The sequence below is a fragment of the Streptomyces sp. NPDC088157 genome, from assembly GCF_044741545.1.
Classification (GTDB): domain Bacteria; phylum Actinomycetota; class Actinomycetes; order Streptomycetales; family Streptomycetaceae; genus Streptomyces.
The window spans coordinates 544,108-774,793 of the sequence record NZ_JBIUSU010000001.1 but is presented as its reverse complement, the minus strand read 5'-3'; the positions used below and the strand labels follow the sequence as shown (position 1 = coordinate 774,793).

Annotated in this window: 190 protein-coding genes, 5 tRNA genes and 6 pseudogenes (2 of these 201 running past the window's edge); 88 read left to right on the top strand and 113 right to left on the bottom strand. The window is 70.8% G+C overall.

All coding sequences use genetic code 11. The features are described from left to right. From ACIPFH_RS03270 to ACIPFH_RS03195, 16 genes are all read left to right on the top strand, one after another. Positions 1-709 carry the 3' portion of a LacI family DNA-binding transcriptional regulator gene (locus ACIPFH_RS03270; protein ID WP_401822559.1) on the top strand. It extends 317 nt beyond the left edge of the window, so the window shows 709 of its 1,026 coding nt (coding positions 318-1,026); its start codon lies beyond the left edge, outside the window; its stop codon occupies positions 707-709. 158 nt (positions 710-867) lie between these two features. Continuing rightward, the gene (locus ACIPFH_RS03265; protein WP_401822556.1) at positions 868-2,115 is read left to right on the top strand and encodes an extracellular solute-binding protein; all 1,248 of its coding nucleotides are present in this window, start codon (positions 868-870) and stop codon (positions 2,113-2,115) included. Positions 2,116-2,166: 51 nt separating this feature from the next. Next, on the top strand, positions 2,167-3,375 hold the full coding sequence (locus ACIPFH_RS03260; protein WP_401822554.1) for a carbohydrate ABC transporter permease: 1,209 nt from the start codon (positions 2,167-2,169) through the stop codon (positions 3,373-3,375). 109 nt (positions 3,376-3,484) lie between these two features. After that, positions 3,485-4,390 (top strand): carbohydrate ABC transporter permease, encoded by a 906-nt coding sequence (locus ACIPFH_RS03255; protein ID WP_401822552.1) that lies wholly within the window; start codon positions 3,485-3,487, stop codon positions 4,388-4,390. A gap of 68 nt (positions 4,391-4,458) precedes the next feature. Further along, the gene (locus tag ACIPFH_RS03250) at positions 4,459-6,126 is read left to right on the top strand and encodes a glycoside hydrolase family 13 protein (RefSeq protein ID WP_401822550.1); all 1,668 of its coding nucleotides are present in this window, start codon (positions 4,459-4,461) and stop codon (positions 6,124-6,126) included. A gap of 79 nt (positions 6,127-6,205) precedes the next feature. Continuing rightward, positions 6,206-6,373: a LuxR C-terminal-related transcriptional regulator gene (locus ACIPFH_RS03245; protein WP_401822548.1), complete on the top strand. Its 168-nt coding sequence runs from the start codon at positions 6,206-6,208 to the stop codon at positions 6,371-6,373. Between the two features lie 27 nt (positions 6,374-6,400). Then, on the top strand, positions 6,401-6,715 hold the full coding sequence (locus ACIPFH_RS03240; RefSeq protein WP_401822545.1) for a hypothetical protein: 315 nt from the start codon (positions 6,401-6,403) through the stop codon (positions 6,713-6,715). Between the two features lie 373 nt (positions 6,716-7,088). Next, positions 7,089-8,447, top strand: coding sequence for an amidohydrolase (locus ACIPFH_RS03235; RefSeq protein ID WP_401822543.1), 1,359 nt, complete (start codon positions 7,089-7,091; stop codon positions 8,445-8,447). Then, positions 8,437-9,495: a LacI family DNA-binding transcriptional regulator gene (locus ACIPFH_RS03230; RefSeq protein ID WP_401822540.1), complete on the top strand. Its 1,059-nt coding sequence runs from the start codon at positions 8,437-8,439 to the stop codon at positions 9,493-9,495. Before ACIPFH_RS03235 ends, ACIPFH_RS03230 begins: the two co-directional genes overlap by 11 nt. A gap of 123 nt (positions 9,496-9,618) precedes the next feature. Next, a complete protein-coding gene (locus tag ACIPFH_RS03225) occupies positions 9,619-10,380 on the top strand; it encodes a glutamine amidotransferase (RefSeq protein ID WP_401822537.1) in 762 nt (253 codons plus the stop codon). Then, complete coding sequence (gene deoD / locus ACIPFH_RS03220; protein ID WP_401822535.1) at positions 10,380-11,108, top strand: purine-nucleoside phosphorylase; 729 nt, start codon at positions 10,380-10,382, stop codon at positions 11,106-11,108. The genes ACIPFH_RS03225 and deoD overlap by 1 nt, the downstream gene beginning before the upstream one ends. Positions 11,109-11,255: 147 nt before the next feature. Then, complete coding sequence (locus ACIPFH_RS03215) at positions 11,256-12,350, top strand: BMP family protein (protein ID WP_401822532.1); 1,095 nt, start codon at positions 11,256-11,258, stop codon at positions 12,348-12,350. Between the two features lie 16 nt (positions 12,351-12,366). Further along, positions 12,367-13,947 (top strand): ABC transporter ATP-binding protein, encoded by a 1,581-nt coding sequence (locus ACIPFH_RS03210; protein ID WP_401822529.1) that lies wholly within the window; start codon positions 12,367-12,369, stop codon positions 13,945-13,947. Next, entirely contained in the window at positions 13,944-15,083 is a 1,140-nt protein-coding gene (locus ACIPFH_RS03205) for an ABC transporter permease (protein WP_401822527.1), read from the top strand. Before ACIPFH_RS03210 ends, ACIPFH_RS03205 begins: the two co-directional genes overlap by 4 nt. Beyond that, complete coding sequence (locus tag ACIPFH_RS03200) at positions 15,083-16,039, top strand: ABC transporter permease (RefSeq protein WP_401822524.1); 957 nt, start codon at positions 15,083-15,085, stop codon at positions 16,037-16,039. The genes ACIPFH_RS03205 and ACIPFH_RS03200 overlap by 1 nt, the downstream gene beginning before the upstream one ends. Next, on the top strand, positions 16,036-17,220 hold the full coding sequence (locus ACIPFH_RS03195) for an esterase-like activity of phytase family protein (protein WP_401822521.1): 1,185 nt from the start codon (positions 16,036-16,038) through the stop codon (positions 17,218-17,220). The genes ACIPFH_RS03200 and ACIPFH_RS03195 overlap by 4 nt, the downstream gene beginning before the upstream one ends. Positions 17,221-17,415: 195 nt before the next feature. On the opposite strand, the gene ACIPFH_RS03190 is transcribed toward ACIPFH_RS03195, so the two are convergent. Continuing rightward, a complete protein-coding gene (locus ACIPFH_RS03190; protein WP_401823719.1) occupies positions 17,416-18,495 on the bottom strand; it encodes a LacI family DNA-binding transcriptional regulator in 1,080 nt (359 codons plus the stop codon). 954 nt (positions 18,496-19,449) lie between these two features. Here ACIPFH_RS03190 and ACIPFH_RS03185 point away from each other — a divergent pair. Then, on the top strand, positions 19,450-21,546 hold the full coding sequence (locus ACIPFH_RS03185; protein WP_401822519.1) for an RICIN domain-containing protein: 2,097 nt from the start codon (positions 19,450-19,452) through the stop codon (positions 21,544-21,546). Positions 21,547-21,622: 76 nt separating this feature from the next. Here the strand turns inward: ACIPFH_RS03185 and ACIPFH_RS03180 are convergent. Next, a pseudogene (locus ACIPFH_RS03180) lies at positions 21,623-21,752 on the bottom strand (IS5/IS1182 family transposase); the annotation flags it as partial. A 10-nt stretch (positions 21,753-21,762) separates the two neighbouring features. Next, the gene (locus ACIPFH_RS03175; protein ID WP_401822517.1) at positions 21,763-22,713 is read right to left on the bottom strand and encodes an NADP-dependent oxidoreductase; all 951 of its coding nucleotides are present in this window, start codon (positions 22,711-22,713) and stop codon (positions 21,763-21,765) included. Between the two features lie 130 nt (positions 22,714-22,843). Between ACIPFH_RS03175 and ACIPFH_RS03170 the strand changes: the two genes are divergently transcribed. The 4 genes from ACIPFH_RS03170 (at position 22,844) to ACIPFH_RS03155 (ending at position 27,703) form a co-directional block, all read left to right on the top strand. Further along, entirely contained in the window at positions 22,844-23,707 is an 864-nt protein-coding gene (locus tag ACIPFH_RS03170) for a helix-turn-helix transcriptional regulator (RefSeq protein ID WP_401822514.1), read from the top strand. 441 nt (positions 23,708-24,148) lie between these two features. Beyond that, complete coding sequence (locus ACIPFH_RS03165; protein ID WP_401822512.1) at positions 24,149-25,438, top strand: hypothetical protein; 1,290 nt, start codon at positions 24,149-24,151, stop codon at positions 25,436-25,438. Positions 25,439-25,590: 152 nt separating this feature from the next. Then, positions 25,591-27,030: a sensor histidine kinase gene (locus tag ACIPFH_RS03160; protein WP_401822509.1), complete on the top strand. Its 1,440-nt coding sequence runs from the start codon at positions 25,591-25,593 to the stop codon at positions 27,028-27,030. A gap of 19 nt (positions 27,031-27,049) precedes the next feature. Further along, the gene (locus ACIPFH_RS03155) at positions 27,050-27,703 is read left to right on the top strand and encodes a response regulator (protein WP_401822506.1); all 654 of its coding nucleotides are present in this window, start codon (positions 27,050-27,052) and stop codon (positions 27,701-27,703) included. Positions 27,704-27,929: 226 nt separating this feature from the next. On the opposite strand, the gene ACIPFH_RS03150 is transcribed toward ACIPFH_RS03155, so the two are convergent. From ACIPFH_RS03150 to ACIPFH_RS03140, 3 genes are read right to left on the bottom strand one after another with little or no spacing between them, the layout of a single operon-like run. Next, positions 27,930-28,613, bottom strand: a complete 684-nt coding sequence (locus tag ACIPFH_RS03150) for a response regulator (protein WP_401822504.1) — start codon at positions 28,611-28,613, stop codon at positions 27,930-27,932. 52 nt (positions 28,614-28,665) lie between these two features. Next, a complete protein-coding gene (locus ACIPFH_RS03145) occupies positions 28,666-29,874 on the bottom strand; it encodes a sensor histidine kinase (protein WP_401822501.1) in 1,209 nt (402 codons plus the stop codon). A gap of 60 nt (positions 29,875-29,934) precedes the next feature. Beyond that, positions 29,935-31,143, bottom strand: coding sequence for a sensor histidine kinase (locus ACIPFH_RS03140; protein ID WP_401822498.1), 1,209 nt, complete (start codon positions 31,141-31,143; stop codon positions 29,935-29,937). A gap of 206 nt (positions 31,144-31,349) precedes the next feature. On the opposite strand from ACIPFH_RS03140, the gene ACIPFH_RS03135 reads away from it, so the two are divergent. Continuing rightward, entirely contained in the window at positions 31,350-31,853 is a 504-nt protein-coding gene (locus ACIPFH_RS03135) for a hypothetical protein (protein WP_401822495.1), read from the top strand. A 298-nt stretch (positions 31,854-32,151) separates the two neighbouring features. Beyond that, positions 32,152-32,895, top strand: coding sequence for a DUF4232 domain-containing protein (locus tag ACIPFH_RS03130; protein WP_401822493.1), 744 nt, complete (start codon positions 32,152-32,154; stop codon positions 32,893-32,895). A 132-nt stretch (positions 32,896-33,027) separates the two neighbouring features. On the opposite strand, the gene ACIPFH_RS03125 is transcribed toward ACIPFH_RS03130, so the two are convergent. Then, the gene (locus ACIPFH_RS03125) at positions 33,028-34,248 is read right to left on the bottom strand and encodes a DUF418 domain-containing protein (protein WP_401822490.1); all 1,221 of its coding nucleotides are present in this window, start codon (positions 34,246-34,248) and stop codon (positions 33,028-33,030) included. A gap of 199 nt (positions 34,249-34,447) precedes the next feature. On the opposite strand from ACIPFH_RS03125, the gene ACIPFH_RS03120 reads away from it, so the two are divergent. The 3 genes from ACIPFH_RS03120 to ACIPFH_RS03110 all read left to right on the top strand — a co-directional run bounded on the left by ACIPFH_RS03120 (position 34,448) and on the right by ACIPFH_RS03110 (position 37,779). After that, a complete protein-coding gene (locus ACIPFH_RS03120) occupies positions 34,448-35,119 on the top strand; it encodes a response regulator (RefSeq protein WP_401823717.1) in 672 nt (223 codons plus the stop codon). Then, a complete protein-coding gene (locus ACIPFH_RS03115; RefSeq protein ID WP_401822488.1) occupies positions 35,116-36,243 on the top strand; it encodes a sensor histidine kinase in 1,128 nt (375 codons plus the stop codon). Before ACIPFH_RS03120 ends, ACIPFH_RS03115 begins: the two co-directional genes overlap by 4 nt. Before the next feature lie 393 nt (positions 36,244-36,636). Beyond that, positions 36,637-37,779, top strand: a complete 1,143-nt coding sequence (locus ACIPFH_RS03110; RefSeq protein WP_401822485.1) for a DUF418 domain-containing protein — start codon at positions 36,637-36,639, stop codon at positions 37,777-37,779. A 47-nt stretch (positions 37,780-37,826) separates the two neighbouring features. Here the strand turns inward: ACIPFH_RS03110 and ACIPFH_RS03105 are convergent, their stop codons facing one another. Next, positions 37,827-38,522, bottom strand: a complete 696-nt coding sequence (locus ACIPFH_RS03105) for a TetR/AcrR family transcriptional regulator (RefSeq protein ID WP_401822483.1) — start codon at positions 38,520-38,522, stop codon at positions 37,827-37,829. A 132-nt stretch (positions 38,523-38,654) separates the two neighbouring features. Here ACIPFH_RS03105 and ACIPFH_RS03100 point away from each other — a divergent pair. Together ACIPFH_RS03100 and ACIPFH_RS03095 are read left to right on the top strand one after the other, a co-directional pair. After that, positions 38,655-38,846: pseudogene (locus tag ACIPFH_RS03100) on the top strand (SDR family NAD(P)-dependent oxidoreductase); the annotation flags it as partial. A gap of 89 nt (positions 38,847-38,935) precedes the next feature. Continuing rightward, positions 38,936-39,010, top strand: a pseudogene (locus tag ACIPFH_RS03095) (DNA-binding response regulator); the annotation flags it as partial. Between the two features lie 400 nt (positions 39,011-39,410). Here the strand turns inward: ACIPFH_RS03095 and ACIPFH_RS03090 are convergent. Then, a complete protein-coding gene (locus ACIPFH_RS03090) occupies positions 39,411-40,013 on the bottom strand; it encodes a LuxR C-terminal-related transcriptional regulator (protein ID WP_401822480.1) in 603 nt (200 codons plus the stop codon). A 414-nt stretch (positions 40,014-40,427) separates the two neighbouring features. On the opposite strand from ACIPFH_RS03090, the gene ACIPFH_RS03085 reads away from it, so the two are divergent. After that, the gene (locus ACIPFH_RS03085; protein WP_401822479.1) at positions 40,428-40,706 is read left to right on the top strand and encodes an Atu4866 domain-containing protein; all 279 of its coding nucleotides are present in this window, start codon (positions 40,428-40,430) and stop codon (positions 40,704-40,706) included. A gap of 303 nt (positions 40,707-41,009) precedes the next feature. Here ACIPFH_RS03085 and ACIPFH_RS03080 read toward each other — a convergent pair whose 3' ends face one another. The 10 genes and pseudogenes from ACIPFH_RS03080 to ACIPFH_RS03035 form a co-directional block, all read right to left on the bottom strand. Next, positions 41,010-41,414: a type II toxin-antitoxin system PemK/MazF family toxin gene (locus ACIPFH_RS03080; protein WP_401822476.1), complete on the bottom strand. Its 405-nt coding sequence runs from the start codon at positions 41,412-41,414 to the stop codon at positions 41,010-41,012. A gap of 556 nt (positions 41,415-41,970) precedes the next feature. Beyond that, positions 41,971-42,069 (bottom strand): annotated as a pseudogene (locus ACIPFH_RS03075) (transcriptional regulator); the annotation flags it as partial. A gap of 107 nt (positions 42,070-42,176) precedes the next feature. Continuing rightward, positions 42,177-45,749, bottom strand: a complete 3,573-nt coding sequence (locus ACIPFH_RS03070) for a GH32 C-terminal domain-containing protein (RefSeq protein WP_401822474.1) — start codon at positions 45,747-45,749, stop codon at positions 42,177-42,179. Positions 45,750-45,833: 84 nt separating this feature from the next. Continuing rightward, entirely contained in the window at positions 45,834-47,366 is a 1,533-nt protein-coding gene (locus tag ACIPFH_RS03065; RefSeq protein ID WP_401822471.1) for a glycoside hydrolase family 32 protein, read from the bottom strand. After that, a complete protein-coding gene (locus ACIPFH_RS03060; protein WP_401822468.1) occupies positions 47,363-48,406 on the bottom strand; it encodes an ATP-binding cassette domain-containing protein in 1,044 nt (347 codons plus the stop codon). The genes ACIPFH_RS03065 and ACIPFH_RS03060 overlap by 4 nt, the downstream gene beginning before the upstream one ends. After that, positions 48,403-49,356 (bottom strand): ABC transporter ATP-binding protein, encoded by a 954-nt coding sequence (locus tag ACIPFH_RS03055; RefSeq protein ID WP_401822466.1) that lies wholly within the window; start codon positions 49,354-49,356, stop codon positions 48,403-48,405. Before ACIPFH_RS03055 ends, ACIPFH_RS03060 begins: the two co-directional genes overlap by 4 nt. Positions 49,357-49,359: 3 nt before the next feature. Then, positions 49,360-50,280 carry an ABC transporter permease gene (locus tag ACIPFH_RS03050; protein ID WP_401822463.1) on the bottom strand — a complete coding sequence of 307 codons (921 nt, stop codon included), beginning with the start codon at positions 50,278-50,280 and terminating at the stop codon, positions 49,360-49,362. Positions 50,281-50,293: 13 nt separating this feature from the next. After that, the gene (locus ACIPFH_RS03045) at positions 50,294-51,271 is read right to left on the bottom strand and encodes an ABC transporter permease (RefSeq protein WP_401822461.1); all 978 of its coding nucleotides are present in this window, start codon (positions 51,269-51,271) and stop codon (positions 50,294-50,296) included. Between the two features lie 98 nt (positions 51,272-51,369). Beyond that, on the bottom strand, positions 51,370-53,052 hold the full coding sequence (locus tag ACIPFH_RS03040; protein WP_401822458.1) for an ABC transporter substrate-binding protein: 1,683 nt from the start codon (positions 53,050-53,052) through the stop codon (positions 51,370-51,372). A 74-nt stretch (positions 53,053-53,126) separates the two neighbouring features. Continuing rightward, a complete protein-coding gene (locus ACIPFH_RS03035) occupies positions 53,127-54,119 on the bottom strand; it encodes a LacI family DNA-binding transcriptional regulator (RefSeq protein WP_401822456.1) in 993 nt (330 codons plus the stop codon). 226 nt (positions 54,120-54,345) lie between these two features. On the opposite strand from ACIPFH_RS03035, the gene ACIPFH_RS03030 reads away from it, so the two are divergent. Next, positions 54,346-55,344 (top strand): carbohydrate kinase, encoded by a 999-nt coding sequence (locus tag ACIPFH_RS03030; RefSeq protein WP_401822455.1) that lies wholly within the window; start codon positions 54,346-54,348, stop codon positions 55,342-55,344. Positions 55,345-56,701: 1,357 nt separating this feature from the next. Here the strand turns inward: ACIPFH_RS03030 and ACIPFH_RS03025 are convergent. From ACIPFH_RS03025 to ACIPFH_RS03010, 4 genes are all read right to left on the bottom strand, one after another. Further along, a complete protein-coding gene (locus ACIPFH_RS03025; protein ID WP_401822453.1) occupies positions 56,702-57,241 on the bottom strand; it encodes an NAD(P)H-dependent oxidoreductase in 540 nt (179 codons plus the stop codon). A gap of 89 nt (positions 57,242-57,330) precedes the next feature. Beyond that, the gene (locus tag ACIPFH_RS03020) at positions 57,331-58,311 is read right to left on the bottom strand and encodes an aldo/keto reductase (RefSeq protein WP_401822451.1); all 981 of its coding nucleotides are present in this window, start codon (positions 58,309-58,311) and stop codon (positions 57,331-57,333) included. 114 nt (positions 58,312-58,425) lie between these two features. Continuing rightward, complete coding sequence (locus tag ACIPFH_RS03015) at positions 58,426-58,908, bottom strand: nitroreductase family deazaflavin-dependent oxidoreductase (RefSeq protein ID WP_401822448.1); 483 nt, start codon at positions 58,906-58,908, stop codon at positions 58,426-58,428. A 75-nt stretch (positions 58,909-58,983) separates the two neighbouring features. Next, positions 58,984-59,829, bottom strand: coding sequence for an SDR family oxidoreductase (locus ACIPFH_RS03010; RefSeq protein WP_109001505.1), 846 nt, complete (start codon positions 59,827-59,829; stop codon positions 58,984-58,986). Positions 59,830-60,076: 247 nt separating this feature from the next. Between ACIPFH_RS03010 and ACIPFH_RS03005 the strand changes: the two genes are divergently transcribed. The 3 genes from ACIPFH_RS03005 to ACIPFH_RS02995 all read left to right on the top strand — a co-directional run bounded on the left by ACIPFH_RS03005 (position 60,077) and on the right by ACIPFH_RS02995 (position 62,318). Beyond that, positions 60,077-61,036 (top strand): helix-turn-helix domain-containing protein, encoded by a 960-nt coding sequence (locus tag ACIPFH_RS03005; RefSeq protein ID WP_401822446.1) that lies wholly within the window; start codon positions 60,077-60,079, stop codon positions 61,034-61,036. A gap of 656 nt (positions 61,037-61,692) precedes the next feature. Continuing rightward, positions 61,693-61,908, top strand: coding sequence for a type II toxin-antitoxin system VapB family antitoxin (locus ACIPFH_RS03000; RefSeq protein ID WP_031047790.1), 216 nt, complete (start codon positions 61,693-61,695; stop codon positions 61,906-61,908). Next, positions 61,905-62,318, top strand: coding sequence for a PIN domain nuclease (locus tag ACIPFH_RS02995; RefSeq protein WP_401822444.1), 414 nt, complete (start codon positions 61,905-61,907; stop codon positions 62,316-62,318). The genes ACIPFH_RS03000 and ACIPFH_RS02995 overlap by 4 nt, the downstream gene beginning before the upstream one ends. Before the next feature lie 420 nt (positions 62,319-62,738). On the opposite strand, the gene ACIPFH_RS02990 is transcribed toward ACIPFH_RS02995, so the two are convergent. The 4 genes from ACIPFH_RS02990 to ACIPFH_RS02975 form a co-directional block, all read right to left on the bottom strand. Next, complete coding sequence (locus tag ACIPFH_RS02990; protein WP_401822442.1) at positions 62,739-63,458, bottom strand: TetR/AcrR family transcriptional regulator; 720 nt, start codon at positions 63,456-63,458, stop codon at positions 62,739-62,741. 149 nt (positions 63,459-63,607) lie between these two features. Continuing rightward, positions 63,608-64,912: a replication-associated recombination protein A gene (locus ACIPFH_RS02985; protein ID WP_397682077.1), complete on the bottom strand. Its 1,305-nt coding sequence runs from the start codon at positions 64,910-64,912 to the stop codon at positions 63,608-63,610. A gap of 126 nt (positions 64,913-65,038) precedes the next feature. Beyond that, positions 65,039-65,407, bottom strand: coding sequence for an MmcQ/YjbR family DNA-binding protein (locus ACIPFH_RS02980; RefSeq protein WP_401822439.1), 369 nt, complete (start codon positions 65,405-65,407; stop codon positions 65,039-65,041). Beyond that, a complete protein-coding gene (locus tag ACIPFH_RS02975; protein ID WP_401822437.1) occupies positions 65,404-65,799 on the bottom strand; it encodes an MmcQ/YjbR family DNA-binding protein in 396 nt (131 codons plus the stop codon). Before ACIPFH_RS02975 ends, ACIPFH_RS02980 begins: the two co-directional genes overlap by 4 nt. 237 nt (positions 65,800-66,036) lie before the next feature. On the opposite strand from ACIPFH_RS02975, the gene ACIPFH_RS02970 reads away from it, so the two are divergent. Beyond that, positions 66,037-66,906 carry a helix-turn-helix domain-containing protein gene (locus ACIPFH_RS02970; RefSeq protein ID WP_401822434.1) on the top strand — a complete coding sequence of 290 codons (870 nt, stop codon included), beginning with the start codon at positions 66,037-66,039 and terminating at the stop codon, positions 66,904-66,906. Positions 66,907-66,934: 28 nt separating this feature from the next. Here ACIPFH_RS02970 and ACIPFH_RS02965 read toward each other — a convergent pair whose 3' ends face one another. Both ACIPFH_RS02965 and ACIPFH_RS02960 read right to left on the bottom strand, forming a co-directional pair. Beyond that, the gene (locus ACIPFH_RS02965) at positions 66,935-67,297 is read right to left on the bottom strand and encodes a cyclophilin-like fold protein (RefSeq protein WP_401822432.1); all 363 of its coding nucleotides are present in this window, start codon (positions 67,295-67,297) and stop codon (positions 66,935-66,937) included. Positions 67,298-67,543: 246 nt separating this feature from the next. Next, positions 67,544-68,536, bottom strand: a complete 993-nt coding sequence (locus ACIPFH_RS02960; protein WP_401822430.1) for an aldo/keto reductase — start codon at positions 68,534-68,536, stop codon at positions 67,544-67,546. Positions 68,537-68,661: 125 nt separating this feature from the next. On the opposite strand from ACIPFH_RS02960, the gene ACIPFH_RS02955 reads away from it, so the two are divergent. Beyond that, positions 68,662-69,279, top strand: coding sequence for a TetR family transcriptional regulator (locus ACIPFH_RS02955; RefSeq protein ID WP_401822429.1), 618 nt, complete (start codon positions 68,662-68,664; stop codon positions 69,277-69,279). A 247-nt stretch (positions 69,280-69,526) separates the two neighbouring features. On the opposite strand, the gene ACIPFH_RS02950 is transcribed toward ACIPFH_RS02955, so the two are convergent. Both ACIPFH_RS02950 and ACIPFH_RS02945 read right to left on the bottom strand, forming a co-directional pair. After that, entirely contained in the window at positions 69,527-70,549 is a 1,023-nt protein-coding gene (locus ACIPFH_RS02950) for an alcohol dehydrogenase catalytic domain-containing protein (RefSeq protein WP_401822426.1), read from the bottom strand. A gap of 59 nt (positions 70,550-70,608) precedes the next feature. Beyond that, a complete protein-coding gene (locus ACIPFH_RS02945) occupies positions 70,609-72,045 on the bottom strand; it encodes a carboxylesterase family protein (RefSeq protein ID WP_401822423.1) in 1,437 nt (478 codons plus the stop codon). Between the two features lie 721 nt (positions 72,046-72,766). On the opposite strand from ACIPFH_RS02945, the gene ACIPFH_RS02940 reads away from it, so the two are divergent. Continuing rightward, positions 72,767-73,696, top strand: a complete 930-nt coding sequence (locus tag ACIPFH_RS02940; protein WP_401822421.1) for a S8 family serine peptidase — start codon at positions 72,767-72,769, stop codon at positions 73,694-73,696. Positions 73,697-73,833: 137 nt separating this feature from the next. Here the strand turns inward: ACIPFH_RS02940 and ACIPFH_RS02935 are convergent, their stop codons facing one another. Continuing rightward, positions 73,834-74,064, bottom strand: a complete 231-nt coding sequence (locus ACIPFH_RS02935; protein ID WP_401822418.1) for a hypothetical protein — start codon at positions 74,062-74,064, stop codon at positions 73,834-73,836. A 75-nt stretch (positions 74,065-74,139) separates the two neighbouring features. Further along, positions 74,140-74,925 carry an AraC family transcriptional regulator gene (locus ACIPFH_RS02930; protein WP_401822416.1) on the bottom strand — a complete coding sequence of 262 codons (786 nt, stop codon included), beginning with the start codon at positions 74,923-74,925 and terminating at the stop codon, positions 74,140-74,142. A gap of 139 nt (positions 74,926-75,064) precedes the next feature. Between ACIPFH_RS02930 and ACIPFH_RS02925 the strand changes: the two genes are divergently transcribed. Further along, the gene (locus ACIPFH_RS02925) at positions 75,065-75,943 is read left to right on the top strand and encodes an NmrA/HSCARG family protein (protein ID WP_401822414.1); all 879 of its coding nucleotides are present in this window, start codon (positions 75,065-75,067) and stop codon (positions 75,941-75,943) included. A gap of 96 nt (positions 75,944-76,039) precedes the next feature. After that, a complete protein-coding gene (locus tag ACIPFH_RS02920; RefSeq protein ID WP_398659635.1) occupies positions 76,040-76,939 on the top strand; it encodes an NADP-dependent oxidoreductase in 900 nt (299 codons plus the stop codon). Between the two features lie 1,186 nt (positions 76,940-78,125). On the opposite strand, the gene ACIPFH_RS02915 is transcribed toward ACIPFH_RS02920, so the two are convergent. From ACIPFH_RS02915 to ACIPFH_RS02905, 3 genes are all read right to left on the bottom strand, one after another. Further along, positions 78,126-78,199: transfer RNA gene (locus ACIPFH_RS02915), tRNA-Ile, on the bottom strand. Positions 78,200-78,367: 168 nt separating this feature from the next. Further along, positions 78,368-78,440, bottom strand: a tRNA-Asn gene (locus ACIPFH_RS02910). A gap of 6 nt (positions 78,441-78,446) precedes the next feature. After that, positions 78,447-78,519, bottom strand: a tRNA-Asn gene (locus ACIPFH_RS02905). Between the two features lie 158 nt (positions 78,520-78,677). On the opposite strand from ACIPFH_RS02905, the gene ACIPFH_RS02900 reads away from it, so the two are divergent. The 4 genes from ACIPFH_RS02900 to ACIPFH_RS02885 all read left to right on the top strand — a co-directional run bounded on the left by ACIPFH_RS02900 (position 78,678) and on the right by ACIPFH_RS02885 (position 84,624). Next, on the top strand, positions 78,678-78,983 hold the full coding sequence (locus ACIPFH_RS02900) for a YtxH domain-containing protein (RefSeq protein ID WP_401822411.1): 306 nt from the start codon (positions 78,678-78,680) through the stop codon (positions 78,981-78,983). 170 nt (positions 78,984-79,153) lie between these two features. Then, a complete protein-coding gene (locus ACIPFH_RS02895; protein ID WP_401822408.1) occupies positions 79,154-80,611 on the top strand; it encodes an FGGY-family carbohydrate kinase in 1,458 nt (485 codons plus the stop codon). 351 nt (positions 80,612-80,962) lie between these two features. Further along, on the top strand, positions 80,963-82,696 hold the full coding sequence (locus tag ACIPFH_RS02890) for an ABC transporter ATP-binding protein (protein WP_401823715.1): 1,734 nt from the start codon (positions 80,963-80,965) through the stop codon (positions 82,694-82,696). Further along, on the top strand, positions 82,696-84,624 hold the full coding sequence (locus ACIPFH_RS02885) for an ABC transporter ATP-binding protein (protein ID WP_401822405.1): 1,929 nt from the start codon (positions 82,696-82,698) through the stop codon (positions 84,622-84,624). The genes ACIPFH_RS02890 and ACIPFH_RS02885 overlap by 1 nt, the downstream gene beginning before the upstream one ends. An 84-nt stretch (positions 84,625-84,708) precedes the next feature. On the opposite strand, the gene ACIPFH_RS02880 is transcribed toward ACIPFH_RS02885, so the two are convergent. The 5 genes from ACIPFH_RS02880 to ACIPFH_RS02860 form a co-directional block, all read right to left on the bottom strand. Next, complete coding sequence (locus ACIPFH_RS02880; RefSeq protein WP_401823714.1) at positions 84,709-86,070, bottom strand: sigma-70 family RNA polymerase sigma factor; 1,362 nt, start codon at positions 86,068-86,070, stop codon at positions 84,709-84,711. A 107-nt stretch (positions 86,071-86,177) separates the two neighbouring features. Continuing rightward, positions 86,178-88,073, bottom strand: coding sequence for a DNA primase (dnaG, locus tag ACIPFH_RS02875; RefSeq protein ID WP_401822402.1), 1,896 nt, complete (start codon positions 88,071-88,073; stop codon positions 86,178-86,180). A 41-nt stretch (positions 88,074-88,114) separates the two neighbouring features. Further along, positions 88,115-89,380: an NAD(P)/FAD-dependent oxidoreductase gene (locus ACIPFH_RS02870; RefSeq protein ID WP_401822400.1), complete on the bottom strand. Its 1,266-nt coding sequence runs from the start codon at positions 89,378-89,380 to the stop codon at positions 88,115-88,117. Between the two features lie 166 nt (positions 89,381-89,546). Continuing rightward, positions 89,547-90,830 carry a deoxyguanosinetriphosphate triphosphohydrolase gene (locus tag ACIPFH_RS02865; RefSeq protein WP_401822398.1) on the bottom strand — a complete coding sequence of 428 codons (1,284 nt, stop codon included), beginning with the start codon at positions 90,828-90,830 and terminating at the stop codon, positions 89,547-89,549. Positions 90,831-91,226: 396 nt separating this feature from the next. Continuing rightward, positions 91,227-92,093, bottom strand: coding sequence for a sirohydrochlorin chelatase (locus tag ACIPFH_RS02860; RefSeq protein ID WP_401822395.1), 867 nt, complete (start codon positions 92,091-92,093; stop codon positions 91,227-91,229). Positions 92,094-92,273: 180 nt separating this feature from the next. On the opposite strand from ACIPFH_RS02860, the gene ACIPFH_RS02855 reads away from it, so the two are divergent. Beyond that, on the top strand, positions 92,274-92,951 hold the full coding sequence (locus tag ACIPFH_RS02855; RefSeq protein WP_401822393.1) for a vancomycin high temperature exclusion protein: 678 nt from the start codon (positions 92,274-92,276) through the stop codon (positions 92,949-92,951). Positions 92,952-93,116: 165 nt separating this feature from the next. Continuing rightward, positions 93,117-95,264, top strand: a complete 2,148-nt coding sequence (locus ACIPFH_RS02850) for a molybdopterin oxidoreductase family protein (protein ID WP_401822390.1) — start codon at positions 93,117-93,119, stop codon at positions 95,262-95,264. A gap of 285 nt (positions 95,265-95,549) precedes the next feature. Here ACIPFH_RS02850 and ACIPFH_RS02845 read toward each other — a convergent pair whose 3' ends face one another. Continuing rightward, positions 95,550-96,290: a TetR/AcrR family transcriptional regulator gene (locus tag ACIPFH_RS02845; protein WP_401822388.1), complete on the bottom strand. Its 741-nt coding sequence runs from the start codon at positions 96,288-96,290 to the stop codon at positions 95,550-95,552. 198 nt (positions 96,291-96,488) lie between these two features. On the opposite strand from ACIPFH_RS02845, the gene ACIPFH_RS02840 reads away from it, so the two are divergent. Further along, a complete protein-coding gene (locus ACIPFH_RS02840; protein ID WP_401822385.1) occupies positions 96,489-98,030 on the top strand; it encodes an MFS transporter in 1,542 nt (513 codons plus the stop codon). A 191-nt stretch (positions 98,031-98,221) separates the two neighbouring features. On the opposite strand, the gene ACIPFH_RS02835 is transcribed toward ACIPFH_RS02840, so the two are convergent. From ACIPFH_RS02835 to ACIPFH_RS02825, 3 genes are all read right to left on the bottom strand, one after another. Further along, positions 98,222-98,929 carry a DUF6215 domain-containing protein gene (locus tag ACIPFH_RS02835; protein WP_401822382.1) on the bottom strand — a complete coding sequence of 236 codons (708 nt, stop codon included), beginning with the start codon at positions 98,927-98,929 and terminating at the stop codon, positions 98,222-98,224. A 324-nt stretch (positions 98,930-99,253) separates the two neighbouring features. Next, positions 99,254-99,766 carry a hypothetical protein gene (locus tag ACIPFH_RS02830; RefSeq protein ID WP_401822380.1) on the bottom strand — a complete coding sequence of 171 codons (513 nt, stop codon included), beginning with the start codon at positions 99,764-99,766 and terminating at the stop codon, positions 99,254-99,256. Positions 99,767-100,000: 234 nt separating this feature from the next. Further along, positions 100,001-101,647: a M4 family metallopeptidase gene (locus tag ACIPFH_RS02825; RefSeq protein WP_401822378.1), complete on the bottom strand. Its 1,647-nt coding sequence runs from the start codon at positions 101,645-101,647 to the stop codon at positions 100,001-100,003. A 177-nt stretch (positions 101,648-101,824) separates the two neighbouring features. Here ACIPFH_RS02825 and ACIPFH_RS02820 point away from each other — a divergent pair, with 177 nt between their 5' ends. The 6 genes from ACIPFH_RS02820 (at position 101,825) to nirD (ending at position 108,393) form a co-directional block, all read left to right on the top strand. Next, the gene (locus ACIPFH_RS02820; RefSeq protein WP_401822375.1) at positions 101,825-102,322 is read left to right on the top strand and encodes a gamma-glutamylcyclotransferase family protein; all 498 of its coding nucleotides are present in this window, start codon (positions 101,825-101,827) and stop codon (positions 102,320-102,322) included. 306 nt (positions 102,323-102,628) lie between these two features. Further along, positions 102,629-103,201 carry a hypothetical protein gene (locus tag ACIPFH_RS02815; RefSeq protein ID WP_401822372.1) on the top strand — a complete coding sequence of 191 codons (573 nt, stop codon included), beginning with the start codon at positions 102,629-102,631 and terminating at the stop codon, positions 103,199-103,201. A gap of 139 nt (positions 103,202-103,340) precedes the next feature. After that, entirely contained in the window at positions 103,341-103,967 is a 627-nt protein-coding gene (locus ACIPFH_RS02810) for a class F sortase (RefSeq protein ID WP_401823712.1), read from the top strand. Between the two features lie 249 nt (positions 103,968-104,216). Beyond that, complete coding sequence (locus ACIPFH_RS02805) at positions 104,217-105,431, top strand: NAD(P)/FAD-dependent oxidoreductase (protein WP_401822369.1); 1,215 nt, start codon at positions 104,217-104,219, stop codon at positions 105,429-105,431. Further along, positions 105,431-108,046, top strand: coding sequence for a nitrite reductase large subunit NirB (gene nirB / locus ACIPFH_RS02800; RefSeq protein ID WP_401822366.1), 2,616 nt, complete (start codon positions 105,431-105,433; stop codon positions 108,044-108,046). Before ACIPFH_RS02805 ends, nirB begins: the two co-directional genes overlap by 1 nt. Next, positions 108,043-108,393, top strand: coding sequence for a nitrite reductase small subunit NirD (gene nirD / locus ACIPFH_RS02795; RefSeq protein WP_356252650.1), 351 nt, complete (start codon positions 108,043-108,045; stop codon positions 108,391-108,393). The genes nirB and nirD overlap by 4 nt, the downstream gene beginning before the upstream one ends. 257 nt (positions 108,394-108,650) lie before the next feature. Here nirD and ACIPFH_RS02790 read toward each other — a convergent pair whose 3' ends face one another. Together ACIPFH_RS02790 and ACIPFH_RS02785 are read right to left on the bottom strand one after the other, a co-directional pair. Beyond that, complete coding sequence (locus tag ACIPFH_RS02790) at positions 108,651-110,174, bottom strand: sensor histidine kinase (RefSeq protein WP_401822364.1); 1,524 nt, start codon at positions 110,172-110,174, stop codon at positions 108,651-108,653. A 251-nt stretch (positions 110,175-110,425) separates the two neighbouring features. After that, a pseudogene (locus ACIPFH_RS02785) lies at positions 110,426-111,292 on the bottom strand (response regulator transcription factor); the annotation flags it as partial. Between the two features lie 254 nt (positions 111,293-111,546). Here ACIPFH_RS02785 and ACIPFH_RS02780 point away from each other — a divergent pair. Beyond that, positions 111,547-112,155: a carbonic anhydrase gene (locus ACIPFH_RS02780; RefSeq protein ID WP_401822362.1), complete on the top strand. Its 609-nt coding sequence runs from the start codon at positions 111,547-111,549 to the stop codon at positions 112,153-112,155. 290 nt (positions 112,156-112,445) lie between these two features. Continuing rightward, positions 112,446-114,323, top strand: a complete 1,878-nt coding sequence (locus tag ACIPFH_RS02775; protein ID WP_401823710.1) for a SulP family inorganic anion transporter — start codon at positions 112,446-112,448, stop codon at positions 114,321-114,323. Between the two features lie 249 nt (positions 114,324-114,572). Here the strand turns inward: ACIPFH_RS02775 and ACIPFH_RS02770 are convergent, their stop codons facing one another. Then, a complete protein-coding gene (locus tag ACIPFH_RS02770) occupies positions 114,573-115,511 on the bottom strand; it encodes an oxidoreductase (protein ID WP_401822360.1) in 939 nt (312 codons plus the stop codon). A gap of 232 nt (positions 115,512-115,743) precedes the next feature. Here ACIPFH_RS02770 and ACIPFH_RS02765 point away from each other — a divergent pair, with 232 nt between their 5' ends. From ACIPFH_RS02765 to ACIPFH_RS02755, 3 genes are all read left to right on the top strand, one after another. Beyond that, the gene (locus ACIPFH_RS02765; protein WP_401822357.1) at positions 115,744-116,901 is read left to right on the top strand and encodes an alkaline phosphatase PhoX; all 1,158 of its coding nucleotides are present in this window, start codon (positions 115,744-115,746) and stop codon (positions 116,899-116,901) included. A gap of 251 nt (positions 116,902-117,152) precedes the next feature. Continuing rightward, positions 117,153-118,142 (top strand): SMP-30/gluconolactonase/LRE family protein, encoded by a 990-nt coding sequence (locus ACIPFH_RS02760; RefSeq protein WP_401822354.1) that lies wholly within the window; start codon positions 117,153-117,155, stop codon positions 118,140-118,142. Between the two features lie 656 nt (positions 118,143-118,798). Continuing rightward, positions 118,799-119,791: an alpha/beta fold hydrolase gene (locus tag ACIPFH_RS02755; protein ID WP_401822353.1), complete on the top strand. Its 993-nt coding sequence runs from the start codon at positions 118,799-118,801 to the stop codon at positions 119,789-119,791. Between the two features lie 76 nt (positions 119,792-119,867). Here the strand turns inward: ACIPFH_RS02755 and ACIPFH_RS02750 are convergent, their stop codons facing one another. The 5 genes from ACIPFH_RS02750 to ACIPFH_RS02730 form a co-directional block, all read right to left on the bottom strand. Then, positions 119,868-121,925 carry an FtsX-like permease family protein gene (locus ACIPFH_RS02750; RefSeq protein WP_401822351.1) on the bottom strand — a complete coding sequence of 686 codons (2,058 nt, stop codon included), beginning with the start codon at positions 121,923-121,925 and terminating at the stop codon, positions 119,868-119,870. Between the two features lie 233 nt (positions 121,926-122,158). Next, positions 122,159-122,857, bottom strand: a complete 699-nt coding sequence (locus tag ACIPFH_RS02745; RefSeq protein WP_401822350.1) for an ABC transporter ATP-binding protein — start codon at positions 122,855-122,857, stop codon at positions 122,159-122,161. A gap of 53 nt (positions 122,858-122,910) precedes the next feature. Beyond that, positions 122,911-123,339 (bottom strand): hypothetical protein, encoded by a 429-nt coding sequence (locus tag ACIPFH_RS02740; protein ID WP_401822348.1) that lies wholly within the window; start codon positions 123,337-123,339, stop codon positions 122,911-122,913. 249 nt (positions 123,340-123,588) lie between these two features. After that, positions 123,589-126,336, bottom strand: a complete 2,748-nt coding sequence (gene ppdK, locus ACIPFH_RS02735; RefSeq protein WP_401822345.1) for a pyruvate, phosphate dikinase — start codon at positions 126,334-126,336, stop codon at positions 123,589-123,591. A 444-nt stretch (positions 126,337-126,780) separates the two neighbouring features. Next, positions 126,781-128,088: an ROK family protein gene (locus tag ACIPFH_RS02730; protein ID WP_401822342.1), complete on the bottom strand. Its 1,308-nt coding sequence runs from the start codon at positions 128,086-128,088 to the stop codon at positions 126,781-126,783. Between the two features lie 120 nt (positions 128,089-128,208). On the opposite strand from ACIPFH_RS02730, the gene ACIPFH_RS02725 reads away from it, so the two are divergent. From ACIPFH_RS02725 to ACIPFH_RS02715, 3 genes are all read left to right on the top strand, one after another. Continuing rightward, positions 128,209-129,891, top strand: a complete 1,683-nt coding sequence (locus ACIPFH_RS02725) for an MGH1-like glycoside hydrolase domain-containing protein (RefSeq protein ID WP_401822340.1) — start codon at positions 128,209-128,211, stop codon at positions 129,889-129,891. Next, a complete protein-coding gene (locus ACIPFH_RS02720; protein ID WP_401822338.1) occupies positions 129,888-131,837 on the top strand; it encodes a glycogen debranching N-terminal domain-containing protein in 1,950 nt (649 codons plus the stop codon). Before ACIPFH_RS02725 ends, ACIPFH_RS02720 begins: the two co-directional genes overlap by 4 nt. Positions 131,838-132,144: 307 nt before the next feature. After that, positions 132,145-134,169 (top strand): CDP-alcohol phosphatidyltransferase, encoded by a 2,025-nt coding sequence (locus ACIPFH_RS02715; protein WP_401822336.1) that lies wholly within the window; start codon positions 132,145-132,147, stop codon positions 134,167-134,169. A 97-nt stretch (positions 134,170-134,266) separates the two neighbouring features. On the opposite strand, the gene dusB is transcribed toward ACIPFH_RS02715, so the two are convergent. Further along, the gene (gene dusB / locus ACIPFH_RS02710; protein ID WP_356260940.1) at positions 134,267-135,421 is read right to left on the bottom strand and encodes a tRNA dihydrouridine synthase DusB; all 1,155 of its coding nucleotides are present in this window, start codon (positions 135,419-135,421) and stop codon (positions 134,267-134,269) included. A 118-nt stretch (positions 135,422-135,539) separates the two neighbouring features. Here dusB and ACIPFH_RS02705 point away from each other — a divergent pair, with 118 nt between their 5' ends. Beyond that, complete coding sequence (locus ACIPFH_RS02705; protein WP_401822335.1) at positions 135,540-136,985, top strand: MFS transporter; 1,446 nt, start codon at positions 135,540-135,542, stop codon at positions 136,983-136,985. Positions 136,986-137,001: 16 nt separating this feature from the next. On the opposite strand, the gene ACIPFH_RS02700 is transcribed toward ACIPFH_RS02705, so the two are convergent. Then, positions 137,002-137,982 (bottom strand): helix-turn-helix transcriptional regulator, encoded by a 981-nt coding sequence (locus ACIPFH_RS02700; protein ID WP_401822333.1) that lies wholly within the window; start codon positions 137,980-137,982, stop codon positions 137,002-137,004. A 101-nt stretch (positions 137,983-138,083) separates the two neighbouring features. Between ACIPFH_RS02700 and ACIPFH_RS02695 the strand changes: the two genes are divergently transcribed. From ACIPFH_RS02695 to ACIPFH_RS02685, 3 genes are all read left to right on the top strand, one after another. After that, positions 138,084-139,517 (top strand): MFS transporter, encoded by a 1,434-nt coding sequence (locus ACIPFH_RS02695; RefSeq protein WP_401822330.1) that lies wholly within the window; start codon positions 138,084-138,086, stop codon positions 139,515-139,517. Positions 139,518-139,707: 190 nt separating this feature from the next. Further along, positions 139,708-139,926 carry a hypothetical protein gene (locus ACIPFH_RS02690; protein WP_356260950.1) on the top strand — a complete coding sequence of 73 codons (219 nt, stop codon included), beginning with the start codon at positions 139,708-139,710 and terminating at the stop codon, positions 139,924-139,926. A 61-nt stretch (positions 139,927-139,987) separates the two neighbouring features. Next, complete coding sequence (locus tag ACIPFH_RS02685; RefSeq protein ID WP_401822328.1) at positions 139,988-141,133, top strand: serine hydrolase domain-containing protein; 1,146 nt, start codon at positions 139,988-139,990, stop codon at positions 141,131-141,133. A 6-nt stretch (positions 141,134-141,139) separates the two neighbouring features. Here ACIPFH_RS02685 and ACIPFH_RS02680 read toward each other — a convergent pair whose 3' ends face one another. The 3 genes from ACIPFH_RS02680 to ACIPFH_RS02670 are packed head-to-tail and all read right to left on the bottom strand — an operon-like array spanning position 141,140 to position 143,728. Next, a complete protein-coding gene (locus ACIPFH_RS02680; RefSeq protein WP_401822325.1) occupies positions 141,140-142,096 on the bottom strand; it encodes a UTP--glucose-1-phosphate uridylyltransferase in 957 nt (318 codons plus the stop codon). Continuing rightward, positions 142,096-142,692, bottom strand: coding sequence for a TetR family transcriptional regulator (locus ACIPFH_RS02675; RefSeq protein WP_401822324.1), 597 nt, complete (start codon positions 142,690-142,692; stop codon positions 142,096-142,098). Before ACIPFH_RS02675 ends, ACIPFH_RS02680 begins: the two co-directional genes overlap by 1 nt. Before the next feature lie 25 nt (positions 142,693-142,717). Next, positions 142,718-143,728, bottom strand: coding sequence for an aldo/keto reductase (locus tag ACIPFH_RS02670; RefSeq protein WP_401822321.1), 1,011 nt, complete (start codon positions 143,726-143,728; stop codon positions 142,718-142,720). Positions 143,729-144,192: 464 nt separating this feature from the next. Here ACIPFH_RS02670 and ACIPFH_RS02665 point away from each other — a divergent pair, with 464 nt between their 5' ends. Then, entirely contained in the window at positions 144,193-145,305 is a 1,113-nt protein-coding gene (locus ACIPFH_RS02665; protein WP_401822318.1) for an endonuclease/exonuclease/phosphatase family protein, read from the top strand. Between the two features lie 111 nt (positions 145,306-145,416). Here the strand turns inward: ACIPFH_RS02665 and ACIPFH_RS02660 are convergent, their stop codons facing one another. Next, positions 145,417-146,799, bottom strand: a complete 1,383-nt coding sequence (locus ACIPFH_RS02660; RefSeq protein WP_356260963.1) for a glycine--tRNA ligase — start codon at positions 146,797-146,799, stop codon at positions 145,417-145,419. Between the two features lie 172 nt (positions 146,800-146,971). Between ACIPFH_RS02660 and ACIPFH_RS02655 the strand changes: the two genes are divergently transcribed. From ACIPFH_RS02655 to ACIPFH_RS02640, 4 genes are read left to right on the top strand one after another with little or no spacing between them, the layout of a single operon-like run. Then, positions 146,972-147,928: a metal ABC transporter substrate-binding protein gene (locus ACIPFH_RS02655; protein WP_401822316.1), complete on the top strand. Its 957-nt coding sequence runs from the start codon at positions 146,972-146,974 to the stop codon at positions 147,926-147,928. A 17-nt stretch (positions 147,929-147,945) separates the two neighbouring features. After that, a complete protein-coding gene (locus ACIPFH_RS02650; RefSeq protein ID WP_401822314.1) occupies positions 147,946-148,797 on the top strand; it encodes a metal ABC transporter ATP-binding protein in 852 nt (283 codons plus the stop codon). Further along, positions 148,797-149,699, top strand: a complete 903-nt coding sequence (locus ACIPFH_RS02645) for a metal ABC transporter permease (RefSeq protein WP_356260973.1) — start codon at positions 148,797-148,799, stop codon at positions 149,697-149,699. Before ACIPFH_RS02650 ends, ACIPFH_RS02645 begins: the two co-directional genes overlap by 1 nt. A 59-nt stretch (positions 149,700-149,758) precedes the next feature. Next, a complete protein-coding gene (locus ACIPFH_RS02640) occupies positions 149,759-150,169 on the top strand; it encodes a transcriptional repressor (RefSeq protein ID WP_327314940.1) in 411 nt (136 codons plus the stop codon). 347 nt (positions 150,170-150,516) lie between these two features. Here the strand turns inward: ACIPFH_RS02640 and ACIPFH_RS02635 are convergent, their stop codons facing one another. Together ACIPFH_RS02635 and recO are read right to left on the bottom strand one after the other, a co-directional pair. Further along, complete coding sequence (locus tag ACIPFH_RS02635; protein WP_401822312.1) at positions 150,517-151,368, bottom strand: isoprenyl transferase; 852 nt, start codon at positions 151,366-151,368, stop codon at positions 150,517-150,519. A gap of 130 nt (positions 151,369-151,498) precedes the next feature. Further along, positions 151,499-152,248: a DNA repair protein RecO gene (gene recO, locus ACIPFH_RS02630; protein WP_356249230.1), complete on the bottom strand. Its 750-nt coding sequence runs from the start codon at positions 152,246-152,248 to the stop codon at positions 151,499-151,501. A 205-nt stretch (positions 152,249-152,453) separates the two neighbouring features. On the opposite strand from recO, the gene bla reads away from it, so the two are divergent. Continuing rightward, complete coding sequence (gene bla, locus ACIPFH_RS02625) at positions 152,454-153,401, top strand: class A beta-lactamase (protein WP_401822310.1); 948 nt, start codon at positions 152,454-152,456, stop codon at positions 153,399-153,401. A gap of 146 nt (positions 153,402-153,547) precedes the next feature. Beyond that, the gene (locus tag ACIPFH_RS02620) at positions 153,548-154,735 is read left to right on the top strand and encodes a GNAT family N-acetyltransferase (protein WP_401822308.1); all 1,188 of its coding nucleotides are present in this window, start codon (positions 153,548-153,550) and stop codon (positions 154,733-154,735) included. On the opposite strand, the gene ACIPFH_RS02615 is transcribed toward ACIPFH_RS02620, so the two are convergent. Continuing rightward, positions 154,725-155,693 (bottom strand): FAD-dependent oxidoreductase, encoded by a 969-nt coding sequence (locus tag ACIPFH_RS02615; RefSeq protein WP_401822306.1) that lies wholly within the window; start codon positions 155,691-155,693, stop codon positions 154,725-154,727. The two genes, ACIPFH_RS02620 and ACIPFH_RS02615, sit on opposite strands and share 11 nt — an antisense overlap. A 79-nt stretch (positions 155,694-155,772) precedes the next feature. Beyond that, the gene (locus ACIPFH_RS02610; RefSeq protein WP_401822305.1) at positions 155,773-156,240 is read right to left on the bottom strand and encodes a protein phosphatase; all 468 of its coding nucleotides are present in this window, start codon (positions 156,238-156,240) and stop codon (positions 155,773-155,775) included. A gap of 80 nt (positions 156,241-156,320) precedes the next feature. Here ACIPFH_RS02610 and ACIPFH_RS02605 point away from each other — a divergent pair. Both ACIPFH_RS02605 and ACIPFH_RS02600 read left to right on the top strand, forming a co-directional pair. Further along, positions 156,321-156,809, top strand: a pseudogene (locus tag ACIPFH_RS02605) (SigE family RNA polymerase sigma factor); the annotation flags it as partial. Positions 156,810-156,967: 158 nt separating this feature from the next. Next, complete coding sequence (locus ACIPFH_RS02600; RefSeq protein WP_401822304.1) at positions 156,968-157,939, top strand: hypothetical protein; 972 nt, start codon at positions 156,968-156,970, stop codon at positions 157,937-157,939. A gap of 264 nt (positions 157,940-158,203) precedes the next feature. Here ACIPFH_RS02600 and ACIPFH_RS02595 read toward each other — a convergent pair whose 3' ends face one another. Together ACIPFH_RS02595 and leuA are read right to left on the bottom strand one after the other, a co-directional pair. Beyond that, positions 158,204-158,899 (bottom strand): TerB family tellurite resistance protein, encoded by a 696-nt coding sequence (locus ACIPFH_RS02595; RefSeq protein WP_401822301.1) that lies wholly within the window; start codon positions 158,897-158,899, stop codon positions 158,204-158,206. Between the two features lie 186 nt (positions 158,900-159,085). After that, entirely contained in the window at positions 159,086-160,807 is a 1,722-nt protein-coding gene (gene leuA, locus ACIPFH_RS02590; RefSeq protein WP_356249256.1) for a 2-isopropylmalate synthase, read from the bottom strand. Positions 160,808-161,173: 366 nt separating this feature from the next. Here leuA and ACIPFH_RS02585 point away from each other — a divergent pair, with 366 nt between their 5' ends. The 4 genes from ACIPFH_RS02585 to ACIPFH_RS02570 all read left to right on the top strand — a co-directional run bounded on the left by ACIPFH_RS02585 (position 161,174) and on the right by ACIPFH_RS02570 (position 165,235). Next, positions 161,174-162,244 carry a M4 family metallopeptidase gene (locus ACIPFH_RS02585; protein ID WP_401822298.1) on the top strand — a complete coding sequence of 357 codons (1,071 nt, stop codon included), beginning with the start codon at positions 161,174-161,176 and terminating at the stop codon, positions 162,242-162,244. Positions 162,245-162,265: 21 nt separating this feature from the next. Then, positions 162,266-162,532: a protealysin inhibitor emfourin gene (locus ACIPFH_RS02580; RefSeq protein ID WP_401822296.1), complete on the top strand. Its 267-nt coding sequence runs from the start codon at positions 162,266-162,268 to the stop codon at positions 162,530-162,532. A 124-nt stretch (positions 162,533-162,656) separates the two neighbouring features. Beyond that, the gene (locus ACIPFH_RS02575; RefSeq protein ID WP_401822293.1) at positions 162,657-163,979 is read left to right on the top strand and encodes a GH1 family beta-glucosidase; all 1,323 of its coding nucleotides are present in this window, start codon (positions 162,657-162,659) and stop codon (positions 163,977-163,979) included. Continuing rightward, complete coding sequence (locus ACIPFH_RS02570) at positions 163,976-165,235, top strand: MFS transporter (protein ID WP_401822292.1); 1,260 nt, start codon at positions 163,976-163,978, stop codon at positions 165,233-165,235. The genes ACIPFH_RS02575 and ACIPFH_RS02570 overlap by 4 nt, the downstream gene beginning before the upstream one ends. A 109-nt stretch (positions 165,236-165,344) precedes the next feature. Here the strand turns inward: ACIPFH_RS02570 and ACIPFH_RS02565 are convergent, their stop codons facing one another. Beyond that, complete coding sequence (locus ACIPFH_RS02565; protein WP_327182995.1) at positions 165,345-166,202, bottom strand: NAD(P)-dependent oxidoreductase; 858 nt, start codon at positions 166,200-166,202, stop codon at positions 165,345-165,347. A 125-nt stretch (positions 166,203-166,327) separates the two neighbouring features. Between ACIPFH_RS02565 and ACIPFH_RS02560 the strand changes: the two genes are divergently transcribed. Then, complete coding sequence (locus ACIPFH_RS02560) at positions 166,328-167,176, top strand: helix-turn-helix transcriptional regulator (protein WP_401822290.1); 849 nt, start codon at positions 166,328-166,330, stop codon at positions 167,174-167,176. Between the two features lie 15 nt (positions 167,177-167,191). Here ACIPFH_RS02560 and era read toward each other — a convergent pair whose 3' ends face one another. Continuing rightward, positions 167,192-168,145, bottom strand: a complete 954-nt coding sequence (era, locus tag ACIPFH_RS02555; RefSeq protein WP_356249269.1) for a GTPase Era — start codon at positions 168,143-168,145, stop codon at positions 167,192-167,194. A gap of 174 nt (positions 168,146-168,319) precedes the next feature. On the opposite strand from era, the gene ACIPFH_RS02550 reads away from it, so the two are divergent. Further along, on the top strand, positions 168,320-169,630 hold the full coding sequence (locus ACIPFH_RS02550) for an ammonium transporter (RefSeq protein ID WP_401822287.1): 1,311 nt from the start codon (positions 168,320-168,322) through the stop codon (positions 169,628-169,630). Next, a complete protein-coding gene (locus ACIPFH_RS02545; protein WP_328481948.1) occupies positions 169,627-169,965 on the top strand; it encodes a P-II family nitrogen regulator in 339 nt (112 codons plus the stop codon). The genes ACIPFH_RS02550 and ACIPFH_RS02545 overlap by 4 nt, the downstream gene beginning before the upstream one ends. A gap of 54 nt (positions 169,966-170,019) precedes the next feature. On the opposite strand, the gene ACIPFH_RS02540 is transcribed toward ACIPFH_RS02545, so the two are convergent. From ACIPFH_RS02540 to ACIPFH_RS02490, 11 genes are all read right to left on the bottom strand, one after another. Next, positions 170,020-171,024 (bottom strand): WxL protein peptidoglycan domain-containing protein, encoded by a 1,005-nt coding sequence (locus ACIPFH_RS02540; RefSeq protein ID WP_401822284.1) that lies wholly within the window; start codon positions 171,022-171,024, stop codon positions 170,020-170,022. 136 nt (positions 171,025-171,160) lie between these two features. Next, positions 171,161-172,501: a beta-xylosidase gene (locus tag ACIPFH_RS02535; RefSeq protein ID WP_401822282.1), complete on the bottom strand. Its 1,341-nt coding sequence runs from the start codon at positions 172,499-172,501 to the stop codon at positions 171,161-171,163. Positions 172,502-172,672: 171 nt separating this feature from the next. Next, entirely contained in the window at positions 172,673-173,149 is a 477-nt protein-coding gene (locus tag ACIPFH_RS02530; protein ID WP_401822279.1) for a hypothetical protein, read from the bottom strand. Positions 173,150-173,421: 272 nt separating this feature from the next. After that, a complete protein-coding gene (locus ACIPFH_RS02525; RefSeq protein WP_356249280.1) occupies positions 173,422-173,775 on the bottom strand; it encodes a cytidine deaminase in 354 nt (117 codons plus the stop codon). A 56-nt stretch (positions 173,776-173,831) separates the two neighbouring features. Continuing rightward, on the bottom strand, positions 173,832-174,191 hold the full coding sequence (locus tag ACIPFH_RS02520) for an MmcQ/YjbR family DNA-binding protein (RefSeq protein WP_401822276.1): 360 nt from the start codon (positions 174,189-174,191) through the stop codon (positions 173,832-173,834). A 95-nt stretch (positions 174,192-174,286) separates the two neighbouring features. After that, positions 174,287-175,594: a hemolysin family protein gene (locus ACIPFH_RS02515; protein WP_401822275.1), complete on the bottom strand. Its 1,308-nt coding sequence runs from the start codon at positions 175,592-175,594 to the stop codon at positions 174,287-174,289. Beyond that, positions 175,591-176,088, bottom strand: a complete 498-nt coding sequence (gene ybeY, locus ACIPFH_RS02510) for an rRNA maturation RNase YbeY (protein ID WP_401822272.1) — start codon at positions 176,086-176,088, stop codon at positions 175,591-175,593. Before ybeY ends, ACIPFH_RS02515 begins: the two co-directional genes overlap by 4 nt. A 13-nt stretch (positions 176,089-176,101) precedes the next feature. Further along, positions 176,102-178,240 (bottom strand): PhoH family protein, encoded by a 2,139-nt coding sequence (locus tag ACIPFH_RS02505; protein WP_401822270.1) that lies wholly within the window; start codon positions 178,238-178,240, stop codon positions 176,102-176,104. A gap of 134 nt (positions 178,241-178,374) precedes the next feature. Beyond that, the gene (locus ACIPFH_RS02500) at positions 178,375-179,568 is read right to left on the bottom strand and encodes a carbohydrate kinase family protein (protein WP_401822268.1); all 1,194 of its coding nucleotides are present in this window, start codon (positions 179,566-179,568) and stop codon (positions 178,375-178,377) included. Between the two features lie 117 nt (positions 179,569-179,685). Beyond that, positions 179,686-180,981, bottom strand: coding sequence for a glucarate dehydratase family protein (locus ACIPFH_RS02495; RefSeq protein ID WP_401822266.1), 1,296 nt, complete (start codon positions 180,979-180,981; stop codon positions 179,686-179,688). Further along, positions 180,978-181,916 carry a 5-dehydro-4-deoxyglucarate dehydratase gene (locus tag ACIPFH_RS02490; RefSeq protein ID WP_401822263.1) on the bottom strand — a complete coding sequence of 313 codons (939 nt, stop codon included), beginning with the start codon at positions 181,914-181,916 and terminating at the stop codon, positions 180,978-180,980. Before ACIPFH_RS02490 ends, ACIPFH_RS02495 begins: the two co-directional genes overlap by 4 nt. Positions 181,917-182,057: 141 nt before the next feature. Here ACIPFH_RS02490 and ACIPFH_RS02485 point away from each other — a divergent pair, with 141 nt between their 5' ends. Continuing rightward, positions 182,058-182,840, top strand: a complete 783-nt coding sequence (locus tag ACIPFH_RS02485; RefSeq protein WP_356249296.1) for an IclR family transcriptional regulator — start codon at positions 182,058-182,060, stop codon at positions 182,838-182,840. Between the two features lie 239 nt (positions 182,841-183,079). Here the strand turns inward: ACIPFH_RS02485 and ACIPFH_RS02480 are convergent, their stop codons facing one another. From ACIPFH_RS02480 to ACIPFH_RS02460, 5 genes are all read right to left on the bottom strand, one after another. Further along, positions 183,080-184,069, bottom strand: coding sequence for an adenosine deaminase (locus ACIPFH_RS02480; RefSeq protein WP_401822262.1), 990 nt, complete (start codon positions 184,067-184,069; stop codon positions 183,080-183,082). A gap of 20 nt (positions 184,070-184,089) precedes the next feature. After that, positions 184,090-184,995: a ribonuclease Z gene (locus ACIPFH_RS02475; protein WP_401822261.1), complete on the bottom strand. Its 906-nt coding sequence runs from the start codon at positions 184,993-184,995 to the stop codon at positions 184,090-184,092. Positions 184,996-185,001: 6 nt separating this feature from the next. After that, complete coding sequence (locus tag ACIPFH_RS02470) at positions 185,002-185,355, bottom strand: HIT domain-containing protein (RefSeq protein WP_356249302.1); 354 nt, start codon at positions 185,353-185,355, stop codon at positions 185,002-185,004. Positions 185,356-185,571: 216 nt separating this feature from the next. Continuing rightward, positions 185,572-188,814: a S41 family peptidase gene (locus tag ACIPFH_RS02465; RefSeq protein WP_401822259.1), complete on the bottom strand. Its 3,243-nt coding sequence runs from the start codon at positions 188,812-188,814 to the stop codon at positions 185,572-185,574. A 45-nt stretch (positions 188,815-188,859) separates the two neighbouring features. Beyond that, the gene (locus ACIPFH_RS02460; RefSeq protein WP_356249306.1) at positions 188,860-189,357 is read right to left on the bottom strand and encodes a hypothetical protein; all 498 of its coding nucleotides are present in this window, start codon (positions 189,355-189,357) and stop codon (positions 188,860-188,862) included. Between the two features lie 79 nt (positions 189,358-189,436). Here ACIPFH_RS02460 and ACIPFH_RS02455 point away from each other — a divergent pair, with 79 nt between their 5' ends. After that, positions 189,437-189,832, top strand: a complete 396-nt coding sequence (locus ACIPFH_RS02455; protein WP_401822256.1) for a hypothetical protein — start codon at positions 189,437-189,439, stop codon at positions 189,830-189,832. Here the strand turns inward: ACIPFH_RS02455 and ACIPFH_RS02450 are convergent. The 5 genes from ACIPFH_RS02450 to hrcA all read right to left on the bottom strand — a co-directional run bounded on the left by ACIPFH_RS02450 (position 189,774) and on the right by hrcA (position 194,453). Beyond that, the gene (locus tag ACIPFH_RS02450; RefSeq protein WP_401822254.1) at positions 189,774-190,166 is read right to left on the bottom strand and encodes a VOC family protein; all 393 of its coding nucleotides are present in this window, start codon (positions 190,164-190,166) and stop codon (positions 189,774-189,776) included. The two genes, ACIPFH_RS02455 and ACIPFH_RS02450, sit on opposite strands and share 59 nt — an antisense overlap. 31 nt (positions 190,167-190,197) lie before the next feature. Then, positions 190,198-190,944: a 16S rRNA (uracil(1498)-N(3))-methyltransferase gene (locus ACIPFH_RS02445; RefSeq protein WP_401822252.1), complete on the bottom strand. Its 747-nt coding sequence runs from the start codon at positions 190,942-190,944 to the stop codon at positions 190,198-190,200. Next, on the bottom strand, positions 190,941-192,074 hold the full coding sequence (locus ACIPFH_RS02440) for a nitronate monooxygenase (RefSeq protein WP_401822251.1): 1,134 nt from the start codon (positions 192,072-192,074) through the stop codon (positions 190,941-190,943). Before ACIPFH_RS02440 ends, ACIPFH_RS02445 begins: the two co-directional genes overlap by 4 nt. Before the next feature lie 225 nt (positions 192,075-192,299). After that, a complete protein-coding gene (gene dnaJ, locus ACIPFH_RS02435) occupies positions 192,300-193,436 on the bottom strand; it encodes a molecular chaperone DnaJ (RefSeq protein WP_020127760.1) in 1,137 nt (378 codons plus the stop codon). After that, entirely contained in the window at positions 193,437-194,453 is a 1,017-nt protein-coding gene (gene hrcA, locus ACIPFH_RS02430) for a heat-inducible transcriptional repressor HrcA (RefSeq protein ID WP_356249317.1), read from the bottom strand. It lies immediately after the preceding gene. Positions 194,454-194,610: 157 nt separating this feature from the next. Between hrcA and ACIPFH_RS02425 the strand changes: the two genes are divergently transcribed. After that, positions 194,611-195,327 (top strand): MBL fold metallo-hydrolase, encoded by a 717-nt coding sequence (locus tag ACIPFH_RS02425; protein WP_401822250.1) that lies wholly within the window; start codon positions 194,611-194,613, stop codon positions 195,325-195,327. 31 nt (positions 195,328-195,358) lie between these two features. Next, positions 195,359-196,222: a DUF3097 domain-containing protein gene (locus ACIPFH_RS02420; RefSeq protein WP_401822247.1), complete on the top strand. Its 864-nt coding sequence runs from the start codon at positions 195,359-195,361 to the stop codon at positions 196,220-196,222. Between the two features lie 25 nt (positions 196,223-196,247). On the opposite strand, the gene hemW is transcribed toward ACIPFH_RS02420, so the two are convergent. From hemW to lepA, 5 genes are all read right to left on the bottom strand, one after another. After that, on the bottom strand, positions 196,248-197,480 hold the full coding sequence (gene hemW, locus ACIPFH_RS02415) for a radical SAM family heme chaperone HemW (protein ID WP_401822246.1): 1,233 nt from the start codon (positions 197,478-197,480) through the stop codon (positions 196,248-196,250). 462 nt (positions 197,481-197,942) lie between these two features. After that, positions 197,943-199,049, bottom strand: coding sequence for a Dyp-type peroxidase (locus tag ACIPFH_RS02410; protein ID WP_401822243.1), 1,107 nt, complete (start codon positions 199,047-199,049; stop codon positions 197,943-197,945). A 413-nt stretch (positions 199,050-199,462) separates the two neighbouring features. Then, on the bottom strand, positions 199,463-201,622 hold the full coding sequence (locus ACIPFH_RS02405) for a SpoIIE family protein phosphatase (protein WP_401822241.1): 2,160 nt from the start codon (positions 201,620-201,622) through the stop codon (positions 199,463-199,465). 355 nt (positions 201,623-201,977) lie between these two features. Continuing rightward, the gene (locus ACIPFH_RS02400) at positions 201,978-203,852 is read right to left on the bottom strand and encodes an AMP-dependent synthetase/ligase (RefSeq protein ID WP_401822240.1); all 1,875 of its coding nucleotides are present in this window, start codon (positions 203,850-203,852) and stop codon (positions 201,978-201,980) included. Between the two features lie 234 nt (positions 203,853-204,086). Beyond that, positions 204,087-205,955 (bottom strand): translation elongation factor 4, encoded by a 1,869-nt coding sequence (gene lepA / locus ACIPFH_RS02395; RefSeq protein WP_401822238.1) that lies wholly within the window; start codon positions 205,953-205,955, stop codon positions 204,087-204,089. 269 nt (positions 205,956-206,224) lie between these two features. Between lepA and rpsT the strand changes: the two genes are divergently transcribed. Beyond that, positions 206,225-206,491: a 30S ribosomal protein S20 gene (gene rpsT / locus ACIPFH_RS02390; RefSeq protein WP_020127768.1), complete on the top strand. Its 267-nt coding sequence runs from the start codon at positions 206,225-206,227 to the stop codon at positions 206,489-206,491. Between the two features lie 231 nt (positions 206,492-206,722). On the opposite strand, the gene ACIPFH_RS02385 is transcribed toward rpsT, so the two are convergent. The 8 genes from ACIPFH_RS02385 to leuS form a co-directional block, all read right to left on the bottom strand. Then, entirely contained in the window at positions 206,723-207,118 is a 396-nt protein-coding gene (locus tag ACIPFH_RS02385) for a nuclear transport factor 2 family protein (RefSeq protein ID WP_401822236.1), read from the bottom strand. Between the two features lie 270 nt (positions 207,119-207,388). Next, complete coding sequence (gene holA / locus ACIPFH_RS02380; RefSeq protein WP_401822234.1) at positions 207,389-208,378, bottom strand: DNA polymerase III subunit delta; 990 nt, start codon at positions 208,376-208,378, stop codon at positions 207,389-207,391. A 65-nt stretch (positions 208,379-208,443) separates the two neighbouring features. Beyond that, the gene (locus tag ACIPFH_RS02375; protein WP_401822233.1) at positions 208,444-208,689 is read right to left on the bottom strand and encodes a hypothetical protein; all 246 of its coding nucleotides are present in this window, start codon (positions 208,687-208,689) and stop codon (positions 208,444-208,446) included. Between the two features lie 317 nt (positions 208,690-209,006). Beyond that, positions 209,007-211,700 (bottom strand): ComEC/Rec2 family competence protein, encoded by a 2,694-nt coding sequence (locus tag ACIPFH_RS02370; RefSeq protein ID WP_401822230.1) that lies wholly within the window; start codon positions 211,698-211,700, stop codon positions 209,007-209,009. Next, positions 211,697-212,845: a helix-hairpin-helix domain-containing protein gene (locus ACIPFH_RS02365; protein WP_401822228.1), complete on the bottom strand. Its 1,149-nt coding sequence runs from the start codon at positions 212,843-212,845 to the stop codon at positions 211,697-211,699. The genes ACIPFH_RS02370 and ACIPFH_RS02365 overlap by 4 nt, the downstream gene beginning before the upstream one ends. 122 nt (positions 212,846-212,967) lie before the next feature. Then, positions 212,968-213,813, bottom strand: a complete 846-nt coding sequence (locus ACIPFH_RS02360) for a DegV family protein (RefSeq protein ID WP_356253971.1) — start codon at positions 213,811-213,813, stop codon at positions 212,968-212,970. 158 nt (positions 213,814-213,971) lie between these two features. Beyond that, positions 213,972-214,712 carry a hypothetical protein gene (locus ACIPFH_RS02355; RefSeq protein WP_401822227.1) on the bottom strand — a complete coding sequence of 247 codons (741 nt, stop codon included), beginning with the start codon at positions 214,710-214,712 and terminating at the stop codon, positions 213,972-213,974. A 143-nt stretch (positions 214,713-214,855) separates the two neighbouring features. Then, positions 214,856-217,795, bottom strand: a complete 2,940-nt coding sequence (leuS, locus tag ACIPFH_RS02350; RefSeq protein WP_401822224.1) for a leucine--tRNA ligase — start codon at positions 217,793-217,795, stop codon at positions 214,856-214,858. A 485-nt stretch (positions 217,796-218,280) separates the two neighbouring features. Between leuS and ACIPFH_RS02345 the strand changes: the two genes are divergently transcribed. Continuing rightward, a complete protein-coding gene (locus ACIPFH_RS02345; RefSeq protein ID WP_401822223.1) occupies positions 218,281-219,537 on the top strand; it encodes a cytochrome b/b6 domain-containing protein in 1,257 nt (418 codons plus the stop codon). Beyond that, positions 219,534-221,144 (top strand): NADH-ubiquinone oxidoreductase-F iron-sulfur binding region domain-containing protein, encoded by a 1,611-nt coding sequence (locus tag ACIPFH_RS02340; protein WP_356253983.1) that lies wholly within the window; start codon positions 219,534-219,536, stop codon positions 221,142-221,144. The genes ACIPFH_RS02345 and ACIPFH_RS02340 overlap by 4 nt, the downstream gene beginning before the upstream one ends. A gap of 142 nt (positions 221,145-221,286) precedes the next feature. On the opposite strand, the gene ACIPFH_RS02335 is transcribed toward ACIPFH_RS02340, so the two are convergent. From ACIPFH_RS02335 to ACIPFH_RS02320, 4 genes are all read right to left on the bottom strand, one after another. Then, a tRNA-Ala gene (locus tag ACIPFH_RS02335) sits at positions 221,287-221,359 on the bottom strand. Positions 221,360-221,550: 191 nt separating this feature from the next. Next, positions 221,551-221,784, bottom strand: coding sequence for a hypothetical protein (locus ACIPFH_RS02330; protein ID WP_003976229.1), 234 nt, complete (start codon positions 221,782-221,784; stop codon positions 221,551-221,553). A gap of 3 nt (positions 221,785-221,787) precedes the next feature. After that, on the bottom strand, positions 221,788-221,961 hold the full coding sequence (locus ACIPFH_RS02325; RefSeq protein WP_356253986.1) for a hypothetical protein: 174 nt from the start codon (positions 221,959-221,961) through the stop codon (positions 221,788-221,790). Between the two features lie 69 nt (positions 221,962-222,030). Continuing rightward, the gene (locus ACIPFH_RS02320) at positions 222,031-223,533 is read right to left on the bottom strand and encodes an MFS transporter (protein WP_401822222.1); all 1,503 of its coding nucleotides are present in this window, start codon (positions 223,531-223,533) and stop codon (positions 222,031-222,033) included. A 343-nt stretch (positions 223,534-223,876) separates the two neighbouring features. Here ACIPFH_RS02320 and ACIPFH_RS02315 point away from each other — a divergent pair, with 343 nt between their 5' ends. Continuing rightward, entirely contained in the window at positions 223,877-224,647 is a 771-nt protein-coding gene (locus ACIPFH_RS02315; RefSeq protein ID WP_401822219.1) for a helix-turn-helix transcriptional regulator, read from the top strand. 79 nt (positions 224,648-224,726) lie between these two features. Here the strand turns inward: ACIPFH_RS02315 and ACIPFH_RS02310 are convergent. The 7 genes from ACIPFH_RS02310 to ACIPFH_RS02280 form a co-directional block, all read right to left on the bottom strand. Continuing rightward, positions 224,727-224,799 (bottom strand) — tRNA-Ala (locus tag ACIPFH_RS02310). 90 nt (positions 224,800-224,889) lie between these two features. Beyond that, positions 224,890-225,564 (bottom strand): histidine phosphatase family protein, encoded by a 675-nt coding sequence (locus ACIPFH_RS02305; protein WP_356253991.1) that lies wholly within the window; start codon positions 225,562-225,564, stop codon positions 224,890-224,892. Further along, positions 225,561-226,007, bottom strand: coding sequence for a ribosome silencing factor (gene rsfS / locus ACIPFH_RS02300; protein ID WP_356253994.1), 447 nt, complete (start codon positions 226,005-226,007; stop codon positions 225,561-225,563). The genes ACIPFH_RS02305 and rsfS overlap by 4 nt, the downstream gene beginning before the upstream one ends. Positions 226,008-226,127: 120 nt before the next feature. Further along, the gene (locus ACIPFH_RS02295) at positions 226,128-227,987 is read right to left on the bottom strand and encodes a LytR C-terminal domain-containing protein (RefSeq protein ID WP_401822217.1); all 1,860 of its coding nucleotides are present in this window, start codon (positions 227,985-227,987) and stop codon (positions 226,128-226,130) included. A gap of 16 nt (positions 227,988-228,003) precedes the next feature. Beyond that, positions 228,004-228,630, bottom strand: a complete 627-nt coding sequence (nadD, locus tag ACIPFH_RS02290; RefSeq protein ID WP_356254000.1) for a nicotinate-nucleotide adenylyltransferase — start codon at positions 228,628-228,630, stop codon at positions 228,004-228,006. A 97-nt stretch (positions 228,631-228,727) separates the two neighbouring features. Beyond that, positions 228,728-228,892 carry a hypothetical protein gene (locus ACIPFH_RS02285; RefSeq protein WP_107450361.1) on the bottom strand — a complete coding sequence of 55 codons (165 nt, stop codon included), beginning with the start codon at positions 228,890-228,892 and terminating at the stop codon, positions 228,728-228,730. 145 nt (positions 228,893-229,037) lie between these two features. Next, a complete protein-coding gene (locus tag ACIPFH_RS02280) occupies positions 229,038-229,199 on the bottom strand; it encodes a hypothetical protein (RefSeq protein WP_401822215.1) in 162 nt (53 codons plus the stop codon). Between the two features lie 156 nt (positions 229,200-229,355). Here ACIPFH_RS02280 and ACIPFH_RS02275 point away from each other — a divergent pair, with 156 nt between their 5' ends. After that, positions 229,356-230,489, top strand: a complete 1,134-nt coding sequence (locus ACIPFH_RS02275) for a M48 family metallopeptidase (RefSeq protein ID WP_401823709.1) — start codon at positions 229,356-229,358, stop codon at positions 230,487-230,489. Between the two features lie 30 nt (positions 230,490-230,519). Here ACIPFH_RS02275 and ACIPFH_RS02270 read toward each other — a convergent pair whose 3' ends face one another. After that, positions 230,520-230,686, bottom strand: the 3' portion of a protein-coding gene (locus ACIPFH_RS02270; RefSeq protein WP_356254004.1) for a hypothetical protein. 904 nt of this gene lie beyond the right edge of the window; only the last 167 of its 1,071 coding nucleotides appear in the window; its start codon lies off the right edge, out of view; its stop codon occupies positions 230,520-230,522.

Sequence of the window (230,686 nt, the reverse complement as noted above, 5' to 3'; positions counted from 1 at the left end):
CGACCATGAGTGCTCCCTGTACGAACAGCTCCTCGACGATCACGATCTCGACGCCTTCGTCCTGCACGCCACTCACGCCGGCGACCGCCGGACGGCGTGGCTCACCGAGCGCCGGGTGCCGTTCGTGACGTTCGGCCGGCCCTGGGGGGCTGAACCACATGCCCCTGAGCGGCACGGCTGGGTCGACGTCGACGGCGCGCAGGGAACCCTTGCCGCGACCCGGCATCTCATCGAGACCGGCCACCGGCGGATCGCCTTCCTCGGCTGGCCGGACGGTTTAGAGGTAGGTGACGACCGGCGCAGCGGCTGGTCCGCGCTCCTCGCCGTGTCCGGGATCGACACCCCTGCCGGCTACGACGCGGGCGTCCCCGACGGGCTCGACACCGGCCGTGAAGCCGCCGCGGCGATGCTCGACCTGCCCACTCCGCCGACCGCGATCGTCTGCGCGAGCGACTCGCTGGCCCTCGGGGCCTGGACCGAGATCACCGCGCGTGGACTGCGCCCCGGGGTTGACGTGGCAGTGGTCGGCTTCGACGACTCCCCGACCGCGGGGGTCGTCGGTCTGAGCAGCGTGGCGCAGCCCTACGACGAGGCCGCCGCCGCCTGCCTGCGGATGCTCCAGGAACTGCTGGCGACTCCCGAACCGCCGGCCATCCCGCCCACCCCGATCCTGCTGCCGCCCCGGCTCGTCGTCCGCGCCAGCGGCTGAGCCGCTCCGCCGCACCCGAACCTTCCTCCCCTCTGCCGAGTGGCTCCGTAGCCCACACGGCCAACACCCGCGATCCCGCGCACAGCCCCAGTGCGGCGACGGGATGCGGTCCCCTCTACCACCGGCGCGTCAGGCCGGCCTGCGCAAGGAGATTTATCATGAGAAATCCGCGTACACGCTGGGCTGTTGGTGGCATCGCGCTGCTGTCGCTCAGCCTGTCGGCCTGCGGTGGCAGTGGGTTCGACGACACGGACAAGGCGGACAGCCAGGCGTCGTCCGGCCCCGCCTCGATCAAGGTCCTCATCGCCGCCAGCGGCGACGCCGAGAAGAACGCCGTCACGGACGCGGCCAACGCGTGGGGGACGAAGTCCGGCAACAAGGCGACCGTCACGCAGGCGCAGAACATCGACCAGCAGCTCGGTCAGGGCTTCGCCTCGAACAACCCGCCGGACGTCTTCTACGTCGACGCCGGCCGCTTCGCGACGTACGCGAGCGCGGGCAGTCTCGAACCGTACGGCGACAGCTTCGAAGGGAAGGACGACTTCTACCCCGCTCTGCGGCAGGCCTTCACCTACGACAGCAAGCTCTACTGCGTCCCCAAGGACTTCTCCACTCTCGGCCTGCAGATCAACACCACGGCGTGGGCCAAGGCCGGCCTGACCGACGCCGACATCCCCACCACCTGGCAGCAGTTGGCGTCCGTCGCGAGGAAGCTGACCACGGGCAAGCAGGTCGGTCTGGCACTCGGCGACACACGTGACCGGATCGGCGCCTTCATGGTCCAGGCAGGCGGATGGGTGACGAACAAGGACGCCACCAAGGTCACCGCGGACTCTCCCGAGAACCTCAAGGCCCTGAAGTTCGTCCGGTCGCTGCTCGCCGACGGCTCGACCAAGTACCCCAAGCAGCTCGACTCCGGCTGGTCGGGCGAGGCCTTCGGTAAGCAGAAGGCCGCCATGACGATCGAGGGCAACTGGATCGCCGGCGCCATGAAGAGCGACTACCCGGGCGTCAAGTACAAGACGGTCCCGTTGCCGGCCGGTCCCGCCGGCAACGGCACGCTCGCCTTCACCCAGTGCTGGGGCATCGCGGCCAAGAGCAAGCACAAGGCCGCGGCCATCGACTTCGTCAAGGCGATGACCGCGAAGGACGCCGAGCTGACCTTCGCCAAGGCGATCGGCGTGATGCCGTCGCGGCAGTCCGCCCAGGCCGAGTACGTCGTCCAGTTCCCGCAGGACAAGGCGTTCATCAACGGCGCCGCGTACGCCCAGGCCCCGGTGAACGTCGCCAAGATCGACCAGGTGCTCGCCGACTTCGACACCGGCCTTCAGTCCCTGCCCGACGGCGACCCGAAGCAGATCCTCGCGCGGCTTCAGAAGAACGCGCAGGCGGTCGTAGGCCAGTAACCCGGGATCACCCGGACCCCCGGACGCGAACAAAGCGAGAGTGAACCTGCGATGAGTGAACCGAATCCCGGGCCCGGACAGGGCCCGGGCAACGGCCCGGCACCGGCCCGGACGGCAGCCGCTGCCAAGGCCCGCGAAGGCCGAGGCCGCCCCGGCCGAGCTCCCCGGGGCGGTATCCGGGGCCGGGAAGGCCTCGCCGGCTGGCTTTTCGTCTCACCCGTCCTCGTCGTGCTCGGACTCTTCCTGGTCGTGCCGATCCTCATGGCGCTCTGGGTGAGCCTGTCCGACTGGAACGGCCAGGGCAGCCCGCTGTCCTCGGGCGTGCACTTCGTCGGCGGGCAGAACTACGCGCCGCTTCTCACCGAGCCCGGTCTGACGCAGAGCGACTTCATGATGAGCCTGCGCAACAACGGCTACTACGTCCTCTTCGTCGTCCCCCTGCAGACCGCGCTCGCCCTCGGCCTGGCGCTCCTGGTCAACGGCAGACGCCTCAAGGGCAAGGGATTCTTCCGCACCGCGTACTACTTCCCGTCGGTGACGAGCTCGGTCGCGATCTCGGTCGTCTTCCTGTTCATCTTCTCCTCCAGCGGCGTCGTCAACGCCCTGCTGGCGAAGATCGGAGTCGACGGGCCGGCCTGGTTCGCCGATCCACGCGGCGTAGTCCATCTCGCCCTGGGCGCCTTCGGTGTGAACAACGACGCGCCACCGTCCGCACTCGCCGACACCACCGTCGGCGGCCTGTCCCTGTGGGACTGGATCTCCGGCCCCAGCGTGGCCATGTGCGCGATCATCACCCTGGTCGTGTGGACCACGGCGGGCACGTTCATGCTCATGTTCCTCGCCGCGCTGCAGGACATCCCCCTCGAGGTCGAGGAGGCCGCCGAGATCGACGGCACCGGGCGCTGGCAGCGGTTCCGCCACGTCACGCTGCCCATGCTCAAGCCGACCCTCTTCCTCGTCCTGACCCTGGGACTCATCGGCACCTGGCAGGTCTTCGACCAGATCTACGTCATGACCAGGGGCGGACCGGGCAAGACGACGATGACCCCCGCGTTCCTGTCGTACCAGTCCTCGTTCATCAACAACGAGTGGGGACAGGGCAGCGCCATCGCCTTCATCCTCTTCGCGATCATCGTCGCGATGACGCTCCTCCAGCGGTTCGTCCTGCGCGACAAGGACGAGGCCCGCGCCAAGGCCGCCACACGGCGCGCGACGAAAGCGGCCCGCTCCGGGTCCGGCCCGACGACGGGGGCGGCCTGATGACCCGCACCGCCGCAACGGCCCACCCCGCACCACCCGCCTTCGACGCGACCGCGCCCGCCACCGCAGCCGTCCCGGCGACCACAGCCAGCGTCCACGGAGGCACGCGATGAGCACACAGCCCCAGCACGCCGACGCGGACGGCACGGACGCACTCCGTCGCACAGGCTCGCCCACCCGCACCCGCCGTGGCAGCGCCCTCGCCCGCGTGCTCGGCTACACCGCCCTCGTCGCCATCGCGCTCCTGTACATCTACCCCTTCCTCATCCAGCTCGCGACGAGCTTCAAGACCGACGCGGACGCGACCAGCCACCCCCTGTCGCTATGGCCGACCCACTTCACGACAGCGGCCTTCAGCCGGCTCGCCGAAGCGGACTATCCGCGCTGGTTCGCCAACTCCGTCGTCGTCTCGCTCTTCGTCACCGCAGGCCGGGTGTTCTTCGACTCCCTGGCCGGATACGCACTGGCCAGGCTGCGCTTCCGCGGCCGGGGCGCACTGTTCGCCGCCGTCATCGCGGTCATGGCCGTGCCCGGCGTCGTCCTGCTCATCCCGAAGTTCCTCGTCCTCAACCAACTGGGGATGTACGACTCCTACTCGGGCATGATCGTCCCGCTCCTCGCCGACGCCGCGGGGGTGTTCATCATGAAGCAGTTCTTCGAGTCGATCCCCGTCAGCGTCGAGGAAGCGGCCAGGATCGACGGCGCGAGCACCTTCCGGATCTTCTGGTCCATCGTGCTGCCCATGGCCCGGCCGGCCCTCATCACCCTGACCATCCTGTCGTTCCAGGGATCGTGGAACGAACTGCCGCACTTCATCGTGTCCCGGCAGAGCCCGGAACTGAACACCCTCACATCCGGGGTCGCCTCACTCGTCTCCGGCCAGCTCGGCCTCGGCAACCAGTACCCGATCAAGCTCGCGGCGACCCTGCTCATGACCATCCCCGTGGCACTGGTCTTCTTCGCCTTCCAGCGGCACTTCGTCCGGGGCGGCACGGCAGGCGCGACCAAGGGGTAGCCGGGCGCGAAACCCGAGTGATCAGCAGTCAGCACCCGCGTTCGCGCACTTCGACAGGACCGACCCTCATGAGCAACCCGACCCCCACGAACGACGTCACGAACGACGCCGCGAACGACCTCTGGTGGCGCTCCGCGGTCATCTACCAGGTGTACATACGCAGCTTCGCCGACGGCGACGGCGACGGAACCGGCGACATCGCCGGCCTCCGCTCCCGCCTGCGGTACCTGGCCCACCTCGGTGTCGACGCGATCTGGATCAATCCCTGGTACCCGTCCCCGCTGGCCGACGGCGGCTACGACGTCTCCGACTTCCGCGACATCCACCCCACGTACGGCACCCTCGACCAGGCCCGGAAGCTGATCGCCGAAGCCCACGAGCTGGGCCTTCGGGTGATCCTGGACATCGTCCCGAACCACACCTCCGACCAACACGCCTGGTTCCAGGAGGCGCTGGCGGCGGCGCCCGGCTCCCCGCAACGAGACCGGTTCGTCTTCCGCGAGGGGGGAGGGGAGGACGGCAGCGAACCGCCCAACGACTGGCGCGCGGCCTTCGGCGGCCCGACCTGGACCCGCACGCCGGACGGCCAGTGGTACCTCCACCTCTTCGCCCCCGAACAGCCCGACCTCAACTGGGACAACGGCGAGGTCCGGGCCGAGTTCGAGTCGATCCTGCGCTTCTGGTTCGACCTGGGCGTCGACGGCTTCCGCATCGACGTCGCCCACGGCATGGTCAAGGACCCGGCCTTCCCGGACCTCGGCCTGACAGAGTTCTCCGTCATCGCCGGCGTGGGCCAGGACAACCACCCGCACTGGGACCGCGACGGCGTCCACGACATCTTCCGCAGCTGGCGCGCCATCGCCGACAGCTACCCCGACCCCCGCGTCTTCGTCGCCGAGGCCCACGTCCGCCCAGGCCGCATGCCCGACTACCTCCGCCCCGACGAACTCCACACCGCCTTCAACTTCGACTTCCTCAAGTGCGCCTTCGAGGCGGACAAGCTCAGGGAGGTGATCGACCGCACGATCACCGACCTGGCGACGGTCGGCGCCCCGGCCACCTGGGTCCTCTCCAACCACGACGAAGCCCGCCACGTCACCCGCTACGGCCGCACCCGCACCGGCGTAACGACCCCGCTGCGCGACCAGGGCCATCCCACCGACCTCATCCTCGGCACCCGCCGAGCCCGCGCGGCGGCCCTGCTGATGCTGGCGCTGCCCGGAGGCGCGTACATCTACCAGGGCGAGGAACTCGGCCTGTACGAGGTCGAAGACCTCCCCGAATCGGCCCTCCAGGACCCCACCTGGGAACGCTCCGGACACACGGTCCGAGGCCGCGACGGCTGCCGCGTCCCCCTCCCCTGGACCGGTGACACCCCGCCCTTCGGCTTCGGCACGTTCGTGTCCGCCACACCCTGGCTCCCCCAGCCCGACGACTGGCAGTCCTACACCGCCGAAGCCAACCAGGCCGACCGCACCTCCATGCTCCAGCTCTACCGCTCCGCCCTGCGCCTGCGCCGCACCGACCCCGACCTGCGGGGCGAGGAGTTCCGCTGGCTGGACAGCCCGCCCGGCACGCTCCTCTTCGAACGCGGCAACGGCCTGCTGTGCGCGGTCAACCTCTCCGACCGGCCGATCCCACTCCCCGACGCCGGCAGCCCCCTCCTCACCTCAGGACCACTGAGCAAGGACGGGATGCTGCCGCCGGACACCACGGTCCTGCTGCGTCTGGACTGACTGTCGGACGGCGACGGGATCGCCCCAGCCGCCCTCCCCCTCGCGCCCAGTCGCGCCCCAATACGCCAGGGCCTGTCCGGTGTCATCCCCGCTGACCGGACGGGCCCTGGTCCATCCGCAGGAACCCCGGCTCGACGACCTCACCGTGCGTGAACGCGAGGTCCTCACCACCATGGCCACCGGCTGGACGAACCAGGAGATGGCCGAGCGCCTCCACCTGGTAGTCGGCCGTGCCCGAGCCCGCTAACGTGGCACGGACGAGAGGGGGCTGGCGATGCGTCTGCCCGTCGGGGAGCGTGTTTTCCTGGTGTTGGTGGTGTTCGCACCGGAGAGCGGGTTCCTGGCCGCCTGGTTCACGGCCATAGTCATGGAAGGCCCTATGGATCGGCGCCCCACGGTGTCACTGCTGTGGACAGTCGGGCTTTCGGTCTTCGCGTTCGTCGCCTGTCTGGTCTGGTACCTGACCGGCCGTTCGAACGAGAACGTCTCGGGGCCCGGGTCACTCGGTGAGGCGGAGAGCCCCTGGGCCGCCGAGGAGGGTGGCGGTGGCTGTGGCGCCGACAGCTGCGACAGCGGCGGTGGCGACTGACGACCCCCGCGCAGCCCGGTGCCGATGGACTCCTGCACAGGGCTTCGGTGAAGCTCGGCACGAACGTTTCGGCTGCCGTGTGGACGGCCGTGTTCGGGGCGGGAAAGTACGCGGCCATGCTCGCGACATTGATCAGCACCCCGCTGCCGGAGGTCCGCAGCGGCTCGATGAACGCCCGGCTGAGCGGCTCGATGGACGCCCGGCTGATGCCGACACGCCTGCGATGTCGACGGAGATCTCGTCCTTTGCCGCAACGCTGCGCTGGGCGAGGGCGCCGTGATCGAGGTCCATGGGCTGTCCGCGACTCGGCAGGACCAGGGGTTGTGCAAAACGTTTTGGGTCCTTAGCGTCCGGTTCGGACGGAAGGATCCTCATGACGCGCCGACTGATCGTGACGTCCTGCTCGGTGCTCGTGACGCCCGAGCAGGGCCCCTGCCGAGTGGAGACGGACCAGGACATCCTGGTCGAGGACGGAGTGATCGCCTGGCTGGGCCCGGCGGGTTCCGGGCCGGAGGCAGCCGGGCCGGAGGCAGCCGGGGCGGAGACCGTGGACGGTACGGGACTGGTCGCCGTACCCGGGCTGGTGAACGCCCACACCCATGGCCCGATGACGCTGATGCGCGGCGCCGCCGAGGACGTGAGCGTCGAGGCCTGGTTCAACGAGCGGGTGTGGCCCATGGAGGTCAACCTCACCCCCGCCGACATCGGCCTCGGCGCGGAGCTGGCCTGTGCGGAGATGCTGCTCAGCGGGGTGACCACGTTCGCCGACCACTACTTCCACGCCGAGCGGATCGCCGAGGCCGTCGTGCGTACCGGTATCCGGGCCGACATCGCGCCGACCTGCTTCAGCAGCCGGGGCCGCGCGGCCCTGGAGGAGAGCGCCGAGACCGCCGCCGCCCTGCATGGCACGGGCGACGGACGGGTCACGGCGTCATTGGGCCCGCACGCGCCCTACACCGTCGAGGACGCGGACCTGGTCCGGGTCGCGGAGCTGGCCCGGGAGACGGGCCTGCGCGTCCACATTCACGCCGCCGAGCACCTGGAGCAGACCGAGTCGAGCCTGGCGCGGCGCGGCATCACCCCCATCGGGGTGTTGGAGCGGACCGGAGTGCTGGACGCCGGGGCGCTGATCGCGCACGGGTGCGGCATCGTCCCGGACGACCTTCCGCTGCTGGCGGCGCACCGGGACCGTACGGGCGTGGCCTGCTGCCCGAAGGTGTATCTGAAGCACGCCCTGCATCCGCTCACTCCGGTACGGAGCCTGTTGGACGCCGGTGTCGCCGTCGGGGCCGGGACGGACGGCGCGGCCGGGCACAACACGCTGGACGTGTGGGAGGCGATGCGGCTGGTCGCGCTGACCCAGAAGCAGGCGGAGCGGGACGCCACCTGGATGACGGTCTCCGACACGGTCCGGCTGGCCACGCGCGGCGGGGCCAGGGCGCTCGGCCTCGGGGACCGGATCGGCGCGCTGGAGCCGGGCCGGGCCGGGGACATCGTGCTGGTCGACCTGGGCGGAGCGCACTGCCGGCCGGTGCACGACCCGGTGGCGGCCCTGGTCTACAGCGCGCGGGCGAGCGATGTGCGCACGGTCGTGGTGGACGGGCGGGTCGTGGTGCGCGACGGCCGGCTGCTGACGGTGGACCTGCCGGGGCTGCTGGCCGAGATCGAGGCGCGCGTGCCCGCGCTGCTTGACACCTCGCACGGCAGGGCGGTGCAGCACTATGACCCGTGAGCGGGACGAGGACGCGGGCCGCCGCCGGGGACGACGGCCCGCGTCGATCAAGGACGTGGCGGCCGCCGCCCGGGTCAGTCCGACCACGGTGTCGCACGTGCTGAGCGGCAACCGGCCGGTCGCGGAGGAGACCGCCGAGCGGGTCCGCTCGGTCGTCAGCCGGCTGGGCTACGTCCCGGCCTCCACGGCCCGCAACCTCCAGGCCGGTTCGACCAACGTCATAGGGCTGCTGGTGCCCGACATCACCAACCAGTTCTTCGCCGAACTCGCCAAGGGCGTCGACGACGCCGCCCATGACCTGGGCTACGGGGTCATCCTGTGCAACACCGAGTTCGATCCCGACCGCGAGGACCGCTATCTGGAGATGCTTCGCGGCCGGTTCATCGACGGCATGGTGTACGCCTCCGGCTCGCCGCCCTCCCGGGGCCGGCTGGCGTCGCTGCTGGGACGGTTTCCCATCGCCCTGGCCGACGAGGTCGTCCCCGGGCTGCTGGAGCAGACCATTCTGGTCACCGCAGACCACCGGGCGGGCGGCCGGCTGATCGGGCAGCACCTGCGGGAGCTGGGCCACCGCCGGGTGCTGGCGATCAGCGGGCCGGTGGACCTGGTCAGCAGCCTGGAGCGGATCTCCGGTTTCCGGGAGGCGTTCGGCGACGCGGGCGTCACGGAGGTCGAGGGCGCGTTCGTCGAACGGTCCGGCTACGACCTGGTCGCCGCGGCCCTGGACGGTGGCGGCCCACGTCGCTTCACCGCGGTGTTCGCCGCCAACGACCTGATGGCGCTCGGCGCGGTCGCCGCCCTGGAGGACGCGGGCCTGCGTGTCCCCGACGACGTCTCGGTGGCGGGCTTCGACGACATCATGCTCGCCTCCCGGGTCCACCCCCGTCTCACGACCGTCAACCAACCCGCCTACGACGTCGGCCGTACGGCCGGCGCCCAACTCCTGAGCTACGTCCACCGGGACGAGGTGCCCCCCGCCTCCCGGCACATCCTGCCGGTCCGGCTGAAGGTCCGCGCCAGTACGGCGCCCGTGCGCCCGGCCCGCTGACGGGGCACCGCCGCCCCACCACCCACCACCCCTCCACTTCACACCGCACACCTCACACCTCACACCTCACACCTCACACCTCACACCTCACACCTCACACCTCATATGAAGGGTCGTGCAGCGATGCCCCATGTCCTCGTCGTGGGTGAGTCCTGGTTCACCCACTCCGTCCACCAGAAGGGGTTCGACTCCTTCTTCACCTCCGAGTACGTCGAGGGCGCCCAGGTCTTCCTCGACGCACTGCGCGACCGCGGTCACACGGTGACGTACGTCCCGGCGCACGAGATAGCGAGCGGAGTGCCCGCCACCGCCGAGGGCCTGGAGCCGTACGACGTCGTCGTGATCAGCGACGTCGGGGCCAACAGCTTCCAGCTCACCCCGCAGACCTTCGCCCACTCGGTCCCCACGCCGGACCGCACGGAACTGCTTCGGGGGTACGTCGAGCGCGGCGGCGGGTTGCTGATGGTGGGCGGCTACCTCACCTTCACCGGCATCGACGCCAAGGCCCGCTGGGGCCGCACTCCGCTGGCCGCCGCGCTGCCGGTCGCTCTGCACGACCGGGACGACCGGGTGGAGCTGCCCGCCGGGGCCGCACCACGGGTCCTCGCCCGGCACCCGGTGGTCGACGGGCTGGACGCGACCTGGCCGGATCTGCTCGGCCTCAACGAGGTGGCGGTACGGGACGGCGCGGACCTGCTCGTCGAGTGCGCGGGCCATCCGCTGCTGGCCGTGGGCGGCTACGGCGCGGGCAGGTCGGCGGCCTTCACGTCCGACCTGGCGCCGCACTGGGCCCCGCCCGCCTTTCTGGACTGGGAGGGCTACCCCGAGCTGTGGGACCGGCTGGTCCGCTGGCTGGCCGGCACCCCGACGCAGGAGGAGGCCTGATGGTCACCGCCCACATCTCGGCCGCCCCCGGCGACTTCGCGCCGGACGTGCTGATGCCCGGCGACCCGCGCCGAGCACGCCGTATCGCAGAAACGATCCTTCAGGACGCCCGGCTGGTCACCGACGTGCGCGGCATCGAGGGATACACCGGAACGTACCGAGGGGCGCCCCTGTCCGTGCTGGCCTCCGGTATGGGAATGCCGTCCGTCACGATCTACGCGACCGAGCTCTTCCGCTTCTACGGCGTGCGCCGCATCGTGCGGGTGGGCACCGCGGGTGGCATCCCCGCCTCGGTGGAGCTGCGGGACGTCGTCGTGGCCACCGCCGCCCACACCGACTCGGCCATGGGCAGCCGTCGTATCGACGGAGTGCACCTCAGTCACGCCGCTTCCTTCGACCTGGCCGCGGCAGCCGCACAGGCCGCCGAGGCCGAGGGCGGAGCCGGACCGCGCGCACACGTCGGGCCGGTGTTCACCACCGACCACTTCTACCTGGAGCGTCCGGCGCTGTTCGAGCGGCTGGAAACGCACGGGACCCTGGCCGTCGAGATGGAGGCCGCGGGCCTGTACGCGACCGCCGCCGCCGAGGGCGGCCACGCGCTCGCCGTCCTGACCGTCAGCGACCACGTGCGCCACGCGGAGGCGCTCACCCCGGCCGAGCGGGAGACGGACTTCGACAGGGCCGTCACCATCGCGGCCACCGCACTGCTCCCGGAAACAGTCTCCTAACGCGAGAGAACACAAAGACCCATAGCCAAAACGTTTTGCATTGCATAGCTTTCGGCCATTGACCAAGAACGACCCCCGCAAAGAACCCCGTAGAGAACCACGCAGAGAACCCCGCAGAGAACCCCGCAGAGAAAGAGAATCCAGGCGATGAACAAGATCAGAATTCTGGGGGGCGTCGCGGCGCTCTCCCTCACCCTCGCCGCATGCGGCGCCTCGACAGACTCCGACTCCGCCCAGTCAGGTAGATCCGGAAAGCTGAGAATCAAGTTCGTCATCAACGGAAACCTCGGCGACCGTTCCTTCTTCGACTCGGCGTACGCAGGCCTGAAGAAGACGGAGAAGGACCTCGGTTACAGCCTGAAGGTCGTCGAGCTGGGCAGCGACCGCACCAAGTGGTCCTCCGGCTTCGAGGACGCCGCCGCGGGCGACGACTACGACGTGCTCGCCGCGGGCACCGTCGACACCGTCGGCTTCGTCTCCGAACTGGCCCCGGAATACCCGGACAAGAAGTTCTGGCTCTTCGACGGCTCCGTCGACTACACGGGCAGGAGCGGCTGCTCCAACAAGTGCGCGAACGTCTACTCGGTCACCTTCAAGCAGAACGAGGCCGCTTATCTCGCCGGATTCCTCGCCGACAAACTCGTCGCCGCCAAGTCCCTTCCCGGCAGCACCGGAAACGGAAAGGTGGGCGTGATCGGCGGAGTGAAAATACCGGTCATCGAGGACTTCGTCGTCGGCTTCGAGGCAGGCTTCAAGGCGGCGGGCGGAAATCCGTCCTCCGGTGTCCTCGTGCAGTACGTCGGCGGCGACAATCCGTTCGGCGACCCGGCGAAGGGCAAGCAGATCGCCTCGGCGATGTACGGGCAGGGAGCCGAACTGGTGTGGCCCGTCGCCGGATCCTCCGGGCTCGGGGTGTTCGAGTCGGCCGTCGCCGCCAAGCGGTACGCCTTCGGCGTCGACTCCGACCAGTACAAGACGCTCACCGACGCCGACCAGCGGGAGACCGTCGTCACCTCTGTCCTCAAGAACGCCGGCAACGCCCTGTACCTGGCGGCGAAGGCGAACAAGGCCGGCACGCTCGCCTACGGGAAGCCCGCCGCCGTGGGCCTCGCCGAGGACGGCGTGGGTTACGTGGACAACGCGAACTTCGACAAGCTCGTCCCCGCCGCCGTACGCGCCGAACTCGAGGCGCAGGCCGCGAAGGTCAAGTCCGGTGCTGTCAAGGTCCCTTCGGCCTTCTGACCTCCGAGGAACACTGGTGGAACCCATCGAGGAAACCGACGCGACCGTGCACAAGGCCGCGGAACAGGCCCCGCCCGCCCTGGCGGCCACAGGGCTGGGCAAGACCTACCCCAACGGCACCCGCGCCGTGAACGACGTCGACCTGTCGGTGCCCGCCGGCGAGATCAGGGCGATCGTCGGGCAGAACGGCGCCGGCAAGTCCACCCTGATGAAGCTGCTGTACGGACTCGAACAGCCGTCGGCCGGGCATCTCAGCGTTCATGGCAGGCGGGTCAGGTTCTCCAGGCCGCAGGACGCCATCGCCCTCGGTGTGGGAATGGTCCACCAGAACCTCATGCTGGTGCCGTCGTTCACCATCGCCGAGAACGTCGTCCTCGGCGTCGAGCCGGGCCGGCCGGGCCGCGTCGACCGCGTGGCCGCCGCCGAACGCACCGCCGCACTGGCCGAGGAGGCGGGGCTCGCCGTCGACCCGGAGGCCAGGGTCGACGCGGTGTCCGTGGGGATGCGCCAGCGCGCCGAGATCCTCAAGGCCCTGCACCGCGGCGCCCGCATCCTGATCCTCGACGAGCCCACCGCCGTGCTCACCCCCCAGGAGACCACCGACCTGTTCACCGCGGTCCGCAGGCTGCGCGACTCGGGCATGACCGTGCTGTTCATCTCGCACAAGCTCAAGGAGGTACGGGAGATCAGCGACCGCGTCACCGTCATGCGCGCCGGGTCGATGATCGCGACCGTCGGCACCGAGGAGGCGACGCCCGCGCAGCTCGCGTCCATGATGGTCGGCCGGGACATGTCCCTCGACGTGAGCAAGCCTCCGGCGCGGCCCGGAGCGGGAGTGCTGCGGGTGCGGGAACTCTTCGGCCCGTCGGTGCACGGCGTGTCCCTCGACATCGCGGCCGGTGAGATCGTCGGCCTCGCGGGCGTCGAGGGCAACGGCCAGACCGAACTCGTCGAACTGCTCGCCGGACTGCGCCGCCCCACCGCCGGATCGGTCACCGTGGACGACGCCGAGGTCACCCACCTCGACGCGGCGGGCCACCGCCGGGCCGGCATCGCCCACGTACCCGAGGACCGGCTGTCCAACGGGGCGGCCCTGGACCGCTCCATCGCCGACAACCTGATCGTCGACCGGCACGACCGGCCCCCCGTCGCCCGCCACGGCTTCCTGCGCACCCACCGCATACGCGAGCTGGCCGAGGACCTGATCGGCCGCTACGAGATCCGCGCCCCGCATCCCGACGCGACGGCCGGGGCGCTGTCCGGCGGCAATCTGCAAAAGGTCGTCGTCGCCCGCGAACTGTCCGCCCGGCCCCGTCTCCTGCTCGCCGCCCAGCTGACCCGGGGCGTCGACATCGGTGCCATGCAGTTCATGTACGAGCGGCTCGTCGAGGCCCGTGACGCGGGCGCGGCGGTGCTGCTGGTCTCCGCCGACCTCGGTGAACTGCTCGCGCTCTCCGACCGGTTGCTGGTGATCAAGGACGGTCGTCTCGTCGCCCGCTTCGACGACCCGGCCGGGCTCACCGAGGAGGCCACCGGCCTGTACATGCTCGGTGTGGAGCGGCATCCGGACGAGCGGATCACGGCAGGTGTCCGATGACCTCGACCGTGAAACCGGAACCGGAAGCGGAAGCGCAGGGGCGGCCCGAGACGCGGGGACGCCGGGAGTTCCTGGCCACCCGACGCCGTACGGCGGTCGTCGAGCTGACGATGACGGTGCTGACCGTCGCCGTCGCGGTCCTCATCGCCTTCCTGGTGGTCCTGGCCACCGGCAAGGACGCCACCGGCGCGCTGAACGCCCTGCTCACCGGCCCGCTGGAGCGCACCCCCCGGATCGGCCGCTGGCTCGCCGACGCCACCACCCTGGCGCTGCTCGGCCTGTCCGTCTCGATCCCCTTCCGGGCCCGGCAGATCAGCCTCGGTGCGGAGGGCCAGGTGTACGCCGGCGCCCTGGCGAGCGCCCTGGTGGCGATCAACCTTCACCTGCCGCCCGTCGCCGCCGTCCTGGTGCCGCTCGGCGTCGCCGCGCTCGCGGGGGGCGCGCTGGGCGCGGTCCCGGGGGTGATGAAGGCCCGCCTCGGCGCCAACGAGATCGTGGCCACCCTGATGTTGAACGCCGTCGTCGTGCGGGTCTTCGACTACCTCCTCACCGACCACATCAAGGCGCCCGACAGCAGCGCCGTGCAGTCCGCCCCGGTGCGGCCCGACTCGGCGCTGCCGCTGCTCTCGGACTTCTTCGGCGTCCCCCTGGACCACGCGAACATCGGTCTCTTCGGCATGCTCGCGGTGGCCGCGGCCGTCTGGTTCCTGCTCGCCAGGACACCGCTCGGCTACCGCATCCGGATCACCGGCTCCAACCCGGACTTCGCCCGGTACGGCGGCATCGACGTACCGCGCACCATCGAGTGGAGCTTCGTCATCGGCGGCGCGCTGGCCGGACTGGCCGGGGCGCACCTCGCCCTCGGAATCTACGGCGGGCTCCAGCCCGACATGGCCGGCGGCCTGGCCTTCGAGGGCATCGTCGTCGCCCTGCTGGGCCGCAACAACCCGGTCGGCGTGGTCGCCGCCGCGCTCCTCTACTCGTATCTGCGCGTCGGGGGCGATGTGATGGAGCAGCAGACCGACGTCGGATCCGAGGCCGTGACCATCATCCAGGCGGTCATCGTGCTGCTCGTGACCGCCCGGGCGCTGCCCGAACTCGTCAAGCGGTACCTCGCCCGAAGGGAGGCCCGCTGATGGGCCCCGTCCTCGACGTCGTGCTCAGCACCGGATTCCTCGCGGCGATCCTCGGGGTGTCCACGCCGTACGTCCTCGCCGCCCTCGGCGGACTGCTGGCCGAGCGGGCCGGAGTGCCCAACATCGCCCTGGAGGGCTCGATGCTGTCCGCCGCCTGCACGGGTGCGCTGGTCGCCGGGTACAGCGGCTCGGTGTGGGCGGGAGCCGTCTGCGGGATCGCCGTCGGCGCACTCCTCGCCCTGCTGCTCGGCGTGCTGCACCTGTACCTCGGCGCGGATGCCATCATCGCGGGCATCGGCCTCAACCTCCTGGCGGCGGGCGCGACCGCGTACACCGTGTACGCGCTCCTCGGTGACAAGGGCGGGACCAGCCGGCTGCACAGCGGGGCGCTGCCCTCGGTCCGGCTGCCCCTGGTCGAGGACGTTCCCGGTCTCGGCGCGGTGCTCAGCGGGCAGAACGTGCTGACCTGGGCCGCCCTCGCCGCCGCCCCCGTGGTCGCCTGGCTGCTGTACCGGGCCCGGTTCGGCTTCCATCTGCGCGCCGTCGGCGAGCATCCCGAGGCAGCACGCTCGGTCGGCATCCACGTCCACCGGGTCCAGTTCCGCGCCCTCGCACTCAGCGGCGCACTGGCCGGGGCGGCCGGAGTGTTCCTGAGCATGGGCGCCGTGTCCTTCTTCGTCACCGGCATGACCGCAGGGCGCGGCTATATCGCCCTGGCCGCCGTCTTCCTCGGCGCCCTGCGCCCCTGGGGCGTCTTCCTCGCCGCCCTCGGCTTCGGCACCGCCGAGGCCCTCGCCGTCCAGCTCGGCAACCTCGCCGTCCCGTCCCAGCTGGTCTCCGCGATCCCGTACGGCTTCACCCTGCTGGCACTCGCGTTCTTCGCCTGGCGCCGCCGTCGCGCGTCACGTACCGCTCCGGCATCACCTCCCGGCCTGCCCACCTTGGAGACCCCATGAGCATCCGCGCCGTCCGCGCCGTCCGCGCCGTCCGCGCCCGCATCATCGCCACCGTCGTCCTCGCCGCACTCCCCGCCCTCGTCGGCACCCCGGCCGCCGCCCAGGGCAGCGGCATACGGTTGGACTTCCTCGGCGAGCGGGAACTGCCGAACGCGATGCCCTTCCAGGGCACCACCGTCGGCGGGTTGTCCGCCATCAGCTACGACGCGAGGACCGGCACGTACTACGTGATCAGCGACGACCGGTCGCAGACCGGCCCCGCCCGCCTCTACACCGCTCACGTCGACTTCGCCGACGGCACCCTCAAGGGCGTCGAACTCACCGGCACCCACCCCTGGCTTCGCCCGGACGGCACCGCCTTCCCGCCCACCTCGACCACCACCTCCACCGTCGCACCCGACCCGGAGGGCCTCGCCGTCGACCCGCACGACGGCAGCCTGGCCTGGACGAGCGAGGGCGAACGCATCGTCCCGTCCGACGGCCCGGCCCTCCTCGGCGACCCCTGGATCCGCCGCGCCACCACGACCGGCGCCTACACCGGACAGCTCCCGCTGCCACCGCAACTGCACATGAATTCCCAGGAGTTCGGCCCCCGCAAGAACCAGACCCTCGAAGGAGTCACCTTCACCCCGGACGGACGGCGGATCGTCACAGCCATGGAGGACCCCCTCTACCAGGACGGCGACGACCCCACCCCCGAGCACGGCGCGCTCACCCGCATCACCGTCCACGACGCACGCACCGGACAGCCGCTGGCCCAGTACGCCTACCCCCTGGAACCACTGTTCGCCGCGCCCCCGGCGGGCAGCACGGACACCAACGGCGTCAGCGACATCGTGGCCCTCGGCCATGACCGCTTCCTGCTCCTGGAGCGCGCCTCGATCTACGCCGACAACAACTGGAAAGCCCGGATCTACCTGGTCGACCTTCACGGCGCCACCGACGTCCTCGGCCGCGACTCCCTCACCGACCCGTCCGCGCGGCCCGTCCGGCCGGCCCGCAAGACGCTCGTGACCGACCTGTCCGACGTACCCGGGCTGCCCCGAGTCGACAACGTCGAGGGCATCACCCTCGGCCCGCGCCTCCCCGACGGCCGCCGCACCGTCGTCCTGGTCTCCGACGACAACTTCGCCGCCCGCCAGGTGACCCAGTTCATCGCCTTCGCGACCCACGGGATCTGAGGTTCCCGTCGTCACGGCGGAGATCGTGCGGGCAGGTTCACCCTGAATGTTCATCGGTTGCGGTGCTCACCGGTGCGCGGTCGCCGATCCGGCACCCGAGTTCTCGGTCGATGTCGACCTCGCCAGGTCCGCAGCAGACGGTTCGAGTGACCCCTCAGGACCGTTTCCCCCGCCGCCTACGGCCGGCCGACGAGTTCAGCCCTGGGGCCGGTCACGCCGTGACGGGGCCGGGCCGCTGCTCTCTCGCACGATCAGCTCCGGCTCGGCCCACAGGGGCAGGGCCGGGGCGGTATCGGGCTCGAGGAGCCGGTGGAGCAGGCCGAAGCACCCCCGGCCGAGGCCTTCGAAGTCGAGGCGGACGGTGGTCAGGGCGGGGTGTGCGTAGGCGGCATGAGGGGCGTCGTCGAAGCCCACCACGCTCAGGTCGCCCGGCACGTCACGGCCCGCCTCCCTGGCCGCGCGGAGTACGCCGAGTGCCAGGTCGTCGTTGCCGCAGAGCACGGCCGTGACCGACGGGTCGACCAGCAGCGAGCGGGCGATGAGGTAGCCGGAGCGAGGGCTCCAACCGGCGTCGAGCGGTTCCGGTAGGGGCTTGTCGGCCGCCCGCAGGGCGTCGCGCCAGCCCTGGGTGCGCTGGCCGATGCGGGTGACGGAGGATGGGATCGCCAGGTAGTGCACGGTCTCGTGGCCGAGGCCGATGAGATGACGGGTGGCCTGAGCTGCGGCCGCCCGGTCGTCCAGCCAGAGCTGGGGCCGGTCGCCTGGGCTGCCGTCCTCGGGCCGTTCCACCGCCGCCGCTGCCGGGAACCCGGTCGGCAGTGCCTGCCATGCCCGTACGCCCGCCGCGTCGAAGGCGATCACCAGCACCGCCTCCCCTGGCCGGCTGACCCGGGCCGCGACATCCGCGGGCTGCTGGGCCGAGCCGGTGTCGAGCACGCTGATCCCCACCGCGAAGTCAGCCGCCCTGGCCGCCTCTTCGATGCCCTTCAGAGTCGCCGAGGCACCGTACAAGGATGTGTCGGAGGTCAGCACGGTCACCGAGCGCACCGCACCGCCGGCCAGTGCCCTGGCCATCCGGTTGGGCGTGTAGCCCATCTCGGCGATGACGTCCAGGACCCGGGCCCGGGTCGAGTCTTTGACCCGGGGGTGGCCGTTGACTACTCGGGAGACCGTCTGGTGGGACACGCCCGCCTCCTTGGCGACGTCCCGGATGCTGACGGACTTCGGAGCCTGCGGTCCCCCGCCGGAGCGGGGGGCGGGGGTCGCTTCCTGCATGGTGGGGACGGCTCCTCGTCGGTACTGGCCAGGCGTGACGGCGGCGTTGGACCAGGTGTTCCCCCTGTCCGCGGCCTCCTTCAAGGCCTGCTGGCAGAACCAGACCTGGCTGAAGGGATCGAGCGCCTTCACCCTGTGCGTGGACGAGGAGATGGTCAGCGGGTAGCCGGTCGTGGTGTCTTCGGCGCGCTTGGAGAAAGCGCGGACGTCCACTCCCTGCTTCTGCCACTGGGCCACGAAGTTACCGTTCAGGGTCGGGATCGACAGCCATACCGTACCCGCAGCGGTGATGATCTTCTTCGACAGCTCAGAGCCGAGCCACCCGACCAGCCCTCATGCCTCCTTCGGAGGCCTGCTCCCGGAGTGCAGCGCATCGCTGAGACCCCGTTGTCCGCAGGTCCGAGGCCACCGTCGGCGCGCCCTGGAAGCTTCCCGACCGCCGTCGCCTGACGGGAAGCCAGAAGAAAAGTTCCACGCGGAGTATTGCGAGGGCCAAATGTTACCGTTCACACTGCTCCCTGCGTCACCGACGCGTTAACGCCCGGTGTCGGGCGCCTGCAGAGGTCCCCTTCCAAGTGTCCGCCCTGTAGCTACTCCTGGTGCAAGCCCTGCCGCACCTCCCCTGCCACACCATCTACCGCTGAGTTCTATGGAGCCAGAAAATGTGAACGGTAACATTTTTCGGCTCATAGAGGGCGGCCCGGCCTCACCGACCGGTACCTGTTCCGTCCAGCCTGATGGCCGAACCGGTGAACGCGAGGAGTCGGTTTCGCGCGTGCGCGGAGTGCGTGCGCGGAGTGCGTGCGCCCTGACTGCGCCTGAGGACGGCGGCACCCGCCATCGGGCGATCTTCACATTCTCATCTGTTCAACCTCTTGGCCCGCACCTGAAACAGGTGCTGCCCATACGTCCATACCTGCTGCCATTCATTCGTATGAGGAAAGGGTTGATCCCATGTCATCAGGGAGAACCGCCGTGCCCCGCTGGACAAGACGTATCGCCGTCCAGGCGTCGGTCCTCGGCCTGGCTCTCGCCGGGCTGGTGGTCATGGGCGGGAGCCGGATACCGTCGGCCGACCTCGGCCGGACCGAGCCGGTCGCGGTGACCACCAATCAGGTCGCAGTCCCGCCGGCGCCGATGGGCTGGGCCTCCTGGAACAGCTTCGCCAGCAGCATCGACTACAACACCATCAAGGCCCAGGCCGACGCGCTTGTCTCGTCCGGCATGGCTGCCGCCGGCTACAACTACGTCAATATCGACGACGGCTGGTGGCAGGGCGGCCGCGACAGCAACGGCAAGATCGTCACCAACGAGAGCCTGTTCCCCGGCGGCATGAAGGCCATGGCCGACTACATCCACAGCAAGGGCCTGAAGGCGGGCATCTACACCGACGCGGGCAAGCAGGGCTGCGGCTACTACTTCCCCACGACCAAACCTGCGGCGCCCAACACCGGCAGTGAGGGCCACTACCAGCAGGACATGCAGACGTTCCAGGAGTGGGGCTACGACTTCGTCAAAATCGACTGGTGCGGTGGCAACGCCGAGGGCCTCGACCAGGAGACCACCTACAAGGCGATCAGTGCCGCCAACGACGCCGCGGCCGCGATCACCGGCCACAAGCTGGTCCTGTCGTTCTGCGAGTGGGGCACCGGCAACCCCTGGAACTGGGGCGCGGGCACCGCCCCCATGTGGCGCACCAGCACCGACATCATCTTCTGGGGCAGCAGCCCGTCCACGGCCAACATGCTGGCCAACTTCGACAAGACGCTGCATCCCTCGTCCCAGCACACCGGGTACTACAACGACCCCGACATGCTGATGGTCGGAATGAACGGCTTCACCGCCGCCCAGAACCGCACGCACATGAGCCTGTGGGCGATCTCCGGCGCTCCGCTGGTGGCCGGCAACAACCTCACCACCATGAGCTCCACCACCGCGTCGATCCTCGACAACCCCGAGGTCATCGCCATCGACCAGGACGCCCGCGGCCTCCAGGGCGTCAAGGTCGCCGAGGACACGAAGGGCCTGCAGGTCTACAGCAAGGTCCTGTCGGGCACCGGCAAGCGCGCCGTTCTGCTGCTCAACCGCACATCCTCCGCCGCCGACATCACCGCCCGCTGGGCCGACATGGGCCTGACCACGGCCTCCGCCTCCGTGCGCAACGTATGGACGGCGACGAACGCGGGCAGCTCCGCGACGAGCTACACCGTCGGCGTCCCGGCCGGCGAAGCGGTGCTGCTCACCGTCTCCGGTACCGAGGCCTCCGGCACCACCTACGAGGCGGAGTCCTCGTCCAACACCCTTGCCGGTACCGCCGCGACCGCCTCCTGCGCGAACTGCTCCAACGGCTCGCTGGTCGACTGGATCGGCAACGGCTCCGCCAACACCCTGACGTTCAACAACATCAACGCCTCGGCCTCCGGCGTGAAGCTCGCCACCATCGCCTACGTGAACGGCGACAGCACCGCCCGTAAGACGACGCTCCAGGTCAACGGCCAGCAGCCCACGGTCGTCTCGTTCCCGCCGACCGGGTCCTGGACCACTCCAGGCACCGTCTCCGTACTGGTCGGTATCGCCAAGGGCTCCAACACCATGAAGTTCTCCAACAGCGGCGGCTGGTCGCCCAACCTCGACGCCGTCCTCCTTCAGGGCATCGCGGGCACCAACGGCAACGCGATCATCGGAGCCGGCTCCAACCGCTGCCTCGACATCGCCAAGAATTCGATCACCAACGGCACCCAGCTCACCTTCTGGGACTGCGTCGGCGGACACAACCAGACCTTCACGTCCACGTCGCGCGGCGAGCTCGTGGTCTACGGCAACAAGTGCCTCGACGCCGACAACAGCGGCACCACCAACGGTACGAAGGTCATCATCTGGGACTGCACCGACGGCACAAACCAGAAGTGGACCGTCAACGCCAACGGCACCATCACCAACAACCAGTCCGGGCTCTGCCTCGACGCCGTCAGCAACGGCACCGCCAACGGGACCAAGATCGACCTGTGGACGTGCAACAGCGGGACCAACCAGAAGTGGACGCTCAACTGACGGATTGACGCCGCCGTTCGTCCCGATCGGCGGACGGATCCTCCGGTCCGTCCGCCGATTCGTTTGCGCGACATCACTGCCCGACCGGGTCGGTCACCACCTGCACGTCCACCCCCGTGCCGGTGGTGCTTGTGGGAAAAGTCGGTCCGGCCGCCGCCGACCCAGTCGCATTCCGTGGGGGTGCCGTCGATCAGGACTTGGCCGGGAACGACGGAGCTACGCGGACACCGCGAGCACGTGCTTGCCCACGACGCCGCCGCGCTCGAACGCCTCGTGCGCCGCGGCGACGTCCGCGAGCGGGTACACGCTGTGGACCACCGGGCGCAGCGCACCCGACGTGACGTGGTCGGCCAGGTCGCGCAGCACGGCGGTGTCCGGGTTGGCGCTGAAGGTGCGGATGCGGCGGGAGCCGTACACGCTGGACGCGGCGATCGCGGCCAGAGCCGACGCCGACAGTCCCACAGTGACCATCCGGCCCCCTTTGGCCAACCGGCTCCGGTAGCAGTTCAGTTCCGAGCCGACCGCGTCCACGATGACGTCGAAGGGTCCGATCCGGTCCGAGGTGGTGGAGCCGTAGTCGAGGACTTCGTCGGCACCGAGGTCCGTGAGCAGTCGGGCGTGGCGGTCGCGGGCCAGCGCGGTGACGTGGCCGCCCATCGCGTGCGCCAGTTGCACGGCGGCTGTACCGACTCCGCCTGCCGCGCCCCGTACGAGGACCCGTTCCCCGCCCGTGAGGTGCACGCTGTCGCGCAGCGCGATCAGCGCCGTGGCGCCCGCCACGACCAGGGAGGCCGCATCGACCGGCGAGACGCCCGCCGGGGCGGGCGCGATCCGGTCCGTGGAGACGACGACGTACTCGGCCGCCCCCGCGGTGGTGTGCCGCTGACGGGGATGCACCATGCCCCACACCCGGTCCCCGGCCCGGTAGCCCTCGACATCGGCGCCGGTCTCGACGACGACGCCCGCGAAGTCCAGCCCCGCACCGATCGGGAAGCGGCGCCCCGACACCATCTTCAGCTCCCCTGCGCGGACGATCACGTCGTGTCCGTTCACGCTGGACGCCTCGACCGCCACCAGGACCTCGCCGACACCGGGAGCGGGGCGGTCGACCTCGTTGATCCGCAGGACGTCCGGCGCACCGTAACTCGTGATCTGAGCGGCCTTCATGACGCTGTCCTTCCGTGGTCGGCTGGTGTGGAACCGATGCTGGTCCACGCTCGCGACATCACGGTCGTTCGCCTTTTCCTGGGTCTGGCAGACCCACCCTCCCGAGCGGCGCCCGAGGCATACTGACGCCGTGACCGACGCCCCCCTCTCACTGACCGACGACCCCCGACGCGAACTCGCCGAATTCCTGCGGACCCGCCGGACCCGGCTGCGGCCGGAGGACGTCGGCCTCGAACCCGGTCCGAGGCGGCGCGTCGCCGGGCTGCGGCGTGAGGAACTGGCCCTGCTGGCGGGGGTGAGTTCGGACTACTACCAGCGCATGGAGCAGGGACGCGACGTGCGGCCCTCCGAACAGGTCCTGGACGCCCTCGCGCGCGCCCTCAACTTCTCCACCGAGGAGCGTCGGCACCTGCACAGCCTCGCCGCCGCCGCGCGCACACCGGCCCGCGCCCCGCGCCGGTACGAAGCGGAGGAAGTACCGGACACCACACAGCGGTTGCTGCGCACCATGTCCTCGCCCGCGCTGGTCGTGGGCCGCTACCTCGACGTACTGACGTGGAGCCCGCTGGCCGGCGCGCTGCTGGGCGAGTTCACCCGGCTCCCGGTGACGGAACGGAACTTGCTGTCGCTCCTGCTCCACCCGGAGGCCGACCAGACCTGCCCCGAGCAGGCCGCCACCGTCGCCGAGCTGACCGCGATGCTGCGCGCACAGGTCGCCGCCGATCCGGGGCATCCGCGCGCCGTGGAGCTGGTCGGCGAACTCGCGGTCCGAAGCGACGAGTTCGCGACACTGTGGGCCCGCCACGACGTGGTCGAGACGACGCGCGGCCGGATGCGCGTCAACCACCCCCTGGTCGGGGAGCTGAACCTGGACTGGGACGCCTACCCGCTGCCGGGCACGCCCGGCCCGATGCTGATCGTCTACACCGCCGTCGAGGGCGGCCCCGACGCCGAGCGGCTCCAACTGCTCGCCAGCCTGCTCAACGCCCGCTGACCCCACGCAGAATGGGACCTACCGAAAGACAGCCCCCATCGTCACGGTGCCGGGGCACTTTCCTACGCCATCGACCTGAGAAGCCGTTGTCGTACCGGGCGGGATCGCTGGATTCTGCTGGTCGGGCATGAACCCCGTGTCGCCGGGCGAGAGATGGGCCGTTCCGTCGCTCCTGGTTGATGCGGAGGTCTTCGATGGCTTTGGTCATGGGCTTGCTGGAGGCATCCGGTTCGGGCGAAGGCTGCGGTGACCGGGTCGGTGATGCCGCCCTGGCGGGAGGGCCTCCACACCGGAGGCGGCCACCATCCCTCGCAGGGGCATGGAGGCCCGTGGCTGGATGGCCGATCGGACCGGGAGTCCGGCCGGTCGGCCGTCGCGGTGTCGCGGGAGGCGTGCCTAGCGTCGTTGTCACCAGGCCACCGCACTGTGAGGGGAACACTGATGGGGCAGCAAGAGATGACCGGAGCCCACGCCGACGGCGGCACGGCAGTGATCGGGGCGGCCACGGAGTTCGAGCAGGACGTCATGGACCTGCTCGTGGAGACACTGCGCCGAGCGGTCAGGCGCGAGTTGTCGGCCGTGGGGACGGACACCCTGCTGGGGGAACTCGTGCTGGGGGACACGGACGCCGGTGAGGCGATGTCCCCTGGGATGCGGAAGGCCGGTTCGCTCAGTGGTCTGATCGCCGGCCGGGCGGGCCTCGGCTGGGTGAGCGACGACGAGGCGCGGGGCGTGCCGGTCGCGGCCGGTGTCGATGAGGGAGCCCGTCAGGAAGCCGGTCAGAAGGATGAGGATGAGGTCGATGCCGCCTGGCGTGAGGCCCGGTGGCGCTACGGCCTCGGTGTGCGCGGATCGGCCCCGGAGAGTGGCCGGGTGCCGCCCGGGATGACCGGAGCGCTGCGCGCGTGTCTGCTGCTCGCGCTCAGGTCGGCCCGGGCCGAGGGGTCGATCTCGGTGCGCTGTCGGCATGTCGCCCGTGCCCTGCTGGAACTGCCGGACAGCAGGGCACGGGAGGCCATGGTGCTGGAGAGGCTGGATCTCTCCGCCGCGGCGAACGCGTTGGACTCGTTGGACGCGAGCGCCTCGGCGCGGACCGAGGGACCGGAATCCCGCGGCGTCACCCTTCTTCGACGAGCCGGAACGCTGGGCAAGAGCGGTAACCCTCTGACCCGGGCGCTGACTTCGTGGACCTCCGGAGGCCCCGTGAACGGCTCACCGGTTCTGTTCGCGGTGTCCGTCGAGGCCACGCGGCAGGCGGTACGGAGCGGGCGCGCCGCCGTGGAGCCGGTGGATCTTCTGCTCGGGATACTGGCCTTGGACCGGGCCCTGTTCGTCGCCGGACGCTCGCTTCCCACGAGTCTGGCGAAGGCCAACTCCGCTCCTGCCCTGATGCGTCGGCACGGAGTACGGCAGTTTTCCCTGGTCTCTTCGGTTTCGACGGCCGCATCGGCTTCCGTGGTCACTTCGGCTTCGGCGATCCCGTCCGCCGCTGTTCCCGACAGCGGCAAGGTGCGGCTGTCGGCCGCCGCCGACCGGGTCATGGCAGTGGCGCGGCTGTCCGCCGCCGAGCACGGTTCGCCCACGGTCGGCACGGTCCACCTGCTGTCCGCGCTGCTCGACGAGTCGGCGACGGACACGGACGCCGGTGCCATGGTCGTACGACTGCTGGCCGCCGACCAGGTGGATGTGGCCGCGTTGCGGGCGGAGTCGGGCCTCAGGCTGGGCGCATGACATCCGGGGTCCGCCGAGCGATGACCGCCGTAGTCGCTACCGTCCCTCCCGCGGGATCCACTGTGCCGGGGCAAAGGGAGATCATGAGTCAGGCGTCCGAAGACACACAGCCATCGAGCCCGTCCGCACGGCTGAGGCACACGTTGACCGGCGTGCCACGGTGGCTGCGCCATGAGGTGGCCGAGAGCTGGGCCGCGGTGCGTGCCGCCGAACGCCGTACGGTCGTCGTCGAGTCACTCGTCTGCGCCCTGACGGCGGCATTCTGTCTGACACCGCTGCTGCTGGCGCCCCCGCATCGGCCGGCGTCGGCCGTTCTGGAGGCGTTGTGGGCGACCCTGCTCGTGCCGGCTCGACGCGGCCGGCCGATCGCCGCGATCCTGGGGTCCGCTCCGCTGGTCGTGGGTGACAACGTGTGGACCCTGGCGGTGGTGCCGCTTGTCGTACTGTCCGCCACCCGTCGTGTCGCGCCGCCGCGGCGGGCGTGGCAGTTCGTCGGAGTGGCCTGCGCCGCCGTCGTTGTCCTGACCGTCGCCCGTGCCCTGGTCCGGCCCGAGGACCTGCCGTCGGAGCTGGCCGGCAACGCGGTCTCGGCGGTTCTGCTGCTTCTGTTTCCCGCCCTGGCAGGAACCTTGTGGGGGCGGCGGCGCCCCCTGGTCAGCCTGCTGCGAGAACGCAACGCCTTTCTGGAACAGGCCCGCACGCTGACCGCCGCGACAGCCCGGATGGAGGAACGGACTCGGATCGCGGGAGAGATGCACGATCTCCTGGGCCACCGGCTGAGCCTGATCTCGGTGCACGCCGGGGCGCTGGAACTCGCTGCCGCGCGGCAGGCACCCGCCCTCGTCGGGCAGGCCGAGCTGCTGCGCACGACCGCCGGTACGGCCATGGGGGAACTGCGCGAGATCCTCGGCGTCCTGCGGTACGCGGACATGACGGACCCGATGGGCAGGACCGGAGACGAGAAGGGAACGCGTGAGGACATCACCGCTCTGGTGACGCAATCCCGGCAGACAGGCAGCATCGTCGAGCTGGACTGGTCCGTTCCCGACACAGCCGAGGTGGGGCTCCGTGCGCGTCAGGCGATCCACCGAGTGGTCCGGGAAGGGCTGACGAACGTGCTGAAGCACGCGTCCGGCGCGCCCACCAGGGTGCTGGTCAGGGGGGACACGGACAACGGGATCGAGGTGTCCGTCACCAACGAGGCACCCCGCGCGGCGGGCCGCTCCCAGGGGGGTAACCACAGCGGGTTGGCCGGCTGCCGGGAGCGGATCTCGTTGCTCGGCGGCACGTTCGAGGCGGGCGCCTTGCCGAGCGGTGGCTTCCGCATGGCGGCGTGGCTGCCGACTCGCGACAGCGGCCCCCTGGAACTCTCCGCGCTCCCGGGTGCCGCAGGCCGGGGTTTTCTCGAACCTCTTCCGGACGCGGACCGCCTCCAGTTCGACGGCATCGAACCGAGAGGGGCGCGTGCCCCGCTGCCGGACGAGATCCTGACCTGGCCGCGAGTCCTGGGATCGGGCTGCCTGGCCCTGCTCGTGGTCCTGCCGACGGTCGCCTTCCTGATCGTGCTGCTGGCGAACGCAGCCCTGAGATGAACGACCCTAAGATGAGCTGATGATCCGAGTCCTGGTCGCCGACGACGAGGCGCTGATGCGCGCGGGAATCCGGCTGATCCTGGAGAACGCCGAGGACATCGAGGTGGTCGCCGAGGCGGGCGACGGTCGGGAGGCCGCCGCGGCGTGCCGCGCACAGGAGATCGATGTGGCCCTGCTCGACATCCAGATGCCGTCCAGGGACGGAATCGCCGCCGCCGAGGACATCGCCCGGCTCTCGCCCCGCACCTGTGTCGTGATGCTGACGGCGTTCGGCGAGGAGGCGAGCGTGACGCGCGCCCTGCGGGCCGGGGCGAGTGGTTTCCTCCTCAAGGACACCGGTCCCGCCGACCTGATCCGCGCCGTGCAACTCGCCGCGAGGGGTGAACCGGTACTGGCCCCCCGGATCACCCAGCAGTTGCTGGAACGGCACGTGCGGTCCGGCCGGGACACCGAGGCCGCCCTGCGCAGGACCGCGGAACTGACCCCGGCCGAACGGGATGTCCTGCGGCTGCTCGGGACGGGCCTGTCCAACGCGGAGATCGCCGATCAGCTGTATCTGAGCGCCGGCACGGTCAAGGCGCACATCAGCCGGATCCTCACCCGCACCGGCTGCGCCAACCGCGTACAGGCCGCCGTCCTCGCGCACGACGCCGGGCTGTTCGACGACCGTTGAGCCGGCCCGTCGTCGGCCGACTCGATCAGCCGTTGATCGGACACTCCCTCCACCAGGCCTTGGCGGGCGAACGGCAACCGGGCGGTACCGCGCGCCCGAGACACCGTCGGCGGGACACGACTGCGCCGTCCCGGCCCCTGTACGGCCCCCGGGTCTTGGCATCGGCCCTCAGGGCAGCCACCCGGACGCCGAACGACAACCTGGACGACATGACGGTTCCGACACCTCAGGTGTTGTCCGCGCCCCAGGCTGCGGCGCCGCGGGAGGTCAGTCCGGTCTCGTACGCGAAGACCACCGCTTGGGCCCGGCTGTTCAGCGTGAGCTTGCTCATGCAGCGGTGGACGTGTGTCTTGATGGTCGCCGTGCTGAGCACGAGTCGCTGGGCGATGTCGGAGTTGGACATGCCCGCCCCGACCAGCCCGAGGACCTCCAATTCCCTGGGGGTCAGCGTGTCCAGCCCGAAGTGCGGCTCGGGCGCGGCCGGGCGGGGGGTATAGGTCTCGATGAGCCCTTTGATCACTGAGGCGCTGAACAGCATGTCGCCGGCGTGCACGGTGTCGATGGCGGCGAGCAGCCGGTCCGGTGGGGTGTCTTTGAGCAGGAAGCCGCAGGCGCCGACCTTCAGCGCGCCGTAGACGTACTCGTCGAGGTCGAAGGTGGTCAGGACGAGGATCTTGGGGGGCGGGGGCGCAGCCTGGGCAAGGATGCGCTCGGTGGCGGTGATCCCGCTGATGCCCGGCATCCGAATGTCCATCAGGATGACGTCGGGTCTGGTCTGCGTGGCGATCTCGATGGCCTCCTCGCCGTCCCGCGCCTCGCCGATGACCTCGATTCCCGGTGCGGCCCGCAGGAGTGCGACGAGTCCCGAGCGGATGAGGATCTGGTCGTCTGCGACGAGCACTGTGGGCATGCGCGGTTTCCGCCTTCCTCGCGGCTGCCCGGCCGGGAGCCGAGACGCTTGTTCACCTGTCGCGGGGCACGGGGACGGTCAGTGCGACTTCGAACCCGCCCTGCGGGCCGGGGCCGGCGGTCACCGTCCCGCCGTAGATACCGGCCCGCTCGCGCATGCCGATCAAACCATGGGCAGCGGGCCCCGCGGTGGTGTCGGCCAGAACTGGTTCCTGTCCGTCATCGGCCACCCGGACGCGGACCGCGGCCTCGTCGAAGTGCACCGAGACGCTCGCGCTCGCAGCCGGCGCGTGCTTCATGACGTTGGTGAGAGCTTCCTGGATCACTCGGTAGACGCACAGGTCGACGCCCGGCGCCAGCGCGAACGGGGCACCCGTGATCCGGACGTCGACGGGGACGCCCGCGGCGGTGACGCGCCGGGCCAGCTGGTCCAGCCGCCCGAGTCCGGGGGTCGCGGTGTGGTCGCCCGCTCCTTCCTCCTCCTGGGCACGCGCGGTCCCTTCCCTGAGCACGACCAGCATGCGGCGCATCTCCGCCATGGCCTCGTGCGCGCTGCCCTCGATGGTTTCCAGCGCCGTGCGGGCGGTCTTCGGATCGGAGGTGAACACGTATCCGGCCAGGCCGGTCTGCACGGAGATCGCAGACACGTGGTGGGCGACCACGTCGTGCAGTTCACGGGCTATGCTCATGCGCTCGGCCATGACGGCCTGCTGTGCCTTCTCCTCCTGCTCCAGGCGCAGTTGCTCGCTGAGCACCGCGAGGCGCTCGCCGCGCTCCGCGAGCCGGCGGGACCGGTCGCCGGTCACCCACAGGACGGCGACCGTCACGGTCACGAAGACCACACTGAGCGGGCCGATCCCGGGCTCGGCCAGCCGCGTGCCCCACAGCAGCACGAGCAGCGACCCCGCGGCGCACCGCGCAGCGACCCTGCGCGGGCACTGCGCCGCGACGGTGTAGAACGCCAGGCCCAGTCCGCAGACGACGACCACGTGGTAGTAGCCCAGGGTCATATAGCACAGCGTGCAGGCCGCCGTGCTGACGAGCACCGTCAGGGGAGCCCGGCGGCGCACGGCCAGCGGAAGATAGACCAGGGCGACCAGCACGTAGGCCCATACGTCGGTTTGCCGCCAATAGCCCTGCGAGTTCGGCCAGTTGCGCAACATGGTGCCCATGATGCCGAGCGACACCACCGCGTAGACGATGTCTGCCACCTGCGGGAAGGCCTGGCGAACCGCCCCGCCCCACGTGCGCTGCGCGAACATCGTCCGAGCGTAGGCCCCAAGCGACCGCTCCACCCGGCTTTCCACCACGGAGACGCTTGTTCACCTGCCGCGTGGCACGGGGACGGTCAGTGCGACTTCGAACCCGCCCTGCGGGCCGGGGCCGGCGGTCACCGTGCCGCCGTAGATACCGGCCCGCTCGCGCATGCCGATCAAACCATGGCCGGCGGGCCCCGCGGTGGTGCCGACGCGAATTGCCTCCTGTCCGTCATCGGCCACCCGGACGCGGACCGCGGCCTCGTCGAAGTGCACCGAGACGCTCGCATTCGCAGCCGGCGCGTGCTTCATGACGTTGGTGAGAGCTTCCTGAATGACCCGGTAGACGCACAGGTCGACGCCCGGCGGCAGCGCGAACGGGGCACCCGTGATCCGGACGTCGACGGCGACACCCGCGGCTTCGACGCGCCGGGCCAGCTGGTCCAGCCGCCCGAGTCCGGGGGCCGCGGTGTGGTCGCCCGCTCCTTCCTCGTGCTGGGCACGCTCGGGCCCTTCCCTGAGCACGACCAGCATGCGGCGCATTTCCGCCATGGCCTCGTGCGCGCTGCCCGCGATGATCGCCAGCGCCTCGCGGGCCGTCCTCGGATCGGAGGTGAAGACGTATCCGGCCAGGCCGGTCTGCACAGAGATCACGGACACGTGGTGGGCGATCACGTCGTGCAGTTCACGGGCTATCTTCATGCGCTCGGCCATGACGGCCCGCTTCGCCTTCTCCTCCTGCTCCAGGCGCAGTTGCTCGCTGAGCACCGCGAGGCGCTCGCCGCGCTCCGCGAGCCGGCGGGACCGGTCGCCGGTCACCCAGGCGACGGCGACCATCACGATCACGAAGGCCACACTGAACGGGCCGCCCCCGGGCTCGGCGAGCCGCGCCCCCCACAGCAGCACGAGCAGCGATGCGGCGGCGCACCGCGCAGCGACCCTGCGCGGGCACTGCGCCGCGACGGTGTAGAGCGCCAGGCCCAGTCCGCTGACAACGACCACGTGGTAGTAGGCCAGGGTGAAGTAACACAGCACGCAGGCCGCCGTGCCGATGAGCACGGTCAGGGGAGCCCGGCGGCGCACGGCCAGCGGAAGATAGACCAGGGCGATCAGCACATAGGCCCAAACATCGGTGTGCCGCCAATAGCCATGCGGGTCGGGCAGGTTGCGCAGCGCGGTGCTCGACATCCAGACCGACACCACCGCGTAGACGATGTCCGCCACCTGTGGGAAGGCCCGGCGAACCGCCCCGCTCCACATGCGCTGCGCGAACATCGTCCGAGCGTAGGCCCCAAGCGACCGCTCCACCCGGCTTTCCACCACAGCTACACCCCACGTTGTACACCGCCGACCACCCTGGTTGCAGGCGCGGTTCAACCCACGGTTGGGCGAAACGGAACAGCCCATCCAGCTAGCTTTCCCCTACCGGCGCCACCACGGCATCGCAGCTCCCCACCATGTGGTGAAACGCGATCGGCCGCGTGGTCCGCAACACCGAGGGAAGGAAACTCGAAGTGTCCAGATCGAAGATCCGAACGACGGCCGCGGTGACCGGCTGCGTGATCGCCCTGGGCGGTTTCGCCACAGCCGCTCCGGCTTCCGCAGCGCCGTCGGCGCCGCACGGCGCGCGGGCCGGCGTTGTGCAGGCAGCAATCGCCCCGTCCTTCACCGGACGAAGCGATTACTGCGACAGCTACGTGTGCGGAAGCGGCACGTTCACCGACTCCAACTCCAAAAGAAACCTCACCGGTGCCATGTCGGTGAGATTCCCCTGCAACAAGGGTGTGACCAGCGCGCGTATCCGCCTCGTCACCAATGCGCCCACCGGCAAGCGGTACGGCGCATGGCACACGACCCAATCGTGCGGCCAGTACGCGCTCTTCGGAAATCTCGCATGGACCCAGAGCGAACCGATCTACGCCTGGGCCATTGAGGAGAACCGAAGCGGCGGCGGTCTCGCAACCGGGTCCTGGGTCTTCCTCTAAACGTCACGGGGGAAGTCCAAGCGGGGCCTTCCCCCGTGATCTGTGCGGTTCAGGCGTGAGCGGGGGGCAGACACCTCACGATGCCGACGCGTCAAGCTGCGGCCTCGAGTTCGGTGGGGAACGCAGTGCGTTCGTCGAACGCGTCAGGGCAGGCCCAGAGACGGCGAAAGGGAAGCACGACTCCACGTCTGGGTGCCGTCACGGCCACGCAGGAACGGGAGTTCAGCGATCTCCTCGCCGCATCACCACATTGGTCGGTCGCACATTCGGACCACATGACGGCACACGGGGGATGACCATGCGTACTGCGCACAAGAGTTGGAAGACCTACGTCCTGGGAGCCGCGGCCCTCACCGCCCTCCTCTCCACCACGGCCTGCGAGCCGGACGGCACGAACAACGGCACGGGCACCATCACCCCGTCCGTTACCCCGAGCGCGGCCGCCTCCACCCAGCCCGGCGGCGGGGGCACGACCCCGAGCGCGACCGCCTCCACCCAGCCCGGCGGGGGCGCCGGCACGGGCGGCAGCTCGCAGGACTCGGGCGGCGGCTCGGGGAACTCCGGTGGGTCGAGCAGCACCGTCGGCGAGAGCGCCACCGCCTGCAGCGACGCGAACATCTCGGTCGCCACGACGCTCTACCCACATGACTCGGTCCGGCACCTCCTCCTCACGGCCACCAACACCGGCGACAAGGAATGCACTCTCTACCGCTACCCGATCGTCCGCTTCGACAACGGTCGCGAGGATCAGGTCGGCCCGATGGAGTCCGAGATGAAGGCGGTCAAGATCGGGCCGGGCCGGAAGGCGTACGCGGGCATGCTCCTCTTCCGCACTGGCGCGCAGACCGAGGCCGTGGAGAAGATGACCGTCAGCCTCCAGGGCCGCGTCTCCAACGCCGATCCGGACAGCGGGCCGATCGAGGTCCCGCTGCCCGACGAGGCCAACTTCCTGAACATCGACGACAACCCCGCGGTCTCGTACTGGAACGTCAGCCGTGAGAAGGCCGAGAACTACATGTTCAACGCCGCCGGCGGCAACTGACCCTCGCCCGAAGACCGCTCCCGGCCTCCGACAGGTCGCAGCGAACACGGCTTGCGGCTTGCGGCGTCCTCGGTCTGCCCCTCGGAGGACGCCGCGTACCGGCCGCTCACGTCCTCTTTCTTCGGACGCGTCTCATTGAATGCGCCGGGCGATCCCGGTCGCCCTGCCCATCAGCCATTCGAGCGGCCCCCGCTGGAAGAAGCGGGACCAGAGGGTGGCGAGGACGGTGACGGACGCGATGAAGCCGAGCAGGATGTACAAGGGCGAGGCGGTCTGGCCTTCGGTGTTCAGGAGCCAGATGGCGACGATGTGGTAGACGTACGCCGTCAGCGACATCGAGCCGACCGCGATGACGGGCTTGGCCAGGCGACGCAGCGCGGGGAAGGCGTCCATGGCGGCCAGGCACGCGGTGATCACCAGGATCGCCACACCGGTGGCGGCCACGATGGACAGGGTCGCCTCGCTGTGAGGGGCGGCGGCCAGCATCCCGGCAGGGGTGTCGCCGAAGACGCCGATGCTGTCGGGTGATACGGACGGCACGGACGATCCGGACGACATGCCCGATCCCTGTTCGGCTTTCCGGACGGCCTCGGCGGCACCGGGTACGAGACGCACCGCCAGCCAGGAGCCGCCGTAGCCGGTGACGGCGAGGGCGACGCCGGTGAGGGCCAGGCGTATCCGGACGGCCGTGGCGGCCAGGTCGCAGCGGGCGACAGCCATACCGGCGATGACGAACGGGCCCCAGGTCAGGGCCGGATAGCCACCGGTGAAGAACAGCGAGACGGGGCCGTCGGCCTGGCCGTAGGAGAGGAATACGCGGCCGCCGACCACCGGCTTCAGCGCGTACAGCAGCTGCGGGCCCACCAGGGCCCAGCCCACCGCGATCAGCGCCAGCGGCTTGGTGCCCAGCCGGTACAGCGGCAGCACGAGCAGGAAGAACAGGCCGTAGAAGGCGAGGATCGGCACCACCGGGGTGCCGGTCGAGGTCAGGGCGGTGCCCAGGGCAATCAGCATCACGGCCCGGATGATCACCTTGGCGACGGCCTGGCGGCCGGCCAGACCGGTCTTCGGTGTGCGGCGCCCGGTGATGAGGGCGACCGCGAAGCCGGCCAGCACGGCGAACAGGGCGGAGGAGCGGCCTTGCGCCAGCTCCATCAGGTAGCCGATTGCACCGTCCTGGCCGGGGGCGGGGCCCACATGGACCGCGTACATGCCGAAGACGGCCAGGCCCCTGGCCAGGTCCAGTCCGACCAGTCGGCCCACGCCGGGCGCGCCCGGCGTGGGCTCACGGCGCTCGTCCGCAGGGGACGCCGCATCGGCCGGGGGCAGCGGAGAGTCTGCGTACTGTGTCATGCCACTCAGGCTGGAGACGGGGCCGATCATGGAGTATCCGGCAGAAGGCTGTGATGTCCCCGCCGACTGGAGGGTGCTACCCCGCCGTGTGGCTGGAGCTGCCGTCCGCCAGGCCGCCGAGGCTCTGCGTGGCTTTAGGGTCGAGTCGGCATGGACCGGACGGCATGGATGAAGGTGAGGCGGAGCGCGCGTGAACCGGGTGGTGCGGGTGGTGGTGGTGGACGACGAGGCACTGGTCCGCTCGGGCTTCGGGCTCATCCTGGGCGCGTCCGAGGACATCGAGGTCGTCGCGACCGCGAGCGGCGGCGACGCCGTGGCGACCGTCCGCCGGGAGCGGCCCGACGTGGTGCTGCTGGACATCCGGATGCCGGACGTCGACGGACTCACCGTCCTGCGCGAGCTGCGGACGATGCCGGACGCTCCGGTGGTGGCGATGCTGACCACGTTCGACGCCGACGAGTACATCCTGACCGCGCTGCACTCCGGCGCGGCCGGTTTCCTCCTCAAGGACACCGAGCCGGAGCAGCTGGCCCACCTGGTGCGCACCCTGGCCGCGGGCGGTGTGGTGCTGTCCCCCAAGGCGTCGCGGACCCTGCTGCACAGCCACCCCCGCGCCGAGGCCGCCGTCGACGAGGAGGCGGTCCGCGTCCGGCTGCTCACCGCCCGTGAGCGCGATGTCCTCGTCCTGGTGGCGGAGGGGTTGTCGAACGCCGATGTCGGGGCGCGCATCCACCTGGGTGCCGGCACCGTGAAGGACCACGTCAGCGCGATCCTCACGAAGCTGCGGGTGACCAGCCGGGTGCAGGCCGCGCTGCTGGCGCAGCGGGCCGGGCTGCTTGACGAGCGCCCGCATCCGGAGGCCGCTCGATGAGCCGGGCACGCGCTCTGTGGGAGCGGGTTCCCGCGCCGGTGGTCGACCTCGTCCTGGTGGCGGTGGCGGCCGTGGACGTATGGCTGACCCTGTGGGACGACACGCGTCCCGGTGTCGCGCCGGCCGCGCTCGGCTGTGCCGCGCTGGCCTTCCGGCGCAGGTTCCCGCTCGGCGTCTTCCTGCTCACCCTGCCGATCGTGCTGGCGCAGCCGGTCGCCGTCGCTCCGCTCGTGGCGCTGTTCACCCTGGCCGAACACTCCCGCAGCCGTCCTCTCCTCGCGGGGTGCGTCGCCCTGACCGCCCTGACCGCCGTCGCGGGCAGCGTTCCGTGGCCTCTGGCCGGTTTCACCGAGGTCGGCCGGACCATGACGCTGATCGACCTCGTGTACAGCCTGGCCACCGCGGCCGCCCCCGTCCTCTTCGGACAACTACTCCAGGCGCACCGGGACTTGGCGCGTCGGCTGACCGAGATCGAGGCGGCCAGGGAGCACGAGCGGGCCCTGCACGCGCAGGCCGTGCTCGCCCGCGAACGTGCCCAGCTGGCCCGCGAGATGCACGATGTGGTCTCCCACCAGGTCAGCCTGATCGCCGTACAGGCCGGAGCCATGCAGGTCGCCGCCCAGGACCTGAACGCCAAAGAGGCCGCTCGCACGATCCGTTCCCTGAGCGTCACCACACTCGACGAACTGCGCACCATGGTCACGCTGCTGCGCGCCTCCGGCGGCAACGCCACCGAGCTGACGCCTCAGCCCACCCTGGCCGACCTGCACAAACTCGTGGAGTCCAGCGGCACTCACGCACAGCTGAAAGGTGAACTCCCGCCCACCGTAGGCACACCGGCCCAACGGGCTCTCTACCGCACGGTCCAGGAAGCGCTGACCAACGTCCGCAAGCACGCCCCCGGCGCCACCGCCTGCGTCGAACTGTGGCAGGACGGCGACACCGTCGGAGTGACCGTCGCCAACACCCCGCCCACACGTCCCTCTCTGTCCCTCCCCGGTTCACAGCACGGTTTGGTCGGCCTGCGGGAACGGGCCGACATCCTGCACGGCACCCTGGAGGCGGGCCCGACCGTGGAGGGCGGCTACCGGGTGCGGCTGCGGATTCCCCTCAGCGCAGACTGAGACCGACCAGGACCTGATGCCGGCCCGTCGGCTGCGCCGGCTCACCAGACCCGCCGCTCGAGCTCCGTCCGCCCCGCTTCGGGGGCCTTCCGCAGACGTGTGGCCTCGACGTCCGGTCGGCAGGATGCGGCTCCCAGGAGCGCGTCGGCACAGCGCACGATGCCGGAAGGACACGTCCTCGAAGCGGACTCCGCCGGTCGGCGGGGTGGTACCCGCCGACCGGCGGGGCCGTTACCGAAGCCTGCCGGATGGTCCGCCCCCTGACGTCCACGCGAGATTCTCCGTATGACAAAGTCGCAGCCGCTGCAGGAGACGTCAGCTCCGCAGGAGCACTCGCCTCCGCACCCCCGGACCTCCCCCGAAAACGCTGTGCCGGCCTCGCCCGGTCCTTCGATGGGACGCCTCGTCGGGGTGGACCTGGCCCGCGCGCTGGCCGTGTTCGGCATGTATGTCGTGCACATCGGCCCCGCGCTGTCGGCCACGGACGGCGCCGACAGCTGGGTCCGGTACATGGCGGACGGTCACTCGTCGGTCCTGTTCGCCGTCCTCGCCGGGTTCTCGCTGATGCTGCTCGCCGGCCACCGGGAGCCGAAGACCGGCCTGGCCGGCCGGCAGGCGAAGGCCAGGATCGCGATCCGCGCCGTGGTCCTGCTGGCACTGGGCACCGTGATGGCGATGGAATACGGGGACGTGGTCATCCTCGCCTTCTACGGGGTCTACTTCCTGCTGGCCCTGCCCTTGGTGCGACTGCGGGCCAGGACGCTCGCGATCATCGCTTTCGTCCTCGCGCTCGTCACACCACAGCTGTCGTTCGCCCTCCGCTCGCTGCTGACCGAGTCGGTCCAGCAGAGCATCAACGCCTACGACCCGCTCGAGCGGCTCAGTGACGTGGGAGTGCTCGATCTGCTGTTCACCGGCTTCTACCCGACGATCACATGGATTCCGTTCGTGATCGCCGGTATGGCGCTGGCCCGCCTCGACCTGTCCGCGACCGCCGTCCAGTGGCGCCTGGCCGCGTTCGGCGCCGCCCTCACCGTGGCCGCGTACGGCATGTCCTTGCTGCTGGCCGGCAAGGACGCGTTGAGGAGCACGGCGGAAGACGGGCCGTCGTCCGGCGGCTCCGGGTCGATGCCCCTCGACAGCGGGTCGCTCGAGACCGCTTTTCCGGTCTCGTCGCTCTTCACGGCCGGGCCGCACAGTGGCACCACGTTCGACATCATCGGCAGCGTGGGCGTCGCGATCCTCATGATCGTGGGCGCGACGGTGGCGATGGACCGCCTGCCGCGACTGCGCCGCCTGGCCAAACCGGTCGTCGCCGTGGGCACCATGTCCCTGACCGCCTACGTCGGCCACTTCGTCATACAGGGCCGGTTGCCCGGGCTCGGCGCGACCTACGACGAGGAGTCCTGGGTGACGCTGCTCATGTTCGTCCTCGGGGCGATCGTGTTCGCCGGGATCTGGTCCCGCTTCTTCCGCCGCGGCCCCCTGGAGTACCTGCTCAACGCCGCCACCAAGCCGGCGAAGCACATCCGATGAGGCTTCCCCTTCCACCGCGCAGAGGCTCCGCACGCTCCGGTTCCAGGTCAGTCGGTACGCGCATCCGGTGCCGCATCAGCGGCCGGACCGGCGCGGAGCATGGCCCTGTAGAGGGCGTCATGCTCGGGTGAGGGGGGCAGGGTGCCGCGGGCGGGGGCCTCGAAGGACTGGATGAACAGGGCGACGACGCGGCGCCAGGCGTCGGGGGCGGCGTCGCCGGTGGCGTTGACGACACCGGCGTTGGCCATGTGCAGCAGCACCAGGTCCGAGGAGTCGAAGTCCTCGCGCAGCCGGCCCGTCGCCTTGGCCCGGCCGATGAGCTCCACCATGCCCTCATAGGCCTCGTTGCGCCGCCGCTCCAGCGCCTTGGCGGTCGGGAAGGTCGTGATGAGGACGTCGGCGAAGCCGCTGTCGGCGGCCTGCATCGCACAGGCGGTCTCGATGTAGCCGACGAACCCGTTCCAGGGGTCGGGGTCCTCCAGGGCGACGGCGACGGCATCGGCGTAGGCGCCCATGCGGTCGATGAAGACGGCGTCGACCAGCTCCTCCTTCGTGGGGAAGCGGCGGAACATGGTGGCGATCCCCACCCCCGCCTCACGGGCCACGGAGGCCATCGAGGCACCCAGACCGTCACGCGCGAACACCTTGCGCGCGGCGACGGTGATCCGCTCCCGGTTGCGCTCGGCGTCACTGCGCAGGGGCTGGCCGGCGGGGCCGTCGGGATGCTCGGTGGCAGGGGTCATACCGGGGAGTCTAGCAATCGGATTGCCCTATCCATTTTTGGTGGTACGGTGACAGCAGCGAATCGGAGCGGCTTATCCGGATCTCGATATGGATAGACCTATCCGGATGGCTTTCCTCCTTCGACCAGCTTTTTGGAAAGGATCGCTGGGACCAGCATCGCCATCGTTGGAGCCGGCCCCCAGCTGGGCCTGGCCATCGCCCGCACCTTCGGCTCCCAGGGCTTCGACGTCGCCCTGATCTCCCGTAACCGCGAGAAGCTCGACGGTCTTGTCGGCGAGCTCGCCGCCGACGGCATCACCGCCGCCGCGTTCCCCGCGGACGTGCTCGACCGCGAAACGAGAGCGTGGCTCCCCGGGGCCAGAACGTCACGCCGAAAGGACGGTCCCACGTCGTTCCCGTCGTTGTCGGCTTCGACGCCGACTCCGACACCCTGCCGAGCATCGAGGCGGGCGCAGGTCAACTGCTCAGGGACGCCCCGCGCGACGAGCACGGACTCGCGCGGCCGCTCTGGAAGACCTCGATCGCCCGCCACCACGCCGCTCCCGTCTGTCGTTGCACATGCTGTAGTTGAAGGCCGTGCGTGCAAGGCTCAGCGGACGGTCCAGCTGCGATGGTTGGTGTCGATCATGGACTGGACGAGGCCGGAGCCTGTGCCGGCCTCTGCCGTGGACGACCCGCGGCTGCCAGCGGGGTTCGCGGTGGAGCCGAAGTCGGACGACTGCCGGGGTGCTTCGTGCCCGGTACGGGGACGAGCGGTTTCTGATCGTTCGCGGCGCGGCACCAATGTGACAGTGGCGTTCACGGAGATCACCTCCCGGGTGCCTCGGCTCAGCAGCTGACTGCAACAGCTTGGCAGTCCGCCTCGTCTCGCTGTCCGGCCTGGCCCTTCACTGCGGCGTGGGCGGCCGGTCGGTCAGGGCATTTCCTGAGTTGATGATGTCGCGGAGCTTGGATCGTTGAGTGATGCCGAGTTTGGGGAAGCTTCGGTACAGGTGTGAGGAGACGGTTCGGGGCGAGAGGTAAAGCCGTTCGCCGATCTGGGGGTTGGTGAGGCCTTCGGCGGCGAGCTGGAGGAACTGGCGGGTGCGGGGCGAGAAGCCCTGCAGGGCGTCGGCGAGCTCGTCGGGCACCACCAGGAAGTCGGGGGTGTTGCCAGGGGTCAGCGTCGCGACGTACTCCGAGCGGTGGCCGCGGCCGCCGGCCAGCGCGACGGTGTCCACGACGGCGGGGGCGATGGTCAAGCCAGTGCAGTCGACGACGATGGCGTTGTCGTCCCCCGCCGCGGTGATGATGCCGGGGCCGACCCCCACGACCAGGGAACCGACGAAGAGGAGGTCGGCGCCGGTCATGGTCCCGATCAGCGGGTCCATCGTCAGGATGCGGGCGTTGGTGAACAGGACAGGACGCCCCTCGTCGTTCGAGAGGATCTCGTCGAGGCACTCAGGGTTCCAGCCCACGGTGGCGGTGGCGGTGGTGTCGGTGATGCTCATTGCATGCTCCTCGGTGGAGTCGCCTCGCCGGTTTCCCCACTGCGCGAAGTGAGCGCCGGTGCAGGTCCGAGGCGAGTGTTCGGCAGCTACGGCGGCTGCCTGACCACCAGGTTCGTCGCGCGGTGGAATCGGAACCAGGCCGCGGTGTCCCCAGGTGTCGCGCACCCAGGATCCGAGCCGCCGCGTGCGACGGAGGGGGCATGGGGCGGTCTCGGACGGCCCGCGCCGCTGGCGTACCGCACGAAGGGCCCCGTCGGTCGCCAGGGGGCATGGGGCGGTCTCGGACGGCCCGCGCCGCTGGCGTACCGCACGAAGGGCCCCGTCGGTCGCGATGCTGGGTGCGGCACCCAGGAAGCTCTCACCTGGGGAGACGGCGGCCTGGTTGCCACCGGCCGCCGGGGCGATCGTAGAGCCATGACCAGCAACGACACGCCCCGCGCCCCGCACCCGTACGTCGGAATGTGGGTGACCGCCGACGGCTTCATCCGCCAAGAACTGCTTCCCAACGGCCGCTACGACGAGGCCCGCGGCAACCACCGAAGCGCCTACACCGGCAGCTACACCGTCACCGGCGACCACATCGACTACGTCGACGACACCGGCTTCACCGCCACCGGCGACGTCCGCGACGGCGTTCTCTTCCACGAGCACCTGGTCCTCTACCGCGAGGGCGACGAGCACGCCCGGCAGTGAGCCTGACCATGGCCAAGGTCCACCTGCAGGTGACCGCCTCCGCCATCCCGTGTGGGCCCGCATCGGCGACTGTTCTCTCCGCGCGAGCGGACACACTGGGGACTCAACCCGGCTGGATGGCAGCAGGCCACTGAGGACCTGCCCTACCAGGACACCTGCCCCGGATGATCCCCGTCCCGAGGCTAGTACTCCGGCCGTAGATCGTGATCTTGATGGTGAGGGGCGTCGAGGCGGCAGGTGTCCAGCGTGGATCATCTCGCCCGAGATCGCCCATGCCGTCGCGGGCGTCGGCTCCTTCTCCGTCTACCCGAGTTCACGGCGACGGAGGGCGTCCCTTATCTCGCTGAGCTTCGCGGTCGTTGCCGGGGTCCGCTCCTGTGCTTGTTCGGCGAGTCGGAGGGCATCGTCGATCTCGCTGAGCTTCCTGGAGGACAGGACGGCCGCCCGCTCTATCAGGTCGTCCCGGGACACGGTGGTCAGCCACGTGCACGGGGTGAAGCCTGGACGCGGGAACGCGAGCCGCAGCACGCCTTCGAGCGGCAGCCCTTCACCGGCGCCGACCGTCACTTCGATGCCCAGACCGCTGATGTCGAGGCCCGCCGGAGCGACGACCTGCATCACCTGGAACCCGGACGCGTCGTCTCCTGACAGCAGTACGACCAACCTCCGCTCGTCGAACTGGACCCACCAGACCTCGCCACGTTGCACAAGCCCTCACCTCGAGTGTTCCTTCGGGCAGTTTTCTGTACGGGCAGTTTCTCCCGCACCGCGGTCGGGCGGCAGCCCCGTGATCCAAGGGACGCGCAGCACCCTGATCGCCTGCCGCCACTCCCCCACCCACCACAGAAGCGTCGGGCAGGATGGCGCCGAGGCAGCCACTTCCGATTCCCTCGTCCTGCCAGCGTCCCGAATTGGGCGCCCAGCCACTCGCAGAGGCCACATGCGGCGACTTCCCCGACCGTGCGCCAAGACATCCGTGCAGGTCAGACGGGTCGATCCGCGTCAGCCCTGTGCAGTGCTTGTCGGTCTGTTCCTGTCCTTGTGGCCCCTCAATGGCCTCTGGGCGTCGATGAGTTGGACGCTTTCCACAGCAGCATCCGCGACCGCCCAGTTCAGCCAAGAGGATGGAACCTTCACACAGCGGAGTCCCCTACCGACGCGATAATGCTCCACCCCTGTGCCGAGGTGGATCATCATCCCTGACGTCACAAGGCGAATCTGTCCACCGGACTGCGCAGGACCTGGGCGCAGCCTGTCGACCGGGTCAGCCGAGGACGTAGCTCTCGTCACCGAAGTCAGCGACGATCTTCAGCTTGCCGCCGAGCGCCTTGACGTAGGCAGCGAGGGTGTCGACCTCGCTGCGCCCCGGTGCGCGCAGGAGACTGCGGGTGGGCCCAGGTGTGCGGAATACCTCACCCGGCCGGGGGCGGAGCCTCCGCGGTCACGGTTGCTTGTCGGCTTGACCGGCGGTCACAGCTCCTGCGCGTAGGTGTCCTGGTACGCCGCCCTCCCGCCGAACACATTCAGGGCGATGTGGCCATCGGCGTACGTCGTGTCCGTCACGTCGATGATCCGTGTGCCGTTGAGGAACACCTGGATGCGGTGGCCCTCGGCGAGGATGCGGACGGGGTACGTCGTGCCGCGGCGGACCAGGGCCGGGACGCGGGCGAGGGCGGCGCCGTCGTCGAAGAAGCCGTTGGCCTTGGCGACCAGGCGGATCACACGCAGGTCGGGGTCGATGTTGAGGCAGTAGGCATCGGTGGCGTCGGAGGAGGCGCGCCAGAGGAGGGAGAGGGCACCGCCCGTGTCCGGGTCGGGGCCGCCGAGCCGGACCAGGGTGGTGAGGTCCAGGTCCGCCGCCGTGCGGGCCGAGATCGCGTTGGAGTCCTTGTCGAAGCTTGCGGCGCGGCCCGCGCTGTCCGTCGACCAGCCGCCGGCGGGAGTGATCGTCAACTTGCCGAGGTCCGAGCGGAATTCACCACCGGTCGGGGCGGCCACCAGCGGCTTCACCCGGTCCACCAGGCGGAAGGTGCTGTCCAGCCTGTGCACCTTGAGCGAGTCGATGTGTGCGGTGCCGCCCTTGGCGTAGAAGGCCATGCCGTCGGCGTCCGGGCCGGGGAAGATCAGGCTGGTCACGGCGGCCTGTCCGTCCGCGCCGAATGCCTCGACCGATGACGAGTCGACGAACACGCGCAGGGTCAGGCGGCCGCCGGTCGTCTTCATCGGCGCGGTGGTGCGGCCCGCGAAGTACTGCGTGAAGTCGCTCAGACCCGATGCCGAGCGGTCCACGAACAGCTCCTGCGCCTCGGCGTCGTATCCGACCGTCGTGTGCTGGTCGCTGTCGGTTCGGAGGCGGAAGCCGATCTCCGTTGCGGTGCCGAGGGTGATCTCGGCCTCGATCTCGTAGGCAATGCCGGTGACGCCCGCGAGCGGGTTCGCGGAGTCGGGGCCGGCGGCGAGGTTCTTGCGGGCCGTGGTGGACGTGCGCAGCGTGACCAGCTCCGGGACCGGGCGTTGCGCCAGGCGTACGCCGTCGGCGGTGTCCGTGAGGGTCAGTTCTCGGGGGATGCTCAGCTGGCCGTTCCAGGCGCCGGTCGGGGCGCTGAAGGGGTAGTCCCAGTTGCTCATCCAGCCGAGCCAGACGCGGCGGTCGTCGGGCAGGCCGTAGAAGGACATGGCGGCGTAGTAGTCACGGCCGGAGTCGGCGCGCAGGACCGTGCCGGCCTTCTGGTCGGGAGTGAAACCGGTGCCGTTCCACTCGCCCGTGAAGTACTGGGCGGCCGAGCCGTTCGTGGCGCGTACGGCTCCGGTGCTCAGGGTGAGGACCCACTTCACCTTGTCCCTGTCGCCGTCGACCGGCAGCGGGAAGAAGTCGGGGCACTCCCAGACGCCCGGCGTGGCCCAGTCGCCGTAGCCGAAGGAGCTGACCTGGCTCCAGGTGAGGAGATCGGTGGAGGTGAAGAAGCGGATGTGGTCGCCGCCGGAGACGACCATCAGCCACTGGTCGTGAGCCTCGTCGCGGATCACCTTCGGGTCGCGGAAGGTCCAGCCGGCGTCGGGGCCACCCGGGTTCTGCACGGCCGGACTCGAGCCGCCGTGCCACTGCCACGAGCGGCCCTTGTCCCTGCTGTAGGCGATGCGCACGCCGGCATTTCCGCCCGGCTTGTCCGGGTGATAGCTCGTGTAGTACGCGATCAGGCCCGAGCCGCCGTCGAAGAGGCCGGAGGTGTCGTCCGCGTCCACGACCGCCGAGCCCGACCAGCAGTTGCCGTAGGTGTTCCAGGGCAGGGCGATCGGCAGGGCCTGCCAGTGGACGAGGTCCGTGCTCACCGCGTGCGCCCAGCGGCCCTCGTCCTGGTGGAAGAGGTGGTACTCGCCGTCGTAGTGAACCAGGCCGTTGGGGTCGCTGGTGGAGCCGGTGAGCTGGGAGTAGTGGTACGTCGGGCGGTACGGCTCGGTGAAGTAGCCGGCGGTGCCGGTGACCTCGACGTACTGGAAGTACGACCTCCCGTGTGCGGCCGTGGTGCCGACGGTGGCGCCCGTGGTGCGGGACACGCGGGTTTTCAGCGCCCGTACGCCGTCCACGTACACCTCGATCGTCCTGCCCGTCGCGCGGGCCTCGACGCGGTAGGTGCCGCCGGACGCGATGCGCCGGACCGGGCCGGAGGCGGAGGCGAGGCGGGCGCCGGAGGAGCGGTCCAGCAGGACGACGGTGTTGCGGCCGGCTTCCAGGCGGGCTTCGTAGCCGCCGGAGCCGTTCGCGGACGCGCGCAGGACGAGGCCGGCCGAGGAGGAGTGGCCGCCGGGTGTGATGTCGGCTCTCGCCACCAGGTCGCCGTCGGTGAAGGGGGCGGTGCGCAGGCCGTTCTCGCCGCGGATGCCACGAAGGTCGGGGGTCCAGGTGCCGGAGCGGGCCGTCCAACCCTGGAGCCCGGTGGCGAGGTCTGCGGCGGCGATGTTCTCGAAGGAGACTGCTCCGGCCGATGCCGTGACGGCGAGTCGGCCCTTCGTGTGGGTGGAGTCCTGGGCGGTGATGACGGGGCTGTAGCCGTCGGGAGAGAGGAAGTTGGTCTGCCAGTGCACGCGCAGTTCGTCGCGTTCGGCTTCGACGCGCAGGCGGTAGACCGTGTCGGCCTTGATCGTGGTCGCGTACGTGCCGAGGGTGACGTTGCCGTCGATGCGGTAGAGCCTCAGCCTGCCCTGGTCCGCGTCGACCTGGACGCCGTAGCCGTGCGTGGCCGTGGCGTCAGCGCGTACCAGCAGTGAGGCGATGGCGGAAGCGTCGTGCAGGAGCAGGTCGGCCTGGAGCGCGGTGTCGTACGCCCTGGTCGTGGTGATGGCGCGGGCGGTAACTCCCTGGGTCGGGGCCGCGCGCCAGCCCAGCGGACTCGCCGTCCAGGTGCCGCCGCTCGTGGACCAGCCAGTGAGGTTGGTGGTGACCGAAGAGAGGGAGGGCGGGCCGAAAGTGACCGTGCCGCCCTGGGCGAGCAGGCCCACCGAGCCGGTGTCGTGGCGGTGGTCCTCGGTGTGGAGGAGCCGCTTGCCGTCAACACGCACCGTCAACTCGGCTCCGTCGACTGCCACTTCGAGGTCATAGAGCTTTCCTGCCTGCGCGCCCGGAAGTGGAGCGGTGGCGAGTGTGTCGCCGCCGGCCAGGTCGTAGAGCCATATGCGGGCGCGGCTGGGGTCGAGGGCGACCGCGTATCCGGTCGAGCCGTCCAGGGCGGCCCGGAACACCAACGCGCCTACGGCGGAGGCGGATTGGGGCGTGACGCGGGCCGAGTACGTGCCCTTGGCCGCGAGTTGCTGCTCGGACAGGGCGAGGGCGGGCCCGCGACGGCCGGCGGTCGCCTTCTGGCCGCCGTCGGAGGTGCGGGTCCAGGTGCCGGTGACGGGGACGGGGTCGGGAATCGGGGTGGCGGCGGGGGTCGCTCCGGCGGCGCTCGGGGTGGCGGCCTGTGCTGCGGGGAGGATGCCTCCGAGAGGCAGCAGGGTGGCGGTGGTTCCTCCGGCGAGCAGGAGGGTACGGCGGGACACGCTCATGGCAGCTCCTGAGGAGAGCAGGGGAGGGTGGGCCACGGGCCGGGGAGACGTCCACCCCGCGCTCCGTGGTCGTGGGTAAGACCGTCACGGCCACAGCGGCCGGGGTCCGTCGGTGAAGGCCGACGCCATCTGCCAGGCGTCGAACCGCTCCAGGATCACGTCGCCGTCGGCACCGATACCGACGCCCACTGCCTCGTCCGGGCGAGTGGGGTAGATGCGGGCTGTCAGGGCGCGTCCGTTGGCAAAGATCTCCAGGGCGGAGTGGTCGACGAGGACCCGCAGGTCGACCCGCCCGTCGGAGTCCAACGGCAGCTCGCCGTAACGGGGTTCGGTGTCGACCGTCGGGTCGAGGCTGCTGGCCTCGCGGCGCAGGCGGAGCGTGCCGCTCGCTCCGTCGGGCGCCCTGCTCACCTCCACCACCGTGCCTTCCGCGCCGTCCGGTGTCTCGCGGAGCACGAGCCGGGCGGTCGCTCCGGGAGCGAGACGCAGGGTCGTCTCGATGTCCAGCTGGTCCCCGCGTACGGCGGGCAGCCGGGTGTACGGGTCGGCCAGCCGGCCCGGAGCCACCTCTACGCACTCCCGCCGCAGCCCGGTCAGCTCCGGCACCGGGGCCTGGTGCAGGCCGCCGTCCGTGGCGAGCGTGACGGCCCTCGGCAGGGACATCACGCCGCACCAGCCGGCCTGCGCGTTCGCCTCGTCCGTCCGGCCCTCCTGGAGCCAGCCGAACATGATGCGGCGGCCGTGCTCGTCGCGGGTGGACTGGGGGGCGTAGAAGTAGCGCCCGCCGAAGTCGAGGCGGTGGAGGGCGGTCGGGGTGAAGGTGTCGCCCTGGTAGCGGCCGGTCCAGTACAGGGGGTGGTGGGTGGTGCCCTCGTCCCAGGCGGAGAAGACCAGCGCGTCGGTGCTGCCGGCCTCCTCGTCCTCGCCGAGCCGGAAGAGGTCGACGCACTCCCACATCGTGCCGGTCCAGTCGAGCTCGCCCTTGTTCTGCGAGGCGTCGCCGGTCAGCAGGGGGCCGACGTAGCGCCAGGCTCGTAGGTCGTCGGACTCGTAGAGGAAAGCCGTCCCGCCCACGCCCCGCACGCCCGAGCCGATCAGCTGGCGCCAGATCTTCCCCTCCCGCCACACGCAGTGGTCGCGGAACGCCGTGATGTCGACGCCCTCCGGCGGGGCGGTGATGACCGGGTTGGCCGGGTCCTTCGTCCAGTACCTCAGATCCGTCGATCCCTTTGCCACGCACGGGAGTTCATGTCCGCTGTGCCTGCCCGAGTAGACGAGCGTGGGCACTCCGCCGTCGTCGACCAGGACGCCGGACCAGCAGCCGTCGCGGTCGGGGCCGGTGGTGCCGGGGACGAGGGCGACCGGTTCGTCGGTCCAGTGGACGAGGTCGGTGCTGGTGGCGTGGCCCCAGTGGATGCGGTGGTGGGCGGCGGCGAGCGGGTTGTACTGGTAGAAGAGGTGGTAGACGCCGTTCCAGTGGCTCAGCCCGTTGGGGTCGTTGAGCCAGCCGCCGGGTGAGGTGAAGTGGAAGCGGGGGCGGTGGGGGTCGCGCAGGGCGCGTTCGGCCAGACCCTCGGCGGTGTGGCTGCCGGAGGGGAGGGTGAGGTCGTGGTTCATGCGGCGGTGGTCTCCGCTTTCTCGGTGGCGTCGGTGGCCTCGCCGTCCGGCCGGTCCGTGGCTTTCAGGACGCGGCGGGCGATGTCGGAGGCGGGTGCGCGCAGATGGCAGCGCACCCAGTGGGGCTGTCCGTCGTCCTCGCCGACGATGTGGCGGACGGGCTCGGTGCGGCTGCACGTGCCGTCGTCGCCGTAGGGGCAGGACGTGGGGTTGAGGATCGCCTCGCGGTGCTTGGCGCGCTCGACGGGGTCGTAGCTGCCGGCCCGTTCGGGGTCGGGTACGGCGGACAGCAGCAGGCGGGTATAGGGGTGGGCGGGGGCGTCCATGACGGCCAACGCGTCGCCGCCCTCGACGAGTTCGCCGGCGAACATGACCATCGTGGTGTCCGCGAGGTAGCGGGCGGAGCCCAGGTCGTGCGTGATGTAGAGCATGGCGATGTTCCGCTCGTCGCGCAGGCGCCGCATCAGGTTGAGCACGCCGACGCGCACGGAGACGTCCAGCATCGACGTCGGTTCGTCGGCCAGGATGAGGCGCGGCTCCACGGCCAGCGCGCGAGCGATGGAGACGCGCTGACGCTGGCCGCCGGAGAGCTCGTGCGGGTAGGACTGGAGCATGTCCACGGTCAGACCGACGGTTTCCACCAGCTCGCGCAGCGCCTCCGGTGTGGCGGAGTGGCCGTGCAGGACGAGGGCCCGGGTGAGGAAGTGCTCGATGCGGTGGACGGGGTTGAGTGAGCCGAAGGGGTCCTGGAAGACCATCTGGACCTTGCGGCGGTACGCCCGTGACACCCGGCGCCGCTCGGTGCGCAGGATGTCCTCGCCGTCGAGCAGTACCTGTCCGGCGGAGGGCTGTTCGAGGCGGGCGAGGCAGCGGGCGATGGTGGACTTGCCGCTGCCCGACTCGCCGACCAGGGCGGTGATCCGGCCGGCCGGCAGGTCGAAGGACACGTCGTTGACGGCACGGACGCGGCGCCGGGAGAAGACCGTGCCGACCTGGAAGTCCTTGGTCAGACCGCGTACGGACAGCAGGGGTTCGGTCATCGGGGGGCTCCTTCAAAGCTGCGGGCCACCCAGCGGCCGGGCGCGATCTCGCGCAGGTCGGGGATGTTCATGGAGCAGTCCGAGCGGTCCTCGGGACAGTTGACGTGGAAGCCGCAGCTGTCGGCGGTGCGCGGGGCGTCGAAGAGGCCGGTGAGCTCCTGGCGCGGGCCGGTCAACGGCGGGAAGGCGTTCATCAGCGCCTCGGTGTAGGGATGGAGCGGTCCCGCGAACAGGTCCTTGGCGTCGGCGAGTTCGACGATCCGTCCGCCGTACATCACGCCCATGCGGTCCGACAGCTCGATCATCAGGGACATGTCGTGTGTGATGAAGAGGATGGAGAAGCCCAGCTCCCGCTGGAGGTCGCGGATCTGCGCCATGATCTCCTGCTGCACGACCACGTCGAGCGCGGTGGTCGGCTCGTCCATGATCAGCAGCCTTGGCTTCAGGGCCACGGCCATGGCGATGACCACGCGCTGGCGCATACCGCCGGAGAGCTGGTGCGGGTACGCCTTCAGTCTTCCCGGGTCGATGCCAACCAGCTCCAGCAGCTCTCCGGCCCGCTCCCGCGCGGCCCGCTTCTTCATCCGCTCATGGGTGGTGAAGATGTCGACGATCTGCTCGCCGATGGTCAGGACGGGGTTGAGGGAGTTCATCGCCGATTGGAAGACCATGGCGATCTCCCGCCACCGGAAGGCGCGCAGCTCCCGTGTGTCCAGGGCGAGAACGTCCCTGCCCTGGAAGCGGATGCTGCCTGCGGTGATCTCCGCCGGGGGCTTGAGCAGCCGCATCACCGCGTTGGCGATGGTCGACTTGCCGCAGCCGGATTCTCCGGCGAGGCCGAAGACCTCTCCGGCGCCGATGGAGAAGGAAACGTCGTCGGCGCCTACGACGGTGCGTCCGTCGCCGCGGTATTCGACGCGCAGGCCGTTCACCTCAAGTACGGGTTCCATGGCTCAGCCCCTCCTCTCACGGCGGGCACGGCGGTTGCGCAGCCTGGGGTTGGTGATCTCGTCGACCGCGTAGTTGACCAGCGCGATGGCGAAGGCGACGAGGGCGATACACAGTCCGGAGGGGACGAAGGCCCACCACGCGCCGGTCATCAGCGCGCCGTCGTTGCTGGCCCAGTACAGGTTGGTGCCCCAGCTGACGACGCTGCTGTCGCCGAGGCCAAGGAACTCGAGGCCGGCCTGGGCGCCGATGCCGAAGATCACGCAGCCGAGCAGCGTGGTCATCACCACGGACGCCATGTTGGGCAGGATCTCGCGGAACATGATCCGCAGGGGGCGTTCTCCGGTGACGACGGCGGCGGCCACGAAGTCCTTGCCGCGGATCGACTTGGCCTGCGCACGCAGGACCCGGGCCGAGCCCGCCCAGCCGGTGACGACGAGGACCAGGATCACGGTGGAGGTCCCGGGCGGCAGGAACGCGGCCAGGATGATGAGCAGCGGCAGTCCGGGCAGCAGCAGGAAGATGTTGGTGACCAGGGTCAGCGCGTCGTCGACGACTCGGCCGAAGTACGCGGATACGAGGCCGACGACAATGGCGACCGCGGTCGCCACGAGCCCCACCGTGAACCCGACGAAGAGGGAGCTGCGCGCACCCCAGAGGGTGAGGGCGAGCACGTCCTGTCCTTTGGCGGTCATACCGAGCCAGTGCGCGGCCGAGGGGGCCTGGCTGCCCGTGGAGTTGATGAACGACGGGTCGCCGGGTGCCAGGACGGGTGCGAGCAGGGCGAGCAGTGCGAAGAGAGCGAGCAGGATCAGCCCGGCTATCGCCTTCTTGCTGTCGATGAGCTGGCGCAGCAGCCCGCGCCGGCGGGAAGCGCCCACGGGGGCCGTCGGCGTGGTGGCCGTGGCGATTTCGATGGCGGTCATGTCGGCAGCCTCCTCAGCGGACGCGGACGCGCGGGTCGAGGCGGACGTAGACGAGGTCGACGAGGAAGTTCGCGATCAGCACCGCCGCCGTGATCGTCAGGAAGATGCCCTGCATCAGCGGGTAGTCCAGACCCTGGACGGCCATCAGCAGCTGGTAGCCGATGCCGGGGTAGGCGAACACGACCTCGGTGAGCAGGGCGCCGCCGACAACGAAGCCGAGGGCCATGCCGAAGTTGGTGACGGAGGGCAGCAGCGCGTTGCGGGCGGCGTAGCGGAACATGATCCGCGAGGGGCTGAGCCCCTTCGCCTCGGCCATCGTGATGTAGTCCTCGGCCGCCGTGGCGATCATGGTGTTGCGCATGCCGAGCATCCAGCCGCCGATGGAGACCAGCACGATGGTCAGCCCAGGCAGCACCAGGTGGGTGGCGACGTTCGAGAGGAATTCACCGTTGAAGCCGGGGGTCAGCCCGACGTCGTAGGCGTGCCGCATGGGGAACCAGCCGAGGCTCACCCCGAACAGGTACAGCGCGCCCATCGCCAGCCAGAAGTACGGGAACGAACCGACGAAGATCAGCAGGGGCGGGAAGGCGGAGTCGAGGACGCCGCCGCGCCGCCAGGCGGCGACGATGCCGAGCAGGTTGCCGAGCACGGCGGCGATGACGAGCGAGACGCCCCCGAGGAGCAGCGTCCAGCCGATCTGCGAGCCGATCACCTCGGAGACCGGGGTCGGGAAGCGGGAGATGGAGATGCCGAGGTCGCCGGTGAAGACGCTCTTGACATAGGAGACGTACTGCTCCCAGAGGGGGCGGTTGTCGAGGCCGAAGAGTTTCCGCAGCTGGGCTATCTGGTCGGGCTGCATGGTGCCCTGGGCCTGCGCGAACATGCGTGAGACCGGGTCGCCCGGCATGAAGCGCGGGAGAACGAAGTTCAGGGTGATGGAGGCCCAGAAGGCGAGCAGATAGAACCCCAGGTTGCGCAGGATCAGACGCACGGGTCGTGCTCCCTGTCGGTGGGGGGGTGAACGTGTGGCTCGGTGCGCGGGGGCGGCCGTCCGGGGAGGCGGACGGCCGCCGGTCCGCGCTGGCGGTGTCAGCCCTTGACGGGCTTGAGCGAGGTGAGCACGAGGATCGTGCTGCCGTTGCGGTTGCCGAGGGTGGCGTACGGGTTCTCTTCGGTGGGCCAGCCGGTGAAGCGGGCGTCCGTGTACGCGCCCCACTCGGGGCCGGTGAACAGCGGGACGACGGGCGCGTCCTCGTTGTACAGCTCCTGCAGGCCGTTCATCTGCTCGCGCTGCGTCTTGTCGTCCGCTGCGGCGGCGAAGGCGTCGATGAGCTTGTCGGCCTTCTTGTCGCCGAAGCGGTGGTAGTTCTCCGTGGCCTGCTTGCCGACCGGCTGCACCATCTTGGTCGACATCACGCCGCGGAAGTACTCGTACGGGGTGGCGCCGTTGTTGCTCCACACGATGCCGGTGTCGAAGGTGCCGGTGTTGTACGAAGACGAGACCGCCGACCAGTCTGGCGTCTTCACGGTGGCGGTGACGCCGACCTTCGCCAAGTCCTGCTTGATGATGTTGGCGACCGAGATCCAGTCGGAGGAGGCGGAGCCGACGGAGATGTCGAGGGTGAAGTTCTTGCCGTTCTTCAGCTTCCGCTTGCCGCCGCTCTCCTTGTAGCCGGCCGCGTCGAGGGCCTTGGCCGCCGCGTCGGTGTCGTACTTCGTCCAGGTACAGGAGGCGGCCAGCGACGTGTCGCGCCACTTGTCGTAGGTGCGGGCCAGGCCGGTGCAGTCGGCGGGTTCGGCGTAGCCGTTCATGGCGACCTTGGTGATCTGGTCGCGGTCGACTGCCATGCTGAGCGCCTTGCGCACGGCCGGGTCGTTGAACGGGGCCTTGGTGGTGTTCAGCTGCCAGTTGATCATGGCGCCGGTGGCCGGGAACCAGTAGTGGTTGTGCTTCTTGTCCTTGGCGACGAAGGACTTCTCGATGTCCGGGATGAAGGACTGCGTCCAGTCCACTTCACCGTTGGTGAAGGCGATGTTGGCGCTGTCGTTGCCGGAGAAAGCGAGCATCTGGATGCCGGCGATCTGCTGCTTCGCGGGCTGCCAGTAGTCGGGGTTCTTGCGCAGCTCGTACGACTGGCTCTGGAACTTCTCGATCTTGGTGTACGGGCCGGTGCCGACCGGGTTCGGGTTGGTGAACTTCGCCGGGTCCTTCACCTTGGACCAGATGTGCTTCGGCAGGATGTAGTGGCCGCTGATCTCGTAGAAGGCGGGCGAGAACGCCTTGCTGAAGGAGAACTTCACCGTGTGGGCGTCGACCGCGGTGACCTTGTCCAGGTAGTCGAAGCCACCCAGCACCTTCTTCTGGAGCTCGAAGGTGTAGACGACGTCGTCAGCGGTGAGCGCCTGGCCGTCCGACCACTTGACGCCGTCGCGCAGCGTGAAGGTGAGGGACTTGCCGTCCTTGGCCTGCTCCCACTTGGTGGCCAGCCACGGCGTGTCCTTGGCATCCGCCATGCTGTGCACCGCCAGCGGCTCGTAGACCGCCTGGAGGGTCATGGGGGCGGCCTGCGGGGAGAGCGGGTTGAAGTTGCGCGTGAACGTCGCCAGATCCTCGCGCGGGATGGTGAGCAGCTGGTTGCCGGAGGTGTCACCGGCGCGGGCGGCGCCCGAGCCACCCGTACAGGCGGACAGGACCAGGGCCGCGGCGGCGGTCGCGGTGACCGCTCTCAGGACGGCTCGGGGCCGCCGTGAAGGTATGCGGGAGGGTGCCATAATGGAGACTCTTTTCCTCTCTTCAACACACAGGGCGAAGACGGGATGGGATTCCTCGGCGGACTGATTAGCGGTCAGACCGACGAGCGTTCGAGCAGCGGGCAGTCGATCGTCACCTGACGGGTGTCGAGCGGCTGCCCCGCTGCGAGAGCGGCGAGCATGTCGATGCCCTTGGTGCCCATGGCCTCGAAGGGCAGGGCGAGCGTCGTCAGCTTCGGCCGCAGATAGGCGGCGATGAGTTCCTGGTTGTCGAACCCCACCACGGCCACGTCGTGCGGGATGCGCAGCCCACGTTCCTTGATCGCGTCGTACGCGCCCATCGCCATCCGGTCGTTTCCGCAGAACAGCGCGGTCGGCCGGTCGCCGGCCGGGAGGTCAAGCAGTTCGCAGGCGGCGTCATAGGCGCTGTCGGCGGTGGCCCAGCCGGGGATGACGAGGGAGGGGTCGGGGATGATCCCTGCCTCGCGCAGGGCACGTTCGTATCCTTCGCGCCTGCCGATGGCGGCCGGAATCACCGGGTCGAGGTTGATGAACCCGATGCGGGTGTGACCGGCGTCCAGGAGCCGGCGGGTCGCCTTGTATCCGCCCGACACCTCGTCGGGCAGGATGCACGGCAACTCCCCTTCCGGGTCGTAGCAGTTGACGAGCACCGTCGGTACCTCCCGGGCAGCCTTGGGGAGCGTGACGGCGCGGTGCCAGGTCGTGGCGTACAGCAGCCCTTCGACCCGGTGCTCCAGCATCTGGTCGAGCGCGGCGGCCTCCTGGGCCGGATCGCCCTCGCTCGCGGCGATCAGCAGGAACCTCCGGTCACCCCAGGCGCGGCTCTGCGCGCCCGTGATCACCTCGCCCGCGAAGGGACCGGTCACGATCTCGGTGATCAGCCCGAACCACCCGCTGCGGTTCGCGGCCAGCGCCCGCGCCCCGGCGTTGGGCCGGTAGCCGAGCTCGTCGATCGCCTCCAGGATCCGCCGACGGGTCTCCTCGGGGATGGCGGCGCCGGGCTTGTCGTTGAGGACGAAGGAGACCGTGGTCCGCGAGACACCCGCATGGCGGGCCACATCGCTCATGGTCACGCGATGCGACTTGTTCGTGGCCACTTCCAGTCCCTTTCGGCCAGCCGAGGGCGAGACAACGCCTCCGGTTTCGCGCTTTAATAACGCGCGTTACTTCCTTGTGGCAGGGAAGTTACGTCCGTCTTGAGCGGCATGTCAATACCTGTGCAAGGGCTGCATCAGGCCACCGATCCCGGGGCCCTCGCGCCCGCACTCTTTCTGAGAGAGGCAGACAGTCACCATGGCCCGACCCCAGGCCCCCGTCAGTGTCACCGTCCTCGGCGAGTGCGTCGCCGACGCCTTCGCCGACCCCGCCCGATCCAGCTCCGATGAGCTCGCGCTGCGGGCCCTGCCCGGTGGCGGCCCCGCCAACACCGCCGTAGCCCTCGCCCGGCTCGGCACCCCCACCCGCTTCCTCGGGCGCTTCTCCACGGATGTCTTCGGAGCCCTCTTCCGTGCCCGCCTCAGCGCCTCCGGCGTCGACCTGACCGGCAGCGTGACCGCCCCCGAGCCCAGCACCCTCGCCGTCGCCGACCTCGACGAGACCGGCCAGGCCACGTACACCTTCTACACCGACAGCGCGGCCGACTGGCAGTGGACCGACGAAGAACTCGCCGCCACCGGGTCGGACAGCGCGGCGTGCCTGCACACCGGCTCCCTCGCACTGATACGCCAACCCGGCGGCACCCGCATCGAGGACCACCTCGCCAAGGCCCGCGAGCACGTCACCGTGTCCATTGACCCCAACGTCCGCCCCCTGCTCGTACCGCCCGCCGCCTACCGCGAACGGCTCCCGCACTGGTGTGCTCTCGCCGACATCCTCCGCCTCAGCGAGGACGATCTCGCGCTGCTGCTTCCCGGCGTCAGCCCCGAGGAGGCATGCGACACCTGGCACGCCGCCGGCGCGCGCCTGGTCGTGATCACTCTCGGCGGGCGCGGAGCCCTCGCCTCCCTCGACGGCCACCGCGTCACCGTCCCGACCCCGGCCGTGGACGTCGTCGACACCGTGGGGGCCGGGGACTCCTTCACCGCCGGCCTGCTCCATCGCCTCACCGCACTGGGACACCTGGGCGGCCGACTCGACGGACTGGGCTTCGAAGCCATCACCGACGCCTGCACCTTCGCTGCCCACGTTGCCGCCCTGACCTGCTCCGTACCCGGCGCAGACCCGCCCTGGGCAGAAACCTCCGCGATCTCCGTTCCCGCGATATCCGGACGCCGTCCGCTCGGCCGGCAGTAATCGGCGAGGACGTCCGAGGGGGGAAGTGTGCGGGTTCCTGCAATCCTGGATCCGGTGGTGTCGTAGAAGCGCAACGTTGCGCCGGAGGCCGGGGCGCTCGGCCGGCTGCGAAATACGGTAGGCCGTCGCACCACCGACGGTAAAACCTCGACACAACTCGAAGGTCAAGCCCCCATCGCCCAACCACCCGAACCTGCGCCCGGACGGACAGCCAGGACCCGTCCGGATGCGGGTTCGCCCGCCGGAACAGGTCTACCACCCGCACTGAAGGAGACCATGCCCTGATCCGAGGCGCTCGAAGACACGGGCGCCACTGCCCAGCCGCCGCACCTGTTCGCAAACAATCCACAGCTGGACAGGGCCTATTGGTGACCGTCCCACCGGTCTGACCAGTCGAACCACAGGGCTCTGCTCAAGAGGGGCGAGTAACCCTTCGGGGCGGTTCCCTCTTGGGGCAGTTTTCCCCGCCCCTGAACGTCATCACAGATCGAGCGATGCGAGGCCGACAGTGCCTCCATAGCGCGATGGCAGCCCATACCGCACAACCGGCAAATGGGACACCGAATCGCCCCGTAGACACCGTCGCCTGGACCTGACCGCGCCGTCCCGGCCCCTGTACGGCCCCTGGGTCTTGGCATCGCTCCTCAGAGCAGCCGCCCGGACCACGAGCGGCAACCGCGAACACCTACTTCACCGCAGGTCAAAGGGGTTATAGGTCCCCCAAGCACCGCCGGACCCAAACCCACGAGCAGCGGATTCAGTCCGTTCAGGCAAAGTTGACGCCCCGACATTCAAAAATGAACGTTTCCGCAGGTCAGGACCCTGCACAAGTGGGGCGGGTGGGACTCGAACCCACGGCCGACGGATTATGAGTCCTTTGAGGATCTTGGCGGCCCTTGTTCGTCCACGCTCATTCATGACGTTCTTGCAGGTCAGAAGAGGCGGGTCATGTCGACGCCCCTTCGCCTTTGTCAGTCTGTTCCTGTCCTTGTGTCCCGACTGCGTCCCGACACCGCCTGATTGGACAGGACCCACGGGCTTGGCAGGGCGTCGTACGAGTTCGGCGCGGGGCTCGAACCCTGCCGCAGCGGATTTTCTTTCCAGCGCCCATAGGCTCCGCCCCTGAAACGGGGCGGAGCCTATGGGTCCGTATTCGCAGGCCCAGACGTTGCCCAGTCAGCCATCGGTCGTGCCCCGATCGGCCCATCGAGACAGCCGGGACCCCTTCAGCCTGCCTACGCTTCAGGTGCGGTCGACGCCGGCACCGGTGCCTGTGGCGCAGGTGTCCGGGGTCACAGGACCCGCGAGGGCCGTCGCCTTCACACCGGCGCAGTGAGCTGTCGTCGTGAGAGTGCGGTCAGGCCGCGAAGGAGGCAAGCAGTTCGTTGTACTGCTTGGCGGCTGTGTTCAGGTCTTCGTCGGAGAGGCCGAAGGCGGTGCCGTACAGCTTGGCCATCGGCTGGATGTCGAACTGGCAGAGCCGCAGGGTGGCGTGCCAGTTGCTGAGGAGGGTCTCGATGGTGGCCTGGTTCGAGCCTTCGGGGGTGTAGTGGTCTGCGGGGACGCCGGCGGTGACGGCGACGACGGCCTTCTTGCCAGCCAGCTGCGAGGCAGAGCCGTCCATGGTGAAGGCCCAGCCGAGGGTGAAGACTTTGTCCTGCCACTGCTTGAACAGGGGGGTGGTGTTGTACCAGAACACCGGGTGCTGGAAGACGATCACGTCGTGGTCGGCCAGCAGTGCCTGCTCGGCGTCGACGTCGATCTGGAAGTCGGGGTAGGTGGCGTAGAGGTCGTGCACGGTGACATGGGCCAGCTCGCGGACGGCGTCAACCAGAGCCTTGTTGGCCTTCGACTGGGACAGGTCGGGGTGGCCTACGACAAGGAGAACCTTGGGCATGATGAGAGAACCTCTTCAGTGATCAGGGAAATGAATGAGCAGGTGCGGGCTAGCCGGGTGTGACGGGCCAGATTCGACAGGGCGTCAGATCACCGGTCGATGCTGGCCATGTTTGCCTCGTCGTGGCGTTCGCCTGCGGCCGGTGTGAGGTTGTTGAGGCGGTCGAGCTGAGTGGCGCTGAGTTCGATGGCGTCGGCGGCGGTGTTCTCTTCGACGCGTGCGACCCGGCGGGTTCCGGGGATGGGGGCGATGTCGTCGCCGCGGGTCAGTAGCCACGCGAGCGCGGTCTGGGCGGGGGTGGCTCCGATCTCGGCGCCGATGGCCTGTACTTCGTCGACGATCGCCAGGTTGCGCTGGAAGTTCTCGCCGGTGAAGCGCGGGTTGGTCTTGCGCCAGTCGTCGTCGGCGAAGTCGTCGACGGTGCGGATCTGCCCGGTCAGCAGGCCGTGGCCGAGCGGTGAGTAGGGCACGAATCCGATGCCGAGCTCGCGCAGCAGCGGGAGGATTTCGGCCTCGACGTCGCGGGTCCACAGGGAGTATTCGGTCTGCAGTGCAGTCACCGGATGTACGGCATGTGCCCGGCGGATCGTCTCGGGGCCGGCCTCAGAGAGGCCGATGTGGCGCACCTTGCCTTCGGTGACCAGTTCGGCCAGCGCACCGACGGTCTCCTCGATGGGGGTATTCGGATCGACGCGGTGCTGGTAGTAGAGGTCGATGTGGTCGGTGCCGAGCCGCTTGAGCGAGCCTTCCACCGCGGTCTTCACGTTGGCGGGGCTGCTGTCGATGACGCCGGGGCCGTCGCCGGCGTGGGAGACGAGGCCGAACTTCGTCGCCACGACGACGTCGTCTCGGCGGCCCTTGATGGCCTTGCCGACGATTTCCTCGCTGTGGAAGGGGCCGTAGATCTCGGCGGTGTCGATGTGGGTGACCCCGAGGTCCAGGGCCCGGTGGATGGTGCGGATCGACTCGGCGTCGTCGAGCCCTCCGCCCGTGGTGTAGGTGCCGGCCATGGTCATGGCTCCCAGGCCAATGCGGGAGACATCGAGCCCGCCCAGTGATACGTGCTTCATCAGGTACTCCTTGTCGTGACGGCCGTCAGGCCGGCCGGTAGTCGTGAGTAGTGGGGCGCCACCTGTTGGCGGACCGTGCTGGGGTGATCCGCAGGCTGAACCAGCTGCGCCGGGTCAGTGCTCGTGGGCTGCTGGCTCCAGAACGAGGACAGGGATCTCACGGTCCGTGTTCTTCTGATACTCGGCGTAGTCGGGGAACGCTTCGACGGCTCGGGCCCACCACAGGGCCTTCTCATCCCCGGTCACCTCGCGTGCCAGCATGTCCTGGCGCACCGGGCCGTCCTGAAGTTCGACCCGGGGGTCGGCCACCGCGTTGTGGTACCAGACCGGGTGGGTGGGGGCTCCCGCCATGGAGGCGACCACGGCGTAGGAGCCGTCGTGCTCCACCCGCATGACCGGCGTCTTGCGGATCTTGCCGCTCTTCGCTCCCAGGGTGGTCAGGATGACGACGGGCAGGTCCCGGAGCCTCTCGTCTTCTTCACGTGCGATCAGGACACTCAGCGTCGTTCCCTGCGTACCGCCGGAGCTTTCGTACAGCTCCACCTGGTCCCGCACAAACTGCGCCTTGCTCGGCTCATACTCGCCTTTGAGGGGCATGTTGACTCTCTCCGTGCTGTCGAAACGTGCACCCGGCGCGCTCCTCCGTCCTGGCCGGGGTGCGGGGCGTGGTGCTCAGGCGTGGGCGTCGTCGTAGGCCAGGGCGCCGCCCAGTTCGCGGGATGCCTGGGCCTGGGCGAGGAGCTCCTTCGCCTTGGCTTCGGCGGCCTCGATGGCGTCGGCGCCGGCGACGAAACGCAGCAGCGGCTTCTCCTGCTGGGCGATGGTGAGCAGGGCGCGGGCGAGCTTGGCGGGGTCGCCGGGCTGCTGGCCGTTCATGCTCTTCATGCCCTCGATCCGGGGTGCGGTGCGCGGGGCGTAGTCGTCGATGGACAGCTCGGGCCAGTTGGTGGAGCCGTCCACGAGGAGTTCGGTGCGGAAGTAGCCGGGCTCCACGATCGTGGTGTGGATGTTGTACGGCTCGACGTCGTAGCGCAGGGACTCCATCCAGCCCTCTTCCGCGAACTTCGAGGCGGCGTAGGCGGAGGTGAACTCCATGCCGACCAGTCCTGCGGTCGAGGTGATGGTGATGACGTGGCCGGCGCGCTGCTTGCGCATGATCGGCAGGACGGCGCGGGTGACGTTCATCGGGCCGAAGAGGTTGGTCTCGAACTGCCGGCGCATCTGCGCGGGCGAGATCTCCTCGAAGTAGCCGGTGAAGAGGTTCCCGGCGTTGTTGATCAGGACGTCGATGCGGCCGAAGCGGTCGACGGCGGCCTGCGCGGCGGCCTCGGCGTCCTCCAGGCTGGTGACATCGAGCCTGGTGACCAGCAGGTTGTCCTGCGGCCCGCCCAGGGTCTTCTCGACCTCGTCGGGGCGGCGGCCGGTGGCGACGACCTGGTGACCGGCGGCGAGGGCCTCGCGGGCGATGTCCGTGCCGAGGCCACGTCCGGCACCGGTGACGAGAATGACCTTGCTCATGGGGGGGTTTCCTTTCAGGCGCCGTGCTCCGGCACCCGCTGCGTGCGGGGGTGATGACTGCAGCGCAGCCGGCGCCGCAGAGGGGGCTGGGGCCGGCGGCACGAGCGCCGTCTGCCTGGACGGTTCACACCGCCGTGGGCGGTGCGCCACCAACAAAACCGGCTGTCACGCGAGGGTGGGAGTCCCTGATGAGGGGGTCACTGACAGGGACCCCCAACCCGGCGGATGCGCTCGTAGAGTGAAGCGCATGGCAGGCAGAAACGACCCCAACGGCACCAACCGCGACATCCGCGATGATTTCCGTGCGGAGATCCGGGAATTCCTCGGCACGCGACGAGCCAAGGTCACCCCCGAGCAGGCCGGACTGCCCCTGTACGGCGGGGAACGCCGACGGGTCACCGGGCTGCGCCGGGAGGAGGTAGCCCTCCTCGCGGGCATCTCCAGCGAGTACTACACCCGGCTGGAGCGCGGCAACGCCACCGGCGTCTCCGAGAGCGTCATCGAGGGCATCGCGCAAGCACTGCAGCTCGACGAGGCCGAACGCATCCACCTGCTCGACCTTCTGCGCGGCGCCGGCACGACCCGCCCGCCACGCCGCCGCCCCGCCCAGCAGCGTGTCCGGCCCACGGTGCAGCGCGTCCTCGACTCAATGACCGGCACACCCGCGTTCATCCTCAGCGGACGCGGGGACATCCTGGCCGCCAACCACCTCGGACGCGCCCTGTTCTCACCCGTCTACGCCGACCCGGTACGGCCGCCGAACAACGCCCGTTTTGTCTTTCTCAGCCCGCACGCGACCGAGTTCTTCCGCCACTGGGACGAAGTCGCAGGCGACACGGTCGCCATGCTGCGCGCCGAGGCCGGCCGCGACCTCTACGACCGGCGGCTGACGGACCTGATCGGGGAGCTGTCCACCCGCAGCGAGGAATTCCGTCGCCGCTGGGCGGCCCACAATGTCCGCATGCACACCACCGGCGTGAAGCTCCTCCACCACCCGGTCGTCGGCGACCTCGACCTGCCCTTCGAAACCTTCCCGCTCCCCGACGGCCCCAGCCAGTTCCTCCTCACCTACACCGCCGAACCCCACTCACCCTCGCAGGACGCCCTGAACCTGCTGGCCAGCTGGGCCGCGCCCCACGACGACATCGAGCGGTCCGCGCCGGCCAACGACTCCCAGCCCGCCGACTCGGGCGAAACACCGGACTGAACGACAGGCCACGCGAGGCGACATGCCCGCCCGCGAACACGACAACTGACCGGCACCCCAGATGAGACGTTTCCGCAGTTCACAGGGGTGCATGGTGGGGCGGGTGGGACTCGAACCCACGGCCGACGGATTATGAGTCCATTGGGGATCTTGGCGGCCCTTGCCGATCAGCGTCCGTTCATGACGTTTTTGCTGGTCAGACGGGGCGCGCCATGTCTCCGCCCGTCAGTCTTTGGCGGTCCGTTCCTATCCTTGCGTCCCAACTGCGTCCCGACGCCGCCCCCGAACGGCCAGAGAGGCCGGACTGTCGGACGATTACGCGAGCTCAGAGTCGGGGCGAGAACCCGCCCGCAGCGGACCCCCCCCTTCCAACCGCGCGGAGGCTCTCCCCGGGTGCCGAGGCAGAGCCTCTATGACATTCGGGGAGCGGGGCAGTACGGCGACCAGGCGACCATCCCGAAAGGGACGACCTCCCGCCTCACCTGGAAGTTCGAACGCTGAAAGGAGCCCACCGGGAAGTCCCTGGCGCACCCCCCTTCTGACGCGCTCACTGCAAGGCCACGGATCCGAGAAACAGACCGCCCAGGGGTGCGCGAGTCGATATACAATCGATCATGTATATTGATATACGCCGCAATGTGCATGAGGAGGCCATCTTGAGCCGCACCGTGATCGACCTCGACGACGAGGCACTGGAAGAAGCCGCCAAGGAACTCGGCACCACCACCAAGCGCGACACCATCAACACCGCCCTGCGTGAGGTCACCGCCCGCTACCGGCGCCTGCGCGCACTCGAAGACGCCCGGCAACTGGTGACCGACGGAGCCCTGGACATCGACATTCTCCTGAACAAGAACCAGTACCGGCCGTGACCGTCGCCGACTACCTCATCGACACCTCCGCCCTCGCCCGCGTCGTGCTCCGCCAGACCACAACTGAGTGGGACGACAGGATCGGCGCCGGCCTCGTCGCGATCTGCGACATCACGGAACTCGAGGTCCTCTACTCCGCCCGCTCAACCGCGGACCGCGCGCGGCTGAAGGCTGCACTCGACGCCCACTACGTGTGGTGCCCCATGCCTGAGGGCATCTACCGCCGCTCCCGCATCGTCCAGGAACAACTGACCACCAAAGGGGAACACCGCAGTGCGGGCCCCGTCGATCTCCTGGTGGCCGCCGCCGCGGAAGAAGCAGGCCTCACCCTCCTCCACTTCGACCGCGACTTCGAAACCATTGCTCGCACGACGGGGCAGCCGGTCCACATGATCGATCTCAGGCAGTAGAGTCCGCGCGGCCGCACGGACGGGCGTCAAACCTCTCGCCGACCGCCCACCCGAGGCGGTATCACGGCGATTCCCCCACTGCCGGACGGCCCTCTTTCCGCGCCCTCGCACCCGCCCCGCGCGCTGAACCGCCTCGCCTACACCCAGTCCGGGGCATGGCACGCGCGGGTGAACTGCCGTCCCCACCCGCCGTGTTTCGTCGATCACTTGTCGGTGGTCGCGCCACCGAGCGCAACGCCGGGGTCGCACGTCAGGAGTACCGGCAGGCCACGGTCCCGGCTCAGCTGTCGACCGCTGTTGGTCACTGGTAGGACCGGTCGCGCTCGCCGCCATTCGTTGTCGATCGAGTCACCCATACGTGCATCTGTCCCGGAGGGTGACGCATCGGGGTCCTTGCCACGTGAACTGGTGGTCCAGGGTTCAGGATCCGGTGCGATAGCGGGTGAGCATGAGGGCGACGGCTTCGTCCACGATCGCGGGGTCGGTGGGGTCGGGCGGGACGAAGTCGGTCCGTACGAGTTGAGGCCACAGCAACTGGGCGCAGATCATGCCGAGGAACTGTTCGGCCACTGCGGATGCCGACTGCGCCTGCCCGTCGGCCGAACGGAAGTCGAGTGTGCCGGCCTGCGCTTCGGTTTCCAGGTAGTCGCGGAGCCGGTCGAAGAAGGGGCCGCGGTCGATGGCGAAGCCGGTGCCGACGATGTCGGCGAGTTCCGGCATCTGGGGAAGTTCGGTGATGATCAGGCGACACAGCGCGGCCGTGCCGGGCCGCGCGACCAGGCAGGCGTAGTCACGGCCGATGTGGTCCAGACCACACCGGGGATCACCGGGCGGCGGCGGTGCGGCGTACTCCACGTCCAGCTGCCATTGCTCGGAGGTGACGGCCGCGAACAGTGCGGCCTTGGTGGGGTACCGCTTGAAGAGGGTGCCGGTGGAGACGCGGGCCTGCTTGGCGATCTGGGCGAGGGAGGTCTTGTCGTATCCCCGGGCGAGGAAGAGGTCGCGGGCGGCGCGGATGATGCGCGCGCGGTTCTCCTCTTTGATCTGCGCGTGATATCCGGCCTGGCACACCATCGACGCCTGGAGGCGTTCGGTTACGGACGCGTCGCGCCGGAGCAGGCGGCCGACATCGGTCCGCATCCACCTGGGGCAAGGAGTGCCCTGGGGTCCGGTTCCCGCCCGGAGAACCCGTCGTCCAGCTGCCGCCGGCCTGGTAGGGGCCTCTTCCGACAGAGTCGGAAAACAGCACCCATCGCCTCCTCGGAAAGGACGTCGCGGGCGTCGGCCGGTCAGCCGCGTTGCCTGCGGGCACGCAGAGCGGCCCAGTGGCGCAGGCGCTCGGTGATCTGGGCTTCGTAGCCGTTGCGGGTGGGTTGGTAGTACGTCTCGCGGTCCGTGTCGTCGGGGAAGTAGTCGTCACCGGAGAAGCCGTCGGCTGTGTCCGGGTCGTACTGGTAGTCCTTGCCGTAGCCAAGGTCTTTCATCAGCCGGGTCGGCGCGTTGAGGATGTGGGCGGGTGGCATGAGTGAGCCAGTGCGCCGGGCTGATCGGTGTGCGGCGTTGAAGCCGCGGTAGACGGCGATGGACTTGGGGGCGGTGGCGAGGTAGACGACGGCCTGGGCGATCGCCAACTCGCCCTCGGGAGAGCCGAGTCGCTCGTACACGTCCCAGGCGGCGAGGGCCTGCTGGACGGCGTGCGGGTCGGCCATGCCGATGTCCTCGTTCGCGAAGCGGACCAGGCGGCGGGCGACGAACAGCGGGTCCTCGCCGCCGTCGAGCATGCGGGCGAGCCAGTACAGGGCCGCGTCCGGGTCGGAGCCGCGCATTGACTTGTGCAGCGCGGAGATCAGGTTGTAGTGGCCCTCCTGCGCCTTGTCGTACAGCGGGGCCCGCTGCTGGATGTGATGGGCGAGCCCGGCGGTTTCCAGGGTGGTTTCGGTGTCCGGGAGGGCTTGGAGCTGTTCGGCCATGTTGAGGAGGTAGCGGCCGTCGCCGTCCGCCATGGCTATCAGGGCGCGGCGGGCGTCCTCGTCCAGGGGCAGATGGTGGCCGGTGAGCTGCGCGGCGCGGTCGAGGAGCGTGGACAGTGCGGCTTCGTCGAGGCGCTTGAGGACGAGGACCTGGGTACGGGAGAGGAGGGAGCCGTTGAGTTCGAAGCTCGGGTTCTCCGTGGTGGCGCCGATCAGGGTGACGGTGCCGTCCTCGACGTAGGGCAGGAAGCTGTCCTGTTGGGCACGGTTGAAGCGGTGGATCTCGTCGACGAACAGCAGGGTGCCCTGGCCGATGCCGCGTCGGTTTCGTGCGGCGGCGAAGACCTTGCGCAGATCGGCGACGCCGGAGAAGGTGGCCGACACCGGCTCGAAGGCCAGGTTGGCAGCGTCGGCGAGGAGCCGGGCGATGGTCGTCTTCCCGACGCCGGGCGGGCCCCACAGGATGGCGGAGCCGAGGCGCTGCTGGGCGACCATGAGGCCCAGCGGGGCGTCCGGGGCCAGGAGATGGTCCTGCCCGACGACATCTTCCAGCCGGGTGGGGCGCAGGCGGTCGGCGAGGGGCCGGGCGGGCTCCTCGTCGAAGAGCTGCAGGGTCGGTTCCATTGGTCTCTCGGGTCGGAAGCGGACGGGGTGAGCCGTGCCCACTGGGCACTGGGCACTGGGCACTGGGCACTGGGCACTGGGCACTGACAGGTGTCGCTCAGCCGCTCGTGGGGAAGTTCGCGGCGCTCATCGGGCACTGGGGCGGTCGCGTCGCGGCAGCCGTTCGGCGACCAGGTCGTAGGAATCCTGGACCGCGTCGGTGATCAGCCGCTCGGTGATGCCGGGGCCCGGCCCCAGTGAGATCCAGTGGCGTTTGTCGAGGTAGCGGCCCGGTGTGATCGAGGCGTAGCCGCGTTCTTGCGCGCGGGCGTGTTCGGGTTCGCACTTGACCGTGATGATCTGTTCGTCCGGGTCGTCGGTGACGATCAGGAACACTTTCCCCGCGACTTTGTACACGTCGAGTCCCGGGGTGAAGGGGTGTCCGTGGCTGACCCCGGGGAGGGCCAGGGCCGCCCGGCGGGCGGTGCCCTGGAGCCGGTCACCGGCCGCGTTCACCGGGCCGCCCGCGTGCCGGTGCCGTAGGTGTGCGGGTCGACAGGCCGCTCGGCCTTGGGCAGGTGAGCGACGACGAGACGATAGGAGTCGGTGACGAGCTCCCTGACGAGCTCCTCGTCGACGCCTTCTCCGCTCTCCAGGGTGATCCAGTGCTTCTTGTTCATGTGGTAGCCGGGGGTGATGTGGCTGTACTGCTCCCGCAGGGCGTGGGCCTCTCCGGGGTCCGCCTTGAGGATCACGACGGGCCGCCCCGGGACGTCGGTCATCAGCATGAACACCTTGCCGCGCACCTTGTAGACCTCCCATTCGGGGCCGAAGGGGTGCTCCAGCCGGGCCCCGGGGAGTTCCTCCGCGCAGTCGGCGGCGGTCTTGTGCAAGGCCGATCCATTCATGGGTGGTGAGCCTCCTCAGGTGGTGACGGGCTGCGGCGTCGCAGAAGGCGCGGAGCGCGCCGCGCGGGCGCGCCGGCACGTCCCATCCTTCCGCCGCAGCCGGCCGGAAGGGCGGTAGGCTGCGGACACGTGATGGTCGACAAGCGACACCCCAGCCCGAGCGGAAACACGGCCGGGCCAGCTGCGGTTCCGCTGTACGGTTTCCAGCCCCCGGTCGGTACTCCCTACGGCCTTGAGGTGAGCACCGTCGAGGACTTCTTCACACAGCACGACGACTGGCCGTGGAACCCGCCCCGTCCGGGCCGTGCCACCTTCCACTACCTCATCGCGGTCACCGAGGGTGAGCTGCTCCACGACGTCGATCACGTCACGCGGACGGTCGCCGCCGGCCAGTGGCTGTGGGTGCGTCCGGGGCATGCGCAGTGCTGGCATCCGCCCGGCGCGGCCCGCGGCACGTTCATCCTGTTCGAACCGGATGTACTGCGGCCCGACCTCGCCCGTCTCCTGGCCCCGCTCACCGCGCACGAGGCCCCCGCCGTGCTCAGCCCGCATCCCGGCGACACCGCCTGGCTCCAGCAGACGGCACTGCAGCTCCTGGACGAACACCGCGCACTGGGGCGCCGCCCCCTCGACATCCACCACGCCCTGCGGCGCAGCCTGCTCGAATCACTGCTGCTGCGCCTGGCCGACTCCCCGGGCATCGCCCCCATCGGCACGGCCACCGCCGGCACCGGCACCGGCACCGGCACCGGCACCGGCCGAGCCGACAGGTACGGGCGCTTCCTGGACGTCCTGGAGCTGCACTTTCGCGAACTGCACCAGGCCGCGGACTACGCCGAGTTGCTCGGCTGCTCGGTCCGCACCCTCAGCCGCGCCGCCCAAGACGCCACCGGCAAGGGAGTACGTGAACTCATCGACGAGCGGCGCCTCCTCGAAGCCCGGCGGCTGCTGAGAGGCGCCCAATGGGATGCCCGGACCGTGGCCGTGCACCTCGGCTTCACCGATCCCGCGAACTTCGGCCGCTTCTTCCGCGACCGAACCGGCCTCACCCCGTCCGCCTTCGCGGCCGGCGAGGCCACGACCCTCCCCCCTCCTCTCCTTGGCTGACGAGATCTCGGTGGTTTCCGGCCGGCTCTCAGTCGATGGCCTCGATGGCGACGTCGACCGCGCCGTCGCACTTCTTGAGGGCATCGGCCCCCAAGTGGTCGATTTTCCCGAGGATCACGATGCCGGGGTCGGGGATGGACTCGCCGTCGTCGTCATAGAAGACGGCGATGTCGGGACCAGGTGACCAGTAGGCGATGTCGCCGATCTCGTAGCTGAACCGCGGCTCGCCTCCCACGGCGAGAGACCGGGACAGGTGACCGTACTTCTCCCGCTTGAACAGGTCGTCCATCCGCAGAGTCAGCGGAAGCAGCGAGGCGAAGTCGCGTGCCGTCGCGTTGTCGTCGAGGGTTGCGTTGAGGACGGTCGCTCCGGCGGTCAGTCGGATTCTCATAGGGGTCCCGCTCTCCGGGGTGCAGTTGCAGTAATCGTCAGGCCGACTCGGACACCGCGTTCATCGGGTACGAGCTTCACTTCGGCACGGACCGCGTGAAGGCAACTTCGACATCACCGAGATGGCAAGTCGATTCACTTACCATTCCCGGCCGCCGGGCCGGTTGACGATGATGACCCGCACGTCGCCTGTGCGGCGTCACCGGCTGCTGCCGACCGGCCCGTGCGGGCCGCGTGGAGGGGCGGTTCAGTCGGTGGTGAAGCTGGACAGCATCGCGGCCGGGAGGCGGCTGCCTGCCGAGCCGTGGGGAAGGATCTCGGCGATGCGGGCCAGATCGGCTGCGGAGAGCTGGACGTCGATGGCGCCGGCGTTCTCCTCGAGGCGCTTGGTGCTGCGGGTGCCGGGAATGGGCGCGACGTCCTCGCCCTGGGCGAGCAGCCAGGCCAGCGCGAGCTGGGCGACGGTGATACCCGCGGTGTCGGCCAGGTCCTTGAGCTGCTCGGTGGCGTGCAGGTTGTACGTGTAGTTCTCGCCCTGCCAACGCTCGTCCCAGCTGCGCATGTCGTCCGCGGGGTATTCGCCGGCGGGCTTGACCTGGCCGGTGAGGAAGCCGCGACCGAGCGGGGAGTAGGGCACCAGGCCGACGCCGAGTTCCCGCAGAACGGGAAGGATCTCCTCCTCGACCTCCCGCTCGAAGAGCGAGTACTCGTACTGGAGCACGGAGACCGGGGTGACGGCGTGGGCGCGGCGGATGTACTGGGGGCCGACGTTGCTCAGGCCGAAGTACTTCACCTTGCCTTCGATGATCAGTTCGCCGACCACGCCGGCGACCTCCTCGACCGGAACGTCCGGGTCGGAGATGTGCTGGTAGAAGAGGTCGATGCGGTCGCTCTGCAGGTAGCGCAGGCTGCTCTCGGCGACCTTGCGGATGTTTTCCGGGCGGCTGTTGAAGCCGGGGCTGAGCGCCGGGGCGGTCATGTCGAAGCCGAACTTCGTCGCGAGGACCACCTCGTCGCGGAAGTCTTTGACCGCCTTGCCCAGGAGGATCTCGTTGCTGCCGGTACCGGCGCCGTACAGCTCGGCGGTGTCGAAGAAGTCGATCCCGAGTTCGTGGGCGCGGCGGATGGTCGCGATGCCCTCGTCGTCGTTCGAGGCGCCGTAGGCCATGGACATGCCCATGGTCCCCAGGCCGAGCGCCGAGACGCGCAGGCCCTGAGAGCCCAGATTGCGGTGCTGCATGAGTTCACTCCCTCAGTGGTTCGCCGGCTTGACCCCGCAGAGGCCAAACCGAACTGTTCCGTTTGACCCTACGCGCCGATCAGCCGGATGCCAAACCAAACGGTTCGGTGCTCTATCCTGGGCCCATGTCCCAGTCCCGCGACTCCGGCCAGACCGCAGCTCCCGCCGCCGCCGACACCACGCGCGAGCGCATCCTTGCCGCTGCCATGGAGGAGTTCGCCCGCCACGGCATCGCCGGCGCCCGCGTGGACCGCATCGCCAAGCTCGCCAAGACCAGCAAAGAACGCGTCTACGCCTACTTCCGCAGCAAAGACGCGCTCTATGCCGCTGTCGCTGCACGGGAGTATGTCGTCATCGCCGAGGCCACCCAGATAGACCCGACCGACCTCCCTGGCTACGCGGGCCGCCTGTTCGACTACTTCGTCGCCCGTCCAGACCACCACCGCCTGATCACCTGGGGCCGCCTCGAGCTGCCGGGCACCGCTCCCGGTGCCGACGATCCCACCCAGGCAGCGATCACCCGCAAAATCGGCCTGCTCCGCCAGGTGCAGCAGGCCGGACAGCTCGACCCCGCCTGGGACCCGGCCGACGTCCTCGCCCTGGTCAACCAGATCGCCACGACCTGGGCGTCACAACCCGAACTCAGCGAGGCCGCCGCCGCACACGCCGTGGACCCCGCCACCGCCGCCCGCCGCGCCGCGGTGGTGACCGCCGTCGAGCGGCTTTTCCCTCGAGCACGCTGAGGTCGCCCGGACCGGCGGCAGCCTGCTCGAACATTACCGAAACGGTGCCGGCCGCCGTTGCCGCTGCCCATGGGCGCATCCTGCTGACGAATCAGAGCTCCTGGCCAGGGGAACAGGTGCCTGGTGGGGCAGGCACGGGTGCCCCTTGCGCCTCACGCGGTGTCAGGATTCCGTGCTCACCGGCGCTTACGTTGTCGGCCCTCGCGCATCGGGAGTGGTTGGTTGTCGTTTCTCGGTTGCCCGGGTCTCAGTCGTCCAGGACGACGACGTGCTTGCCCGGCGTGGTGCCGGACTCGACGTCGGCCTGGGCTTCACGGACCTGTTCCAGGCCGTGGTAGACCTTCGCGACCGGGACGTTGAGGCGTCCTGCGGCGATGGCCTGGAGCTGGTGGGCGAAGACGTCGGCCGGGAGGTCGGCTGCCTGACCGCCATAGGACGTCAGCCGCACCCCGCCCGGGATCATGAACGGGCTGAAATCGGGGATCGTCCACTGGCCCGCCAGGGCTCCGGTGAAGCAGACAGTGCCGTGCCGGCGAACGGTGCGGAGGGTGTCGGCGAGGACCGAGCAGCCCACCAGCTCCAGTACGGCGTCGACACCCTCCGGCATCAGCTCGCGCACCTGGTCGGCGATCGTGCCGCTGTCGACGAGGGGATGGTCGACGCCCGCGGCCCGCAGTTCCCCGGCCCGACCGGGGCTGCGGGTGGTGGACAGCACGGTGGCTCCGAGGTCCTTCGCGATCGTGGCCGCGCTCAGCCCGACCGTGGAGGTGCCGCCGCGGATCAGCAGCTTCTGCCCGGCCTTGAGGTCCAGGCCGGTGGTCAGCGATCCGTAGGCGGTCTGGAACATCTCCGGCAGCGCACCGACGACCTCCCACGGCAGACCGGACTCGAACGGGATGACCTGCCCGGCTGGGACGCTCACGTACTGGGCGTACGTGCCGTCGTAGGAGCGGCCCATGCCGCCCATCATCGTGGCCACCTGCTGTCCTGGCCGCAGCCCGCTGTCCTCATCGGCCTCATCGACCACGCCGACGCCCTCGATGCCGGGCACACGCGGGTAGCTGACCTCCGCATCCGACTCGCCCTTGCGGGTGGTGACCTCGGACTCGTTGACGCCGAACGCCTTCACCCTGATCCGCACCCAGCCGGGCTTGCGTACAGGCACCGGCACATCCTGGATCTCCAGTACGTCGAGGCCGCCGGGCCGGGTGACGACGACGGCCCGCATCGTGGCTGGTGCGGCCTCGCCGACTGCTATCGGTTGGCTCATGTCGGGCTCCTTACTCTGTTCGCCCCCGTGGTGCGCTGTTGGGTATCGCCCGATGCCCGTCAGGGGCGGTCGATGCCCTCCCACAGCTCGAGGGCCTGCTGATAGTGGGTGGTGGCCTCGAAGGGAGGGTTGCCGACGCTTTCCGAGGTGGGCCGGTTCGTGACGGCGGGCCACAGCCGGGGCTGCTCGCCGGTGGCGAAGTCGAGCACGATGTCGCGGATACGCTTGTCACGCTCGGCCTGTTCTGCGCTGCGGCCCGGCCGCTCCTGGCCGACCAGCGCGTACATCTCGGTGCCGTGCACGGCGGGCGCGCCCTCGGCGGGCCCGATCATCAGGAGATAGGCGTTGCCGCCCGCCGCCGCGTGCGCCAGGGCGCCGCGGGCCGCGGGGAGCCCGAAGATGTAATCCGACAGGAGCGCGGCACGGACCTCGGCAGGGGTGCGGCCGCCCTGGTCGTAGGCGTCGACGATCCTCTTGGCGCGGGAGCGGGGGATGCGCCACCCGGCGACCTCGTCGACGATGCGGTCGACGGTGTGCGGGTCGAACCGGTCGAGGTCGTTCGCCACCCACCAGCCCATGTCGTCACTGGCCATGCTCAGCAGCACGTCGACATCACGGTGTGCGCCCGAGGCAAGTTCGTCCATGGGGTGGGCGTGCAGCACCGCGCCGGGCTGTCCGGCGTCTAGGACGACCCCGAGGCTCTTGCTGTCCATCCCGCCACGGACTCCGAGGTCCGTCGGGGTGACCTTGTGCAGGGCGGCCACCAGGGAGGCCGTATCAAGGTCGAGCAGCTTCTCCGGGTTGTCCGCGACGCCGAGCTCGGTGACGAACCGGTGGGCGAGTTCCTCGGCCCACCAGGCCGGCTGGAGACGCGAGGGCCCGGCGGAGAAGCCGGCCAATCGCCGGTACAGGCCGCCTGCGGAGGCGGCGCCGAGCAGCCCGAAGGTGGCATAGGCGCCGCCGCTGTGGCCGTAGACGGTGACGTTGTCGGGGTCGCCACCGAAGTGGGCGATGTTCTGCTTGATCCAGGTCAGCGCGGCGATGACGTCCTGCAGACAGAGGTTGCTGGCTTCGGCGAGCCGCCCGCCGTACTGGGAGAGCGAGAGCGCGCCCAGCGCGCCGAGCCGGTAGTTGACCGACACGCCCACCACGCGCCCCGTCGCGGCGAGGCCGGAGGCGTTGGAGGTGATCTGGGTGTTCGCGCCGTACTCGAATCCGCCGCCGTGGATGTACACGGTCACCGGGAGCGCCTTGTCGGCCGGCTGCTCAGGGGCCCACACGTTCAGGTTCAGGCAGTCCTCGCCCATCCCGCTGTCCGCTTCGAGCCAGTCGCCGCTGTCGGGCTGGACAGAGACGACGCCCTTGCGGTCATAGGGTCGGTCTGGATCGAAGTCCGCGACCACGGGGCGGCGGTATCGCTCAGCGGTGGCGTATGGGATCCCCCACCAGGACCGCACCCCTGGTGCAGTCGGAGCCTTGGGAGCGGTAGCGGTCATGGCACGTCCTTCCAGCGCGGTTCGGGTGTCCGCGCGGTGCTTCGGCGGCTGGTTGCTCGCGGTGACGTCTCTCATCGTTTCCCGGGATCCGACAAAACGCCTGGCGGGTGGCGGTCACCCGGTGGTCATCAGGTGACACTTCGGCAACAAGATCTCGGTGCAGGACATGAGCTTCTCCTACATGGCCGACGCCGGATCGTCGGCGAACGGGGCCAGCCTGACCTCCCGCAAGAGGTCGGTCTCTTCTTCTTGATCCGGCGTCTTCGCGCGAACAGCGCCCGCTGCGGTGAGAGCTGTACTCCCTGCCACCGAGCCCGTAGGGGTGCGGTGTTGCGGCTGCTGAGGCGGTCGAGGGAGATGCGCAGGAGGCGGCGCTCCTGGCCCGGATAGCTGTCACCGGTCGTCAGGGCGGCCTGGCTCAGGGAGCCGCTGAACAGAACCAGACCTCGGCGGTGAGATCGGGGCACAGCAGGCCGTCGTTCGTCACGAGCCTCGCCCGGCTCGCGATCGCGGTCGGCCGACGTCCTCCCGTCCAAATCCCGCGGTTCCCAGACCCTGGCAGAGACGGTGGCCGAGCTCGTCCAGCGAGCCCGCGCCGAGACACCCGAGAAGGCGGCCCGCGCCGGTGACCGGGTCGTGATGAGCATCCCGCCGGCTCCCTACCGGGAGCTTTCCCGCCGCCGCCCTGTCGGGCAAGGTCGTGCTCGACATCGGAGCGTCCGTGACGCGCCGTACGACGAACCCGAGGACGGCCGCGTCGGCCTCGTCGAGCCACGCCACGTCGTCGGCGATCAGCAGCAGCACGCGCTCGGCGGCCACAGAGCTTGATCACGTCCCTACCGCCGACGACTTCGCCGGCTATCGCACGGTTGCGCCGCCCGGGCTGCTTTCCCCTCACAGCCGCACCTCCGTGATGTTCCGCGACGCTGCGGCCATGAAGCCCGACATCGTGATGGAGGGAGGCAACCTCCTCGTCGACGCAGACGTGACGCGGGTCGACGGGCATGACGCGCTATCTCTTACCACCACTGCCCGCTCGCACCACGGTCAGCTGCTCACCACCATCGACGCCACAAGCGCAGCGACGGCGCAGGCTGCCCGTCTCGCAGCTCTCGCCTACGCCCGCTATCCGAACCTGCGGGCAGAGACCGTCCGCGGCTTGCTGGTGCATGAAGCTCAGTGGACCGACGCAATGATCAACGGTGTCTACAACCGCAACGGCCGCCGCAAGATCGCTGCGGGCCAGCTCGCCCGCACCGTGCTGCGACGCTACGGCTGGGGTGTGCCCAGCCAGGAGCGGGTGTTGTCCGGTACCGCGAGCGCCGTCACCATGATCATTCAAGGCTCGTTGAAGCCTTTCGCCCGTGACGGCAAGTCGGTGCGCCTCGGCGAGCTGAAACTGCACGAACTGCCTTGGCCGCGTGAACAATTGCTGGACCTGGACGCCGAGGCATCCGGCCCTTCGATGCTGACAGGAACTGGCTCGTCGGTCCCACGAATCGCGACCGAGGGTGCCTGCATGCCGACATCTGGAGAGGCACTGCCCGGGAGCTGGCCGACTGCGGCGTCCTTGCCGTCTATCCCGCCGGTGGCTGGTGGAAGTACAACAACAGCTCCGACCGCGTCGGCAGGAGCGTCACCTACGGCCTGATGGTCTCTCTGACCACGCCTGAAGTCAGCGCCGACCTGTACACCCCAACAGCTGTCCAGCTCGGTGTCCCCGTCCCTGCTGAACTGCAACCCACGACAGACACAGCCATCCCCCTCGATGCACGCCTGTTCTGATGATCACAGAACGACGAGACAGGAATACAGGCCAACGCCGCGCCGACTGAGCGCATCCATGTACTGCGAGACCAGGTCCCGCACCTGGGCGTAGGTCAGTCGCCGGTCGCCCGCGACGAACGCCTCCGACGAGCTGTGCCGCGTCAGCGACTGGACGATGAGGTCGCTCGGCGTCGCACCGGCCGAGGCCGCCGATGCCGGAGAGGAGCTCTGGGTGATGGCGGAGGGAGTCACCCTTCCAGCGTGGGCTCCCACACCATTGGGCTGCCACCGATGTTCCGCCAGGCACTACGGCTACCCGCCAACCTCTCACCCATGGGAGCTGCGGGAGGACCGAGCCGACGAGCGATAGCCCCCCGGTGTCTGACCGACCAGCTCGGTGAAGGCGTCGATGAAGCTGCTGGGGTTCGACCAGCCCAGCCGGATCGCCGTGTCGGTGACCGAGGTGCCGTCGCTGAGCTCGATCAGCGCCCGTTGAATGCGCAGCAGGGTGCGCCACTGACGGAAGCTCATCGACAGCTCGCTGCCGAACAGTCGGCTCAGGGTGCGTTCGCTGGCACCCGTGCGGTGGCCCAGCTCGGCCAGGGTCGCCGGGCTTGCTGGGTCCATGTGAAGCAGGTCGGTGACCGCCTTGAGACGCCGGTCGATCGGCTCCGGGAGGCGCAGCGGCTCCTGTGCGGCGCGGGCGAGCTCGGCGAGTACGACGTCGATCAGCAGCCGCGCACGGGGGCTCTCCAGCGGCTCGCCCTCGCTCATCAGCGCCAGATAGGCCTCGCGCAGCAACGCGCTCGCCACGAAGACCGACGGCTCGGCCGGCAGCTGTCCGGTCAGCGTCACGGGCAGCGACAGCACCCGGATGTCCGTCTCGCCGTACGCCTTGCTGCTGTGCACCGCGAAGGGCGGCACCCACATGATCCGACTGGCCGGCGCCACCCAGGTGCCCACCTGGGTCGCTGTGACCAGGGCCCCACGCGCGGCGTAGCGGAGCTGGCCGTAGTCGTGGAAGTGCGCGGCCACGTCGGCGCCGTGGGCCAGCGGCGCCGACAACGGCGCATCGTCGGTGCAGAAGCTCGGCTCGCCGCTGGAGTCGGACACGCCATCGAGGCTACCCGCCACTGGCGGGTTATCGGAAGAACCTGGCGTGATACCGGTGGTGCGCCTGGCGCCGCAGACCGCACCGTAGAGACATGTCACAAAAGATCAAGGTCGAGGCCGCTAGTGAAGGGTGGCAGCGATGAGCACACAGACGACTGGCACGATCGCAGTCTTCGGCGCGACAGGGCAACAGGGCGGGGCGGTGGTCGACGCGCTGCTGGACCACAGGGCCACGGTGCGGGCCCTGGTCCGCAACCCGCAATCCGACCGGGCTCAGGCGCTGGCCGCCCGCGGCGTCGAGCTGGCGGCCATCCGGACCGACGACCCGGCGTCGCTGGCCGCCGCGCTGACGGCGGTCGAGGCGTTCTACTTCATGACCCCGGAAGCGAACAACCTCGAAGAGGTCGAGACGGAGATCCGCATCGGCACCGCGCTCGTCGACGCGGCGGTCGCGGCACGCGTCCCGCACGTCGTGTTCAACTCGGTCTTCGGCGCGGACCGGGAGCGGGGAGTGCCGCACCATGACTCGAAGCACTCGATCGAGGAGCACCTGAGGAAGTCCGGCCTCAGGGCCGCGATGGTTCGCCCGACCCCCTTCATGGAGGAGATGGCACCGAGCCTGGAGCACGGAGAGATCGTGCTGAGGCTGCCGCTGCCGGAGGACGTCGCCCTGAAGATGATCTCGGTCAGGGACGTCGGCCGGGTCGCCGCCGCGCTCCTGCTCGACACCGCGGAGGCACCCGGCGGAGCCGTCGAGCTCGTCGGCGACGAGCTGACGGGCCCACAGATCGCCGCGGCGTTCGGTGCGCGCGCCGGGCTCCCGGCACGTTACGAGGCCCTCCCGTTGAGCGTGCTTCCCAGCGACCTCGACAGGGCGATGTTCCGCCAGTTCGCGACGGCGGCGGAACACCCGTCGGATCTTGCGGTGGTGCGGGCGATCGAGCCGGCCACCCTCGACCTGGCCGAGTGGATCCGATCCACCGGCTGGACCGCGCCCACAAACGTGGCTGGTTCCTGAGCCTCCGAGCCGGAACTAGTCGAAGTGCCGGTGCGGCCGCCACCGGTCCCGGCCAAGTTGATCTTCCACCTAGAGCGACGAGCACTGGAGCAGGACATGAAGGCGATCACCTACACCGAGTTCGGCGGCCCGGAAGTCCTCCGCCTCGAAGAGGTCGACGAGCCGCACGCCGGACCCGGGCAGGTGCGGCTGAAGGTCGTGGCGGCAGGGGTCAACCCGCTCGACTCCAAGATCCGCAACGGGTGGAGGCCGCAAATCGCCCCGCCGTTCCCGGTGATCCCCGGCGTGGAGGCGGCCGGCGTCGTCGACGAGGTCGGCGAAGGCGTGACCGGCGTCGCGGTGGGTGACGAGGTCCTGGGCTGGACCGTCACCGGCGCATACGCCGAGCACGCGCTGGCCGTCGACTTCGGCCCGAAGCCCGCGGACCTCGACTGGGACCTCGCCGCGGCACTGCCCGTCGCCGTCGAGACCTCGGTCCGCGTGCTCGACGCCCTCGGCGTCGGGGAAGGCGACACGCTCCTGCTGCACGGAGCCGCGGGTGTGGCCGGCGCCGTCGGTGTTCAGCTCGCGGTCACCCGCGGCACCACGGTCATTGGCACCGCCTCCCCCGGCAACCACGACTACCTGCGCTCGCTGGGCGCGATCCCGGTCGCCTACGGCGCCGGCCTGGCCGACCGGGTCCGCAAGGCCGCACCGCAGGGCATCGACGCCGTGTACGACGCCGCGGGGGCAGGCGACCTGGAGGTGTCGATCGACCTGCGCGGCGGCACCGACCGGATCATCACCATCGCCGATCTGAAGGCCGCCGAGCTGGGCGTCACCTTCTCCGGCCCCGGCGCCCCGTTCGGTTCCCGCCTCGGCGAGTACGCCCGCCTCGCAGCCGACGGCAAGCTCACGGTGCGCATCGCGCAGAGCCTTCTGCTGGAGGACGCCGCGAAGGCGCAGGAGCTGAGCGCGAGCGGTCACGCCGCCGGGAAGCTCGTCCTGCGGCCGTAGCTCAGCGCCCGGCCGGCTGGGGAGGCACGACGGCAGCGCACCGGCCAGTCGCCACGGTCCTGGCGAACCCGGCCAGCTCGTCCGCCTCCACCGGTCCTGCCTGCCGCACGGCCTCGAACAGGACACGCCGCCCGCTGTAGTGCTCCTCCACGTGCGCGACCAACGCCGGTAGCAGCGGCTGGCGTTGCCTGACCCGGTCGGCGTGCGTTCGTTGATCCGGCGCCGCCGCGCCCCGAACCCCCGCAGGTCCGCCGGCGGGATCGGACACGGCGCGGCCCAGCGCGCCCACCGCTGGGGTTCCTCCAATGCCCAGCTCTGGATGTCCATGTAGAACGCGCGGACCGCCAGCAGCATGCCGGTACCGCCGTCGACCCGTGGTTTGCCGTCCTTGCGCAGCCGGATGGCCTCGCGCCACTGGTCGTAGACTTCCTGCGGCAGGTTCAGGTCCTGTTGGCCGCGGATTACGAGTGGGCGGTTCGTGATTCTTTGAGGGGTTCTGGCGTCGCCTGATGGTGCGAGCTACCAGGGCAATGAGGGGCCGACAAGGGCGGCGCCGGGGCCGCGTTCGAGGTGGTGATGACCGGCCTGCGCCACCAGCAGACGTCTTCCATGGCATGGCACCGCTCGCCGGCCTTCAACCTCCGGTTCATCGCGTCTGCGGCGTCCGGCAAACAGCCGATGATCACGGCCTCCCCCGGGCCCGGCGCCAACATCCGCACCACGCCGCTGAGCGACGGCGGCATGACAGCCGCATGGCTCAGCAGACAGGCCGGGCTGTTTTCTGTTCGGACAGTTTCCGCCCTGGCGCGCACCAGTTCCTCACGCCCTGCTCCGACGCGATCGAGCTCCCCAGAGTTGAGTCCGAACCCGGTCAGCACGGAGCTCCTCGGGCGGCCGGCCAGAGCCCACGGGGACTGGTCAGCAGACCTCACCGAAACCCTGCGTCCCCAACACGTCCCCAAAATCACGAAAACGAAGCCGAGGAGACGCTGCCAGCTCGTGACGTTGCTGAGGCACAAGTCCTGATCATCAGCATTGCCGCAGGTCAGCGCGACGTCTGCCCGGCGAGGGAGCAAGATCCTCACCCCGCTCCGAACTCGCGAGCAGCGGATTCAGTCCGTTGAGCGGTAGTTGACGCTCCGACACCTCACGAGGAACGTTTCCGCAGGTCAGAAGCCTGCCAAGGTGGGGCGGGTGGGACTCGAACCCACGGCCGACGGATTATGAGTCCGCTGCTCTAACCGGCTGAGCTACCGCCCCATAGCGGCGTGTCGCGTACATGTGTGCGCGCCGTCTGCCGCAGCATAGCCGCTCATACGATCTCACGCTCCGGCTGGTCGACCTTGCACGGCCATGGGGACAACGCCCCTGGCCTGCACGGTTCCGCCGACATGAAAAAGGACCCCCACGGGGTCCTCGTTCACGATGCTCCCCCGACTGGACTCGAACCAGTAACCTGCCGGTTAACAGCCGGCTGCTCTGCCAATTGAGCTACAGGGGATCGAAGCTCCCCCGACTGGACTCGAACCAGTAACCTGCCGGTTAACAGCCGGCTGCTCTGCCAATTGAGCTACAGGGGAATGCCTCGTTTGCATCGAACGTGCCTACCTGGGTATTCGCCAGAGGGCGCTCGCTCGCTGCGACACATACATTAGCGCAAGCAGGGGGGTGCTCCGCCAATCGGTTCCCCCCGGCGCCGATGTCGTGCCAGGGACTACGCAAGGAGAGGGTGGCCACCATGCGCTACAGGCTCACGTTCGTCGTCGGGCTGGCTCTGGGTTACGTACTGGGCACGCGTGCCGGACGCGAGCGGTACGAGCAGTTGAAGAAGTCCGCACGGCAGGTCGCACAGAACCCCGCCGTGCGCAACACCGCCGAGACCGCCGCCCATCAGGGCCGTCAGTACGCGGGCAAGGCGTACCACGCGGTCAGCGACAAGGTCGGCGACCGGGTGCCCGAGTCGGTCGCGGGCCGGGTGCGGTCCCTGCGCGACCGCAACACCAACGGCACGGCCGGGGACGACTGGGGCACCAGCAACACCTAGCGACGCCTGCGCGGCGCCGGGGACGGCCATTCCGAGGACGCGGGGGTGTGACATCTGCGGCTCCGGTGCGAGGGCTCGACCAGCGACAATGCCTCGCGCCGGGCCGGGCGGGGACACCCCTGTGGTCTCCGCGGCCCAACCCGAGCGGCGCGTGCGGCAGAATTTTCGTTATGGGGATAGTCGCCGGGTTGGACAGTTCACCCGATTTCACTCGTATCGTCGTCTGCGACGCGGACACCGGAGCCGTGCTCCGGCAGGGGTATGCGCCGCATCCGATGGAAGGCGCCGAGAGTGCGGGAGGACGGCCCTCCGATGTCGATCCGCAGGCCTGGCTGCTGTCCCTGGGCGAGGCCGCGGGCGGCGGGCTGCTCGAGGGTGTGCAGGCCATCGGCGTCTCCTCGCAGCAGAACGCCGTCGTGCCGCTGGACTCGCAGGGCAACACCGTGCGGCCTGCGATGGTCGGCGGGGACAAGCGGGCGCAGGTCGCCGCGGCCGATCTGATCGACGCGGTCGGCGGGCGCGAGGCATGGGCGCAGGCCGTGGGATGCGTTCCGCAGGCCGCCCAGCCGGTGACCAAGCTGCGCTGGCTGGCGAAGAACGAGCCGGAAGCCGCCGCCCGGACCACCGTGCTGCTCCAGGCCCACGACTGGCTGGTGTGGCAGCTCCTCGGGCGGCCCGTGCGCAGGACCACCGACCGCGGCGGGGCTTCCGGGACCGGGTACTGGTCCGCCGCCACCGGCGGATATCGGCCAGATCTCGTCGAGCTGGCGCTCGGCCACCAGGCCATGCTTCCCGAGGTGATCGGACCGTCCGACGCGGCCGGTACGACGCCGGAGGGGCTGCTGATCTCCGCCGGGACCGGCGAGACCATGGCCGCGGCCCTGGGACTGGGCATCGGACACGGAGACGCGGTCGTGTCCCTCGGCGCCTCCGGGTCCGTGATGGCCGTGCACCACGAGGCGCTCGTCGACCAGAGCGGGATGATCACCTCCCTGGCCGACGCGACGGGCATGCACCTCCCCGTCGTCACCACCCTGAACGCCGTACGGACCCTGCGCGGTGCCGCCGAGCTGATCGGGGCGCCCGATCTGGAGGCGCTGTCGGACCTGGCGATGAAGTCGACGCCCGGGTCGCACGGGCTGGTCATGCTGCCCTACCTGGAGGGCGAGCGGACGCCGAACCTGCCGCACACGGCCGGGACGCTGGCGGGCCTGCGCCGCGAGTCGATGAAGCCCGAGCACTTCGCGCGGGCCGCCTTCGAGGGCATGCTGTGCGGGCTCGCCGACGCGCTCGACGTGCTGCGCGGCCGGGGCGTGGAGGTGCGGCGGATCTTCCTGCTCGGGGCGGCCGCCGAGCTGTCGGCCGTGCAGGCGGCCGCACCCGCGCTGTTCGGGGCGCAGGTCGTCGTACCGCAGCCGGCGGACTACGCGGCGATCGGGGCGGCCAGGCAGGCCGCGTGGGCGCTCGGGGTGTCGCAGGGCACCCTCGATCCGCGGACCCCACCGGCGTGGCAGGGGGCGGCGGCGCAGGTCCTGGACCCGGGCGAGGAGCGGGCCGTCGGACAGGCCGTCCGGCAGCAGTACGTGTCGGTGCGGGAGCAGACGCACCCCGGCGCCTTCCGCGCATAGGCACGCCCCAGAGGGCGGATCAGGGACGAACCGGAGCGGGCGGAACCGGCCAGGGCGAAGGGGGGACGGAGACGCCGTACAGGGACAGAGGCAGCGTACGGGGACGGAGACGACACACAGGGGCACAGTCGGGCCACGGAGGGCGTATCCGATGTTCTGGGCACACCCGGTATATGGGCATACATCGGGCGTTCTGGGCGTATCCGATGTACAGGCACGCATCGGGTGTACACACACGGCCGTAAAAGCACTGCTGTGAGCTTAATCAGTTGAGGTAACGCGGGTGGAGTGTCCGACGATAGGGGCCAGGGGCAACCAATGCCTCTCCCCGCCGACTTCGAGAGACGTAGCGTGCTCATACGACTACTGCGGACCTATCTCAGGCCCTACAAGAAACCCATCGCGCTGCTGGTGGCGCTCCAGTTCCTCCAGACCTGCGCCACCCTCTACCTGCCCACGCTGAACGCGCACATCATCGACCAGGGCGTCGTCGAGGGGGACACCGGCTACATCCTGTCCTTCGGCGGCGTGATGATCGGCATCTCGCTGGCGCAGGTCGTGTGCAACATCGGCGCCGTGTACTACGGCGCCCGAACCGCCTCGGCGCTCGGGCGGGATCTGCGGAAGGCCGTCTTCGACCGGGTGCAGTCCTTCTCCGCCCGCGAGGTCGGCCACTTCGGCGCGCCCTCGCTGATCACCCGGACGACGAACGACGTCCAGCAGATCCAGATGCTGGCCCTGATGACGTTCACGCTGATGGTGTCGGCGCCCATCATGTGCGTGGGCGGGGTCGTGCTGGCGCTCGGCCTGGACGTGCCGCTGTCCGCGGTGCTCATCGCCGTGGTGCCGACCCTGGGCATCTGCGTGACGCTCATCGTCCGTCGGCTGCGGCCGCTGTTCCGGTCGATGCAGGCGAAGCTGGACACCGTGAACCGGGTGCTGCGTGAGCAGATCACCGGCAACCGGGTCATCCGCGCCTTCGTCCGGGACGAATTCGAGCAGCAGCGGTTCCGCAAGGCCAACGCCGACCTCACCGACGTCTCGCTGAAGAGCGGCAACCTGCTCGCGCTGATGTTCCCGGTGGTCATGACCACGGTGAACCTGTCGTCGATCGCCGTGGTGTGGTTCGGCGCCCACCGGATCGACAGCGGTGGGATGCAGATCGGCGATCTGACCGCCTTCCTCGCCTACCTCATGCAGATCGTCATGTCCGTGATGATGGCCACCTTCATGTTCATGATGGTGCCGCGCGCGGAGGTGTGCGCCGAGCGCATCCAGGAGGTGCTGGACACCTCGTCCTCCGTGGTTCCGCCGGTGGCGCCCGTCACCGAGCTGCGGCGGCACGGGCATCTGGAGATCCGGGAGGCCGGATTCCGCTACCCCGGCGCCGAGGAGCCCGTCCTCAGGTCCATCGACCTCGTGGCGCGGCCGGGTGAGACGACGGCCGTGATCGGCTCGACCGGCAGCGGCAAGTCCACGCTGCTCGGGCTCGTGTCCCGGCTGATCGACGCCACCGAGGGCGAGGTGCTCGTCGACGGGGTGGCCGTCGCCGAGGTCGACCCGGTGCTGCTGGCGAAGACCGTCGGTCTCGTGCCGCAGAGGCCGTACCTGTTCGCTGGCACGGTCGCCACCAACCTGCGTTACGGCAATCCGGACGCCACCGACGAGGAGCTGTGGCACGCGCTGGAGGTGGCGCAGGCCAAGGACTTCGTGAGCAAGCTGGAGAACGGGCTCGACTCCCCCATCGCGCAGGGCGGGACGAACGTCTCCGGTGGTCAGCGGCAGCGGCTGGCGATCGCCCGTACGCTCGTGCAGCGGCCGGAGATCTATCTCTTCGACGACTCCTTCTCGGCCCTCGACTACGCCACGGACGCGGCCCTGCGGGCGGCGCTCGGGCGGGAGACCGCCGAGGCGACCGTGGTGATCGTCGCCCAGCGGGTGGCCACCATCCGCGACGCCGACCGGATCATCGTCCTGGACGAGGGCCTGGTCGTGGGCGCGGGCACCCACCGCGAGTTGATGGCGGACAACGAGACCTACCGGGAGATCGTGCTCTCCCAGCTCACGGAAGCGGAGGCTGCCTGATGGCCGGGCCCATGGGGCGCATGATGGCCGGCACCGGTCCCGAGAACCGCTCGCTGGACTTCAAGGTGTCCGGCAGGCGGCTGCTCGCCCAGTTCAAGCCGGAGCGGTTCACCCTGTACGGGATGCTGTTCTGCGTCGTACTGAGCGTCGGCCTCAACGTGGTCGGTCCGAAGATCCTCGGCAAGGCCACCGACCTGGTCTTCGCGGGCATCGTCGGACGGCAGATGCCGGCCGGGGAGAGCAAGGAGCAGGTCCTCGACTCGATGCGGGAGCACGGCGAGGGAAGCGTCGCCGACATGCTCCGGAGCACCGACTTCACCCCCGGCAAGGGCATCGACTTCGGCTCGGTCGGCGACGTCCTGCTGTTCGCGCTCGGAGTGTTCCTGGTCGCCGGTCTGCTGATGGCGGTGGCGACACGGCTGGTCAACAAGACCGTCAACCGCACGATGTTCCGGATGCGCGAGGACGTGCAGACGAAGCTGTCCCGGCTGCCGCTGTCGTACTTCGACAAGCGCCAGCGCGGCGAGGTGCTGTCCCGCGCCACCAACGACATCGACAACATCGGGCAGACGCTCCAGCAGTCGATGGGCCAGCTGATCAACTCGCTGCTGACCGTCATCGGCGTGCTGGCGGTGATGTTCTGGGTGTCGTGGATCCTGGCCCTGGTCGCGCTCGTCACCGTGCCACTGTCGGCGGTCGTCGCCACGCGCGTGGGCAAGCGGTCGCAGCCGCACTTCGTGCAGCAGTGGCGCTCCACCGGCAAGCTCAACGCCCACATCGAGGAGATGTACACCGGCCACACGCTGGTGAAGGTGTTCGGCCGCCAGGAGGAGTCGGCGCAGCAGTTCGCCGAGCAGAACGACGCGCTGTACGAGGCCGGCTTCAGGGCGCAGTTCAACAGCGGGGTCATGCAGCCGCTGATGATGTTCGTGTCGAACCTCAACTACGTGCTGGTCGCGGTGGTCGGCGGGCTGCGCGTCGCGTCGGGTTCCCTGTCCATCGGTGACGTCCAGGCGTTCATCCAGTACTCGCGCCAGTTCTCGATGCCGCTGACGCAGCTCGCGTCGATGGCGAACCTGGTGCAGTCGGGCGTCGCCTCGGCCGAGCGGGTCTTCGAACTCCTGGACGCGGAGGAGCAGGAGGCGGACCCGGTGGCGGCCGAGCGGCCCACGGAGCTGCGCGGGCTGGTGGCGCTGGAGGGCGTGTCCTTCCGGTACGACCCGCAGACGCCGCTGATCGAGGACCTGTCCCTGACGGTGGAGCCCGGGCACACGGTCGCCATCGTCGGCCCGACGGGCGCCGGCAAGACGACCCTCGTGAACCTGCTCATGCGGTTCTACGACGTCTCCGGCGGGCGCATCACCCTCGACGGCGTCGACATAGCGAAGATGTCCCGCGACGAACTGCGCGCCGGCATCGGCATGGTGCTCCAGGACACCTGGCTGTTCGGCGGCACCATCGCGGAGAACATCGCGTACGGGGCGTCGCGGGAGGTCACCCGGGGCGAGATCGAGGAGGCGGCACGGGCGGCGCACGCCGACCGGTTCGTCCGTACCCTCCCCGACGGCTACGACTCGGTGATCGACGACGAGGGCAGCGGGGTCAGCGCCGGTGAGAAGCAGCTGATCACCATCGCGCGGGCCTTCCTGTCCGACCCGACGATCCTGGTGCTCGACGAGGCCACCAGTTCCGTCGACACCCGGACCGAGGTGCTGATCCAGAAGGCGATGGCGAAGCTGGCGCACGGGCGTACGTCGTTCGTCATCGCGCACCGGCTGTCGACCATCCGGGACGCCGACACGATCCTGGTGATGGAGAACGGCTCGATCGTGGAGCAGGGCGCGCACACCGACCTGCTCGCGGCCGACGGGGCCTACGCGCGCCTGTACAAGGCGCAGTTCGCGGAGGCACTGGCCGAGGTCGACTGACGGGACGACGGTATCCGGCCGGGGACTTCCGGGGGCCGCTCGCATCGGGTGACGGCGAGCGGCTCCGCCCGGTCGAGGTCCCGCTCAGTCGAGGTAGCCCCTGAGCTGGTCCGCGAAGGCGTGGTCGCGGAGTTTGTTGAGGGTCTTGGACTCGATCTGCCGGATCCGTTCGCGGGTCACGCCGAAGATGCGGCCGATCTCCTCCAGCGTGCGCGGGCGGCCGTCCGCCAGCCCGTAGCGCAGCTGGACGACCTTCCGCTCGCGTTCGCCGAGGGTGGAGAGCACGGCCTCCAGGTGCTCGCGCAGCAGCAGGAAGGCCGCCGACTCGACGGGGCTGGCCGCGTCGCCGTCCTCGATGAGGTCGCCGAGGGCGACATCGTCCTCCTCGCCCACCGGGGCGTGCAGGGAGACCGGCTCCTGGGCCAGCCGCAGGACCTCACCGACGCGCTCCGGCAGGAGGTCCAGCTGGGCGGCGACCTCTTCCGCGGTCGGCTCGTAGCCGCGCTCCTGGAGCATCCGGCGCTGGACGCGGACGACCCGGTTGATGAGCTCGACGACATGGACCGGGACGCGGATGGTGCGGGCCTGGTCGGCCAGCGCGCGGGACATGGCCTGGCGGATCCACCAGGTGGCGTACGTGGAGAACTTGTAGCCGCGGGCGTAGTCGAACTTCTCGACCGCCCGGATCAGGCCGAGGTTGCCCTCCTGGACGAGGTCGAGCATGGTGAGCCCGCGCCCGACGTACCGCTTGGCGACGGAGACCACGAGCCGCAGGTTGGCCTCGATGAGGCGGCGTTTGGCCATGCGGCCCAGGACGACCAACCGGTCGAGGTCGAGGGCCAGTTGGCTGTCCAGGTCGGTGGCGCCGCTCAGCTTCTCCTCGGCGAACAGGCCCGCCTCCACGCGGCGGGCCAGGTCGACCTCCTCGGCCGCGGTGAGCAGCGGGATGCGGCCGATCTCCCGCAGGTACTGCCGGAACAGGTCCGAGGAGGGGCTGCCGCTGTCGCTGGCGCGGGGGCGGGCACGGGGCGGCGGGACGAGCTCGGGAGCGTCCTCGGGGGCGTCTTCAGGGGTGTCCACCAGAGCCTCGGCAGGCGGCTCGATCTCCTGCTCGGTCTGCGTTCGCGCGTGCGCTTCGCCGTCTGTTTCCGCGTCTGCTTCCGTCTGGGTCTCCGGGTGGGTCTCCGGGTGGTGCGCGGGACGGTTCTGCGGTGGGACGGCGGCCAGGACGTCGGTCTCGGCGTCCGGTTCCGTGCCGTCGGCCGTACTGGTACCGGTGGTACCGGCCCTACTCTCGGCAGTGCTGACGGACTGGGTCAGGGTCTGGGTCTGCACGGGGGCGACCTCCAGGATGATCGCTGCTGAGGTGAGCAGCAGCGGTACTTCGGGGCGGAGTCGGCGGCCACGCCGCGTCCCTCCGGGATCGGCCGCGCTCCGAGGACTCAGGCACCGCACCCCAGTGTGGAGTACGACACACAGCCGCCACGAGGGGCGTGCGGCGACTTTTTGCGTCCGGTCCGTGACCGCGTGGTCACCCCGTCGCGGGCGGCGGCTCAGAGAGCGGACGGGCCCTCGTGCTGCAACGCCCTGTCGTACCTGGTCAGGATCATCATCTCGTTCTGGACGGCGGCCGACTGGGCCGGGTCCGTGTGGCCGAGACGGGTCAGCGTGCTCTGGAGATCGGTGAGCCTGCGGGCCACGGCCCTGCGACGGACCGTCACCAACTGCTCGCCCGCGTAGTTCTCGTCGACCGTGCGGCGCATGATCGCCTCGACCGCGAGCTCCGTCACCATGGCGCGGACCGCGTCGTCGGGCGCGGCCTCCCGGACCCGGACGAGGTACTCCTGTCCGTCCTTGACGCCGTACTCGGCGCCGCCCGCGTCCTGGATCGCCTGGCGTACGGCGGCGTAGGGGGCGGCGGTGAACTCGTCGATCCCGTACGCGTCGAAGGCCGGGGAGACCAGCTCGGGGCGTTGCAGGGCGAGCTTCAGCAGCTCGCGTTCGGTCGCGTAGACGGCGTTGCGGAGGTTGAGGGCGGGGCCGCCGGCGGTGGGCCGGGCGGCGGACTCGTACGGCTGGGGGCCACGGGCCGGGGCCGGGCCCTTGCCGCCGCGGTCGCGGGCCCAACGGGCCAGCTGGGCAACCCTTTTGACGACGAACTGGGTGTCCAGGATGCCGAGCATGCCGGCCAGCTGGACGGCGACCTCGTGCTGGGCGCCGCTGTTCTTGATCCGGGCGACGATGGGCGCGGCCTCGTCGAGGGCGGCGGCGCGGCCCGCCGGGGTGTCGAGGTCGTAGCGCACCACGATCTGGCGGAGCGCGAACTCGAAGAGCGGCGTGCGGGGTTCGACCAGGTCGGCGACCGCCTCGTCGCCCTTCGCGAGGCGCAGGTCGCAGGGGTCCATGTTGTCCGGCGCGATGGCGATGTACGTCTCGGCCGCGAACTTCTGGTCGTCCTCGAAGGCGCGCAGGGCCGCCTTCTGGCCGGCCGCGTCACCGTCGAAGGTGAAGATGACGCGGGCGCTGCCGTTGTCCATGAGGAGCCGGCGGAGGATCTTGATGTGGTCGCCGCCGAAGGCCGTGCCGCAGGTCGCGATGGCGGTGGTGACACCTGCCAGGTGGCAGGCCATGACGTCGGTGTACCCCTCGACGACGACGGCCCGGCTGGTCTTCGCGATGTGCTGCTTGGCCAGGTCGATGCCGTAGAGGACCTGGGACTTCTTGTAGATCGCCGTGTCGGGCGTGTTGAGGTACTTGGGCCCGTTGTCCGCGTCGTAGAGCTTGCGCGCGCCGAAGCCGACGACCTCGCCGCCGATGTCGCGGATGGGCCACATCAGACGGCCCCGGAAGCGGTCGATGGGGCCTCGGCGGCCCTCCTGGGCGAGGCCGGAGAGGAACAGTTCCTTGTCGGTGAAGCCCTTGCCGCGCAGGAAACGGGTGAGGTGGTCCCAGCCCTGGGGGCTGTAACCGACGCCGAAGTGGACGGCGGCGGACTGGTCGAAACCACGCTCGGCGAGGAAGATCCGGCCGGTCTCGGCCTCCGGCCCGGTGGCGAGCTGTTCCGCGTACCACTCGGCGGCGATCTTGTGCGCCTCGACGAGACGGATCCGTTCGCCGCGCTGGTGGGCGGGGTTGTAGCCGCCCTCCTCGTAGCGCAGGGTGATGCCGGCCTGGGCGGCGAGCCGCTCGACCACCTCGGAGAAGGTGAGGTGGTCGACCTTCATCACGAACGAGATGGTGTCGCCGCCCTCCTGGCAGCCGAAGCAGTGGAAGAGTCCCTTGCTCGGGCTGACCTGGAAGGACGGCGACTTCTCGTCGTGGAACGGGCAGAGGCCCTTGAGGTTGCCGCCGCCCGCGTTGCGCAGCTGGAGGTACTCGGACACCACGGCGTCGATCGGGACCGCGTCCCGTACCGCCTTCACGTCCTCGTCGTTGATCCGTCCTGCCACGAGGTGATTCTACGGGGGCGGACCGACACTCGAGAGGCGCGCTACGGCGCGAGGCTCTCCAGGGGAACGTGCGGATCGGCCAGCGCGTCCGTGTTCACCGGGGTTCGGGCGCGGATCAGCTTCTGGATCGGCTCTGTGACGTCCCACACGTTCACGTTCATCCCGGCGAGGAGGCGGCCCTCGTTCAGCCAGAACGCGATGAACTCCCGCTTGCCGGCGTCGCCCCGGATCACCACCTCGTCGTACGTCCCCGGCGGGGCCCAGCCGCTGTACTCCATGCCCAGGTCGTACTGGTCGGAGAAGAAGTAGGGCACGCGGTCGTAGGTGACGTCCCTGCCGAGCATCGCGCGGGCGGCCGCCGGGCCGCCGTTCAGGGCGTTGGCCCAGTGCTCGACGCGCAGCCGGGTGTCGAAGAGACCGTGCGGGAAGGACGCGACGTCGCCGACCGCGTGGATGTCGGGGTCGGAGGTGCACAGCCGGGTGTCGACCGCGACGCCTCCGCCGTGCACGCGTTCGGCGAGGGTGAGGCCCGCCGCCTCCGCGAGGCTCGTGCGGGGGGCCGCGCCGATCGCCGCGAGGACGTCGTGCGCCGGGTGTTCCTCGCCGTCGGCGGTGCGGACGGCGAGGACCATGCCGTCCTGGCCGATGATCTCGGTGAGCCGGGCGCCGAAGTGGAAGCGGACGCCGTGCTCGCGGTGCAGGTCGGCGAAGACGCTCCCCAGCTCCGGGCCGAGGACGCCGTGCAGCGGGGTCGGCTCCGGCTCGATGACGGTGACCTCGGCGCCGTACTCGCGGGCCGCCGCCGCGATCTCCAGGCCGATCCAGCCGGCGCCGGCGATCACCAGGTGGCCGTTGTCCCGGCCGAGGGAGGCCAGCACTCCCTTGAGGCGCTCGGCGTGCGCGAGCCGGCGCAGGTGGTGCACGCCGGCGAGGTCGGTGCCGGGGATGTCCAGGCGGCGCGGCTCCGCGCCGGTGGCGAGGAGCAGCTTGTCGTAGTGGACGAGCGTGCCGTCGTCGCCGAAGCGGACCGTCTTGGCGGTGCGGTCGATCGCGTCGACGGTCTGGCCCAGGTGCAGTTCGATGTCGTTCTGCGCGTACCAGGCCGGCTCGTGCACGAAGACGCTCTCCCGTGTCTCCTTGCCGAGCAGGAAGCCCTTGGAGAGCGGCGGTCGCTCGTAGGGGTGGTCGCGTTCGTCGCAGATCAGTATCACCCGGCCGGTGAAGCCCTCCGCCCTCAGCGTCTCGGCCGCCTTGGCGCCGGCCAGACCTCCTCCGACGATGACGAATGTCTGATCCGCGTCGACCACGTGATGCCTCCTACCGGGGTCTGGGGGGAGGTCCCCCAGAGGACACTGTGCGTGCCGCCACATGCGAGCGTCCCGCACACAGCGTGATGGGGGAAGGGGGACGTGCCCGATGAGGGCACGCTGGGTCACCTTCGGGCCCCGTTCGGGCGCACCGGGCCCGCACTTGTCAGGGTCTCGTGTGCCCCGTCAGGCGACTGTGAAGCGAGCGGGCCGACGCGTCGGTGAGAGAGGCGATCTGGTCGACGACGACCCGCTTGCGGGCGCGGTCGTCGGACGCCTGCTCGAACAGGGCGCGGAACTGGGGGTCCAGGCCGTCGGGGGCGCGCGTGGTGAGCGCCTCGGCCAGCTCGGTGATGACGACACGCTGGTCCGCGCGCAGGCGTTCCTGTTCGGCGCGCTGCATGACGTACCGGTCGGCGACCGCCTTGAGGACGGCGCACTCCAGGCGCGCCTCGTCGGGTACGACGAGTTCCGCGTCGTAACGGGTGAGGCGGCCGATGCCGTACCGCGTGCGGGTGGCGCCCTCGGCGGCCAGGCAGAAGCGGCCGATGAGCTGGCTGGTGGCGTCCTTCAGGCGGGCCTGGGCGGCCGCCGTGCCGTCGTAGCCGTGCGGCCACCAGTCCTGGTCCTGGAGGCGGTCCAGGGCGGCGGCGAGTTCGGCCGGATCGGTGCCGGCGGGGACGTAGCGGCCGACGGCGACCCGGAAGATCTCCTGGCGCTCCGGTTCGGCGCGCAGGCAGTTGGGGTCGATGTGCCCCGCGTGCAGGCCGTCCTCGACGTCGTGCACCGAGTACGCCACGTCGTCGGCCCAGTCCATGACCTGCGCCTCGAAGCACGTGCGCGTGCCGGGGGCCGTTTCACGGACCCAGTCGAACACGGGCCGGTCGTCCTCGTAGACGCCGAACTTGGAGGAGGCCGGGTCGACGGGGTGGGCGCCTCGGGGCCAGGGGTACTTGGTGGCGGCGTCGAGGGTGGCACGGGTGAGGTTGAGGCCCACGGAGCCCTCGGCGGTGAAGCGCTTGGGTTCGATGCGGGTGAGGAGTCGCAGCGACTGGGCGTTGCCCTCGAAGCCGCCGCAGTCCCGCGCGAACTCGTTCAGCGCCTGTTCGCCGTTGTGCCCGAACGGGGGGTGCCCGAGGTCGTGGGAGAGACAGGACGCCTCGACCAGATCGGGATCGCAGCCGAGGGCGGCGCCGAGTTCGCGTCCCACCTGGGCGCACTCCAGGGAGTGGGTGAGGCGGGTGCGCGGCGTGGCGTCCCAGGCGTCCGTGCGGGTGCCCGGCGTCACCACCTGCGTCTTGCCGGAGAGCCTTCTCAGCGCCGAGGAGTGCAGGACGCGGGCGCGGTCCCGTTGGAAGGCGGTGCGGCCCGGGCGTTTGTCGGGTTCGGGCGCCCAGCGGGCGACTGACGTCGGGTCATAGGCGATGTCGGGGTGTGCGGTGCCTTCCATGTCTCGACAGTAAGCGGCAGCGGTGACAATCGGTCGCCACGAGGCGCCCGCCGAGCCGCCGCGTTCCGATCACCGGCGGGTGCGGGGCGGGTCCGCGGCCGACCGGAGCCGCGCCACTTCGCCGGGGTGGCGCCGCGTGCCGGGCACCGGCGGGTGCGGGGCGGTCGGCGGGCGGGCGGGCCGCGCCACTTCGCCGGGACTGCGCCGTGCCGGACACCGGCCAGTGCGCGGCGGTCCGCGGCCGGGCGCGCCCACGCCGCTTCGCCGGGCCGCCGCTTCTCCGGGCACCGGCGGGTGCGGCCGACCGGAGCCGCGCCACTTCGCCGGGGTGGCGCCGCGTGCCGGGCACCGGCGGGTGCGGGCGGGCTGTGGGTTCTCGCGCCCGCCCGCGTGCCGTCAGGCGGCCTTACTGGAGTTGCTCATCTGCCATGCCTGGTCGTAGCGGTGCAGGAGCAGGCTCGCCATCGCCGGGTGGGTGCCCAGGGGGGCGGACGCGATCCAGGGGGCCGCCGCCGCGGACTCCGTCGCGAAGCGGCCGGGGGCCGTGAAGTAGGAGGCGACCGCCACCCGGTCGCGGCCTCGCGCGGCCAGGGCCCGCAGCGCCGTCGGGACGGTCGGGGTCGCCGTGGAGGCATACGCGGGGACCACCGGCACGCCCAGGCGCCGCGCCAGGAGGTCGGCCGTACGGCGGGTGTCGACGGCCGAGTCGGGGTCGCGGGAGCCCGCCGCCGCGAGGACGACCGCACTCGTCCGGCGTTCCGTCTCCGTCATGTCGGTGCGCCAGCCCGCCTCGACCAGGCGGGCGAACAGGGTCTCCACGAGGAACGGGTGCGGGCCGAGCGGCGCGGCCACACGCGTGTGCACCCTCGCCTTCGCGGCCATCTCCGGGATGTCCCGCTTGACGTGGTAGCCGCGGGCCAGGAGGAGGGGGACCAGGACGGCGTCCGTCGTACCGTGGGCGTCGAGGTCGGCGAGGGTGTCCGTCAACAGCGGCTCGTTGAGCTCGATATGGCCGAGGCGCACCGACAGGCCGGGCCGCTGCTCGCGGACCCGGTCCAGGAGCGTGCGGACGGTGCTCAGCGCGCGCGGGTCGCGGCTGCCGTGGGCGACGACGACCAGCGCGGGCGGGCCGGGACGCCGGCGGCCGTCGTGCTGGACGAGGCTGAGCTGGCTGGCGAGCTGGGAGCTGATCCGGTTCATGATGTGCGCCGTACTGTCGAGGTGGACTTCGGACTCGTCGTACTGCGAGGGCGACGCCGTCATGAACAGATCCTGACGGCACGAGGTTGCACCCCGGTTGCCTGACCGTCACGAGTGTTTTCCGGTCGTTCACGCCGCGCCGGGGCCCGGTGTGAGATGTGGCTCGTGGCACGTGAGCGAACCGGATCACCGTGGGCTGCGTCTTTCCGGGCCGAAGGGGCTCACGACCTGGGGGGACACCGTATGCACATCCGTCGACCGCGGCTGCCGCGCACTCGTGCCGGGCGGCGGCGGCTGGTGCAGGCCGTGATGGCCGGGTGCGTGCTGGCGCTGTCGCCGGCCACCTGGCTGTACGTGTCCACGGCCGACCGGCTCGGTACGACCGCCGACGCGCCGCGCACCGAGGTCGCCGTCGTCTTCGGCGCCGGTCTGTGGGACGGCGAGCCCTCGCCGTATCTCGCGCACCGGCTGGACGCGGCGGTGAAACTGTACCGGGAGGGCCGTATCGAGGTCGTTCTCGTGACGGGTGACAACAGCCGCGAGGACTACGACGAACCCGACGCGATGCGCACGTATCTGACCGGCCACGGGGTGCCCGCCTCGCGGATCGTGAGCGACTACGCCGGTTTCGACACCTGGGACTCCTGCGTCCGGGCCAAGAAGATCTTCGGCGTCGACAGGGCCGTGCTGATCAGCCAGGACTTCCACATCCGTCGGGCCGTCGCCCTGTGCGAGGCGGCGGGGGTCGACTCGTACGGGGTCGGCGTCGCCGCCAAACATGACGTGACCTGGTACTACGGGGGCGCCCGTGAGGTCCTCGCGGCCGGTAAGGCGGCGCTGGACGCCGTGTTCGAGCCGGCCCCCCGGTTCCTCGGGCCGAAGGAACCCGGGGTGACGAGGGCGCTGGCCGACGGCCGGTGAAGCGGCGGGCCGAGGATCGGAAGGCCGGGGTTTCGGCGGCGGGGTTGCGGGGCGTGCCCTGCCGGGTCGCCTCACCGCGGGCCCGGTCCGGCGGGGAGGGCACCACCACACCGCCGTAACAGGAGGCCGCACGGCGCGTAACACGGCCGAAGCACGCTGGAGCGTATGCCGACCACTTCGACGCCCACCCACTGCCCGTACTGCGCCCTGCAGTGCGGGATGGCCCTGTCGCCCCTGCCCACGGGAGGCGTCGAAGTGGTCGAGCGCCCGGACTTCCCGGTGAACCGGGGCGCGCTGTGCGGCAAGGGCCGTACGGCGCCGGAGGTGCTCTCCTCCCGGGTGCGGCTGACCTCTCCGTTGGTGCGCAAGGGCGACTCGCTCGTGCCGGCCACCTGGGAAGAGGCGCTGGACCGGATCGCCGGGGAGCTGACGAGGGTGCGCTCCGAGCACGGGGCCGACGCGCTCGGCGTGTTCGGCGGGGGCGGGCTGACGAACGAGAAGGCGTACACGCTCGGCAAGTTCGCGCGGGTCGTCCTCGGCACCTCGCAGATCGACTACAACGGCCGCTTCTGCATGTCGTCCGCGGCAGCCGCCGGCATCAAGGCGTTCGGACTCGACCGGGGGCTCCCCTTCCCGCTGGAGGACATCCCGAGGACGGGGTGCGTGATCCTGGTCGGCTCCAACCTCGCGGAGACCATGCCGCCCGCTCTGCGGTTCTTCAGCGAACTGCGCGAGAACGGCGGCACGTTGATCGTGATCGACCCGCGCCGCACGAAGACCGCCGAACAGGCCGACCTGCACCTCGCGCCCCGGCCGGGCACGGATCTCGCGCTCGCGCTGGGCCTGTTGCACCTGATCGTCGCCGAGGGGCGGGTCGACGAGGAGTACGTGCGGGAGCGGACCGTCGGCTGGGAGGACACACGGGCGGCCGCCATGGCGCACTGGCCGGAGTACGTGGAGCGGATCACGGGGGTGTCCGTTCCAGAACTCCGGGAGACCGTGCGGATGTTCTGCGAGCCCGAGGCCGCGATGGTGCTCACCGCGCGCGGGCCGGAGCAGCAGTCCAAGGGCACCGACACGGTCGGCGCGTGGATCAACCTGTGTCTGGCGACGGGACGGGCGGGACGGCCGCTCAGCGGCTACGGCTGTCTGACCGGGCAGGGCAACGGGCAGGGCGGGCGCGAGCACGGCCAGAAGGCCGACCAGCTGCCCGGCTACCGCAAGCTGGACGACCCGGCCGCCCGGCGGCATGTCGCCGAGGTGTGGGGCGTGGACCCGGACTCGTTGCCGGGGCCCGGGCGCAGCGCGTACGAGCTGCTGGACGCGCTGGGGTCCGACGTCCGGTCGCTGCTGCTGATGGGCTCGAACCCGGTGGTGTCGGCGCCGCGTGCCGCGCACATCGAGGAGCGCATCAGGTCCCTCGACTTCCTCGCCGTGTGCGACGTCGTCCTGTCGGAGACGGCGGCCCTCGCCGACGTCGTCCTGCCGGTCACCCAGTGGGCGGAGGAGACGGGTACGACGACCAGCCTGGAGGGACGGGTGCTGCTGCGCCGCCGGGCGATCACCGCCCCGGAGGGGGTGCGCAGCGACCTGGAGGTCCTGCACGAGCTGGCGGCGCGGCTGGGCGTCGAGAAGGGCTTCCCGACCGACCCCGAGGAGGTCTTCGAGGAGCTTCGGCGGGCCAGCGCGGGCGGCATCGCGGACTACTCCGGGATCAGTTACGGGCGACTGGCGGAGGAGGGCGGGGTGTTCTGGCCCTGCCCGGCGGAGGCCGAGGGAGCCGAGGAGCGGGCCGAGGGGCGAGACGAGGCGAGCGACGGGACGGGCGACGACGGGGGCGAACCGCGGACGTCCGGCACGCCCCGGCTCTTCCTCGACCGGTTCGCCACGGAGGACGGACGGGCGCGGTTCGTGCCGGTCTCGCACCGCCCGATCGCCGAGGAACCGGACGACGACTACCCCGTCCTGCTCACCACCGGGCGGGTCGTCGCCCAGTACCAGTCCGGCGCCCAGACCCGGCGCGTGGACGAGCTGAACGCCGCCGCGCCCGGCCCGTTCGTGGAGCTGCACCCCCGGCTGGCGGCGCGGCTCGGAGCTGCCGAGGGCGACCCGCTGGCCGTGGTGTCGCGGCGCGGACGGGCGGTGGCGCCGGCCCGGATCACCACCGGGATCCGCCCGGACACCGTCTTCATGCCGTTCCACTGGCCGGGCGAGGGCCGCGCCAACACCCTGACCAACCCGGCACTGGACCCGATCTCGCGCATGCCGGAGTTCAAGGTGTGCGCGGTGCGGGTGGAGATCGCGGAGCCGTAGGAGTCCGGGTCGAGGCGAGGCGAGTGCGGGACGAGTGCGGGGCACGGCGGGACGGGTCGAGGGCGGGGAGTCGAGAGCGGGCCGAGCAGGCCCGCACGACCCGTCGCGTCCCGACCGGACACGACCCGTCGCGACCCGAGCGGACACGACCCGTCCCGACCGGACACGACCCGTCGCGACCCGAGCGGACACGAGCTGTCCCGACCGGACACGAGCTGTCCCGACCGGACCGGACCCCTCGCGACCCGACGGGACCGGACCCCTCGCGACCCGACAGGCCGGGCTCTAGCGGGCGTCCGGTAGTCGCAGTGCCAGGCCGTCCAGGACGACCTCCAGGCCGTAGGTGAACTTGTCCTCGCGGAGCGCGACCGGGTCCGTCGACTCGGCGGCGCTCGCGGCGTAGTCGTCGGCGAGGTGGGCGTAGGGGGCGGCGGCCTGCTGGGCGGCGGGCATGAGGCGGGCGATGAACTCGACCTCGGTCTCGCCGGAGCGGGCGACCGTGGTGAGCCAGGCCGCCTCGGTCGTGCTCACACCGATGACGTAACTCAGTACGGGCTCGATGGCACGGCCCGGCTCGCTGAAGCCCGCGGCCGTGAACAGGGCGGCGAGCCGCTCGGCGAAGGCCATGAGGTTGGGGCCGAGGTAGGCGAGGCCGGCCTGGCCGAGGACCGACGACAGCCAGGGGTGCCGGAGCGCCGTCGCGCGGAAGGAGCCGGCGGCCTCGGCGACGGCGGCCCGCCAGTCGGCGCCGTCGGCGGACGGGACGTGGATCTCGGCGGCGACCTCGTCGACGGCCAGCTCCATCAGCTCGTCCTTGGTGGCGACATGCCGGTACAGGCTGGTCGCGCCGGCGTTCAGCCGGGCGCCCAGCTTGCGCATGCTCAGCGCCTCGATGCCGTCGGTGTCCAGCATGGCGATCGCCTCGCGGACGATCGCGTCCCGGCTGAGCGTCGGCTGGTCCGGCTCTCGGCGCTCCCTGGCCCAGACGGACGGCACGGGGTGGGGGTTCTTCGTCCTGGCGGCCACGGGCCCTCCGATTCCTCGGTGCGTAAGCGTCTGACACCTGGGTGCGTACATCGTGCGCCTTCAGCGTACAGAGTTCGAGGCTTGCGCACACTGTTCCGAGCTGCGTACAGTGTGCGCATCGAACGGAACGCCGTACGCATCACCCGGAACAGTGTGCGCAGTAACGAACGCTGTGCGCAGGACGAAAGGACGCCTCCGATGGAAGCCCCGACGGAACGCCTCAAGGAAACCGCGAGGGACAGCCGCGATCCCCGTCGCTGGTGGATCCTCGTCGTGCTGTGCCTCAGCACGGTCGTCCTGACGATCGACAGCATGGCGCTGACCGTCGCGATCCCCTCGATGACCGAGGACATCGGCGCCAGTGCCCAGGACACCCAGTGGATCCTGGACTCCTACATCCTGGTCTTCGCCGGCCTCCTGCTGACCTCCGGCAGCCTCGGCGACCGCTTCGGCCGCCGGAAGGTGATGCTGATCGGTCTGCTGCTCTTCGGGGCGGCCTCACTGGCCGCGACGATCTGCACGAACCCCGGCGAGGTGATCGCCGTACGCACCGCGATGGGCGTCGGCGGGGCGCTGATCATGCCCTCCACCCTCTCGATCCTCATCACCGTCTTCGACGACGAGGAACGCGGCAGGGCGATGGCGGCCTGGGGTTCGGTGTCGATGCTGGGGCTGGTCGGCAGCCCGGTCCTGGGCGGCGTCCTGATCGACCACTTCTCCTGGCACTCGATCTTCCTCATCAACGTCCCGGTCGTCGCACTCGCCGTGGTCGCCGCCGTGGTGCTGATGCCGGAGTCCAGGGCTCCCTGGCAGAAGCCCGACCCGCTGGGCGCCGTGCTCTCCGCCGTCGGTATGACCGCCCTCGTCTGGTGGATCATCGAACTCCCGCAGCACGGGGCGTTCGGCGGCCGCTCCACGCTCTCGCTGGCGGTCGCCGTGGTCGGCCTGGCCGGCTTCGTGATCTGGGAGAACGTCACGTCCGCCCCGATGGTCCCACTGGTCCTCTTCAAGCACCGCAACTTCAGCGGTGGTTCGCTGTCGCTGGCGCTGGTCCAGATCGGCAACGGCGGACTGCTGCTGGTCCTCACCCAGTACCTCCAGTTCGTCCTCGGCTACTCGCCCGTCAAGGCGGGCCTCGCCTTCCTGCCCCTCGCCGTCGCCGCGCTGCTCGGCAACGGCATGGGCGTGAAGCTGGCGGAGAAGATCGGCAACCGGTTCGTGATCCTGTCCGGGATGCTCGTGATGACCGCCTGCTTCGCCCTGCTGACGACGGTCGACGCCGACTCGGGCTTCACCGTCCCGGCGATCGCCCTCGGACTGCTCGGCCTCGGCGCGGGCCTGGCGATGCCGGCCGCCGTCGGCGCGCTGATGAGCACGATCCCCGAGGACAAGGCGGGCGTCGGCTCGGCCCTGAACGACACCATCCAGCAGGCCGGCACCGCCCTCGGCATCGCGATCCTCGGCTCCCTGCTGACCAGCGGCTTCGCTGCCGAGATGCCGTCCGACGCCCCCGAGGCGGCCCGGCAGTCGATCGGCGGGGCGCTGGCGGTCGCCGGCCAGGACGCGAGCCTGGTCCGGGCGGCCAGGGAGGCCTTCACCGCCTCGATGACGACGACCTTCACCGTCAGCGCGGTCGGTGTCCTGGCGGCGGCGATCCTGGCGACCCTGGTGATGCGGGACCGCAAGCCGGAGCAGTCGGCGACCGAGACCCGGGCGGAGGAACCTGAGCCCGTCGCCTGAGCCGGTCGTCCGAACCGTCCGGCTGGACCGCTCAGTTGAACTGGTCGGCCGAACCGGTCGCCCGAGCGGCACGGCTTCCGTCGTGGAAAGGCCGGCACCCTGCGGGGTGCCGGCCTTCCGCGTGTTCAGCTGCGTGCTCAGCGGTAGTTCAACGGTGCGTTCAGCGGCAGGCGGAGTAGCCGGGCCGGCTGTCAGCCGGCGGTCGTCCAGCCCGGGACCATGGGCAGGACCTCCTGCGCCACGCGCAGCAGCGCCGTGTCGTCCGGTCGCATGTCGTCCTGGCGCCAGATGGAGAGTTCGTAGGAGCCGCCGCCGTCCTTGGTGTCCGGGGCGACGACAAGGGTGCGGGCGATGCCGCCGGGGCCGGTGTCGGCCTTGCCGCTCCCACCGAGGTTGAAGTTGATGGCGATCGTCCGGCTCGAGTAGAGCACCGCCGGGTGGCCCAGGATCGTCTTGGACTCCGCCTCGTTCAGCAGGTCCTCCATCCCCGCGATCGGGAGCTCGTCGTAGGACCGCGAGAGCTGCACGGTGTAGGTGTCCAGCTGGACGGTCCCCTCGGGGGTGTGGATCTCGGCGGCGCCCACCGTCTCGACCGAGCCGTCACTGCCGTAGGCCGTCAGCGCGTGCTCCAGCGGAGTGCCCAGAAGCGTCGGCAGGTCCGCACGGTTCAGCGCCGTGCACAACTGCGTCCCGGAGACGCGCCGCGCCGCCTTGGCCTCCTTGTCGGCCTTCGCGTCCTCGTCGCCGACGGAGCAGGACGCCGGCTTGTCGGCCGCCTTGGCGTCGTTCTTCTGGAGCACGAAGAGCCCGCCCCCCAGCGCCCCGACCACCACCAGCGCCGCGATGGCTTGAGCCCATGCGTTCGGGCCCTTCTCGGGCGCGGTAACTTCCTCGGTCATGTCCCCCATTACCCCCGGTACCCCCTGCTCGCGCCGGATGCGCGCTGGGGGAGCGTAACGGGTGATCCAACCATGGGGAAGCGGAAATCCTTCACCGATCGGTCACATCCAGCACCCGCGACGATCAGCGCCGTGAGCGCCCCGGCCGGACGAGTTGGACAGCGGCGAGCGGACAGCGGCGAGCAGCCGATCGAGACGGTCCCCGACGCCGATCTCGATATCGCTTCGCGAACGGCCCCCGCTTCCGCGAGGGCCGTTCTGCTTCGAATGCCCGAGAACACGCAAGGGCGGTGAATTCCCGGGCCGGCGCCCACGGTCGACCGGTCAGTCGATCCGCGGCGAACCGGTCAGGTTCCAGGTCGAGTTGCCCTCACCGTCACGGTCTATGTCGTAGACGACCTTGCCGTCGGCGCTCCACGTGGCGGTCCGGTTGTGCGTGACGAACTTGGAGCAGCGGTCGCTGGACCGCGGGAAGCTGTTGACGTCGTAGCGGATGTCGCAGGTGCGGCTGCCCTTGATGTCGTCCGAGCCCGAGACGTACTGCTCGACCCGTACCTGGACGTCGAACTGGTCGAACTTCCGGTTGCCGTCGACGCTGCTGGTGCCGCCGTTGAACCAGCTGACGTCGGCGGTGGCCTCGTAGCCGTCCGCGACCCTCTGGATACACAACTCGATCTCGACGTACGTGTCGTCCCCGGGCGTGGGGAAGGTCTTGTCCTGGTAGCTGCACGCGAAGTCGTCGGCGTACGCGGGCGCGACCGTCAGCGTGGTCAGCCCTCCGAGAGCGAGCAGGAACGCGGCCGTGGTCGCGGCCGAACGCCGGATGGAGAATGTCATCCGAATGCCTTTCCGTGGTACCCCCGTGCGAACCACTGGGGCTCACTTGCATGATCCGCAGGAAGGGATCTTCCAAGGCGGCCGGAATGGCAAAGCGTGACTGATGTGTTATCAAAAAATGAAGGGGAAGTTCCGCTTCAATGGTATGGGCTTTCCGTGACTACGTGACTACGTGACAGGGCGGCCGCCCCGGTTCGGAGGCCGGGGCGGCCGCGTCGCGGGTCGGGGGGCTGGTCAGTTCACGTTGACCGCGGCCCAGGCCGCCGCTACCGCGTTGTACTCCGTGGTGCCCGTGCCGTAGAGGTCTCGGGCCGCGTTCAGGGTGGCCGTCCTCGCCGCCGCGTAGTTCGTCGAGGACGTCATGTAGACGGTCAGGGCGCGGTACCAGATGGCGCCGAGCTTGTCGCGGCCGATGCCGGTGACCGTCGAGCCGTTGTACGTCGGGGAGTTGTAGGTGACGCCGTTGACGGTCTTCGTGCCGCTGCCCTCCGCGAGGAGGTAGGCGAAGTGGTTGGCGACCCCGGACGAGTAGTGGACGTCGAGGTTGCCGACCGAACTGCTCCAGTAGTCGGCGGAGTTGCCGTCCTTGCTCGGCTTGTCCATGTAGCGCAGGGCGTCGCGGCCGAAGCCGGAACGGACGATCTTCTCGCCGATGAGGTAGTCCCCGGTGTCGGAGGCGTTCCCCGCGTGGAACTCGACCAGGCTGCCGAAGATGTCGGACGTCGCCTCGTTCAGGCCGCCGGACTCGCCCGAGTAGGTGAGCGCGGCCGTCTTCGAGGTCACGCCGTGGGACATCTCGTGGCCGGCCACGTCCAGGGCGACCAGCGGGCCGAGCTGGGTGCCGTCACCGTCGCCGTAGGTCATGCAGAAGCAACTGTCGTCCCAGAAGGCGTTGTTGTAGCTGTTGCCGTAGTGGACGCGGTTGTAGGAGCCCTTGCCGTCGTTGCCGATGCCGTTGCGGCCGTGCACGTTCTTGTAGTAGTCCCAGGTCGCGTTGGTGCCGTACTGGGCGTCGACGGCGGCCGTCGAACGGTCCGTCGTGGCGCCGGTGCCCCAGTGGTTGTCGGCGTCCGTGAACAGGGTCGCCGGGGCGCGGCTGATGCAGATGCCGAAGATGCACAGGTCGGTCTTGTTGGCCGCGTCGCCGGTGTACGTGTTCCCGCGCGTCGGGTCCTTGAGCTGGTACGCCGATCCCGAGAGGGTCGTCTCCAGCGGGACCGTGCCGCCGTACAGGGACTTGCCGTCACCCGTGGCGGTCTCGATGGTGTCCCAGGCGTCGATCTGGGCGCCGGTGCGGGCGTCGGTCAGCACCGCGCGGGCGACCGGGTTGCCGAGCGAGTCCAGGGCCACGACGTCGGTCCGCCAGGCCAGCTTCGGGGCGCCGTGCAGCGCGTCGACGACCAGCTGCGGCTTCGCCTTCACCTGCTTCAGCGTCTCGCCGAGGTTGGCCGCGCGCAGCGCGTTCACGGCGACGTCGGCGGCCTTGGGAGCCGGCACCTTCGGGCTGATGCTCGCGAGTGAGATCGCCGATCGCGTCGCCCGGTTCGCGCTGCGGTAGGCGCCGTCCGCGGCCAGGTGGACCACGAAGTCGCCGCCCAGGACGGGCAGTTGCCGGTACGTACGGTCGTAGCGGACGTGCTGGGCGCCGTCCTTGTCGACGACCACGTCACGGACGGAGGTGCCCTGTACGGAGGTGAGGCCCAGGGTCGTCGCGTGGTCGGCGAGGGCCGCCGCCGCGTTGTCGAGCGCGGTCGCCCGGGTCGGCCTGTCGGCCGCGTCGGCCACCGGGGAGAGCACGGCGGCCAGGAGGGTGGCCGTGGTGGCGGCGATGCCGGCGGTGGCGAGACGGGAACCTCGGACGTGCTGCCGTATCCGACTCATCAGTGTCTTCGGTCTCCTCGAAAAGGCGCCGTGGGGGCGCGTGTGGGGGTGGCCTGTGGGTGGCCTGTGGAGGTGGCGCTGATGTCGTCCTGGCATTTAAGAGGGCATGACATGTCATGTCCATAGCGCATACGCGATGGACCGGTGAGGGGGCGGTGAGGGGAGAGAATCGTTTCCGTGAGCGCTCCGGGACTCCCCTTCTTCGTCTACGGCACCCTCCGGCCCGGCGAGGTCAACCACGACCTCTTCCTGCGCGGCCGCACCGTCCGCGAGGAGCCTGCGCTACTGGCGGGGGCGGTGCTGTATCAGGGGCCCGGCTATCCCTACGCGGTGGAGGAACGGGGCGGGCGGGTGACCGGCTCTCTCGTCACGCCCCTCCCCCAGGCGTACGGGGAACTGCTCGCCGCGCTCGACCGGCTGGAGGAGTACGCGCCGGGCGACCCGCGCAACCTGTACGAGCGGGTCACGCGCGAGGTACAGATCGACGTCGAGACGGGGCTGGGGACGGGGGCGGGGACGGGGATGGGGATGGGGGTGACGGTGGAGGCTCGCGGGGGCGGCTCGGCTTCCCTCCCCGTACGCGCCTGGGTCTACGTCGCCGCACCCGCCGTCGCCGCCCGGCTACGGGCCCGGGGGAAGCTGATCGAGAGCGGGGACTGGCTCGCACGACGGTGAGGTGACCTCACTCCGCCCCGGCGGCGGCCCTCACTGCCCCTTGGGCGGCAGCCGTCGCCCCGCCCGGTGGCAGCCGTCGCCCCCTTCGGCAGTGGCGGTCACCCGTTCACCCGCCCCGTGGGCGGTTTTCCGTGCCGTGCTGTCCGCGCTGCGGTGACCTGCTGAAACGCGGGTGCAGGTACGTATCCCGGCCGCGCATCTGACACCCATTCATCCCATTCCTGACGCACCCTCAGGAAGCGCGCTCGCGCCGCTGCGACTTACCTCGGAAGGGCAGGGAGACTCGAAGAGCTCGAAGGAGCACCGATGCGACGCATCGCCCGTCGTACCGCACGTCGTAGCGCACGCCGTAGCGCACGTCTGCTGACCGGTACCGCGCTCGCCGTCGTCGCGACGGCCGGGTTCGCCGGGCCCGCCCACGGCTTCGGTGCCGGCACCCGTGCCGGAAGCCTGGAGGTGTACCCCTCCACCGCCGTGCCGGGCGGGCAGATCTCGGTGAACACGGCGGCATGCGGGGACGGCGCAGCGGCGACGGGCGACGCCGGAGCCGTGGGCGCCGGTCGCTTCCCGCTCGCACCCGGCGGCGCGCAGGAGGGCGAGGCGGTCGGGCGGTTCCGGGTGCCGCCGAGCGCGCAGCCGGGGACGTACGAGATCGTCGCGGAGTGCGCCGCGGGCGGGCGGCGCGTCAGCGGGGACCTGGTGGTCGTGCTGGCCACGGACCAACAGCCGGTGCGTCCACGAGGAAGTGTGAAGACGGGGGTCGGCGGCGCACTGGGCCCCGACCCCGTACAGACCGCGGCCGGTGTGGCGGCTCTCGCCGTCGCCGCCGCGGGCGGTACCTGGCTCCTGCATCGCCGGGCGAGAGGCGACGGGATCTGACGGACACCCTCCGCTGTCCGTCCGCCGGTACCGCATGTCCCCTCCCCCTCCGGGTCCGACGCCCCTCGCGGCCCGGAGGGGGAACGGGGTTCACCGACCAGGAAGACCACGGAAAGCGTGCATGGAGAAGGGTCCCGGGATGCGCAGGGTCGGTAACACCGCCATAGCGGCCGTCACCGTGGTCGCTCTCGGCTGCGGCGCGTGGCTGCTGCACAGCGGCGCCGAGACGCACGCCCCGCCGCAGCCGTCGGCGGCCCAGGCCCACTCGGGCGGCCCGCACGTACGGACCAGGTCCGCCCCGGCACTGCCGCCCTCGCCGCCCGACCGCGTCCGTATCCCCGCGATCCACGTGGACGCCCCCCTGACGGGCCTCGCCCTCACCCCGTCCGGCAGCCTCGACGTCCCGCCCGCCGAGAAGAAGAACCTGGCCGGCTGGTACGAGGCCGGCACCACTCCCGGCGACACCGGCACCGCCGTCGTCGCCGGTCACGTCGACAACGCCGACGGGCCGGCCGTCTTCTACGACCTGGGCGCGCTGCGCAAGGGCAGCGCCATCGAGGTGGACCGGCGCGACGGGAGCGTCGCCGTCTTCACCGTGGACGCCGTCGAGGTGTACCAGGCACGCGACTTCCCCGACGAGAAGGTGTACGGGGCGGCGGGCAGACCGGAGCTGCGGGTGATCACCTGCGGCGGGAGCTACACGAAGTCGACCGGCTATCAGGGGAACGTCGTCGTGTTCGCCCACCTCACGTCCTCGCACCTCTGACCGGGCGGGCACCGGCGGCTCCTCCCCCGGCCCCCGGCGGCCCGCCCCTGCGCCGATCCGTCGTTTCCGAACCGCTCCGTCTCCGACCCGCTCGTCTCCGACCCGCCAGGGCGCGGGGCACGTGGCGGGGGCCGGGGCGGCGCGGGACGGAACCCTCACACCTGCGCCCCGGCCCCGCTGAGGGCAGCGTTCCTCGCGGGAAACAACGGTGATGCTGCCGGGTAACCTCGGCATCGCACGCTCCTGGACATGACCTCGAATTCGCGTGTGGTGGTGATCGGCGCCGGCCTCGCGGGCGTACGACTCGCCCGCCGGCTCGGCGAGCTGGGCACGCCCGCGCTGCTGATCGGCGAGGAGGAGCACCGGCCCTACAACCGGGTCCTGCTCGCCGAGGTGCTGGCCGGCCGGTACGCCCCCGAGGTGATCGCGCTGCCCGCACCCGCCGGACTGGTCCGGGCCCGGGTCACCGGCATCGACCGCGACCGGCGGACCGTGGCCTGCGCGGACGGCTCGGAGATCGCATACGAGACCCTGGTCCTGGCCACCGGCTCCAACCCGGTGCTGCCTCCCCTGCGCGGTCTCTTCACGCCCGACCACGTCCTGCCGGAGGGCGTCCACGCCTTCCGCACCATGGACGACTGCCTCGGCCTGTCGAAGGCGGTACGGCCGGGCGCACGGGCGGTCGTCATCGGCGGCGGGCTCCTCGGGGTCTCCGCGGCCCGCGCGCTCGCGATGCGCGGCGCGCAGGTCGTCCTGGCACAGCAGGCCGAGCGCCTCATGGAACGCCAGCTCGACCCGAACGCGTCCAAGCTGGTGCTCCGGCACCTGAAGGACCTCGGCGTAGAGGTCCACACCGAGTGCCGGGTCCGCGACGTGCGCTGCGTCGGCGGCGCCGTCCGCTCGGTGGAGATGGCCGACGGCTACACCCTCGGCGCCGACCTGGTGGTGCTGGCCTGCGGGGTCTCCCCGCGCGCCGGTCTCGCCAAGAGCGCGGGGATCGCCGTGCACAAGGGAATCCTGGTCGACGACGAACTCCGCACGTCCGACCCGCACGTCCGGGCGATCGGCGACTGCGCCCAGCACGACGGGAACGTGTACGGGCTGGCCGCGCCGGCGCTGGAACAGGCGGACGTCCTCGCCGAGTCGCTCTGCGGTGACGCGGACTCCCGGTACCGCGGCACCCGTGCCCTCACCCGGCTCACCCTCGCCGGGAACAGCGCCTTCGACCTCGCCGCGTTCGGCGAGACGGAGCCGCTCCCCGGTGACGACGTCATACAGCTCGCCGACGCCACCCGGGGCACCTATCGCAAGGTCGTCGTCCGCGACGACCGCCTGGTCGGCGGGGTCCTCGTCGGCGAACTCGGCACCGTCGGCGCGCTCGCGCGCGCCTGGGAGGGAGCAGAGCCGCTCCCCTCCGACGGCGGCCCCCTGCTCCACCTGCTCACCAACGATGGAGGCTCCTGATGACCACGACCGCAATTGTCGGGGACCGGCCCAGCCCCACGATCGTGCTCGTCGGCCACGGCATGGTCGGCCAGCGCTTCCTGGAGGCGCTCGCCGAGCGCGGCATGACCGCCACGCACCGTGTGGTCGTGCTGTGCGAGGAGCCGCGTCCCGCCTACGACCGCGTGCAGCTGACCTCGTACTTCTCGGGCAAGACGCCCGAGGACCTGTCCATGACGGACATGGCGTTCATCGCCGAGCACGGCATCGAGCTGTACGTCGGCGACCCCGCGGAGACGATCGACCGCGAGGCCCGCAAGGTGACGGCCCGCTCGGGACTGGCGGTCGACTACGACATCCTCGTCCTGGCCACCGGCTCCTACCCCTTCGTCCCGCCCGTCCCGAACAAGGACGCCGAGGGCTGCTTCGTCTACCGCACGATCGAGGACCTCCTCGCGATCGAGGAGTACGCCAAGACCCGCACCACGGGTGCGGTGGTCGGCGGCGGTCTGCTCGGCCTCGAGGCGGCCGGTGCGCTGAAGGGTCTCGGACTCACCTCCCACATCGTGGAGTTCGCGCCCCGACTGATGCCGGTCCAGGTCGACGAGGGCGGTGGCGCCGCGCTGCTGCGCACGATCGAGGACATGGGCCTGTCCGTCCACACGGGCGTGGGCACGCAGGAGATCGTGGTCGACGAGTCCGGCGCGGTCACCGGCATGAAGCTCTCCGACGGCTCCGAACTCGCCACCGAGCTGGTGGTGTTCAGCGCCGGTGTCCGCCCCCGCGACCAGCTGGCCCGCGAGTGCGGTCTGACGGTCGGCGAGCGCGGCGGCATCGCCGTGGACGAGCAGTGCCGCACGGTGAACGACCCGCACGTGTTCGCGATCGGCGAGTGCGCGCTGGCCGCCGACGGCCGGGTGTACGGCCTGGTGGCCCCCGGCTACGAGCAGGCCACCACGGTCGCCGCGACCATCGCCGCCGACGAGTCCGAGCAGCTGTCCTTCACCGGCGCCGACCTCTCCACCAAGCTGAAGCTGCTCGGCGTCGACGTGGCGTCCTTCGGCGACGCGCACGGCACCTCCGAGGACTGCCTCGACGTCGTCTACTCCGACTCCCGGTCGGGCCTGTACAAGAAGCTGGTCATCGGCCGTGACGGCACGCTGCTCGGCGGCATCCTGGTCGGCGACGCCGAGGCCTACGGCACCCTGCGCGCGTTCACGGGATCCGTACCGCCCGTCGCCCCCGAGTCGCTGGTCCTGCCGGCCGGTGCCGGGGAGTCCGTGCAGCTCGGCCCGTCCGCGCTGCCGGACGAGGCGATCGTCTGCTCCTGCCACAACGTGTCGAAGGGCACGATCCGCGGCGCGGTGACGGAGCACTCCTGCACGACCGTGCCCGAGGTGAAGAAGTGCACCAAGGCCGGTACCGGCTGCGGAAGTTGCGTCAAGGTGCTCGGCCAGCTGGTCACCGCGGAGCTGGAGGCGAGCGGCGTCGAGGTCGACAAGGGCCTCTGCGGCTGCTTCTCGCAGACCCGCGAGGAGCTGTACGAGATCGTCCTCGCCCTGCGCATCAACACCTACCAGGACCTCCTCGACCGCTACGGCCGCGATGAGGCCCGGGGCGGCGACGGCTGCGAGGTCTGCAAGCCCACCGTCGGCTCGATCATCGCCTCCCTCGCCCCGACGATCGGCGCGAGCGGCTATGTCCTGGACGGCGAGCAGGCCGCCCTCCAGGACAGCAACGACCACTTCCTCGCCAACCTCCAGAAGAACGGCTCCTACTCGGTCGTCCCGCGCATCCCCGGCGGTGAGATCACCCCCGAGGGCCTGATCGTGATCGGTGAGATCGCCCGTGACTTCGGCCTCTACACGAAGATCACCGGCGGTCAGCGCATCGACATGTTCGGCGCGCGGGTCGAGCAACTCCCACTGATCTGGACCCGGCTGGTGGACGCCGGCTTCGAGTCCGGCCACGCCTACGGCAAGTCGCTGCGCACGGTGAAGTCCTGCGTCGGCCAGACCTGGTGCCGCTACGGCGTCCAGGACAGCGTGCGGATGGCGATCGACCTGGAGCTGCGCTACCGGGGGCTGCGCTCCCCGCACAAGCTCAAGTCGGCGGTGTCCGGCTGCGCCCGCGAGTGCGCAGAGGCCCAGTCGAAGGACTTCGGCATCATCGCCACCTCCAACGGCTGGAACCTCTACGTCGGCGGCAACGGCGGCGCCACCCCGCGCCACGCGGACCTGCTGGCCCAGGACCTCACGGACACCGAACTGGTCCGCCTCATCGACCGGTTCCTGATGTTCTACATCCGCACCGCCGACCGTTTGGAGCGCACCTCGACCTGGCTTGACCGGATCCCCGGCGGCCTGGACCACGTACGTGACGTGGTCGTGGAGGACTCCCTCGGCATCTGCGAGGAGCTGGAGTCCCTGATGACCGACCACGTGGCGCACTACGCCGACGAGTGGGCGACCACCATCAACGACCCGGAGAAGCTCGCCCGGTTCGTGTCCTTCGTCAACGCCCCCGACACCCCCGACCCGGTCGTCGGCTTCGTCCCGGAGCGCGACCAGATCAAGCCCGACCTGCCGTTGCTGTCCATCGGCCACCGTCCCCTGGAAGGGAGCGCCCAGCGATGACCCTGGCACTCGAGACGACCGACCTCAAGGTCCAACTGCGGCTGGAAGAGCAGTGGTTCACAGTCTGTGACCTCAGCCAGCTGATCCCCGGCCGAGGTGTGGCCGCCCTGTTGCCCGACGGCCGCCAGGTCGCCCTGTTCCGCGACCGGGCGGGTGAGTTGTACGCCGTCGACAACCGCGACCCGTTCAGCGGAGCGGCCGTCCTCTCCCGCGGCCTGACCGGCACCCACCAGGGCCGCTCGTTCGTCGCCTCCCCCCTGCTCAAGCAGCGTTTCGACCTGCTGAACGGGGAGTGCCTGGACGACGAGACGGTACGCATCGCCGCCTACGAGGTACGGACGGCCTGACGGGGGAGCCCGACGGTCGGCCCGACGGACGCCCGTCAGGCCGGCCTCTGGCGCTCGGTGCCCGGTGCCCGGTGCTCAGTGCCCGGTGCCCGGTGCTCGGTGCTCGGTGCCCGGCACTCGGGGCGCGTCGCACGGCGCCTGCGGTCCGGGCGCCCGCCCTCTGCCGTCCGCCCTCTGCCGTCTGCCGCCCGCCGTCCGCCGCCTGGCTACCGGGTTCCCGCGCCGAGCTCCGGCGTTCGACGCCCGGCAGCCGGCGTCTACCGTCGGCCCGGGGTCGTGGTCTCGAGGCGTCTCGCCGGGCGCTGGGCGGGGACGCCGGTGCTCGCGGTGCCGCCGGGCCGGGTCGGCACGGCCGGGAGTCGGACCACCGCGTCCAGGCCGCCGCGCGGCGCGGGCCGCAGGACCACCTCGCCGCCGCTCGCGTGGGCGAGGCGCTGCACCAGGGCGAGGCCCAGACCGGTACCGCCCTTGGGGGCGTCCGGGGCCCGCCAGAAGCGGTCGAAGGCCCGTCGGCGCTGTTCCTCGGTCATACCGGGGCCCTCGTCCATGACGTGCAGCTCGACCCAGGCCGGACCGGCCGGCCGGTGCGGGTTGCGATGGGGGTGGCGATGCGGGAACCGGCGCTCGTGGGGCGTGTGGTGGCGCGGGTCGACGGAGACCGTGGAGCCCGGGGGCGCCACCCGCAGGGCGTTGGACAGCAGGTTGTCGAGGATCTGTTCCACCGCCCCGGGCAGCGCCAGCACCTCGCCCGCGTAGTCCCCGGCCAGCGCCAGCCAGACGCCGTGCTGCTCGAACAGCGGCGTCCAGGCCCGATGGCGCTCCGCGCACACCCGGCCCAGGTCGACCGGCTCGCGTTCGGCGGCGCTCTCGTCCAGCCGGGCCATCGCCAGCAGCCCCTCGACCATCCGGGCCAGCCGGTCGGTCTCGGTCAGCGCGGCGGTGAGCGAGCCCCGCGCGTTCAGGGCGATGTCGTTCTCCAGGTTCTCCAGCCGCAGCCGCAGCGCCGCGAGGGGCGTCTTCAGCTGGTGCGAGGCCTCGCCTGCGAAGGCCCGCTGGGAGGCCAGCAGGTGTTCCAGTCGGGCGGCGGTCCGGTTGAACGTCGCGGCGAGGCTGCGGACCTCCGGCGGCCCCTCGGTGATCGCCACCGGGGTGGCGGCGCCGCCCATGGCCAGCTCGTGCGTGGCGCGTTCCAGTTCACGGATCGGGCGACCGGTCCAGCGGGCGATGACGAACCCGAGCGCGGCCACCGCGGTGAGCGCCGCGAGTCCGCCCAGGGCCAGCAGCAGCCAGACGTGGTGGACCCGTTCGGACACCATCCGGGTCGGCACGGTGATCCGGACAGCACCCTGTTCCTCGACGCCGTGACGCACCGGGGTGGCCACCGCGAGGTACTGCACACCGCCGATGGTGGAGGTGCGCACGTCGGCCGTCGCGGTACCGCGCAGCGCGGCGGCGATGCCCGGCCAGGAGGCGAGAGCGCCCTCATCCCGCTCGGTGAGCGGATGCGAGGACGCCAGCAGTGCGCCGCTCCCGTCGACGATCAGCACCTTGCCGCCGATGCGTTCGGCGCAGTGCGCGGCCCGCTCGGGCAGGTCCTGCGCCGCCCGGCCCGCCGAGATGGACAGCGAGGCGAACGCCGAGACCGACTCCGCCTCGTCCTTGGCCGCGTTGATCACCCGTTCCCGTTCGCCCCGCGAGTACACGAAGCCCAGCGGGATCTCCAGGCAGAGCAGGACCAGGGCGGCGAGCGTGAGGTAGCTGAGCAGCAGCCGACGGGTCATCGGTAGGCCGCCGAGTGCCGCTGGGTACGGTCAGGCACCGGCGGCGTCTGTGCCGGCGACGGCGGATACGGGTATGCGGGCGGTGGTTCGTAGCCATGGGGCTCGTAGCCGTGCGGGTCGTGGGCGCGCTGCTCGTAGGCGTGCGGGTCGTGGGAGTGCGGTTCGAGCGCCGAGGGGTCGTAGGCAGTCCGGGCGTGGGCGGACCGGGCGTGGGCGGCGGGCTCGGTATGGGACGGAGGAAGGGGGACCGGTGGTTCGTACGGCTGCCGCGCACTCGGGGAGGCGGTGTGCACCGCCAGCCGGAAACCCACTCCACGCAGCGTCTGGATCCACGCGGAGTCGCCCAACTTCCGCCGCAAGGTGGCCACATGGACGTCCAGCGTCTTCGTCGGCCCCTGGTAGTGCGGGTCCCACACCCGGTCGAGGATCTGCTGCCGCGAGTACACCGCCCCCGGATCCTCGGTGAGCAGCGCGAGCAGCTCGAACTCCTTCGGCGTCAGTGTCACCGTCTCCTCCCCGACCCACACCTGCCGGGTCCGCCGGTCGACGACCAGGGGACCGGCGGCAGCGGTGGCTGTGACGGCCGCTGCGACGGCGGGCGCGGGCGTGGTGGCCGTCGCGGTGCCCTCGAAGGTCTCGAACGCCTCGGGAGTCGGGGGTGAGAAGGGGGTGGCGGCGGGTGCGAAGGACTCTCCGCCGGCCGGCTCCCGTCCCGCGAAGCCGGCCGGCTCCCGTCCAGTGAACTCTCCTTCGCTCAGGCCCCGGTGGGTCCTTCGGGTCACCGCGCGCACCCGCGCCACGAGCTCACGCATGCTGAACGGTTTCGCCAGGTAGTCGTCGGCGCCCAACTCCAGGCCCAGCACCCGGTCGGCCTCCTCCCCCCGGGCGCTGAGGATGATGATGGGGACGTCGGAGACCTGCCGGATGCCCCGGCAGACGTCGATGCCGTCGATGTCGGGCAACCCCAGGTCGAGCAGGACGACATCGCCGTACGGCCCCCTCAACCCCTCGTCGCCGGTGCCGACATGACGTACCGCCAGCCCGAAGTTCCCGAGGCCCTCGACGAGCGGTTCGGCGATCGTCCGGTCGTCCTCGATGAGCAGGACTCGTACACCCATGCGTTCCCGTCTCTCCTGTGCGCCGAATTCGCGTGTTCCGTTGATCCGTCACGCTACAAGAACGGTCAGGAAACCGCCTCACCCCTCCTGGACAATGTGAGCAGCGGCTCAACTCCCGACGAAAACTGTCCCATTCTTGTCGGCGGTTTAGTGTTCCTCTAACCTTCGCCTGGCAAACGCTCCTCTACGGTGATGAGGAACTGGTCGGACCCCCATGCCGACCAGCTCTGAACTGGTCTGAACTGGGAGGATCCGTGAAGGCATTGCTGGACCGCGCCCGCTCGTTCAAACGACGGGTCGACTTCGAAAGCGGCGAATACCGGCGACTGGCCGAGGGGCAATATCCCGAGGCATTGTTCATCACCTGCTCGGACTCACGGGTTATACCCGCACTGATCACGGGCGCCCGGCCCGGTGAGATATTCGAGCTGCGAAACGCGGGAAATATCGTTCCGCCGCACGGCCGGCCGGCCGCTTCCGGCGAGGCCGCCACCATCGAGTACGCACTGGAGGTGCTCGGCGTTCAGGACATCGTGGTGTGCGGCCACTCCCACTGCGGTGCCATGGGCGCCATCAAGTCCGGGGACGACCTGTCGGCCCTGCCCGGCGTGGACGCCTGGCTGCAACTGGCCCGCCCGAGGCTGGCGCCCGTCCTGGACGGCGACGTCGAGGACCCGTCGATGCCGGACGTGGCCCAGCTGAACGTCGTCAACCAGCTGACCGCGCTCCGCGGTTACCCGGCAGCGCGACGGCGTCTCGACGAGGGGCGACTGCGACTGCACGGCTGGTACTACGAGGTGGACACCGGCCAGGTGCACGAACTCGACGACGATGACGGCCTGTTCCGGGTGCACGCGGCATGAGCGGCACCCACGCCAGGCACGCCCGAAGCCGGGGTGCGGGTGCGGACACGGGCGCCGACTGGGGCACGGATACGGGCTCGGGCACGGATACCGACTGGGATACCGGTACCGACTGGGGCACGGGCACGGATACCGACTGGGGTACCGGTACGGACTGGGGCTCGGGTACGGACCCGGGCAGGGGTGCGGACTGGGGCTCCGCGGACAGCGACGGAAGGGGCCGCACGTTCGGGGAGGCGGCCGGGCTGGCCGGTCCGCCACGTCGGCCGGCCGCGCCACCGCCCCGGCCCATGGCCCCGCCCACGCCCACCCCCGTCTCCACCACCGCCCCGACGCCGACGCCCGGGCGGGACACGACCGCGAAGGCCGCCCTGAAAGCGGCTGTCCCGAAGGGTGACCTGGCCACCGAGATCACCGCGTCTCTCGTCGTCTTCCTGGTCGCGCTCCCGCTGTGCATCGGTGTGGCCGTCGCCTCGGGCGTCTCCGCCGAGCTGGGCATCATCTCGGGCGTCATCGGCGGTCTCGTGGTGGGCGCGGCGCGCGGCAGCACGCTCCAGGTGAGCGGCCCGGCCGCCGGGCTCGCCGCGCTGGTCGCGGAGACCGTCCTCGAGTACGGCGTGGCCATGCTCGGCGTGATCGTGCTCTTCTCCGGGCTCCTTCAGATCGTCCTCGGCCTGGTGAGACTGGGCCGGTTCTTCCAGGCGATCTCCCTGGCCGTCGTCCAGGGCATGCTCGCCGGTATCGGCCTGCCGCTGATGTTCGGCCAGGCGTATCCGGCGGCGGACGCGAAGGCCCCCGGCACCCCGCTGGAGAACATGGCCGGCATCCCCGGCCTGTTCGCGGACACGGTCGCCGACCCGCAGGCGATGATCGCGGCCGGGCTGGGCATCGTCACGGTCGTGCTGAGTGTCCTGTGGAAGAAGGCACCGGGACCGGTCAAGAAGGTGCCCGCGGCCCTCGTCGCGGTGGGCATCGGCATCGCGGTCGCCGCGCTCCCGGGCGTCGACGTCAAAACGCTCCAGGTGGGCAACCTGCTGGCCTCGGTCGACGTGCCGGGCCCGGAGCAGTTCGCCGGCCTGGCGAACGCGGGCATCATCACCGCGATCCTGACCTTCACGGTGATCGCCTCGGCGGAGTCCCTGTTCACGGCCGCCGCGGTGGACCGTATGCACGACGGTCCGCGCACCCGCTACAACCCCGAGCTCATCGCGCAGGGCGTCGGCAACACGATCGCGGGACTGCTCGGCGCCCTCCCCATCACGGCGGTGGTGGCCCGTAGTTCGGCGAACGTCCAGGCGGGCGCCAAGACCCGGCTCTCGCGCACCCTGCACGGCCTGTGGCTGCTGGCGTTCGCGCTGCTGCTCCCCCAGGTGCTGGCCCTGATCCCGATCTCGGTCCTGGCGGGCGTACTGGTCCACGCCGGCTGGAAGCTCTTCGCTCCGCACGAGTTCCCGAAGATGTGGCGGCAGGACCGGGGCGAGTTCGCGGTCATGACGCTCACCACGCTGGTCATCGTGGCGACGGCGCTCCTGGAGGGCGTCCTGATCGGCCTCGCGGCGGGCATCGTGCTGGCCGCCGTCCGCATGTCGCAGACGGTCATCCGGCAGCACACCGAGGACGACACCGCGAAGGTGGTGATGGCGGGCAACGCGACCTTCCTACGACTGCCCCAGGTCATCGAGGCCCTGGAGTCCGCCGCCGAGGCCGGCAAACCCCGGATCCGGCTCGACCTCACCGGCGTGACCCACCTCGACCACGCCTGCCGCAGCCAGGTGGAGGAGTTCACCGCCCAGCAGCGCGGCAAGGGCCTGCGGGTGGAGCTGCTGATGCCGGGCCTGGCGAAACGGCCGTCCATCGGAGCGGAAGCGGCACCGGCCGCCGACGGCCTCGCGCGGTCCGACGCGCTGCCCCGCCGCCGGACGGCCCCGGCACCGGCCCCCGCCACCGTCTCCGCGTCCACCCCTGTGTCCACCCCCGGCCCCACCGCCGAGTGGTTCTACCTGGACACCACGCCGATGCCGCAGGACTTCGCCCAGAGGTACGCGGAGGAGTACGCCCCGGGCCACTCGGAGGGATACCCGAGCGGGTACGGGGAGGGCTACGGCGAGGGGTATGCGGCCGGGCACAGGGGCGAGTACTCCCCCGGGTTCGCGCGGGGGCAGATGTGACGGGACAGATGTGCAGAGAGCAGGTGTGACGGGGGCAGATGGGGCGAGGGCAGACGGAGCGAGGGCAGACGGGACCACGGGAGCGCGGCGCGGACAGGCCTGCGCCGCGGATGCCCCCACCGGCCGCACGACCGCACGACCGCGCGCCGCTCGCAGAGCCCGCGGGCCCCGCGCAGCTGAGGTACGACGGCACAGAGTGCGTCCGGCTGCTCGGGTCCTGCCCGAGGTGAGCGCCGAAAACGGCCGGGATCAGGCCTTGAGGGCGTCGTAGGACACCCCGGTCAGCTGCTCGGAGGCGGCCCACAGCCGCTCCCCCGCCCGGTCGTCGCGGGTCCAGGACGCGCGCCGCGACGGCGCGGGCGCCCCCCGCCACATCGCGAGGGACGGCCCGGTGAACGAGTCCGGGCGGACACCGGGCGCGGTGGCCGCGTGGAGGGCGGGCAGCGCACCGGCCTCGGCGGGCTGGGCGAAGACCCGGTTGCCGAGCTCCATCAGCCGCTCCGCGACCCGGCGCCCCTCCGAACGCGGGCCGGCCGTCTGGAGGTTGGTCGCCGCGTACCCCGGATGCGCGGCCGCCGCGACGACGTCGGCCCCGGCCGCCGTGAGTCGGCGCGCCAACTCGTGCGTGAACAGCAGGTTGGCGGTCTTGGAACGTCCGTAGGCCGTCCAACGGCGATAGCGGCGCTCGGAGTTGAGATCACTCGGGTCGATGTTGCCGAGCAGGTGGGCCATGCTGGAGACGGTCACGACGCGCGCCCCGGCCGGCCGGTCCTGCGCGGCGAGCAGCGCGGGCAGCAGCAGCCCGGTGAGGGCGAAGTGCCCGAGATGGTTGACCCCGAACTGCGTCTCGAACCCGTCGGCGGTGGTGCCGTACGGCAGCGCCATCACACCCGCGTTGTTGACGAGCAGGTCGAGCCGCTCGTACGGCAGCGCGTGCGCGAACTCCCGCACGGAGGCGAGGTCTCCGAGGTCGAGCGACCGCAACTCCACCTCGGAGTGCGGCACTTCACCGCGCAGACGCTCGACGGCCTCCCGCCCCCGCCTCTCGCTCCGGCAGGCGAGCACCACCCGGGCCCCCTTACGGGCGAGCTCCCGCGCGGTGACGTACCCGAGGCCGCTGTTGGCCCCGGTGACGACGGCGGTGCGACCGCTCTGATCGGGGATGTCGTGCGCGCTCCAGCCGGACATGGCCGTACTCCCTCCGCAGTTTGCGCGTGCAGCCTACGACGCTCCCGGTCACCCGCCCCGCATCTCCCGGTTACGACATGTCCACGACATGGCTACCCTGCGCTTCTAACGTTCGGCAGCGGCACGACCCCCGGAACGTCCCCAGAACGCCCCCAGCACGTCCCCGTAACGACCGACCCGTCGCCGGGACCGGCGTGCGGGCAGGTTCACCACAGCAACCCTGGGAGTGAGCGTGGAACGTCGTACCTTCCTGCGTGCGGCCGCGATCGGCGGCTCCTCCGCCGTACTCGGCGGAACCCTCTGGCGCGGCGCCGCATACGCCGCCCCCGCCCAGCCCGGCACGGGCCCGTACGGGGCGCTCGGCGCGGCCGACGCCAACGGCATCCGGCTTCCGAGCGGCTTCACCAGCCGGGTGATCGCCCGCTCCGGGCAGACGGTGTCCGGGACCTCGTACACCTGGCACAACGCCCCGGACGGCGGCGCCTGTTACGCGGACGGCACGGGCTGGATCTATGTCTCCAACTCGGAGATCAACCCGTCGGGCGGAGCGAGCGCGGTGAGGTTCTCGGCGACGGGCGCGATCACGGCCGCGTACCGCGTCCTGTCCGCCACCCGCCAGAACTGCGCGGGCGGGAAGACCCCGTGGAACACCTGGCTGTCCTGCGAGGAGGTCGACCGCGGGTACGTCTACGAGACCGACCCCTGGGGCACCAAGGCGGCGGTCCGCCGGGACGCGATGGGCCGCTTCAAGCACGAGGCGGCGGCCGCCGACCCGGTCCGCAAGGTGATCTACCTGACCGAGGACGTGACCGACGGCTGCTTCTACCGCTTCAGGCCGACGAGTTGGGGTGACCTGTCCTCGGGAACACTGGAGGTCCTGGTGGCCGGGACGGCCACCAGCGGCCCCGTGACCTGGTCCCCGGTCCCCGACCCGACCGGCGCCACCGCCACCCGCAACCAGGTCTCCGGCGCCAAGCGCTTCAACGGCGGCGAGGGCTGCTACTACGCGAACGACACCTGCTGGTTCACGACGAAGGGCGACAACCGGGTCTGGCAGTACGACGCGGTCGCCCAGAGAATCGAACTCGCCTACGACGACTCCCTGGTGACCTCCGGCACGGCTCCCCTCACCGGGGTGGACAACGTCACGGGCTCGGCCTCCGGCGACCTGTTCGTGGCGGAGGACGGCGGCACCATGGACATCTGCCTCATCACCCCGGACGACGTGGTCGCGCCCTTCCTGCGCATCGACGGCCAGTCGGCGTCCGAGATCACGGGCCCGGCGTTCTCCCCGGACGGCACCCGCCTGTACTTCTCCAGCCAGCGCGGAACGAGCGGGAGTTCGTCGGGCGGGATCACCTATGAGGTGAAGGGCCCGTTCCGGGCCTAGGGGCGCCTGGGCAGGCACTTCGGGATTGACAGGAACTTGACAGCGGTGCGGAGGAACGGGGTCGGGCGGCGGCTCGTTACTCGCCAACGAAGTCGAAGCGGAGTGAGACCGCACACCCGGTGCGGCCACAGTCCGCCGTGTCACACCGTTCGTCGCCGTACCCCGTTCGGCGCGTTGCCCGTTCGGCGCGTTGCCCGTTCGCAGAGTTACGCCGTTCGCCGCCCGCACCCCACTCCCGGAGGCACGTGACCATGAACCCCGCCCCTACCCCGGCCCCCGCTCCCCTGCCCGGCGCCCCCACCCCGTCCCGCCGCACCGTACTCGGCGGCGCGGCCCTGGCCGCCCTCACCCTGACGGCCACGACGACCCCGGCCACCGCTGCGACCAAGTCGCGTCCGGCGGGCTCCGGTTGGCCGACCGAGTACCCCCTCCCCGACGGCTGGCTCCCCGAGGGCATCGCCATCGGCGGCAAGCCGTACGCGTACCAGGGCTCCCGCGCCAACGGCGGTGTCTTCCGCACCGACCTGCGCACCGGCGAAGGCACGGTCCTGTACGCGGGCGGTACCGGCCAGGTGGCGGTCGGCCTGAAGCTCGACCACGACGGACTGCTGTACGTGGCGGGCAGCACGGGAGTGGCGCGGGTCATCGACTCCCGCACGGGCCGACTGGTCACGACCCACCAACTCACCCCGTCGGCAGGTCACTTCATCAACGACGTGACCCTGCTCGGCGACCGGGCATGGTTCACCGACTCGCGGGACGCCGTCCTGTACGGCGTCCCGCGCGGCCGCGCCGACGGCGGGATCCGCGCCCTGCCCCTCACCGGCGACTGGGTCCAGCTCCCCGACGTGAACAACGCCAACGGAATCGTCGGAACGCCGGACGGCCGGGGTCTGATCGTCGTCAAGAGCACACCGGGCGAGCTGTACAACGTGAACCTCAGGACGGGCCGGGCCACGAGGATCACGCTGTCCGGCGCGGCCGACGTCGTCAACGGCGACGGCCTCTACCGCATCGGCCGCACGCTGTACGTCGTCCAGAACCGCCTCAACAAGATCACCGTCTGGTCCCTCGACCGCACCGCCACCTCCGCGACCCTGACCCGCACGATCACCGACCCCCGCTTCGATGTCCCCACCACGGCAGCCCGCTACGGCGACCGCCTCTACCTGGTCAACGCGCGCTTCACCAGCCCGCAACTCCCGGAGACGACGTTCACGGCGGTGGCGGTGTCGATCTGACGTCCGTCCGACGCACCGGGGAGGGACGGCACCCGACGAGAGCGCGGTTGCCGTCCCCGCGCGATGCGTACGGCCCCCGAGTACCCGAATACCCGAGTACCGCTGCTGCTCCGCGGCTGTCCGTCACACACTCGCGACGCGATAGCCGTCCGCACGAACTGCTCGCGGATCCGCTCCTCCGCCTGCCGGGCGAACGCGGCCGACACCGATATCGGCGGTCCGGCATCGGCATCGGCATCGGCGAGCAACGTCCCGTCGAGCCGGGCCTCCCAGCCGTGGCGCAGCACCCAGAACGCCGGCGCGCCGCCGAGCGCTGAGTCCACCCACACCACACTCCGCGGGGCGGGCAGGCCATGGGCCCGGTACACCTCGGCGACCGCCGCCTCGGCCGCAGGCCGGTCACAACTCTCGGTGGACAGGCCCACCTTCACCGCCACCTGTCGGCTTCGGCCGCCACCCGGGCCTCGACCGCCTCCGTCACCAACTCGTCCTACCCCCATACCGGCGGAGCCCTCCCCCTCGGATGGCTGTGGCTTCCCCCGGCGAACACCGGCTACACGCCCGGCCGTTTGCCGAACCGGCAACAGAACTCGCGCCGAGCACACCGGGACCGCAACCCTCGGAACCGACAGACGATCTCAAGTCATGGAGGGCCGATGTCGCACCAGACCGCGAACGACGTGAAACACCGCATGGTCCCCTCTCCCGCGGGCCGTGTCCACGTGGTGGAACAGGGCGAGGGCCCGCTGGTCCTGCTCGTGCACGGATTCCCCGAGTCCTGGTACTCCTGGCGTCACCAGTTGCCGGCGCTGGCCGCGGCCGGGTACCGCGCGGCCGCCATCGACGTCCGCGGCTACGGCCGCTCCTCCAAACCTCGTGCCACGGACGCCTACCGCATGCTGGAACTGGTGGAGGACAACGCCGCCGTCGTCCACGCCCTGGGCGAGCGGTCCGCGGTGATCGTCGGCCACGACTGGGGCGCGACGATCGCGGCCCACTCCGCCCTGCTGCGCCCGGACGTCTTCCACGCGGTGGGCCTGATGAGCGTCCCCTACACCCCACCGGGCGGACCGATGCCGACCGAGGTCTTCGCACAGATGGGCGCGACGGGCGGGGAGGAGGAGTTCTACGTCTCCTACTTCCAGGAACCCGGCCGCGCGGAGGCGGAGATCGAGCCCGACGTACGAGGCTGGCTCGCGGGCTTCTACGCCGCCCTGTCCGCGGACACGATGCCGGCGGCGGGCTCCCCCGACCCCCACTTCGTCACCCGGGGAGGAAAGCTGCGCGACCGCTTCCCCACCGAGGGGCTCCCCGCCTGGCTCACCGAGGCGGACCTCGACCTCTGCGCGGCGGAGTTCGAGCGAACCGGCATGACCGGCGCCCTGAACCGCTACCGCAACATGGACCGCGACTGGAAAGACCTCACAGCCTTCACCGGCGCCCCGATCACCCAGCCGTCCCTGTTCCTCGGCGGCGCCCTCGACGCCTCCACGACCTGGCTGGCCGCCGCGATCGAAGCATTTCCCACAACCCTCCCCGGCCTGTCCTGCTCCCACATCCTCGAAGACTGCGGCCACTGGCTCCAACAGGAACACCCCGAAGAGACAAACCGACTCCTGACCACCTGGCTGTCCACACTGCCGACCTGAACACCCACCGACGCAACGAAGGGCGGCACCCGCTGCTGGGGTGCCGCCCGTACACACGCCGACCAACCGACGCCCATCAGTCCCGCCGAATCAACTCCGGGTCGATGCGCCGGCCGATCAGCGGCAACGCGCCCAGAGCGGCGACGACCACAACGCCCAGCGCGGAGGCGAGCAGCAGCGGCAGCCCGGCCCCGTCCCAGAAGACGGCGCCCCCACCGGTCACCAGGTAACTCGACTCGGCCATCTTGCCGGTCACCACCGCGAGCACGAGCCCGACAGCCAAGGGCAACACGACCTGGGCGACCTGAACGGTCCGGAGCGTCCGCGGTCTGGCCCCGAGCAGCGCCAGCGCGGTGACCTGCGGCCGGCGTTCCACAGCCCGATCGGTGGCCGCGACGAGGTAGGCCGCCACGCCGATGATCAGGCCCAGGACCATGCCCACGGCGAGGAGGGTCTTGATGACGGTGATCTGCTGGAGAGCGGCGGCATCCACACCGTCCGTTTCGACCTCGACCGTGGGGTCTACGCCCGCGATGCCCTCAAGTACGGAGCGCACGGTCTCCGGGGCGGAGCTGCTGAGCAAGGCGAGCGTGGCTCGGTCCTCGGGACGGAAACCGGCGGGGAGTGCGGACGGAGGGATGAGAACAGTGCCGCTGCCGACCATCTGCGCTGCCGTGTCGTCGTGATACCTGATCGTCTGGCGCGGCACCTGCACCGTGACGACCCGACGCTTCCCGTCGGAGTTCCGCAGGTGGAAGGGGAAACCGCTCCCTGGCTTGCTGTCCTCGTCGTAGGTGTGACCGGGAATCATCAGCCGCGCGGGACGTCCCTCGACACAGTTCTCGACCACTGACGCCATCCTGCGCAGCTGAGCACAGGTGGCGATCACCGCGTCGATGCTCGTCCATGTCTCGCTGTCGGGGTCAACCCACGATTGCGCCTGAATGGCGTGGCTGCGGACGCCCGGCACCTTTGTCAGGGCCCGCTCCTTGTTCTCGGGAACGTCGTCGAGCGCCATGGTGTAAAGCTGGACCGGAGACGTGTTCTTGGATACCTGGTCCAACTCGACGAGCACGCCCTGTGTGAGCGACGCCGCGTAGACGAGCAGCACCAGGCCGATCGCCACTCGTAGGGCTCCGCCCGGCTCGACCTCGTTGCGGCGCATGGCGAGGCCCAGCGACAGCGAGCTCGTGGCGCGGGCCACCCTACGGGCCAGTGCACGCGAAAGGATCGGCAGCGAGAGCACGAGGCCGGCTCCGACCAGTACGACGGCGAGCGGCATGAGGATCGCGGAGAGCGACGTGTCCGTGGGTACATTTCCCGTCGCGCCGACCACGCAGTAGCCGATGACAATGCCCAGTCCAGGAACAAGCGGGAGCAGGCCCCACAGGCGAGGCGGTTTCTCCACCGCGCTGCGCCGCACTGCCAGCGGGTTGGCCGCAGCCTTCTTCGCTCCGACCCGGCCCACGAACCAGGCAAGTGCCGGACAACCCACCAGGCAGATCATGAGCGTCGTCCCGGACAGCGAACCATCGGCCGGGTACCACTTGAAGCCGGGCAGTCCCATCCGTGAGACCAGTTGATTGACGACCCAGTAGGCACACAGGCCGAGGACCGCTCCCAGGAACGCGGCGGCGACGGTCTCGGCCGCGTTCACCCGCTGCGTGCCCTTTCTGCTCAGACCGAGCAGGCGCAAGGCGGCCAACCGCCTCATCCGGGAGGCGGCGGACAGCCGGGCACACACGGAAAGGAACACCGCCAGCGGTAGCAGTACGACACCGGCCAAGGTGAATCGCAGGATGTCGAGCGTGGAGGGCTCTACGGTGGGAAAGCGCGCTTCTTTCCAACCGAATCCCGACAAGTGGCCGCCCCCCTTCAGCTCTTCAGGCCTGGCGCCGACGTACGCGTACAGCTCATCGGGCTGCGCCAGCCCTTGGGCGGAAATCAGGCCCATCTCTCGCCCCGGCAGCAGTTGAGCAAGGCCGGGATCGGTTCGCAGCAGCTCGTGCAGCCGGGGGGACACGAACACCTCCCCAGGACCGGGGAATTCACGCAGCCCGGGTGGCGGGGCAATGGGCGCGCCTACCTGTGCCAGGAAGATCCGGGTGAGGGGTTCGGAATCGTAGGGATCCATTCTGGTTAGCGCTAGCCCGTCCCCTGCGATTGAGAGACAGCTACCTCGCCCGTTCGAGCAATCTGGCTCACGAGCTGCCTTGCGGGCATCCTGCGCGGCCAGAATGCCCGGAATCGCAAGGACGACCGCCAGGCAGCACACACCGATCCCACTGCCCACAACCATGAGCAGGAATCGCACTCGGTTACCTCGTCCGCTCCCCAGCAACAGCCGAAGCCCCAGGAGGAGTTCCTTCACGACGTCTCCCGCACTTGAGCCGTGAGGGTTCCGTCACGCATGGTGTAGCGAGTGTCCGCTCGGGCTGCCACCTGCATGTCGTGCGTCACAAGCAGAACTGCCGTCCCCTGTGATCGCGCAAGGGTGAGGAACTCCTCAAGCACTGCCGTCGCATTGCTGCTGTCGAGCGAACCGGTGGGCTCATCCGCAAAAACGATGGCGGGCTTGTGCACCAGCGAACGGGCCACCGCCACGCGTTGGCTCTGCCCCCCGGACACCTGCGACGGACGTCGTCCACGCACATCAGCAAGGCCGAGCCGTCCCAAGACCTCACCAGCCGCGGCAAGAGCGTCGGCCTTGCGCTGTCCAGCCAGCCGGAGTGGTAGCGCGGTGTTTTCCTCGACGGTCAGCTCAGGTAAAAGCTCACCGTACTGGAAGACGAAGCCGAACCGTTCACGACGGAGGGTGCTTAGCTCCTCGTCATTGAGAGCCCCCAGAGAGTGCCCTTCGAAACGGATCTCGCCGCAGGCAATTGGCAGTACCCCTGCCAAGCAATACAGCAGCGACGACTTACCCGACCCGCTTTGACCAGTGATCGCCGCAACCTCTCCCCGACGCAAGGAAATCTGCGCTTTCCTGACAGCCGACATCTCCCCGTAGAAGAGGTCAACTCCCGTGGCGGAAAGAACTTCTGACGTGTTGATCTGGTTCCCCAATCAAGATCCTGAGCCCAGGCGATTCGTACCTGAGCTCGAGAAGTCAGACCGAATCAGCGATGGTCCCAGTTGTACGAGAAGTCCTGCTCGGGAGCACAATTGTCCGGGCGAAGTGCACCTCGGTCGCGACAGACTCGCAACTTGACCTTTCCCGTATAGCGCTGCGCGCCGTCCCAGTTGGACTCATGCAACCGAACCGAGCGCCGCTGCTTTCCGTAGTAGCGCACCCAGTCGTGTCCGTGGATCTTGACTTCGACATAGACGTTATGCCGGTCAGTGGTGATCGTGTCTTTGAGGTGACCCCACCATTCGAAGGCGCCATGGTTCGTTCCGGGCCGATTGAACTTGTACTTAGCGTGGTTGAACTCGGCGCCCAGCGGTGCGAGCTTCGGGATCTTCCCCTGCACCGGCGAATCCACCGCCGCCACAGTCCCAGTGAACGCCAGGCCGACCGCAGCCAAGCCGAGCAATGCCCTCTTCATGCACACCTCCGTAACCATCAGCGACGTGGTCGTCGCTGCATGTAACGGACTGTAGCGGCACGTAAGTTGACAGAAACGATCTATCGCCCCACAACCATCACATCAGGCGATCGACTTCAAGCCACGCCCCGCCCGAAAACCACAAGAGGACGGCACCCCCGCACAGGGTGCCGTCCTCCTTGGTGCGCCGGGGCCGTCGCCGATCGGTGAGGGTCGGGGACCGGCGGTGGCTCCGGGGTTATCGGGGGGTCAGCGGTGGTCGCTGCCCGTCGACTGTGAAGCCGCCCGGCCCGCTTCCAGTCGCGCGACCGGGATCCGGAACGGGGAGCAGGAGACGTAGTCGAGTCCGACCTCGTGGAAGAAGTGGACGGACTCCGGGTCGCCGCCGTGCTCGCCGCAGACGCCGAGCTTGAGATCGGGGCGGGTGGCGCGGCCGGCCTCGACCGCCAGCTTCACCAGGGAACCGACGCCGTCCCGGTCGATCGTCTCGAACGGGGAGACGCCGAAGATGCCCTTCTCCAGGTAGGCCGTGAAGAACGAGGCCTCCACGTCGTCGCGGCTGAAGCCCCACACCGTCTGGGTCAGGTCGTTCGTGCCGAAGGAGAAGAACTGCGCCGCCTCGGCGATCTGACCGGCGGTCAGCGCGGCGCGCGGCAGCTCGATCATCGTGCCGATGGAGAGCTTCAGCTGGACGCCCGTCGCCGCCTCGACCTCCGCGATGACCTCGTCGGCCTCCTCGCGGACGATCTCCAGCTCCTGGACCGTGCCGACGAGCGGGATCATGATCTCCGCGCGCGGGTCGCCCTTCGCCGCCTTGCGCTCGGCGGCGGCCTCGGCGATCGCCCGTACCTGCATGGTGAACAGGCCGGGGATCACGAGACCGAGGCGTACGCCTCGCAGGCCCAGCATCGGGTTCTGCTCGTGCAGGCGGTGGACGGCCTGGAGAAGCCGGAGCTCGTTCTCGTGGGGCTCCTGACGGGACTCCGCCAGCGCCACGCGGACCGACAGTTCGGTGATGTCGGGGAGGAACTCGTGCAGCGGCGGGTCCAGGAGCCGGACGGTGACCGGCAGGCCGTCCATCGCCGAGAAGAGCTCCACGAAGTCCTGCTTCTGGAGCGGCAGGAGCGCCTTCAGCGACTCCTCGCGCTCGGTCTCCGTGTCGGCGAGGATGAGGCGCTCGACCAGCTCACGACGGTCGCCGAGGAACATGTGCTCCGTGCGGCACAGACCGATGCCCTGAGCGCCGAAGCGACGGGCGCGCATCGCGTCCTCGGCGTTGTCCGCGTTGGCGCGCACCCGCAGGCGGCGCTTGCGGTCGGCGAACGCCATGATCCGGTGCACGGCCTCGACCAGCTCGTCGGCGTCGTTGGCGCCCGCGTGCATCCGGCCCTCGAAGTACTCCACCACGGGAGAGGGGACGACGGGCACCTCACCGAGGTACACCTTGCCGCTCGACCCGTCGATGGAGATGAGGTCGCCCTCCTCCACCACGTGCCCGCCCGGGACCGTCATGCGGCGACGCTTGGTGTCGACCTCGAGCTCCTCGGCACCGCAGACGCAGGTCTTGCCCATGCCTCGGGCCACCACGGCCGCGTGGGACGTCTTGCCGCCGCGTGAGGTCAGGATGCCCTCGGCCGCGATCATGCCGTCCAGGTCGTCGGGGTTGGTCTCGCGGCGGACCAGGATGACCTTCTCGCCGGAGCGCGACCACTTCACCGCGGTGTACGAGTCGAAGACCGCCTTGCCGACCGCCGCACCCGGCGACGCCGCGATGCCCCGGCCGACCTGCTGGACCTTCGCCTCCTCGTCGAAGCGCGGGAACATCAGCTGGGCGAGCTGGGCGCCCGTCACCCGCTGGAGCGCCTCGGCCTCGTCGATCAGGCCCTGGTCGACGAGCTGGGTGGCGATGCGGAAGGCCGCGCCCGCCGTGCGCTTGCCGACCCGGGTCTGGAGCATCCACAGCTGACCGCGCTCGATGGTGAACTCGATGTCGCAGAGGTCCTTGTAGTGGTTCTCCAGCGTCTCCATGATCTGCATCAGCTGGTCGTACGACTTCTTGTCGATCGACTCCAGCTCGGCGAGCGGGACGGTGTTGCGGATGCCCGCCACCACGTCCTCGCCCTGGGCGTTCTGGAGGTAGTCGCCGTACACGCCCTGGTGGCCGGAGGCGGGGTCGCGGGTGAACGCCACGCCGGTGCCCGAGTCGGGGCCCAGGTTGCCGAAGACCATGGAACAGACGTTGACGGCCGTGCCCAGGTCGCCGGGGATGCGCTCCTGACGGCGGTAGAGCTTCGCGCGGTCGGTGTTCCAGGAGTCGAAGACCGCGTGGATGGCGAGGTCCATCTGCTCGCGGGGGTCCTGCGGGAAGTCGCGGCCGGCCTCGGTCTTGACGATCTTCTTGAAGCGGGTGACCAGCTTCTTCAGATCCGCGGCCTCCAGCTCGGTGTCGACCGTGACCTTCTTGGCCGTCTTCGCGGCCTCCAGCGCGTCCTCGAAGAGCTCGCCCTCGACGCCGAGGACGGTCTTGCCGAACATCTGGATGAGGCGACGGTAGGAGTCCCAGGCGAAGCGGTCGTCGCCGGCCTGCTTGGCGAGGCCTTGTACGGACTTGTCGGAGAGGCCGATGTTGAGGACCGTGTCCATCATTCCGGGCATCGAGAACTTGGCGCCGGATCGGACCGAGACCAGCAGCGGGTCGTCGGCCTGACCGAGCTTCTTGCCCATGCGCTGCTCCAGCGCGTCGAGGTGCGCACTCACCTCGTCACGCAGTGCCGCCGGCTCGTCGCCGCTGTCGAGGTAGACCTTGCAGGCCTCGGTGGTGATCGTGAAGCCCGGCGGGACGGGAAGGCCCAGGTTGGTCATCTCGGCGAGGTTGGCGCCCTTGCCGCCGAGGAGGTCCTTGAGGTCCTTGTTGCCCTCGGTGAAGTCGTAAACGAACTTCACGCCCTCAACGGTCGCGGCCTGCTCGACTACCTGGAGATCTTTGTTTTCCGACACGGGTCTCGACTCCTCGAGGACGCGGTGGCTGCCCTGACGGCCAGGAACATACCCAGATCAAAGGCTCCTGGGTACGTCCACTCGCGCGTCATGTGCCCGTAACCAGCCGTCCGCCAGCGGATCGAAAGTCAAGGCTTGGCAAGCGCACGGCCGTCGATGTTTTCACTTCTTGAACGCACACACCTCCCTCGCGTCCCATATTACGCTCAGATGAGCACCGCATGGCACGATTGATTTCGATCGATGAACGATCAAGGGGTGGCACTGAGTGCCACCCCTTGGAGAAGTGGATTCGCTCTTGATCCGCTCATCTGAGCATCTCCCCCCTCAGGGGTGGCGAGAATCACGCTCGAATCCGGCTTCCGTGGGCGCCTCGATTTCACGATACGGACGCGCACGCGGACCCGTGCGAGGACGGAAACCCGCCCGTCACACGAGCGTCCCTCACACCCCGAGCGCCAGCAACCGCTCCTCCGCCCGCTCCGGCGCGTACAGGTGCTCCACGACCAGCGCACCCGCTCCCACCAGGGCCGCACGCTCTCCCAGCCGCGAGGTCACCACGTCCAGACGGGCCGTGGACCGGGGCAGCGCGCGCTGGTAGAGCAGCTCGCGCACGCCTGTCAGGAAGGCGGTTCCGGCCAGATCTCCGGCGATCATCAGAACCCCGGGATTGAGCAGCGTCACCACGGTCGCCAGTACGTCCCCGACCCGGCGCCCGGCCTCACGGGCCAGCGCGGCGGCCTGCGGGTGTCCGGCGGCGAGCAGGTCCCGCACATCTGAGCCCGAGGACGCCGGAACGCCCGACTCCGCCAGTCTGCGCGCCACGGCGCCACCGCTGGCGACCGCCGCGAGGCAGCCGTAGGACCCGCAGCGGCACAGCGCCTCCGCGCCCACCCGGATGTGCCCGATGTCGCCGGCCCCACCGTCGACGCCGCGGAAGATCGAGCCGCCGACCACGACCCCCGCGCCGATTCCTGTCGACACCTTGACCAGCACGAACGCCGAACAGTCGGCGTATCCGGTGCGCTGTTCGCCGTAGGCCATGAGGTTCGCGTCGTTGTCGACGAGGACGGGGACAGCCATCGCCGCGCCGCCACTCGCACCTGCACCCGCCCGTCCACCCGCACCCCCACTCGCGGGCCCACCCGTACCCACACCCGCGCCCGTTTCCCCGTCCCCGTCCGCCGTTCGTTCGGTGAGGGCGCGTTCGGTGAAGGCGCGGGACAGGCGGCCCCTTATGTCGTAACCGTCCCAGCCGGGCATGATCGGCGGCTGGACGACCCGGCCGGTCTCGCTGTCGACCGGGCCGGGGACGGCGAGCCCGATGCCGCACACCTCGTCCGGCCGGTGGCCCGCCTTCTCCAGCAATTCCACGAACCAGCCGCCCAGCTCGCCGAGCACCGCGTCCGGCCCGTCCTCGATGACCAGCGTGCCGCCGTGCTCGGCCAGGATCTCGCCGGTCAGCGTCAGCACGGCCGCCCGTGCGTGCCGGGTGTCCAGGTCCGCGGCCAGGACGACCGCGTGGGCGTCGTCGAACTCCAGGGTGATCGAGGGGCGGCCGCCCAGCGGGGAGTCGACCGGGCCGCCGGCGCCCTCGCGCAGCCAGCCGGCGCGGAAGAGGCGGTCCAGACGCTGGCCGACGGTGGCTCGGGAGAGACCGGTGGCCTGCTGGAGGGCACCACGTGTCGTCGCCCGCCCCTTGCGCACCAGTTCGAGCAGATCTCCGGCACTGCCCTGGCCTCGCCCCGTCATGCGCACCCCCTTGTGTTTCTCAAGCCTGCATTACATATTGAGTTTTGCGTGTTAAATAGACGTAACCCTACGGTAGCCGCTGCCGAACCAGTCGGCACTGTCGTCTTCGGGGAGCCCCGAGTGGATCGCACCGCCCAGCTCATCGTCCGCCCGGCGGAGTACGCCGTTGCATACGATCCGGCTACCCCGCCGGGTCCGCCGCAGCGCGCGACCGCGCACCCCGGGGCCGCGCACCCCGGGACTCCACACTCCGGGACCCCGCGCTCCGGAGATCTGCGCCGCAGGGCGGCGAACGTCCTGGCGGGCAACCGGACGGGGAACTCGACGGTTCCCTCACCCGGTCTGTACCCGCACCAGTGGTCCTGGGACTCCGCGTTCATCGCCATCGGTCTGCGGCACGTCTCGCCGCGCCGGGCACAGACGGAGCTGGAGACGCTGCTGGACGCCCAGTGGGGCGACGGGCGCATCCCGCACATCGTGTTCAACCCCTCCGTGCCGCTCGACGCGTACTTCCCGAGCCCCGACTTCTGGCGCTCCTCGACCGCGGGGCGCGCCGCGGGCGCCCCGCGCACCGTACAGACCTCCGGCATCGTGCAGCCACCGGTGCACGCGCTCGCGACCTGGCTGGTGCACTGCGCCGACCCGGGGCTCTCCCGCGCCCGCGGCTTCCTCACCCGGATGTATCCCCGGCTGGCCGCCTGGCACCGCTATCTGCTGCACCGGCGCGACCTGGGCGGCGGCGGGCTGGTGTCCGTCGTCCATCCGTGGGAGCAGGGCATGGACAACGCGCCGAGCTGGGACGCGCCGCTCTCCCGGATCGCCCCGGCCCCGGCCCGCTCCTTCCGGCGCGCCGACCTGGACCACGGGGCGCCCGAGGACCGTCCGACCGATCTGGACTACGGGCGGTACGTGCGGCTGGCCACGGAGTACCGGGACGGCGGATACGAGGACGGTGGAGTCGTCGGGGGCCACGGTGTCAGGGGCGGTCACGGCGTCGGGGGCCGGGAGTTCGCCGTCGAGGACCCCTCCTTCAACGCGCTGCTCATCGCCTCCGAGCACGCCCTCGCGCGTATCGCGCACGAACTGGGTGCTACCGGCACGGCCCGCCACGCGCGCGCGGAGCGGCTGACGGCGGCCCTCGTCGAACGGCTGTGGGACCCGGCGGAGGGCATGTTCTTCTGCCGGGACCTGCGTGGCGGGGACCCGGAGCGGGGACGGGACCTGCGCGGCGGGGACCCGGGCCGGCGCCCGCTCACCGGCGCCCTGATCCCCGAGCGCGGGATCTCCGGTCTTGTCCCCCTCCTCCTGCCCGGCCTGCCGCGCGAGGTGGCCGCCGGTCTCGTACGGACCCTGCGCGGCCCGCACTTCGGTCTGGGCACGGCCACCCGCCTCGCACCCAGCTACGACCTGCTCGGCGAGGCCTTCGACCCGCACCGCTACTGGCGCGGCCCGGCCTGGTTCAACACGAGCTGGCTGCTCGAGCGGGGCCTCAGGCTGCACGGTGACCAGCCCGGCGCGGACGCGCTGCGCCGGGCCGTCCTGGACATCGCGGACAGCTCGGACTTCGCGGAGTACGTCGACCCGTACACCGGCGAGGCCTGCGGCGCGACCGGCTTCAGCTGGACCGCCGCGCTCACGCTCGACCTGCTGCACGACGACACCACGTCCGGCACGGGGGCCATGACCTCAGGCACGACGGTCACGACGTCCGGCACGACGGTCACGGCCTCAGGCACAGGGGTCATGACCCCAGGCACAGGGATCACGGGTATCACGGCTCTCAAGGGAGGGGACCGGGGATGACGGACCGGCATCATCTGCTCGTGTACGGCGGGACGTTCGCCGCCGTGGGCGACCGCGGGGACATCAGCGGGGTACAGGGCTCCGGGGCGGCCGCCGGATCCCCCGAGGGGCTGTTCGTCCGGGACGCCCGGCACCTCAGCCGCTGGCAGTTGACGGTCGACGGCGCCGTACCGGAGGTGCTCACGCCGGTCACGGACGGGGACACCACACGGTGCGTGCTCGTCCCGCGCGGTGGCCGCAATGAGCCGCCGTCCTGCACGCTCTTCCGTGAACAGGCCGTCGGCGACAGCTCGTTCGTGGAGTCGTTGCGGGTCGTCAGCAACCGCCCCGTACCGACGACGGTCCGCCTCGCGGTCACCGCCGACGCCGACTTCACCGACCAGTTCGAACTGCGCTCCGACCACCGGACGTACGCGAAGACCGGGGTCGTCCGCCGCCGCCAGGTCCTGGACGCCGGCGTGGAGTTCACCTACCGGCGCGGTGAGTGGAAGTCCTGTACGACGGTGACGGCCGAGCCCGTGCCGGACGGCGTCGAGGAGACCGGCACCGGCGCCCGCCGCCTGGTGTGGAAGCTGGAACTGGAACCGCACGGCTCCGCCGAGCTGACCCTGCGGGTGATGGCCCGGCCGCACGGTGAGAAGCGGGCCCTGCGGGTGCCCCGCTCACCGGCCTCCGTCACCGGGCAACTCCTCGCGCAGGAGGACGCGTTCGTGGAGGGCGTGGCCTTCCCGACCGGCTGGCCCGAGCTGGCCGCCGCCTGTGCGCGCGGGCTCGCGGACCTGGCCTCGCTCCAGGTCCAGGCGACCGGCCCGGACGGCGAGGAGCTGCGCGTCCCGGCCGCGGGCGCCCCCTGGTTCCTGACCCTGCTGGGCCGCGACGCCCTGCTGACCTCGCTCTTCGCCCTCCCTTACCGCCCCCGCCCGGCCGCCGCCACGCTCCTCGCGCTCGCCGCGGCCCAGGCCACCGAGACCGGCCCGGAGTCGGTGTCCCAGCCCGGCAAGATCGTGCACGAGGTGCGGCACGGCGAACTCGCCCACTTCGGGCAGGTCCCGTACGGCCGTTACTACGGTTCGGTGGACGCGACCCCGCTGTTCCTCGTCCTCCTCGGCGCGTACGTCGAGCAGACCGGTGACGGGGCACTGGCCCGCCGGCTGGAGCCGAACGCCCGCGCGGCGGTCGGCTGGATGCTGGACCACGGCGGGCTCACCTCCCGCGGCTACCTGGTGTACCGGGCCGACCAGGGCGGTCTGGCCAACCAGAACTGGAAGGACTCCCCCGGCGCCATCTGCTCCGCGGACGGCACCCGCGCGACCGGGGCGGTGACGGCGGCGGGTGCCCAGGGCTACGCGTACGACGCGCTGCGCCGCACGGCGTGGCTGGCGCGCACGGTGTGGGAGGACGAGAAGTACGCGGCCCTGCTGGAACAGGCGGCCGCCGACCTGCGGGACCGGTTCCAGCGGGACTTCTGGATGCGGGACCGTTCCTTCCCGGCGCTCGCCCTGGACGGCGAGGGCCGTCAGGTCGACGCGCTCGCCTCGGACGCCGGGCATCTGCTCTGGTCGGGCCTGCTGGACAAGGAGTACGGGGAGGTCGTCGGCCGGCGCCTGCTCGAACCGGACTTCTTCTCCGGCTGGGGCGTACGCACCCTGGCGTCCGGGCAGCCGGCCTACCACCCGCTCTCCTACCACCGCGGTTCGGTCTGGCCGCACGACAACGCGCTGATCACGCTGGGCCTCGCCCGCTACGGCCTGCACGACGAGGCCCGTACGGTCGCCCACGGGCTGGTCGACGCGGCGACCGCGACCGGTCACCGCCTCCCCGAGGTCCTCGCGGGCTACGGCCGCGACACCCACGCGGAGCCGGTACCGTACCCACACGCGTGTGTACGGGAGTCCCGTTCGGCGGCGGCCCCGTTGGCGCTGCTCACGGCGGTCGGGGGCGCGTAGCCGTTCCCCGGTCCGGCCCGGGTCCGGCCGCTTGGCGCGGCGTTTGCGCGGTGTTTGCCGAGCGCTGGCCCAGGGGGCTGAACGCGAGCCGGGAGCAGGCCGTACGAAACTGTGGCGGATCCGGCCCCACGTCGGATCCGCCGAACCGCCGGGCTTCGTACGGAAGGACCCTCGGGTGCCTGTCTCCACTCGCTCATCCCAGCCGCCTGCACCGAAAGACCCCGAGGCCGACGCCACCGAAGCCGCGAAATCGGCGGAACCCCTGGAACCCGCTGAACCGGCGAAGGCCGTGCAACCGGTGGAGGCCGTGCAACCGACGAAGCCCATGGAACCGGCGGAAGCCGTGAACCCGGCGAAGCCCATGGAGCCGGCGGAAGCCGTGGAGCCGGTGATCTCCGTGGAACCGGTGGAGACCGAGGCGACCACCGACGCGGCCGAGGGCCCGTCCCGAGCCCCGGCCGAGGTCGCCTCCGAGCCCCCGGCCAAAACCGCCTCCGAGGCCGCTTCCGAAGTCCGGTCCGAGGGCCCGTCCGAAGCCGCCTCCGAGCGCCCGGCCAAAACCGCGTCGGAGGCCGCTGCCGAGGTCGCCTCCGAAGCCCCGTCCGAAGTCGCTTCCGTGGCTGTCTCTTCCCCGGCGGCTCCCCGTGGTCTTCGGGCCCGCGTCGCGCACTGGCGTGCCTGGCGGACCCGTCACCCGCGCGCCGCGCGGGTGCTGTGGTGGACGGTTACGGTGCTGTCCCTCGTCCTCGTCCTCGGGGCCCTGGTGCTGCCGAACCGGCTCGTCGCGCTCCAGGCCAACCGGTTCACGCGGCTGCCCGGGGAGGCGATCATCGGCGCGGCCCTGCTGCTGGCGCTGCCCCGGCGGCCGCGGATGGTGGTCTCGGCGGTGGGCGGTGTGTTCCTCGGGGCGCTGACCGTGCTGAACCTGCTCGACATGGGGTTCGTGGAGTACCTGGGCCGGGACTTCAACCTCGTCCTGGACTGGGGCCTGCTGGACGACGCCCAGTCCTACATCGCGGACTCGATGGGCCGGGCGACGGCCGTCGGCGCCGCGGTGGGCCTCGTCCTGCTCGTCGTCCTGCTGTTCGCGGTCATGGCCCTGGCGACGGTCCGGATCAGCAACCTGATGGTGCGCAACACCCAGGTGTCGACCCGGGCCACGCTGATCGCCGCCACGGTCTGGGTCACCTGCTCCGTCGTGGGCCTGCAGAACGCCGGGGTGCCCGTCGCCTCGTACCGCACCGCGAACGCGCTCGCCAACGAGGCCAGGCAGGTCCGCGACACCCTCCGGGACGAGGCCGCGTTCGGGAAGGAGGCCCGCTACGACACGTTCGGGGCCACCCCGGCCGACCAGCTCGTGCCGGACCTGCGCGGCAAGGACGTCGTCTTCACCTTCATCGAGAGCTACGGCCGCAGCGCCATCGAGGACCCGGGCATGGCGCCGGGCGTCGACCGGACCCTCGACGCCGGCACCCAGGCCCTGACGAAGGCCGGCTTCAGCGCGAAGAGCGGCTGGCTGACCTCGGCGACGTACGGCGGCAGCAGCTGGCTCGGCCACTCCACCACCCTGTCCGGCCTGTGGGTGGACAACCAGCAGCGCTACCAGACGGTCATGGCCAGCGACCACCTGTCCCTGACCAAGGCGTTCCAGAAGACCGGCGCCTGGGACACGGTCGGCATCATGCCGGGCGTGCAGAAGGGGTGGCCGGAGGCGAGGTTCTACGGCCTGGACAAGGTCTACAACGCCTTCCAGATGGGCTACCAGGGGCCGAAGTTCAGCTGGTCGACCATGCCCGACCAGTACGCCCTGGAGGCGTTCCAGCGGCTGGAGCACGGCCGCACCGACCGCGACAAGCCGCTGATGTCGGAGATCATCCTGACCTCCAGCCACCAGCCCTGGGCGCCGATCCCGAAGATGGTCGGCTGGGACGAGATCGGCGACGGCTCGGTCTTCGAGGACATCCAGAAGGCCGGTGAGAAGGCCTCCGACGTCATCGCGGACTCCGCCAGGTCCAAGACGGAGTACGGCAGGTCCATCCAGTACTCGGTGACCGCGCTCACCCAGTGGCTGGAGCGCTACGGCACCGACGACACCGTCCTGGTCTTCCTCGGCGACCACCAGCCCATCTCCCGGGTCAGCGGCGACAACGCCAGCCGGGACGTGCCGATCTCGATCGTCGCCAAGGACCCGAAGGTCCTCGACAAGATCGCCGCCTGGAACTGGACGGACGGCCTGAAGCCGGCCCACAACGCCCCGGTGTGGAAGATGAGCTCGTTCCGCGACAAGTTCCTCACGGCATACGGCTCGACCCCGCACCCGTCGCGGGGCTGAGCACCGCAGGGCTGGGCACCGAACCGCTGAGCCCCCGCCCGGTGAACCGCTGAGCACCACCGGCTGAGCACCCAACGGCTCGGTGCTCAGCGGGACTTCAGCCGCCCGAGGTGTCCAGTTCCGCGTCCTCGCCGATGCCCGCGCAGTCGTACGGGTCCTTCAGCCAGCCGTCCGGCAGGACGACCCTGTTGTTGCCGGAGGTGCGGCCGCGGGGGCCGTCGGCGCCGGTGGGCCAGAGCTGGTCGAGGTCCAGTTCGTCGAGACCGGCACGGAGTTCGGCGAGGGACGAGGTGATGGCCAGCCGCTTGCGCATCTCGGAGCCGACCGCGAAGCCCTTGAGGTACCAGGCGACGTGCTTGCGGAAGTCGATGACCCCGCGCGTCTCGTCGCCGATCCACTCGCCGAGCAGGGTGGCGTGCCGGACCATCACGTCGGCGACCTCGCGCAGGGACGGGCGGGCCATGGCCTCCGTCCGGCCCTCGAAGGCGGCCACGAGGTCGGCGAACAGCCACGGCCGGCCGAGGCAGCCGCGGCCGACGACCACGCCGTCGCAGCCCGTCTCGCGCACCATGCGCAGCGCGTCCTGGGCGGACCAGATGTCGCCGTTGCCGAGGACGGGGATCTCCGGGACGTGTTCCTTCAGGCGGGCGATCGCCTCCCAGTCGGCGGTGCCGCCGTAGTGCTGGGCGGCGGTGCGCCCGTGCAGCGCGATCGCGGTGACGCCCTCCTCGACGGCGATGCGGCCGGCGTCGAGATAGGTGATGTGGTCGTCGTCGATGCCCTTGCGCATCTTCATCGTCACCGGGAGGTCGCCGGCCCCGCTCACCGCCTCCCGCAGGATCGCCCGCAGCAGGTGGCGCTTGTAGGGGAGCGCGGAGCCGCCGCCCTTGCGGGTCACCTTGGGGACCGGGCAGCCGAAGTTCAGGTCGATGTGGTCGGCGAGGCCCTCCTCCGCGATCATGCGGACGGCCTTGCCGACGGTGGCCGGGTCGACGCCGTACAGCTGGATCGAGCGCGGCTTCTCGGTCGCGTCGAAGTGGATCAGCTGCATGGTCTTCTCGTTGCGTTCGACCAGCGCCCGGGTCGTGATCATCTCGCTCACGAACAGGCCCTTGCCGCCGCTGAACTCCCTGCACAGGGTCCGGAAGGGAGCGTTGGTGATCCCGGCCATGGGGGCGAGGACGACCGGCGGGGTGACGGTGTGCGGGCCGATCCGGAGGGTCGAGTGCTGCGTGGGCGCGGTCGTGGGCATCCACCCATTGTCACGCATCGGGCGGCGTGCCCGGCCTCACGTTTTCCCCGGCTCGCCGGTAGATCGTGTAGCGACCATTAGTTAGGCGCACTATTAACCTGGGCGTACGATGGGCCGCATGCCCGAGCTCAGCCCTCGCCGACGCCTCCTGATCCTCGCGATCTGCTGCATGAGCCTGCTGATCGTGAGCCTCGACGTCACCGTTCTCAATGTCGCCCTGCCCGCGATGCAGAGCGACCTGCACGCCTCCACCGCCGGGCTCCAGTGGACGATCGACGCGTACACGCTCGTGCTGGCCATGCTGCTGATGCTCGCGGGGTCGACCGCCGACCGGATCGGCCGCAAGAAGGTCTTCATGGCCGGGCTGGTCGTGTTCACGGTCGGCTCCCTGCTGTGTTCGCTGGCCCCGAACCTGGAACTGCTGATCGCGGCCCGCATGGTGCAGGCGGTCGGCGGTTCGATGCTGAACCCGGTCGCCATGTCGATCATCACCAACACCTTCACCGACCCGCGCGAACGGGCCCGGGCGATCGGGGTGTGGGGCGCGGTCGTGGGCATCTCGATGGCCGCGGGCCCGCTGCTGGGCGGTCTCCTGGTGGAGTCCGTCGGCTGGCGGTCGATCTTCTGGATCAATCTGCCGGTCGGCCTGGTCGCCCTGCTGGCGACCCTGCGTCACGTCCCCGAGTCCCGCGCGCCGAAGCCCCGCCGCCCCGACCCGGTCGGCCAGCTGCTGGTCATCGCCCTGTTCGGCCCCCTCACCTACGCGATCATCGAGGCGCCCGGGGCGGGCGCGGCGACCAGCGCCCCCTTCGCGGCGGTGGCGCTGGCCGCGCTGGTCGGCCTGGTGTGGTACGAGCGCCGACGCGTGGAACCCCTCATCGACCTGCGCTTCTTCCGCTCGGCACCGTTCAGCGGGGCGACGGTGATCGCGGTCAGCGCGTTCGCCGCGCTGGGCGGGTTCCTGTTCCTGTCCACGCTGTACCTGCAGAACGTACGGGGCCTCGACGCCCTGCACGCCGGGCTGTGGATGCTGCCCATGGCCGTACCCACGTTCCTGTGCGCCCCGCTGTCCGGACGGCTGGTCGGCAGCCGGGGACCACGGCTGCCGCTGCTGATCTCGGGCACCGCGATGACGACGAGCGGGCTGCTGTTCGCCGTCTTCGACGCGGAGACGTCCGACATGACGATGTTCCTCGGGTACCTGCTGTTCGGCGTGGGCTTCGGCTTCGTGAACGCGCCGATCACGAACACGGCGGTGTCCGGCATGCCGCGCGGTCAGGCGGGGGTCGCCGCCGCGGTCGCCTCCACCAGCCGCCAGCTGGGCCAGACGCTGGGCGTCGCCGTGATCGGCGCGGTCCTGGCGGCGGGCGTGAGCACCTCGGCGTACCGGGACACCTTCGTCTCCGCCGCCGTCCCCGGCTGGTGGATACTCGCCGGCTGCGGCCTCGTCGTCCTCGTCCTGGGCGCCGTGAGCACCGGAGCGTGGGCACGGCGTACGGCTGAGCGCACCGCGCGGCGGCTGGAGGCGCCGGAGGTCCAGGAGGCGACGAGCGTCAGCGCCTGAGCCCGCTCTCGGCGGTTCAAGCGGTCTGCGTGATCCGAGCGGTCCGCGTGGTCTTTGTGGAGAGCGTCTCCGTGGAAAGCTCCTCCGTGGCGAGCGCGTACAGCTTCTCCAGCCGCTCCCGCGTCACCTCGTCCGCCGGTGCGTACGTCACCAGCCGCGCCCCGAGTTCCGGGCTCAGCCAGAGGTCGGTGTGGGTGAGGTCGAGGAGACCGACGTGCGGGTTGCGGAACTGTTTGGTCTTGCTGCGGGTCGCGACGACCTCGTAGCGCTCCCAGTTCTCGCGGAACTCGGGGGACTCCGACTGGAGCCGCTTGACCAGCATCTTCCAGGCGGGCTCGGTGAGATGACCGGCCATGGAGGCACGGAGCTTCGCGGCCATCAGGCGCATGGTCTCGTCGAGGTGGACGACCGACTCCCGCCACTGCGGGTGGGTGTGGACGAGGATCATGCAGTTGCGGTCCTCGGGCGGGATCGCGTCGAGGTCGCAGAGCAGACGGGCGTAGGTGCGGTTGTAGGCCAGGATGTCGTAGCGGCTGTTCTGGACGCAGGCGGGCAGCGGGTCGAGCTGGTCGAGCACCTCGCGTACGGCGTCGGTGACGCCGGCGCACGACGAGGCCGGGGTCGGGTCGGTCGCGGCGGCGAGCTGGAAGAGGTGGGCCCGTTCGCTCGGGTCGAGCAGCAGGGTGCGGGCGAGGGCGTCGAGGACCTGGACCGACACCTGGATGTCCCTGGACTGTTCGAGCCAGGTGTACCAGGTGACGCCCACCGCCGAGAGATGGGCGACCTCCTCACGGCGCAGCCCCGGAGTGCGGCGGCGCGCTCCGCGCGGGAGGCCCACCTGCTCGGGCGTGATCCGCTCGCGGCGGCTGCGCAGGAAGGCGGCCAGCTCGTGGCGTCGGATCTCCGAGCCACCGGACCCGCGCGACTCGCGGACCTCCCCCGCCTCGCGGATCCCCTGGGCCGCGCGCACGCGTGTTTCCTGGGCCATCGTCGTCATGCCTCCAGCGTGCGGCCGCCCGGACCCTGTTGCCAGGTACTCCTTCTACCAGGATAAGGAGAATCTGGTACCCGGCTGAGCGGCGGAGCAGGCTCGGGAGCGTGACCGAAACCATCATCACCACCCCAGCCGCGCCCCGGACGGTCGCGGCACCCCGCGCGCTCGGCCCGCTCGGGCTGTTCACCGTGCTGCTCGCCGCGGCACTCCCCCTGATCGACTTCTTCATCGTCAATGTCGCCCTGCCCACCATGGGCCGGGACCTCGCCGCCAGCGAGTCGGTCCTGGAACTCGTCGTCGCCGGGTACGGGCTCGCGTACGCCGTGCTGCTCGTGCTGGGCGGCCGGCTCGGCGACCTGTTCGGGCGACGCCGGCTCTTCCTGGGCGGCATGGCCGCCTTCGGCCTGACCTCGCTGGCCTGCGGGCTCGCCCCCGACGCCTGGTCGCTGGTTGCGGCGCGGATCGCGCAGGGCGCGTCGGCCGCCGCGATGGTCCCGCAGGTGCTCGCCACGATCCAGTCGTCCACCGAGGGCCCGCGTCGCGCCAAGGCGATGAGCCTGTACGGCGCGACGGCCGGGCTGTCGATGGTGGCGGGCCAGATCCTGGGCGGTGTGCTGGTCGCCGCCGACCTCGCCGGCAGCGGCTGGCGCTCCGTGTTCCTGGTGAACGTCCCCGTCGTGGTCGTCGGGCTCGTCCTCGCCGTCCGTACCGTCCCGGAGACGCGTTCGCAGCACCCCGAGCCCGTGGACGGACCCGGCACCGTGCTCCTCGCCGCCGCCCTGCTGACGCTGCTCGCCCCGCTCACCGAGGGCCGCGCGGCGGGCTGGCCGCTGTGGACGTGGCTGTCGCTGGCCGCGTTCCCGCTGGTGGCGGGCGCGTTCATCGCCGTGGAGCGGCGAGCCGACCGGCAGGGCCGTACGCCACTGGTGCCGCCGAGCCTGTTCGCACTCACCCCGCTGCGGCGCGGCCTGACGCTCATGGTGCCGTTCTCGATCGGCTTCAGCGGCTTCATGTTCGTCATCGCCGTTGCGCTCCAGAGCGGGGCGGGACTCGGTCCGGTGCCGGCCGGACTCGCGCTCGCGCCGATGGCCCTGGCGTTCTTCCTCGTCTCGCTGGCCGGGCCGCGGCTGGTGGCGCGGTTCGGGGCCCGGGTGGTCACGGCGGGCTCGGTGCTCCAGGGCCTGGGCGTCGTCCTCCTCCTGCTGACGGTGCGCGCCGACTGGCCGGACATCGGATTCGTCGAGCTGTTGCCGGGCGCGGCGGTCGCCGGTGCGGGGCAGGCGCTCCAACTGCCCGTCGTGATGCGGATCGTGATGTCCGAGGTGCCGCCGGCCCGCGCGGGCGTCGGCAGCGGTGTGATGGTGACCACCCAACAGGCCTCGCTGGCGCTGGGCGTGGCCACCCTCGGCACCCTGTTCCTCTCCCTGGTCCCGGGGATGGGCATGCGGGACGCCCTGGTCACCACGCTGGCCGTGCAGTTGGGCGGGGTCGTCGTGACGGGGCTGCTGAGCCTGCGGCTGCCGCGCAAGGTGGGGTGAGTCCGGCGTCCCGAGCCGGACTCGGGAACGGCTTGGTCAACTCGACGGGCCGGAACCCCTGTTGATGTTGGTATTGCTGCACACTCCTTGCTTGCCTGGATTTCGCCCACCCACCGACAGGCCCACGGGCACAGGCACCGACACGGAACCGGACCCGGAAGCGGGCACCGACACGAACGCTGGAGGCGTCGTGCTGGAGATCAACACGAGCAAGGTGAGCCGCTGGGACCAGCACGGGCGCGAGCACGTCGTCAGGGTGCGGCGCACGGGAGTGCAGCGCACGATCAGGTGTGACACGTGCGGCTGGCGCAAGGGGGCGCAGTTCCTGCCCTGGCTGAAGGCGCAGGAACACCTGGCCGAGGCGCACCAGGCGACGGTGGATCCCACGGAGGGCCGCGAGCCGCGATGACTTCCGGCCGCCTAGGGAGTCATCAGGGGGAAGAGACGCAATCGCATCGGAAGGCCGGCCCATGAGCGCTCTGCACGAGACCCTGCGACGGTACGTCGACGACGGCACGGTACCGGGAGCGGTGGGCCTCGTGGCCCGCGGCGACGCGGTGGAGGTGGTGACCGCCGGTGCGCGGGACGCCGAGGGCACCGCCCCGATGGACCGGGAGTCCCTCTTCCGGATCGCCTCGATCACCAAGCCGGTCACGGCTGCGGCGGTGCTGATGCTGGTGGAGGAGGGGCGGCTGGCCCTGGACTCGCCGGTGGCCGAGTGGCTGCCCGAGCTGGCGGACCCGCTCGTGGTCCGTACGCCGTCCGCTCCCGTCGACGACGTGGTCCCGGCGGCCCGTCCGATCACGGTCGAGGACCTGCTGAGCTCCCGCCCCGGCTGGGGCTTCCCGTCCGACTTCTCGCGCCCGGCGGTGCAGGCCCTGTTCGGCGTGCAGAAGGACGGCCGGGCCCCGCAGGCCTACCCGGACCCGGACACCTGGCTGACGGACCTGGCCCGCGTCCCCCTGCTGTACCAGCCGGGCGAGGCCTGGCTGTACGGCACGGCGTCCGACCTGCAGGGCATCCTGATCGCCCGGGCCTCGGGCCGCACGCTCCCCGAGTTCCTGGCGGAGCGGATCTTCGAGCCGCTGGGCATGAAGGACACGGCGTTCGAGGTCCCGAAGGAGAAGCGGGACCGCTTCACGACCGCGTACCGTCCCGACGGCGCGGGAGCGCTCGAGGTGACGGACACCCCCGACGGCGAGTGGAGCCACGTCCCGGCCTTCCCGTCGGGCGGCGGCGGGCTGGCGTCCACGGCGGACGACTGGCTGGCCTTCGCCCGTCTGCTCCTGAACGGCGGTGCGGCGGGTGGCCGCACGCTCCTCTCGCCGACCTCGGTGAGCCGCATGACGACCAACCATCTGACCGTGGAACAGCGGGAGCCGGGGGCCCTCTTCCTGGAGGGACAGGGCTGGGGCTACGGCGGCGGGGTCGACGTCTCCCCCGTCGAGACCTGGAACGTCCCCGGCCGCTACGGCTGGGTCGGCGGCACGGGAACGACGGCGCACATCGTCCCGCGTACGGGCACGGTGACGATCCTGCTCACCCAGGTCGCGATGGAGAACCCGACGCCGACTCCGTTGATGCGGGACTTCTGGCGGAGTACGGCGGGGGCGTGAGGGGACTCACCCGGCGGCTCGGCCCCCGGCGTCTCCCGCGCCTCCCGCGTTTCCCGCATGTCCCGCGCCTCCCGCGTCGAGGTCGCTGACCAGGCCCCGGAGCAGGGGCCCGTACTCGGGGTGGGCCAGGGCGTGGGCCAGCTGGGCGACGAGGTAGTCGGCCGGGTTGCCGGTGTCGTACCAGCGGCCCCGGATGACCTGGCCGTAGACCGCGCGACCGCGGGCGTAGGCGTTGATGGCGTCGGTCAGGTAGATCTCGCCGGTCCGGTGCTCGTACCAGCGGCGGGTCTGCTCGCGCAGTTCGTCGATGATGCCGGGGGTGACGACATAGCCGCCGATGGCCGCGTACGACGACGGCGCCCGGGCGGGGTCGGGCTTCTCGACGAGGCCGGTGATGCGCAGGGTCCCGTCTCCGAGGTCTTCCTTGACGACGGGGACGCCGTAGCGCTGGGAGTCGGCGGGGTCCATCGGCAGCAGGGCCAGCACCGGGCAGCCGGTCTGCTCGTAGGCGCGGATCAGCTGCTGGGCGCGGGGCGTCTCGGCGACGAAGACGTCGTCGGGCCACAGGACCAGGACCGGCTCGTCGCCGAAGGAACGGGCGGCGTTCAGCACCGGGGTGCCGTTGCCGTACGGGCCGTGCTGGTCGAGGTAGGTGATGTGGCCCCGGAGAGCCAGCTCGCCCACCTCCTCGACCGCGTCCGCGTAGGCGGTCTTGCCGTCGGCGCGGAGCTGCTCGACGAGGGCGGGGTTGGGGCGGAAGTGGTCCTGGATCAGGCTCTTGCCGCCGGAGACGACGATGGTGATGTCGGTGATGCCGGAGTCCACCAGCTCGCGCACGGTGTGCTCGATCACCGGCTTGTCGCCGACCGGGAGCATCTCCTTCGGGATCGCCTTGGTGAGGGGCAGCAGGCGGGATCCCAGCCCGGCGGCGGGGATCACGGCACGGCGGATCGTCGGGAACATCAGACCGCCCCCCGCAGCCCTCGCAGCAGCAGGTCCACCAGGGCCGTGAAGTTCTCCTGAGCCTCCGGCCGTTCCCACAACCGGTGGTAGCCGGGATCGTGGAAGCGGCCGGAGGCCTGGAAGACGGCGACGGCGGCGGTCGCCGGGTCGGGGGCCGTGAAGGCGCCGGACGCGACTCCCGCCTCGATGATCCTGGTCAGTTGGCCGGTCAGGTCGGCGAGGTGCTCGCCGACCACCTCGCCGGTCTCCCCGGTCAGCACCATGTACGTGGCGAACAGCTCGGGGTCGTCGCCCGCCTTGCGGCGCTTGGCGTCGAAGAGGGCCGCAAGCCAGTCGCGCAGCCGGGCCTCCGGGGTGCGCGACTCGTCGGCGGTGATGACGGAGAGCGTCTCGGACGTACGGTCCAGCCACCGTTTCGTGACTGCCGCGCGCAGCGCCGCCTTCGTCCGGAAGTGCCGGTAGACGCTGCCGTGGCTGACGCCGAGCGCGCGGGCCACGTCGACCACGGTGGCCTTGGCCGGGCCGTGGCGGCGCAGCACTTCCTCGGTCGCCTCGAGGATGCGCTCGGCGGTCAGGGTCTCGGTGGTCGGTGACATGCTCAGACCGTACCCGGAGAGGGAGTCAGCGCTCGCTGTCGAGGTGGGCCATGGCGGCCGCCGCGTAGCGGTCACCGGCGGCCGAGCCGGCCGGGACGGCGTCCTCGATCGCGGCGAGGTCGGCGGCCTCCAGTACGACGTCCAGCGCGCCCAGCGACTCCGCCAACCGCTCCCTGGTCCGTGCGCCGATCAGCGGCACGATGTCCTCGCCCTGAGCCAGCACCCAGGCGATCGCGATCTGCGCGACGGAGACGCCCTTCTGCTCGGCGATCTTCCGCAGGGCCTCGACCAGGTTCAGGTTGTGCTGGAGGTTGTCGCCCTGGAAGCGGGGTGAGTGGGCCCGGAAGTCGTTCGCGGCGAGCTTGCGGTCGGCGGTGAAGTGCCCGGAGATCAGCCCGCGCGACAGTACGCCGTACGCGGTGATGGAGATCCCGAGCTCACGGGTGACCGGCAGGATCGACCTCTCGACACCTCGGGAGATCAGCGCGTACTCGATCTGGAGGTCGGCGATCGGCGCGGTGGCGGCGGCCCTGCGGATCGTCTCGGCGCCGACCTCGCTGAGGCCGATGTGCCGGACGTACCCCTGGTCGACCAGTTCGGCGATCGCGCCGACCGTCTCCTCGATCGGCACGTCGGGGTCGAGCCGGGCGATGCGGTAGACGTCGATGTGGTCGACGCCGAGGCGCTGGAGGGAGTAGGCGGCGAAGTTCTTCACGGCCTCCGGGCGCCCGTCGTAACCGCTCCAGTCGCCGTCCGGGGCGCGCAGGGCGCCGAACTTCACGCTGATCCGGGCCTGTTCACGGCGGACGGCGGGGGCGGAACGGAGGGCTTCGCCGATCAGCAGCTCGTTGTGGCCCATGCCGTAGAAGTCGCCGGTGTCCAGCAGGGTCACGCCGGCCTCGAGGGCGGCGTGGATCGTCGCGATCCCCTCGGCCCGGTCCGCGTCGCCGTACAGCGCGGACATGCCCATGCAGCCGAGGCCGAGAGCGGAGACCTGGGGACCGGTGGTGCCGAGGGAACGGGTTCGCATCGTCATGCACACCAGCCTCGCATGACAGCTGACAGATTTCAACATCTGTCAGCTGTCATCTGGCTCCCAAACGGCTCGCCCCCGACCGGCCGTCTCCCCGACCCGCTCACCCCCGACCGCCGACTCCCCGACCCGCTCACCCCGACCGACCGGCTGGCCGACCCGCTCGCCCCCGACCGGCCGACTCCCCGACCCGCTCACCCCCGACCGGCCGACTCCCCGACCGACCGGCTGGCAGACTGGCTGGCTGGCTCCCGACCGGCTCACACCCGCCGGGTGCCGCCCTCCTCAACCGGGTGCCATCCGCCGGGCGATCCGCAGCGGCTATCCGCAGTGGCTATCCGCCGGCTGCCGTCTGTCCGGTCGACGAACCGGGAGTGCCGAGGACAATGGGAGATGTCGGTGCGCAGTCACCTCGGCGGCGCCTGCCACCGGTCGAGCGGCCTTCCGCGCCGCCATGGAGGCCTGCCATGAGCATCCGCATCGCCACCTTCAACATGGAGAACCTCTTCCGCCGCCCCACGGCCTTCCGCCTCAAGGACCCGGCCAAGCGCAAGGAGATCCTCGACGACTTCGGCGCGCTGACCGCTCTCCTCGATCTGTCGGCGTACGGCGACAAGGACAAGAGGGAGATCGAGCGGATCATCAAGAAGTACCGGGCGTACGAGATCGACCCGAAGAACCCGCCGCCGATCTTCATCAACCAGTCCCGGCCGGTCAAGGAGTCCAGGCTGTTCGACAGGTCCGGGCCGGCAAAGGACCCCACCATCACGGTCACCGCCGCGGGCCGTGCCTCGTGGTCCGGCTGGGCCGAGCTGGGACAGGACGACCTCGACCTGGACGTGGTGCGCAACACCGGCCGGGTCGTCTCGGAGATCGACGCCGACATCCTGCTCACCGTGGAGGTCGAGAACCGACTCGCCCTGGAGCGCTTCAACACGCAGGTGCTGGCCGGTGCTCTGGGCCGGCGGCCGTACCCCTACGCCCTGCTGATCGACGGCAATGACAGCCGGGGCATCGACGTCGGGATCTTCAGCCGACACCCGATCACGTCCATCCGGACCCACCTCTTCGAGTCCAACCCGGATCGTCCCAACCAGCGCCTCTTCAGCCGCGACTGCCCGGAGTTCGAGATCCAGCTCAACGGCACGCCCCTGGTGATCCTCGGCAACCACCTGAAGAGCAAGTCCCAGGACGATCCGGAACTGCGGCTGGCCCAGGCGAAGCGGGTCGCGGAGATCTACCGGGCCGCACTGGAGCGCACCCCGCACGTCATCGTCGCCGGGGACCTCAATGACCACCCGGCCAGCGACGCGGCCGCGGCGCTGGAGGGCGCCGGACTGCGGGACGCGATGAGTCACCGCTCCTATCACGGACTGCCCGGCACGTTCGGGGAGTGCAAGAGCGAGCGGGACAAGTTCGACTACCTGCTGCTGTCGCCGGAGGTGTGGCAGGAAGTGCAGCAGGTCGGCCTGGAGACCCGAGGCATCTTCGCGGACGGCATCAAGCCCTTCGACACCGTGACCTCCGAGGCCGACGCGGCCTCCGACCACGCGGCGCTCTACATGGACGTCGACCTGTAGGCACCGGCGAGAACTCCACGAACGACCGGTGCCGGGCCCCTCGAGAGGGACCCGGCACCGGCGTTCCGCAGCGAACGCGGAGGAACGCGAAGGAACGCGAAGGATACGAGGTCAGCAGCCGATCAGGCGGCCGGCGAGGTAGCCCTCGATCTGGTCGAGGGAGACCCGCTCCTGCTTCATCGAGTCACGCTCGCGGACGGTCACCGCGTTGTCGTCCAGGGTGTCGAAGTCGACGGTCACGCAGTACGGCGTGCCGATCTCGTCCTGGCGGCGGTAGCGGCGGCCGATGGCGCCGGCGTCGTCGAACTCGATGTTCCAGTTCTGGCGCAGGGCCGAAGCCAGGCCCTTGGCCTTCGGGGACAGCTCCGGGTTGCGGGAGAGCGGCAGGACCGCGACCTTCACCGGGGCCAGCCGGTGGTCCAGACGCAGCACGGTCCGCTTCTCCAGCTTGCCCTTGGCGTTCGGCGCCTCGTCCTCGATGTAGGCGTCGAGCAGGAACGCCAGCATCGCGCGGCCGACACCGGCCGCGGGCTCGATGACGTACGGCGTCCAGCGCTCGCCGGCCTCCTGGTCGTAGTAGGAGAGGTCCTGGCCGGAGGCCTTGGCGTGCGCGCCGAGGTCGTAGTCGGTGCGGTTGGCGACGCCCTCCAGCTCGCCCCACTCGTTGCCGCCGAACTGGAAGCGGTACTCGATGTCGGCGGTGCGCTTAGAGTAGTGGGAGAGCTTCTCCTTGGGGTGCTCGAACCAGCGCATGTTCTCCTCACGCAGGCCCAGGCCGGTGTACCAGTTCCAGCGCTGCTCCATCCAGTACTCCTGCCACTGCTCGTCCTCGCCCGGCTTGACGAAGAACTCCATCTCCATCTGCTCGAACTCGCGGGTGCGGAAGATGAAGTTGCCGGGCGTGATCTCGTTGCGGAAGGACTTGCCCATCTGCGCGATGCCGAACGGCGGCTTGCGGCGCGAAGTGGTCTGCACCTGGGCGAAGTTGGTGAAGATGCCCTGGGCGGTCTCGGGACGCAGGTAGGCGATGGAGCCGGTGTCCTGCGTGGGGCCGAGGTGGGTGGAGAGCAGACCCGAGAACTGCTTGGGCTCGGTGAACTGGCCCTTGTTACCGCAGTTGGGGCAGTTCACGTCCGCCAGGCCGTTCTCCGGCAGGCGCTTGTGCTTGGCCTCGTACGCCTCTTCCAGGTGGTCCGCGCGGAACCGCTTGTGGCAGGAGGTGCACTCGGTCAGCGGGTCGGAGAAAGTGGCGACGTGGCCGGAGGCCACCCAGACCTCGGGGGCCAGGATGACGGACGAGTCGATACCGACCACGTCCTCGCGCGACGTCACCATGTAGCGCCACCACTGGCGCTTCAGGTTCTCCTTGAGCTCGACACCAAGCGGTCCGTAGTCCCAGGCGGCCTTCTGGCCGCCGTAGATCTCACTGCACGGGAATACGAAGCCACGGCGCTTGCTCAGGCTGACGATGGTGTCGATCTTGTCGGCGGCCACGGTGCTCTCTTCATAACGACGACGGGCGACGAAGCGAGGATGCTTCCAGAGAAGACTTCAGGGTACCGGCGGGGACTCCCCCTCGACCAAATCGGAGCCCTGCCCAGACCCTTACCCAGCCGTTACCAGGGCTTGTTGACAACGGTTTCCATATTTGTTGAAAATGACTGTCATGAACGTACGACGACTCATATCCGGCACCGCGGTCGCCGCGGCCACCGCCCTGGGCCTCGGCACCCTCTCCGCCTGCTCCACCGACAGCGCGGCCGCGGCCAACACGGACAAGTTCGACGTCGTCGCGTCGTTCTACCCGATGGCCTTCCTCGCCGAGCAGATAGGCGGGGACCATGTGCACGTCACCAGCCTCACCGAGCCCGGCCAGGAGCCGCACGACCTGGAGATCAGCGCCAAGCAGACCGCCGCGCTCCAGGAGTCCGACGCGGTGCTCTACCTCGAGAACCTCCAGCCCTCCGTCGACGACGCCGTGGCCCAGTCCGAGGTCAAGACCAAGATCGACGCGGCCTCCCTCACCACGCTGGAGAAGCACGGCAACGAGGTCGGCGGCCACGCGGCCGAGCACGACGACCACGAGAACGAGGAGCTGGCCGGCCTCGACCCGCACGTCTGGCTCGACCCGGTGCGCTACTCCCAGGTCGCCGAGGGCGTCGGCAAGGCCTTCGAGAAGGCCGACCCGGACCACGCGGCCGACTACAGGACCAACACCGCGGCCCTGGTGAGGAAACTCGGCGCCCTGAACACACAGTTCAAGGACGGGCTGGCGAACACCAGGACCAAGGTCTTCGTCACCACCCACGCCGCCTTCGGCTACCTCGCCGAGCGCTACGGCCTGACCGAGGAGGCCATCAACGGCCTCGACCCCGAGTCGGAGCCCAGCGCCGCCCGCGTGAAGGAGCTTGAGAAGATGGCCAAGGCCGACGGCGTCACGACCGTGTTCTACGAGACGCTCGTCAGCGACAAGACCGCGAAGACCATCGCCTCCGACGCGAACCTCAAGACCGACGTCCTCGACCCGATCGAGGGCATCACGGAGAAGTCCCGGGGCAAGGACTACTTCTCGGTCCAGGAGGCGAACCTCAAGGCGCTGCAGACAGCCCTGGGAACGAAGTGATCTTTACGGAGGGCGTCATGGACGCGAGTGTCACCGACGCGAAGGCCGAGTCCGTCTCACCGGAACCCGCCTCGTCGGAGTCCGTCTCACCGGAACCCGCCTCATCGAAATCCGTCATCGCGCTGCGCGGTGTCCGCGCGGAGCTGGGCTCGCGCCCCGTCCTGCGGGGCGTCGACCTCACCGTGCGGCGCGGTGAGGTCGTCGCCCTGCTCGGCGCGAACGGCTCCGGAAAGTCCACCGCCGTACGCAGCGTGATCGGTCAGGTCCCGGTCAGCGCCGGGGAGGTCGAGCTGTTCGGCACCCCGCAGCGCCGGTTCCGGGACTGGGCGCGGATCGGATACGTCCCGCAGCGCACGACGGCCGCCGGCGGGGTCCCGGCCACGGTGACGGAGGTCGTCTCCGCGGGCCGCCTCTCCCGCACCCGCTTCGGCGTCTTCCGCAAGGCCGACAGGGAGGCCGTACGGCACGCCCTGGATCTCGTGGGCATGGCCGACCGCGCCAAGGACAACGTCGACGCGCTCTCCGGCGGCCAGCACCAGCGCGTGCTCATCGCCCGCGCGCTGGCCGCCGAACCCGAGCTGCTGATCATGGACGAGCCCATGGCGGGCGTCGACCTGGCCAGCCAGGAGGTCCTGGCACGGACACTGAAGGACCAGGTCGCGGCCGGTACGACGGTCCTGCTCGTCCTGCACGAACTGGGCCCTCTGGAGCCCCTGATCGACCGGGCGATCGTCCTGCGCGACGGCTGCGTCCTGCACGACGGCCCACCCACACCGGCCGTCGGCCAGCACGCCCTGCCCGGCCACGACCACGTACACCCGCACGCACCCGCGGGCGCCGAACCGATCCGCACGGGACTGCTGAGCTGATGGACCTCCTGAACTACGCCTTCATGCAGCGGGCGCTGCTGGCCGCCGTCCTGGTCGGCATCACCGCTCCCGCCGTGGGCATCTACCTCGTCCAGCGCCGCCAGGCCCTCATGGGCGACGGCATCGGCCATGTCGCGATGACCGGCGTCGGCCTGGGCTTCCTGTTGTCCTGGTCGCCCGTGTGGATGGCGACGGCCGTCTCGGTCCTGGGCGCGGTGATCATGGAACTGATCCGCTGGTACGGGAAGACCCGCGGCGACATCGCCCTCGCCATGCTCTTCTACGGCGGTATGGCCGGCGGCGTGATGTTCATCAACCTCGCGCCCACGGGCTCGAACGCGAACCTGACGTCGTACCTCTTCGGTTCGCTGTCGACCGTCTCCGAGTCGGACGTCACGGCGATCTGCCTGCTCGCGGCCTTCGTGGTCGTCGTCACCCTCGGCCTGCGCCGCCAGCTCTTCGCGGTCAGCCAGGACGAGGAGTTCGCCCGGGTGACCGGCCTGCCGGTCCGGGCGCTGAACCTGCTGACGGCGGTCACGGCGGCGATCACGGTGACGGTGGCGATGCGGGTGGTGGGCCTGCTGCTGGTGTCCGCCCTGATGGTGGTCCCGGTGGCCGCGGCCCAGCAGCTGAGCCGCAGCTTCGCCGCCACCTTCGCGATCGCGGTGGCGATCGGCGTGACGGTGACCATCGGCGGCACGGTCACCTCGTACTACCAGGACGTTCCGCCCGGTGCGACGATCGTCCTGCTGACCATCGCCGCGTTCGTCGCGCTGAGCGTGCTGGCCGCTCCCCTGGCCCGGCGCCGTGCCCGCGCGCTGGCGGCGGCGCAACCCGCCGGCGACCCGGCGGAGTGCGCGATTCCGGCCACCCGGACCTCGGGGGACGAGGTCGGCGTCTGACCTCGCACAGCCGGGGCTGGCACAATGGCCCGGCAAGCCGCAGACGTGAGGAGGCAACGGTGACAACCGCTGGACCGCCCGTGAAGGGCCGTTCCACCCGGCAGCGTGCCGCCGTGGCGGCCGCGCTCGACGAGGTCGACGAGTTCCGCAGCGCCCAGGATCTGCACGACATGCTCAAGCACAAGGGCGACTCGGTGGGCCTGACCACGGTCTACCGCACGCTCCAGTCCCTCGCCGACGCGGGCGAGGTCGATGTCCTGCGCACCTCGGACGGTGAGTCGGTGTACCGCCGGTGCTCCACCGGCGAGCACCACCACCACCTCGTCTGCCGCGTCTGCGGCAAGGCCGTGGAGGTGGAGGGCCCGGCGGTGGAGAAGTGGGCCGAGGCGATCGCCGCGGAGCACGGGTACGTCAATGTGGCCCACACGGTGGAGATCTTCGGCACCTGCGCGGACTGCTCCGCGGGTTGAGCGGTCGTGGGGTGAGAGTCGGGTGACCGTCCCCTGGGGGCTGCGCCCCCCGAACCCCCCTTCGGCCCCGAACCCCCCTTCGGCCCTGAACGGGCCTCGTCCTCGGACGCCGGACGGGCTGGACACGGCGACCGGTGCTTTCGTGGCGTAGCTGTCGCGGTGCGCGAGGTGCGTACCGGAGCCGCCGGTGTCGGCGGCGTGGGCGGGCAGCGCGGTGAGCACCAGCACGCCGAGGGCGGCGACGAGGGCGCGGTGACACGGTTCATGCGCGGGCCGTGTCGACGAGCGGGAGACCGACTACAAACTGATCTCCCGCAGCGTCGACGGGCCGGGCGAACGCACGGAGGCTAGGAAGTGGCCTCCGGGTCCGAAGTCCTTCCCTCCATGGCCAGGAGTTCCTCGTTCGTGACCGCGCCGCCGAAACGGCGGTCCCGGGACGCGAACTCGACGCAGGCCCGCCACAGGTCACGGCGGTCGAAGTCGGGCCACAGCACGTCCTGGAAGACCAGCTCCGCGTACGCGCTCTGCCAGAGCAGGTAGTTGGAGGTGCGCTGCTCGCCGCTCGGCCGCAGGAACAGGTCGACGTCCGGCATGTCCGGGTAGTACAGGTACTTCGCGAGCGTCTTCTCGTTGACCTTCGACGGGTCGAGCCTGCCCGCCTTCACATCCTCGGCGAGCGCCTGCGCCGCGTCCGCGATCTCCGCCCGGCCGCCGTAGTTCATGCAGAAGTACAGGGTGAGACGGTCGTTGTCCTTGGTCTGCTCCTGGGCGACCTGGAGCTCCTTGGCGACCGACTTCCACAGCTTGGGCATCCGACCCACCCAGCGCACCCGGATGCCGAGCTCGTCGAGCTGGTCGCGGGTCTTGCGGATGAAGTCGCGGTTGAAGTTCATCAGGAAGCGGACCTCGTCGGGCGAGCGCTTCCAGTTCTCGGTGGAGAAGGCGTACAGCGAGATGTTGCGCACACCCATCTCGACCGCGCCCTGCAACACGTCGAGGACCTGCTCGGCGCCGACCTTGTGCCCCTCGGTGCGCGGCAGCCCGCGCTCCTTTGCCCAGCGGCCGTTGCCGTCCATGACGATCGCCACATGCTCGGGGACCAGCTCGCCCGGGAGCTTGGGCGGGCGCGCGCCGGACGGGTGCGGCTCCGGCGTCCTGTACTCCCGACGCTGCCGCCCCAGGAACCCGCGTACGACCATGTGCCTCTCGTCTCCTCTGAACTTTCGCCGACTGCTTTGGCCTCTGTACTGCTCTGCTTTTGCTTCCGTACCGCTCTGCTCTTGCTTCCGCACCGCTCTGCTCTTGCTTCCGTACCGCTCGTGCTGCTGCCTATTTCTCGACGTACCGGAGGGAACGCAGCCCGCGCTCCAGGTGCCAGTGCAGATAGGCGGACACCAGCCCGCTGCCCTCCCGGACGTACCGCGGCTCGCACGCGTCCGCCGTCTCCCAGTCTCCCGTGAGCAGCGCGCCCAGCAGGACGAGGGTCTGCGGCGAGGGTACGACGCTGCCGGCCACCCGGCAGTCGACGCAGACCGAGCCGCCGGCCGCGACGGAGAAGAACCGGTTGGGTCCTGGCATCCCGCACTTGGCGCAGTCACCGAAGCTGGGGGCGTACCCGTTGACGGCCAGCGACCTCAGCAGGAACGCGTCGAGGACGAGGTGCGGGGCGTGCTCACCGCGGGCCAGGGTCCGCAGCGCCCCGACGAGCAGCAGGTACTGCTGGACGGCAGGTTCGCCCTCGTGGTCGGTGAACCGCTCGGCGGTCTCCAGCATGGCCGTACCGGCGGTGTAGCGGGCGTAGTCGGCCACGATCCCGCCACCGTACGGAGCGATGATCTCGCTCTGTGTGCACAACGGCAGCCCGCGTCCGACCAGTTCGCTGCTCCCGCGCGCGAAGAACTGCACGTCGACGTGGGAGAAGGGCTCGAGGCGGGCGCCGAACTTGGACTTCGTCCGCCGCACCCCCCGCGCCACGGCCCGCACCCGTCCGTGCCCGCGCGTCAGCAGCGTGATGATGCGGTCGGCCTCGCCGAGTTTCTGGGTCCGCAGGACGACGCCGTCGTCCCGGAAGAGACTCATCGCGCACCGCCGGGGCCGGCGGCCCGCCGGGAACCGGGCAGGCCGGAGTCCGCCGCACCCGGCTGCTGGGCGCGGGGCACGGTGCCGTCGTCACGGAGGCTCATGCGTCCATTCTCGCCTACGCCGAAGGGGTGGTGTGCCGCTGCGCGAGACCAGAAGCGGCGCAACCGGCGGGAGCGGAGAGACGTCCGTGACAGAAGAGACCATGGATTCCCGAAGGACGGAGAGAACGATCTCAGGCCCGCACCCTTCCCCCAGCCCCTCCCGTCGCACGGTTCTGACGGCCGGCGCGGCCACCACGGCCGCCGCCCTCTTCACCGCGGCCCCGGCGCACGCCGCCACCCCCTCCACTCCTGCCTCCCCCTCGCCCGCCTCGGTGGCCGCCCGTCTGCGCGACCTCGAAGCCCGCCACGGCGCCCGGCTCGGGGTGTTCGCCCACAACGTGCGCACCGGGCGGTCGGTCCGCCACCGCGCCGACGAGCGCTTCCCGGTCTGCTCCCTGTTCAAGCCCCTGGCGGTGGCGGCCGTACTGCGGGACCTGCCCGAGCAGGCACTGGACCGGCGCGTCCACTACACCTCGGCGGAGGTGGTGGAGAACTCCCCCGTCACCAAGGACCACGTGGCCGACGGCATGACGATCGCCGAGTTGTCCGCCGCGGCCATCCAGCGCAGCGACAACACGGCCGGCAACCTGCTCCTGCGCGAGCTGGGCGGCCCCGCCGCGATCACCCGCTTCGCCCGCTCGGTCGGCGACCGCGTCACCCGCCTCGACCGCTGGGAGCCGGAGCTCAACTCGGCCGAGCCGGACCGGGTCACGGACACCACGAGCCCGTACGCGATCGGCCGCACCTACGCCCGTCTCGTCCTCGGCGAAGCGCTGTCCCCCGGCGACCGCCACCGCCTGACCGACTGGATGCTCGGCACGATCACCAGCGCCAACCGCTTCCGCGCGGGACTCCCCCCGACCTGGACGATCGCCGACAAGACCGGTGGCGGCTGGTACGGCGCCAACAACGACGCCGGCATCGCCTGGACCCCGGACGGCACGCCCGTCGTCCTGGCCGTCCAACTCACCAAGCCGGACCGCGATGCGGCCTACGACCACGAACTGATCGTGGAGACGGCGGGGGTACTGGCGGAGGTGCTGGGCTAGGACGTGGCCCCGGTGGGCCGAGTCCTGATTTTCGGTCAACTACCCTCGCTCGATGGCTCCTTGAGGATTTCCAGTACATTTGCGTGACCGGACGGAGCTGAGGGGGCGCGACCGGAATGAGCGCATGGTCCACTCGGGACGCACACATGGGTGACCTCCCGCGGCTCACTCAGCTGCTGGCCGAGACATGCGCCCCGGCCGAGGCTCCCTCGTCGGCACTCCTGGGCGGATCGATCGCCGGGGGCATGGTCCGGGTCGCCGAGTCCGACGGCGAGCTGGTCGGCTGCGCCGCTGCCGAACGGCCTTCACCCGGACACGTACGTCTGTCGGTGATCGCCGTTCGCGACGGTCTGCGAAGACAGGGGATGGGTCTTCGGCTCCTGGAGGAGCTGTCCACAGCGGCCCCGGAACGGCCCGGGCCGGCCGCCTTGTTCTCCGCCGTGGTCGAAGCAGCGGACGTCCCGCTGACGGGGCTGCTGCTGAAGAGCGGCTTCATCGGTACCCGCGTCATGCGCACGAGTCGGCACCCTGGCGGCATCTGCCTTCACTTCCAGCACAAGACCCGCGTCGAGTACGTAGATCCCGACACGCGCTACCTCGTGCCCCTCAGCGCACAGACGCAACTGATCGAGTCGCTCGCACCACTGGATCAGGCCGTGACCGCGCTGGTGTCGCTGGGCGGCGAGCCCGCGCTGGAGGTCACGCGCTTCGAGCAGGACGACCCCGCCACGCTCCAGTCCGGGGAGGCGGCGGCCGGCATAGCGTTCTCCGGAGCCATTCTGGCGGCCATCACCTTCCTCCTGGGCTTCGCCTTCACGTCGACGCGCTTCCCGGACGATGTCCGTCTGCTCCTGATCGGTGCCACCTTCAGCACGGTGTTGTCCCTGATCGTCTACGCCAGCGCCTCGGGAGAACTGGCCCGGATCCATTCGAACACGTTCGGGAAAATCATGAAGTACGGCAACATCCTCTCCGAATACGGTGGTGTGCTGCCCTTCCTGATCTCCCTCCCGGTCACCTACGCACAGGCGAGTGGAGACCCCACGACGACCATGATCCTGGCCGCGCTGCTGAGTTCGGGCCTCGCCTGGTACGAGTGGTCGGAGTTCTCCATCGCCCGGCGGTTCCGGAAGAGCCTGGTGGAGATCGCGCTCATGGCGTTCACCTCGATCTCACCCCTCGTCGGTGCCGCGGTCGTCGCGACGCAGACGACCAGTTGGCCGTGGACCGCTGCGCTGGCCTGTGCTCTGGCTGCCCGGACGTGGCTGTACCTCTTCCGGCGAGGCCCGGAGGCAGGGACCGCGGGGCGCAGGCAGTGGGAGGTCAGGGAGTGAGTTCCGCGGCACGCAGCAGATCCGCGACCTCTCGGGCACATCCCCAGGAGAGGGTCAGCCCGGCGCCCCCGTGACCGTAGTTGTGCAGGAGCAGGGTGTCCTTCGCGCGGTTCTCCGCCTCCAGCCGCACCCGAGGCCGAACCGGCCGGAGTCCCACGCGGTGACCGATCACCGGAGCGTCGGCGAGGGACGGCTCGACCGCCACGCAGCGCCGCACGATGTCCAGGGCGGCGGCGGGGTCGGCCCTCAGATCCCAGTTGTCCCAGTCCGAAGTTCCGCCCAGGATCACCACGTCCGACTGGGGATAGATGTAGACGAGATCATCGGCTTCGGGCGTGTCGTCGCAGAAGAAGGTCCCGATCCCGGGGTTCTCGACCACGACGAGCTGGCCACGCACGGCCTGCACGGACGGGTCACCGACCAGAGCCCGCGCGCCCGTCCCCGTGCAGTTCACGACGACGGGCGCCTCCGGGAGAGCCTCTTCGACGCAGGCGTAGCGGTGCTCGCGGAGCCGGCCGCCGGCCTTCACCAACCGGTCGACGAGATGGCCCAGGTACGTGGGCATGTCGACGACGGGAGCACGGTAGCGCCATCCCTCCGTGTAACCCGGACGCAGGTCCTCCGGAGCGCACGGACGCGCGTCGACCCAGGGGGCCCAGGCCGGAACATCCCTCGGCACACGGGACTCGTGCGTACCCTCGACCAGACGGACCCCCGTCCTGTCGTCGGCGCTCAGTGCCCGCAGCACCAGAAGGCTCTCCTTGCTCCAGCGCTCCACCAGATCGGCGGGTTCGGCCAGAAACGGATCCCACGAAGCGCCCGCGGCTGCCGAGGTCGTGGCTTCGGGGAGCAGTTCGGCATCCACCCGCACGTTCCTGCCCGCTTCGGCGAGAAGGACGGCTGTGGTGAGCCCGACCACACCGGCACCGATCACCACCACCGCTGGTGCCGACATCATCGCCTCCTCGGTAACGCCCCTCCGGCGGCCGGCCGTGTGGCCTCCTACGCCCTGTCCGGGGGCACCCCAGTCTATGTTCCTAAGCCCGGCCACCCGCTTCGCCGAGCCCCCCGAACCCCCGCACATACCCCCGCTGCCAAGGCGTCTCCACCGCGTGCCGGTCGTAGTGGCGGCGGACGAACCGCACCGCTTCCTCGGGGGGTACGCCGTCCAGGACCGCCAGGCAGGCCAGGGCCGTTCCGGTGCGGCCGCGGCCGCCGGCGCAGGCGATCTCGACACGCTCGTCGGCCGCGCGGCGCCATGCCTCGGTGAGGGTCGCGCGGGCCTGCGCGCGGTCGCTGGGGAGGCGGAAGTCGGGCCAGCGGAGCCAGCGGGACTCCCAGGGGGGCCGCGGGGGCCGCGCGCCCAGGAGGTAGACGCCGTACGCGGGTGTGGGGGCCGCCGGATCGAGGGGGCGGCGCAGGCCGCGGCCCCGGACCAGGCGGCCGGAGGGCAGTGCGAGTACTCCGGGCTGACCTTCACGCCAGGCCCACGCGTCGCTTTTCATCACCCCATTCGAACGCGGTGACGGGGCACGGGCAACCGATTCGGCGCAATCTGTGGTCTGGAGGGCGAGGAGGGTGCTTGATGCAGGCCGAACAAGAGGACCGGTTCCAGGAGTTCGTCAGAGCCCGGTGGTCCCGGCTCGTGCGAACCGCGTATCTGCTCACGGGGGACGTCCACCACGCGGAGGACCTGACGCAGACCGCGCTGGCCAAGGCGTACCGGTCGTGGCGGCGGATATCGCGCAGCGACAATCCCGAGGCGTATGTGCGACGGATGCTGGTCAGTTGCAACAGTGACCGGTTCCGCAAGCGGCGGGTCACCGAGGCGCTGACCGCGGCGCCGCCGGAGAGGGCGGGGCGCGACGAGGGCGCCGGGCGGGTGGAGGAACGAGGCTCCCTGCTGGCCGGGTTGGCCCAACTTCCGCCGAAACAAAGGGCGGTTGTGGTGCTTCGGTACTGGGAGGACCTGTCCGAGGCGGAGGTGGCCGAGGTGCTCGGCTGCTCGCCCGGCACGGTGAAGAGCCAGGCGTCGAAGGGGCTCGCGAAGTTGCGTATGCATCCGGGGCTGGCCGCCGGTCGCACGGTGTCCGGTGACCAGGGCCGGGACCAGCGGCTGGAACGGAGCCAGGGCCAGGGCCAGGGTCAAGGCCAAGGTCAGAGCCAGGGTCAAGGCCAAGGTCAGGGACAAGGCCGCAGTCAGATTCAGGGGCGAGTTCGGGGAGGCAGTAGGTGAACGGCTCGGGAGAGCAGGTGGACCGGGGGGACTTCGGGTTCGAGGAGCGGATGCGTGAGCTGCTCGCTGAGGACGCGTACGACATCCGGCCCTCGCCGGCGCCGTATCCGGCGATCCGGCGGCGGGGACTGGCCGAGCGGCGGCGGCGCGTCGCGGTGACCGGGGCGGCGTTGATGACGCTGGCCGCGGTGCCGGTGGGGGCGTATGCCGTGGCCGGGGGGAACGGGGGGCGGAGCTCCGACACGGCGGCGCCGAAGCCGTCGGTCAGCGCCCCGCACAGCACGGCCGGGAGCACCGCCGGAAGCGCCGGAAGTCCGTCCCCGTCGGGGGGCACACCCGCCGGGACGACGGCCGGGCCCACGCGGCCTGCCACGGACGGGCAGTTGCTCGACGGGATCACCTTCGCGCAGGCGGCGGACGGGTTGGAGGAGTGCCTGAACGCCGAGGGCGGACCGCCCGGGAGTCCAGCGGATCTGGGCAAGCCCGAGGACTACCGGATCATCCTGGCGATCAAGAGCACCGGCGACTCCAACGACCCCGGGGACGGCCTCTACGTCGCCGCGGTGAAGGAGCGGCCGGCGGGCCGCTGGGTGATCTGCTCCATCAAGGGCGGTGTGGCCTCCGGCATCAGCACCGGCACGAGCACCGGGGCGCCGGGCAGTGGCCCGGTCGTGGTCGACCGCAACGGCGAGCAGTTGTACCAGCAGTCGTTCGCCGACAAGGGCAACTGGAAACTGCCGTTCCGGTGGGGGGTCGTCGGCACCGTCGAGGCGTCGGTGGCCAAGGTGACCGTCTCCTACGGCGACGGCGGCCCGGTGACCGCCGCCCTGGACCACGGCTGGTTCGTCACCGCCGGCATGCTGAACGAGCAGGTGACTCTGGCCCCGCACATCAAGGGCTACGACGGCTCCGGCAAGCTCGTGTACGACTCCGACGAGGACACGACGTACCGGCGCACCCTGCCCTAGCCGTTCCCTGCCCGGCACGCCTGCCGGGTGCGTCTGTCCTGGGTGCGTCTCCGTCCCGGGCAAGTCCGTCCCGGGCAAGTCCGTCCCGGGGCGTCTGTCGGGCACTCCCGTCAGCCGGCGCTCGGCGGCCTGCGTGTCATCGGCCGTGTGTCATCGGCCCCGACCCGTACGCCGCGTCGGCCGGTCGGGCCCGGTCCCGCGCGCCCTGGGGGGTCCGGGAACTCCGCCGGGGGCGACCGGCTGGGGGCCGATTCCCAGGGAGTGTCAGGAGGGCGTGCGGGCCGCCACCAACAGCCGGGTCACGTCGTCCGCGTGGATCGTCAGGGCCGCGCCCACCGTCGCGAGGACCTCCCGCTCGGCCGGGGTGTAGGGGCCGTCCGCCAGGGCGATCCGGGCGCCCTGGAGCAGGATCGATTCGCGGCCGACCGCGGCGAGGTGCGGGGCGAGCGGGTCGAGGGCCTCGTGGAGCTCTATGGCGAGGCCCGGGCCGTACGGTTCGCCGTAGCTGTTGCCGGTGTCGGAGGCCAGGGCGGCGACGAGGGCGGCGAGCTGTTCCTCCGTGCAGTCGGCGAAGCCGGCCGCGCGCACCGCGCCCGCCGCCGCCTCCAGGGACGTACGGGCGCAGGCTCCGCCCGCGGACAGGACCGCGAGGGCGACGGTGTGCACGGCGTCGCGGAGCATCGCCGAGAAGCGGATGGTGGTGGGGTGATCGAGGACGTCGGTGCCGAAGTGGCGGCGGCAGGCGGCGCACTCGACGACCGGACCGGTCTCGCCGCGCGGCACGACCGGCATGCCGAGGAAGGTGAAGCGGCGCCGGCCGGTCAGCCGCTGGTAGTTGCGGTCGCCTCCGCAGCCCGGGCAGAAGAACTCGCCGTCGCCCGCGGGCGTCCACGCGGTGCGGTTGCCCAGGATGCGGGCAAGGCCGGTGACACGGCCGTCTCGTCCCCGTTCTGGCAGCACGTCGCACCTCCGTAACCCCGCGGCAACATCGCCGCGCGCCCCCGTGATGTTAGCCACATCCATGAGGTGTAGTCAGCACCCAGGACGAGACCTTCCCGTGACCTCCACAGCGGCATGGCCGATATACGACGGGGCCCTGACCGCCGTATACAGCGGTCAGGGCCTCGAAAGTGCCGATCAGGCAGGTCAGCGGGTCGCGCGGTTGACGGCCGAGACGACCGCCTTCAGTGACGCACGCGTGGTGTTCGCGTCGATACCGATGCCCCACAGGACCTTGTCGTCGATCGCGCATTCGATGTACGAGGCGGCCTGCGCGGAGGCGCCCTCGCTCATCGTGTGCTCCTGGTAGTCCAGGAGGCGTACGTCGATGCCGACGGACTCCAGGGCGTTGAAGAAGGCCGAGATGGGACCGTTGCCGGAACCGGTCAGGACGGTGTCCTCGCCGTCGACCGTGGCCTCGACGGTCAGGGTGTCGATGCCGTCGGTGTCCGTGGTCGACTGGCCGTTACGGACCTGGATGCGGCCCCAGGGGTTCTCCGGGTTCGGCAGGTACTCGTCCTGGAAGACGGCCCAGATGGCGCCGCCCGTGACCTCGCCGCCCTCGGCGTCCGTCTTCGCCTGGATGAGCTTGGAGAACTCGATCTGCATCCGGCGGGGCAGGTCCAGCTTGTGGTCGTTCTTCAGGACGTACGCGATACCGCCCTTGCCGGACTGCGAGTTGACGCGGATGACGGCCTCGTAGGAACGGCCGACGTCCTTGGGGTCGATCGGCAGGTACGGGACCGCCCACTCGATGTCGTCGACGGTGACGCCCTTCGCGGCCGCGTCGGCCTCCATGGCGTCGAAGCCCTTCTTGATGGCGTCCTGGTGGGAGCCGGAGAAGGACGTGTAGACCAGGTCGCCCACGTACGGGTGGCGCGGGTGGACCTCCATCTGGTTGCAGTACTCCCACGTACGACGGATCTCGTCGATGTCGGAGAAGTCGATCTGCGGGTCGACGCCCTGCGAGAACAGGTTCATGCCCAGGGTGACCAGGTCGACGTTGCCGGTGCGCTCGCCCTGCCCGAACAGACAGCCCTCGACGCGGTCGGCGCCGGCCATCAGCGCCAGCTCGGCGGCGGCGACGGCGGTACCGCGGTCGTTGTGCGGGTGGACCGAGACGCAGACGTGCTCGCGGCGGGAGAGGTTGCGGCTCATCCACTCGAAGCGGTCGGCGTGGGTGGAGGGGGTGGAGCGCTCGACGGTGGCCGGCAGGTTCAGGATGATCTCGCGGCCCGGGCCGGGCTGGTAGACGTCCATGACCGCCTCGCACACCTCGAGGGCGAAGTCCAGTTCGGTGTCGGTGAAGATCTCGGGGCTGTACTGGTAGCCGAACTCGGTCTCCGGGCCCAGCAGCTTCTCCGCGTACTCCATCACCAGGCGGGTGCCGTCGACGGCGATCTGCTTGATGTCGTCCTTGGACCCGCGGAAGACCACCCGGCGGAAGACGGGGGCGGTGGCGTTGTACAGGTGGACGGTGGCGCGCCTGGCGCCCTTCAGGGACTCCACGGTCCGCTCGATCAGGTCCTCACGGGCCTGGGTCAGTACGGAGATCGTGACGTCGTCCGGGATCGCGCCCTCTTCCTCGATGATCGAGCGCACGAAGTCGAAGTCGGTCTGACCGGAGGCCGGGAAGCCGACCTCGATCTCCTTGTAGCCCATCTTGACCAGTTGGTCGAACATCCGGCGCTTGCGCTCGGGCGACATGGGGTCGATCAGGGCCTGGTTGCCGTCACGCAGGTCGGTGGAGAGCCAGCGGGGGGCGGCGGTGATCCGCTTGTTCGGCCACGTGCGGTCGGGGATGTCGACCTGGTCGTACTGTCCGTACTTGTGGATCGGCATCTGGCTGGGCTGCTGGCGGTTCGCCATGGGGCGTGGGCTCCTCGGGGTGACCGGAGAATGTCCGGGCGGAAGGACGGCCGACGCGCAACACCTAGCACCGCGGGGAGGGGGTCGGCCTCGACTACAGGCCCTCGCCGCGGCAGCTAAGGAGAAGCAGCCCGAAATGCATAGTGCTCCGCAGCCTAGCGGAGCCGCTTCCGTCGCGCGGGTTCGTTCCAGTATGCGGGACCGGAAGAATGAACCATAGGAAAAGGTACATAACGTGCGCCACGCCACTTGGTGCCCATTCGCCATACCACCCGGCGTAGCAGCCCAGGACCCTTTGTCACCGTATTTCACCAATCATGGTTGCGGGTGGTGACAGCGGTATGACGCAGTGCAAGGGTGCCGGGCATGACGACTCACGGGGGCTTCGAGCCCGTCTTCTGCACCGTCGTACCGCCGCACCTCCTCGACCGGCTGGCACGCAACGACGACCCCGCTGTCGCCGGTCCCGCGCAGCGCACCATCGTGCGCGACGGCGAGCTGCGCATCCGCCGCCAGGTGACCACCGAGTACGGCCTCGCGGCCGTCCCGACGGTGAGGGCGCCCTCGGACCGGCCGCTGCGCACGCTCTACGACGCCGAGCACGGCACATCCCTGCCCGGCACCAAGGTCCGCGCCGAGGGTCAGGACCCCGGCCAGGACAGCACCGTCAACCGCGCCTACTCCGGGCTCGGCGCCACCTTCGACCTCTATCTCAAGGCCTACCGGCGCCACTCCATCGACGGCGACGGCCTGCCCCTCGACGCCACCGTCCACTACGACGAGGGCTACAACAACGCCTTCTGGAACGGCGAGCAGATGGTGTTCGGCGACGGTGACGGCGAGATCTTCGTCGACTTCACCAACTCCATCGACGTCATCGGGCACGAACTCACCCACGGCGTCACGCAGTACACGGCCAACCTGACCTACAACGGCCAGCCGGGCGCCCTCAACGAGTCGATGTCCGACGTCTTCGGCTCCCTCATCAAGCAGTACTCCCTCGGCCAGACCGCCGCCGAGGCCGACTGGCTGATCGGCGCGGGCCTGCTCGCCCCGAACGTCACCGGCACCGCCCTGCGCTCCATGAAGGCGCCCGGCACCGCGTACGACGACGACGTCCTCGGCAAGGACCCGCAGCCCGCGACGATGGACGAGTACGTCCGCACCGGCCGCGACAACGGTGGCGTCCACATCAACTCCGGCATCCCGAACCACGCGTTCTACCTGGTCGCCACCGCCCTCGGCGGTCACGCCTGGGAGAAGGCCGGCCAGCTCTGGTACGACGTGCTGACCGGCGGCGAGCTCTCCGACCGGGCATTCTTCACCGACTTCGCCAAGCTGACGCTGAAGGCCGCGCGTGAGCGCTTCGGCGACGGCGGGGAGGAGCTCCAGGCCGTGGAGAAGGCGTGGGAGCAGGTGGGGGTGCGGATTCTCTGAGTCCGTAATAGACAGGGACCCATGCGTATACAGGTGAGTCGCACGGGCGGGTTCGCGGGCATCGAGCGCCGTGCCGAGGTGGACACCTCGGCACGGCCCGACGCCCCCGAATGGCACGCCCTGGCCGAGCGGGCGGTCGCCGCCGGCCGGGGCGCGCCCTCGACCGGCGTACCGGACGGCTTCAGCTACGAGATCACCGTGGACGGCAGGACGGTGTACGCGGCCGATCCCCGGCTCACCCAGGAGCAGCGCGAGCTGATCTCGCGGGTGCTGAAGGAAGGTGCTTGAGAGGGGCTCGCAAGGTGCTCGACGGGGGCTTGAGGAGGCTTGAGGGGGCTCGCAGGAGGGGCATAACTGGCAGTTCACGCCGGGACGTTGACTTCCTTACCCATCGGTAAGGATGATCCCGCCCATGGTGAACGATCCGCGTGACGCGGCGAACCCGATGCCCCGGTTCCCGGCAGACTTCCTGTGGGGCGTGTCCACTTCGGCGCATCAGATCGAGGGCGCGGCGGACGAGCGCGAACCTTCCGTCTGGGACACCTTCACGGCCGAGCCGGGACGGGTGAAGGACGGCTCCACGGCGGCGGTGGCCTGCGACCACTACCACCGCTACCCCGAGGACGTGGCGCTCCTGGCGGACCTGGGCGTGGACGTCTACCGGTTCTCGATCTCGTGGCCGAGGGTGAACTCCCTCGCCGGTCTCGACTTCTACGACCGGCTCGTCGACGAGCTCTGCGCGGCCGGCGTCCGCCCGGCCCCGACCCTCTTCCACTGGGACCTGCCGGTCGGGCTCGACTGGCTGGAGCGGGACACCGCGTCCCGGTTCGCCGAGTACGTGTCGGTGGTGGCCGGACGCCTCGGTGACCGCGTGCAGAAGTGGATCACCATCAACGAGCCCGCCGAGCACACCCTGCTGGGGCACGCGCTCGGCACCCACGCCCCCGGCAAGCAGCTCCTGTTCGACGCGCTCCCGGCCGCCCACCACCAGCTGCTGGGCCACGGCCTCGCCGTCCAGGCCCTGCGCGCCGCCGGCGCCACGGACATCGGCATCGCCAACTCGCACGGCCCGACCTGGCCGGCCTCCCAGGAGCCCGCCGACCTGGAGGCGGCCGCCTTCTACGACGTCCTGCTGAACAGACTGTTCGCCGAGCCGGTCCTCCTGGGCGCATACCCGGAAGGGCTCGGCGAGTTGATGCCGGGGGACGTACAGGCCGACCTCAAGGTGATCTCGGAGCCGCTCGACTGGTACGGGATCAACTACTACGCCCCGACGAAGGTGGGCGCTCCGCAGGGCACGGAGATCGAGTTCGGCGGCATCCGCATGCCGGCCGAACTCCCGTTCTCCGTCCAGCAGATCGAGGGCGTCCCGGTGACGGACTTCGGCTGGCCGGTCGTCCCGGAGGGCCTCACGGAACTCCTGACCACCTTCCGCGACCGCTACGGAGACCGGCTGCCCCCGGTCGTCATCACGGAGAACGGCTGCAGCTACGAGGGCCTCGACGACCAGGACCGGATCGCCTACCTCGACGGTCATCTGCGCGCCCTGCACCGGGCGGTGGACGCGGGCGTCGACGTACGCGGCTACTTCGTGTGGTCGCTGCTCGACAACTTCGAGTGGGCGGAGGGGTACGCGCGCCGCTTCGGCCTGGTCCACGTGGACTTCGAGACCCTGACACGGACCCCGAAGGCGTCGTACGCCTGGCTGCGGGACGTCCTGCGGGCGCAGAGATGACGACGGCCGACAGGGCCCCGGCAGCCGCCCTGGCCGAGCCCGTGGAGCGGGTGGGCCGGGGCTGGACGTCGGCCCTGTCCCTCGCCAACGGGGCCATCTGGGTGGGCTGGTACGGCCCCCTCCAGATCCTGCTGGCCTCCCAGGCCGAGGACTTCGCACCCGGCTCGGGCATGTCGAAGGAGACGATGCTGGCCTGGGTGACGGGCGTGGGCGCGGTGGCGTCACTCGCCGCGAACCCCCTCTTCGGCGCCCTGTCGGACCGTACGACGTCCCGCCGGGGCCGCCGTACGCCGTGGATCGTGGCGGGCACGGCGGGCGGCGCCCTCTCGCTCCTGCTGCTCGCGGGGGCGGACGGCGTCTGGACCATGGCGGTGGGCTGGTGCCTGGTCCAGCTGACGCTGAACGCGGCCTTCGCGGCGGTGACGGCCGCCGTCCCCGACCGGGTCCCCCGGCACCAACGCGGCTCGGTGGGCGGCTGGCTGGGCGCCGCGCAGATCCTGGGCGTGGTCGGCGGCACGGGGCTCGCGACGGCCGCCGGGGGCGTCGGGGCGGGATACGTGGCGTGCGCGGTGTTCACGACCCTGGGTGTGCTGCCGTACGTGCTGCGGTACGAGGATCTGCGGCTGGCGGTGGAGGACCGGCCGGCGTGGTCCTGGCGGGGCTTCGCGGCCGGGTTCTGGCTGAGCCCGCGCACCTACCCCGACCTCGGCTGGGCGTGGCTGACCCGGTTCCTGATGAACCTGAGCAACGCGCTGGTGCTGCTGTACCTCCTCTACTACCTGCGCGACCGCCTGCACCACTCCGACCCCGAGCAGGGCGTGCTGATCCTGACAGCGGTGAACGGGCTGACGCTGCTCGCCACGGTGGTCGTCGGTGGCGTCTGGTCGGACCGGGTCGGCAGGCGCAAGCCGTTCGTGATCTGGTCGGGCGTGCTGATGGCGGTGGCGACGGCGGGCCTCGCGGCCTGGCAGACCTGGCCGGGCGCGATCGTCGCGGCGGCGGTGCTGGGCATCGGCTTCGGCGTGTTCACGTCGGTCGACTTCGCGCTGATGACGGACGTGCTGCCGAAGGCCGGGGACCGGGGCAAGGATTTGGGCGTCATCAACGTGGCCAACTCCCTGCCCCAGGTCGCGGCCCCCGCCCTCGCCGCGCCCATCGTGACCTACCTGGGCGGCTACCGGGTGCTGTACCTGGTGGCGGCCGTCGTCGGGCTGGCGGGGGCGGTGCTGGTGGGGCGGATCCGGGGGGTGGACTGACCTCGGGGCGGAGTGCCTTCCCTGAGGGTCCGGGGTGCCTGTCCGGAGCGCCGGCCCGGAGCGCCGGAAGGCTCTTGGGCACCGGCAGGGTCCGGAGCGCCTGGAAAACCTAGAGGGCTCCGGCGTCCCGGGCCGCGTAGACGCTGGGGTACAGCGGACGGAAGCCGAGTTCGCGGCGGATGCGTTCGGTGGAGGTCAGCTGGAAGAACGGGTCGGGGTCGGTGCGCTCGTAGAGCTCGGCGGGCACGTCGACCCCGTTGAGCTGGTGCAGTTCGACCGCCGTGACGGGGGCGTCGTCGGCGATGTTGTAGGCCCGGCCGGCGGCTCCCGGCGCGTGCAGGAGACGCAGCAGTCCCTGGGCGACGTCCACGTGATGGACCATGTGCAGCCGCTGGGCCGCCGCCCAGTTGCCGGCCCACATCAGCGACTGGGCGAGGTGCGGATCGCCCTCGCCGTAGACGAAGGCGAGGCGGCCGACGCGCACGTCCAGGCCGTCCAGCGCGAACAGCTCCCGCTCGGCCACCCCCTTCGCCTCGGGGTAGGCGCCCCACATCGCGCCGCCGCCGGGCCGGACCTCGTCGTCCTCGACCAGCGGGCGGCCCCGCCCGAGGCCGTACACCAGCCCCGTACTGACCTGCACGAAGCGCCGCACACCCGAGGCCAGCGCGGCGCGGCCCAGTTCCACCGCCGCGTCCCGGTTGACTGCCCACGCCTCCTCGTCCGGCACCCCGCGGAAGGACGCCGCGACGTTCACGACCGCGTCCACCCCGGCCACCGCCTTGCCGAGCACCTCCGCGTCCCGCAGGTCCCCGAGCACGACCTCGGCGCCCAGCTCCGCGAAGCGTTCCCCCCGTGCCGCGTCCCTCACCAGGACCCGCACCCTCTCCCCCGCCGCGGCCTGCGCCAGCAGCCTCGGCACAAAGCGCCGGCCGACCTGTCCCGTCGTACCCGTCACCAGTGTCAACATCGTCATCCACTCCTCTTGGTCGGAGCCACCAGCCTCGGACGGAGCCGGGACGACCGGGAGAGACCCGTCGATCAGGGGACCGGCAGTCCCTGGATAAGACGGGCGGCCTGCCGCAGCCTGGAGGGGTGAACCGAACCGAACTCGCCGACTTCCTGCGCCGCGGCCGGGCCCGTCTGAGCCCGTCGGACGTGGGTCTGACGTCGGGAGCCCGCCGCCGTACGCCCGGACTGCGCCGCGAGGAGGTGGCCCAGTTGGCGGGCATGTCGGTCGACTACTACACGCGTCTGGAACAGTGCCGGGGCCCGCGACCGTCACGCCAGATGCTGACGGCGCTGGCCCGCGCCCTGCGCCTCACCGACGACGAGCGCGACCACCTGTTCCACCTGACCGGCGAGGAGCCCCCGCGCCGCGAGACGGCGTCGGCGCACGTCCCGCCCGGCCTGATGCTGATCCTGGACCGCCTGCACGACACACCGGCGCAGGTGGTGACCGACTGCGGCGAGGTCCTGGCCCAGAACGCGATGGGCAGGGCGCTGACCCGCGATGTGATGTCACGCCCCCGGCGCGAGCGCAACCTGCTCCGTCTCTACTTCCTGGATCCGCAGGCCCGCAGCCTGTTCCCGGCGGAGGACCGGCCGGACCACGCCCGCGCCCAGGTGGCCAACCTGCGCGCGGTGACCGCCGCCCGCCCCGACGACCCCGAGCCGGCCGCGCTGGTCGCCGAACTCCGTTCGTCGAGCGAGGAGTTCGCCCGTCTCTGGGACGAACACGAGGTATCCCTGCGCCACAAGGCGACGAAACGCTTCCTGCACCCGCTGGTCGGCCTGCTGGAACTGGACTGCGAGGTCCTGCTCAGCCACGAGCACCACCAGCTCCTGGTCATCCACACGGCCCGCCCGGGCACGGAGGCCTACGAACGGCTCCGGTTGCTCCGGGTGGTCGGGCTCCAGGACATGTCCCCGCAGTCGGTCTGAAAGCCCCTGACGGCCTCAGAACCCCAGCTTGCGCAGCTGCTTCGGGTCGCGCTGCCAGTCCTTGGCGACCTTCACATGGAGGTCCAGGAAGACCGGCGTTCCCAGCAGCGCCTCGATCTGTTTGCGGGACTTGATGCCCACGTCCTTCAGGCGCTTGCCCTTGGGGCCGATGATGATGCCCTTCTGGCTGGGGCGCTCGATGTAGATGTTCGCGTGGATGTCGAGCAGCGGCTTCTCCGCCGGACGGTCCTCTCGCGGCAGCATCTCCTCGACGACCACCGCGATGGAGTGCGGGAGCTCGTCCCGTACGCCCTCCAGCGCCGCCTCGCGGATCAGCTCGGCGACCATCACCTGCTCGGGCTCGTCCGTCAGGTCGCCCTCGGGGTAGAGCGGCGGGCTCTCCGGGAGCATCGGGGCGAGCAGGTCCGCCAGCAGCCCGACCTGCTGGTCGCCGACCGCCGAGACCGGCACGATCTCCGCCCACTCGAACCCCAGCTCCTTGCCGAGCTGGTCGATCGCGATGAGCTGCTCGGCGAGCGCCTTGGAGTCCACGAGGTCGGTCTTCGTCACGACCGCGACCTTCGGCGTCCGCTTGATCCCGGCCAGCTCCTTGGCGATGAACCGGTCGCCGGGGCCCAGCTTCTCGTTGGCCGGCAGACAGAAGCCGATGACGTCGACCTCGGCCCAGGTGGCGCGTACGACGTCGTTGAGCCGCTCGCCGAGCAGGGTGCGCGGCTTGTGCAGGCCCGGCGTGTCGACCAGGATCAGCTGGGCCTCCGGGCGGTGCACGATGCCTCGCACCGTGTGCCGCGTGGTCTGCGGACGGTTCGAGGTGATCGCCACCTTCTTCCCGACCAGAGCGTTCGTGAGGGTGGACTTGCCCGCGTTGGGACGACCCACGAAGCAGGCGAAGCCGGCACGGTGTACGGACTCGGCCGACTGCTCGGATGACTGGTTACGAACGCTCATGGCCCCCATTCTCCCTGATCCACGAAGCCCCGCCGCACACACGAGCGGCAACCCCCTCCCCGGTGAGCTCCCGGAAACCTCCACGCAACGAAACGTCACGGAAACACACCTGTACGCGACCGGAAACCAGAACCGGTGAACCTCTGACGAGCCCCCCGCACCGTTGGAGACCCCGTGACTCTGGCCGCCGCCCACGCGAACACCGGCGACACCGCCTGGCTGCTCGCCGCCACCGCCCTCGTCCTGCTGATGACCCCGGGCCTGGCCCTCTTCTACGGCGGCATGGTCCGCACGAAGAGCGTGCTCAACATGCTGATGATGAGCTTCGTGTCGATCGCGCTGGTCACGGTGGTGTGGCTGGCCGCCGGCTACTCCCTGGCCTTCGGCGACGACGCCGGGGGCGGGCTGATCGGGGGGCTGGAGCACGCCGGGATGGCGGGCATCGGGCCGGACAGCGTGCAGGGCACGGTGCCCACGCTCCTCTTCGCCACCTTCCAGCTCACCTTCGCGATCATCACGGCCGCCCTGATCAGCGGTGCTATCGCGGACCGGGCGAAGTTCGGCGCGTGGCTGGTCTTCGTACCGGTCTGGGCGCTCCTCGTATACGTTCCCGTCGCCCACTGGGTCTGGGGTCCCGGTGGCTGGATCCTCGACGGGCTCGGCGCCCTCGACTTCGCCGGCGGCCTCCCGGTCGAGATCACCTCGGGGGCCTCGGGACTGGCGTTGTGCCTGGTCCTGGGCCCGCGTCTGGGGTTCAAGAAGGACGCGATGCGTCCGCACAACCTGCCCATGGTGATGCTGGGCGCGGGGCTGCTCTGGTTCGGCTGGTTCGGCTTCAACGCGGGTTCCGCACTGGGCGCGAACGGTCTGGCGGCCGCCGCCTTCCTCAACACCCTCGCCGCCGGCTGCACCGGTCTGCTCGGCTGGCTCTTCGTCGAGCAGAAGCGCGACGGCCACCCGACGACACTGGGCGCGGCGTCCGGCGCGGTCGCGGGCCTCGTGGCCATCACGCCCTCCTGCGGCTCGGTCTCCCTCCTCGGTGCGCTGGTCGTCGGCCTCGCCGCCGGTGTCGTCTGTTCCTACGCCGTGAGCTGGAAGTTCAGGCTGAACTACGACGACTCCCTCGACGTGGTCGGCGTCCACCTGGTCGGCGGGGTCATCGGCACGCTCCTCATCGGCGTCTTCGCGGTGGACACCATGACCGGCGGCGCCGAAGGCCTCCTCTACGGCGGCGGGCTCGCCCAGCTCGGCAAGCAGTCGGTCGCCGTGGCCGTGGTGTCGGCGTACGCCTTCTCCGTCACGTACGGCATCGGCAAGCTCCTCGACAGGGCGATCGGCTTCCGGGCGGACGAGGACCACGAGCACACCGGCCTGGACCTTACGGTGCACGCCGAGACGGCATACGATCACGGCGTCCTGGGCCATGGCGCCCCGGTGTCCGCGCACTCCGTCCCCTCCGCCCAGAAGGTCAAGCCACAGGCATGAAGCTCATCACCGCGATCGTCAAGCCCTACCGCCTCGACGAGGTCAAGACGGCCCTCCAGGAGCTCGGCGTGCACGGCCTGACCGTGACCGAGGCAAGCGGCTACGGCCGGCAGCGCGGCCACACCGAGGTGTACCGGGGCGCCGAGTACCAGGTCGACCTCGTGCCCAAGGTCCGCATCGAGGTCGTCGTCGACGACGCGGACTCCGACGCCGTGATCGACGCGATCGTGCGGGCCGCGCACACCGGGAAGATCGGTGACGGCAAGGTGTGGGCGCTGCCGGTCGAGACGGTCGTGCGGGTCCGGACGGGTGAGCGCGGGCCGGACGCGCTTTAACCTCCGGCGGTCTGACCGATCTTCGTCCGCGGCTGAGCGGGGGCCGGTCGCGCTCTAGCCTCCGGCGGTCTGACCGATCTTCGTCCGCGGGTGAGCGGGGGCCGGTTCCGCGGTTCCCCGCGCCCCTTCCGGGCGCCTTCGTCGCCGCCTGATCATCAGCCACGCCCCGATGCCGATTCCCGCCGCCACGACCGTCGCCACCAGCCACGGCACCGACACGAACGACGCGGACGCCGACTCGCTCGTGTTCTCGGCGCTCGCCGTCAGCCTGATGTTGGTCCGGTCGAGCTGGGGAGCGCCGGTCCAGCGTTCGGTGAGGCGGACCCGCTGGCCCGGGAGGAGTTGGGAGGGGATCTTCGTCAGGTCTCGGGTGAGGAGGGTGCGGCCGAAGAGGCCGCTCGCCTTCAGCCGCACCCGGGGGGCGAGGGTGACGTTTCCGGTGTTGTGCAGGGTGTAGGAGATGGTCGCCGTGCTGTCGCCGAGGCCGGGCACCAGCGGCTGGTCGTGGCTGACCCTGACGTTCTCGACGGCGAGCGCGGGCAGTGTGGGGCCGCCGACCTGGAGGTAGACGCGGGCGCCGACGGCGCGCTGCACCCCGAGCGCGACCCCGCCGTCGCCCTTCTCGACCCGTTCGTCGAGGGCGACGATCGCTCCCGGATGGTCGCCCGGCTCGGCGCCCTCGGGCACCCGGACGGTGAACGGCACGGTGACCGTCCTGCGGCCGGGCACGGTGACCCGGTCCTTGGGCAGTTCGGCCCAGGCGCCCACGCCCCGCATCTTCTCGCCGAGCGACTTCACGGCGAACCCGCCGTCGCGGGCGGTGTTGTAGGCGTCGGCCGCGTACAGCCGGAAGGTGAGGGGCTCGTCCGTCTTGTTGGCGACGACGACCTTGTCCTCGATCGTCTGACCGGGATCGGCGGAGACATAGAAGTAGGGCCGCGCCGCGACGGCCGAGGAGACGGGATAGACGGACCAGCTGCCGTTGTCGGCGGCGTGGGCGGGGGCCGCGAGCGTGAGGAACAGCAGGAGCGGCAGGAGAAGGGCGTACGGCTTGCGCATGGGTGCGGACCCCCCGGCGAACGGCGAACGGGCCCTGATGACCGGGCCCGGCGAACGGGCTTCGACGGTTGGGTGGACGGGCGGGTGCGGACCTGTGGGGCGGGCGCCCGGCCACCGGTGGACGTGGTGCGTACGCTCAGGTGAGCGTGAGGGTCAGGACGCCGGCGTAGGTGCCCGGAGGCGTGAACGACGGTACGTCGAGGGACAGTTGGGCGTTGGCGGTGAACTCGCCGCCGGTGGCCGTGCCGTCGGGTGTGGACGCCAGGGTCGCCCCTGAGGCGCCTACCGTGCCCGCCGAACCGGCCTGACAGGTGCTCGGGCTGCCCGCCTTGGTGGTGCACCCGGGCGTCCAGCTCAGCTTGCCGGCGTCGATCTTGGCGCCGGGACCGCTGAAGTCGGTGACCTTGCCGGTCAGGGACCAGCCCGCGGGTCCGCCGCGGAAGTCCTTGACGGTCACGGTCTGAAGTGCGCCGGTCGAGGCCCCGCCCTGACCGAAGTCGACCCCGGACAGCTGGACGGCGTCCCCGGCCTGGGACATCGACAGCGTGCCCGCCCGGACCGTGGTGGTCACCCTCTGGCTGCCCTCGGGTACGGGCTGGTCGTCGATGACGACGTACGCGGCGGGTCCGGCACTCTTCTCCGAGCTCCACGCGCCACCCTCGTACGCCACGACACCGGTCGTGGTGAGGTCGTTGACGACGAGCGAGCCGGAGATGCCGCCCTGCGCGTCCGCGGTCACGGTCGCCGTGTCCGCGGTCAGGGCGGACGCGGAGCGCCCGGCCAGCGTGACGGTCGCGCCCGCCGTGAAGCCGCTGCCGGTGACGGCGACGGCCGCGCCCGGACTCCCGGAGGCCGAACCCAGCGAGATGGCGCGGGTGTTGGCCGGCGGGTTGTCGGCGACGACGACCGTCTCCGACACCGGAGCGGGCGGGTTGGTCACCGTGCAGGGCGTGTCCAGTTCCAGGATGTAGCTGGTGTGGATGTTGTAGTCACCGGGCGAGAACGTGATCTCGCCGGGGGCGGTGACCGTGAACGTGCCGGTCATGGAGAACGACGGGAAGACGCCCTTGCCGGGCACCGGGTCGTTCTTCTTCGGCCCCGTGACCGTGACGGTGCCGGTCTGCGCGCCACCGAGGACGACCTTGCCCGTCGGTGTCATGATGTCGGCCGGCAGGGCCAGGTCGGTGGGGTTGCTCGCGGCGGGCGAGACCACGGTGTAGACGACGGTGACGATGTCGCCGACCTTGGGATTCGCGGGGTCCGCCGTGATCTTCGCGGTGGTGGTGCCGTCGATCGGCGGGAGACCCGCGATCGCCGGCGGGATGCAGTGCGTGGCGAAGTCCACGTTGGACGCGGCGCCGGCCGGGGCCGCCAGCGCCCCTCCGGCGGTGACCGCCAGCGCGGTCGCCCCGAGCAACGACGCCCAGCGCCGTCTTCGGGAACCTCGGGCACTTCCGGAACTTCGGGGTGAACCCATGTTGCCCCCTCCTCCAGGGTGCGGGCGCAGCGGCTCTTCTGCGCCGACAGGGGGCATTGAGGTGCGGATCGCGTGAGAAGTCAATGCACATCACGCGGTGAACTGATGGACCGTCAGCTTCCTGGTCGCGCCAGGAAACCGACGGCCTGTTGGCTCAGTTTCCAACCGCTATCAGCTGAACACGAACGGGCCCGGCGCCTGCGCCCCGCTCGTCGTACAGGTGACGGTGATCCCGAAGACGACCATCTTCAGGGAGCCGCCGTAGAAGTCCAGGCTGTCACCGGAGGCCACGGTCCCGTTGAGCGGACCGACCGTGATCGAGGAGCCTGCGGGCATGGCGGGGTTCACGGTGCCCGAGAAGACCCTCGCGGCACCGGTCGAGTTCGCCATCGTGAGCGTGGAACTGATGCTGTTCGCGCCGATCGAGATCGGCGTGCTGATCGCGGTGGACGTCAGCTTGAGGGTGGCGGCCGTGCCCGTCTGGGTGGCCGTGAGGGTGGCTGCGCCGCCTCCGAAGAGACCGCAGTTGGCGGTGACGGTGGCCGTCAGCGGGGTGACGGCCACAGCCGAGGGTGCCAGGGCCAGCCCGGTGACCGCGAGGGCCCCGGCCAGCATTGCCGCACCTGATCCGATTCGCTTGCCTCTCATGGGATCCGCTCCCTTCCCGATTACGGGAATCCATGTGGGGGGTGGATGGACGGGAGATGCCGACGGACCACCGCCCGGGAGGGATGGGTGCGGACACCCTGCCCGGGTCCAAATCTGACGGTCCGTCGGAACTTGCGGTTCCATTGATGCGCGAGCGATACGGAAACTGCAAGGTTGAAAACAGGCCTACCTGGGGCCGGCCCGCCGCGGGCTGCTCGGCTCTGCCTCCGGGGTGTTCCGGACCGCCGTCAGCCCACGGAAACGGTCGGTTTTCAGCCTGCGGAGACGGTCAGACGGACGGTCCCGTCCGGCGCGGCCACCAGCACCGGGGTCCCCGCCCCACCGAGATCCCGTACAGCGGCCAGATCCGCCTCGGCGGCCGCCTCCGACGCGGTCACCACCGCCGCCGCCTCCAGCGACTTCGCCCCCGAGGCCACCGCCATCGCCACCGCCGTCTGCAGCGCGCTCAACCGCAGCGACGGCAGGTCCACCGTCCCCGCGACATACGTACGTCCTGTCTCGTCCCGTACGGCGGCCCCCTCGGGCACACCGTTGCGGGCCCGCGCGGAGCGGGCCAGGGTGACGATCTTGCGGTCCTCGGGGTCGAGCGCGTTGCTGTCGGTCATGCCCCGAGCATACGAAGAACCGACCCGGGCTCGGGCGGCGCGGCCGTGGGGCGGACTCAGGGCCGGTCGAGCCGCAGCCGCTCGGCCCGCGGCAGCCCGGCGACGACCAGGTCGTAGGAGTCCTCGACGAGCTCCCGCACCAGCCGTTCCGGGAGCCCTCCGTCGACCCTCACCGTGTTCCAGTGCCGCTTGTTCATGTGATACCCGGGGACGATCAGCCCCTCGTACTCCCCGCGCAGGCGCACCGCGTCGTCCGGGTCGCACTTGAGGTTGACCGTCAGGGGCCGCGCGTCCAGGGTCGTCAGCGCGAACAGCTTGCCGCCGACCTTGAAGACCGAGATCTCCGGCCGGAAGGGGAAATCCTCCACCGCCGCGTTGAAGGACAGGCACAGGGCGCGCAGTGCCTGAGGTGTCACTCCATCACTCCATCACTCCGTCACTCACGCCGTCGGCGCGTCCGTCATGCGAGTACGTCCGTCATTCACGTGCGCCCGTCATTCGCGTGCGCCCGTCATTCCGGCTTCGTCTCGCCCTCCGGCCGGTGCGCGGGTTCCACCGGCTCCACCAGCACTGTGACGATCTTGTTCCGGCGGCCGGCCGCGGCCTCCGCCGTCAGCCGCAGCGCGCGCCCGTCCGGCAGGTCGACCATGCTGGACGCCCCGGCGATGGGCACCCGGCCCAGCGCCTTCGCGAGCAGCCCGCCCACGGTCTCCACGTCCTCGTCGTCGTACTCCTCGAGGCCGTACAGCTCGCCGAGGTCGGTGATGTCGAGGCGGGCGGTGACCCGGTGACGGTCGTCGCCGAGTTCCTCCACGGGCGGGAGCTCACGGTCGTACTCGTCGGTGATCTCCCCGACGATCTCCTCGAGGATGTCCTCGATCGTGACGATGCCGGCCGTGCCGCCGTACTCGTCGATGACGACGGCGACGTGGTTGCGGTCCCGCTGCATCTCCCTCAGCAGGTCGCCGGCGTTCTTGGTGTCGGGGACGAAGGCGGCGGGCCGCATCGCCGTCGACACCAGCTCGCCCTCGGCGTCCCGGCTGATGTGCGTCTTGCGGACCAGGTCCTTCAGATACACGATGCCGACGATGTCGTCCTCGTTCTCCCCGGTCACCGGTATGCGGGAGAAACCGGAGCGCAGGGCGAGGGTCAGGGCCTGTCGGATGGTCTTGTACCGCTCGATGACGACGAGGTCGGTCCTCGGGACCATGACCTCACGTACGAGGGTGTCGCCGAGCTCGAAGACGGAGTGCACCATGCGGCGCTCGTCGTCCTCGATCAGGGACTCCTTCTCGGCGAGGTCGACCAGGGCGCGCAGCTCCGCCTCGGAGGCGAAGGGCCCCCGGCGGAAGCCCTTGCCGGGGGTCAGCGCGTTGCCGATGAGGATCAGGAGCGACGGGATCGGGCCCATGATCCGTGCCAGCGGGAGGAGCACGTACGCGGCGGCCGTCGCGGTGTTCAGCGGGTGCTGGCGGCCGATGGTGCGCGGGGACACGCCGACGGCGACGTACGAGACGAGGACCATCACGCCGATCGCCGCGAACAGGGCCGGGGTCGTGCCGTCGATCTCCTGGAGGCAGGCGTAGGTGACCAGCGCGGCCGCCGCCATCTCGCAGGCGACGCGGACCAGCAGCGCCACGTTCAGATAGCGGGTGGGGTCGGCGGCGATCTGCGCCAGCTTGGCGCTGCCCCGCCGACCGGAACGTACGGCTTCCTCGGCGCGGAAACTGGAGACGCGCGCCAGGCCCGCCTCCGCGCAGGCGGCGAGCCAGGCGACGACGACCAGGGCGATCGCGCCGGCGACGAGGGTGGGACTCATGAGACGGTCGGCGCCGGGGACGGGCCGGTCATGCCCTTCTCCGCACGCCAGCCGTCGACGATAGCCGCCTGGAGACCGAACATCTCGGCCTTCTCGTCGGCCTCCTCGTGGTCGTAGCCGAGCAGGTGCAGCACTCCATGGACGGTGAGCAGTTGCAGCTCCTCGTCCATGGAGTGCTCCGTGGGCGCTTCCTTGCCCTGCCGCTCGGCGACCTCGGGACACAGCACGATGTCGCCGAGGAGGCCCTGCGGGGGCTCGTCGTCGTCCTTCGACGGCGGACGCAGTTCGTCCATCGGGAAGGACATGACGTCCGTCGGCCCCGGCAGGTCCATCCACTGGATGTGCAGCTGCTCCATGGCGGCGGCGTCCACGACGATCACCGAGAGCTCGGAGAGCGGGTGGATGCGCATCCGGGCGAGCGCGTAGCGGGCGATGTCGAGGATCGCCTGCTCGTCGACCTCGGTTCCGGACTCGTTGTTGACGTCGATCGACATGGTGCTGGCTTGTCTACTTCCGCTTGTTACGGCCGCCCTTGTGGGTGCCGTTCTCCGTACCGTTGGTGCTGTCGTACTTCTCGTACGCGTCGACGATACGGCCGACCAGCTTGTGCCGGACGACGTCCTGGGACGACAGGCGGGAGAAGTGGACGTCGTCGAGCCCCTCCAGGATGTCCTGGACCTGACGCAGACCGGACTTGGCGCCGTTCGGCAGGTCGACCTGGGTCACGTCGCCCGTGATCACGATCTTCGATTCGAAGCCGAGCCGGGTGAGGAACATCTTCATCTGCTCGGGGCTCGTGTTCTGGGCCTCGTCAAGAATGATGAAAGCGTCGTTCAGGGTGTTGTGCGTCAGCAGGTGGTCCGTGGTGACGTAGAGGGAGTCCTCGGCGGCCACCTGAATGCATACGGTCTCCTCCCTGCCCGCGGGCTCGATCGAGTCGATGAAGCGCGTTGGGCGCCCGCCGCCTCCGGCCGCGAGGTACTTGTCGCGCTTGCGGGCGAGACGGAAGGGTTCGATGCCTTCGGGGAGGCGGATGTCGAGGATGTGGGCGTCGCGGCGGTGCGCGACGTCCCGGCCCTTCGCGAGGCCCGGCTTTCGGCCGTCGGCCGCCCTGCGGCGGGTGTACGCGACTCCGCCCAGCGACTGCACCAGCGCGATCACGTCGTCGCGGAGCAGGATCGACGTCGTCGTGTACTGGATCCGGCAGGTGCGGTCCTTCTGCGTGACGGGACCGCCGTCGGAGTCGAGAAGGCCCTGGAGGACGGCCAGTCGCACTTCGGCGGAGTTGTATCGGTAGTCGTCCGGAATGAACTTCGAGTACGAGCGCGTGCGCGGCAGGTCCAGCTCGCGCAGAACCCGAGTGACCGGGTTCTCCAGGGTCACGACGTCACCAGGGGACTTGATCCGATTGAGGACGTAGCCCGGCCCGCCCTTGTGCCGCACCGCGACTCCGGGAAGCGCGGCTCCCAGCGCCTCGGCCAGTTCCGGGTCCTCGGTCGCGAAGGACGGCGTGGTGGAACCCGTGAGGCAGCCGTCGCCCAGCAGCAACCCCAGCGCATACGGGTCCATGGGGATGTCGCGCTCAGGGAAGCAGACCGGGCTTGTGAGCATCGGCAACTCGTACCGGCGCGCGTGCGCCGCCCGCAACTTGCCGATCATCTCCTGGGTCTCCAGGACCCGCCAGGGCTTGTCGCGTCGCGCGTCGTCGCGCGTTCTGACCGTCCACAGGTGCTCGCCGCAAGCCAGTGTCCAGGATCCGTCCTGCGCGGTGACACGGTAGATGTCCTTCTCACCCTGCGGGTAGACGCCGAGAACCGGCGTCGGCTCGCCGTTCGAGCCGATGACCAGGTCACCGACCTGAAGGTCACCGATGGGCCGCCAGCCGTCCGGCGTCAGGACGTTGGTGAACCGCGGCTGGGCGCGTCCACGCATGTACGCCAGCGGCGCCACCTCGATCGTCCCGGCCGCCATCAGCTTCGGGATCGAGTCCGGATCGAGCATGTCGTGCAGCGCGTCGTACAGCGGGCGCAGGTAGGGGTCGATCTTCTCGTACAGGGTGCCCGGGAGGAATCCCAGCCGCTCCCCCGCCTCGACCGCCGGGCGGGTCAGGATGATCCGGTTGACCTGCTTGGCCTGGAGGGCCTGGACCGCCTTGGCCATGGCCAGGTAGGTCTTGCCGGTGCCCGCGGGGCCGATGCCGAAGACGATCGTGTGCTTGTCGATCGCGTCGACGTACCGCTTCTGGTTGAGGGTCTTGGGTCTGATGGTGCGACCGCGCGAGGACAGGATGTTCTGTGTCAGAACCTCGGCCGGGGTCTCCTGGCCGTCACTCGTCCCGTTCTCACTCGCCCGCAGCATGGCGATCGAGCGTTCCACTGCGTCCTCCGTCATCGGCTGCCCGGTGCGGAGCACCAGCATCATCTCGTCGAACAGGCGCTGGACGAGAGCGACTTCCCGTGGGTCGCCGACCGCGCTGATCTCATTGCCCCGGACGTGGATGTCGGCCGCCGGGAAGGCCGTCTCGATCACGCGCAGAAGGGAGTCTCCGGATCCCAGCACGGTCACCATGGGGTGCTGGGCGGGAACGGTGAACTCTGCTCTCGCCTTGCCCTGCGCGGGCGTGTGAGCTGTGGGTGTCTGAGTCATAGGCCGGCCCGAAGGCCTCTACGTCCTCCCGGATGCGTCTCGCCTGCCACAAGGGCGGCCTGGCGAGTTCAAGGGTACGCCAGGGGACTGACAACGCCGTAGGGCTTTTCCGGGGTCCCGGTGACCACGGCGAACTAGGCGGAGCGGCCGAAACCGATCGTCGGCACCGCTCTGCGCAGCGGCCACGGGGTGGCCTCCTCCGCCGCCGGGAGCAGGCCGGGGAGCAGGGCGTCCAGGAACGCGTACCGGCGCAGCGCCTCGGGGTCCTGGCTCTCGACCGACTGCACCCTGCGCCACCAGCCGGCGATCTCGGACCAGCCGGGCGCGGAGAGCGAGCCGCCGAACTCCTGCACGGAGAGGGCTGCCGTGAGGCCGGCGAAGGCGAGGCGGTCGGCGAGCGGCCAGTCGGCCAGCGTGCCGGTGACGAAGCCGGCCACGAAGACGTCACCCGCGCCGGTGGGGTCGAGGGCCTCGACGGCGATGGCCGGGACCTCGGCGGACTCGCCGGAGCGCCGGTCCACGGCGTAGGCGCCCTCCGCGCCGAGTGTCACGACCGCGAGCGGTACGTGCTCGGTGAGGGCGTGGGCGGCGGCGCGGGGACAGGTGGCGCCGGTGTAGCGCATGGCCTCCTGCGCGTTCGGCAGGAAGGCCTCGCAGTGCGCCAGGTCGACGAGGCCGGCCAGGTCCCAGGCGCCGGTGTCGTCCCAGCCGACGTCGGCGAAGATGCGGGTGCCGCGAGCCGCGGCCCGCTCGATCCAGGGGGCGCGTCTGCCGGGGGTGAGGGAGGCGACGGCGGCGCGGGCGTGCGGCGGGTGCTCCGGGGCGCCCTCCTGGGCCAGCGCGGCCGCCGGCGGCGGTTCGTGACCGTGGGAGACCATGGTCCGCTCGCCCTCGTAGGCCATCGAGACGGTGACCGGCGAGTGCCAGCCGGGGACCGAGCGCGACGGGGTGAGGTCGATGCCCTCGCCCTGTTCGAGGGCGTCCCAGCAGTACTCGCCGTAGTGGTCGTCCCCGAAGGCCGCCGCGAGGGAGGTGCGCAGGCCGAGCCGGGCGAGCGCGGTGGCCATGTTGGCGACGCCGCCGGGGCTCGAACCCATGCCGCGCGCCCAGGATTCGGTCCCGCGCACCGGGGCGGAGTCGAGCCCGGTGAAGATGATGTCGAGGAAGACGGGCCCGGTGAGGTAGACGTCCCACGGCGGATCGCCGGGCACTCGCCGGGCGGCCAGGGGGTCGACCCGGCCGGCCCGGCAGGTCCGGCCGTCGGTCTGCCCGGTGTTGCCGGTGTGCCGGTGGTGTCCCTCTCCGGTGGACGCGTTGGACGCGGTCACGGTGCGCTCCCTGACGTGGTGCCGATCTGGCCAGTGTGCACCACACCACCGACAACACGGCGTCCGTCACACGCGACGCGAAGACACCGACCCCCCAGGGGTCATGCCCTCACCGCGTCACCAGCGGGGGACGGCCGGGGTGACCCAGTCGGGGTCGGCCACCCGCATGGCCGCCGCGTCGTCGCGCTCGCGCAGGGCGCCGTCGTCGTCGAGCCAGCGCCGGTGCAGGAACCGGAGTTTCTCCCGGTCGAGCCGGACGCCCAGGCCGGGCGCGTCCGACACGGTGACCTTGCCGTCGTCGAAGGTCAGGCGTTCGGTGAGGACGTCCTCCGACTGCCACGGGTAGTGGGAGTCGCAGGCGTGGTGGAGGTTCGGGACGGTGGACGCCACGTGGGTCATGGCGGCCAGTGAGATACCCAGGTGGGTGTTGGAGTGCATGGAGATCCCGACGCCGAACGTCCGGCAGATCGAGGCGAGTTCCCGGGTGTTGCGCAGTCCGCCCCAGTAGTGGTGGTCGGAGAGGACGACCTGCACGGCGTCGCGGGTGAACGCCTCCTTGATCTCGGCGAACGTCGTCACGCACATGTTGGTGGCGAGCGGCACGTCGGTCTTCGCGGCCACCTCGGCCATGGCCGGGGTGCCGAGGGCGGGGTCCTCCAGGTATTCGAGGATGCCGCCGATCTCGTCGGCCACCCTCAGCGAGGTCGGGACGGACCAGGCGCCGTTGGGGTCGAGCCGCAGCGGGTGGCCCGGGAAGGCCTCGGCCAGTGCCCGTACGGCCGCGATCTCCTCGTCCGGCGGGAAGACACCGCCCTTGAGCTTGAAGGAGGTGAAGCCGTAGCGCTCCTTGAAGCGCCGGGCCTGCTCGACGACTCCGGCCGGGTCGACGGCCGCGCCCCAGTCGTCCTTCTCGGCGGAGACCCCCTCGGGGTGGTCGGCCCACTTGTAGAAGAGGTACGCGCTGTACTCGACCGCGTCGCGCACCTTGCCGCCGAGCAGCGCGTGCACGGGCAGGCCCAATGTCTTGCCGAGGGCGTCGAGACCGGCCACTTCGAAGGCGGAGACGACGGACAGGCGCAGCTTGTCGGCGGTCTGGACGCCGCGCAGGCCGCCGACGTCCACCTTCCCGGAGACCCGTGAGCTGTCGACGGCCACCTCGTCGGCGATCGTGAACAGGCCGTTCAGGTCGCTCACCGGGCGGCCGCGCAGTTTCTCGGCGAACGGGCGGGCCAGTTCCAGGTACTTGGTGTCGCCGTACGTCTCACCGACGCCGGTGATCCCGTCCGCCGTCTCGACCTCCACGATGAGCCGGGGCGTGTACGGCTGGTGCACGCCCTGGGTGTTGAGCAGGGGCGGGTCGGCGACCAGGATGGGGGTCAGGCGGACGTCGGTGATCGTGAGGTCGGCGCTCACAGCGCGGCTCCTACGAGGTCGAGGCCGGTGGTCAGAAGGGTCCCGAGTGCGGCGAGGTCGGCGGGCGAGGGGTCGGTGAGCGGCGCTCGGACCGGGCCTACGGGGCGGCCGCGCAGCCGGGCCGCCGCCTTCACCAGGGACACGGCGTAGCCCGGCACCCGGTCGCGGAGCTCGACGAGCGGGACGTAGAAGTCGCGCAGCAGCCTGTCCACCGTCTTGTCGTCGCTGTCGCGCAGCGCGGTGAAGAAGGCGTTCGCGATCTCCGGGGCGAAGGCGTGGACGGCGGAGGAGTAGGCGGGGACGCCCACGGTGGCGTAGGCGCGGGCCTGGATCTCGGCGGTGGCGGCGCCGTTGAAGAAGAGGAAGCCGTCGGGGGCGGCGAGGGTGAGCCGCTGAAGGCGGTCGAGGTCGCTGTGTCCGTCCTTGAGGCCGATGACGGTTGGGATCGCGGCGACGCGCCGCAAGGAGGCCGCGGTGAAGGTGACCTGGCCGCGCTGGTAGGCGATGAGGGGCAGCCGGGTGCGGGCGGCGAGCTGCTCCAGCTGGGCGACGAGTCCGTCCTGCGGGGCGGCGACGAGGTAGTGCGGGAGGACGAGGAGGGCGTCGGCGCCGGCCTCCTGCGCGATGCGGGCGAAGCGGGCGGCCTGGGCCCAGCCGTAGCCGACCCCGGCGACGACCGGCAGCCGGCCGTCCGCCTCCTCCACGGCGATCGTCACCACCTGTCGGTACTCGTCCTCGTCGAGGGAGAAGAACTCGCCGGTGCCGCAGGCGGGGAAGACGGCCCCGGGCGCGGTCGCGATCTGGGCCGCGACATGGGCGCGGAAGCCGTCGGGGTCGAGGGAGCCGTCGTCGTGGAAGCTCGTGAGCGGGAACGACAGCACCCCCTGGGCCATGCCGTCCCGCAGGCGTCGGACCGTGTCCCTGTCGGGGCTCACCCTCGTTCATCTCCCTACATGGATGCCATCTACGTATGAAGATGGAGTTTAGATACGCGAACATCGACCGTCAATGGGCGTGCGCGGCGGCAGGCCTGCCGGATGTGCTCCGCTCGACCCGCACACCCTTACGATCGGCACATGTCGGAGACAGGCGGCGTCCGCGAGGTGAAGTCCGCGGCGCGCACGGTCGAGCTGCTGGAACTGCTCGCGGCGCGCGGCGACCGGCCGGCCCGGCTCCAGGAACTGGCGGACGAGCTGGGCGTGCCCCGCAGCTCGATGTACGCGCTGCTCCAGACCCTGATCGGCCGCGGCTGGGTGCGCACCGACGCGACCGGCTCCCTGTACGGCATCGGCATCCACGCCCTGCTGACCGGCACGAGCTATCTCGACTCCGATCCCCGCGTCCGGCTGGTGCGGCCCTACCTCGACGAGGCGTCCGAGGCGCTGGGCGAGACGATCCACCTGGGGCGGCTGGACGGTCACGGCGTGGCATATCTGGCGACGCGCGAGTCGCACGAGTACCTGCGCACGATCAGCCGGGTCGGGCGGCGGCTCCCGGCGCACGTCGGCGCGCTCGGCAAGGCGCTGCTGGCGCAGCGGCCGGACAGCGAACTGCCCGAGGGACCGTACGAGGCGTTCACCCCGCACTCCCGCACCAGCCGTCAGGCGCTGCTCGCCGACCTCGCCGACGTGCGGGCGCGCGGCTACTCCGTGGACCGCGAGGAGGGCGTCCTCGGCATCGTCGGGTTCGGGTTCGCGCTGCGTTACGACACTCCCGCGCAGGACGCGGTCAGTTGCTCGGTGCCGGTGGCCCGGCTGACGCCCGAGCACGAGGAGCGGATCGTCGTGGTGATGCGGGAGATCCGGGCGAAGATCGAGGCGACGGCACCGGGCTTCGGCGGCGCCCCCGACTGGCGTTAGCGCCCGCGGCTACCCGGTCTGCCGTACGGCAGACCGCAGGGGCCTGTCCCGCCGGGACGGGTCCTGGTGCGTGTCCGACAGTTCCCGTCGGGCGGGCGAAGCGCGGCACGGCACCTCGCCCGCGTAGTCGCACGACCCGAGTACGCCCAGTACGCGGGTCGTCCTCCGCCTCGCGACGCACCGCACCGGACGCCGCCCGCCGATCCGACGCGAATGGTCGGACACGGCCTAGAACTGGCCTAGAACGTGTAGGCGTCGACCTCCGCGAGATACCGCGCCCGCCGCTCCTCGTCGTCCTCCAGGAAGGAGGCGACGAAGGAGTTGCGGGCCAGCTCGCGCAGCCGCTCCTCGCCCAGGCCCAGGGCGGCGCCCACCGCGTCGAAGTTGTCGCCGGCGTAGCCGCCGAAATAGGCGGGGTCGTCGGAGTTGACCGTGCACAGCAGCCCGGCGTCGAGCATGGCCGGCAGCGGATGGTCGGCGAGGACGTCGACGGTCCGCAGTCGTACGTTGGACAGCGGGCACAGCGTCAGCGGGATCCGCTCCCGAACCAGCCGCTCGACGAGGGCCGGGTCCTCCATGCACCTGAGCCCGTGGTCGACGCGCTCCACGCCCAGCACGTCCAGGGCCTCGGTGATGTACTCCGGCGGACCCTCCTCACCGGCGTGTGCGACCCGCCGCAGCCCGAGGGCGGCCGCCGCCTCGTACACCTCGCGGAACTTCACCGGCGGATGCCCGACCTCGGCGGAGTCCAGCCCCACCCCGGTGATCCGGTCGAGGTAGGGCCCCGCGGCCTCCAGGGTCTCCAGCGCCGACTCGGCGGACTCGTCGCGCAGGAAGCAGAGGATCAGGCGCGTCGAGATGCCGTGGCGGGCCTCACTGCTGCCCAGCGCGCGCCAGAGCCCGTTCACGACCGTGCCCATGCCGATCCCCCGGGCGAGGTGGGCCTGCGGGTCGAAGAAGATCTCCGCGTGCCGCACGCCCTGCGCGGCGGCCCGGGCAAGGTAGGCGTCCGCCAGGTCCTCGAAGTCCCGCTCGGTGCGCAGAACCGCCATGAGCTCGTAGTACAGGTTCAGGAAGGACTGGAGGTCCTCGAACTGATACGCCTTGCGGAGCTCGTCCGTGTCGGCGTACGGCAGCGCGACCCCGTTGCGGGCGGCCAGCTCGAAAGCCAGCTCGGGCTCCAGGGTTCCTTCGATGTGCAGGTGCAGTTCAGCTTTGGGGAGGGGCATCAAAGCATCGTACGACCGCTTTAGCGCCGTTTCGGAACCGGCACCCGCAGGAGGTCGTGCGCCACGGTCAGCTCGCCCTCGAACCCGGCCGCCCGCGCCTGCCGCTCGAACTCCTCGGGCTCGGAGTAGCGCTGGCTGAAGTGGGTGAGGACCAGATGCCGCACTCCGGCGTCGTGCGCGACCCGCGCCGCCTGACCGGCGGTCAGATGACCGTGGTCGACGGCGAGTCCCTCGTCCGCGTCGAGAAACGTCGACTCGATGACGAGCAGGTCGGCGCCGTCGGCGAGCGCGTGCACCCCGTCGCACAGCCGGGTGTCCATGACGAACGCGAACCGCTGTCCGCGCCGCACCTCGCTCACCTCGTCCAGCGACACCCCGCCGACCGAGCCCTCGCGCTGGATCCGGCCGACGTCCGGCCCCTTGATGCCGTGCGCGGCCAGCCGCTCGGGCAGCATACGGCGGCCGTCGGGCTCGACGATCCGGTAGCCGTAGGACTCGACGGGGTGCGAGAGCCTGGCGGCTTCGAGCCGGTAGGACGCGGTGGTGGCGAGGACCCCGTCCGCGTCGACCGGGGCCTCGGTGATGCCGACGGTCTCGCGGTAGGCGGTGGAGTGGCGCAGCCGGTCGAAGAAGCGCTGCCCGGAGCGCGGGAAGTGGGCGGTGACCGGGTGCGGCACCTGGTCCAGGTTGATGCGCTGGATCACACCGGCGAGGCCGAGCGAGTGGTCGCCGTGGAAGTGCGTGACACATATCCGGTTGAGGTCGTGCGCGGCGACCCCGGCGCGCAGCATCTGGCGCTGGGTGCCCTCCCCCGGGTCGAAGAGGATGCCCTCGCCGTCCCAGCGCAGGAGGTAGCCGTTGTGGTTGCGATGCCGGGTCGGGACCTGGCTGGCGGTGCCGAGGACCACCAGTTCACGTACGGACACGGCGGCCTATCCGGGGGGCCAGTGCAGCCCGCGGCCGCCGACGACGTGCGCGTGGGCGTGCCAGACGGTCTGGCCGGCGCCGGTCCCGGTGTTGAAGACGATGCGGTAGCTCTCCAGCCTGTCCAGGTCGGCGACCGCCTGTGTCTCGCGCAGGACGTCGGCGGCGAGTTCCGGCGCGCCGGCGGCGAGGGCGGCGGCGTCCCGGTAGTGCGCCTTCGGGATCACCAGGACGTGGGTGGGCGCCTGGGGGTTGATGTCCCGGAAGGCGATGGTCGTCGCGGTCTCCCGCACGATCGTCGCCGGGACGGCCCCCGCGACGATCTTGCAGAACAGACAGTCGTCCTGCGCTTCCCCTGCCATGCGGGCTCCTCCTCGGACGGTTGATCAGTACGGGGGCATGGTAGCGGGGGGTGCGTTGTTCCAGCCTGTCCGGCGCTTGAGGACGAGGCCGTTCAGGCCGGAGTGGGCGGCTGGAGCGGCAGCCCCGGGGACCTCCGTGAGGGAGGTGGCTCCCCGTGGGACGACCGTGAGGGAGGTGGCAGCCCCCGATGGCCGGTCGCCTCGACTCCGGGCGGGCTATGACCCCGGTAGCAGCGGAGGCGTCTTCGCCGGCGTCTCCCGCAGAGCGGCGAGCGCCAGCGACACCGCCTCGTCCAGCTGGACGTCCCGCCCGGCCGCGTGGTCCTGCGGAGCACAGACAACCTCGACATCCGGATCGACGCCGTGGTTCTCCACACCCCACTCGTACCCCTCCAGCCAGAACGCGTACTTGGGCTGGGTGACGAGCGTCCCGTCGACCAGCCGGTACCGGCTGTCGATGCCGATCGTCCCGCCCCACGTACGCGTGCCCACCACCGGCCCGATCCCGAGCGCCTTGATCGCCGCGTTGACGATGTCCCCGTCGGACCCGGAGAACTCGTTGGCGACGGCGACGACGGGGCCCCGGGGCGCGTCCTCCGGATAGCTGGACGCCCGCATCCCGCGCGGCAGGTCCCAGCCGACGATGCGGCGGGCGAGCTTCTCGACGACCAGCTGGGAGGTGTGCCCGCCCCGGTTCTCCCGGACGTCCACGATCAGCCCCTCCCGCGCGACCTCCACCCGTAGGTCACGGTGGATCTGGGCCCACCCCGGCGCCTGCATGTCGGGCACGTGCAGATACCCGAGCCGGCCGCCGGAGGCCTCGTGCACGTACGCCCGCCGGTCGGAGACCCAGTCGTGGTAGCGCAGCGCCTCCTCGTCCGCGACGGGGACGACGACGGCATGCCTCGGCTCGCCCCCGCCGGACGGCGAGATCGTCAGCTCGACGACCCTGCCCGCGGTGCCGACGAGCAGCGGTCCGGGCCCGGTGACCGGGTCCACCTGCTGCCCGCCGACGGCGACGATCGCGTCACCGGCCCGCACCGCGACGCCGGGTGCGGCGAGCGGGGAGCGCGCGTCGGGGTCGGAGGTCTCCGAGGGCAGAATCCGGTCGATGCGCCAACCGCCGTCGGCGTGACGGGAGATGTCCGCGCCCAGCAGGCCCTGCCGGGCACCGCCGCCATGGCCGCCGCGCGGTGTGACGTAGGCGTGCGAGGTGCCGAGTTCGCCGTGCACCTCCCACAGCAGGTCGACGAGGTCGTCGTGGGTCGCGACCCGCTCCAGCACGGGCCGGTAGCGGTCGAGGACGCCGTCCCAGTCGACCCCGCCGAGATCGGGCCGCCAGAAGTTGTCCCGCATGATCCGGCCGGTCTCGTCGTACATCTGACGCCACTCGGCGGCCGGGTCGACGCTGCGCCGGACCCGGCCGAGGTCGACGGTGATGTTGGTGTCGCCGTCCTCGTCGCCGGAGGCGCGCCGGTCGCTCGGGACGACCTTGAGCTTGCCGTCGGTCCACAGCAGCAGCCGCTTGCCGTCGCCGCTGACCTCGAAGCCGTCGGCGTCGGAGGCGAGGTGCTCGACGCGCTGCTGGGCGAGGTCGTAGCGCTCCAGTTCGGTGTGCGGGTCGGGGTCGTCCGGGGTGGCCCGGGAGGCGCCGAGGACACCGCGTACGGGGTGCCGCAGCCACAGCACTCCGTCCTTCGCCGCGGCGAGGCCGGAGTACCGGCCGGCCTCCACCGGGAAGGGGACTATCCGGTCGGCGAGGCCTTCGAGGTCGATCCGGGTGGTCGGGGTGCCCTCGCTGTCGGGCGTCTCGTCCTTGTCGGGGGCCTCGAAGGGCTTGCCGTGCCGCTGCGGGCCGAAGGGGGACGGCGTCGTCGCCGCGAGGGTGATCAGGTGTGGGCGGGCGCCGGCCACGAAGGAGAGGTCGAAGACGTGCTCGTCGTAGACCGGGTCGAAGGCGCGCGCGGAGAGGAACGCGAGGTGCTTGCCGTCGAGGGTGAACGCGGGCGCGTAGTCCCGGAAGCGCAGCGGGGTCGCCTCGGTGACCGACAGGTCGGTGACGTTGGCGAGCTTGAGCTGGCTGAGCGGGCGCGGCCCGGGGTGCGACCAGGCAAGCCATGCCGAGTCGGGCGAGAAGACCAGGTCGGACACCTCGCCGTCGGGGCTGCTGTCGACCTCGCGGACCTCGCCGGTCTCCCGCTCGACGAGCAGCAGCCGTCCGTCGTGCGCGGCGACGGCGGCCCGGCTGCCGTCGGGCGCCATGGCGAGCTCCAGGACTCGGCCGAGCCGTCCGGCGGCGAGCCGGCGCGGAGTGGCGCCGAGGGCCTGGCCGGTGGCCGGGGCGAACTCCAGCGCGTCCTCCCCCTCCGCGTCCGTCACCCACACGACCCACTCCTCGCCCTCCGCGCGGAAGGTGCGCGGCAGCCGGGCTCGGACGCCGGGCTCGGCGGCGAGCGCGCGGGCGGGTCCGCTGCGGTGGGTCACCCAGTGCACGGCTCCGCGCACCTCCACGGCGCTGCCGCGCGCGGTGTGGTCGGGCGCGGCCCCGCCCAGCCACCGGGAGGCGGCCACCGGGTACGGGCGGCGGTCGGTGCGCTGCCCGCCGAGGCGGACGTCGAGGCGGCGTGGTTCGGCGCCGTCCAGGTCGTCGAGGAGCCACAGCTCGCCCGCGGACATGTACACGACCCGGGTACCGTCACCGGCGGCGTGCCGGGCGTAGAACCCTTCGAGCGGGGTGTGCCGCCGCAGGTCGGACCCGTCGGCGAGGGACGAGTACAGGGCTCCCGTGCCCTCGTGATCGGACAGGAACGCCAGCCTCTCCCCCTCTCGGCTTCGCTCGAGCGGGGGGACCCCCGTCCCCGCCCACACGGGGTATTCGATGTTGCCGTCCAGTTGCTCGTGCAGCCGGACGAACTCCCCGTCGCCCTCCCGGTCGATCCACAACTTGCCCGCCGTACCGCCCCGGTAGCGCTTCCAGTGGGCGGCCTCGCGCCCCATCGGCGCGGACAGCAGCACGGTGTGCGGGCCGTGCGCGACCGTGCCGACCGGCCCGTAGGGCAGGGTCGTCGCCGGTCCGCCGTCCACGGGGACGGCCCGTGCCCAGCTGCGGCGCAGGGTCGCCTGGCCGTAGGTGCTGACGGCGAGGACCTGGCCGTCGGGGGTCCAGCCGCGCACCCGGGTCTGCCCGCTGCCCCAGTACGTCAGCCGGGTCGACGGGCCGCCGTCGACGGGGGCGATGTGCACCTCTGGGGCGCCGTCGCGGGTCGAGGTCCAGGCGACGGTGGTGCCGTCGGGCGAGATACGCGGCAGGGTGACCGGCACGTTGTCGGCGCTGACGCGCCAGGCGCGGCCGCCGTCGAGCGGGGCCAGCCACACGTCGTCCTCGGCGGCGAAGGCCACCAACTCGCCGTGCAGGTGGGGGTATCGGAGGTATGCGGCAGGCGTCGCGGACTGTGTCACCGGATCACTGTATGCAAGGGCGGGACCGCAGGTCAGGGGTTTCGATCACTTTCCCGCGCCGCCCCCGCCGCCGTCCCTGCCCACGGTCTCGGTGACGGTGACGGTGACGGTGACCGTCGGCCGGGCGCCGGGCCGGGCCGAGCCGGACGGGTTGACCGGCGAGGGCGTCGCGGACTTGCAGTCACCGAGTCCGCTCACCCGGAACAACTGTTTCCTGCCGACGACAGCGGTGAGATCCCCGCGTACACAGGCCCCGTCGACCGCCCGCGCGACCTGACCCTTGACCGTGATGTCCCGCCCGTCGGCGGTCTTCCCCTGGCAGTCCACGGAGGCGACGGTCCCCGCCTTCTCCTGGCCCTTGTACTGAGCCGTGCAGGTCAGCCAGCGCACGTCCACGTCCCGCCGCTGGATCTCGGCCGTCGCGGCCTCGTCGGTGGTGTACGCCACGGACATGGTGCTCAGCCCGCCCGGCTCGCATGCCACGACCCCGATCGCCGCCCCGGCCACCACCGGGAGAAGCCAAATACGCCTCAATGCCCCCATGGGGGGCAGCGTGCCACTCGGGCGCGCGGCGCGGTAGCCCGTATGCGGTCACATTCCGCGCGGGTTCTACCGTGGACGCATGAACGACAAACGCCGCCGGAGAACCCTCGTCGTGGACGAGTCGACCACCTATGTGTGGACGGTCCGCCACCGGCACGGGGACGGGCAGCCGTGCCAGGAGGTCCTCACCCTGCACCGGGACGGCGTGCGCACCCACCTCGTCTTCCAGGCCGGTGAAGGACGTTACGTGGGCAGCGTCGCATACGGGCACAGCGGCGGGGTCGGCGACCGCCACCATCACCTCAACCTCAACAGACCCGGTGTGGTGCGCGCCTTCGTCGACGAGGCCGCCCGACGGGAACTGCTGCCGTTGAACGGGGAGTTGGACGGCTGGGAGCTGTTCACCGCCGTCGCACTCAGCCAAGCAGCAGCAGCCACTCCTGAAGTTCCACCAGATTGCCCTCCGGGTCCTTGAGGTGGGCGACGCGCATCCGGTCGGTCATCGGGGCGGGGCCGTGGATCAGGGTGGCGCCCCGGGCGGTGATCCGCGCACAGGTGGCGTCCAGGTCGTCGACGCGCAGGGCCACCAGGGAGCGGTGCCCGTTCGCCGTGTCGCCCAGTTCACCGAGCACCCGCGCCATCATCGCGCGGTCCTGGATGGCGATCCCCGTCGAGCCGGTCGCGGGAGAGAACTTCTCGTACGGTCCCCGCTCCGCCCCCGACTGCGGCTTGAGGCCGAGGACGTCGGCGTAGAAGTGATAGCAGGCGGCGAAGTCGGTGACCAGCAGCCTTACCTGGGCGAATTCCACGGTGTACTCCCAAAGGGCGGGCCGACGTGGGTCAGGACCAACGGCCGGTCCTGCCCAGGATCAGGGACGCGGCCGCCGTACCGGCGGTCGAGGTGCGCAGGACGCTCCGCCCGAGCCGGTACGCCTTGGCGCCCGCCTCCTCGAAGAGCGCCAACTCGTCCGGCGAGACGCCCCCTTCGGGTCCCACGACCAGCACGATCTCGCCCTGGGCGGGGAGTTCGGCGGTGGCGAGGGGCGCACTGCCGTAGTCGCGGTCCTCGTGCAGGACGGCGGCGAAGTCGGCCCCGGCGAGCAGTGCCGCCACCTGCCGGGACGTCGACGCGTCGGCGACCTCGGGGAAGCGGACCCGGCGGGACTGCTTGCCGGCCTCCCGGGCGGTGGCCCGCCACTTGGCGAGCGCCTTCGCGCCGCGCTCGCCCTTCCACTGGGTGACGCAGCGCGAGGCGGCCCACGGCACGATCGCGTCGACGCCGGTCTCGGTCATCGTCTCGACGGCCAGCTCGCCCCGGTCACCCTTGGGCAGTGCCTGGACGACGGTGATCCGGGGCGCCTCGGCGGCCTCCTCGATCACCTCCGCCAGGCTCACCACCAGCCGGTCCTTGCCCTCGGCGGCGACGACCTCGCCCCGGGCCCAGTGTCCGGCGCCGTCGGTGAGGACGACCTCCTCGCCGGTCCGCAGCCGCTTCACGGAGACGGCGTGCCGGCCCTCGGGACCGTCCAGCACGAACGTGGAGCGGGAGGCGGGGAGTTCGTCGACGACGAAGACGGGCGCGGTCATGAGAGACCGCCGTCACCGGCCGGGAACTCCGACAACGCTGTCCGCGCCGCGGCGAGTTCGGACACCAGGACCTGCACGAGCTGTCCGGCGGGCAGCTCGCGGGCCAGCCGGTGGCCCTGTCCCGCCCACAGCGCCATGCCCTGCGCGTCGCCCGCCTGGGCGGCCGCCTTGCGCAGCGGCGCGGTCAGGTGGTGGACCTCCGGGTAGGCGGCGGGCGCGTACGGGCCGTGCTCGCGCAGGAAGCGGTTGACCAGGCCGCGGGCGGGGCGGCCGGAGAAGGCGCGGGTCAGTTCGGTGCGCACGAAGAGGGGGTTGGTCAGCGCCTGCTTGTGCACGGCGTGCGCGCCGGACTCGGCCGTGGCGAGGAACGCGGTGCCCAGCTGGGCCGCGCTCGCGCCGGCCGCGAGGACCGCGGCGATCTGGCTGCCGCTCATCAGCCCGCCCGCGGCGACGAGCGGCAGGTTCACGGCCTCGCGGACCTGGGCGATCAGCGCGAGCAGCCCGATGCCGCAGCCGTCGGTCTCGGGGTTGTCCCGGTGGGTGCCCTGGTGCCCGCCGGCCTCCACGCCCTGCACGATCACCGCGTCCGCGCCGGCCCGCTGCACCGCGAGGGCCTCCTCGGTGGTGGTCGCCGTGACCAGGGTGAACGTTCCGGCCCGCCGGAGGGACTCCAGCACATCGCCGCTCGGGACGCCGAAGTGGAACGACACCACCGGCACCGGGTTGTCCAGCAGCACCGCGAGCTTGGCGTCGTAGCCGTCGTCGCGGCCGCTGTCCGGGTCGCCGAGCTCGGTCTCGTACCATGCGGCCTCACCGGCCAGCTGGTGGGCGTAGACCTCGACGGCCCCCGCAGCGGGGGGCGCGGCGTTGGCCGCTCCGGTGGAGCCGGTGCTCGCACCGGGGTACTCGGGCTGCGGCATGAAGAGGTTGACGCCGAAGGGGCGGGTGGTGAGGCTCCGCAGCTGCTTGATCTCCTGGTACAGGCCGTCGGCCGTCTTGTACCCGGCGGCCAGGAATCCGAGCCCGCCGGCCTCGCACACGGCGGCCGCGAGCCGCGGGAGGGAGACACCGCCCGCCATGGGGGCCTGCACGATCGGATGAGGGAAGAGATCGGTCAGTGCGGAGGACATGACGGCATGTTGTCACGTCCTCCGAACAAGTCCGAATCCACCCTTCCCCTCGGCATGTGCCAGCACTTTCAAGCACCGGCGCGCACCCCTCGGCCCGTCCGGGCCCCCTCCGGGGAGCTTGAGGACGAGGCCCTTTCGGGGCCGAAGCGGGGCTCTGGAGGGCGCAGCCCCCGGGGACGGGAAGGGAAGGGGCGGCGGGGGCGGAAAACCCCCGCACACCGACCGTCACCGCCCGTTGAACGCGTCCTTCAGCCGGGAGAACAACCCCTGCTGCCCGGGCTGGAACTGCCCGGTGGGCCGCTCCTCACCACGCAGCTTGGCCAGCTCCCGCAGCACCCGCTCCTGCTCGGGGTCGAGCTTGCTCGGCGTCTGCACCTCGACATGCACGATGAGGTCACCACGCCCCCCGCCCCGCAGATGCGTGACACCCCGGCCGTGCAACGGGATCGACTGGCCGGACTGGGTACCGGGCCGGATGTCGACCTCCTCCAGCCCGTCCAGCGTCTCCAGCGGCACCTTGGTGCCGAGCGCCGCCGCCGTCATCGGCAGGGTCACCGTGCAGTGCAGGTCGTCGCCGCGCCGCTGGAACTGCGCGTGCGGCAGCTCGTGGATCTCCACGTACAGGTCGCCGGCGGGGCCGCCGCCGGGGCCGACCTCGCCCTCGCCCGCGAGCTGGATCCGGGTGCCGTTGTCGACACCGGCCGGGATCTTCACCGTCAGGGTGCGGCGCGAGCGCACGCGCCCGTCGCCCGCGCACTCCGGGCACGGGGTCGGCACGACGGTGCCGAAGCCCTGGCACTGCGGACACGGCCGCGAGGTCATGACCTGCCCGAGGAAGGACCTCGTCACCTGCGACACCTCGCCGCGGCCGCGGCACATGTCACATGTCTGGGCGCTGGTGCCGGGGGCCGCGCCCTCGCCACTGCACGTCGTGCAGACGATCGCCGTGTCGACCTGGAGGTCCTTGGTCGTGCCGAAGGCCGCCTCCTCGAGGTCGATCTCCAGCCGGATCATCGCGTCCTGGCCGCGCCGGGTGCGCGAGCGCGGGCCGCGCTGCGACGCCGTACCGAAGAACGCGTCCATGATGTCCGAGAAGTTCCCGAAGCCGCCCGCGCCGAAGCCGCCCGCGCCACCGCCGCCCGACTGCGACAGCGGGTCGCCGCCGAGGTCGTAGACCTGCTTCTTCTGCGGATCCGACAACACCTCGTAAGCGGCGTTGATCTCCTTGAACCGCTCCTGGGTCTTCGGATCCGGGTTGACGTCCGGGTGCAGCTCGCGTGCGAGCCGACGGAAGGCCTTCTTGATCTCTTCCTGCGACGCATCACGGCGCACGCCGAGAACGGCGTAGTAGTCCGTGGCCACTTACGACTCCGCCAGGATCTGTCCGACGTACCGTGCCACCGCTCGTACCGCTCCCATCGTTCCCGGGTAATCCATGCGGGTCGGTCCGACCACGCCCAGCTTGGCGACTGCTTCGCCGCCCGAACCGTAGCCGACCGACACCACGGAAGTGGAGTTGAGTCCCTCATAGGCGTTCTCGTGACCGATGCGTACGGTCATGCCCGAATCCCCCGCCTCGCCAAGGAGTTTGAGGAGCACGACCTGCTCCTCGAGTGCCTCCAGGACGGGCCGGATGGTGAGGGGAAAGTCATGTCCGAAACGGGTGAGATTGGCGGTACCGCCGATCATCAGCCGCTCCTCGTTCTCCTCGACGAGCGTCTCCAGCAGGGTGGAGAGCACCGTCGTGACCGTGCCGCGGTCCTCGGCCTCGAAGGCGTCCGGCAGATCTTCCACCAGATGCGGCACGTCCGCGAACCGGCGGCCCGCGATCCGGCTGTTGAGCCGCGCGCGTAGATCCGCCAGCGAGGTCTCCCCGAAGGGTGCCGGGCAGTCCACCATCCGCTGTTCGACCCGCCCGGTGTCCGTGATCAGCACGAGCATCAGACGTGCGGGCGCGAGCGAGAGGAGCTCCACGTGCCGCACGGTCGAACGGGTCAGGGACGGGTACTGCACGACGGCGACCTGCCGGGTGAGCTGCGCGAGCAGCCGTACGGTCCGGGCCACCACGTCGTCGAGGTCGACGGCGCCGTCGAGGAAGTTCTGGATGGCCCGCCGCTCGGGACCGGTCATCGGCTTGACGCCGGCCAGCTTGTCGACGAACAGCCGGTAGCCCTTGTCCGTGGGGATCCGCCCGGCACTGGTGTGCGGCTGGGCGATGTACCCCTCGTCCTCCAGGGCGGCCATGTCGTTGCGGACCGTCGCCGGGGAGACGCCGAGGCTGTGCCGCTCGGTGAGCGCCTTCGAACCCACGGGTTCCTCGGTACCGACGTAGTCCTGGACGATGGCGCGCAGCACCTGGAGCCTGCGTTCACTCAGCATCGCGCGCACACCTCCAGCAGTCGTCCCAGTCCCCTGGGCTCCTCGCCTGGCACTCTTCACATCCGAGTGCCAGCATTCCCCGGCCAGTGTACGGCTGTGGGGTACACCCGGGGCAAGGTCGGCCCCTGGCGTAGCGTCCTGGGGCTAGCGTCGCGGTATGACGGTGACTTGGGAAGAGCTCGGATGGGAGCGGGTCGCGGCCGGGGTGGGGCGGGTGCGGCTGCCGGGCTGGGACTGCACGGCGGGGCTGGTCGTCGGGGCGGGCGCGGTGCTGATGATCGACGCGGGGTCGAGCCTGGCGGAGGGGGTGCGGCTGCGGGCTTGGGCCGAGGAACTCAGCGGCTCCCGTGTGACCCATCTCGCGCTCACCCACCCGCACTTCGACCATGTGTTCGGTGCGGCGGCGTTCGCGGGCGCGGAGGTCTTCGGGGCGGTGGGCGTGGACACCGTGTCGGCCGAGGGACTGCGGGCGGACGCGGTGCGCAACGGTCTCGACGAGACGGCGGCGACCGAGGCCGCGGACACACTCGTCCGGCCCCGGCATCTCGTCTCCGGTGAGTGGACCCTCGACCTGGGCGGCGGCCGACAGGTGCTGCTGGCGAACGTCGGGCCCGGTCACACCGCCCATGACCTGGCGGTCCTGGTCCCCGGCAGCCCGGAGACGGTGTTCTGCGGCGACCTCGTCGAGGAGTCCGGCGAGCCGCAGGCAGGGCCCGACGCCGTACCGTCCCACTGGCCCGCCGCCCTCGACCGCCTCCTCGATCTCGGCGGCGAGGACGCACTGTACGTCCCCGGTCACGGAGCGGTGGTGGACGCGGCCTTCGTACGGGCCCAGCGGGACGCGCTGAGCACCCGTTTCGGCGTGTCGCCCTGATCGGCCCCGGGCTTCTCCTATCGTCATCCGAATGCGCCCACCCGTCTCCCACCACCACCCTTCCCCCGAAGGCCCCGCGGGCCCGCGCCCCCGTACGTACTCCGCCGACCTGACCCCTGCCTGGAAGAAGCCGAAGCCCGTCCCCGAGGTCGCGGCGGAGCCCGGGCTCGTGGTGGAGGAGCCCGGCACCGGGTTCTGCGGGGCGGTCATCCGCTGCGAGGCGGGCACGGTGACGCTGGAGGACCGCTTCGGCAAGCACCGGGTGTTCCCGCTGGAACCGCGCGGCTTCCTCCTGGAGGGCAGGGTCGTGACCCTGGTGCGGCCGGCATCCTCGGCTCCCGGCCGTCCCACCCGCACCGCCTCCGGTTCGGTCGCCGTCCCCGGCGCACGCGCGCGGGTCGCCCGGGCCGGCCGTATCTACGTCGAGGGCCGGCACGACGCCGAGCTGGTCGAGAAGGTGTGGGGCGACGACCTGCGCGTCGAGGGCGTGGTCGTGGAGTACCTGGAGGGCGTGGACGACCTGCCGTCGATCGTCGCCGGGTTCGCGCCGGGCCCGGACGCGAAGCTGGGCGTCCTGGTGGACCACCTCGTCCCCGGCACGAAGGAGTGGCGCATCGCGCAGGCGGTCACGAGCGAGCACGCCCTGGTCGTCGGCCACCCGTACATCGACATCTGGGAAGCCGTGAAGCCGTCGTCCGTCGGGATCGCGGCCTGGCCACGGGTGCCGCACGGCCAGGACTGGAAGACGGGCGTGTGCCGGGCACTGGGCTGGCCCTCGGAGAACACCGGGGCGGTCTGGCAGGCGATCCTGAAGCGGGTGGGGTCCTACCGGGACCTCGAGCCGGAGCTGCTGGGGCGGGTCGAGGAACTGATCGACTTCGTGACCGTCTCCTGAAACCCGCGTCCCGCGGCCCGGCGACTCAGTCCACCAGGTCCCGCACCACCGCGTCCGCCAGCAGCCGCCCGCGCAGGGTGAGCACGGCACGCCCCGCGTCGTAGGGGCCGCCGTCGAGCAGTCCGTCCGCCAGGGCCCGCCGCGCTGCCGCGAGCCCGTCCGGCCGCAGCAGGTCCAGCGGTACGCCCTCCCGCAGCCGCAGCTCCAGCAGGATCCGCTCCACGCGCCGGTCCTCGTCCGCGAGGAGCTCCCGTCCGGCGCCCGGCGACCGTCCCTCCGCGAGCGCCGCCGCGTACGCTCCCGGGTGCTTGACGTTCCACCAGCGCACGCCGCCCACGTGCGAATGGGCCCCCGGGCCCGCGCCCCACCAGTCGGCGCCGCGCCAGTACAGCTCGTTGTGCAGACAGCGGCCCGCCTTGGAGGTGGCCCAGTTCGACACCTCGTACCACTCGTAACCCGCCGCGGCGAAAGTCTCCTCGGCGATCAGATAGCGGTCGGCGTGGACGTCGTCGTCGGTCATCGGGACCTCGCCCCGGCGGATCCGGCGGGCGAGCTGGGTGCCCTCCTCGACGATCAGGGCGTACGCCGAGACATGGTCGGGGCGGGCGCCCAGGGCGGCGTCCAGCGAGGCCCGCCAGTCGTCGTCCGACTCGCCCGGGGTGCCGTAGATCAGGTCCAGGTTGACGTGGTCGAAGCCCGCCGCCCGGGCCTCCGCCACGCAGCGCTCGGGCCGACCGGGGGTGTGCGTGCGGTCGAGCACCTTCAGCACATGCTGTCTGGCGCTCTGCATGCCGAAGGAGACCCGGTTGAAGCCGCCCTGGCGGAGGGTGGCCAGGTAGGCGGGGTCGACGGACTCCGGGTTCGCCTCCGTCGTCACCTCCGCGTCCGGCGCGAGACCGAACTCGTCACGGATCGCGCCCAGCATCCGTACGAGGTCGGAGGCGGGCAGCAGGGTCGGCGTGCCGCCGCCGACGAAGACCGTGCGGACCTCGCGCGGGTCGTCGCCGAGAACCTTGCGGGCCAGGCGGACCTCGTCGATCAGGGTGTCGGCGTAGTTCTCTCGGGAGGCGAGCACACCTCCGGTGCCGCGCAGCTCGGTCGCCGTGTAGGTGTTGAAGTCGCAGTAGCCGCAGCGGGTCGCGCAGTACGGGACGTGCAGATAGAACCCGAGGGGGCGGTCGGCGGCGCCGGCGAGCGCGTGCGCGGGGAGCGCGCCGTCGTCGGGGACCGGCTCACCGTCGGGAAGTGCGGAAGGCATACCGCCCATTGTCCCGCACACCCACACTCCGCCCGCCGCCCCCGCACCCACCAGCCGCCGGCCTGCCCCCGGCAGGCGGTCCCACGCCCACCGCCCCGGGAGCCGAACGGCAGGCAGGCCTTGGAAACCAGCGGCTCCGCCCGCACCCCGGCCGCGCCCTGTCGCACCCGTCACACCGGGAGCCGAACGGCAGGCACACCCACACTCCACACTCCACACTCCGCCCGCCCCCGGCCCGCCCCCGGCACGGGGTCCCACGCCCACCGCCCCGGGAGCCGAACGGCAGGCAGGCCTTGGAAACCAGCGGCTCCGCCCGCACCCCGGCCGCGTCCTGTCGCACCCGTCACACCGGTTCGCACACGGCGCCGGACGCGCCCTCGGCCGAGCAGCCCGGCTGCGGCGCCCGTCCCGCGCACTCCAGGAATGCGCACACCACCCTCGGGGCGGACGGCGTGCGGCCGCTCAGCCCAGTAGCTCCGCTCCCAGCGGCCGGCCCGCGCGGGCTCCCGGCAGGATGTACGCCACCGCCGAGCCCCGGGCCTCGGCGAAGCCGCTCAGGTCGTCCTGGGCCGCCATCCGGCGCTGGACCCGTGCGAACAGCGCCGGGTCCCGCATGAACGCGAGGAACAGCAGGCCCTGGTCGGTGGGGCCGTCGGCGTAGGAATAGTTGCGGCGCAGCATCCGGGCTCCGGCGTCGAGGCGGGGGCTCACGGCCCGGACGTGGGAGCGCTCCGGGGTGACGTACCCGCCCTGCGGAGTTCTGGCGGCGAGGTCGGCTTCGGCGTCCTCGACGCCGCCGTCCAGCGGGCCGCCGGTCGAGCGGCGGCGGCCGACGATCTCCTCCTGGCGGTGCACGGCGAGCCGCGCGAAGTCCTCGACACGCAGGTGGACACGGCGTACGACGAGACAGGTGGCGTTGCCCGACCACACCCAGCGCTCGCACTCCTCGGGAGTGGGGGCGGCGGACCCGTCCTTGAAGCCGAGCAGGTTGCGCGGGGTGCCGCCGCCGTCGGGGGACGGCGGCAGGAAGCCGGCCTGCCGCCAGCGCGGGCGCAGGGTCTCGCCGGCCAGCCGGGTCAGGGTCTCGGCGGTCGTCTCGGTGGCCTCCGCCGTGTCCGCGCAGAGCTGTACGAGCAGATCGCCGCCGCAGCCGGCGGGGTCGAGCCGGTCACCCGTGAAGGACGGCAGGTCGCGCAGGGCGGCCGGGGCACGGAGGCCGAGACGGGCGGGGAGGGCGGGGCCGATACCGAGGGTGGCGGTGAGCCGGGCGGCGCGCGAACTGTCCGACGCCAGCGTCTGCGCGAGGGCGTTGGTCCACGTCCCGAGCACCGCCTTCAGCGCACGCGCGCCCGCCGTGTCGCGCAGGGCGGGATCGAGGTCGTACGCCAGGAGCAGCACGGTGGCCTGGCGCGGGGTCGTCACCCCGGCCTGACGCAGGCCGTGGAAACCGGGCCCGCGGGCGTCCTCGGGCGGCTCGGCGTCACGGGTACAGGCGGTCACGGTCAGCCCGAACCCCGCGCCGGCGATCAGAACGCGTCGGCGGGTGGGCGTATCAGATGCGGCATTCATCGCCTTCAGCACAATCCGGACGATACATCCGCGACTCCGGCCGCCCCGTCTCCCCCGCCCACCCGCCGCTCACAGCTCTCTCCCTGCCGCCGCGTCTGCCGGACACGCCGGACGGGCGGGCGCGAGCGGACGGGGCACGCCGGACGGGCGGCACGAGCGGACGGGGCACGCCGGACGGGGCACGCCGGACGGGCGGGCACGAGCGGACTGGGCACGCCGGACGGGGCACGCCGGACGGGCGGGCACGAGCGGACTGGGCACGCCGGACGGGCGGGCCGGGCAGGCACGAGCGGACGGGCGCACACAGGCAGGCGAGCCGTCACGGGCGGGCCGTCACGGGCGGGCAGGCCGACAAGGGCGGGCGGCACCGGCGGGCCAGCCGACAAGGGCAGGTGGGCGGGCAGCGGCCGGTTTCACTCCGCCTGAAGTACCAGCAGCGCGAGGTCGTCCTCCGGCGGCTGTACGCCGAAGTCGTGGACCAGCCGCCGGATCCGCTCCGCGATCAGCTCCGCGTCGAGCCCGCCGCACCCCGCCAGCGCGGCGGCGAGACCGTCCTCGTCGTCGAACTGCCGGGAGCCCGACCGCCGTTCCGTGACGCCGTCGGTGACGCACAGCAGGCTGTCGCCGGGCCGCAGCTCCAGGCTGTCGCTGGTGTACGTGGCCTCCTCGATCACCCCGAGGAGCGTCTGCGGACGCCCGGCCGTGGCGACCGAGCCGTCCGGCCCGAGCACCAGCGGCAAGGGGTGCCCGGCGGAGGCGAGCGTGCAGCGGACCCCTCCCTCGAAGGGGGCCAGTTCGCCGTAGAGGAGGGACAGGAAGCGGGTCTGCGGGCCGTCGCCCGGCCCGGCGGGGCCGACGAAGGCACGGGCGGCGGCGTCGGCGGCCTCGGTCGCGTCGTCGAGGAGCAGCTGGTTGAGCCGGTCCAGCACGTCGGCGACGCCGTACCCCTCGCGGGCCAGCAGCCGCAGCCAGGGCCGGGCGAGACCGATGACGACGGCCGCCTCCGGGCCCTTGCCCTGCACGTCGCCCACCGCGAAGCACCAGCGGCCGTCACCGGCCGGGAACAGGTCGTAGAAGTCGCCGCTCGGCCCGCCCTGCTCGCGCGGCTCGTAGACGAGGGCGCTGCGCACCCCGGGGATCTCGGCGACCGCGCCGGGCAGCAGGCCCCGTTGCAGAACGGCGCTGATGGTGGCCTGGCGGGCGTACTGACGGGCCGCGCCGATCGCGAGCGCCACCCGGCGGCCGAGATCCTCGACGAGCCCGGTGACCTCGTCGGGGAAGGGCAGCCGTCCGGTCTGCCCGATGACCAGGGTGCCCAGCGGGCGGCCACCGGCGATCAGCCGGTACGCCAGAGCGGCGCCGTGCGGGCCGAGCGCCGCGCCCGGCCAGGGAAAGGGCTCGGGTCCGGAGCGCGGACCCCCGTCGGGCGGACACGGCGGGTCCTTCTCCAGGGCCCGGCGCAGCTCCTCGACTCGGTTCTCGCAGCCGTGCCAGACCCGGGCAAGCCGTGGCCCGGGCCCGCCGGCCCACTCACCGCGCCCGCTCACCTCGTCCTCCAGCCACACCGCGCACCAGTCGGCCAGCCGCGGCACGAGCAGCTGGCCGGTCAGCGCGGCCACCAGATCCTCGTCGAGCTGCCCGCCGAGCAGATCGGACGCCTCGGCGAGGAACGAGAGGGCACCGCGGTTGAGCCAGTCCCGGTCCGGGCCCCCCACCGGTCGCGGCTCGGGGGCCAGGGCTTCGAGGAGACCCGAGGCAGGGCCGGGAGTCCGGCCGGGGATGCCGTCGTGCGTCACGTCGAACGGGCGGTCGGGGTGGGCGGGGAGGGCGGTGAGGCCGACAGGGCCGAAGTCGCCGAGGCGTTCCGCGCGGCCCGGGACGTCTTGCTCGTGACCGGGAACGTCGTGCTCGTGGCAGTGGGCTTCGGGCCCGTGGCAGTGGACTTCGGGCCCGTGGCAGTGGACTTCGGGCCCGTGGCAGTGGACTTCGTGACCATGGCCGAGGTGCTGGTGGTCGCGGCGGCCGAGGAGGTCGGCTTCGTACAGCTCGGCGGTCGTGGGCAGCAGTCGGGCCCAGACGGTCTTCGCCCCCCTGCGGTACGTCACCCCCCAGGCGTCGGCGAGCGCGGCGACCAGGCGCAGACCGCGGCCGTACTCCGGCGTCCCGTACGGCGGTTCACGGGTGCCGTCGCGCGGGGCCCGGGAGGGGTGGTGGTCGGAGACCTCGACGACGACCGCGCGGCAGCCGTCGCCGGGGTGCTCGGGGTCCTCCTCCAGCCGACACGCCAGCCCGACGTCCGTGCCGGCGTGCACGACGGCGTTGGTGACGAGTTCGCTGACGACGAGTGTCGTGTCCTGCGTGAGGCGCTCGCCCAGTTCCTCGGTGCCGAGCAGGCCGAGTCCGGCCCATTCCGTCAGCGCGACCCGCACGAGTTCGCGGGCCGCGCCGGGCGCGAGGGGGCTGCCGGTCAGGGTCGTGCGGATGTGCGGGAGCTCACTCGACTGCGCGCTCGGGTGTGCGGGCGCGTCGTGGGTACGGGAGGCGGTCTCCCGTTGCGTCGGAATGGCCCCCATGCGCAGCTCCCCGGACGGTTCGGATGCTCACAGGGTGACAGACCGATCCCGGCCATGAGCGCTGGGTTACCGAAGTGGGCCGTCCCGGGCGAGAACCGTGCTACGCGTGTGCACGCTCGTGTTCGATGACGCGCGGTTGAGGGGCGCAATCCGAGCATTCGGACTATGCCCCCGCTTCGCGCCACCGCACGCCTCTCGCGCCGCCACGCCACCTCCGGCTCCGCCGCGCCACCTCTCGCGCCGCCACGCCACCTCCGGCTCCGCCGCGCCACCTCTCGCGCCGCCACGCCACCTCTCGCGCCGCCGAGCCGTGTCCCGCGCCATCGCGCCGAGCGCCGCGCCGCCGCGCTACGCGCTACGCCTCGCGCGCCCCGGCGTACATCTCGTCGATGAGGTGCTTGTACTCCCGCTCCACGACGGGCCGCTTCAGCTTCAGGCTGGGCGTGATCTCGCCGTGCTCGACGTCCAGGTCCCGGGGCAGCAGCCGGAACTTCTTGATCGTCTGCCAGCGCTGGAGACCCTCGTTGAGCTGCTTGACGTAACCGTCGATGAGTTCCACGGTGACGGGCGCGGCGACGACGTCCGCGTACGACTTTCCGGCCAGCCCGTTGTCCTTCGCCCAGTCGAGGATCGACGGCTCGTCGAGCGCGATGAGCGCCGTGCAGAAGTTCCGGTCGGCGCCGTGCACGAGGATGTTGGAGACGTACGGGCACACCGCCTTGAACTGTCCCTCGACCTCGGCGGGCGCGATGTACTTGCCGCCGGACGTCTTGATGAGGTCCTTCTTGCGGTCGGTGATGCGCAGGTACCCGTCGGGCGACAGCTCGCCGATGTCACCGGTGTGGAACCAGCCGTCGGCCTCCAGGACCTCGGCGGTCTTCTCCGGGAGCCCGTGGTAGCCCTCCATGATGCCGGGGCCACGCAGAAGGATCTCGCCGTCGTCGGCGATGCGCACCTCGGTGCCGGGCAGCGGCTTGCCGACCGTGCCGGTGCGGTAGGCCTCGCCCGGGTTGACGAAGGAGGCCGCTGAGGACTCCGTCAGGCCGTAGCCCTCGAGGATGTGGATGCCGGCGCCCGCGAAGAAGTAGCCGATCTCCGGCGCGAGGGCCGCCGACCCGGAGACGCAGGCGCGCAGGTTGCCGCCGAAGGCCTCGCGGATCTTGGCGAAGACGAGCGCGTCGGCGACCTTGTGCTTGGCGCCGAGCCCGAAGGGGACGGACGCGGTGCCGGTGCGCCGGAAGTTGTCCTGCGCCGCCTTGGCGTACTCGCGGGAGACCCCGGAGGCCCACTGGAAGATCTTGTACTTGGCCCCGCCACCGGCGCGCGCCTTGGCGGCGACCCCGTTGTAGACCTTCTCGAAGATGCGCGGCACGGCGGCCATGTACGTCGGCTGGACGACCGGCAGGTTCTCAATGATCTTGTCGACCCGGCCGTCGACGGCGGTGACGTGTCCGACCTCGATCTGACCCGAGGTGAGGACCTTGCCGAAGACGTGCGCGAGCGGCAGCCACAGGTACTGCACGTCGTCGGGGCCGACCAGGCCGGTCGCGGCGATCGCCTTGGCCATGTACGACCAGTTGTCGTGCGGCAGTCGGACGCCCTTGGGCCGGCCGGTGGTGCCGGAGGTGTAGATGAGGGTGGCGAGCTGGTCCTTCGTGATCGCGCCGACCCGCTCCTTGATCAGCTCGGCTTCCTTCTCCAGCCGGGCGGCCCCGCGCTTCTCCAGCTCGTCGAGGGTGAGGATCCAGTCGGCGGTCTCGACACCGGCCGGGTCGATCACGACCACATGGGTGAGGGCGGGCAGCTCGGCGCGCTTCTCGACCACCTTGGCGAGCTGGGCCGCGTCCTCGGCGATCAGCACCTTGCTGTCGGAGTCCGAGAGGATGAACGCCGACTCCTCGGCGTTGGTCTGCGGGTAGACGGTGGTCGTGGCGGCCCCGGCGCACATGATGCCGAGGTCGGCGAGGATCCACTCGATCCGGGTCGAGGCGGCGAGCGCCACGCGCTGCTCCGCCCGTACGCCCAGCTCGATGAGGCCGGCCGCGATCGCGTAGACCCGCTCGGCGGCCTGCGCCCAGCTGAGCGACTTCCAGTCGTCGGGGCCCTCGCCGGACGCGGCGGGCACCGGGTACCGGTACGCCTCCGCGTCGGGCGTGGCCGCCACGCGCTCCAGGAAGAGGCCCGCGACGGACGGCGGACGGTTCTCGATCAGTGTCTGTGTGTCGCTCACGACATCCTCCGGGACCCGCGACGGTGCGGCTGGCTCGTTGCGGCGTCGTTCGACGCACGGCTGTGATGGACGGCGGCTGTTGTTTAACTCACGAGTAACTACCGAGCAGGCATCAGAGTAAAGGGCGACTGGCCAGCGCGTAAGGGGCTCCGGGCGGTCACTTTCTCCTGAGTACAGCCAAAGGGCCCGCCGCGCGACAGCGCGACGGGCCCTGAATACCGGCCTCCGCCGTGGCTACTTCTTGCCCTTGCCGGATCCCGCGTTCTCATCGCTGCTCAGAACGGCGATGAAGGCCTCCTGCGGAACCTCCACGGAACCCACCATCTTCATCCGCTTCTTGCCTTCCTTCTGCTTCTCCAGCAGCTTCCGCTTCCGGGAGATGTCACCGCCGTAGCACTTGGCGAGGACGTCCTTGCGGATGGCGCGGATCGTCTCGCGGGCGATCACCCGGGAGCCGATGGCGGCCTGGATGGGCACCTCGAAGGCCTGCCGCGGGATGAGCTCGCGCAGCTTGGCCACGAGCCGCACACCGTACGCGTACGCGGCGTCCTTGTGGGTGACCGCCGAGAAGGCGTCCACCTTGTCGCCGTGCAGCAGGATGTCGACCTTGACCAGACTGGAGGCCTGCTCGCCGGTGGGCTCGTAGTCCAGGGACGCGTAGCCGCGCGTCTTGGACTTCAGCTGGTCGAAGAAGTCGAAGACGATCTCAGCGAGCGGGAGCGTGTAGCGGATCTCGACCCGGTCCTCGGAGAGGTAGTCCATGCCGAGCAGGGTGCCGCGCCGGGTCTGGCACAGCTCCATGATCGACCCGATGAACTCGGAGGGCGCGAGGATCGTGGCGCGTACGACGGGCTCGTACACGTCGTCGATCTTGCCCTCGGGGAACTCGCTCGGGTTGGTGACCGTGTGCTCGGAGCCGTCCTCCATGACGACGCGGTAGACCACGTTGGGCGCGGTGGCGATGAGATCGAGCCCGAACTCGCGCTCCAGCCGCTCACGGATCACGTCGAGGTGCAGCAGGCCGAGGAAGCCGACGCGGAAGCCGAAGCCCAGCGCGGCGGAGGTCTCCGGCTCGTAGACCAGCGCGGCGTCGTTGAGCTGGAGCTTGTCGAGCGCGTCGCGCAGCTCCGGGTAGTCCGAGCCGTCGAGGGGGTACAGGCCCGAGAAGACCATCGGCTTGGGGTCCTTGTACCCGCCGAGGGCCTCGGTCGCGCCCTTGTGCAGGGTGGTGATCGTGTCGCCGACCTTGGACTGACGGACGTCCTTCACACCGGTGATCAGATAGCCGACCTCGCCGACACCGAGGCCGTCGGCCGACTTCATCTCGGGGGCGGAGACGCCGATCTCCAGCAGCTCGTGGGTCGCGCCGGTGGACATCATCCGGATCCGCTCACGCTTGTTGAGCTGGCCGTCGATGACACGCACGTACGTCACGACACCGCGGTAGGAGTCGTACACCGAGTCGAAGATCATGGCGCGCGCGGGAGCGTCCTGGACGCCGACCGGAGCGGGGACCTCGGCGACGACCCGGTCCAGCAGCGCCTCGACGCCCAGACCGGTCTTGGCGGAGACCTTGAGCACGTCCGCGGGGTCGCAGCCGATGAGGTTGGCGAGCTCCTCGGAGAACTTCTCGGGCTGGGCTGCCGGAAGGTCGATCTTGTTCAGGACAGGGATGATCTTGAGGTCGTTCTCCATCGCCAGGTAGAGGTTGGCGAGAGTCTGGGCCTCGATGCCCTGGGCGGCGTCGACGAGGAGGACGGTGCCCTCACAGGCGGCCAGCGACCGGGACACCTCGTACGTGAAGTCCACGTGCCCGGGGGTGTCGATCATGTTGAGGATGTGGGTCCTGCCCGGATCCTCGGTCGGGGCCCAGGGCAGTCGGACCGCCTGGGACTTGATCGTGATGCCGCGCTCGCGCTCGATGTCCATGCGGTCGAGGTACTGAGCACGCATCTGCCGCTGATCGACCACTCCGGTCAGCTGGAGCATGCGGTCGGCGAGCGTGGACTTGCCGTGGTCGATGTGCGCGATGATGCAGAAATTGCGGATCAGAGCCGGGGCGGTACGGCTCGGCTCGGGCACATTGTTAGGGGTCGCGGGCACGCAGGGTCCTGTCTCTTGAGGCGCCTTGTGCCTCGGGTCGGATCGATACGTAGGTTCCATGGTCCCACGGGCGGCGACCGGGGACCGGTTTGGGCCACTCGCGGGGCCACTGGTAGTCTGGGCAGCTGTGTCTCCTGCCCTCTCAGCACGAGGCACATCGCCTCGGAGAACCTCTCGGAGAACACTTCGCCGGGAACTTCGGGGCATCTCGGAAAATCATCGGTTCGGGACCCGTACGGGCCCGTGCCTGAACCTGAAAAGGCTCATTCGTGGCGAACATCAAGTCCCAGATCAAGCGGATCAAGACCAACGAGAAGGCTCGGCTGCGCAACAAGGCCGTCAAGTCCTCCCTGAAGACCGCGATCCGCAAGGCCCGCGAGGCCGCTGCCGCGGGTGACGTCGAGAAGGCCACCGAGTACCAGCGCGCTGCCGCGCGTCAGCTCGACAAGGCCGTCTCGAAGGGCGTCATCCACAAGAACCAGGCCGCCAACAAGAAGTCGGCGCTTGCTTCCAAGGTCGAGACCCTCAAGGGCTGAACCCCTGTCTGAGCTGATCTGATCCAATCGCCGGAGGGGTCAAGAGCGGGCCCTCTCATCCGCTCCCGTCCGGCACCCCCGAGCCTGTACGCGGCCTGCGTTCGCCACGCGGGTACGGGCTCACCAGCTTGATCTTTCAACCGGAGGCCCCGGCTTCCGCCCTTCCCCAGGGCGGGTGCCGGGGCCTTCCGTCTGCCTGCGCGTCCCGCGTCCACGGCGGGGAACCGCTCGTCACGACCAGAAGTCGTTGCTCACGTCGATGTCCTCGACGCACTCGTCGAGGTCGCTCATCTTGTCACCGACGATCCGGAAGACGATGCCCCCGTTGTCGTCCATGTGCTTGCCGTTGCGGTCTGCCGTGATGCGGTGCAGGGAGACGGCGTGCCCCCGGCCGTCGACGAGTACGGTGCGCAGGTCGACGCGCAACGACCCGCCCGTCTCCGAGAACAGCCTGCCGTACATCTCGATGACCGCGTCGAGGCCCTTGAAGTCCCCGGAGAGCATGTGGGAACCGGGCACGTGGTGCGTACAGTCCCCCGTCATCATCCCGCGCAGGGCGTCCATGTCCCCGCGGGTGAAGGCCTCGTATCCCTTGCGGACGAGCGCCGCGTGCGGGTGTTCAGCCATGTCGATCGCCACCTTTCGCATCCATCGGCGATGTGCGGCTGGTACGTCCGATTCTCCTCCCCGCCAGGGGAACGGCCACTGGATCACCCCGAAGGCACAAGGGCCGAGACACCTGGCGCGCGGACCCCGAGACACCTGGCGGAGACACGCGGGACCTGGGCATCCGGGACCCGGGCATCCGGGACCCGGGCATCCGGGACCCGGCACCCAGGACTTGGGCATCCCGGGCGAGGGCGCTCGGGGCCCAGCCACCCGGGGCGGAAGGGTGACCTACCCGCGGCCCCCGGACCGCGCCGCCCGCGCGATGGCCACGACGGCCTTCTCGAGGGCGTACTCGGGATCGTCACCGCCGCCCTTCACTCCCGCGTCCGCCTCGGCCACCGCCCGCAGTGCCACGGCCACCCCGTCCGGCGTCCAGCCCCGCATCTGCTGGCGCACCCGGTCGATCTTCCAGGGCGGCATGCCCAGCTCCCGGGCGAGATCGGCCGGCCGGCCACCGCGCGCCGAGGACAGCTTGCCGATGGCCCGCACTCCCTGGGCGAGCGCACTGGTAATCAGCACGGGCGCGACTCCGGTCGCCAACGACCAGCGCAGCGCCTCCAGCGCCTCGGCGGCACGCCCCTCCACCGCCCGGTCGGCGACGGTGAAGCTCGAAGCCTCGGCCCGCCCGGTGTAGTACCGCCCGACGACGGCCTCGTCGATGGTCCCCTCGACATCGGCGACCAGCTGGGACACGGCCGACGCCAGCTCCCGCAGGTCGCTGCCGATGGCGTCGACGAGCGACTGGCAGGCCTCCGGCGTCGCCGACCGCCCGGTCGCCCGGAACTCCTGTCTCACGAAGGCCAGCCGGTCCGCCGGCTTGGTCATCTTCGGACAGGCCACCTCCCGCGCCCCTGCCTTGCGCGCGGCGTCCAGCAGCCCCTTGCCCTTGACCCCGCCGGCGTGCAGCAGCACGAGCGTGATCTCCTCGGCGGGCGACCCCAGATACGCCTTGACGTCCTTGACCGTGTCGGCGGACAGGTCGTGCGCGTTGCGTACGACCACGACCTTGCGCTCCGCGAAGAGCGAGGGGCTGGTCAGCTCGGCCAGCGTGCCGGGCTGTACCTGGTCCGGAGTCAGGTCGCGCACGTCCGTGTCGGCGTCGGCGGCCCTGGCGGCGGCCACCACCTCCCGCACGGCACGGTCGAGCAGGAGGTCCTCCTGGCCCACGGCAAGCGTCACCGGGGCGAGAGGATCGTCATTCGCAGTCTTCCTGGCCATCCCCGAAAGCATCCCACGAGCCACTGACAACCCGACGACCTCGGACAGGCCGCTCCGTCGGATCGTCAGGGCTCCTCGCGCCAGCCCTCCCACTCCCCCGCGAACTCGTCCAGCACCACCGCGTCGAGCCGCTCCTCCTCGTCGCGCAGCAGGACGAGCCACTGCGCGTCCTCCGCGTCGTCCTCCCCCGCCAGCGCGTCCCGGACGACCCTCGGCTCCTCGCGCACCCCGAACCTCTCGCCGAGCGCCTGGGCCACCTCCTCCGCGGCATCGCGATCGGGCAGCACCAGCACATGTCTCACATCACTCACGGGACCATCTTCCGACACGCGCAGTCGGTCGAGGAGCGGCCGGGTCCGGCGGGCCGGTGCGGCCGGGTCCGACGGCCCGGTGCGCCTTGGCCTGGCGGGCCCGAGTCAGACGGGCCGGTGCGGCCGAGCAACGACGGGGCCGAGTCAGGCGGGCCCGGTGCGCCTGGGGTCGGCGGGGCCGGGTCAGGGGGCCCGGGTCAGGGCGCCCGGGTCAGAGCGCCAAGGGTCGGGCGGGCCCGGGTCAGGCCGGCGGCCCGGGTCAGGCGGGCCCGGTGCGCCTGGGGTCGGTACGGCCTCTTCGCCTCCTTCCCTCGGCCTCAGTCCCGCGTCACCCGCAGCTCTCCGCCGGTGCCGGCCGTGACCGCCAGTGCCCCGTCCCGGTCCGTCCGCAGCACCACCGCTCCTCCCGCACGCAACGCCGCGACCGTGCTGGGCGCGGGATGTCCGTACGAGTTGTCCGCGCCGCACGAGATGAGCGCCACCCGTGGTGCCATCGCCTTTATGAGATCCGGATCCTGGTAGGCCGAGCCGTGGTGGGCCACCTTGAGCACATCCACCCCACGCACCAACGGTGCCGCCGGCGATCGCAACAGCGCCTGCTGGGCCGGGGGTTCCAGGTCCCCGAGCAACAGCATCCGCAGTCCGGCCACCCGCACGAGCAGCGTCACGCTCGCGTCGTTCGGTCCGTCCGGTTGCGGCGCCGGGCGCGGGGGCGGCCACAGCACCTCCCAGTCGAGAGCACCGACCCGCCGCCGCTCCCCGGCCGCGGCCCGCACCACGGGCACGTCCCGAGCCTCCGCCTCCTTCCGTACGAACTCCACCTGGTCCACGGGCTCCTCGAACCCGGTCGTCTGGATCGCCCCCACCTCCCGGCCCCGCAGCACTCCCGGCAGCCCGGCCACGTGATCGGCGTGGAAGTGGGTGAGCACCACGAGCGGTACCCGGGTGATACCGAGCTCGCTCAGACATCGGTCGACCAGTACCGGATCCGGCCCGGCGTCCACCACCACGCCGGCGCCCCCGCCGACCGCGAGGACGGTCGCGTCGCCCTGGCCCACGTCACACATCGCCAGCCGCCAGCCCGGCGGTGGCCAGCCGGTCAGCACCCGGGTCAGCGGCGGCGGTCGCACCACCACGAGCAGAAGCAGCACCCCGCAGAACGCGCACAGCCACGGGTACCGCGACAACCGGCGCCCGAGCAGCACCACCCCGCCCGTGACCAGGGCGAGCAGGAACGCACCGCCCCAGTTCCCCGGCCAGTCCACTCCCCCGCCCGGCAGCGCCGCCCCGGTCCGCGCCACCTCCGCGATCCACCCGGCCGGCCAACTCGCGCACCACGCCAGTGCCTCGGCCACCGGCATCGCCACGGGCGCCGTCGCCAGCGCCGCGAAGCCCAGTAGCGTCGCCGGTGCGACCGCGAACTCCACCAGCAGATTGCAGGGCACCGCCACCAGACTGACCCGCGCCGACAGGACAGCCACGACCGGCGCGCACAGGGCCTGCGCGGCTCCCGCGGCCGCCAAGGCCTCCGCGAGCCGCGGGGGTACCCGACGCCGTCGCAGCGCGGCACTCCAACGCGGGGCCAGCGTCAACAGAGCCCCGGTGGCCAGGACGGACAGCAGGAACCCGTAACTCCGGGCCAGCCACGGGTCGTACAGCACCAACAGCAGCACCGCCGTGGCCAGCGCCGGGATCAGGGATCTACGGCGGCCGGTCGCCAGGGCGAGGAGCACGATCGCACCGCAGGCCGCGGCGCGCAGCACACTCGGGTCGGGCCGGCACACCACGACGAACCCGAGCGTGAGCGCTCCGCCGAGCAGCGCGGTCGCCCGGAGCGGAACGCCGAGGCGAGGTGCCAGACCGCGGCGCTCGACGTGCTGGGCCAGCCCGGGCGGGCCGAGGAGCAGCGCGAGGATGATCGTGAGGTTGCTGCCGGAGACGGCGAGGGTGTGCGCGAGATCCGTCTCCCTGAACGCCTCGTCCAGCTCGGGTGTGATCCGCGAGGTGTCCCCGACGACCAGCCCCGGCAGCAGCGCCCTCGCGTCCGCCGGAAGTCCGTCGGTGGCCGCCCGCAGCCCCGCCCGCAACCGCCCCGCCAACCGCTGCGCACCCGACGGTTCCCGGACGACCGACGGCACCGCATGATTCCGTACGCGCAGCACGGCTGCGATCCGGTCCCCGCCGGCCGACGGGGGCACCAGCCGCCCGGTCACCCGCACCCGAGTGGACGGCAACAGCCCGAGCCACGAAGCACCCGGCCGCACCTCGGAATCCCGCCCTCCGTCGGACACCGCCCGGCCGCCGGCCTCCGCGGGTACGCCGCCGGGCACCTGGCGACCGGGCATCCGACGGCTCCCGGGTTCCACCCGCTCCCCTCCCTCGCCCCGGCGCGAGCCGGTGTCCACCAGCACCAGCACCGGAGTCCGTGTCGCCACGGCCGTCCGGGCCACCCTCTCGACCCGGCGCACCTCAGCGCTGATCAGGACGGAGTCCGGAGCCATCCGGTCCCCTCCGACCCGAGGCCTGGCGAGTCGTGGGTCGGAGGTGATCTCGACCTCGGCGGTGACGGTCGCGTACTCCCGCGCCAACTCCGGCACCGGCCCCCGGCGCAGATCGGCCCCGTGCAGCCCGGCCGACGCGGCAGCCGCGGCCACGCAGAGCAGAGAGGCGGCGACGGTCACCCGGGGCCAGACGGGCCGCCCGGCGGTGGGCCGACCACTCCGCGCACCGGTGCCGCGCCCCGCTCCCCGCCGCCCCGCGATCAGAAGGGCGCAGCCGGTCACCAAACAGGCGGCCACGATGCCACCCACCCACCCCGGCGACGCGTCCAACGTCAGCGCCGCCGTCGCCCAGGCCGCGAGCGCGGGTGGTACGAGCCGCAGGTCCACCGGCCCTTCCCGGCGCGGGTTGGCGTCACCCAGTCGCTTCCCGGAGGCCGCGTGCACGGCCAGGCGGGCGGAGGAGCCGGGCCCGGCCCGAACGCCGACGGCCTCGGCGTCTTCGCGCGTCATGTCCGCACGAGATTCCGCAGGTCGGCGAAGCGCCGATCGCCGATGCCGTTGACCTCGCGCAGTTCGTCCACCGATCGGAAACCGCCCTGCTGTGTGCGGTAGTCGATGATGTGCTGCGCCAACACGGGTCCCACGCCGGGCAGCGTGTCGAGTTGGTCCACGGTGGCCGTGTTGAGGGAGACGGGCACCGGAGGCCCGGCTCCCGAGCCGGAACCGTTGGAACCCGCGGCCGGCGACCCCGCACCCGTCCCGGCGGCCCCGGTTTGCGGGGCGGGGCCGCCGACGACGACCTGCTCCCCGTCCACCAGGAAACGCGCGCGGTTGAGACCGTCGGTGTCGGTGCCCGGTCGCACCCCACCGGCGGCACCCAGCGCGTCGACCACCCGGGAACCGGCCGGAAGCCGGTGGATCCCCGGCTTCCTCACCTTGCCGCTGACGTCCACCACGATCTCGGCGCCGGCCGTGCTGACGATGCCCGGCGGGCCGGCGGAACTGGCGGGCCAAGCAGTCGACTTCTGCTCCGCCGCGTCGAAGGGCGCGGCGGCTCGCACCACCTCCGGTGCCCGGACCGGCTGGGCCCGGCCGATCCAGAAGTGCTGCACGGCGAAGCCGGCGGCGAGGACGAGAAGCACCGTGAGCGCGAGCACACTCCTGCGTTCCAGTCCGCAGCGCGCCTGCACCCACACCGGCATCCGCTCCCGCAGAACAAGCCCCACCCGCTCCTGCCAGGCCTCGCTGACACGAGGGGCCCGCGCCTTACGAACCCCGTCGCCGTCGATGCCGCCATGGATGCCGTCGAGGTCACCGTCGGCCTCGGCGTCGGCATACGCATCGCCATCGCCATCGCCATCGTTGTAGGCATCGGCATGGACGTGCGGCTCGCTCTCATCGCCGGACGCCCCGGCATCCGGCGCAGCGGGCCTCTTGAAGGCGCCCGGCGGCCCCATCCCCATCTCCCCCGGCTCCCCGGGTCGTTCGGCGAACAGCGCCTTCGCCCGACGGCGGATCTCCTCCGCCGAGGCATGACGGTGTCCGGTACGGCCGCCGACAGTTGGACGGAGACGGCGGGAACGGCCGTCGGAGCCGGGGCCCCGGCCGGGGCCGCTGGTCGCGTTCCTGCTGCGTGAGCGTGATCGAAGTGCCATGCGTCGAGGATCGGACACTTCGCCACATCGCGATGATCTTGCTCAATTTCCGTGGAACACCACACAGTTGTGGATAACTCCGTCACCCCCGCGGGTGAGACGACCACGGGTGAGACGAGCCCTCAGCGCGGCGAGACCACGACCCCCAGCAACCCCGGCCCGGTGTGGGCCCCGATCACCGCACCGACCTCGCTCACATGGAGGTCGGCGAGTCCGGGCACGCGTGCTCGCAGCCGGTCGGCGAGAGCGGACGCCCGGTCGGGAGCGGCGAGATGATGCACGGCGATGTCCACCGGCGCGCTGCCCGCCCGGTCGGCCCCGAGTTCCTCCAGGCGGGCGATCGCCTTCGACGCCGTCCGCACCTTCTCCAGCAGGTCGATGCGCCCCCCGTTCAGCTGGAGGAGCGGCTTCACCGCGAGCGCGGAGCCCAACAGGGCCTGGGCGGCGCCGATCCGGCCGCCGCGGCGCAGGTAGTCCAGGGTGTCGACGTAGAAATAGGCGGAGGTGCCGGCAGCCCGCTTCTCCGCCGCGGTGACCGCCTCGTCGACCGTGCCGCCCGTCTCGGCGACCTCGGCGGCCGCGAGCGCGCAGAAGCCGAGCGCCATCGCGACCATGCCGGTGTCCACCACCCGCACCGGCACCGGGGACTCACGCGCCGCGACGACCGCCGCGTCGTACGTGCCGGACAGTTCGGCGGAGAGGTGGAGGGAGACGATGCCGGTGGCGCCGGACTCGGCGATCCTGCGATACGTCTCGGCGAAGAGTTGGGGGCTGGGGCGCGAGGTTGTGACGGAACGTCGCTTCTGCAATGCCTGGGCGAGAGAACGGGTCGAGATCTCGGTGCCCTCTTCGAGGGCCTGGTCGCCGAGGACGACGGTCAGGGGCACCGCGGTGATGCCATGGCGCTCCATCGTCCGCTGCGGCAGGTAGGCCGTGGAATCCGTGACGATCGCGACATGGCGGGACATGACCTGGAGGTTACCTGGCGTAGCCCCCGGACGGCAGCCCGGGCCCTCGCAGCCGGCCTGCCCTTGACCGAATCAAATACCCCGTCAGGCGGCACGGAACCCGGGCCGTCTTCGGGTGCCGAACCGGGGCCCCCGAGCGCGGGAACCGCGCACCGGCCTCAGGTGGTGCTCTCGGGGCGCGGCTTCTTCTGCCACGGGTAGGTGGGGCGCGGTCCCGGTGGGGTGATGGCGGGTGGGGCCGGCTCCTGCGCGGTGCGGTCGCCGGGGGTCTCCGGCCAGGTCTGTCCCGCCGCCGAGCCGGCGGCGGCAGGCGCCTCGGGCCATGGGGGCGGCGGCGTCCGGGCGGAGGAGTCCGACGTCGTCCAGTGCCGCAGGGCACCGGCCTCGACGTCGATCTGGGCACTCAGGGAGTCGAGGTCGTCGTCCGCGAAGCGGCGGGCTCGGTCGCGGGCCGCCCAGCGCAGTGCGTCCGCCGATCCCGTGACGCGCTCGATGCGCTCTCGCAGTGAGGGCAGTCGCGCGGCGAGCGTCGCCCGGTCTGGTTCGGACTCCAGGCGCTTGAGTTCGCTGTCCAGTTCCTGTCCGTGCCCGCTGAGCCGCTGGAACAGGGCGAGGGACTCCTTGAGGGACTCGTCCTCGGTGACGCCCGCGTGCAGCGCGTCCTGGGTGGCCCGCATCGACGTGCGCAGCTTGAGCCGCAACTGGGCGATCTCACCGGCCGGTCCGAACTGGGCGAAGGACTTGGCCCGCAGGGTGTGGTCCTCGACGGTGCGGCGGGCCTGGTCGATGGTGCGGTCGACGCCCCGCTTGGCGGCGCCGATCACTTTGACGGTGGCGTAGGCGCCGAGCACCAGGAAGAGCACGAAGAGCAGGGCGACGACTGTGATCACTGCTTCCACCAGCTCCTCCTCGGGCCTGCCACGACACGTCCGGCGCCGCACATCGCACGCCGCACTTCAAACGGTAAACGAGACGGGCAGGTCCGGAGTTCCACTAGAACCCCGAACCTGCCCGCACGAAACCCTTAGGGGGAGGAGGTGCCTCAGGCCGGAACGATGTTCACCAGCTTCGGCGCCCGCACGATGACCTTGCGGATGCCGGCCCCGCCCAGCGCCTTCACGACGCCCTCGTCGGCCAGCGCCACCTTCTCCAGCTCCTCGTCGGAGATGGCCGGGGACACCTCCAGGCGCGCCTTGACCTTGCCCTTGATCTGCACGACGCAGGTCACGCTCTCGTCCACGACGTACGCCGGGTCGGCGACCGGCAGGTCCTGGTGGACGACCGAGTCGGTGTGACCCAGCCGGCGCCACAGCTCCTCGGCGATGTGCGGGGCCAGGGGGGCGACCAGCAGCACCAGGGGCTCGGCGACGGAGCGCGGCACCGCTCCGGCCCGTCGCCCGCCATCACCCTCAACCGAGGGGCCTGCGGCCCCGCCGCTCCCATACGTCTTGGTCAGGTGGTTGTTCAGCTCGGTGATCTTGGCGATGGCGGTGTTGAAGCGCAGGCCCTCCAGGTCCTGGCGCACCCCGTCGATCGCCTTGTGCAGGGCCCGCAGGGTGTCCTCGTCGGGCTCGGCGTCGACGACGCTCACCTCGCCGGTGGTCTCGTCGACGACGTTGCGCCACAGCCGCTGCAGCAGGCGGTACTGCCCGACCACCGCACGGGTGTCCCACGGGCGCGAGACGTCCAGCGGGCCCATCGCCATCTCGTACAGGCGCAGGGTGTCGGCGCCGTACTCGGCGCAGATCTCGTCCGGAGTGACCGCGTTCTTCAGGGACTTGCCCATCTTGCCCAACAGGCGGCTGACCTTCTCGCCCTCGTAGAAGTAGGCGCCGTCGCGCTCCTCCACCTCGGCGGCCGGTACCGCGATGCCGCGGCTGTCGCGATAGACGAAGGCCTGGATCATGCCTTGGTTGAACAGCTTGTGGAACGGCTCCACGGAGGAGACGTGCCCCAGGTCGAACAGGACCTTGGACCAGAAGCGCGCGTACAGCAGGTGCAGTACGGCGTGCTCGGCACCGCCCACGTACAGGTCGACACCGCCATGCGGCTGACCCTCGCGGGGGCCCATCCAGTACTGCTCGATCTCGGGGTCGACCAGCTTCTCGCTGTTGTGCGGGTCCAGGTAGCGCAGCTCGTACCAGCAGGATCCGGCCCAGTTGGGCATGGTGTTGGTCTCGCGGCGGTACCTGCGCGGGCCGGTGCCGTCGCCCAGGTCCAGGGTGATGTTCACCCAGTCCTCGTTGCGCGACAGCGGCGTCTCCGGCGACGTGTTCGCGTCGTCCGGGTCGAAGGTGCGCGGCGAGTAGTCCTCGACCTCCGGCAGTTCCAGGGGCAGCATCGACTCGGGCAGCGCGTGGGCGACGCCGTCCTCGTCGTAGACGATCGGGAAGGGCTCGCCCCAGTAGCGCTGGCGGCTGAACAGCCAGTCGCGCAGACGGAAGTTGACGGTGCCCTCGCCGATGCCCTTGCGCTCCAGCCACTCCGTGATGCGGGCCTTGGCCTCGACGACGCCCAGGCCGTCCAGGGAGATCTCCTCGTTGGACGAGTCGATGATCTTCGCGTCGTAGGACCCGAAGGCGTTCTCCCAGGTCGACGTGTCGGTGCCGCGGTCGTCGGTCGGCTCGACGATGCAGCGGATGGGCAGCTCGAAGGCGCGCGCGAACTCGAAGTCGCGCTGGTCGCCCGCCGGGACAGCCATGATCGCGCCGGTGCCGTAGCCCATCAGGACGTAGTCGGCGATGAAGACGGGGACCTGCTCGCCGTTGACCGGGTTGGTCGCGTACACGCCGGTGAAGACGCCGGTCTTGTCCTTGGCCTCGGCCTGGCGCTCGACGTCGGACTTCGACGCGGCCTGCGCGCGGTACGCGGCGACGGCCTCCGCCGGGGTCGCGTGACCGCCGGTCCAGACGTCGTGCGTGCTTTCGGGCCAGGTGTCCGGGGTGAACTTGTCGACCAGCGGGTGCTCGGGCGCCAGCACCATGTAGGTCGCGCCGAACAGGGTGTCCGGGCGCGTGGTGAAGACCGTGATCCGCTCGCCGTCCACGGGGAAGTCGACCCGGGCGCCCTCGGAGCGGCCGATCCAGTTGCGCTGCTGCAGCTTGATGGCCTCGGGCCAGTCCAGGGCGTCCAGGTCGTCCAGCAGGCGGTCCGCGTAGGCGGTGATGCGCATGTTCCACTGGCGCAGCTTGGCCTTGAAGACGGGGAAGTTGCCACGCTCGGAGCGGCCGTCGGCGGTGACCTCCTCGTTGGCCAGCACGGTTCCCAGGCCCGGGCACCAGTTGACCGGGGCGTCGGAGGCGTAGGCCAGGCGGAACTCGCTCAGGACGTCGGCGCGCTCGGTGGCGGCCAGCTCGCCCCACGCGCGCGTGTGCCCCGGTACGGCGCGCTCACCGGACTCGAACTGGGCGATCAGTTCGGCGATCGGGCGGGCCTTGTCCGCGGCGGCGTCGTACCAGGAGTTGAAGATCTTCAGGAAGATCCACTGGGTCCACCTGTAGTACTCCGGGTCGATCGTGGCGAACGACCGGCGCTTGTCGTGACCCAGGCCCAGTCGGCGCAGCTGGACCTTCATGTTGTCGATGTTGGCCTCGGTGGACACGCGCGGGTGCGTGCCGGTCTGTACCGCGTACTGCTCGGCGGGCAGGCCGAAGGCGTCGAAGCCCAGGGTGTGCAGGACGTTGTGGCCGGTCATGCGCTGGAAGCGGGCGAAGACGTCGGTCGCGATGTAACCCAGCGGGTGGCCGACGTGCAGTCCCGCACCGGAGGGGTACGGGAACATGTCCATGATGAACTTCTTGGGCCGGGCCACCAGCTCGGGGTCACCGGCCAGGTCGCCCTTCGGGTTCGGTGCGGCGTACGTACCCTCGGCGTCCCAGAAGTCCTGCCAGCGTGCCTCGATCTCGGCGGCCATGGCAGCCGTGTAGCGGTGCGGCGCGGCCTCCGCCGGTGCAGCGGCGGCAGCGGGGTTCGTCTCGCTCATGGTCCTCAAAGCTCCATCGATCGTCTCTGCCAGCGGGTTGTCGTCCAGGAAACGAAAAAACCCCTCGCACAGGAGGGGACGCCGCGCCGATTCCGAACCGTCCGTTCACCGGCGGTCGGGACTGATCAGCGCGGCTCGCTAAGCAGAAGGCGTACAGCACGCATGGCGTTAGGGTACCGCAGGCCTTGAGCACGCCGCGACGCGCTTACGTATGCATGGTCGCGACAACGTTGCTGCGATGCTGAAGGGCGGCCCGGAACTGAACCAAGGTCAAGTGTTACTTCGCGTAACAGTAGCTAAGGGACATCACACCAGCCACATTGTCGTTTGATAACAGCGCAATAACTCAAACCTCGTACCCATCGGTATGGAGCCACTTAGAGTTCGGCAGCGGGACCGCTTTCCCGAAACTGCTCGGAGTTGCCCCCATGAACCCTCGTTCTAGTAACAGCTCGCTCCCCAAGCCCGGCCGGTCGGTCTATGGGATGGCGACGGCTGTCGTCCTGGTCCTCATACCTGTGGTCGTGCTGGTCGGCGGCGACCAGTTCCAGGCATTCCTCAACTTCGGTGCGGGTGTCCTGTCGCTGGTATGCCTCACCTGCTCGGTCATCTGGGGCCTCGTCGCCCAGGACCGGCTCATCCTCAACACACGCCAGCGCATCCTCGCGCAGGGCGTGCACCGTGTGACCGCCGTCGGCTCCATCGCGTTCCTCGTGGTGCACATCACGGTCAAGCTGGCGCTGGAACACACCGTCCTGATCGCCGCGCTGATCCCGTTCAGCCTGGGTATCAAGGGCAGCGCAGGACTCATCGGCCTCGGCTCCCTGGCCGCCCTGCTCATGATCTTCGTCGGCATCACCGGCGCGCTGCGCAACCAGTTCGCCGCGCCGGCCGAGGTCGCCGCCCGCTGGCGCGCGATGCACATGCTGGCGTACCCGGCCCTGTGCGCGGCCCTGATCCACGGCCTGTTCGCAGGGCGCGCGGCGAAGCCGTTCTTCGTGGTCTCGTACGAGCTGTGCCTGGCCGGGGTCATGGCCGCCCTCGCGCTGCGCGCCGCTCCGCGCCCCTTCAAGCGCAAGGTCGCCGACCGGATCACCACCCTCCTGGGCACGCAGGACCGCTTCGCCATGGACGGCCTCGAAGCGTCACGCGCGCGCGTGGCGGAGACCGGATCGTCGGCACTGCCCGGCTACGAGGGCCGCTCGGGCCGTTCACCGCTGACGGACACGATGGGCTCCACCCGCATGTCGCCCCAGTCGTCACCGCAGTACGACACGCCCGCACCCACCCCGGAGCCCGCGAACGGCTTCGCGGCCGCCTATCGCGCCGTCAACACACCGCAGCGAGGACAGCAGCAGCCCTACGCGGCCGACCAGACGGCGCGGATGAACCTGCCGTTCGACGTACAGGCCACCGAGGCCATCCCACGGGTCGACAACGGCGGCAGCACATCGGGCAGCTGGCCGATCCCGTCCCCGCCTCCGGTCGGCGAGGCGCCCCCGTCGGCCTACGACCCGCTGCAGGACACGGGATTCAACATCCCTGTCTACGACAACTCAGGCACTCCCGGGTACGGCGGACGTGATGTGTACAACACCGGTGAGACGAACCCCGCTTACGGCACGTACAACCAGAACGACACGTACAACAGCGGTCCCGCCAGTGAACCATCGCCCGGCGCGTCCTTCGACGCACCGGGTTCGGGCGAACCTTGGAACACGCCTTCCGGAGGCTATAGGTGAACGAGGCCCTGCCCGACGTCCCAGAAGTCCGCGTGGTCGGCCTTCCACAGCTCACCTCGGGCTTCGACCTTGTCGAGAGACTCGACCTGCCCATGCACCTGAAGGTGCACGGGCCGCTCGAACCCCTGGGCGGAGAGGCGCTAGCGAAGCTCTCCGAGAACATCAACCTGAAGGGCCGCGGCGGCGCGGGCTTCCCCTTCCACAAGAAGCTGCGCTCGGTCGCCGAGGCGGCGATCAAGCGCGGAGTACGACCGGTCGTCGTCGTCAACGGCAGTGAGGACGAACCGGCCTGCCGCAAGGACACGGTGCTCATCAACCGTGCCCCGCACCTCATCCTGGACGGCGCGCTGCTGGTCGCGGAGGCGCTGGGTGCCCGCACGCTCGTGGTGGGGGTCACCCGCGAATCGACCCAGCGCTCCATGGAGGCCGCGCTCGCCGAGCGCGGCCTCAGCAACGGCCGTAGATCCGCGCTGAAGGCTTCCGTCCAACGCAACCCGATCCGCATGGTGACCGGCGCCGCCGCGTCCTTGATCCGCTCCATCGACGGCGGCCCGCCGATCCCGCCCGGCCGCAAGGTCAGCGCCTCGCAGAACGGCGTCGGCGGCGCGCCGACCCTGCTGTCCAACGCCGAGACGTTCGCCCAGCTGGCCATCGCCGCCCGCATCGGCCCGGAGCGCTACGGCAACACCGGCCTGTACGACGAGCCGGGCACCGTCATGCTGACGGTCTCCGGCGCGGTCGCCCGCCCGATGGTGATCGAGGTCCCCACGGGCGTGCCGCTGCGCTACGTCCTGCAGCTCGCCGGCGCTCCACCGGTGCCCCAGGGCGTGCTGACCGGCGGCTACCACGGCAAGTGGATCGACGCGGCGACGGTCAACGAGGCGATCGTCTCCCGCAACTCGCTCGACGCGGTGGGCGGGGCGCTCGGCGCCGGCGCGATCCTGCCGATCAGCCAGGACACGTGCCCCCTGGGCGAGTCCCTGCGCGTGGCCCAGTGGCTGGCCGACGAGAGCGCGGGACAGTGCGGTCCCTGCTACCTCGGTCTGCCGGCCGCCGCGCGCGGCATGGAGGACATCATCAACGGCGGCGGCCCGGCCGCCCTGGAAGCGCTCAAGCAGGTCGCCAAGAACGTCAAGCGGCGCGGTGCGTGCTCGCACCCGGACGGCTCCGCGATGTTCCTGGAGTCGACCATCAAGGCGTTCACCGACGACCTGGCCGCGCATGTCCTCGGCAACGGGTGCGGACGCCCCGTGGAGGGCGTTCTGCCGCTCTTCGAGGCCGGCATGGCCCCGGCGGCCATCACGAGCGGCAACCCGCCTGAGGACAGCGGCTCGAGCCGTCAGAAGATCTTCGTCGACTGGACGCTGTGCCGCGGGCACGGCCTGTGCGCCGACATCCTCCCGGAGGTCTTCCAGCTCGGCGCCGACGGCTTTCCGACGGTGGCACAGGCGAAGGTGCCGCAGAACGCGGAGGCGAAGGCGCTGCGCGCGGTACGCCGCTGCCCGGCACTGGCCCTGCGCATCGAGGAGGACACCCGCGCGCAGGCACCCGCCCGCAACCTCCCGGTCCTCTCCCAGGGCCGCGGACGCCGCGCTCTCGGCCGCTGAGCGGTACGCCGACAGCAGGACGAGAAGGGGCCGCCCGAGAACAGGCGGCCCCGACACGGCGATGCTGACGCGATGTCCGAAGAAGGAATGTCGAACGCAAAAAGATCCCGCCGGATCGCATTCGATCCGGCGGGATCTGTTGTGGAGCTAAGGAGAATTGAACTCCTGACCTCCTGCATGCCATGCAGGCGCTCTACCAACTGAGCTATAGCCCCTTGTGGTCGGCGGCCAAGCCGCGTATCGACCGTGTCGCCCGGTTTCCCCGGCGGCGACGCCAACATTACCGGCCCGGAGGGTGGACCACCAAATCGTTTCCGCCCTGTCCGGTTTCAACCGATATGAGAGTTCAATCGGGATGACGTCGAGCTGGTGCGGACCGGGATGGGGATCGGGATCGGAATGGGGATCAAGCCGTGACGAACGAATAGAACCGCTTGAGTGTGCAGTGCTCCTCGAGGAGCCGCCCGTAGATCGGCTCGCCCTCCAGCTCACGGTACGTCTCGATCGGGTCGCCCTTTATGATCAGCGCCCGCGCGCATTCCTCGCACCAGTATTGGTAGTCGGGGTTGACCGGCTCCATGTCGCGGACGATCGGGGTGCCGCTGCCGCACCAGTCGCACTTCCGCCTGTGTGCACCCATCGATCAGCTCCAGCTGTGGCCGCAGGCCGTGCACACGTAGGAAACTCCGCCGTTGTCACCAAGAACCTGGGCCACATGACCGGAACCACAGGAGGGGCAGCTGAGCCGGGTGGCCTTGTCCGGTGTCACCGCCGCATCGGAGAGGTGACCGACCTCTCCGAGGATGCTCGCAGGCATCGCTACTCCCTCCCGTCGGGCCGCGCTCCCTTCCGGCCGTTTGATTCTGCCACGGCCGGGCCAATACGGTCAGCGACGCCTCAGTACCAGTCCGGACACGGCACCCAGGGCTGCTGTCGTAGCGAGCGCGAACATGCATGTGAGAAGCGCTTCCGAAGAGGTATACGCCTCCCGGGCCCCAAGTGACTCAAGCCGGTTGAAGAACAGTGTGCCGAAGACCGCGACCCCGATCAGCTGCCCGAGCTGGGTGACCGTGGCGAGCAGCCCGCTGGCGTCCGCGGCGTCCTCGGGCCGCACCGTCGCCAACGCTCCGGTGAGCGTCGGGCTGAAGGCAAGGGCGAGCCCGACTCCCACGCCGGCGTACGCCGCGAACAGCCACGCGCCCCCGTGGTCACCGCCCCTGAAGGCCAGCCCCACCCCCAGCACGGACAGCGCGGTGAGCGTGAACCCGGCGGGAGCCAGGCGCCGTTGCCAGGAGGCGGGCCACCTGCGCCAGGTCAGCCCGACCGCCCCGAAGACCACCGCGGTCGGCGCGAAGGTGAGGCCGGCGTGCAGAGCGCTGTATCCGAGTCCGCCCTGAACATGCAGGGTCAGCACGAACAGGAAGCCCCCGTTGACCGCCATGACGGCCATGACCCGCAGGACGGCGAGACCCATCCCGGGGTGACGCAGCACACGGGGCGCGATCAGTGGGACGCCGCCGCGCCGGGCGAGCCGGGCCTCGTAACCACGGAACAGCACGAACGCCAGACCGCCGACGGTCAGCGACGCCCAGGACCACAGCGGCCAGTCCTTCTCCTGCCCGAGCACGAGCGGCACAGTGATCAGCGAGACGGCAGCGCCCAGAAGCACGAGACCAGGCCAGTCCATCCCGCGCGCCCTTTCCCGCGCCCCTGCACCGGTCACTTCCCGACGCACTCCCCCGCCACGCGGCAGGACGCGCGCGCCGACTGCCAGCAGCACCAGACCCACCGGCACGTTCACGAGGAACACCGGACGCCAGCCGGTGCCCAGCAGGTCGGCGGCGACCAGGACACCGCCCACCACCTGTCCGGCCGCCGCGCCGACGGCGAGGACCGCGGCGTAGGCGCCCAGCGCCCGGACCCGGGCCTCACCGGTGAACGTGCGCTGGATCAGGCTGAGCACCTGCGGGATCATCACCGCCGACCCGGCGCCCTGCACCAGCCGGAACACGATCAGTTCCGTGCTGCCCCGAGCCAGCCCGCAGGCCAGCGAGGCCGCCGTGAAGAGGGCGAGCCCGACCAGGTGGACCCGGCCGTGCCCGAACCGGTCGCCGAGACGCGCACCGGTGATCAGCAGCACGGAGTACGTGATGGCGTAACCGGCGACGACCAGTTGGAGCTCCGCGCCGGAGGCGTGCAGGCCGGAACCGATCGTGGGGGCCGCGACGTTCACGATGAAGACGTCGAGCAGTGCCATGAACTGGGCCGCGAGCAGGACCGCAAGCAGCCGCCGGGACCGATTGTCAGTGCCAGGGTCTTTACTGGCAGCAGGACTTGAACCGGGTGGAACGGGCGCGGGGACCGGGCTCGTCCGGGGTGTCGTCGTCATGTGGTCGAGCGTGACGGGGATCCGGTACGGGTGCCGAGAGCCCGCCGATGCTGGTACTGACGGCACCTGGCAGGAGACGGACGGGGGAAGGACGATGGGGGGCGTGACGATGGGGGGCGTGACGATGGGGCGACCAGGCACGGAGACAAGGGCAGAGACGGCAGCAGGCCCAGGGGGCAAAACAGGGGCGGGAGCCAGGACAGGGGCTGGGGCACCGGCACGGGCACGGGTCGGCACGGGGACAGCCCGGAAGCCGCGGTCGGGGGCGGCGCATCGGCGCCGGCCCGAGCTGGCCGCCTTCCTGCGGAGCAGGCGGGCCCGGGTCACACCGGGTGACGTCGGTATGCCGCCCGGGCTGCGGCGCCGCACACCGGGACTGCGGCGCGAGGAGGTCGCCCAGCTCTCGGGCGTGGGCGTGACCTGGTACACCTGGCTGGAACAGGGACGGCCGATCAACGCCTCCGCGCAGGTCCTGGACGCCGTGGCGCGCACGCTGAGACTCGACCCGCCGGAGCGGGAGCATCTGTACCACCTGGCGGAGGTGCCCTACGCGCCCGTGCCGGAAGCGCTGGTGCAGAGCGTGGGCCCGGAGATCCAGGGCATCATCGACGCCCTGGCGCCCCGACCGGCGGTGGTCTACAACTCGCGCTACGACATCCTCGCCATGAACACCGTCTATCACGACCTGTTCGTCACGCCCGTGGAGGCGTGTGCCCCGGGGCCGAACAACGCGCTGTGGCGGCTGTTCACGGTCCGGGAGCAGGACAGCCCGCTGTTGTTCCGGGACAAGGAGCTGCCGGTGATGGTGGCGACCCTGCGGGCGTCGTACGGGCTGCACGCCGGTGAGCCCGGCTGGGAGGACTTCATACGCCGGCTGTCGCGGGCGAGCCCGCTGTTCGAACGGCTGTGGGAGTCCGGTGACGTGGCGGAGCCCGGCCGCCGGGTGAAGGTCTTCCGGCACGAGGCGGTGGGCGAATTGCGGATGACGTCGATGTCGCTGTCGATCAACGGGATGCCGGAGTGCCGGATCGTCGTCTACACGCCGAACGACGAGGAGACGGCGCGGCGCACGGCCGCACTGCGGAACGGGGCGACAAAAAATCCCGCCCTCTGAAGGGCGGGATCTTCGTGAACCCAGCTCAACCGATCTTTGACAACTCAACAGAGTGTCGACCGGCTGACGAGGTGATCTGTGGAGCTAAGGAGAATTGAACTCCTGACCTCCTGCATGCCATGCAGGCGCTCTACCAACTGAGCTATAGCCCCTTGCGTTCTTCCCGCTCGGCGGGCGAACAAGAAGAACTTTAGCCTGCGACCTGCCGGAAAGTGAAATCCGGGTCCGGCGGCCGCACGGGCTCAGTCGTCGTCGCCGAGCACCGGTTCGGGCAGGGTGCCGGCGTTGTGCTCGAGCAGGCGCCAGCCTCGAGCGCCCTCACCGAGGACCGACCAGCAGCAGTTGGAGAGACCACCGAGGCTTTCCCAGTTGTGGGCGTCCAGGCCGAGGAGACGGCCGATGGTGGTACGGATGGTGCCGCCGTGACTGACCACGACGAGCGTTCCGTCCTCGGGCAGCTTCTCCGCGTGCCGCAGCACCACGGGGGCGGCACGGTCGGCGACCTCGGTCTCCAGCTCACCGCCGCCTCGGCGGACCGGTTCACCGCGCTTCCAGGCGGCGTACTCCTCGCCGTGGCGGGCGATGATCTCCTCATGGGTCAGCCCCTGCCAGAGGCCCGCGTACGTCTCCCGCAGGGCCTCGTCGTGGGTGACCTCGAGGCCGGTGAGGGCGACGAGCTCGGCCGCCGTGTTCGCGGCCCGCGACAGGTCCGAGGAGACGATCGCGTCGGGCTCGAGGGAGGCGAGCAGCCGGGCGGCTCGGCGGGCCTGGGCCACGCCGGTCTCGGTCAGCTGCACGTCCGTCGTGCCCTGGAAGCGACGCTCCACGTTCCACGCGGTCTGGCCGTGCCGCCACAGAATGACGCGGCGGCCACGGCCGGGCCTGCGGTCGGCGGCGGGCTCGGCGGAAGCACTCACCGCAGTTCCTCGAATCCGGCGGCGTCGTCCTCCTCGGCCTGCAGCTTGGCGTGCTCCTGGGCCTTGCCGCGGGTCGCCTTGGCGTCGGCGGGCAGCTCCAGCTCGGGGCAGTCCTTCCACAGGCGCTCCAGAGCGTAGAAGACACGCTCCTCGCTGTGCTGGACGTGGACGACGATGTCGACGTAGTCGAGCAGGATCCAGCGGGCGTCGCGGTCGCCTTCGCGGCGTACGGGCTTGGTCCCGAGCTCCTTCTGGAGGCGCTCCTCGATCTCGTCGACGATCGACTTGACCTGGCGGTCGTTGGGCGCGGAGGCCAGCAGGAAGGCGTCCGTGATCGACAGCACGTCGCTGACGTCGTAGGCGATGATGTCGTGCGCGAGCTTGTCGGCAGCCGCCTGGGCGGCGGTCTGGATGAGCTCGATGGAGCGGTCGGTGGCGGTCACTACGTGGCTTTCCGTCGGCGGACACTTGTCCTCAAGGGTCTCACGGACCGCCGACGCCACCCCACGTATGAAGAGATCACCCTCGCGGGGGCCGCTCGGGTCCGGCCCCCGCGCGTGCCCTCAGCCGGCCGACCCGGGCGAGGAGGGCTTGTAGTCCTCGCCCAGGACGACCGCGACGTCGGCGTTCGCGGAGACCGTGCCCTTCTTCACCGCGTCGTCGTCCAGCCCCAGGGTCTTGGCGACCTCGACGGCGTTCTCCTTGTCGGCGGCGTCCGCGTAGAGCACCTGGGAGGTGGCCTTCGCGTTCGACGGGGTGGCGGCCTCCAGGAAGGTGAAGCCACCGTTGAGGAGCACCACGCGCGCGTCCTCGGTGTTGGCCTTGGTGCCGCTGGCGTTCTGGACGGAGACGCTGACGGCCGCGTCCTTCTCGGGGCTCTTCGCGGCGCCGCCGAGGACGTCCTTGACGACGCTCGCGCTGGCCTCCGCGTTGAGGGTGCCGTCGGTCTGGACGGGCAGCAGGGCGGTCTTGTAGTCGCCGCCCTTGGCCAGGTCGGCGAGCTTGGCCAGGAAGCTGCCGAGGTCCTTGTCGGTCAGCGAGGGGTCGAGGATCTGCGCCAGGGTCTGGACGGTGACGGTGGCGCCCTGCGCGTCGGACGACACCTTGCGCAGCACACCCTGCATGACCTGGCCGAAGCGCTCCAGCTGGGCGTTCTGGGCCTCGCCCGCGGCACGGTAGGTGGCGTAGGCGACGGCCATCTTGCCGCTGAGCGTCTGGTTCGCCCCCTTGCCGACCAGCGGTGCCGCGCCCTTCTTCGCGCCCGGGTCGGGCACGGCGGCGTCGGTGTCGACCTCGATGTTGCCGACGAGGTCGACGAGGTTCTGCAGGTAGGGCGTGTCGAGCCGCCAGGTGCCCTCGATGTCGGTGCCGAGGACGGTGTCCAGCGCGTCACGCGTGCCGGCCGAGCCGTCGTCGTCGACGGACTTCGCGAGGGTCGTCGTGGTGCCGTCGTCGTCCGTGACGACGAGGGAGTTGGGCAGCAGGACCGTGGCAGCCTGCTTGGTGGTGGTGTTGTCGACGAGCAGCGCCGTGGAGGTGCCGCCGCCGGCGGTGTTGTGCAGGTGGACGACGACCACGTCACGCTTCTGCGCGGCGGTGGCGGTCGTGGTGCCGGTACCGGAGTGCGAGGAGGACGACAGGCCGGGCAGCTTCCCGGCGTACCAGAGGTAGCCCACGCCACCGACCGCGACCAGCGCGAGGACCACGACGAGGGCGACCACACGGCTGCGGGCGCGGCGTTTGGCCTCCTCACGGCGCTCGGTGCGGTTCTCGGTGAAGTTCAGCCAGTCGATGACGTCCTCGGAGTCGCCGTCGGGCTCCTCCACGAACGCGAACTGCTCGGTCTCGTAGTCCGGTTGGGGCCGTGCGGAAGTCTCGGACGCGCCGCGCCCGTCCGTCGCCGCGTCGGTCTGCCCGTCGACGTCGGCCTCCGCCTCGGTCTCGACCGGACCGCCTTGCTGCGGGATGTAGGCGGTCTGCTCGGCGACGCGGGGCTGTTCGGTCCGGGGCTGCTGTCCGCTGGTGGCGGTCTGTCCGTAGGGGTCGTACGGGGCCTGCGTCGCGGTGCCGTAGGGGTCGTAGCCGACGGGGGCCTGCCGGCCCGTGTCGTACGGGTCGTAGCCGGGCGTGGGCGGCTGCTGACCGGTGTCGTACGGGTCGTAAGCGGGCGTGGGCGGCTGCTGACCGGTGTCGTACGGGTCGTAGGCGGGCGTCTGCTGTCCGCCCGTGGCGTAGGAGTCGTAGCCGTACCCCTGTTGCCCCTGGGGCTGCTGCGTCGGCCGGCCCTGCTGCCCGTACGGGTCGTAGGGCTGCTGCGGCACCTGCTGAGGCGGGACCTGTCGGTAGACGGGCTGCCCGAACTCGTCGTAGCCGACGAGTTCGTACTGGTCGGCCCCGTACCCCGCGTCGTATCGGTCGTTCACCGGTACCCCTCTCGGCTCACTGGCCGCGGTACAGCTCGCGCTTGTCGATGTAGCGCACGACTCCGTCCGGCACCAGATACCAGACGGGGTCGCCCTTGGCGACTCTCGCACGGCAGTCTGTGGAGGAGATGGCGAGCGCGGGCACCTCGACGAGCGAGACACCGCCTTCGGGCAGACCGGGGTCCGTGAGGTTGTGCCCCGGCCGGGTGACGCCGATGAAGTGCGAGAGGGAGAACAGTTCCTCGCTGTCCCGCCAGGTCAGGATCTGGCCCAGGGCGTCGGCGCCGGTGATGAAGAACAGGTCGCTCTCGGGGTTGAGGGCTCGCAGGTCGCGCAGCGTGTCCACGGTGTAGGTGGGACCGCCGCGGTCGATGTCGATACGGCTCACCGAGAACTGCGGGTTCTCGGCGGTCGCGATGACCGTCATCAGGTAGCGGTCCTCGGCCGGGGAGACGCTGCGGTGGGTCTTCTGCCACGGCTGGCCGGTCGGGACGAACACGACCTCGTCCAGGCGGAACTGCGCGGCGACCTCACTGGCCGCCACGAGGTGTCCGTGGTGGATCGGATCGAATGTCCCGCCCATGACGCCGAGGCGTCGCCTGCCCGGGTTCGACGGGCCGGTAGGCATGTCCTGCTCTCCCATGCGTGCAGACCCTACCGGCCCGGTCCCGGGGCCCCGGCCGGCGGATGCCCGGAGCGCCCCGCTATGCCGGACTGCCCGTCGGTGAACACGTCGTGGCTCAGCGGTCGCGGTTGAAGCGGGTGGTGATCCACAGCAGGAGCAGCAGGATGAGGAACGCGCTGCCGCCGGTGACCAACGGGCTGAGACTCTCGTGGTTGCCACCGTGCTCCTCGCCCTCGGCGGCGAGGGTGACCAGCTGGGCAGCTGCGCTGTGAAGGCTCATCTTCGGCAGGACCTATCCGATGAAGGTCCCCCCGCTCGAGCGAAGTCGAGAGTGGGGGAGGGCGGGATAAAGACGTCGGCCCATCGTAAGCGGGCGTCCGGGCGGCGATCACGCCGACTCCGCCATTGGGAACCTTCCCGGCGCCTCAGTCGTCCTTCCGTTTGTAGCCCCGCAGCAGGAACCACGCGGTGAGCACACAGCCCAGAATCATCACGACCAGTACGACGCGGAGCAGATTCCCCGCCCCCTGCTGCTGAGCGGCGCCGACGGCTTCGGTGAGCCAGGCGGCTGCGGGGTGGTGCTCCATGGTGCGGGACTCCTTCGGTGTAGTGCCCGTCCACGGTAACTCCGCCTAGGCTGGGCTCTGCTTCGGGGGGCGCAAAGGGCCGCACAAGGGTCCGTAAAGGGTCAGGCAGAGGCCACACAGCAGGTAGCGGCCACACAGACGCACATGGGGGAAGACATGTCCGACGACGGCCACCAGCACAACGGCACCGGCCGGGAGAACTCGCCGAGCAGGCAGCGCAGGCGCTTCCCCGGCATCTCCTCGCGTGCGTACGAGCACCCGGCCGACCGCTCCGCCCTGGTGGCGCTGCGCAAGCTGAGCGGCTTCGACACCGTGTTCAAGGCGCTCAGCGGGCTGTTGCCCGAGCGCAGCCTCAGGTTGCTGTTCCTGTCCGACTCGGTCCGGGTCTCCGACCAGCAGTTCACGCACCTCAACGACATGCTGCGGGACGCCTGTTACATCCTGGACCTGGAGAAGGTCCCGCCGATGTACGTCACCCAGGACCCGCAGCCCAACGCGATGTGCATCGGTCTGGACGAGCCGATCATCGTCGTCACCACCGGACTCGTCGAACTGCTCGACGAGGAGGAGATGCGCGCGGTCGTCGGCCACGAGGTGGGTCACGCCCTGTCCGGGCACGCCGTGTACCGCACGATCCTGCTCTTCCTGACGAACCTGGCGATCCGGGTCGCCTGGATCCCGCTGGGCAACCTCGCGATCATGGCGATCGTCACGGCGCTGCGCGAGTGGTTCCGCAAGTCGGAGCTGTCCGCCGACCGCGCGGGCCTCCTGGTCGGCCAGGATCTGAAGGCCTCGATGCGCGGCCTGATGAAGATCGCCGGTGGCAACCACCTGCACGAGATGAACGTGGACGCGTTCCTGAAGCAGGCCGAGGAGTACGAGGCGGGCGGCGACCTGCGCGACTCCGTGCTGAAGATCCTCAACGTGATGCCGCGCACGCACCCCTTCACCACCGTGCGCGCCGCCGAGCTGAAGAAGTGGGCCGAGTCCCGCGACCACCAGCGGATCATGGACGGCCACTACCCGCGGCGCGCCGAGGACAAGGACACCTCGGTGACGGACTCCTTCCGGGAGTCCGCCGCCCACTACGCGACCAGCGTCAAGGGTTCCAAGGACCCGCTGATGAAGCTGGTCAGCGACCTCGCGGGCGGGGCCGGCGACCTGGGCGGACGGGTGCGGCGCGGCTTCGGCGGGTTCACGGGTTCGGCTCCGGCGGAGGACCAGCCGCCGAGAAACGGCTCGGACGCCTCCGACGGACCGACGGACACACCTCCGCCCGCCAAGGACTGAGCCGAAGCCACGCCCCGCACACCCTCGGCTTCATACCCTCGGCTGTGCGCTCGTCGCGAGCGATCCGCACAGGGCCGCCACACCGCCCGTCGCGTAGGGGTCCGTGCCGGCCGGGCCGCCCGCTTTCGCGGTCCGGCCGGCGAGCAGGGGGCGCAGATGGTTCGTGGAGTCCTCGGCGCAGGACAGCGGGCCGGCCT

Bases quoted from the DNA above. Each gene is read 5' to 3' on its own strand.
- ACIPFH_RS03195 (WP_401822521.1), top strand. From the start codon at position 16,036: ATGAGCATCCGCGCCGTCCGCGCCGTCCGCGCCGTCCGCGCCCGCATC.
- ACIPFH_RS02285 (WP_107450361.1), bottom strand. From the start codon at position 228,892: ATGAGCCTTCACAGCGCAGCTGCCCAGCTGGTCACCCTCGCCGCCGAG.
- ACIPFH_RS02615 (WP_401822306.1), bottom strand. From the start codon at position 155,693: ATGATGTCGGCACCAGCGGTGGTGGTGATCGGTGCCGGTGTGGTCGGG.
- ACIPFH_RS03205 (WP_401822527.1), top strand. From the start codon at position 13,944: ATGACCTCGACCGTGAAACCGGAACCGGAAGCGGAAGCGCAGGGGCGG.
- ACIPFH_RS03130 (WP_401822493.1), top strand. From the start codon at position 32,152: ATGCGTACTGCGCACAAGAGTTGGAAGACCTACGTCCTGGGAGCCGCG.
- ACIPFH_RS03090 (WP_401822480.1), bottom strand. From the start codon at position 40,013: ATGAGCATCACCGACACCACCGCCACCGCCACCGTGGGCTGGAACCCT.
- ACIPFH_RS03030 (WP_401822455.1), top strand. From the start codon at position 54,346: ATGGCCCGACCCCAGGCCCCCGTCAGTGTCACCGTCCTCGGCGAGTGC.
- ACIPFH_RS02575 (WP_401822293.1), top strand. From the start codon at position 162,657: ATGGTGAACGATCCGCGTGACGCGGCGAACCCGATGCCCCGGTTCCCG.
- ACIPFH_RS02485 (WP_356249296.1), top strand. From the start codon at position 182,058: ATGTCGGAGACAGGCGGCGTCCGCGAGGTGAAGTCCGCGGCGCGCACG.
- ACIPFH_RS02840 (WP_401822385.1), top strand. From the start codon at position 96,489: ATGGAAGCCCCGACGGAACGCCTCAAGGAAACCGCGAGGGACAGCCGC.
- ACIPFH_RS03215 (WP_401822532.1), top strand. From the start codon at position 11,256: ATGAACAAGATCAGAATTCTGGGGGGCGTCGCGGCGCTCTCCCTCACC.
- ACIPFH_RS03235 (WP_401822543.1), top strand. From the start codon at position 7,089: ATGACGCGCCGACTGATCGTGACGTCCTGCTCGGTGCTCGTGACGCCC.
- ACIPFH_RS02330 (WP_003976229.1), bottom strand. From the start codon at position 221,784: ATGGGTGCACACAGGCGGAAGTGCGACTGGTGCGGCAGCGGCACCCCG.
- ACIPFH_RS02985 (WP_397682077.1), bottom strand. From the start codon at position 64,912: ATGGAACCGACCCTGCAGCTCTTCGACGAGGAGCCCGCCCGGCCCCTC.
- holA (WP_401822234.1), bottom strand. From the start codon at position 208,378: ATGGCCAGGAAGACTGCGAATGACGATCCTCTCGCCCCGGTGACGCTT.
- ACIPFH_RS02815 (WP_401822372.1), top strand. From the start codon at position 102,629: ATGCGACGCATCGCCCGTCGTACCGCACGTCGTAGCGCACGCCGTAGC.
- ACIPFH_RS02685 (WP_401822328.1), top strand. From the start codon at position 139,988: ATGAGCGCTCTGCACGAGACCCTGCGACGGTACGTCGACGACGGCACG.
- ACIPFH_RS02720 (WP_401822338.1), top strand. From the start codon at position 129,888: ATGACGGACCGGCATCATCTGCTCGTGTACGGCGGGACGTTCGCCGCC.
- ACIPFH_RS03145 (WP_401822501.1), bottom strand. From the start codon at position 29,874: ATGTTCGCGCAGCGCACGTGGGGCGGGGCGGTTCGCCAGGCCTTCCCG.
- ACIPFH_RS02965 (WP_401822432.1), bottom strand. From the start codon at position 67,297: ATGAGAATCCGACTGACCGCCGGAGCGACCGTCCTCAACGCAACCCTC.
- ACIPFH_RS02470 (WP_356249302.1), bottom strand. From the start codon at position 185,355: ATGGCAGGGGAAGCGCAGGACGACTGTCTGTTCTGCAAGATCGTCGCG.
- ACIPFH_RS03105 (WP_401822483.1), bottom strand. From the start codon at position 38,522: ATGACCCCTGCCACCGAGCATCCCGACGGCCCCGCCGGCCAGCCCCTG.
- ACIPFH_RS02385 (WP_401822236.1), bottom strand. From the start codon at position 207,118: ATGGCTGAACACCCGCACGCGGCGCTCGTCCGCAAGGGATACGAGGCC.
- ACIPFH_RS03060 (WP_401822468.1), bottom strand. From the start codon at position 48,406: ATGACCGAACCCCTGCTGTCCGTACGCGGTCTGACCAAGGACTTCCAG.
- ACIPFH_RS02565 (WP_327182995.1), bottom strand. From the start codon at position 166,202: ATGTTGACACTGGTGACGGGTACGACGGGACAGGTCGGCCGGCGCTTT.
- ACIPFH_RS02740 (WP_401822348.1), bottom strand. From the start codon at position 123,339: ATGAAGAGGGCATTGCTCGGCTTGGCTGCGGTCGGCCTGGCGTTCACT.
- leuA (WP_356249256.1), bottom strand. From the start codon at position 160,807: ATGGCGAACCGCCAGCAGCCCAGCCAGATGCCGATCCACAAGTACGGA.
- ACIPFH_RS02810 (WP_401823712.1), top strand. From the start codon at position 103,341: ATGCGCAGGGTCGGTAACACCGCCATAGCGGCCGTCACCGTGGTCGCT.
- ACIPFH_RS03265 (WP_401822556.1), top strand. From the start codon at position 868: ATGAGAAATCCGCGTACACGCTGGGCTGTTGGTGGCATCGCGCTGCTG.
- ACIPFH_RS03015 (WP_401822448.1), bottom strand. From the start codon at position 58,908: ATGCCCCTCAAAGGCGAGTATGAGCCGAGCAAGGCGCAGTTTGTGCGG.
- ACIPFH_RS02440 (WP_401822251.1), bottom strand. From the start codon at position 192,074: ATGTCCTCCGCACTGACCGATCTCTTCCCTCATCCGATCGTGCAGGCC.
- ACIPFH_RS03125 (WP_401822490.1), bottom strand. From the start codon at position 34,248: ATGACACAGTACGCAGACTCTCCGCTGCCCCCGGCCGATGCGGCGTCC.
- ACIPFH_RS02545 (WP_328481948.1), top strand. From the start codon at position 169,627: ATGAAGCTCATCACCGCGATCGTCAAGCCCTACCGCCTCGACGAGGTC.
- nirB (WP_401822366.1), top strand. From the start codon at position 105,431: ATGACCACGACCGCAATTGTCGGGGACCGGCCCAGCCCCACGATCGTG.
- ACIPFH_RS03020 (WP_401822451.1), bottom strand. From the start codon at position 58,311: ATGAAGCACGTATCACTGGGCGGGCTCGATGTCTCCCGCATTGGCCTG.
- ACIPFH_RS02950 (WP_401822426.1), bottom strand. From the start codon at position 70,549: ATGAGCCAACCGATAGCAGTCGGCGAGGCCGCACCAGCCACGATGCGG.
- ACIPFH_RS02610 (WP_401822305.1), bottom strand. From the start codon at position 156,240: ATGAAAAGCGACGCGTGGGCCTGGCGTGAAGGTCAGCCCGGAGTACTC.
- ACIPFH_RS02585 (WP_401822298.1), top strand. From the start codon at position 161,174: ATGACGACTCACGGGGGCTTCGAGCCCGTCTTCTGCACCGTCGTACCG.
- ACIPFH_RS02975 (WP_401822437.1), bottom strand. From the start codon at position 65,799: ATGAATGGATCGGCCTTGCACAAGACCGCCGCCGACTGCGCGGAGGAA.
- ACIPFH_RS02730 (WP_401822342.1), bottom strand. From the start codon at position 128,088: ATGACGGGGCGAGGCCAGGGCAGTGCCGGAGATCTGCTCGAACTGGTG.
- ACIPFH_RS03025 (WP_401822453.1), bottom strand. From the start codon at position 57,241: ATGCCCAAGGTTCTCCTTGTCGTAGGCCACCCCGACCTGTCCCAGTCG.
- nadD (WP_356254000.1), bottom strand. From the start codon at position 228,630: ATGGGAGAGCAGGACATGCCTACCGGCCCGTCGAACCCGGGCAGGCGA.
- ACIPFH_RS02680 (WP_401822325.1), bottom strand. From the start codon at position 142,096: ATGTTCCCGACGATCCGCCGTGCCGTGATCCCCGCCGCCGGGCTGGGA.
- leuS (WP_401822224.1), bottom strand. From the start codon at position 217,795: ATGAGCGAGACGAACCCCGCTGCCGCCGCTGCACCGGCGGAGGCCGCG.
- ACIPFH_RS02955 (WP_401822429.1), top strand. From the start codon at position 68,662: ATGTCCCAGTCCCGCGACTCCGGCCAGACCGCAGCTCCCGCCGCCGCC.
- hemW (WP_401822246.1), bottom strand. From the start codon at position 197,480: ATGCCTTCCGCACTTCCCGACGGTGAGCCGGTCCCCGACGACGGCGCG.
- ACIPFH_RS02675 (WP_401822324.1), bottom strand. From the start codon at position 142,692: ATGTCACCGACCACCGAGACCCTGACCGCCGAGCGCATCCTCGAGGCG.
- ACIPFH_RS02855 (WP_401822393.1), top strand. From the start codon at position 92,274: ATGCACATCCGTCGACCGCGGCTGCCGCGCACTCGTGCCGGGCGGCGG.
- recO (WP_356249230.1), bottom strand. From the start codon at position 152,248: ATGAGTCTCTTCCGGGACGACGGCGTCGTCCTGCGGACCCAGAAACTC.
- ACIPFH_RS02370 (WP_401822230.1), bottom strand. From the start codon at position 211,700: ATGACGCGCGAAGACGCCGAGGCCGTCGGCGTTCGGGCCGGGCCCGGC.
- ACIPFH_RS02515 (WP_401822275.1), bottom strand. From the start codon at position 175,594: ATGAGTCCCACCCTCGTCGCCGGCGCGATCGCCCTGGTCGTCGTCGCC.
- ACIPFH_RS03150 (WP_401822504.1), bottom strand. From the start codon at position 28,613: ATGCCCACAGTGCTCGTCGCAGACGACCAGATCCTCATCCGCTCGGGA.
- ACIPFH_RS02405 (WP_401822241.1), bottom strand. From the start codon at position 201,622: ATGGGGGCCATTCCGACGCAACGGGAGACCGCCTCCCGTACCCACGAC.
- ACIPFH_RS02760 (WP_401822354.1), top strand. From the start codon at position 117,153: ATGAACCCCGCCCCTACCCCGGCCCCCGCTCCCCTGCCCGGCGCCCCC.
- ACIPFH_RS03050 (WP_401822463.1), bottom strand. From the start codon at position 50,280: ATGACCGCCATCGAAATCGCCACGGCCACCACGCCGACGGCCCCCGTG.
- bla (WP_401822310.1), top strand. From the start codon at position 152,454: ATGGATTCCCGAAGGACGGAGAGAACGATCTCAGGCCCGCACCCTTCC.
- ACIPFH_RS03085 (WP_401822479.1), top strand. From the start codon at position 40,428: ATGACCAGCAACGACACGCCCCGCGCCCCGCACCCGTACGTCGGAATG.
- ACIPFH_RS02860 (WP_401822395.1), bottom strand. From the start codon at position 92,093: ATGACGGCGTCGCCCTCGCAGTACGACGAGTCCGAAGTCCACCTCGAC.
- ACIPFH_RS03005 (WP_401822446.1), top strand. From the start codon at position 60,077: ATGGCAGGCAGAAACGACCCCAACGGCACCAACCGCGACATCCGCGAT.
- ACIPFH_RS02480 (WP_401822262.1), bottom strand. From the start codon at position 184,069: ATGCCCCTCCCCAAAGCTGAACTGCACCTGCACATCGAAGGAACCCTG.
- ACIPFH_RS02280 (WP_401822215.1), bottom strand. From the start codon at position 229,199: ATGGAGCACCACCCCGCAGCCGCCTGGCTCACCGAAGCCGTCGGCGCC.
- ACIPFH_RS02540 (WP_401822284.1), bottom strand. From the start codon at position 171,024: ATGCGCAAGCCGTACGCCCTTCTCCTGCCGCTCCTGCTGTTCCTCACG.
- ACIPFH_RS02505 (WP_401822270.1), bottom strand. From the start codon at position 178,240: ATGACTCAGACACCCACAGCTCACACGCCCGCGCAGGGCAAGGCGAGA.
- ACIPFH_RS03155 (WP_401822506.1), top strand. From the start codon at position 27,050: ATGATCCGAGTCCTGGTCGCCGACGACGAGGCGCTGATGCGCGCGGGA.
- ACIPFH_RS03010 (WP_109001505.1), bottom strand. From the start codon at position 59,829: ATGAGCAAGGTCATTCTCGTCACCGGTGCCGGACGTGGCCTCGGCACG.
- ACIPFH_RS02360 (WP_356253971.1), bottom strand. From the start codon at position 213,813: ATGTCCCGCCATGTCGCGATCGTCACGGATTCCACGGCCTACCTGCCG.
- ACIPFH_RS02525 (WP_356249280.1), bottom strand. From the start codon at position 173,775: ATGACCGACAGCAACGCGCTCGACCCCGAGGACCGCAAGATCGTCACC.
- ACIPFH_RS02530 (WP_401822279.1), bottom strand. From the start codon at position 173,149: ATGAGAGGCAAGCGAATCGGATCAGGTGCGGCAATGCTGGCCGGGGCC.
- ACIPFH_RS03225 (WP_401822537.1), top strand. From the start codon at position 9,619: ATGCCCCATGTCCTCGTCGTGGGTGAGTCCTGGTTCACCCACTCCGTC.
- ACIPFH_RS03070 (WP_401822474.1), bottom strand. From the start codon at position 45,749: ATGAGCGTGTCCCGCCGTACCCTCCTGCTCGCCGGAGGAACCACCGCC.
- hrcA (WP_356249317.1), bottom strand. From the start codon at position 194,453: ATGCTGAGTGAACGCAGGCTCCAGGTGCTGCGCGCCATCGTCCAGGAC.
- ACIPFH_RS03260 (WP_401822554.1), top strand. From the start codon at position 2,167: ATGAGTGAACCGAATCCCGGGCCCGGACAGGGCCCGGGCAACGGCCCG.
- ACIPFH_RS02620 (WP_401822308.1), top strand. From the start codon at position 153,548: ATGGGTGACCTCCCGCGGCTCACTCAGCTGCTGGCCGAGACATGCGCC.
- ACIPFH_RS02460 (WP_356249306.1), bottom strand. From the start codon at position 189,357: ATGGGGGCATTGAGGCGTATTTGGCTTCTCCCGGTGGTGGCCGGGGCG.
- nirD (WP_356252650.1), top strand. From the start codon at position 108,043: ATGACCCTGGCACTCGAGACGACCGACCTCAAGGTCCAACTGCGGCTG.
- deoD (WP_401822535.1), top strand. From the start codon at position 10,380: ATGGTCACCGCCCACATCTCGGCCGCCCCCGGCGACTTCGCGCCGGAC.
- ACIPFH_RS02420 (WP_401822247.1), top strand. From the start codon at position 195,359: ATGCGCCCACCCGTCTCCCACCACCACCCTTCCCCCGAAGGCCCCGCG.
- ACIPFH_RS03255 (WP_401822552.1), top strand. From the start codon at position 3,485: ATGAGCACACAGCCCCAGCACGCCGACGCGGACGGCACGGACGCACTC.
- ACIPFH_RS02665 (WP_401822318.1), top strand. From the start codon at position 144,193: ATGAGCATCCGCATCGCCACCTTCAACATGGAGAACCTCTTCCGCCGC.
- ACIPFH_RS02925 (WP_401822414.1), top strand. From the start codon at position 75,065: ATGAGCACACAGACGACTGGCACGATCGCAGTCTTCGGCGCGACAGGG.
- ACIPFH_RS02850 (WP_401822390.1), top strand. From the start codon at position 93,117: ATGCCGACCACTTCGACGCCCACCCACTGCCCGTACTGCGCCCTGCAG.
- ACIPFH_RS02770 (WP_401822360.1), bottom strand. From the start codon at position 115,511: ATGTCCGGCTGGAGCGCGCACGACATCCCCGATCAGAGCGGTCGCACC.
- ACIPFH_RS02455 (WP_401822256.1), top strand. From the start codon at position 189,437: ATGAACGACAAACGCCGCCGGAGAACCCTCGTCGTGGACGAGTCGACC.
- ACIPFH_RS03110 (WP_401822485.1), top strand. From the start codon at position 36,637: ATGGGACGCCTCGTCGGGGTGGACCTGGCCCGCGCGCTGGCCGTGTTC.
- dusB (WP_356260940.1), bottom strand. From the start codon at position 135,421: ATGCCCACGACCGCGCCCACGCAGCACTCGACCCTCCGGATCGGCCCG.
- ACIPFH_RS02990 (WP_401822442.1), bottom strand. From the start codon at position 63,458: ATGCGGACCGATGTCGGCCGCCTGCTCCGGCGCGACGCGTCCGTAACC.
- ACIPFH_RS03065 (WP_401822471.1), bottom strand. From the start codon at position 47,366: ATGAACCACGACCTCACCCTCCCCTCCGGCAGCCACACCGCCGAGGGT.
- ACIPFH_RS02650 (WP_401822314.1), top strand. From the start codon at position 147,946: ATGGACGCGAGTGTCACCGACGCGAAGGCCGAGTCCGTCTCACCGGAA.
- ACIPFH_RS03040 (WP_401822458.1), bottom strand. From the start codon at position 53,052: ATGGCACCCTCCCGCATACCTTCACGGCGGCCCCGAGCCGTCCTGAGA.
- ACIPFH_RS03190 (WP_401823719.1), bottom strand. From the start codon at position 18,495: ATGCAGGAAGCGACCCCCGCCCCCCGCTCCGGCGGGGGACCGCAGGCT.
- ACIPFH_RS03185 (WP_401822519.1), top strand. From the start codon at position 19,450: ATGTCATCAGGGAGAACCGCCGTGCCCCGCTGGACAAGACGTATCGCC.
- ACIPFH_RS02320 (WP_401822222.1), bottom strand. From the start codon at position 223,533: ATGACGACGACACCCCGGACGAGCCCGGTCCCCGCGCCCGTTCCACCC.
- ACIPFH_RS02655 (WP_401822316.1), top strand. From the start codon at position 146,972: ATGAACGTACGACGACTCATATCCGGCACCGCGGTCGCCGCGGCCACC.
- ACIPFH_RS02750 (WP_401822351.1), bottom strand. From the start codon at position 121,925: ATGGATCCCTACGATTCCGAACCCCTCACCCGGATCTTCCTGGCACAG.
- ACIPFH_RS02830 (WP_401822380.1), bottom strand. From the start codon at position 99,766: ATGACATTCTCCATCCGGCGTTCGGCCGCGACCACGGCCGCGTTCCTG.
- ACIPFH_RS03165 (WP_401822512.1), top strand. From the start codon at position 24,149: ATGGGGCAGCAAGAGATGACCGGAGCCCACGCCGACGGCGGCACGGCA.
- ACIPFH_RS02315 (WP_401822219.1), top strand. From the start codon at position 223,877: ATGCCGCCCGGGCTGCGGCGCCGCACACCGGGACTGCGGCGCGAGGAG.
- ACIPFH_RS02835 (WP_401822382.1), bottom strand. From the start codon at position 98,929: ATGACCGAGGAAGTTACCGCGCCCGAGAAGGGCCCGAACGCATGGGCT.
- ACIPFH_RS03175 (WP_401822517.1), bottom strand. From the start codon at position 22,713: ATGAAGGCCGCTCAGATCACGAGTTACGGTGCGCCGGACGTCCTGCGG.
- ACIPFH_RS03240 (WP_401822545.1), top strand. From the start codon at position 6,401: ATGCGTCTGCCCGTCGGGGAGCGTGTTTTCCTGGTGTTGGTGGTGTTC.
- ACIPFH_RS02345 (WP_401822223.1), top strand. From the start codon at position 218,281: ATGGCGACGGCTGTCGTCCTGGTCCTCATACCTGTGGTCGTGCTGGTC.
- ACIPFH_RS02960 (WP_401822430.1), bottom strand. From the start codon at position 68,536: ATGCAGCACCGCAATCTGGGCTCTCAGGGCCTGCGCGTCTCGGCGCTC.
- ACIPFH_RS03115 (WP_401822488.1), top strand. From the start codon at position 35,116: ATGAGCCGGGCACGCGCTCTGTGGGAGCGGGTTCCCGCGCCGGTGGTC.
- ACIPFH_RS02445 (WP_401822252.1), bottom strand. From the start codon at position 190,944: ATGACCGCGCCCGTCTTCGTCGTCGACGAACTCCCCGCCTCCCGCTCC.
- ACIPFH_RS02790 (WP_401822364.1), bottom strand. From the start codon at position 110,174: ATGACCCGTCGGCTGCTGCTCAGCTACCTCACGCTCGCCGCCCTGGTC.
- ACIPFH_RS02865 (WP_401822398.1), bottom strand. From the start codon at position 90,830: ATGGAAGGCACCGCACACCCCGACATCGCCTATGACCCGACGTCAGTC.
- ACIPFH_RS02410 (WP_401822243.1), bottom strand. From the start codon at position 199,049: ATGAATGCCGCATCTGATACGCCCACCCGCCGACGCGTTCTGATCGCC.
- ACIPFH_RS02825 (WP_401822378.1), bottom strand. From the start codon at position 101,647: ATGAGTCGGATACGGCAGCACGTCCGAGGTTCCCGTCTCGCCACCGCC.
- ACIPFH_RS02755 (WP_401822353.1), top strand. From the start codon at position 118,799: ATGTCGCACCAGACCGCGAACGACGTGAAACACCGCATGGTCCCCTCT.
- ACIPFH_RS02570 (WP_401822292.1), top strand. From the start codon at position 163,976: ATGACGACGGCCGACAGGGCCCCGGCAGCCGCCCTGGCCGAGCCCGTG.
- ACIPFH_RS02705 (WP_401822335.1), top strand. From the start codon at position 135,540: ATGCCCGAGCTCAGCCCTCGCCGACGCCTCCTGATCCTCGCGATCTGC.
- ACIPFH_RS02700 (WP_401822333.1), bottom strand. From the start codon at position 137,982: ATGACGACGATGGCCCAGGAAACACGCGTGCGCGCGGCCCAGGGGATC.
- ACIPFH_RS03200 (WP_401822524.1), top strand. From the start codon at position 15,083: ATGGGCCCCGTCCTCGACGTCGTGCTCAGCACCGGATTCCTCGCGGCG.
- ACIPFH_RS03035 (WP_401822456.1), bottom strand. From the start codon at position 54,119: ATGAGCGATGTGGCCCGCCATGCGGGTGTCTCGCGGACCACGGTCTCC.
- ACIPFH_RS02805 (WP_401822369.1), top strand. From the start codon at position 104,217: ATGACCTCGAATTCGCGTGTGGTGGTGATCGGCGCCGGCCTCGCGGGC.
- ybeY (WP_401822272.1), bottom strand. From the start codon at position 176,088: ATGTCGATCGACGTCAACAACGAGTCCGGAACCGAGGTCGACGAGCAG.
- ACIPFH_RS02920 (WP_398659635.1), top strand. From the start codon at position 76,040: ATGAAGGCGATCACCTACACCGAGTTCGGCGGCCCGGAAGTCCTCCGC.
- era (WP_356249269.1), bottom strand. From the start codon at position 168,145: ATGAGCGTTCGTAACCAGTCATCCGAGCAGTCGGCCGAGTCCGTACAC.
- ACIPFH_RS02775 (WP_401823710.1), top strand. From the start codon at position 112,446: ATGGCCCCGCCCACGCCCACCCCCGTCTCCACCACCGCCCCGACGCCG.
- ACIPFH_RS02645 (WP_356260973.1), top strand. From the start codon at position 148,797: ATGGACCTCCTGAACTACGCCTTCATGCAGCGGGCGCTGCTGGCCGCC.
- ACIPFH_RS03230 (WP_401822540.1), top strand. From the start codon at position 8,437: ATGACCCGTGAGCGGGACGAGGACGCGGGCCGCCGCCGGGGACGACGG.
- ACIPFH_RS03055 (WP_401822466.1), bottom strand. From the start codon at position 49,356: ATGGAACCCGTACTTGAGGTGAACGGCCTGCGCGTCGAATACCGCGGC.
- ACIPFH_RS02635 (WP_401822312.1), bottom strand. From the start codon at position 151,368: ATGGTCGTACGCGGGTTCCTGGGGCGGCAGCGTCGGGAGTACAGGACG.
- ACIPFH_RS02365 (WP_401822228.1), bottom strand. From the start codon at position 212,845: ATGGCACTTCGATCACGCTCACGCAGCAGGAACGCGACCAGCGGCCCC.
- ACIPFH_RS02425 (WP_401822250.1), top strand. From the start codon at position 194,611: ATGACGGTGACTTGGGAAGAGCTCGGATGGGAGCGGGTCGCGGCCGGG.
- ACIPFH_RS03250 (WP_401822550.1), top strand. From the start codon at position 4,459: ATGAGCAACCCGACCCCCACGAACGACGTCACGAACGACGCCGCGAAC.
- ACIPFH_RS02945 (WP_401822423.1), bottom strand. From the start codon at position 72,045: ATGACCGCTACCGCTCCCAAGGCTCCGACTGCACCAGGGGTGCGGTCC.
- ACIPFH_RS02670 (WP_401822321.1), bottom strand. From the start codon at position 143,728: ATGACGATGCGAACCCGTTCCCTCGGCACCACCGGTCCCCAGGTCTCC.
- ACIPFH_RS02325 (WP_356253986.1), bottom strand. From the start codon at position 221,961: ATGCCTGCGAGCATCCTCGGAGAGGTCGGTCACCTCTCCGATGCGGCG.
- ACIPFH_RS02580 (WP_401822296.1), top strand. From the start codon at position 162,266: ATGCGTATACAGGTGAGTCGCACGGGCGGGTTCGCGGGCATCGAGCGC.
- ACIPFH_RS02275 (WP_401823709.1), top strand. From the start codon at position 229,356: ATGTCCGACGACGGCCACCAGCACAACGGCACCGGCCGGGAGAACTCG.
- ACIPFH_RS03140 (WP_401822498.1), bottom strand. From the start codon at position 31,143: ATGTTCGCGCAGCGCATGTGGAGCGGGGCGGTTCGCCGGGCCTTCCCA.
- ACIPFH_RS02885 (WP_401822405.1), top strand. From the start codon at position 82,696: ATGGCCGGGCCCATGGGGCGCATGATGGCCGGCACCGGTCCCGAGAAC.
- ACIPFH_RS02900 (WP_401822411.1), top strand. From the start codon at position 78,678: ATGCGCTACAGGCTCACGTTCGTCGTCGGGCTGGCTCTGGGTTACGTA.
- ACIPFH_RS02895 (WP_401822408.1), top strand. From the start codon at position 79,154: ATGGGGATAGTCGCCGGGTTGGACAGTTCACCCGATTTCACTCGTATC.
- ACIPFH_RS02535 (WP_401822282.1), bottom strand. From the start codon at position 172,501: ATGGGTTCACCCCGAAGTTCCGGAAGTGCCCGAGGTTCCCGAAGACGG.